Source organism: Acinetobacter sp. V89_4 (genome assembly GCF_029967875.1).
Classification (GTDB): Bacteria; Pseudomonadota; Gammaproteobacteria; order Pseudomonadales; family Moraxellaceae; genus Acinetobacter; species Acinetobacter oleivorans.
In genome coordinates this window covers 57,672-250,587 of record NZ_JASCAI010000015.1, presented here as the reverse complement: position 1 = coordinate 250,587, position 192,916 = coordinate 57,672, and the positions used below count along the sequence as shown (strand labels likewise).

Annotated in this window: 182 protein-coding genes, 3 tRNA genes, 1 pseudogene and 1 riboswitch (1 of these 187 running past the window's edge); of the genes and pseudogenes, 75 read left to right on the top strand and 111 right to left on the bottom strand. The window is 39.4% G+C overall.

Annotation, left to right across the window (positions count from 1 at the left end; translation table 11 throughout):
* Nucleotides 1-180 precede the first annotated feature (180 nt).
* A tRNA-Phe gene (locus tag QLG01_RS04310) sits at nucleotides 181-256 on the bottom strand.
* 105 nt (nucleotides 257-361) lie between these two features.
* Nucleotides 362-745, bottom strand: coding sequence for a GNAT family N-acetyltransferase (locus tag QLG01_RS04305; protein WP_004789887.1), 384 nt, complete (start codon nucleotides 743-745; stop codon nucleotides 362-364).
* A gap of 102 nt (nucleotides 746-847) precedes the next feature.
* Between QLG01_RS04305 and hisB the strand changes: the two genes are divergently transcribed.
* The 5 genes from hisB (at nucleotide 848) to hisA (ending at nucleotide 4,308) form a co-directional block, all read left to right on the top strand.
* Entirely contained in the window at nucleotides 848-1,441 is a 594-nt protein-coding gene (hisB, locus tag QLG01_RS04300; protein ID WP_002116767.1) for an imidazoleglycerol-phosphate dehydratase HisB, read from the top strand.
* Nucleotides 1,441-2,058 (top strand): imidazole glycerol phosphate synthase subunit HisH, encoded by a 618-nt coding sequence (hisH, locus tag QLG01_RS04295; protein ID WP_192836234.1) that lies wholly within the window; start codon nucleotides 1,441-1,443, stop codon nucleotides 2,056-2,058. Before hisB ends, hisH begins: the two co-directional genes overlap by 1 nt.
* A 151-nt stretch (nucleotides 2,059-2,209) precedes the next feature.
* Nucleotides 2,210-2,752 carry a DUF805 domain-containing protein gene (locus tag QLG01_RS04290; protein ID WP_282495913.1) on the top strand — a complete coding sequence of 181 codons (543 nt, stop codon included), beginning with the start codon at nucleotides 2,210-2,212 and terminating at the stop codon, nucleotides 2,750-2,752.
* 88 nt (nucleotides 2,753-2,840) lie between these two features.
* Nucleotides 2,841-3,482: a 3'-5' exonuclease gene (locus tag QLG01_RS04285; protein ID WP_282495912.1), complete on the top strand. Its 642-nt coding sequence runs from the start codon at nucleotides 2,841-2,843 to the stop codon at nucleotides 3,480-3,482.
* Nucleotides 3,483-3,576: 94 nt separating this feature from the next.
* Nucleotides 3,577-4,308, top strand: coding sequence for a 1-(5-phosphoribosyl)-5-[(5-phosphoribosylamino)methylideneamino]imidazole-4-carboxamide isomerase (gene hisA / locus QLG01_RS04280; protein ID WP_002052186.1), 732 nt, complete (start codon nucleotides 3,577-3,579; stop codon nucleotides 4,306-4,308).
* Between the two features lie 56 nt (nucleotides 4,309-4,364).
* Here the strand turns inward: hisA and QLG01_RS04275 are convergent, their stop codons facing one another.
* Complete coding sequence (locus QLG01_RS04275) at nucleotides 4,365-6,056, bottom strand: ABC transporter ATP-binding protein (RefSeq protein WP_282495911.1); 1,692 nt, start codon at nucleotides 6,054-6,056, stop codon at nucleotides 4,365-4,367.
* A gap of 183 nt (nucleotides 6,057-6,239) precedes the next feature.
* A complete protein-coding gene (locus tag QLG01_RS04270) occupies nucleotides 6,240-6,791 on the bottom strand; it encodes an XRE family transcriptional regulator (RefSeq protein ID WP_282495910.1) in 552 nt (183 codons plus the stop codon).
* Nucleotides 6,792-6,889: 98 nt separating this feature from the next.
* Here QLG01_RS04270 and QLG01_RS04265 point away from each other — a divergent pair, with 98 nt between their 5' ends.
* Nucleotides 6,890-7,792, top strand: coding sequence for a DMT family transporter (locus QLG01_RS04265; protein WP_192454595.1), 903 nt, complete (start codon nucleotides 6,890-6,892; stop codon nucleotides 7,790-7,792).
* 33 nt (nucleotides 7,793-7,825) lie between these two features.
* Here the strand turns inward: QLG01_RS04265 and QLG01_RS04260 are convergent, their stop codons facing one another.
* The 4 genes from QLG01_RS04260 to QLG01_RS04245 are packed head-to-tail and all read right to left on the bottom strand — an operon-like array spanning nucleotide 7,826 to nucleotide 10,156.
* Nucleotides 7,826-8,131: an antibiotic biosynthesis monooxygenase gene (locus QLG01_RS04260; protein WP_005300862.1), complete on the bottom strand. Its 306-nt coding sequence runs from the start codon at nucleotides 8,129-8,131 to the stop codon at nucleotides 7,826-7,828.
* A gap of 3 nt (nucleotides 8,132-8,134) precedes the next feature.
* On the bottom strand, nucleotides 8,135-8,527 hold the full coding sequence (locus QLG01_RS04255) for a membrane protein (protein WP_005300857.1): 393 nt from the start codon (nucleotides 8,525-8,527) through the stop codon (nucleotides 8,135-8,137).
* Between the two features lie 36 nt (nucleotides 8,528-8,563).
* Entirely contained in the window at nucleotides 8,564-9,193 is a 630-nt protein-coding gene (locus QLG01_RS04250; RefSeq protein WP_005300854.1) for a DUF1294 domain-containing protein, read from the bottom strand.
* Between the two features lie 12 nt (nucleotides 9,194-9,205).
* A complete protein-coding gene (locus QLG01_RS04245) occupies nucleotides 9,206-10,156 on the bottom strand; it encodes a homoserine kinase (RefSeq protein WP_282495909.1) in 951 nt (316 codons plus the stop codon).
* 112 nt (nucleotides 10,157-10,268) lie between these two features.
* Between QLG01_RS04245 and hisF the strand changes: the two genes are divergently transcribed.
* Nucleotides 10,269-11,027, top strand: coding sequence for an imidazole glycerol phosphate synthase subunit HisF (gene hisF / locus QLG01_RS04240; protein WP_004789907.1), 759 nt, complete (start codon nucleotides 10,269-10,271; stop codon nucleotides 11,025-11,027).
* Nucleotides 11,028-11,068: 41 nt separating this feature from the next.
* Here hisF and QLG01_RS04235 read toward each other — a convergent pair whose 3' ends face one another.
* On the bottom strand, nucleotides 11,069-11,707 hold the full coding sequence (locus QLG01_RS04235; RefSeq protein WP_199945067.1) for a hypothetical protein: 639 nt from the start codon (nucleotides 11,705-11,707) through the stop codon (nucleotides 11,069-11,071).
* Nucleotides 11,708-11,816: 109 nt separating this feature from the next.
* On the opposite strand from QLG01_RS04235, the gene QLG01_RS04230 reads away from it, so the two are divergent.
* Together QLG01_RS04230 and aqpZ are read left to right on the top strand one after the other, a co-directional pair.
* Entirely contained in the window at nucleotides 11,817-12,821 is a 1,005-nt protein-coding gene (locus tag QLG01_RS04230) for an AraC family transcriptional regulator (protein ID WP_262771235.1), read from the top strand.
* 132 nt (nucleotides 12,822-12,953) lie between these two features.
* Nucleotides 12,954-13,643 (top strand): aquaporin Z, encoded by a 690-nt coding sequence (aqpZ, locus tag QLG01_RS04225; protein ID WP_005300839.1) that lies wholly within the window; start codon nucleotides 12,954-12,956, stop codon nucleotides 13,641-13,643.
* 179 nt (nucleotides 13,644-13,822) lie between these two features.
* Here the strand turns inward: aqpZ and QLG01_RS04220 are convergent, their stop codons facing one another.
* From QLG01_RS04220 to QLG01_RS04210, 3 genes are all read right to left on the bottom strand, one after another.
* Nucleotides 13,823-14,065: a hypothetical protein gene (locus QLG01_RS04220; protein WP_016139941.1), complete on the bottom strand. Its 243-nt coding sequence runs from the start codon at nucleotides 14,063-14,065 to the stop codon at nucleotides 13,823-13,825.
* A 45-nt stretch (nucleotides 14,066-14,110) separates the two neighbouring features.
* Nucleotides 14,111-14,710, bottom strand: a complete 600-nt coding sequence (locus tag QLG01_RS04215) for a LysE family translocator (protein ID WP_199943376.1) — start codon at nucleotides 14,708-14,710, stop codon at nucleotides 14,111-14,113.
* A gap of 97 nt (nucleotides 14,711-14,807) precedes the next feature.
* Nucleotides 14,808-15,887: a DNA/RNA non-specific endonuclease gene (locus QLG01_RS04210; RefSeq protein WP_282495908.1), complete on the bottom strand. Its 1,080-nt coding sequence runs from the start codon at nucleotides 15,885-15,887 to the stop codon at nucleotides 14,808-14,810.
* Nucleotides 15,888-16,142: 255 nt separating this feature from the next.
* Here QLG01_RS04210 and QLG01_RS04205 point away from each other — a divergent pair, with 255 nt between their 5' ends.
* Complete coding sequence (locus QLG01_RS04205) at nucleotides 16,143-16,583, top strand: hypothetical protein (RefSeq protein ID WP_005300829.1); 441 nt, start codon at nucleotides 16,143-16,145, stop codon at nucleotides 16,581-16,583.
* A 56-nt stretch (nucleotides 16,584-16,639) separates the two neighbouring features.
* On the opposite strand, the gene QLG01_RS04200 is transcribed toward QLG01_RS04205, so the two are convergent.
* Nucleotides 16,640-18,517 (bottom strand): potassium transporter Kup, encoded by a 1,878-nt coding sequence (locus tag QLG01_RS04200; RefSeq protein WP_151766969.1) that lies wholly within the window; start codon nucleotides 18,515-18,517, stop codon nucleotides 16,640-16,642.
* A 118-nt stretch (nucleotides 18,518-18,635) separates the two neighbouring features.
* Between QLG01_RS04200 and QLG01_RS04195 the strand changes: the two genes are divergently transcribed.
* A tRNA-Ser gene (locus QLG01_RS04195) sits at nucleotides 18,636-18,725 on the top strand.
* Nucleotides 18,726-18,789: 64 nt separating this feature from the next.
* On the opposite strand, the gene QLG01_RS04190 is transcribed toward QLG01_RS04195, so the two are convergent.
* The 5 genes from QLG01_RS04190 to QLG01_RS04170 form a co-directional block, all read right to left on the bottom strand.
* Nucleotides 18,790-19,131 (bottom strand): DHCW motif cupin fold protein, encoded by a 342-nt coding sequence (locus QLG01_RS04190; protein WP_001017478.1) that lies wholly within the window; start codon nucleotides 19,129-19,131, stop codon nucleotides 18,790-18,792.
* 83 nt (nucleotides 19,132-19,214) lie between these two features.
* Complete coding sequence (locus QLG01_RS04185; RefSeq protein ID WP_282495907.1) at nucleotides 19,215-19,673, bottom strand: hypothetical protein; 459 nt, start codon at nucleotides 19,671-19,673, stop codon at nucleotides 19,215-19,217.
* A gap of 121 nt (nucleotides 19,674-19,794) precedes the next feature.
* Nucleotides 19,795-20,367, bottom strand: a complete 573-nt coding sequence (locus QLG01_RS04180; protein WP_077163672.1) for a hypothetical protein — start codon at nucleotides 20,365-20,367, stop codon at nucleotides 19,795-19,797.
* Nucleotides 20,368-20,420: 53 nt separating this feature from the next.
* The gene (locus QLG01_RS04175) at nucleotides 20,421-21,200 is read right to left on the bottom strand and encodes a hypothetical protein (RefSeq protein WP_282495906.1); all 780 of its coding nucleotides are present in this window, start codon (nucleotides 21,198-21,200) and stop codon (nucleotides 20,421-20,423) included.
* A gap of 143 nt (nucleotides 21,201-21,343) precedes the next feature.
* A complete protein-coding gene (locus QLG01_RS04170; RefSeq protein WP_282495905.1) occupies nucleotides 21,344-21,901 on the bottom strand; it encodes an NAD(P)H-dependent oxidoreductase in 558 nt (185 codons plus the stop codon).
* A gap of 116 nt (nucleotides 21,902-22,017) precedes the next feature.
* Between QLG01_RS04170 and QLG01_RS04165 the strand changes: the two genes are divergently transcribed.
* A complete protein-coding gene (locus QLG01_RS04165; protein ID WP_151822595.1) occupies nucleotides 22,018-22,353 on the top strand; it encodes a helix-turn-helix domain-containing protein in 336 nt (111 codons plus the stop codon).
* 27 nt (nucleotides 22,354-22,380) lie between these two features.
* A complete protein-coding gene (locus tag QLG01_RS04160) occupies nucleotides 22,381-22,599 on the top strand; it encodes a DUF6500 family protein (protein WP_005066974.1) in 219 nt (72 codons plus the stop codon).
* 62 nt (nucleotides 22,600-22,661) lie between these two features.
* Here the strand turns inward: QLG01_RS04160 and QLG01_RS04155 are convergent, their stop codons facing one another.
* The 3 genes from QLG01_RS04155 to QLG01_RS04145 are packed head-to-tail and all read right to left on the bottom strand — an operon-like array spanning nucleotide 22,662 to nucleotide 25,037.
* Entirely contained in the window at nucleotides 22,662-23,543 is an 882-nt protein-coding gene (locus QLG01_RS04155) for a hypothetical protein (RefSeq protein WP_151822596.1), read from the bottom strand.
* Nucleotides 23,527-24,678, bottom strand: a complete 1,152-nt coding sequence (locus QLG01_RS04150) for a hypothetical protein (protein ID WP_151822597.1) — start codon at nucleotides 24,676-24,678, stop codon at nucleotides 23,527-23,529. Before QLG01_RS04150 ends, QLG01_RS04155 begins: the two co-directional genes overlap by 17 nt.
* Nucleotides 24,675-25,037: a hypothetical protein gene (locus tag QLG01_RS04145; protein WP_151822598.1), complete on the bottom strand. Its 363-nt coding sequence runs from the start codon at nucleotides 25,035-25,037 to the stop codon at nucleotides 24,675-24,677. Before QLG01_RS04145 ends, QLG01_RS04150 begins: the two co-directional genes overlap by 4 nt.
* Before the next feature lie 80 nt (nucleotides 25,038-25,117).
* On the opposite strand from QLG01_RS04145, the gene QLG01_RS04140 reads away from it, so the two are divergent.
* Nucleotides 25,118-25,792: a hypothetical protein gene (locus QLG01_RS04140; protein ID WP_282495904.1), complete on the top strand. Its 675-nt coding sequence runs from the start codon at nucleotides 25,118-25,120 to the stop codon at nucleotides 25,790-25,792.
* Nucleotides 25,793-25,825: 33 nt separating this feature from the next.
* Here the strand turns inward: QLG01_RS04140 and QLG01_RS04135 are convergent, their stop codons facing one another.
* The gene (locus QLG01_RS04135; RefSeq protein WP_282495903.1) at nucleotides 25,826-26,374 is read right to left on the bottom strand and encodes a TetR/AcrR family transcriptional regulator; all 549 of its coding nucleotides are present in this window, start codon (nucleotides 26,372-26,374) and stop codon (nucleotides 25,826-25,828) included.
* A gap of 762 nt (nucleotides 26,375-27,136) precedes the next feature.
* On the opposite strand from QLG01_RS04135, the gene QLG01_RS04130 reads away from it, so the two are divergent.
* Both QLG01_RS04130 and QLG01_RS04125 read left to right on the top strand, forming a co-directional pair.
* Nucleotides 27,137-28,039, top strand: a complete 903-nt coding sequence (locus QLG01_RS04130; RefSeq protein ID WP_009391601.1) for an AraC family transcriptional regulator — start codon at nucleotides 27,137-27,139, stop codon at nucleotides 28,037-28,039.
* A 111-nt stretch (nucleotides 28,040-28,150) separates the two neighbouring features.
* On the top strand, nucleotides 28,151-29,152 hold the full coding sequence (locus QLG01_RS04125; protein ID WP_192454608.1) for an aldo/keto reductase: 1,002 nt from the start codon (nucleotides 28,151-28,153) through the stop codon (nucleotides 29,150-29,152).
* 46 nt (nucleotides 29,153-29,198) lie between these two features.
* Here the strand turns inward: QLG01_RS04125 and QLG01_RS04120 are convergent, their stop codons facing one another.
* The 6 genes from QLG01_RS04120 to QLG01_RS04095 form a co-directional block, all read right to left on the bottom strand.
* Nucleotides 29,199-29,591, bottom strand: a complete 393-nt coding sequence (locus QLG01_RS04120) for a hypothetical protein (protein ID WP_282495902.1) — start codon at nucleotides 29,589-29,591, stop codon at nucleotides 29,199-29,201.
* Nucleotides 29,592-29,612: 21 nt separating this feature from the next.
* Nucleotides 29,613-30,356 carry a hypothetical protein gene (locus QLG01_RS04115; protein WP_282495901.1) on the bottom strand — a complete coding sequence of 248 codons (744 nt, stop codon included), beginning with the start codon at nucleotides 30,354-30,356 and terminating at the stop codon, nucleotides 29,613-29,615.
* A gap of 192 nt (nucleotides 30,357-30,548) precedes the next feature.
* Entirely contained in the window at nucleotides 30,549-31,745 is a 1,197-nt protein-coding gene (locus tag QLG01_RS04110) for an ATP-grasp domain-containing protein (protein ID WP_282495900.1), read from the bottom strand.
* On the bottom strand, nucleotides 31,742-32,953 hold the full coding sequence (locus QLG01_RS04105) for an ATP-grasp domain-containing protein (RefSeq protein WP_282495899.1): 1,212 nt from the start codon (nucleotides 32,951-32,953) through the stop codon (nucleotides 31,742-31,744). The genes QLG01_RS04110 and QLG01_RS04105 overlap by 4 nt, the downstream gene beginning before the upstream one ends.
* A gap of 14 nt (nucleotides 32,954-32,967) precedes the next feature.
* A complete protein-coding gene (locus tag QLG01_RS04100) occupies nucleotides 32,968-33,858 on the bottom strand; it encodes an FAD-binding oxidoreductase (RefSeq protein WP_282495898.1) in 891 nt (296 codons plus the stop codon).
* A gap of 15 nt (nucleotides 33,859-33,873) precedes the next feature.
* A complete protein-coding gene (locus QLG01_RS04095) occupies nucleotides 33,874-34,554 on the bottom strand; it encodes a hypothetical protein (RefSeq protein ID WP_004789949.1) in 681 nt (226 codons plus the stop codon).
* Nucleotides 34,555-34,905: 351 nt separating this feature from the next.
* Between QLG01_RS04095 and QLG01_RS04090 the strand changes: the two genes are divergently transcribed.
* Nucleotides 34,906-35,790 (top strand): DMT family transporter, encoded by an 885-nt coding sequence (locus tag QLG01_RS04090; protein ID WP_013196639.1) that lies wholly within the window; start codon nucleotides 34,906-34,908, stop codon nucleotides 35,788-35,790.
* 7 nt (nucleotides 35,791-35,797) lie between these two features.
* On the opposite strand, the gene QLG01_RS04085 is transcribed toward QLG01_RS04090, so the two are convergent.
* Entirely contained in the window at nucleotides 35,798-36,709 is a 912-nt protein-coding gene (locus QLG01_RS04085) for a LysR family transcriptional regulator (RefSeq protein ID WP_282495897.1), read from the bottom strand.
* A gap of 139 nt (nucleotides 36,710-36,848) precedes the next feature.
* Here QLG01_RS04085 and QLG01_RS04080 point away from each other — a divergent pair, with 139 nt between their 5' ends.
* The 4 genes from QLG01_RS04080 to QLG01_RS04065 all read left to right on the top strand — a co-directional run bounded on the left by QLG01_RS04080 (nucleotide 36,849) and on the right by QLG01_RS04065 (nucleotide 39,493).
* Nucleotides 36,849-38,093, top strand: a complete 1,245-nt coding sequence (locus QLG01_RS04080; protein WP_282495917.1) for an MFS transporter — start codon at nucleotides 36,849-36,851, stop codon at nucleotides 38,091-38,093.
* A 23-nt stretch (nucleotides 38,094-38,116) separates the two neighbouring features.
* The gene (locus QLG01_RS04075; RefSeq protein ID WP_282495896.1) at nucleotides 38,117-38,443 is read left to right on the top strand and encodes a gamma-glutamylcyclotransferase family protein; all 327 of its coding nucleotides are present in this window, start codon (nucleotides 38,117-38,119) and stop codon (nucleotides 38,441-38,443) included.
* 111 nt (nucleotides 38,444-38,554) lie between these two features.
* Nucleotides 38,555-38,630: transfer RNA gene (locus QLG01_RS04070), tRNA-Thr, on the top strand.
* A gap of 479 nt (nucleotides 38,631-39,109) precedes the next feature.
* A complete protein-coding gene (locus QLG01_RS04065; protein WP_282495895.1) occupies nucleotides 39,110-39,493 on the top strand; it encodes a hypothetical protein in 384 nt (127 codons plus the stop codon).
* 228 nt (nucleotides 39,494-39,721) lie between these two features.
* On the opposite strand, the gene QLG01_RS04060 is transcribed toward QLG01_RS04065, so the two are convergent.
* The 4 genes from QLG01_RS04060 to QLG01_RS04045 form a co-directional block, all read right to left on the bottom strand.
* The gene (locus tag QLG01_RS04060; protein ID WP_282495894.1) at nucleotides 39,722-40,147 is read right to left on the bottom strand and encodes a GFA family protein; all 426 of its coding nucleotides are present in this window, start codon (nucleotides 40,145-40,147) and stop codon (nucleotides 39,722-39,724) included.
* 8 nt (nucleotides 40,148-40,155) lie between these two features.
* The gene (locus tag QLG01_RS04055) at nucleotides 40,156-40,983 is read right to left on the bottom strand and encodes a class I SAM-dependent methyltransferase (RefSeq protein ID WP_282495893.1); all 828 of its coding nucleotides are present in this window, start codon (nucleotides 40,981-40,983) and stop codon (nucleotides 40,156-40,158) included.
* A 4-nt stretch (nucleotides 40,984-40,987) separates the two neighbouring features.
* Nucleotides 40,988-42,286 (bottom strand): FAD-dependent oxidoreductase, encoded by a 1,299-nt coding sequence (locus QLG01_RS04050; RefSeq protein ID WP_043961653.1) that lies wholly within the window; start codon nucleotides 42,284-42,286, stop codon nucleotides 40,988-40,990.
* A 439-nt stretch (nucleotides 42,287-42,725) separates the two neighbouring features.
* Nucleotides 42,726-43,598, bottom strand: coding sequence for a pirin family protein (locus QLG01_RS04045; RefSeq protein ID WP_005300740.1), 873 nt, complete (start codon nucleotides 43,596-43,598; stop codon nucleotides 42,726-42,728).
* A gap of 277 nt (nucleotides 43,599-43,875) precedes the next feature.
* Between QLG01_RS04045 and ycaC the strand changes: the two genes are divergently transcribed.
* A complete protein-coding gene (gene ycaC / locus QLG01_RS04040) occupies nucleotides 43,876-44,502 on the top strand; it encodes an isochorismate family cysteine hydrolase YcaC (RefSeq protein WP_002052204.1) in 627 nt (208 codons plus the stop codon).
* A gap of 20 nt (nucleotides 44,503-44,522) precedes the next feature.
* Nucleotides 44,523-45,497 carry a LysR substrate-binding domain-containing protein gene (locus QLG01_RS04035; RefSeq protein ID WP_282495892.1) on the top strand — a complete coding sequence of 325 codons (975 nt, stop codon included), beginning with the start codon at nucleotides 44,523-44,525 and terminating at the stop codon, nucleotides 45,495-45,497.
* Between the two features lie 103 nt (nucleotides 45,498-45,600).
* On the opposite strand, the gene QLG01_RS04030 is transcribed toward QLG01_RS04035, so the two are convergent.
* The gene (locus QLG01_RS04030; protein WP_282495891.1) at nucleotides 45,601-47,049 is read right to left on the bottom strand and encodes an NAD-dependent succinate-semialdehyde dehydrogenase; all 1,449 of its coding nucleotides are present in this window, start codon (nucleotides 47,047-47,049) and stop codon (nucleotides 45,601-45,603) included.
* Nucleotides 47,046-48,338 carry a 4-aminobutyrate--2-oxoglutarate transaminase gene (gene gabT / locus QLG01_RS04025; RefSeq protein ID WP_191900326.1) on the bottom strand — a complete coding sequence of 431 codons (1,293 nt, stop codon included), beginning with the start codon at nucleotides 48,336-48,338 and terminating at the stop codon, nucleotides 47,046-47,048. Before gabT ends, QLG01_RS04030 begins: the two co-directional genes overlap by 4 nt.
* Nucleotides 48,339-48,494: 156 nt before the next feature.
* On the opposite strand from gabT, the gene QLG01_RS04020 reads away from it, so the two are divergent.
* Complete coding sequence (locus QLG01_RS04020; protein WP_282495890.1) at nucleotides 48,495-49,994, top strand: PLP-dependent aminotransferase family protein; 1,500 nt, start codon at nucleotides 48,495-48,497, stop codon at nucleotides 49,992-49,994.
* A gap of 66 nt (nucleotides 49,995-50,060) precedes the next feature.
* Here the strand turns inward: QLG01_RS04020 and QLG01_RS04015 are convergent, their stop codons facing one another.
* Together QLG01_RS04015 and QLG01_RS04010 are read right to left on the bottom strand one after the other, a co-directional pair.
* The gene (locus QLG01_RS04015) at nucleotides 50,061-51,503 is read right to left on the bottom strand and encodes an amino acid permease (RefSeq protein ID WP_151963788.1); all 1,443 of its coding nucleotides are present in this window, start codon (nucleotides 51,501-51,503) and stop codon (nucleotides 50,061-50,063) included.
* Nucleotides 51,504-51,829: 326 nt separating this feature from the next.
* The gene (locus tag QLG01_RS04010; RefSeq protein WP_282495889.1) at nucleotides 51,830-52,378 is read right to left on the bottom strand and encodes an XRE family transcriptional regulator; all 549 of its coding nucleotides are present in this window, start codon (nucleotides 52,376-52,378) and stop codon (nucleotides 51,830-51,832) included.
* A 68-nt stretch (nucleotides 52,379-52,446) separates the two neighbouring features.
* Between QLG01_RS04010 and QLG01_RS04005 the strand changes: the two genes are divergently transcribed.
* Entirely contained in the window at nucleotides 52,447-53,142 is a 696-nt protein-coding gene (locus tag QLG01_RS04005; protein ID WP_282495888.1) for an AzlC family ABC transporter permease, read from the top strand.
* Nucleotides 53,139-53,462, top strand: coding sequence for an AzlD domain-containing protein (locus QLG01_RS04000; RefSeq protein WP_282495887.1), 324 nt, complete (start codon nucleotides 53,139-53,141; stop codon nucleotides 53,460-53,462). The genes QLG01_RS04005 and QLG01_RS04000 overlap by 4 nt, the downstream gene beginning before the upstream one ends.
* 40 nt (nucleotides 53,463-53,502) lie before the next feature.
* Here the strand turns inward: QLG01_RS04000 and ssb are convergent, their stop codons facing one another.
* The 3 genes from ssb to QLG01_RS03985 form a co-directional block, all read right to left on the bottom strand.
* Nucleotides 53,503-54,093, bottom strand: a complete 591-nt coding sequence (gene ssb / locus QLG01_RS03995) for a single-stranded DNA-binding protein (RefSeq protein ID WP_005300710.1) — start codon at nucleotides 54,091-54,093, stop codon at nucleotides 53,503-53,505.
* A 51-nt stretch (nucleotides 54,094-54,144) separates the two neighbouring features.
* Nucleotides 54,145-55,509: an MFS transporter gene (locus QLG01_RS03990; protein WP_005300707.1), complete on the bottom strand. Its 1,365-nt coding sequence runs from the start codon at nucleotides 55,507-55,509 to the stop codon at nucleotides 54,145-54,147.
* A gap of 147 nt (nucleotides 55,510-55,656) precedes the next feature.
* Nucleotides 55,657-56,739: a DUF475 domain-containing protein gene (locus QLG01_RS03985; protein WP_005300706.1), complete on the bottom strand. Its 1,083-nt coding sequence runs from the start codon at nucleotides 56,737-56,739 to the stop codon at nucleotides 55,657-55,659.
* A gap of 262 nt (nucleotides 56,740-57,001) precedes the next feature.
* On the opposite strand from QLG01_RS03985, the gene tenA reads away from it, so the two are divergent.
* The 3 genes from tenA (at nucleotide 57,002) to QLG01_RS03970 (ending at nucleotide 59,023) form a co-directional block, all read left to right on the top strand.
* The gene (tenA, locus tag QLG01_RS03980) at nucleotides 57,002-57,676 is read left to right on the top strand and encodes a thiaminase II (protein ID WP_004789986.1); all 675 of its coding nucleotides are present in this window, start codon (nucleotides 57,002-57,004) and stop codon (nucleotides 57,674-57,676) included.
* A 65-nt stretch (nucleotides 57,677-57,741) separates the two neighbouring features.
* Nucleotides 57,742-58,113 (top strand): MerR family transcriptional regulator, encoded by a 372-nt coding sequence (locus tag QLG01_RS03975; protein ID WP_107880474.1) that lies wholly within the window; start codon nucleotides 57,742-57,744, stop codon nucleotides 58,111-58,113.
* Between the two features lie 103 nt (nucleotides 58,114-58,216).
* A complete protein-coding gene (locus QLG01_RS03970; RefSeq protein WP_282495886.1) occupies nucleotides 58,217-59,023 on the top strand; it encodes an SDR family oxidoreductase in 807 nt (268 codons plus the stop codon).
* Nucleotides 59,024-59,065: 42 nt separating this feature from the next.
* On the opposite strand, the gene QLG01_RS03965 is transcribed toward QLG01_RS03970, so the two are convergent.
* From QLG01_RS03965 to QLG01_RS03950, 4 genes are all read right to left on the bottom strand, one after another.
* Nucleotides 59,066-59,407: a GlpM family protein gene (locus QLG01_RS03965; protein ID WP_282495885.1), complete on the bottom strand. Its 342-nt coding sequence runs from the start codon at nucleotides 59,405-59,407 to the stop codon at nucleotides 59,066-59,068.
* A gap of 52 nt (nucleotides 59,408-59,459) precedes the next feature.
* Complete coding sequence (locus QLG01_RS03960; protein WP_002053763.1) at nucleotides 59,460-59,813, bottom strand: DUF1304 domain-containing protein; 354 nt, start codon at nucleotides 59,811-59,813, stop codon at nucleotides 59,460-59,462.
* Nucleotides 59,814-59,878: 65 nt separating this feature from the next.
* On the bottom strand, nucleotides 59,879-60,856 hold the full coding sequence (locus QLG01_RS03955) for a zinc-binding dehydrogenase (RefSeq protein ID WP_282495884.1): 978 nt from the start codon (nucleotides 60,854-60,856) through the stop codon (nucleotides 59,879-59,881).
* A gap of 3 nt (nucleotides 60,857-60,859) precedes the next feature.
* Nucleotides 60,860-61,462, bottom strand: coding sequence for a TetR/AcrR family transcriptional regulator (locus tag QLG01_RS03950; RefSeq protein ID WP_282495883.1), 603 nt, complete (start codon nucleotides 61,460-61,462; stop codon nucleotides 60,860-60,862).
* Between the two features lie 297 nt (nucleotides 61,463-61,759).
* Between QLG01_RS03950 and uvrA the strand changes: the two genes are divergently transcribed.
* Nucleotides 61,760-64,591 carry an excinuclease ABC subunit UvrA gene (gene uvrA / locus QLG01_RS03945; RefSeq protein WP_282495882.1) on the top strand — a complete coding sequence of 944 codons (2,832 nt, stop codon included), beginning with the start codon at nucleotides 61,760-61,762 and terminating at the stop codon, nucleotides 64,589-64,591.
* Nucleotides 64,592-64,630: 39 nt separating this feature from the next.
* Here uvrA and QLG01_RS03940 read toward each other — a convergent pair whose 3' ends face one another.
* The gene (locus QLG01_RS03940; RefSeq protein WP_282495881.1) at nucleotides 64,631-66,340 is read right to left on the bottom strand and encodes a GGDEF domain-containing protein; all 1,710 of its coding nucleotides are present in this window, start codon (nucleotides 66,338-66,340) and stop codon (nucleotides 64,631-64,633) included.
* Nucleotides 66,341-67,344: 1,004 nt separating this feature from the next.
* Here QLG01_RS03940 and omp33-36 point away from each other — a divergent pair.
* Nucleotides 67,345-68,250: a porin Omp33-36 gene (gene omp33-36, locus QLG01_RS03935; protein ID WP_005300691.1), complete on the top strand. Its 906-nt coding sequence runs from the start codon at nucleotides 67,345-67,347 to the stop codon at nucleotides 68,248-68,250.
* Between the two features lie 60 nt (nucleotides 68,251-68,310).
* Here the strand turns inward: omp33-36 and betT are convergent, their stop codons facing one another.
* From betT to QLG01_RS03915, 4 genes are all read right to left on the bottom strand, one after another.
* Nucleotides 68,311-70,278: a choline BCCT transporter BetT gene (betT, locus tag QLG01_RS03930; RefSeq protein ID WP_250375039.1), complete on the bottom strand. Its 1,968-nt coding sequence runs from the start codon at nucleotides 70,276-70,278 to the stop codon at nucleotides 68,311-68,313.
* A 167-nt stretch (nucleotides 70,279-70,445) separates the two neighbouring features.
* Nucleotides 70,446-71,138: an ion channel gene (locus QLG01_RS03925; RefSeq protein ID WP_013196614.1), complete on the bottom strand. Its 693-nt coding sequence runs from the start codon at nucleotides 71,136-71,138 to the stop codon at nucleotides 70,446-70,448.
* 171 nt (nucleotides 71,139-71,309) lie between these two features.
* Complete coding sequence (locus tag QLG01_RS03920; protein ID WP_192834088.1) at nucleotides 71,310-73,025, bottom strand: cation acetate symporter; 1,716 nt, start codon at nucleotides 73,023-73,025, stop codon at nucleotides 71,310-71,312.
* A 1-nt stretch (nucleotide 73,026) separates the two neighbouring features.
* Nucleotides 73,027-73,359, bottom strand: coding sequence for a DUF485 domain-containing protein (locus QLG01_RS03915; protein ID WP_005300680.1), 333 nt, complete (start codon nucleotides 73,357-73,359; stop codon nucleotides 73,027-73,029).
* Nucleotides 73,360-73,540: 181 nt separating this feature from the next.
* Between QLG01_RS03915 and QLG01_RS03910 the strand changes: the two genes are divergently transcribed.
* Together QLG01_RS03910 and QLG01_RS03905 are read left to right on the top strand one after the other, a co-directional pair.
* Nucleotides 73,541-77,038, top strand: coding sequence for a PAS domain-containing hybrid sensor histidine kinase/response regulator (locus tag QLG01_RS03910; RefSeq protein ID WP_151988816.1), 3,498 nt, complete (start codon nucleotides 73,541-73,543; stop codon nucleotides 77,036-77,038).
* Nucleotides 77,039-77,427: 389 nt separating this feature from the next.
* On the top strand, nucleotides 77,428-78,195 hold the full coding sequence (locus tag QLG01_RS03905; RefSeq protein WP_013196612.1) for a hypothetical protein: 768 nt from the start codon (nucleotides 77,428-77,430) through the stop codon (nucleotides 78,193-78,195).
* 43 nt (nucleotides 78,196-78,238) lie between these two features.
* Here QLG01_RS03905 and QLG01_RS03900 read toward each other — a convergent pair whose 3' ends face one another.
* Nucleotides 78,239-78,889, bottom strand: coding sequence for a response regulator transcription factor (locus QLG01_RS03900; RefSeq protein ID WP_013196611.1), 651 nt, complete (start codon nucleotides 78,887-78,889; stop codon nucleotides 78,239-78,241).
* Nucleotides 78,890-79,265: 376 nt separating this feature from the next.
* Here QLG01_RS03900 and msuE point away from each other — a divergent pair, with 376 nt between their 5' ends.
* Both msuE and sfnG read left to right on the top strand, forming a co-directional pair.
* Complete coding sequence (gene msuE, locus QLG01_RS03895) at nucleotides 79,266-80,006, top strand: FMN reductase (RefSeq protein WP_005300671.1); 741 nt, start codon at nucleotides 79,266-79,268, stop codon at nucleotides 80,004-80,006.
* Between the two features lie 43 nt (nucleotides 80,007-80,049).
* Nucleotides 80,050-81,162, top strand: a complete 1,113-nt coding sequence (gene sfnG / locus QLG01_RS03890) for a dimethylsulfone monooxygenase SfnG (protein ID WP_282495880.1) — start codon at nucleotides 80,050-80,052, stop codon at nucleotides 81,160-81,162.
* 93 nt (nucleotides 81,163-81,255) lie between these two features.
* Here the strand turns inward: sfnG and QLG01_RS03885 are convergent, their stop codons facing one another.
* A complete protein-coding gene (locus tag QLG01_RS03885) occupies nucleotides 81,256-81,669 on the bottom strand; it encodes a winged helix-turn-helix transcriptional regulator (RefSeq protein ID WP_192454630.1) in 414 nt (137 codons plus the stop codon).
* 105 nt (nucleotides 81,670-81,774) lie between these two features.
* On the opposite strand from QLG01_RS03885, the gene QLG01_RS03880 reads away from it, so the two are divergent.
* A complete protein-coding gene (locus tag QLG01_RS03880; RefSeq protein WP_282495879.1) occupies nucleotides 81,775-82,317 on the top strand; it encodes a cysteine hydrolase family protein in 543 nt (180 codons plus the stop codon).
* A gap of 42 nt (nucleotides 82,318-82,359) precedes the next feature.
* Here the strand turns inward: QLG01_RS03880 and acs are convergent, their stop codons facing one another.
* Nucleotides 82,360-84,309 carry an acetate--CoA ligase gene (gene acs, locus QLG01_RS03875; protein WP_282495878.1) on the bottom strand — a complete coding sequence of 650 codons (1,950 nt, stop codon included), beginning with the start codon at nucleotides 84,307-84,309 and terminating at the stop codon, nucleotides 82,360-82,362.
* Between the two features lie 294 nt (nucleotides 84,310-84,603).
* Here acs and QLG01_RS03870 point away from each other — a divergent pair, with 294 nt between their 5' ends.
* Nucleotides 84,604-85,179: a DUF805 domain-containing protein gene (locus QLG01_RS03870; RefSeq protein WP_005300664.1), complete on the top strand. Its 576-nt coding sequence runs from the start codon at nucleotides 84,604-84,606 to the stop codon at nucleotides 85,177-85,179.
* 113 nt (nucleotides 85,180-85,292) lie between these two features.
* Nucleotides 85,293-86,264: a mechanosensitive ion channel family protein gene (locus tag QLG01_RS03865; RefSeq protein ID WP_282495877.1), complete on the top strand. Its 972-nt coding sequence runs from the start codon at nucleotides 85,293-85,295 to the stop codon at nucleotides 86,262-86,264.
* Here QLG01_RS03865 and QLG01_RS03860 read toward each other — a convergent pair.
* The 5 genes from QLG01_RS03860 to prfB all read right to left on the bottom strand — a co-directional run bounded on the left by QLG01_RS03860 (nucleotide 86,253) and on the right by prfB (nucleotide 91,112).
* Nucleotides 86,253-86,960 (bottom strand): 16S rRNA (uracil(1498)-N(3))-methyltransferase, encoded by a 708-nt coding sequence (locus QLG01_RS03860; RefSeq protein ID WP_282495876.1) that lies wholly within the window; start codon nucleotides 86,958-86,960, stop codon nucleotides 86,253-86,255. The two genes, QLG01_RS03865 and QLG01_RS03860, sit on opposite strands and share 12 nt — an antisense overlap.
* Nucleotides 86,957-88,249: a 3-deoxy-D-manno-octulosonic acid transferase gene (locus QLG01_RS03855; protein ID WP_267531325.1), complete on the bottom strand. Its 1,293-nt coding sequence runs from the start codon at nucleotides 88,247-88,249 to the stop codon at nucleotides 86,957-86,959. Before QLG01_RS03855 ends, QLG01_RS03860 begins: the two co-directional genes overlap by 4 nt.
* A 156-nt stretch (nucleotides 88,250-88,405) precedes the next feature.
* Nucleotides 88,406-89,464 carry an alkene reductase gene (locus tag QLG01_RS03850; RefSeq protein ID WP_144732563.1) on the bottom strand — a complete coding sequence of 353 codons (1,059 nt, stop codon included), beginning with the start codon at nucleotides 89,462-89,464 and terminating at the stop codon, nucleotides 88,406-88,408.
* Nucleotides 89,465-89,492: 28 nt separating this feature from the next.
* Complete coding sequence (locus QLG01_RS03845) at nucleotides 89,493-89,795, bottom strand: helix-turn-helix transcriptional regulator (RefSeq protein ID WP_002121891.1); 303 nt, start codon at nucleotides 89,793-89,795, stop codon at nucleotides 89,493-89,495.
* Between the two features lie 221 nt (nucleotides 89,796-90,016).
* Nucleotides 90,017-91,112 (bottom strand): peptide chain release factor 2 gene (gene prfB, locus QLG01_RS03840; protein ID WP_107880456.1). Its coding sequence is split into 2 segments (ribosomal slippage): nucleotides 90,017-91,039 and nucleotides 91,041-91,112, totalling 1,095 coding nucleotides; the frame shifts between segments, so codons are not numbered across the junction.
* Nucleotides 91,113-91,504: 392 nt separating this feature from the next.
* Here prfB and QLG01_RS03835 point away from each other — a divergent pair.
* Nucleotides 91,505-92,272, top strand: coding sequence for a putative porin (locus QLG01_RS03835; protein WP_004790036.1), 768 nt, complete (start codon nucleotides 91,505-91,507; stop codon nucleotides 92,270-92,272).
* Nucleotides 92,273-92,321: 49 nt separating this feature from the next.
* On the opposite strand, the gene recJ is transcribed toward QLG01_RS03835, so the two are convergent.
* From recJ to QLG01_RS03810, 5 genes are all read right to left on the bottom strand, one after another.
* A complete protein-coding gene (recJ, locus tag QLG01_RS03830) occupies nucleotides 92,322-94,022 on the bottom strand; it encodes a single-stranded-DNA-specific exonuclease RecJ (RefSeq protein WP_282495875.1) in 1,701 nt (566 codons plus the stop codon).
* On the bottom strand, nucleotides 94,023-94,679 hold the full coding sequence (pdxH, locus tag QLG01_RS03825) for a pyridoxamine 5'-phosphate oxidase (RefSeq protein ID WP_199945550.1): 657 nt from the start codon (nucleotides 94,677-94,679) through the stop codon (nucleotides 94,023-94,025).
* Nucleotides 94,680-94,689: 10 nt separating this feature from the next.
* On the bottom strand, nucleotides 94,690-96,027 hold the full coding sequence (gene glmM, locus QLG01_RS03820) for a phosphoglucosamine mutase (RefSeq protein WP_005300649.1): 1,338 nt from the start codon (nucleotides 96,025-96,027) through the stop codon (nucleotides 94,690-94,692).
* Between the two features lie 148 nt (nucleotides 96,028-96,175).
* Nucleotides 96,176-97,642, bottom strand: coding sequence for an IMP dehydrogenase (guaB, locus tag QLG01_RS03815; protein ID WP_004790042.1), 1,467 nt, complete (start codon nucleotides 97,640-97,642; stop codon nucleotides 96,176-96,178).
* Nucleotides 97,643-97,836: 194 nt separating this feature from the next.
* Nucleotides 97,837-98,634 carry an MBL fold metallo-hydrolase gene (locus QLG01_RS03810; protein ID WP_282495874.1) on the bottom strand — a complete coding sequence of 266 codons (798 nt, stop codon included), beginning with the start codon at nucleotides 98,632-98,634 and terminating at the stop codon, nucleotides 97,837-97,839.
* 226 nt (nucleotides 98,635-98,860) lie between these two features.
* Between QLG01_RS03810 and QLG01_RS03805 the strand changes: the two genes are divergently transcribed.
* Nucleotides 98,861-101,008, top strand: coding sequence for a TonB-dependent siderophore receptor (locus tag QLG01_RS03805; protein WP_282495873.1), 2,148 nt, complete (start codon nucleotides 98,861-98,863; stop codon nucleotides 101,006-101,008).
* Nucleotides 101,009-101,069: 61 nt separating this feature from the next.
* Here QLG01_RS03805 and QLG01_RS03800 read toward each other — a convergent pair whose 3' ends face one another.
* The 5 genes from QLG01_RS03800 to QLG01_RS03780 form a co-directional block, all read right to left on the bottom strand.
* Entirely contained in the window at nucleotides 101,070-101,645 is a 576-nt protein-coding gene (locus tag QLG01_RS03800; protein WP_013196598.1) for a TMEM165/GDT1 family protein, read from the bottom strand.
* Between the two features lie 15 nt (nucleotides 101,646-101,660).
* Nucleotides 101,661-101,846: riboswitch (yybP-ykoY riboswitch) on the bottom strand.
* Nucleotides 101,847-101,874: 28 nt separating this feature from the next.
* Nucleotides 101,875-102,153 (bottom strand): hypothetical protein, encoded by a 279-nt coding sequence (locus QLG01_RS03795; RefSeq protein ID WP_192836164.1) that lies wholly within the window; start codon nucleotides 102,151-102,153, stop codon nucleotides 101,875-101,877.
* Between the two features lie 144 nt (nucleotides 102,154-102,297).
* The gene (locus QLG01_RS03790) at nucleotides 102,298-104,277 is read right to left on the bottom strand and encodes a 2-oxo acid dehydrogenase subunit E2 (protein WP_282495872.1); all 1,980 of its coding nucleotides are present in this window, start codon (nucleotides 104,275-104,277) and stop codon (nucleotides 102,298-102,300) included.
* 2 nt (nucleotides 104,278-104,279) lie between these two features.
* Nucleotides 104,280-106,997 (bottom strand): pyruvate dehydrogenase (acetyl-transferring), homodimeric type, encoded by a 2,718-nt coding sequence (aceE, locus tag QLG01_RS03785; RefSeq protein WP_013196595.1) that lies wholly within the window; start codon nucleotides 106,995-106,997, stop codon nucleotides 104,280-104,282.
* Between the two features lie 249 nt (nucleotides 106,998-107,246).
* The gene (locus QLG01_RS03780) at nucleotides 107,247-107,939 is read right to left on the bottom strand and encodes a M23 family metallopeptidase (protein WP_005300632.1); all 693 of its coding nucleotides are present in this window, start codon (nucleotides 107,937-107,939) and stop codon (nucleotides 107,247-107,249) included.
* A gap of 107 nt (nucleotides 107,940-108,046) precedes the next feature.
* Here QLG01_RS03780 and QLG01_RS03775 point away from each other — a divergent pair, with 107 nt between their 5' ends.
* Nucleotides 108,047-108,487 (top strand): DciA family protein, encoded by a 441-nt coding sequence (locus tag QLG01_RS03775; protein ID WP_057075578.1) that lies wholly within the window; start codon nucleotides 108,047-108,049, stop codon nucleotides 108,485-108,487.
* 97 nt (nucleotides 108,488-108,584) lie between these two features.
* Here the strand turns inward: QLG01_RS03775 and lpxC are convergent, their stop codons facing one another.
* The 8 genes from lpxC to gshB all read right to left on the bottom strand — a co-directional run bounded on the left by lpxC (nucleotide 108,585) and on the right by gshB (nucleotide 117,819).
* Complete coding sequence (gene lpxC, locus QLG01_RS03770; RefSeq protein WP_282495871.1) at nucleotides 108,585-109,487, bottom strand: UDP-3-O-acyl-N-acetylglucosamine deacetylase; 903 nt, start codon at nucleotides 109,485-109,487, stop codon at nucleotides 108,585-108,587.
* Between the two features lie 109 nt (nucleotides 109,488-109,596).
* Nucleotides 109,597-110,772, bottom strand: a complete 1,176-nt coding sequence (ftsZ, locus tag QLG01_RS03765; RefSeq protein WP_005300624.1) for a cell division protein FtsZ — start codon at nucleotides 110,770-110,772, stop codon at nucleotides 109,597-109,599.
* A 164-nt stretch (nucleotides 110,773-110,936) separates the two neighbouring features.
* Nucleotides 110,937-112,199, bottom strand: a complete 1,263-nt coding sequence (gene ftsA, locus QLG01_RS03760; protein WP_004790064.1) for a cell division protein FtsA — start codon at nucleotides 112,197-112,199, stop codon at nucleotides 110,937-110,939.
* A 60-nt stretch (nucleotides 112,200-112,259) separates the two neighbouring features.
* Entirely contained in the window at nucleotides 112,260-113,114 is an 855-nt protein-coding gene (locus tag QLG01_RS03755) for a cell division protein FtsQ/DivIB (RefSeq protein ID WP_005300619.1), read from the bottom strand.
* A gap of 2 nt (nucleotides 113,115-113,116) precedes the next feature.
* The gene (locus QLG01_RS03750; protein WP_005300616.1) at nucleotides 113,117-114,043 is read right to left on the bottom strand and encodes a D-alanine--D-alanine ligase; all 927 of its coding nucleotides are present in this window, start codon (nucleotides 114,041-114,043) and stop codon (nucleotides 113,117-113,119) included.
* A gap of 36 nt (nucleotides 114,044-114,079) precedes the next feature.
* Nucleotides 114,080-115,528: a UDP-N-acetylmuramate--L-alanine ligase gene (murC, locus tag QLG01_RS03745; protein WP_003654096.1), complete on the bottom strand. Its 1,449-nt coding sequence runs from the start codon at nucleotides 115,526-115,528 to the stop codon at nucleotides 114,080-114,082.
* A gap of 11 nt (nucleotides 115,529-115,539) precedes the next feature.
* Complete coding sequence (gene murG, locus QLG01_RS03740; RefSeq protein WP_005300613.1) at nucleotides 115,540-116,637, bottom strand: undecaprenyldiphospho-muramoylpentapeptide beta-N-acetylglucosaminyltransferase; 1,098 nt, start codon at nucleotides 116,635-116,637, stop codon at nucleotides 115,540-115,542.
* Nucleotides 116,638-116,874: 237 nt separating this feature from the next.
* Nucleotides 116,875-117,819, bottom strand: a complete 945-nt coding sequence (gene gshB / locus QLG01_RS03735) for a glutathione synthase (RefSeq protein ID WP_151767064.1) — start codon at nucleotides 117,817-117,819, stop codon at nucleotides 116,875-116,877.
* A gap of 160 nt (nucleotides 117,820-117,979) precedes the next feature.
* Between gshB and QLG01_RS03730 the strand changes: the two genes are divergently transcribed.
* Complete coding sequence (locus QLG01_RS03730) at nucleotides 117,980-118,192, top strand: DUF1737 domain-containing protein (RefSeq protein WP_002122004.1); 213 nt, start codon at nucleotides 117,980-117,982, stop codon at nucleotides 118,190-118,192.
* Between the two features lie 229 nt (nucleotides 118,193-118,421).
* Nucleotides 118,422-120,611, top strand: coding sequence for a TonB-dependent siderophore receptor (locus tag QLG01_RS03725; RefSeq protein ID WP_282495870.1), 2,190 nt, complete (start codon nucleotides 118,422-118,424; stop codon nucleotides 120,609-120,611).
* A 51-nt stretch (nucleotides 120,612-120,662) separates the two neighbouring features.
* On the opposite strand, the gene pyrE is transcribed toward QLG01_RS03725, so the two are convergent.
* Nucleotides 120,663-121,313, bottom strand: coding sequence for an orotate phosphoribosyltransferase (gene pyrE, locus QLG01_RS03720; protein ID WP_000211305.1), 651 nt, complete (start codon nucleotides 121,311-121,313; stop codon nucleotides 120,663-120,665).
* Nucleotides 121,314-121,351: 38 nt separating this feature from the next.
* On the opposite strand from pyrE, the gene QLG01_RS03715 reads away from it, so the two are divergent.
* Together QLG01_RS03715 and QLG01_RS03710 are read left to right on the top strand one after the other, a co-directional pair.
* Nucleotides 121,352-122,176: an exodeoxyribonuclease III gene (locus tag QLG01_RS03715; protein ID WP_005300601.1), complete on the top strand. Its 825-nt coding sequence runs from the start codon at nucleotides 121,352-121,354 to the stop codon at nucleotides 122,174-122,176.
* A 455-nt stretch (nucleotides 122,177-122,631) separates the two neighbouring features.
* Nucleotides 122,632-122,982, top strand: coding sequence for an arsenate reductase (locus QLG01_RS03710; RefSeq protein ID WP_282495869.1), 351 nt, complete (start codon nucleotides 122,632-122,634; stop codon nucleotides 122,980-122,982).
* A gap of 36 nt (nucleotides 122,983-123,018) precedes the next feature.
* Here QLG01_RS03710 and QLG01_RS03705 read toward each other — a convergent pair whose 3' ends face one another.
* Complete coding sequence (locus QLG01_RS03705) at nucleotides 123,019-123,456, bottom strand: DUF2147 domain-containing protein (protein ID WP_002121971.1); 438 nt, start codon at nucleotides 123,454-123,456, stop codon at nucleotides 123,019-123,021.
* Between the two features lie 152 nt (nucleotides 123,457-123,608).
* On the opposite strand from QLG01_RS03705, the gene QLG01_RS03700 reads away from it, so the two are divergent.
* Nucleotides 123,609-124,520 carry an alpha/beta hydrolase gene (locus tag QLG01_RS03700; protein ID WP_013196589.1) on the top strand — a complete coding sequence of 304 codons (912 nt, stop codon included), beginning with the start codon at nucleotides 123,609-123,611 and terminating at the stop codon, nucleotides 124,518-124,520.
* Nucleotides 124,521-124,694: 174 nt separating this feature from the next.
* A complete protein-coding gene (locus QLG01_RS03695; protein WP_282495868.1) occupies nucleotides 124,695-125,888 on the top strand; it encodes a GGDEF domain-containing protein in 1,194 nt (397 codons plus the stop codon).
* On the opposite strand, the gene dsbD is transcribed toward QLG01_RS03695, so the two are convergent.
* The 4 genes from dsbD to QLG01_RS03675 all read right to left on the bottom strand — a co-directional run bounded on the left by dsbD (nucleotide 125,883) and on the right by QLG01_RS03675 (nucleotide 129,557).
* Nucleotides 125,883-127,709 (bottom strand): protein-disulfide reductase DsbD, encoded by a 1,827-nt coding sequence (gene dsbD, locus QLG01_RS03690; RefSeq protein WP_282495867.1) that lies wholly within the window; start codon nucleotides 127,707-127,709, stop codon nucleotides 125,883-125,885. The two genes, QLG01_RS03695 and dsbD, sit on opposite strands and share 6 nt — an antisense overlap.
* Nucleotides 127,710-127,727: 18 nt before the next feature.
* Nucleotides 127,728-128,495, bottom strand: coding sequence for a transporter (locus QLG01_RS03685; protein ID WP_023274357.1), 768 nt, complete (start codon nucleotides 128,493-128,495; stop codon nucleotides 127,728-127,730).
* Nucleotides 128,496-128,507: 12 nt separating this feature from the next.
* Nucleotides 128,508-129,053 (bottom strand): ankyrin repeat domain-containing protein, encoded by a 546-nt coding sequence (locus tag QLG01_RS03680; RefSeq protein ID WP_013196585.1) that lies wholly within the window; start codon nucleotides 129,051-129,053, stop codon nucleotides 128,508-128,510.
* Nucleotides 129,054-129,206: 153 nt separating this feature from the next.
* On the bottom strand, nucleotides 129,207-129,557 hold the full coding sequence (locus QLG01_RS03675; RefSeq protein WP_001019316.1) for an HPF/RaiA family ribosome-associated protein: 351 nt from the start codon (nucleotides 129,555-129,557) through the stop codon (nucleotides 129,207-129,209).
* A gap of 252 nt (nucleotides 129,558-129,809) precedes the next feature.
* Here QLG01_RS03675 and puuE point away from each other — a divergent pair, with 252 nt between their 5' ends.
* From puuE to QLG01_RS03650, 5 genes are all read left to right on the top strand, one after another.
* Nucleotides 129,810-130,775 carry an allantoinase PuuE gene (puuE, locus tag QLG01_RS03670; RefSeq protein WP_282495866.1) on the top strand — a complete coding sequence of 322 codons (966 nt, stop codon included), beginning with the start codon at nucleotides 129,810-129,812 and terminating at the stop codon, nucleotides 130,773-130,775.
* 100 nt (nucleotides 130,776-130,875) lie between these two features.
* Entirely contained in the window at nucleotides 130,876-131,379 is a 504-nt protein-coding gene (gene uraD / locus QLG01_RS03665; RefSeq protein WP_282495865.1) for a 2-oxo-4-hydroxy-4-carboxy-5-ureidoimidazoline decarboxylase, read from the top strand.
* Nucleotides 131,376-131,699, top strand: coding sequence for a hydroxyisourate hydrolase (gene uraH / locus QLG01_RS03660; RefSeq protein WP_282495864.1), 324 nt, complete (start codon nucleotides 131,376-131,378; stop codon nucleotides 131,697-131,699). The genes uraD and uraH overlap by 4 nt, the downstream gene beginning before the upstream one ends.
* Nucleotides 131,700-131,723: 24 nt before the next feature.
* The gene (locus QLG01_RS03655) at nucleotides 131,724-133,091 is read left to right on the top strand and encodes a nucleobase:cation symporter-2 family protein (protein ID WP_282495863.1); all 1,368 of its coding nucleotides are present in this window, start codon (nucleotides 131,724-131,726) and stop codon (nucleotides 133,089-133,091) included.
* A 121-nt stretch (nucleotides 133,092-133,212) separates the two neighbouring features.
* Nucleotides 133,213-133,938, top strand: a complete 726-nt coding sequence (locus tag QLG01_RS03650) for an outer membrane protein OmpK (RefSeq protein ID WP_005300575.1) — start codon at nucleotides 133,213-133,215, stop codon at nucleotides 133,936-133,938.
* A gap of 52 nt (nucleotides 133,939-133,990) precedes the next feature.
* On the opposite strand, the gene hpxO is transcribed toward QLG01_RS03650, so the two are convergent.
* Nucleotides 133,991-135,148 (bottom strand): FAD-dependent urate hydroxylase HpxO, encoded by a 1,158-nt coding sequence (gene hpxO / locus QLG01_RS03645; protein ID WP_005300572.1) that lies wholly within the window; start codon nucleotides 135,146-135,148, stop codon nucleotides 133,991-133,993.
* 199 nt (nucleotides 135,149-135,347) lie between these two features.
* On the opposite strand from hpxO, the gene alc reads away from it, so the two are divergent.
* Nucleotides 135,348-136,358 carry an allantoicase gene (gene alc / locus QLG01_RS03640; protein WP_144732517.1) on the top strand — a complete coding sequence of 337 codons (1,011 nt, stop codon included), beginning with the start codon at nucleotides 135,348-135,350 and terminating at the stop codon, nucleotides 136,356-136,358.
* The gene (locus QLG01_RS03635; RefSeq protein WP_282495916.1) at nucleotides 136,355-136,858 is read left to right on the top strand and encodes an ureidoglycolate lyase; all 504 of its coding nucleotides are present in this window, start codon (nucleotides 136,355-136,357) and stop codon (nucleotides 136,856-136,858) included. The genes alc and QLG01_RS03635 overlap by 4 nt, the downstream gene beginning before the upstream one ends.
* Before the next feature lie 122 nt (nucleotides 136,859-136,980).
* Here QLG01_RS03635 and parE read toward each other — a convergent pair whose 3' ends face one another.
* On the bottom strand, nucleotides 136,981-138,864 hold the full coding sequence (parE, locus tag QLG01_RS03630; protein ID WP_005300564.1) for a DNA topoisomerase IV subunit B: 1,884 nt from the start codon (nucleotides 138,862-138,864) through the stop codon (nucleotides 136,981-136,983).
* Nucleotides 138,865-138,878: 14 nt separating this feature from the next.
* The gene (locus tag QLG01_RS03625) at nucleotides 138,879-139,460 is read right to left on the bottom strand and encodes a YqiA/YcfP family alpha/beta fold hydrolase (protein WP_004790103.1); all 582 of its coding nucleotides are present in this window, start codon (nucleotides 139,458-139,460) and stop codon (nucleotides 138,879-138,881) included.
* Between the two features lie 210 nt (nucleotides 139,461-139,670).
* On the opposite strand from QLG01_RS03625, the gene QLG01_RS03620 reads away from it, so the two are divergent.
* On the top strand, nucleotides 139,671-141,014 hold the full coding sequence (locus tag QLG01_RS03620) for an alpha/beta fold hydrolase (protein ID WP_199943317.1): 1,344 nt from the start codon (nucleotides 139,671-139,673) through the stop codon (nucleotides 141,012-141,014).
* Nucleotides 141,015-141,074: 60 nt separating this feature from the next.
* Here the strand turns inward: QLG01_RS03620 and QLG01_RS03615 are convergent, their stop codons facing one another.
* The 6 genes from QLG01_RS03615 to gshA form a co-directional block, all read right to left on the bottom strand.
* Nucleotides 141,075-141,614 (bottom strand): hypothetical protein, encoded by a 540-nt coding sequence (locus QLG01_RS03615; RefSeq protein WP_199945569.1) that lies wholly within the window; start codon nucleotides 141,612-141,614, stop codon nucleotides 141,075-141,077.
* A 38-nt stretch (nucleotides 141,615-141,652) separates the two neighbouring features.
* Nucleotides 141,653-142,012: a lysozyme inhibitor LprI family protein gene (locus tag QLG01_RS03610; RefSeq protein ID WP_199945571.1), complete on the bottom strand. Its 360-nt coding sequence runs from the start codon at nucleotides 142,010-142,012 to the stop codon at nucleotides 141,653-141,655.
* Complete coding sequence (locus QLG01_RS03605; RefSeq protein ID WP_282495862.1) at nucleotides 142,005-143,600, bottom strand: pesticin C-terminus-like muramidase; 1,596 nt, start codon at nucleotides 143,598-143,600, stop codon at nucleotides 142,005-142,007. The genes QLG01_RS03610 and QLG01_RS03605 overlap by 8 nt, the downstream gene beginning before the upstream one ends.
* A 3-nt stretch (nucleotides 143,601-143,603) precedes the next feature.
* Nucleotides 143,604-146,480, bottom strand: a complete 2,877-nt coding sequence (locus QLG01_RS03600; protein ID WP_282495861.1) for a type VI secretion system Vgr family protein — start codon at nucleotides 146,478-146,480, stop codon at nucleotides 143,604-143,606.
* A 164-nt stretch (nucleotides 146,481-146,644) separates the two neighbouring features.
* Nucleotides 146,645-147,160, bottom strand: a complete 516-nt coding sequence (locus tag QLG01_RS03595; RefSeq protein ID WP_004790111.1) for a disulfide bond formation protein B — start codon at nucleotides 147,158-147,160, stop codon at nucleotides 146,645-146,647.
* A gap of 16 nt (nucleotides 147,161-147,176) precedes the next feature.
* Entirely contained in the window at nucleotides 147,177-148,754 is a 1,578-nt protein-coding gene (gene gshA, locus QLG01_RS03590) for a glutamate--cysteine ligase (protein ID WP_282495860.1), read from the bottom strand.
* A gap of 168 nt (nucleotides 148,755-148,922) precedes the next feature.
* Between gshA and QLG01_RS03585 the strand changes: the two genes are divergently transcribed.
* From QLG01_RS03585 to QLG01_RS03565, 5 genes are all read left to right on the top strand, one after another.
* On the top strand, nucleotides 148,923-149,462 hold the full coding sequence (locus tag QLG01_RS03585; protein WP_282495859.1) for a DUF924 family protein: 540 nt from the start codon (nucleotides 148,923-148,925) through the stop codon (nucleotides 149,460-149,462).
* A gap of 59 nt (nucleotides 149,463-149,521) precedes the next feature.
* Nucleotides 149,522-150,085 (top strand): hypothetical protein, encoded by a 564-nt coding sequence (locus tag QLG01_RS03580; protein WP_016139827.1) that lies wholly within the window; start codon nucleotides 149,522-149,524, stop codon nucleotides 150,083-150,085.
* A gap of 13 nt (nucleotides 150,086-150,098) precedes the next feature.
* Entirely contained in the window at nucleotides 150,099-151,409 is a 1,311-nt protein-coding gene (locus QLG01_RS03575) for a DUF445 domain-containing protein (RefSeq protein ID WP_049837549.1), read from the top strand.
* A gap of 28 nt (nucleotides 151,410-151,437) precedes the next feature.
* Nucleotides 151,438-152,592: a pyridoxal phosphate-dependent aminotransferase gene (locus QLG01_RS03570; RefSeq protein WP_282495857.1), complete on the top strand. Its 1,155-nt coding sequence runs from the start codon at nucleotides 151,438-151,440 to the stop codon at nucleotides 152,590-152,592.
* Nucleotides 152,593-152,697: 105 nt separating this feature from the next.
* On the top strand, nucleotides 152,698-154,065 hold the full coding sequence (locus tag QLG01_RS03565; RefSeq protein ID WP_282495915.1) for an MATE family efflux transporter: 1,368 nt from the start codon (nucleotides 152,698-152,700) through the stop codon (nucleotides 154,063-154,065).
* A 57-nt stretch (nucleotides 154,066-154,122) separates the two neighbouring features.
* Here the strand turns inward: QLG01_RS03565 and QLG01_RS03560 are convergent, their stop codons facing one another.
* A complete protein-coding gene (locus QLG01_RS03560) occupies nucleotides 154,123-154,956 on the bottom strand; it encodes an SDR family NAD(P)-dependent oxidoreductase (protein ID WP_151767083.1) in 834 nt (277 codons plus the stop codon).
* A 212-nt stretch (nucleotides 154,957-155,168) separates the two neighbouring features.
* On the opposite strand from QLG01_RS03560, the gene QLG01_RS03555 reads away from it, so the two are divergent.
* From QLG01_RS03555 to QLG01_RS03540, 4 genes are all read left to right on the top strand, one after another.
* Nucleotides 155,169-155,840, top strand: a complete 672-nt coding sequence (locus QLG01_RS03555; protein WP_151827703.1) for a TetR/AcrR family transcriptional regulator — start codon at nucleotides 155,169-155,171, stop codon at nucleotides 155,838-155,840.
* 254 nt (nucleotides 155,841-156,094) lie between these two features.
* Complete coding sequence (gene phoB / locus QLG01_RS03550) at nucleotides 156,095-156,805, top strand: phosphate regulon transcriptional regulator PhoB (protein WP_000650776.1); 711 nt, start codon at nucleotides 156,095-156,097, stop codon at nucleotides 156,803-156,805.
* Between the two features lie 9 nt (nucleotides 156,806-156,814).
* Nucleotides 156,815-158,173, top strand: coding sequence for a phosphate regulon sensor histidine kinase PhoR (gene phoR / locus QLG01_RS03545; protein WP_151767084.1), 1,359 nt, complete (start codon nucleotides 156,815-156,817; stop codon nucleotides 158,171-158,173).
* A 434-nt stretch (nucleotides 158,174-158,607) separates the two neighbouring features.
* Nucleotides 158,608-159,144 (top strand): hypothetical protein, encoded by a 537-nt coding sequence (locus QLG01_RS03540; protein ID WP_282495853.1) that lies wholly within the window; start codon nucleotides 158,608-158,610, stop codon nucleotides 159,142-159,144.
* Between the two features lie 111 nt (nucleotides 159,145-159,255).
* Here the strand turns inward: QLG01_RS03540 and QLG01_RS03535 are convergent, their stop codons facing one another.
* The gene (locus QLG01_RS03535; protein ID WP_282495851.1) at nucleotides 159,256-160,452 is read right to left on the bottom strand and encodes an alpha/beta fold hydrolase; all 1,197 of its coding nucleotides are present in this window, start codon (nucleotides 160,450-160,452) and stop codon (nucleotides 159,256-159,258) included.
* Between the two features lie 241 nt (nucleotides 160,453-160,693).
* Here QLG01_RS03535 and QLG01_RS03530 point away from each other — a divergent pair, with 241 nt between their 5' ends.
* Nucleotides 160,694-161,455 (top strand): AcfC family putative adhesin, encoded by a 762-nt coding sequence (locus tag QLG01_RS03530; RefSeq protein ID WP_282495850.1) that lies wholly within the window; start codon nucleotides 160,694-160,696, stop codon nucleotides 161,453-161,455.
* Between the two features lie 73 nt (nucleotides 161,456-161,528).
* On the opposite strand, the gene QLG01_RS03525 is transcribed toward QLG01_RS03530, so the two are convergent.
* The 5 genes from QLG01_RS03525 to pncB all read right to left on the bottom strand — a co-directional run bounded on the left by QLG01_RS03525 (nucleotide 161,529) and on the right by pncB (nucleotide 166,786).
* Nucleotides 161,529-161,948 (bottom strand): hypothetical protein, encoded by a 420-nt coding sequence (locus QLG01_RS03525; protein ID WP_282495848.1) that lies wholly within the window; start codon nucleotides 161,946-161,948, stop codon nucleotides 161,529-161,531.
* Between the two features lie 130 nt (nucleotides 161,949-162,078).
* A complete protein-coding gene (locus QLG01_RS03520; RefSeq protein ID WP_111855265.1) occupies nucleotides 162,079-163,299 on the bottom strand; it encodes an acetamidase/formamidase family protein in 1,221 nt (406 codons plus the stop codon).
* 428 nt (nucleotides 163,300-163,727) lie between these two features.
* A complete protein-coding gene (asd, locus tag QLG01_RS03515) occupies nucleotides 163,728-164,579 on the bottom strand; it encodes an archaetidylserine decarboxylase (protein ID WP_004790127.1) in 852 nt (283 codons plus the stop codon).
* On the bottom strand, nucleotides 164,576-165,424 hold the full coding sequence (locus QLG01_RS03510) for a sulfurtransferase (RefSeq protein WP_192454662.1): 849 nt from the start codon (nucleotides 165,422-165,424) through the stop codon (nucleotides 164,576-164,578). Before QLG01_RS03510 ends, asd begins: the two co-directional genes overlap by 4 nt.
* Nucleotides 165,425-165,571: 147 nt before the next feature.
* Nucleotides 165,572-166,786, bottom strand: a complete 1,215-nt coding sequence (gene pncB / locus QLG01_RS03505) for a nicotinate phosphoribosyltransferase (protein ID WP_005300500.1) — start codon at nucleotides 166,784-166,786, stop codon at nucleotides 165,572-165,574.
* A 168-nt stretch (nucleotides 166,787-166,954) separates the two neighbouring features.
* Here pncB and dtd point away from each other — a divergent pair, with 168 nt between their 5' ends.
* Nucleotides 166,955-167,398, top strand: coding sequence for a D-aminoacyl-tRNA deacylase (gene dtd / locus QLG01_RS03500; protein ID WP_005300497.1), 444 nt, complete (start codon nucleotides 166,955-166,957; stop codon nucleotides 167,396-167,398).
* Between the two features lie 43 nt (nucleotides 167,399-167,441).
* Here the strand turns inward: dtd and QLG01_RS03495 are convergent, their stop codons facing one another.
* The 3 genes from QLG01_RS03495 to serB all read right to left on the bottom strand — a co-directional run bounded on the left by QLG01_RS03495 (nucleotide 167,442) and on the right by serB (nucleotide 170,141).
* Nucleotides 167,442-167,921, bottom strand: coding sequence for a hypothetical protein (locus QLG01_RS03495; protein WP_013196563.1), 480 nt, complete (start codon nucleotides 167,919-167,921; stop codon nucleotides 167,442-167,444).
* Between the two features lie 251 nt (nucleotides 167,922-168,172).
* Complete coding sequence (gene aciT, locus QLG01_RS03490) at nucleotides 168,173-168,508, bottom strand: ciprofloxacin tolerance protein AciT (protein WP_004704819.1); 336 nt, start codon at nucleotides 168,506-168,508, stop codon at nucleotides 168,173-168,175.
* 409 nt (nucleotides 168,509-168,917) lie between these two features.
* Nucleotides 168,918-170,141, bottom strand: a complete 1,224-nt coding sequence (serB, locus tag QLG01_RS03485; RefSeq protein WP_004790139.1) for a phosphoserine phosphatase SerB — start codon at nucleotides 170,139-170,141, stop codon at nucleotides 168,918-168,920.
* A 59-nt stretch (nucleotides 170,142-170,200) separates the two neighbouring features.
* Between serB and QLG01_RS03480 the strand changes: the two genes are divergently transcribed.
* The 8 genes from QLG01_RS03480 (at nucleotide 170,201) to glmS (ending at nucleotide 178,461) form a co-directional block, all read left to right on the top strand.
* Complete coding sequence (locus QLG01_RS03480) at nucleotides 170,201-171,508, top strand: hypothetical protein (RefSeq protein ID WP_107880420.1); 1,308 nt, start codon at nucleotides 170,201-170,203, stop codon at nucleotides 171,506-171,508.
* A 238-nt stretch (nucleotides 171,509-171,746) separates the two neighbouring features.
* On the top strand, nucleotides 171,747-172,868 hold the full coding sequence (gene ribBA, locus QLG01_RS03475; RefSeq protein WP_282495846.1) for a bifunctional 3,4-dihydroxy-2-butanone-4-phosphate synthase/GTP cyclohydrolase II: 1,122 nt from the start codon (nucleotides 171,747-171,749) through the stop codon (nucleotides 172,866-172,868).
* Nucleotides 172,869-172,879: 11 nt separating this feature from the next.
* Entirely contained in the window at nucleotides 172,880-173,350 is a 471-nt protein-coding gene (ribE, locus tag QLG01_RS03470) for a 6,7-dimethyl-8-ribityllumazine synthase (RefSeq protein ID WP_002119264.1), read from the top strand.
* Between the two features lie 3 nt (nucleotides 173,351-173,353).
* Nucleotides 173,354-173,803: a transcription antitermination factor NusB gene (gene nusB, locus QLG01_RS03465; protein WP_004790142.1), complete on the top strand. Its 450-nt coding sequence runs from the start codon at nucleotides 173,354-173,356 to the stop codon at nucleotides 173,801-173,803.
* Nucleotides 173,804-173,819: 16 nt separating this feature from the next.
* Complete coding sequence (gene thiL, locus QLG01_RS03460; RefSeq protein WP_013196560.1) at nucleotides 173,820-174,737, top strand: thiamine-phosphate kinase; 918 nt, start codon at nucleotides 173,820-173,822, stop codon at nucleotides 174,735-174,737.
* On the top strand, nucleotides 174,715-175,230 hold the full coding sequence (locus tag QLG01_RS03455) for a phosphatidylglycerophosphatase A (RefSeq protein ID WP_151767037.1): 516 nt from the start codon (nucleotides 174,715-174,717) through the stop codon (nucleotides 175,228-175,230). Before thiL ends, QLG01_RS03455 begins: the two co-directional genes overlap by 23 nt.
* A 15-nt stretch (nucleotides 175,231-175,245) precedes the next feature.
* On the top strand, nucleotides 175,246-176,610 hold the full coding sequence (gene glmU / locus QLG01_RS03450; RefSeq protein ID WP_068564620.1) for a bifunctional UDP-N-acetylglucosamine diphosphorylase/glucosamine-1-phosphate N-acetyltransferase GlmU: 1,365 nt from the start codon (nucleotides 175,246-175,248) through the stop codon (nucleotides 176,608-176,610).
* Nucleotides 176,611-176,622: 12 nt separating this feature from the next.
* Nucleotides 176,623-178,461 carry a glutamine--fructose-6-phosphate transaminase (isomerizing) gene (gene glmS / locus QLG01_RS03445; RefSeq protein WP_032023095.1) on the top strand — a complete coding sequence of 613 codons (1,839 nt, stop codon included), beginning with the start codon at nucleotides 176,623-176,625 and terminating at the stop codon, nucleotides 178,459-178,461.
* 226 nt (nucleotides 178,462-178,687) lie between these two features.
* Here the strand turns inward: glmS and QLG01_RS03440 are convergent.
* Nucleotides 178,688-178,982 (bottom strand): annotated as a pseudogene (locus tag QLG01_RS03440) (hypothetical protein).
* A 1,197-nt stretch (nucleotides 178,983-180,179) separates the two neighbouring features.
* Between QLG01_RS03440 and QLG01_RS03435 the strand changes: the two are divergent.
* Entirely contained in the window at nucleotides 180,180-181,400 is a 1,221-nt protein-coding gene (locus QLG01_RS03435) for a hypothetical protein (protein WP_192834046.1), read from the top strand.
* Nucleotides 181,401-181,455: 55 nt separating this feature from the next.
* Here QLG01_RS03435 and murI read toward each other — a convergent pair whose 3' ends face one another.
* From murI to hutC, 10 genes are all read right to left on the bottom strand, one after another.
* Entirely contained in the window at nucleotides 181,456-182,256 is an 801-nt protein-coding gene (gene murI / locus QLG01_RS03430) for a glutamate racemase (protein WP_192834045.1), read from the bottom strand.
* 23 nt (nucleotides 182,257-182,279) lie between these two features.
* Nucleotides 182,280-182,918, bottom strand: a complete 639-nt coding sequence (locus QLG01_RS03425; RefSeq protein WP_151823287.1) for an HAD family hydrolase — start codon at nucleotides 182,916-182,918, stop codon at nucleotides 182,280-182,282.
* Between the two features lie 99 nt (nucleotides 182,919-183,017).
* A complete protein-coding gene (locus QLG01_RS03420; protein WP_282495840.1) occupies nucleotides 183,018-184,844 on the bottom strand; it encodes a DUF885 domain-containing protein in 1,827 nt (608 codons plus the stop codon).
* Nucleotides 184,845-185,096: 252 nt separating this feature from the next.
* A complete protein-coding gene (gene hutG, locus QLG01_RS03415; RefSeq protein ID WP_282495839.1) occupies nucleotides 185,097-186,017 on the bottom strand; it encodes a formimidoylglutamase in 921 nt (306 codons plus the stop codon).
* A gap of 10 nt (nucleotides 186,018-186,027) precedes the next feature.
* Entirely contained in the window at nucleotides 186,028-187,233 is a 1,206-nt protein-coding gene (gene hutI, locus QLG01_RS03410) for an imidazolonepropionase (protein ID WP_005300460.1), read from the bottom strand.
* 51 nt (nucleotides 187,234-187,284) lie between these two features.
* On the bottom strand, nucleotides 187,285-188,697 hold the full coding sequence (locus QLG01_RS03405) for an amino acid permease (RefSeq protein ID WP_005300457.1): 1,413 nt from the start codon (nucleotides 188,695-188,697) through the stop codon (nucleotides 187,285-187,287).
* A gap of 64 nt (nucleotides 188,698-188,761) precedes the next feature.
* Nucleotides 188,762-190,300, bottom strand: coding sequence for a histidine ammonia-lyase (hutH, locus tag QLG01_RS03400; RefSeq protein WP_005300454.1), 1,539 nt, complete (start codon nucleotides 190,298-190,300; stop codon nucleotides 188,762-188,764).
* A gap of 87 nt (nucleotides 190,301-190,387) precedes the next feature.
* Nucleotides 190,388-192,064 (bottom strand): urocanate hydratase, encoded by a 1,677-nt coding sequence (gene hutU, locus QLG01_RS03395; RefSeq protein WP_005300451.1) that lies wholly within the window; start codon nucleotides 192,062-192,064, stop codon nucleotides 190,388-190,390.
* A gap of 251 nt (nucleotides 192,065-192,315) precedes the next feature.
* On the bottom strand, nucleotides 192,316-192,891 hold the full coding sequence (locus tag QLG01_RS03390; protein ID WP_282495837.1) for a HutD family protein: 576 nt from the start codon (nucleotides 192,889-192,891) through the stop codon (nucleotides 192,316-192,318).
* On the bottom strand, nucleotides 192,888-192,916 hold the 3' end of the coding sequence (gene hutC / locus QLG01_RS03385; protein WP_005066641.1) for a histidine utilization repressor. It continues 724 nt past the right edge of the window; only the last 29 of its 753 coding nucleotides appear in the window; its start codon lies off the right edge, out of view — the gene reads right to left on this strand; the stop codon is at nucleotides 192,888-192,890. Before hutC ends, QLG01_RS03390 begins: the two co-directional genes overlap by 4 nt.

The following is a 192,916-nucleotide window of genomic DNA, read 5'->3' as shown; positions in this document are numbered from 1 at the left end:
ACTGGGGACACACGGATTTTCAATCCGTTGCTCTACCTACTGAGCTATCACGCCGTTGGCCTGTATTAAGCCGTATCTCAGAACAATAGTCAACAATTATCCTGAGTTTTTGATTTAACTGAGTATTTTTTATACTTAAAAAAAATCCCTGATGGGATCAGGGATTGAAAACACAAATAATGGTGGCGAGACCCAGGATCGAACTGGGGACACACGGATTTTCAATCCGTTGCTCTACCTACTGAGCTATCACGCCGAAGTGGGCGTATTAAACAATGTTTATATGACCACGTCAAGCAACTTCCGTATTTTTTGTAACAAGTGATTATTTTTAAATCACCGCCACATACGGACTAGGCTGTTAATGATGTAATTTACCAATATGAGCCAAACAACGATGAATTGCGCCGCAGCCCGGCTCAAAAATTTTAACGCCTTTTGACTCTTCTATACGACAAGCTTCTTCAACCAAGCGCTCAGCTACCCCACGACCACGGTTAGCAGGGTGAACAACAATATATTCAAGGACCTTGCTTTCGCCTTGTCCTGAAGACCAGATTGCACCTATAATTTTGGTGTTAAATTCAGCAGTGTATAGCGTGGTATACTGTTGTAAATCTTGTTCAAGTTGTTCAATCGCATCGTGCCCGTCACCAAACTCCGGACTTGTATCATACAAACGCTCAAGCTGATCGCGGATCTCTGAATTATCTAGAGAACTATAAGCATGTACGGTAATAGGCATTGATTAACCCTCCTGAGCAAACTATGATGCTGTCACGAATTCGTCACAGCGAAATTGTCGTTAACATCCAATCATTTTTGACGTTTTTTGAGGAACGTGTCCATGACGCAACGTATCAGTGAAGTGGTTAGAAATACCAATGAAACCAAAATTCGAGTTCGATTAAATCTCGACGGTACTGGTCAAGGCACACTAAACACTGGAGTTCCATTTTTAGACCATATGATTGATCAAATCAAGCGACATGGCTTATTTGATATCGATATTCATTGTGACGGAGACCTCGAGATTGATGATCACCACACTGTAGAAGACTGTGGAATCACGCTTGGACAAGCTTTTGCACAAGCTTTAGGCGATAAAAAAGGTTTAAAACGCTACGGTCATTTTTATGCACCATTAGACGAAGCTTTATCTCGCGTTGTTGTAGATTTATCTGGTCGTCCGGGTTTATTCATGGATATTCCATTTACCCGTGCACGCATCGGTACCTTTGATGTCGATTTATTTTCTGAGTTTTTCCAAGGTTTCGTAAACCATGCGCTCATGACCTTACACATCGATAATTTGAAAGGTAAAAATAGCCACCATCAAATTGAAAGTGTGTTCAAAGCGCTAGCTCGTGCTTTACGTATGGCATGTGAAGTTGATCCACGTGCAGAAAACACGATTGCATCGACAAAAGGTAGCCTCTAATGACACGTATCGCGTTACTTGATTATGGCATGGGCAATCTACACTCAGCAGCTAAAGCACTTGAGCATGTGGGCGCTACAGTCGATGTGACCAATGATCCAAAATTAATTGCACAAGCCGACAAAATTGTTTTTCCGGGCGTTGGTGCAATGCGTGACTGTATGCAAGGCATGCGTGAAGCAGGTATTGATGAAGTCGTACGTAAAGCTGCTTTTAATAAGCCAGTCCTTGCGATTTGTGTAGGCATGCAAGCATTACTACAAAGTTCTGAAGAAAATGGCGGTGTAGACGCACTCGGTATTTTTGACGGTGTAGTAAAGCACTTCCCTCAAATGGAAGGTTTAAAAGTACCACACATGGGCTGGAACCAAGTTCACCAAATGAACCCAAGCCATCCAATGTGGAACAACATCGAACAAGATGCTCGCTTCTACTTTGTACATAGCTACTATGTCGAACCAAAAGATGAAAGCGTTGTGGCTGCGACTTGTGAGTATGGCGTGAACTTCTGCACAGCGATTCACAAAGATAATTTATTCGCGACTCAATTCCACCCAGAGAAAAGTCATACTGCTGGTTTGCAGTTACTTAAAAACTTTGTGGAATGGAATATTTAATCTGATTTAAAAACTGAAAAGATCAGGTCTAGATGGCCTGATCTTTTTTTTTATTTATAATAACCACTAAACATTTATAGAATGATGTTTTATTCAACAAAATATTGAATATTTATACTTTTAAATAAAACCAAATGATCAGGAAAACAAAATGAATTCCCCTTTTGAAAATCAGCCACTTCAACAAGATTCCCCCTTTAAAGCTAATGGTCGTTTTGGACGACTCTCTTATGCTGCTTGGTTACTGCTTTACGGTATTATTTTCACTAGTGCTTTTGCAGTGATTGGTATGACCGCAGGTCTGGTAGTTGAACCCAGCAGTAATGTACCTGTCACGGTTGGGTTCATTTTATTATTTGTTCTTTATATCGCATATTTCTATTCTACTTTTATACTTATGATTCGTCGTTTACATGATCGAAATCATAGTGGTTGGCTGTCACTACTTCTACTCGTACCCTTTGTAAATATTGGCCTTATGATTTATCTTTTTGCAGCTAAAGGTGATGAAGGTACTAACGACTACGGTCCAGCGCGGGCAACGCCAAGTTGGGAGCGTATATTGGGTTGGATTTATATTGTCATTATTCCAATCCTCTTTATTGTTGTCATTATTGCAATAGCAGTCCCAAGCTATCAAACTTACATTGAAAAAAGTCAACAAATTAAAATTAGCTCAACAACCCAACCATAAAAATTGTTAAATCATTGATAGAGCCTAGTTCTCTAGGCTCTATTCATATATAAAGCTAATAGCTCAATTCATTTGTATGCTGTTAAATATGTCAGAAGCCTCTCCCCTCCTTGATAAAGCCTCTATTCAGCAGCTCCCTCCTTTTGAAAATCTCACCTATCAAAATATTGTCGTGATTGAAAATATTGAACAATGCAAAACTATTGAAGAAGAATTAAAAAACGCTGTAGTTTTGGGATTTGATTCTGAATCTAAACCGACTTTTCGAGTGGGTGAAGTGTCAACAGGTCCACATTTGATTCAGCTGGCCACAGCAAAAAAAGCCTATTTATTTCATGTAAATTCATCGACTTTAAAATTTTTACAGCCCATTTTGTCTAACCAAAAGCAAATTAAAGTCGGCTTTGGTCTTAAAAATGATAAACACATTTTTCATAAAAAAGGCATTGAGCTAGAAAGTTGTGTCGACCTAGCAAAAGGCTTTAGTCACTTTGGTTTTACACAGCAAATGGGGGTTCAAAAAGCAATTGCTCTGCTATTTGGGCAATATCTTGCAAAGTCGAAAAAAATTGGAACTTCAAATTGGGCAAGAAAGCCACTTACACCACAACAAATAAGCTACGCTGCCGCCGATGCGTATGCTGCATTATTGGTATTTGAAGAGCTCAGAAAGCAAGAACTATTACCAGCTCACATTTCACAAACGATTCAAACCGCACTTCAAGCGTAAAGTTATAAAAGTCTTTTCTAAGGCTTAGCGATTGATCAATACTTTGCTAAGATGTGCACAATTTCATAATCATGATGAAGCAAGGAGCGGAAGCATGCTAATCATTCCAGCAATTGACCTGAAAGATGGTAAATGTGTGCGTTTAAAACAAGGGCGTATGGAAGACGATACCGTTTTCTCTGACGATCCAGTTGCAACTGCCCAGCATTGGGTAAATGAAGGCGCACGTCGTTTGCATTTGGTTGATTTGAATGGCGCTTTCGCAGGTACCCCAATTCATAAGCCTGTTGTTGAAGCAATTGCTAAAGCTCAGCCAGAATTACCAATTCAAATTGGTGGTGGTATTCGCTCACTAGAGACTATCGAACACTACTTAGAAGCTGGCGTGACTTTTGTCATTATTGGTACTAAAGCAGTTCAAGAGCCTGAATTTGTAGAAGAAGCTTGTAAGCGCTTTGCTGGCCACATCATTGTTGGTATTGATGCCATGAATGGTATGGTTGCAACTGACGGCTGGGCAAACGTTACTGACGTTAAAGCAACAGATTTAGCAAAACGTTTTGCAGATGCAGGCGTTTCTAGCATTGTTTATACTGACATTGCGCGTGACGGTATGATGCAAGGTGTAAACGTTGAGCAGACTGTAAACTTGGCTCAATACTCAGGTTTACCAGTGATTGCTTCAGGTGGCGTAACTAACCTTGATGACGTTCGTAACTTAAAAGGCAAACCCGGCATTTTAGGTGCAATCACAGGTCGTGCAATTTATGAAGGCACTCTAAACCTTCGTGAAGCTCAGCTTTTGTTAGATGAAAACCGTCTTTAATTTTTAAGATGTAAAAAAAGAGCCTGTTTAGGCTCTTTTTTATTTCTTAATAATCTTTAATTTAATAACTTTTCTAAATCAATCACCTCATCTGCAAGCTCCATTGCATAAGGTGAATGCGTAATCATAATCACTGATGGAACGACCTGCTGAATATATTTAAGTATATTTTTTGCAGTACCTACATCTAAAGCTGCAGTCGGTTCATCTAAGATTATGAGTTGAGGACGAGCCAAAAGACCTCGAAGAATACAAATTCTTTGCTTTTCTCCTCCTGAAAAATTCTTATAAATTTCAGTTAGATAATCATCGAGCGTTAATTGATGTTTTTTCAAAATATGCAATAAATTAAACTGCTCAAGCATCTGAAGTAAGTAAGAATCTTCATATATATGCTGAGAGTTATAGACCAAATTCTCTCTTAAAGAATAAGGAAAAATAACTGGCTGCTGTGCAACATAAATGACCTCATCAAAAATAGGCTTGGAAAAATTATGGCTAATATCGATATTTTTATACAAAAGCTGTCCTGATTGAATCTGATATACCCCCATTAAATAATTCATCAGAGAGGTCTTACCTAGACCTGTTGGGCCAATCACGACATATGTTTTATTGGCTAAGATTGTTAAATCAAAATGATTTACTGCTCTTTTTCCTAATAAAAATTGAGCATTTATAAATTGGAAGAGGACTTCAGAATGTTGAATAGCAGAAGACGTATATTGTTCTTTCTTAAGATTAAAATACTGTCGGTATTTTGCTAAGGCCACAAAGTTTCCATTTAAGCGCATCAAGCTTTGAGAAACAGCCAAAAATGGATTAGTGAGTTGAATAATATAAGTACTTATCAATACGAAAGCACCCGGAGTCAATTGCTTTTCAGTTGAAAGAAATACGGTAAATAACATAAAAATAAGTAAGAATAGAAAAATCATGAACAATTGAGAAATCATCAACAATCCTATTTTCTTATTCCTATCTTTAGCTGTTGTAATGGATAAATTGAGCGTTTCATTAAATTTTGATAATTGAAACGGTACTGCATTTTTCACTTTAATTTCATAGGAGTTAGATATCTGATGTATCAAATGACTATTCACCTGATTATCTTTTTGGTACATCGCATCGAATAGTGAACTACTTGTTTTATTTATATGAAAGGAAACTAGGAAAATAATGATAGCTATTAATAAAAAGCTAATACTAAAGACTAGGCTAATGGTCGTAAATAGAACTGCAAAAATCATCGCCAATTGAAAAATAATTGGCCCCAAATGAAGAAGTAACGTTAAATTAATCTCACCAAAAGCAGAACTTCCTCTTGCGAGATCACTGATTACTGTTCCAGCTTCAATTTGATCTTGTTCATCTTTTTTAAGATTTAAATAATTTTTTAAGCCTGCAAAAATTAATGCTCCTTTGAAATCAACCATCAAATAAGCACTAAAAATATTTTGTGTCCAATGGCATAACTCATTCACCAACCATGCAGTCGCGTAGGCAAGTACGAGTAGATATAAAAAATTAAATGGGAGTTGAATATTGAGGAAAAAGTTATATTCGTGTGCAGAATAGTCGATAATAATTTTCAGCAGGTATGGCAACAATGTTGTAAAGAATGCTGAAAACATCACTAATAAAAACATGAGAAACATACTACTGTTCTGTTTCTTATAATTTTCTTTAGAAACCTGCCATATAAATTTATAGTTCTGAATATCTTGCGAACTTAATAAAAATTTCATTTCTGTATCTTTTTTCTATTAAAACGAGTTAAAAATAATTTCTTTACACAAGAAATATTATAACTTGCCTTATTTATTGTTCTTCTTATTTTTTTGTTTAGAATTAAGCTTACAAATTTTTAAATAAGAGAAATTCTTTATATAAAATTTAATAACTCATGTGATTTCATAAAGACTTTAAAATCAATACACCACATTACGAATAAACTTAAGTACTTGGTTACCACTATTGATATAGGTATAAATCACTGAACTAGCATATATAAATGAAGAGCCAGCAACGATAGTTTTTGAGCTATCTGCAAATTGTATGGTCAACTCACCTTCTAATACATAAATAAGCTCTTGCCATCCTTCCGGGTCTGCTTCAGCAACATACGACTCCCCCACTGCTAATGACCATGTCCAAAGCTCAACTTGCGAACGCGATGGAACTGAAGCCAAAAAAGTCGCTTTGCTTTCTTCTTTTTCACCTTGCCAAGCAAGTGCATTGACCAAAGCTTGTTCTTTATGCTCAGGTGCACTCACAATCGTTCTAAAGTCTACGCCCAACACTGCTGCAATTGCATCAAGTTTAGCTAGGCTAATATTAACTTGCCCTGTTTCCAAAGCTGCAATTGTCCTTCTGCTCACCCCTGCCTGATCGGCCAAGTCCTGTTGGCTTAAATCTCGTTCATCTCTTAAGGAACGAATGTTTGTGCCGACATGCTGTAAAACGGTACTGGACTGGCTCATAAATTAACGCAGCAAATAAAATATGAGCAATATATTGCACAAAATAGAAGAATAGCGCAATATGTGCAGTATATTGCACAATTCTTTCTAATTTGAGTATGTCACCAATTTCTTTGAGTTCAAGCAAAGCCCCACAGTTAGCACTCGTTTTGATTACGATCATTTGGGGTGGAACATTCCTTACTGTGCAATATGCACTGAATTTTTCATCGCCTATGTTTTTTGTGGGCTGCCGCTTTGCTGTCGCGGCGCTTACCTTGCTGATTATTTCTTTCAAGAGTATGAAGGGCATTACTTTAAAAGATTTAGGTGCTGGCAGCACGATTGGTCTTGTAATTGCGGCAGGTTATGGCACACAGACGATTGGTCTTCAAACCATTCCAAGTAGTGAGTCGGCTTTTTTAACAGCGCTCTATGTTCCGCTTGTACCTATTTTAATGTGGCTCATCTTTAGAAAAGTTCCACACATTATGACTTGGGTGGGAGCAGTCCTTGCTTTCGCTGGCCTTATTTTATTGACAGGTAATGGTTTTGAACAAATCTCCTTAAATTTTGGACAGCTTGTAACAGTACTCGGATCACTTGCGATTGCTTTAGAAATTATTTTTATTAGTTACTTTGCTGGAAAAGTAAATTTACGTCGCGTCACCGTCATTCAACTCGGTGTAGCCTCTCTGGTTTCTTTTGCCATTATGCCTATGGTGGGTGAACATACAATTCCTGCATTTTCATGGCCACTTGTACTCCTTGCTGTTGCATTAGGTTTAGCCAGTGCACTTATTCAATTTGTGATGAACTGGGCTCAACGTATGGTTGATCCTTCCCGTGCTGCAATTATCTATGCAGGAGAACCTGTTTGGGCAGGAATTATTGGTCGAATTGCGGGTGAGCGTTTACCAATTATTGCTCTTTTGGGTGGTGCTTTAGTGGTATTAGGTGTTTTAGTCAGTGAGTTAAAACTTAAGTTACCAATTAAAAAAACTAAAAGAATTCGAGAATAAAAAAAGAGAGCTTAATGCTCTCTTTTTTATCTATTATTTTTTCTTTAATGAAATACAAGGCTGGTAGTACTCAACCGTTGGCATTGGATCATAAAAGGGATGGAGCAATGCTTTCCATTCCTGATAAGCATCAGACTTTCTAAACCCTTCTGTATGATTTTCAATCTCATCCCAAGAGATCATTAAAATATAATGATGTGGGTCAGTTGCATGTCTAATGAGCTGGACAGCATTGAAGCCCTCCATTGGATAAACAATATGTTTCGCCTGCTCAAAAGCCTCAAGAAATGCTTCACTTTGCCCAGACTTTATATTCAAATGCACATGTTCAATAATCATGATTTATTGATACATCGGACGGTTATCATTTAGCGCAATCAAGCCGCGAATTGCACGATATACAATCCAGATCCATGCAGCACCAATTACACCCACACAAAATACGGTCGATGAGATTGCAACGCCTGCAAACAGGTCAGTATTTTCACCTGTAAAGAACAAGAAAATAAACGGCAGAAAGGCAATAATATTCCAAGCGAGATACCACCAGAATGTTCGGATTTGCCATGTAAAGTGGCTCGCAAAAATTGAACCTTGCACATCAGAACGTTTTACATAGTTAATAATTAAAGCAATAACCGCAAGTAAGCCGCCTGTAAAAATAGCGACAATATAAAGTACATATAAAATAAGCGTTAAAGTACGATTTGGATCTTGGTCGATAGAACTATTCATTTTTATACCTCTCAAGTTTAATAAAACGATTTACTTTTATGAGCCCCGCAACACATTTAAGGGAGAAATTAGCCACAAAATCAAAAGTAAATGAAGGAATATGGTACAAAAATAAATCTTACGGAATGGTTGTTTTTGTGTTTTATGTCTCAGTTTTTGTTGTGCCCACCATGCAGCAGGCCAGCCTCCTAAAAAGCTGACAATGTGCAATGTTTGCTCAGGTACACGGCGATTACCCAATTGTGCTGCTTCTTTATCTTGTGAATAAAGCCAGTAACTCAGCACATTCATCATTAAAATAAACAATAAGGTATAGGCGGGTAAAATATGGATAAAACTCATAATTCCCATTAAAACGAAATAAAACACGATCCCCATTTGCATAGCAGACCATGGACTGGCCTGAAAAGAAGATTGTGTTTTTACTGGTTTTGACGTTTTACGAGTTTGAGATGCTTTTAAATAAGTGACCTGCTGAGCACGAAAGCGACCTTGCTCATCGAGAATAATCAGATATTCCAGTGCACAGCCAATAATTGGCCGAGGACCGGGGCGTGCAAAATCTTTAATATGCAAAAAGACTCGCTCTTTTTCAGCATCATCTGGCTGAATAAAGCCATAACCTTTTTCGTCGAACCATTCGACTAATCGCCCCTGATCTCGCATCTTTATTCCCTTTTATGCTTTTACATGACTTAAACGGTCTTGCATCATTGCTCGCATTTCCTGCGGGTCTTTTTGCAAAATGTCATCGCCGGTACGTCCTTCTTCTTTATTTTTTTGAGCAACTTGCAAGCGCATTGACCAAAAACGGCATGCTGCCATTGCCAAGAATACATCTAAACACTCAAGTTCATCTGAAGTAAGTACACGAACTTTTTGGTATGCCGCTAAGTAAGCCGCCACTTTGTCTGAGTTTAAATGTGCTGCTGGATATTCGGTACAAAAATCATTGATGGTAATCGCAATATCAAATAGCAATTCATCTTGATTTAATTCGTAAAAATCTAAAATACCTTGTAATTGCTCACCTTCAAACAAAGTATTGTCACGGAACAAATCTGAGTGAATAAAACCTGTTGGTCGGTTTGAATACTGCGCTGTTTTCGCATTAAAAGCTTGATAGACCTGCTCAAGTAACGTTTGGTCTTCTTGAGTCATATTTGGTTTAAGCTGTTCTGCAACACCTGTCCAGTATTGATGATCACGTTGATATTCACGTTCAAGTGGAAAATCTTTTAAAGCTACATGCAGTTTCGCCTGTGCATCTGCAACTGCGGCAACTTGCGCTACTGTCGTTTGCATGGGATGGTCACCCATGAGACGTGGTGCAATCTGTGCGGGCTTATCTGCAATCACATGAACCGCTTGTCCGCTATGCTTTAACGGCACAGCAACAGGTACATCATGAGTCCCTAATTGTTCAAGAACAGGAATAAGTTCGCCTGCTCCTTGTGCATCTAACTCTTCAAATACAGTCAATACATATTGTTTACGGTTTACATCAACCAAAAAATAATTGGTGTTTTGAATACCTCCCTGAATTGGGTTCAGCTCCAACACCTCTAATCCATAAGGTGCAGCAAAGGTGCGAACTTCATCTAAACTCAACGGGGTATAAACCGACATGGAAAACCTGCAAAAAACATCTGTGAAGTTTGATAGAATACCTCTTCCCTCCATGAAGGTGTAGCGCCTGTGTAGGAACTTTCACCAACGGCGATTATTTTTGGAAAAAGCTATGCTTGCTAAACGTATTATTCCTTGCCTAGACGTTGATAACGGACGCGTAGTTAAAGGCGTTCAATTCCTCGATATTCGTGATGCTGGCGACCCTGTTGAAGTGGCACGTCGCTATAACGAACAAGGTGCAGACGAAATTACTTTCTTAGACATTACCGCTACACATCATGGACGAGATACCACTTACCGTACTGTTGAACGTATGGCTGAGACTGTATTTGTGCCATTAACTGTCGGTGGTGGTGTACGTAAGGTTGAAGATATTCGTGCGTTATTAAATGCAGGTGCAGACAAAGTGAGTATTAACTCAGCTGCCGTATTTAACCCTGAATTTGTTCAAGAAGCTTCACAGCACTTTGGCGCGCAATGTATTGTCGTTGCGATTGATGCCAAAAAAACTGGCGACAACAAATGGGAAATCTTTACTCACGGTGGTCGTAAACCAACAGGTATTGATGCGATTGAGTGGGCAGTACAGATGGCGGACTACGGTGCGGGTGAGTTACTCATTACCAGTATGGATGCCGATGGTACGAAAGCAGGCTACGACATTGCTTTAATGCGTGCTATTAATGATCGCGTGACCATTCCAACAATTGCATCAGGCGGTGTAGGAAACTTACAACATCTTGCAGACGGTATTCTACAAGGTGGTGCTGATGCAGTATTGGCGGCAAGCATTTTCCACTTTGGCCAATATACCATTCCAGAAGCTAAACAATATTTAGCTGAACAAGGTATCGAAATGCGCTTGTAAGCTTATTGATATTTAAAGGGGCGATATGCCCCTTTATTTTTTTATGCAGCACCATCGACCGAATTAATGTCGCTAACGAGTTGAGGCTTTTCTTTTTTCTCGACCCATTTGGCAGGAAAGATTTTTTCTACAGCTTGAGACAGCGGTCTAGCAAGCGTAGTAGGTAACCGTATACCCAAAGGATTTTGTTCTTTTAAATCTGCCGAAGACACCACCCGTGTTCCCATCACATAGTCAAACCAAGGTTTGGTCACACACCAATTGGCGTCTTGATTAGAGTTCATGTGGTGATCGTAATGCCACGGAATTTTACGCTTTGCCCAATCAGGCTCTAAATGCGCACGGCGATGAATATAATAATAATTACCAGCACTGTACCAAGCTGCGAGAGCCATGCCTTTTGAAAATGGATAGAAAATTGCGCTTGAAACGGTTGCCACCACAGCAAGCGAAATTAACTCATTTTTAGTTCGCCAGTTACCAACACCTTCCACATAGCAATCATCATGAAATTGTTGTTTACGAACTTCACGATGATGCGCCCAATGAGACTCCATGCTTTTTGGCACGGGGCTATAGCGTGGTTTTCCGGCACGGTGTACACCATGCAATATATATTTATGCGCCACCCATTCAAATGCATTTGCAACCGCAATTCCGGCAATAAACCCTTTTAACATCACCTAACTCCTTTTTCTTTTTATTCAGCATATAAAATTCGTTATGCTAGGTATTGACCAGAATTTATGGTTTCATTGACAAATCACGACAAGAAAGAGGTGGTCAGGGATGCCACAACTAAAAAATTATACAGGCTCAGTATATGGAGGACTGGGACATCTATTAAAAGCTTATTGTGAAGCCAATCAGTTAGCTATTCCTGAACAATTAGAACAAGTTCAAAATCTAGAGCGCTTTGACTATGTGATTTGGCGCGACCTATTAGAAGTCATTTATAAACTAGACCCGAAGCCGGGATTAGGCCTAGAAATTGCCAAATACGTGCAACCCAAACACTTAGGGATTATTGCCTACCTTGCTCTCTCTTGCGATAACTTAGGTGAAGCTTTAATTCGCTATCATGATTTTCACCGTCTGATTTATGACGGCAGCCCTTTAGTCGTTGAGTTACAAGGAAGATATGGCTCTATTCGCTGGGAAGCGACTGAGTTACACCCTACTCAACTTACCGATGAAATCGCGATTGCACTGGTCATTCAGTTCTTACGTCTTTTTATGTCTCATGAAGATGTGCATTTACATGAAGTACATTTCTTAAATGCTGCTCCTAAAAATATTAGGGTTTATGAACAATACTTCCAATGTCCCGTTCGTTTTAGCCAGCCGCGTACAGAGTTGCTTATTCCAATTACGGAAATTCATAAGCCGCTTAGCAGCGCAGACCATACCCTACAGCAGCTATTGGTTCAGCAAGCACAAGCACTGTTAGAACAATTACCAAATTCGACCCAACTTGATCAGCGTTTACAGCATTCAATTTTGACTGGACTGCAAAAAAATCAATATCAAATTGAATATATTGCTGCTCAATTAGGTCTGTCGGTGCGGCAACTGCAAAGACACTTACAACAGCAAAACACCACCTTTCAGGAACGTGTTCAGCAAGTGCGCTTTATGCTGGCAACCGAGTATTTAAAAGACCCGCATTTAAGCTTGCAAGAGATTGCTCTTCTGCTTTGTTACTCGGAACAAAGTGCTTTCCAAAGAGCGTTTAAGCATTGGACCAATCAAACACCACAGCAATGGAGGGATCATTTTTTAGACAAAGAATAACCAACCAAAACTTACAAATCTTTTCTTGATTAAAACAACACTGAAAACAAAAATTTCATATAGTCACATGCTTCAAATTTATGTGACGTAATTCACATTAATTAAAATAGATTAAATAAATGAGTAATCAGAATGAATAAATATTTTGCTGAATTTCTAGGTACGTTTTGGCTAGTCTTTGGTGGTTGTGGTAGCGCAGTTTTAGCCGCAGCTTTCCCTGAACTTGGTATTGGCTTTGCAGGTGTAGCCCTTGCCTTTGGTTTAACCGTACTGACAGGCGCCTATGCTCTAGGGCATATCTCAGGTGGACATTTTAATCCCGCGGTAAGTGTTGGCCTTTGGGTCGGCGGCCGCTTCGATGTTAAAGATTTAATTCCCTATATCGTTGCTCAAGTGGTCGGTGCGACTGCTGCTGCATTTGTTCTCTACATTATTGCTCAAGGCCAAGCGGGCTTTAGTGGTGTTGGTGGTTTTGCTTCGAATGGTTTCGGTGATTTATCACCAAACAAGTTTGGCTTAGGTTCAGCTTTCATTATTGAAGTCGTTCTTACAGCTTTCTTCTTAATTATTATTTTAGGTGCAACTGACCGCCGCGCACCTGCTGGCTTCGCTCCTATTGCGATTGGTTTAGGCTTAACGCTTATTCACTTAATCAGTATTCCAGTAACCAACACTTCGGTGAACCCTGCACGTAGTACAGGTGTTGCGTTCTTTGCTGAAACTGCTGCTTTAAGTCAGTTGTGGTTGTTCTGGGTAGCTCCGATTTTAGGTGCTGTGATTGGTGCGATTATTTATAAGGTAGTTGCTGGGGAGAAGGATTAACTGCACGACCGCAAGTACCATGTTCACTCAAGTAGTAATTGTGTATGTAATGCCTCACTTTTGAGTGAGCAAAAGTGACAAAACTCATTCGTTTCACTGACGTTACTTCCATGTAACGCAGTGAAACAGGCGGCATCCGTGCCGCCGTCGCGATAGCAAATTGAGTAAAGTAATATTTATTACAAAAACGGATTATTAATTTCTTGTTCAGCCGGACGTTCAATTTTCTCAGGCAATTCTTCTTTTTCTAAAGCCGCAACCACTTCGTTTAAAAAGCTCTGTAAAGCCTTCGCTTGTTCTAATCCGACTTTGTCTTTGGTGATTTGCAAGTTGCCATAAATGCTGACGCAATCGACATCATTTTCTAATGTTAAATCTTCAATTGATGAAGACTCTGTACCCTTTTCAAATGGCTTAAACATAGGTCTTGTCTCGTTGTTATATCTTCACAGTGTAATACGACCAATTTAAAAAAAATCAATCAAAATTAAAAGAGCCGATAAAATTAAGAATGCTCCCATCAAGATATTAAAATATTTCAAGCGGTTGCCCTGATTCAGCACCACTGAAAATTTATCACCACAAAACCCCCAAAAGAACAAACACACATAGCAAGTGAAGAAATAAATAACGATAAAGATCGGCAACGACTGCGGATTTTCAATGCTTGTAAACATGGTAATACCCGATACACAAGCCAACCACGCTTTGGGATTCAACCATTGTAATAAGAACCCATCTTTAAAATTGGGAATAATCATCTGTTCTACAGGAACACTGGAAATAGAAATATTGGCAGCAGAAAGAATAATTTTTATGCCGATATAACAGACAAATAGCGTTCCACAAATCGCAAGAATCTTTAATACAACAGGAAACTGAGTTAATAAACTCTGAAGACCAAATGCCATAAAAATTAAAAGCAAGGTAAAACCAATGGTTGCACCTGAAATATAGGGAAGCGATCTTTTTAAACCATGATTTAAACTGGTCGATAAAATGACGGTATTTACTGGACCAGGGGTAATAGACATTGCAAATGAAAAAAGAAACATCGAGGCAAACATTGTTATTGTCCTTATTAAAATAGAATCCATAGACAGATCTGTCTATGGATTCTATTTTAAACATTTACGGTTTTGCAATAACAATCAAAAAAGCTGCTTATTTCATTATTTGCAAGAAATAGTTCACCAATGCTTCGACCAGTTGCTTCACAATCGCTTGGCGTGTTTCTTCGTCAATCGTTGGAACTTTTGCTTCCATTGGTTCTGATGAACCACTTTTTTGCTTTTTAAATTGGTCTTGTAGCGCTTTAATTTGTTCGGCGTTTAAGTCCTGCTCGCATTGGCTCTCGCCATCCCAATGTAAATAATCTAGCTTCTGATTTGGCTTAACTTGGCTTGCCGTTAAAGGTAGGCGATAGACATTACGCTTTTGTTGCTCAGTTAACTGAGGGAACAGGTTAACGCCTAAGCGTTCTTCAAGGTAGCAAACACTCACCACTTTCACTTGCAGAGAGTTATTGTTTGGTGCGTAGTAGGCCCCAATAGCGCCAGTTTTTGGCATATAGACCGCTTTATAAACTGCGGTAGGAACAATGACACCCTTCCCAATCGTTTTAAGGCGTTTACCCTCAAAAACAGGACCTGTAACCACATAAACATCTTGTTTTTGCTTAGTCGCGATAGCACGCGTAGCTTCTTCAAGTTTACGCCAAACTTCCTGATTATTTTTAGGTGCTTGCGGCACCATATTACTTAACGAGAAGCTATCGGACTGTGAGCTTTTATTTGGCATATCGCCATTCGGTGCCATATGACCACGGTCATAGCCTGAACCACGATAATCACTTAATAGTGCTCGATGCTTTTGATCGATACGGGTTTCTTCATGGAAGTTGTCTTCACGCTTAATTTTGACACTCAAACGTTCTGCATTTAAATGCTCAGCCGACCATAACGGCGTTTTAGAAATGCCTGAATACAAAACATTAAAACCATTAAAGCACAGCGGATAACTGTCTTTTTTTAAGCTTTCTTTATTTAAAGCAGGGGGAACTTCTCGATAAAACTGATTAAGGCAAGCCGAGTTAGTACTTAAAGGTGAAAACCACTGCGAAATCTTTTCACTACCAAATGCAATCGCAAAACTTCCAGCAGCAATACAAGCAAGAATAATCTTGCCAAAATGCTCACTTAGAGAGAATGAGTTTGTACCTTTACTACGTTTTTTACTTGCCATGTTTCTATCAATACCACTGTCCACACGCAGCTTAACAATCCTGCTTTTTTAAGTATATCTCTTATCTTTCAAATGGTTAAAACATGGTCATCTTTTTTGTAACTCCATTTCCCCTTACGTAACAATCTGTTGGAATTATGAGATGCTTTGGCTATTGAATTACGCCAATTGCGTATCTTTCGTTGAAAAACACTGATTGCTTATGACATGGTTAGCTCCACAAATTTGGATAAAAATATAATCGGAGTCCACTTAATGATCCATTCAAAGATTATTGGTATTGGCGTAATCACGGGATTATGTAGTATGGCCGCTTTGGCTGAGCCAGCAGTCCAGCCAGGAGATACTTTAGAAAGTTTGTCTAAAGTGAAAGTTACGACAACGGTAAATGGCCAACCTGGTTCTATTAGCGATTTAGTCAATAGCGGACAAGTACAGCAAGTTTCTGCTGCACCGACAAATGCAGCGCCTACTGGTGCTCCTATTCCGGCAGATGTTCCACCAGCACCTCCAGCAGGCGGTGAATTGGCTCCACCAGCAGCACCAACTGATGCAGTACCACCTGCACCAAACCAAGCGCCTCCAGCGCCACAAGATCCGAACACTCCACCGCCTCCGGCAGATCCAACTCAGTCGGCAGACCCGATGGCAAAAGATGGTGGTTTGCCAGCAGATGCACCTATGCAAGCTCAGTAATCAGAGCCATAAAAAAACCAAGACATCTGTCTTGGTTTTTTTATTACATCAAATTTTTAGATTTCGATTTGGCTACCTAACTCAACCACACGGTTAGTTGGGATTTGGTAGAAGTCACTCACTGGACTGGTGTTACGCTGCATAGAGATAAATAGTTTTTCTCTCCATGGAGACATGCCATCGCCCACCGAATGAACAATACGGTCGCGAGAAATAAAGAAGCTGATGTGCATCAAGTCATATTCAAGACCTAACTGCTCATAAGCTTGCATAAGCGCTTTTGGTACATTCATTTCATCTTTAAAGCCGTAGAAGATTTTAATACGGAAGAAATGCTCAGCTAAAGTTTCTGTTGAAATACGTTCTTCTGGTGCAACAAATGGTACATCTTCAATAACTACCGTTACCAAGATATTGCGCTGATGCAGCACTTTATTGTGCTTGATGTTATGCAACATGGCATGTGGCACAACATTCGGCGTACCCGTCATAAAGACAGCATCACCTGGTACCCAGTGCACGCTATTACCAATACTTTTCACAAACAAATCTAGCGATAACGTATCGTGTTCAAGCTTGGCAAAAGTAAGCTCACGACCACGCTTCCATGTCATTAAGATGGTCACTGCAATCGCACCAATCAATAATGGCACCCAACCGCCCGACAAGATTTTAAGTGAAGTTGCTGCGACTAAAACCGACTCTAAAATAAAGAATGGAATAATCAGGAGTAGCACTTTTGGCATACTCCACTTCCAAGCCGAATAGATGAATACAGCAACCAAAATCGTGTCACACAGCATGGTTAAAGTTACAGCTAGGCCATACGCACTTGCCAAGTTTGAGCTGGTTTTGAAAATCAAAATTAAGATAATAATTGCGATTAAAAGTAACCAGTTTAAGAAAGGGACATAAATCTGACCTTCTTCAGACTCAGAGGTATGTTTAATACTTAAACGTGGTAAATAACCCAATTGAATCGCTTGGCGAGCAAGTGAAAACACCCCAGAAATTACGGCTTGAGAAGCAATCACGGTTGCCATGGTCGCCATAATAATCATTGGGTAAAGTGCCCACTGCGGAACCAATAAATAGAACGGGTTTTGAATCGCCGCTGGGTCTCTTAATAGTAATGCGCCTTGTCCTGCGTAGTTTAAAACCAAGCACGGCAACACTACAAAGAACCACGCTAGACGAATTGGAACTGGTCCAAAATGTCCCATATCGGCATAAAGAGCTTCACCACCAGTCACTGTTAAAACGACAGCACCCATAACAAAAAAAGTCATTACGGGGTGGTGATAGATAAACTGAATCGCCCAATGCGGACTAAACATACCCAACACCACAGGAGTCTGAATGACGCTGTGAAGGCCTAATAATCCTAACGATAAGAACCACACCATCGTGATCGGGCCAAAAAACTTACCGACAAAGGCCGTACCATGTTTTTGTACCAAGAATAACGCGATGATAATGGTGATCGCGATTGGCATGATGAATGGGTCAAACACATTGGTTGCAATAGACAAACCTTCGACTGCCGACAGTACCGAAATGGCTGGGGTAATAATACCGTCACCAAAAAACAGCGATGCACCAATAAAGCCAATGGCAATCATATAGATTTTTTTGTTGTCGGCAATTTTGGCTTTACGCAAGTTCAATGCGAGTAAGGCCATGATTCCGCCTTCGCCATTGTTGTCTGCACGCATGACAATGGCGACATACTTGATGCTGATGATCAGCATTAAGCACCAAAAAATAATAGATAAAATTCCTAATACGTTTTCAGGCTGAATTCCCAACCCATGCGCTGCATGGAAGGACTCTTTTAAGGCGTAGAGTGGACTTGTTCCAATATCTCCAAAGACCACCCCAAGAGCTGCCAAAGCCGTGGCAGGCAAGGTTGCTTTTTTGGCCGTATTTTGCATTGTGTAATTAAACCAATATGATTTTTATCGCAATCTTATCACCTCTATTATTTTTTTTCTGTAATGCTCATCTTAAATCTTGGCAGGACTCGTTTTTTTAGTTACTATCGCACGCCTTGGTGAGGTGTCCGAGTGGCTTAAGGAGCACGCCTGGAAAGTGTGTATACGTTTGCGCGTATCGAGGGTTCGAATCCCTCTCTCACCGCCAGAATTGAAAAAAGACCTAAATCATTTTGATTTAGGTCTTTTTATTTAACTTAAATAAAATCAATTTAATCAACAATAAGTAACTTCGCACCATTCAAGCTAAAAGACTGATGTGGTTCTGAATTATCTCCGACTTGATAACTCATGCCTGATGTTAAAGTAAATGTTCTTCCGTCTTTCAATCTACTTTCTAGCTCGCCTTCTAGGCAAAATAATATGTGCCCTTTCTCACACCAATGGTCTGCTAAATAGTTTGCTGAGTACTCGACAAGTCTCACTCTAATTTTATTTCCTTCTTCACCAAAAAATTGAGTTTTCCAATAAGCTTTTCCTGTTTCACCACTATATTCAGTGACTTCAATTTCTTCCCAGTTTGTAATTTGAAATGGAAAAGGTGCGATATTCATAATTTTTTCCAAAGAAGTATTATTGTATTTTTCAACTTATAGATAAAATTGATTTTTGCAAAGGATTTAAAAATAATTATTTATTAGGCCCCACTACCTAACTCAGTGACTAACCAATTAGATTTTGGATCCTTTTTTACAACAGTCACAAATACAATATAGGTACCCGCAGGGTTACCAGCAAGATCCGCATGTACGGTTTTTATCTTTATGGCGAGTGAAATCATTTTATAAAATTGTTGGTAGTAATCAGGTCTATTTTTTGCTGAGTCGTAACGAACTTTTAGTACTTCTATAACTTTTGAATCTTTATAAATTTGGGGTATTTCAGCACTTCGAATATTTAAGTTCTCACCTGACCAAACATATTTATATGCTGTAGCTACGTCTCCATTAGAAAGTGAATTAAAAAAGGAAATAGCCACTCGACTCGCTTGTTCTTTTTCAGAATTAACCTTTTTCTCGTATACCTTAAAGGCTGCAAATAAACATAATCCTACAAGAAGTAGTCCGATAGTTATAAAGATTCTAGACTTTAGCATTTGGCTTCCTTTCTAATTTTTAAAATGCCGTGTTAAGAAATAGTCTGATCAAAATTAATTTACAGAAAGGCCTAAATCATTTTGATTTAGGCCTTTCTTATTTTAAATAAAAATTAAAACGTTAGTTATTACCTAGATGCTTTGAAACATCTTTAGCAACTTGTATAGCAATATCATCCCATGCTTTATCTAACAAACCTGTTTGAGATGAACCACCAATTTTTGGATCGTTTAACTTAGAGTTAAATGTATTCGTCCATTTCTGGCCTTTATATTCAAATGTAGCGACTAAAGTTACATTTGCTACATCAATTGCTGGGGTAATATTGAACATACCAGCTGAGTATTCAAAGCCAGATCTAGCTTTTTCAACAGTAATCGTTAATGGACTTCCATTTGGTGATAATTTTGCTATCTGAGCGATTGCTTCTTCTATACGACTTGATAGAGCTACTCCTGTAGGAATACGTGTTCTAGAGCCTCCCCCTACAAAACCATCTGAACCTTGAATATCAATACGTTGAGGAAAAGTATCTGGATTCCATTTGATATAGACAGTATCTTGCATCTTTGGAAGAGCTGATAATTCTGAAACAGACGTATAGTTTAGACGGTTATTAAAAGGTAAATTAACTGCACAACCTGTTAATGTAGTTACTAATATTAATGTACTTAAACTGAGTAGTTTTTTCATAATTTGAATCTCATGTAGTTTTAAAAATAAAATTTAGACTTCTCTAATCAGCCTTAATCCAAATCGAACACTTCTAATGACTCTACATAAGGCAAAATAAGATATTCATGATTAGATAAATGCTGTTCTAATTGGGTATGAGTCGATTGATTGAATTGATAAAAGTTGCTCAAATCATTAAGCAATTGAGGTGTTTTATTTGCATCAAATTTTGGTGTTTTAATGAAGAATAATAAGCTTGCCCCTAAGCCAACATACTCTAAGTCATAGTTTTGATCTAAATGCTGAATTAGGCTAAAAGATTCAAACGGATTCAAATCACAACTAAAGTATCCATTGAGGCATGCTGCAAATTTTTGAGTTTCAGTTTCACTGTTTACTAGCTTTACTTGAATAACCTCATCTAAAATTTCTTCGGGTTCAGCATTGATCTGTAACAGAGTCGCTTGATCTTCATCGCTATACTTAAGTTTTTTAGGCAAGTTATTAAATTCTATATAATTTTCTGGCTTTAATAATTGTTCAATGTGGTATTGAAGTTCTAAGGGTCGAGTATTATCCCAACTTGCTTCACTGTCATCTTCAACGAGTTCTGAAGTATCAAAATAAAGCCCATCTCCCATTGAAGCATGCATGGACGTGTATTGGCATTGTCCAATATCTTCTAAAAGTAATAATACTTTTTTTTGAAAGTTGTTCTGCTTAATTTCTGAATATAAGTTAACAACATCGTTCCATGAGTTTATTTCACTGATTGTTGCGTAGCATATTAATTCATGAGCATCGTCAGTTATAAGGGAATTTTCTTTTTCTTTAATATCAAGAATAGTCATAAATTTTTAAATTTAATCTATATTTAGCGGACATTTATATCATAAATAAATTGTATATTTAACTTAAAACCTTAATATAATTTTTTAAAAATCTTCTATATAAGAAGCCCAAACCTCACGTTCAGGCCTCTCCCTTTTTTAACTTACTCAGACAACGCTAATAACTTCTGCACGTACTCGATCGCATTATTCTCTATGTCTTGGTGAGTCGGAACATCGTCATCTTCTGAAGGGTTTGTGTCTAAGCCATAAAATGCATGAAGTGGTTGGTAGTCCGCCCCAACATATAAAGCCGTTAGCTTAAATGGAGTAAAAATCTGCTCTAAAGAAAGCTTGTATTCACCCTGCTCTGAATAAACGTTTTCTTTCACACCAGCAGACAAAGCCAACATAAACTTTTTATTTTTAAGCTTGTCACCTGTTGAGCCATACGCCCAACCATAAGTCACAACTTCATCAATCCATTGTTTCAAAAGCGGTGGGCAGTTAAACCAATACACTGGAAATTGAAATACTAAATTTTCGTGTTCTTCTACCAGTGCTTGCTCTTTGGCAACATCAATTACCCCATCTGGGTAGGTTTGATAAATTTGATGAACCGTAAATTGGTCTGGGTGTTTCTCTAGTTCCTCTACCCATCTTTTATTTACAACAGACTGGTCTATGTGAGGATGAGTAACAATGACTAATGTCTTTTTCATTATAAAAACACTCTTATCGAAAAGTTGATAAATCGATTATAGAAGTGTACTTTCCTAAATATAAGTACGGTAATTTGTGTTATATACTATACTAAAAGATAGTGTAGATTTTAAAAATGACTGAATGCGTACCATCCCATACGCCATTAGAAGAAACGGGTTTCGGCTACACCCTTTCTTTAATTAATGGCAAATATAAAATGATTATTATGTATTGGCTATATGAAAAAAATGTCATGCGTTTTAATGAGTTGCAACGCTGTATTGGCAATATTTCATTTAGAACACTCAGCAATACACTTAAAGAATTAGAAAGAGACGAGCTTATTATTCGCAAGGAATATCCTCAAATTCCACCTAAAGTTGAGTACCGTCTTTCAGAAAGAGGACAGTCTTTGATTCCTTTATTAGATATGATGTGCGATTGGGGCGAGCGCAATAAATCGTCTTAGTTTTATAGACTTGAAGTGATACTAAATATGAGAAATGAATTAAGAGAAATTTTTATTAAGGGATGCGACGATAAAATTGAAAAGAAGGGAGACAATGTTGGTCTATCTTTTTATGCTTTTTTTAAAAATAAGAATGATAACCCTGAGTTACTGATGGAAGCAGCGCATTGGTGGATTATGGAACATAAGCTAGATCACTTCGAGAAGGCTGTTAAGATTAAGCAGTTGGTTTTGAGTGAGCAGTAATTAGAGTTATTCGAAAAGGCTTAAATTTAAGCCTTTTCATTATTTTTAAATTTAAAAATTAATTACTTAACATATGACCAAACATCAGGATCTGTATATTCTTCATCGATATGATAGCCTTCAGCCTTAGCTTTTCTCTCTTCCTTTTCACGATATTTTTTATTTTCAATTAATCTCTTTTTAAACGCTTGCTCAAACTCACTAGGTGTCATTTTATCAGAGTCAGGAATTGAGTCTCTTTCATTGTATCGAACACTTTGAAAGCTAAATCTAAGCATATATTGTTCTTCATTCCGCTCATTTTTAGCTGTTCTTTTTAAACTGATATCTAAAATAACCCCATTAGCATACAACCTATAACCCAATGATTTTGTCGGGCTGTTGTTTATTATATTTTTCCATTCTTCAAAACTAAAAATATAGCTTGGGTCAATGACATCACGACTTTTCGATAGATGTTTAATATTATCTTCTTTAGCGATACGCGGAGCATCTGTGAAGAAATAGTTTTTCCAGCCAGCCTGATTAATACGTTTCATTAAAGCTACGTAGCTTTGATAAACCTGCTCTGGGGTAGCAAATTCTTCTTTTGTGAGGCCAGCATCAATATCTAAAACTTGGATCCCTTCATTTTTGTCATATTGAGTACCTAATACAGAGAAAGCATGCTCAATTAACAAACTGTTAGAGCCATTCTCTATAGTTAATTTTCCTAAGTTAGGAGGAGAAAATTGAAGTTCTCTAAAGCTAACGCCAGCTGGATGATTATCGACATTTCCATCACTATACTTTGAAAAATCTTGAATACCTTTTTCACCCATATGCAAAGTGTAGGCCTGCTGATTCATAGTCAAATTCTCATTATGTTCTGATGTTGGCTGACAAGCGGAAAGTAATAATCCAAAAATCAAAATTAGGAAATATTGTCTAAATTTTGCCATCATTACTATCTTTCCCTACTTTAAACTCTGCTTTGCTATCTCCCCATCCTGAAATAACTCCTAATTCTTTTTCTAAAAAGTCTCGTCCTTTATCGCTTTGCATTAATCGATGATATTTAGAAGCCGCAACTTTAATCCATTTTATACGGCTATCATAAACTTCAACCTGAGTACCCTCTAATGGTTCGCTATAAACCGTTTCAGGTAGTTGGGATAGAACACCTGCATGACGTCCTTTATACTGTCCTTGTTTATTAGGTTTAACTGCATCGACACCATAATCACTAGTTAAAACAAGAGTACTATCTGGTAAACCTGTAATACGTTGCAAAGAAGCCTGTTTCTGGACTTTCCATTCCTTCCACACAAGTTCTTGTAAAATATTATATTGTTCCTGAACTGCAATCGCCATCAAATGGTCAAAAAGATTTTTAGAAGCCGTTTTAAAATTATCGTTTCGAGTCTTCCCTGCTCGCTTAAAAGTATTTTCAATATCTGGTAAATACCCAAAACCCTCTTCTATCTGGTCAGTCCATCCTAATTGTTTAATAACGGATAAGGAATTAGACCAAGGCAAATTCTCGACTTCTTTTTTAATATGTTTAAAACCAGATACTTTTCGGGCTTTCATACAATTTTTAAAGGAGGCTGATGAAGCACTCCATGCATAATGCCATGGTGCAATATCCATAAATAACCATAAATTGCCCTTAGCAAAAGAATGTACTGGGTCTCGAATCATAGAATTAATAACAGGGGCTGTTAAAACACCGCCTATGGCACCAGAAATCACGGGTGCCCACTTATACCCCCATGCAGTTAATCCATGTTTAAAAATAGCAGCTACAGTTTTTGAGGCAAATGCTCCAAGTCCCATCCAATAGTAACGACCTCTAAATAGTTTAGTTCCTGAAATTTCTTGTTCTAAATAAATTCTGGCATAGACAGAAGCAATACGCCTTGCTCTAGCCTCATACCCAGGTTCAAGTTTGTAATGATTTGCACTTTTGAGATTAGAAACTCTTTTTATGGCCTCTTGCTGATAAATTTCCCAGAAAGTTAAGCAATCACATTGAACGGTTTTACAGCTATTTTCCGTAGTATTGGTATTACTATCCCAATCAAGACTTCCACTCATTTAGCATCACCATCATTGTCAGCAGAATCAGCCTCGAAACTTATCCAATTTAAATCCAACTTCAAATTTTCTTCCTTAGAAGAATGAATACGCTTAGACCTACCCTTGTCATCTGCTTGAGAGATGTACTCATTTCCATCGGTAGAAATTTTATAGTCTACTTTTTTCATGGGTTCACCAGAAGGTAATAACATTTGGAACTTTTCGTTATATGACTCAAAAGCAGGTAATCCTTGAATATTTACTCCTACTTCAGCCCCACCTTTAAATAAATGTTGCCCAGCTTTTACTTCAAACTTTGCTGGAGTAATTAATGTAATACCATTTTTATTAATAATGATCTGAGAACCGCCAGCCATATACAAAACCTTATCTGGTAAAAATTTATTTGTCTTCCTAAAATAGATTCCATGAAAATTAACTTAACTATCTTAATATTATGACCTTTATTCTTGCTATTCAACTTGAGGACAGTATTGTGATAGCAGCCGATACTCGTAGTGCCGTGCCTCATCAGGATAATGGCTCATATTTATATCAAGATGGTATTCAAAAGCTCTTTCCATGGGAAAACGGTATTATTACAGGAACTGGCGAATTAAACCTTATTCAAAATGTTATGCATTCTTTCGATAAATTTAAGAAACAGAATATCCATGAGCTACCAAATTTATTGAAGAAATCTAAATTAAAGCGTGAACAAGAAATCACACATTCACAGTTAGAAATCACAAAATTGCTATATTCAACTTATAGCGAAAATGGAGCACAACTTTACTCAATTCAGCCCAATAAACTAGAAGAATATGAAGTAATTAGATGTGAGAAAAATGAAATTTTACTCTGGACATTTAATCCAGACATTCGACCTATTATTAATGCACTAACAGAGTTATATTCCAGCTTAAAACCATTAAATGTATTTACTAATACGGCTGACTGTATCTATTACTATTTAAACCAAATATCTCCTATCTTTCATAAACAAGCGCAACGTGATCCTATGATGAGTAAAGAATTTAACTTCTTTTTCCAAGCTAAAGATGAATATTTTTTTGGAGAATATTTAAATCATAACTCTAGTACACAGAGTAATAGAATAAATAATCTTTAAAAGCAGACCCAACTCCCGTTGAGCCTTCCCCCATCAAACCCGACTTAAAAAGTACTCAAGTAATGCATCCCTTTCATCAGTGCTATTAGTCCCTAAAAGCTGAACCATCGCGCCATCAATCACAAATAAAAACATGTGCGCATCTTCAACTGTAGCAGTCGCTTTTACAGTTAAAAGGAATTTATGAATTTCTTTAATGAACCAGTTTCGATAGTCAATAACGAGTTTATATGCTGCTGGATAGATCTTTTCAATTTCAAAAATAGCTTTAAATGGCAATCGATAAAAGCCCTCTAAGTTTGCATGTAAGAGATAAATTTTCTTGAGTTTATCGAATGCCATGAGTTCACGGTACGAATGAATAATTGAAAATACCTCATGTTTTAAGGCATCTATTTGAAAGGTTAAGCTCATCTGAATGAGCCTTTCTTTTGAGTGAAAATAGTTATAAAAAGTGGCTTTGGGGATTTTGGCTTCCTCAATAATTCGATCTATCCCGATGTAAAACCCATTTTGATTAAATAAATCTTTTGCCGCGTGGAGCACGCTTAATGCTCTAAATGAAGCTTCTAAATTTGGCATTTTTATACCGTTTAAAATAATTTTTTGTTGTATGTAAAAGAGATAGAAATGCCGTCGCTCTTAAATTGAGCGCTAAAAACAGGCATGCAAAAGCCGCACAAAAATGGTGTGCTCGCCTATCTCGGGTTTTATTGTTGCTATGATTTTTTAGTCGTAATGACTTATGGCTTAAAACCTAAGTCGGTTAAACCGTTTTAAAGACCAGTGCGATATAGACGTAAAGATTTTGGCAAAGGTTGCCAATGAGAGAGATGAAATAGTACGCATGTGCGGACTCCTTGTGTGTAAAGGAGTTCTACCCGATCACTGTCAAATGATGGTGGTAGAACGAGAGAAGGTTGACAGACTGACACACAAGAATCAGCACGCACAAGGCGTCCCTCCCTCGCCCTACCGCTACGAAGGGGGACGAACGAGTTCGCCACCAAAAAGAGAACCTTTTGATGTCTTGTGTGTTATATCGATCTGTCAAAATCGACTGGCAATGTAGGCCAGCAGGCAAAGGATAATCCGCGTGTTTTTGAGTGTCAATATGATATTGGCTATTCATTTATAAAGATTATTTTTATTTTTCATTGGCCTAGTGATTTAAGAATATATTTTCTTAAAGTTTAGTTTATCTGCTTATTTCATTATTAATTTACCGTTCATTTTCAAACCTGTTTAAATGAACAGATTGATCGCGCTATAAATAAAAGCTACAGTAAATAAAGTTTGAATTTTATAACTTTAAATAAATTGATAACGCATGCAGGCAAAGACATGGAAACCATACATGATTTTTATCGCCGCTTTTCTTTAACCAGAGATAGCGATTACTCGGTTCCATCAACTTCGTTTGGACATTTTAACGTGTTCCAACGCGATGCCTGCTCGTTTCTCACGCCTTATAGCCGCCGCGATTATTATAAAATTTCACTGGTTTTAGGCACAGGCGAACTACACTACGCCAACCGCTGGATACGAGTCGACCGTCCTGCTTTACTGTTTTCAAACCCGATGGTGCCCTATGCATGGGAAATTAATTCGCCTGAACAGGCAGGCTGGTTTTGTCTATTTACCGAAGAGTTTGTAAACCAAGAATCAAGACAAAGCTTTTTAAAAGACTCACCACTCTTTAAGGTCGACGGCGACCCTTTGTATTTTTTAAACGATCAACAAGTTGAAGAAATTTCATTTATTTTCAAAAAGATGATGAGTGAAATAAATTCAGACTATATTCACAAATACAACGTTTTAAGAAACTATTTACACCTGATTGTGCATGAAGCCATGAAAATGCAACCGACCCAACAGTTTGAAAAACATAGTAATGCTGCGGTTCGCATTTGCCATTTGTTCTTTGAATTATTAGAGCGTCAGTTTCCTATCGATTCGCCCCATTTTCAGCTTAAACTCAAAACTGCAAATGACTATGCCTATGGCCTGTCGGTGCATGTGAACCATTTAAACCGAGCCGTAAAAGAAGCGACAGGTAAAACCACCTCTGAACATATTAGCTCTCGTATTACTCAAGAAGCCAAAGCACTGTTACAGCACACCAGTTGGAATATTTCCGAAATTGCTTATAGCTTAGGCTTTGAATATTCAGCGTATTTCACCAACTTCTTTAAGAAAAATACGGGCTTTTCACCTAAAAAGTTCCGTGAAGACTGTGTGGCCTAAAAACAGATTGTTTGAATTTTATAATTATTGGTTTGAATGTTATACGTCAGTTTGAGCCAAAGCATTTTATAGTTTTTCTACTCAAGTGATTTTGCAAAAAGAGTGTGAAAAATGAAATATAGAACTTTAGGACAAACAGGCGAAAAAGTATCAGCACTTGGTTTAGGTTGCATGGGAATGAGCTTTGCCTATGGTGCCTCAGACGACACACAAAGCATTGCCACTCTAGAAAAGGCATTAGACCTCGGCATTAACTTTTGGGACACCGCCGACATGTACGGCAACGGCGCAAACGAAGTTTTACTCTCAAAAGTTTTAGAAAAACACCGCGACAAAGTATTCTTGGCGACCAAATTTGGCTTTCGCTATAAAGAAGACAACCTTAACCCACAAAATTCTTTAGAGTCTTATATCGACGGCTCTCCAGAGTGGATTAAAGTTGCGGTCGAAAACAGTTTAAAACGCTTAAATACTGACGTGATTGATTTGTATTATGCACACCGCATTGACCCGAATATTCCAGTTGAAGACACCATTGGTGCAATGGCTGACTTGGTCAAACAAGGTAAAGTTCGTTATTTAGGACTCAGTGAAGCATCGGCTGAAACCATTCGTAAAGCGCATGCGATTCACCCGATTGCAGCGGTTCAACACGAATATTCATTGCTTACTCGTGAACTGGAAGATACTCACTTTCAAACCATTCGCGAGTTAGGCATTAGCCTTGTGCCGTATTCACCGCTATCGCGTGGTTTAATCACCAATACGCTTGATGTGGGTAGCCTAGACGAAAGTGATTTCCGTCGTCAGTTACCACGTTATCAAGGCGATAACTGGAAAAATAACCAAAGCTTGGCGCAAGCATTTAGCGACTTTGCTCAAAGCAAAAATGCGACAGCGGCTCAACTGGCTTTGGCTTGGATTTTGGCGCAAGGTGACGACATTATTCCAATTCCGGGTACACGTAAAATCGAACGCCTTGTAGAAAATGCGGGTGCTGTAGACCTTCATTTAACAACAGCAGACTTGGCACAAATTGAAGCGATTATCGCGAGATACCCAAACATGGGCGCACGCTATAACGCTCAGCAACTTGCTGCGGTCAATCACTAAAATATAAGCCATAAAAAAGTCCGACTCAGTGTCGGACTTTTTTAATTTAGTCTTTGCTGTATATGCCTTGCTGGCGTCCACCTTCCCAGATCGCGTCTAAAGATTTATCTGAAATCGTTAAACTTTCAGGGAAAATACTTAAATCCTTTTTAAATTTAGAGTCTGGTTTTAAGCCAATACAGTCACCGTTTTTCCACCATGTGCCTTCGGCATATTGGTCTAAAGCGCCAACAGCGAGCATCCATTTAAACTTGCCATCTGGCTGAAGTAAAAGCTCTGAACCCACTTCCATCACGCCATTTAAATAATAGTGCCCACTCCACGCTTCATCGGATTTTTGGAATTTCACCTCTTTGCATGTGCTGGTTGGCTCGGCGTAAATTTGAGATGAAATGGCAATCGTAGAAACGAGTAGCAACCGTGCAAATTTATTCATCATTCAATTCCCTATTTTTTAGTTTTATTTTCCAGACTCAACTTTTAAATAAGTGCCGTCTGCATAAACGTTATGTCCAAAGCCACAACCTGACTCACCTTCATTTTGTTTGACTTGAATATAATTTCCTAATTTCGCGTTGGTTTTAAAGTCGAGTTGAATACGGCAGTCTTCATTTTTATAAACTGTTTGCTTTTTACTACTCGGCATTGTAGTGCCAAACTCACCCATGTTTGGGCCGTAAATTAAGCTTCTAAGTCCCATATATAAACCAGCATAGCTGATTGCATATTGGCCCTTCTCACGGCTTACCGTGATGTGGTCCCACTCACCAAAACCTGAGTAACGCACATATTCACCCGACAAATCATTTGATGCTTTAGGTGCAGGTAATTGCTTAAGGTTAAATTGGCTCGATTTTGATTTGTCATCGAGCATAAACCACGATCTTGCCCAAAGTGGCTGACCCAGTTTGGCATAGGCTAAACCCACGTTATTGTTAGCAACTTCAATATCTCGGTCAGTAAATTTAACGGTGGTTTCATCTGAATTGGCTTTACAAAATGCAGTCCAAGAGGCTTGATTCTGGAAATTTTCTAGGGCTTTTTTATATTGTTTTTGGTCGTAGCTTTTCTTACCTAAACTCGCGTATTGCTTCACTTTATTACAGCTTTGCTGTAGCTCTTGTGCAAAAGAAAACTCTGCATGGGTAACCGACAAAGCCGAAAGTGTGAGAACCGCGCAACCTGAAATAACAGATTTAATCATTTTTAAAATTCTTTAATAATTAACTAATTATATAATATGAGCTAGTTCGATAAATCACAATTCTCTGCAACAAAAGTCCATTAGAATGGCTTATTAAAATGTATGTCCATGATCCATTTATCAACACATATAAAAAGGCCTGAACATTTAAGCTCAAGCCTTTTTGATTTTTAGAGTTTAGCCATATCTCAACTAAGAAGACTCACTTAGACTCAAACTAGAATGATGATTTTGACAAATTGCGCTTTGCAAAATTTTCATACTATTTTTAATCGCATCTTCGACCTGTATTTGGCTCTCTCCCATGAAATGAATTTTTGCAGGAATATTTTCATAACTAAAATTGTTATGGTCGCCGCTTTCTTGAATTAACTGATAGGTAATCGTTTCATTCTCTAATTCTTTAATGCCATTAAATAAAAAACCAGAACTATAGGGATTCGGCATCATCAGAAAACCAGTGATTTTCGTATTTACTGGCTCTAGCGGAATATTCATTGCCGCCTTAATCCACATTTCATATAAATCGACTGACTCATTGCGTAATGTAATGAACGGAATTTCCCCTCCACCGACTCGCCCGCCAACCTCTAAAAAGACCAGCTCACCTTTAGACTCAATAAATTCGAGATGAATCGCCTGATCTTTTAATTTTAAGAATTTACATACGTCTAAAGTAAATCGCTCTACTTTTTTAATAAATTCAGAATTATCAATCGTTACCGATCCTAATGGCGCACCGTTTCTGAAGTCTAAACAGGTATTAATATATTTTGAGACTTTAAAGTAAGGCATTTTATTGTCAGAAATAATCGCATCTACGTGATAGATATCTCCCTCAATAAATTCCTCTACTTCATAGCCTTCATAGGAAGACAATCGTGGTATATCAGCCAATTCACTGATTTTTATTACGCCTTCAGAAGCTGCACCTACTTGAGGTTTTAAAATAATTGCTGAGTCACTTTCCAGCAAAAACTTTTCAATATCTTGATACGAAGATACTTCCGCATATTTAGGGTAACGTACAGTCGAGTGAGCTAAAGCATCTTTCATTTTTTTCTTGTTACGGCACAACAAATTATCTTCGACAGTTGCACCCACAATATTCAATTCAGTTCGTATGCGAGCAGCAGCGTCGAGGTCATATTCTGAGATGGCAATAACGTAATCTATAGGTTTTTTCTTATAGATTTTTTTAGCCTGATCGAGAACCTCTTCTTCATTTAACTGCTCTAACCCAGCTATGCAATAACAGTTTGAAGAAGTGATATAACGCATCGTTTCTGTTAGTGAAATATAAGACACATGCACGGCATCGTGATCTATATATTTATTATAATCAGATAGTTCATCGTCATATCTATTGATGATTAATACATGTTTCATATGACTTTCACCTGCTCATGTATATGTTTGACTAAACTACGGATCTTATCTTCGCTTTCGGAACGGAAAATGAAGTAGCCTAATCGTGAGGTCCAATCATGGTTGCACGCCAGTTCATCGTTTGTTTCATAGTAGAAGTGATGATGTACACATTCAGGTGCTTCTAACAGTTGATCTAAACCACTAAAACCTTTGAACAGACGGTGATTACCTTGGGGCATAAAGGCAATTGCAGAAACCAGATTTTTCTCTATTGAAGGTGCATATGGCAGGTCTAGGTATTCACTCAGTACCGCTTGAGCAAGGTCAAAATTAGTCGCCAATTTAATTAACTCAACAATATTGTCGCCCGGTAAACGTGCTGCTAACTCAATTGCGACTGCTTTTCCTTGAGGTGTAACTCGCAGTTCTAAGTGAAAAGGCCCTATATTTAACTCTAAGGTTCGAATTACTTTTTCGGCATAGTCAAAAACATGTGCAGAAAATTGGCGGTCATATTGATTACCCACAATATGCCCAATTTCGACAAAGTAAGGTTCTGGCCCTAATAGTTTTTCTGTTAGCGAAGCAAAGGTTATTTTTCCATCTGTATGGATAATTCCTTCAACACTGTATTCTTTACCTATAATGTATTCTTCAACAATTAAATCCCCACTGGCATAGAAACCAATATCGTTGGGCTTAGCTTTCCAGATCGCTTCAACTGTTCTCAAAAGTTCCTCAAAATCTGCAACTTTTTTAACAGACATACTGCCCGCCATATCAACTGGCTTTACTACAGCAGGAAATTTAAAGCCGTGAGGTAAGTCAATTTCTTTACCCTGTGAAATCAAAGCATATTTAATATCGCTTAAACCCGACTTGGTTAGCTTGTCACGAAATTTAAATTTATTTCGAACTGTTTGAGCTGCCACATATTCAAGTGAGTTTTTGGCAAATGAGTTACCGAGTTGTGCTGCCATAGGTACTGCATATTCAACACCGGGTAATATGGCTTTTATGGTCTTTAACTCAACAATTTTAGAGAGTTGACTATGAAAATCACTGGTATCGATTTTTATTATTTCTTTTGCTTTTTGGCGCATTGTTCCATCAATGCTGCACTCTCCTTCATCAGTAGAAAAAACATATAAATCTATCCCTAATTCTTGAGCGGCATTTAAATAAGTGACGCCTGAAGAAATAGGTTCTATAACTACTACTGTCATTGTTACAGTCTCCGTTAGGGACCAAAACTTTCTAACTCACACAGAGGCTGATTTAAAATTTTATTAATTATTGGGGTAGAACCGACACCCACTGTTAACTCGTGAGAGTCCAAATAATTTGAAAAATCAAATCCATTATTCGTCCACGTACAAAACGGGATATTTATAATATTGACCTCAGCATCAACTTGTTCTCGAAAAACATTGAAGCAATGTTGATGATAAATACTTAAAACAGACCGATTAATCGCATAGATATTTACTTTAGAAATAGGATTTTTCCGGATGAGATCTAATCCACGAGTAAGTGCAGCTCCCATGCCGCTTCCACCGCTTACAATATTGAGCGTAGAAATATCTTTATCGTATTCAGGTTCTATATGATTATTCAGGTTGTATTCTAATTGATCACCAATCGCTAGCTTTTCAAATAAGTTAGAAAATATTCCATTTGGTCTTAATTTTATGTGCAAAACAAAAAAATCATAATTTTTCACACCCAGTGAAACCACAGAGTAACTTCGAATTAAAGGCTCTGATGGGTGTTTGATATTCACAATTGCTTTAGAGCTAAAGAACGTCCTTTTAATTTTAAATGTGAGCTCAACAATATTTTCAGCAAGAAAACTTCTACCAACAAGTTGAGCCACACTAAAATTATTAACCAATGGTGCGATTTCGACATCGCTATGAGCATAGCTAATACAAGGTAAGAACTCTTGTCCTACGGCAACCTGATTTCCTGATTCATATACGACTCCACCTTTGAGCTTACATCGACAAACCCGGCACACACCTTTTAAACAGCCTTTCATCACGGCGCTATCTGGCACCGCATCGATGAGAGGCTGTTCAGAATCAGCAATGTAAATATGCTCTTGAATGCGGATATTTACCATTGGCATATTCTAATTCCATTGCTATGAAAGCGTTTCAGCACGTACAGCCTGAAAATACTCACCCACCATTGGAACAAAGCTATTGATATGCTTAATGGCTAAATCAAAGTCTTCTTGTGTCTTAATTACAGAAGAAAGCATCTCTGTCATCATGCCGCTATGGTCTTCAGCTTCATCAAATGCAACATGCGAAGCTGCACCCGATACAGCCTGATTCCCCATATGAACACCCGCTTTTTGGGTAATAAAATTATTAAATTTGTCGCCATAATATTCAAGGAACCAGTCCCAAACGACTGCTGGTAATGCCCCAAATTTCTCTACACAAAAGTTTAAATACCCCATCAGTTTCCATGTTTCAGGAAATGCATTTTTTGAAACGATCTGATCTGAAGAATAGCCATATTTAGTCAAATCCTGACCGAACATTTCATCGTGACCAAATTCATCATATAAATAATATGAAAGCTGTTTTGCGGCAGAGATATTATTGATGGCTGCAACACGCACTGCATTTGCATCTAATTCATTATTCATATGAATGCGGATAACACACTCTAAAATATGACGTTTATAATAATTTTCATCGAACCAGTCTTCATTATGAAATTTATGCATAATCTCATCTTTTTTAAACTCGCTATGCATAGCATGATCAACCGCACTTTCTAATTTTTTCAAACTTTCCTGTGAAAAAAACACGAATTATCTCCATTATATTTAAATTATTATCTAAGTATTAAATACTTATTTAGCTAGAATTAAGACTGTTATTAATTAAACTTAAAACAATCAAATATTATGTTTAAATATATTTTTAAAAATGTCAACAAAATATTATTTTTAAGAATTTCTAATTAAAATTAAATAAAATATTTCAATTAACAATCAAACAACAAATAATTTTTAATAAATGGATTAATTCAAATTAATATCCATCACCAACAAAATTTAAATAATTTATACTTCATGGAAAAGAAGGAATTTGACAGGGCTATATTGCGAAAAACAATGTAGACTCCTTATGGATAAATATATGGAAGTATTAGAAAAGTGAATAATCTGATTATTGGGACTCTATTTGCGCTCTGTGCTGCTGCACTCAATGCCTCTATTGGTGTGATCAGTAAACTGCTTATGCACAGCGGCTTAAGCCCACAAGACATTGCTTTTTTAAAAACAGTCATCGCGTTCTTCTTTTTAAGTGTGTTTTTATTTAAAGTTCCTGTTAGCCAAAAGATTGCATTTATTAGCAACACGCCAAGTAAACTGAGTGTCTTTGTCCAAATTGCGATATGTGCTTTTTTAGGAATTTTTTCACTATTCTTTTTCGAAACTATTGCCTACAACCATGGTGCTGCGGCCAATGTAGTTGTGGTACTCATGGCTTCAGCCGCTATTTCAGCTTTATTTTTTGGTAGATTAGTTTTAAAAGAAAGTATTTATATTCATTCTATTGCTGGAACATTATTAGCTGTAGCAGGTATTAGTTTAATTTCATGGAAAGGTGAAAATAGTTTATTAATGCTGATCAATGCCTCTATTGCAGGCACTGGCTATGGGCTATTTTCAGTATTAATTAAAAAATTTAGATTAAATGGTGGCTTATTCCTAACGAAGTATTTATTACTTTTTGGTAGTGTTTATCTTGCTGTTCCCTTTTTAATTAATTTTCATAGCATTAGTTTTAATTCCAATATTATTTTAGGTTTAATTGGCTTGGCAGTTCTGCCTACCATTCTTGGATTTTATTGCACAACCAAAGCGTTAACCTATCTACCCGCAGCAAAAGTACAAGTGACCGAACTTTCCGAACCCATTTTTGCAGCACTGATGGCTTGGGTTTTTATTCATGAACAGCCAACCTTATCATTTTTATATGGCGCAATTTTTATTATTTCAGGCATTGTTTTAATTAACAAAGCGCCTAAAGCATAAACCAACCTCACTGATATTCGTTTGCATGGTGACAAGCCACTTGCACCACACTGGCAAAATTAATTGCCATTTGTGAAGGGGCATGTTTTTTATAAGCAAGCCCTAAACCCACCGTAGGTACTGGCGCCTTCAAAGAGCGATAGGCCACGCCCTGTATTTGCAATTGTTTGGTCGACTCCGGCACCAAAGATACGCCTAAATTTGCAGATACTAACGATAAAATTGACACAATTTGCGGTGCATTTTGTCCAATTTTTGGTTCAAAACCACGCTCATGACAGGCTTGTTTAATCGCATCGAAAAGCCCTGCGCTAATCGAAGGTGGTGAGACAATAAAATCAAGCTCTCGCAGTGCCGTTAAATCAATTTCTTGCGTTGAATCATCTAAATTAAAAGACTCCGAAGGCAAAGCAGCAATGAGTGGCTCTGCTAATAACTCTTGAATAATTAAACTGTCTGGAATATTGCGTGGTGACCTTATAATCGCAACATCTAAGCGGTCTTCGAGTAATAAATCGATGAGCAGCAAGGTGTTCGCTTCTTCAAGTTTTAAATCAACTTTAGGATATTGCTGCTGGAAATAACGAACGCATTTAGGAATGAGAGGATTCAACATTGAGGTGCCTGTAAAACCCAATCGTAATTGGCCCACTTCACCATTTGCTACCTGTTTAACCAAGTTCGCTGCATCTTCTACACGTTGTTGTACAGGCTGAATCGCATTTAAAAAGGCAAGCCCAGCTTCGGTCAGCTCCACCCCATGCGGAGAACGAATAAATAAATCTGCACCTAGCTCTTCCTCTAAGTCCCTTATTTGCATGCTTAAAGGCGGCTGACTCATGTTTAAACGATGCGCAGCTCTAGTAAAGTTTTTTTCTTCTGCTACTGCTAGAAAGTAGCGTATATGTCTGAGTTCCATCGCTATATATAAAACATATCATGACCTATTGTTAAATATATTAGAAAAATACCCTCTAAATTGCTAATTTTAATTTATCGAATTTTCTCGATGCAGCATGTTCCAACGCACTGCACTTTCTTTCTGTCATGGTCATGATATGAACTCTTCATCTACACCCAGTACCTTAAGTACTGAGGCAACTTCTGTTCTTTCCCGCGAATGGATTCACAAAGGGACTAAAGCCTATAAACACGCAGGATTTGCTTTATTCCTCGTAGGTTTCGCTAGTTTCTCTCTGATTTATTGCGTACAACCGCTCCTGCCTGCATTTAGCCAAAGCTTCCAGATTAGTCCTGCGAGTAGCTCTTTGGCGCTGTCATTAACGACTGCCTTTTTAGCAATTTCAATTGTTCTATCTAGTGCTTTTTCACAGGCAATTGGTCGTCGCGGTGTCATCTTCAGCTCAATGCTGTGTGCAGCTATTCTTAATATTGTGGCTATGTTTACACCTAACTGGCACAGCTTACTCATAGCACGAGCACTAGAAGGTCTATTGCTTGGCGGTGTACCAGCCGTAACTATGGCTTGGATTGCCGAAGAAATCGCACCTGAACACTTGGGTAAAACTATGGGTTTGTATATTGCAGGTACGGCCTTTGGTGGAATGATGGGCCGCGTCGGCATGGGCATTTTGATTGAATATTTTTCTTGGCGAACTGCTTTAGGCTTACTTGGCGCAATCTGTTTTATTTGCTCAATTGCCTTTTTGAATTTACTTCCTGCTTCGCGTAATTTCGTACAGAAAAAAGGTTTGAATTTAAATTTTCATCTGCAAATGTGGCGGAACCATTTAAGTAATTTAAAATTACTACGCCTGTTTGCCATTGGTTTCTTGCTCACGAGTGTGTTTGTTACCTTGTTTAACTATGCCACTTTCCGTTTAAGTGGAGCACCTTATTCGCTGAGTCAGACTCAAATTAGCCTTATTTTCTTGTCGTATAGCTTCGGTATGGTGTCTTCATCATTGGCAGGTACATTAGCCGACCGCTTCGGTAAAAAAACCATGATGATGAGCGGCTTTACGTTAATGATTGTGGGTAGCCTCATGACCCTGCTCAGCTCTCTTTTCGGCATTATTATTGGTATTGCATTTATTACCACAGGTTTTTTTATTACCCACTCGCTCACCAGTAGTTCAGTGGGTGCTGAAAGCAAACAAGCCAAAGCCCATGCCAGTTCCTTGTACTTGCTGTTTTACTACATGGGTTCGAGTATTGTTGGCTCAGCAGGTGGCTGGTTCTGGTTACACGGCGGCTGGAGTGCGATCGTAGGCTTAACCGTTGTACTGTCGTTACTTGGAATATTTTTAGTCATTTATACATCACACGCAAAAGCTCATTAATTTTTAAGTTAAAGGAAAATCACATGTCGAGTTTATTTGTTTATGGCACTTTAGGCCCAGGTCGTCCTAATGCACATATACTTGAAAATATTGGCGGACAATGGGCAGAAGGTTGGGTCAACGGAACCTTACATAATCAAGGTTGGGGAGCTGATCTAGGCTATCCGGGAATTGTACTGGATGAAAGTACCAATAAAGTTCAAGGTTTTGTTTTTAGCTCAGAACATTTAAATACAAACTGGAAATTACTGGATGATTTTGAAGGCGAAGAATACGAAAGAGTACCTGTTCAAGTTACTTTAAATAGTGGCGAACATGTTGATTCTTTTATTTATGTGTTGAAGTCTTAAGCTATTTCTAAAGCTCAAGCCCATAAACATTTAAAAATTGATAGAAAAAATTTAAGTGATCATTTTTTGGCTTGTATTTTTTTAAAGAAACTGTAGAATTCATTCCACGTCGCCGACATAGCTCAGTTGGTAGAGCAACTGACTTGTAATCAGTAGGTCCACAGTTCGAATCCGTGTGTCGGCACCATCATTAAACCTCATGAATATTTGATTTATGGGGTTTTTTGTTGCCTGTAGGTTTTGAAATACTTAAAGATTTATAATTATTACCAAAAAATTAAGTGCAGACCTATTGATCTACACCCTTCAAATTATTTTTCATATTTCTCTAATTCAATAACCATTTCATTTGCTGCGGCTATAGTTTTATAGCAAAACATATTAATAATATTTTTAAAGAATATCTTTTCGATAAAAAGCTGTTGCCTAAAACTATGCTCTTTTAAATTTGATAAATACTTATTATAAACTTAAGCTTCAAAATAAATTTATAAAACACATTTATTCTTTTAAAAGCGAAACATGATGCTGCTAATTTATTAAAAAATATAAGATTAAAATAAGAAATATTAAAAAGATATGATTATAATGCGCCCCCAAATAAGGTCATATGAATAAGACCTATTTTATAAACTTTAATTCATTAAGATACCAATACGGAAAAGTATGAAACTTCGTTTTATTTTACCTGCTTTATTTCTAACATTGCCTTTAACAACATATGCTCAAGACACTACATCTCAAGCTCAAATACAAACTACCGCAAACCCACCCATTTGCTTAATTGAGGGGACTCCTTCAGCAGAGCACTATAAATCCATTAAACGCATTAAAGCCGCGAAAGGAACCTATGGTGGTTTTGAAGAAGTAAAACCTAAATTAGCAATCGTTGCTCGTAAATACGGTGCAGATGTGGTGATTAATTATCATCAAAGCCAAAGATTTGGTTTCTGGCCGTGGCGTATTGTACGTCCAGTACTTACAGGAACTGCCGTGAAATGGAATACACCTTTTAACTGTGCTGCCTTAGGCGGTAAAGAAATTCGTTAATAAGAAATGAAAAAAGCCCAACATCCTGTTGGGCTTTTTTCGTATTTCGTTACTAGGTACACTTCCTGTAATACCTCACGTCCTGATGCTTAAACTTATTATTGTTGTTTTACGTTTCGGAACTTCCTGTTCCTGATGAGTTCATCATAGGTAATTTATAGAGTTCTAAAAAGAAGTCATTTTCCCGAATGTATGTAAGAAAAAGCGTACGAGATTGTCAGATTGCCTCTATCCCTCTTTCTTCTTCTCTATCATTTTTTCAAAGTGTTTAAGGTTTGGGTTCAACGTATCCCAAGGGTAGGCTTGGCTCACAAACACCTCTGCTCTAGGCTGATAGAGACTCGGGTCATCCAAAGTACCTGCACGTATTGAAATCATTTCAGGGGCAATTTCAGGTAAGCCAAAAAGCTGAGAACCACAAGTTGGGCAAAATGCTCTTTTAATAGGTCGGCCAGAAGATCCTAAAGTCTCAAAATATTTAAGTTCACCACTTACTTTCAATTCAGATTGGTGAAAAAAAGCGATTGGTGCATATGCTGAACCTGTTGCCTTCTGACAATCTCGACAATGGCAATTAAAGCTATAACGTGGCTCCGTTTCGCTTTGATAGCTCACAGCTCCACATAAACACGATCCTTGATATTTAGCTGACATGGCTCATCCTATTTTTTTATTGCTGTGATTTGAATATAACGTACATATCCATTTTGGTAGAGTTGTTGGCATAACTTTGCAGTCATTTGAATTTTAAAATTTGCCAATCCTCGGCTTTGATTTTGTCTTTGCTGATTTTGAATATACCGCGAAAAACCGAGTAATACAGGCTCGGATAAATCTTCAATTTGAATATCGGCAAAACCTTGTTGTTCCAAGGTTGTTCTTAATATTTTTTCAGTCGGTACAGCATCCCAAGCGACATTTGCTGCTTTAAGTAAATAACGATGCTTTTGTTCTTGCAGAGCGGTCATGTTTTGACATGAGTCAGCACGCATTAGGTAATGAAAACCTAATCGGCCTTTTGAATTTAAAACTGGAGTGACTGAATCTAGAAATGAATTTAAATTGCTGTGATAAGCCGCATCAATACATAACACCGCATCGAAGTGTTGTTTAAATTCAAATTGTTTTAAATTTAAAAATGAACCACAAAAAATCTGGCTTATTTCAGGAATAAGCTTTTGAATTTTATTAACACACTGGGCTTGTAAGTCAACTGCACTGAGGCTTTTGGGCTGATAGTGCTGTAGCCAGTGCAATAAACTTGCACCCTGTCCGCAGCCTAAATCTAAGAGATGATCTTTTGAATTTAAATTGACAGCTTGTGCCAAATGATCTGCCAATTGGCAACAAGCTTCACGGTAGTTTTGGGTATTTTTCCAAAAACCCAAATTTGTCCAAGCAAGCTCTTCATCATCTCCCAAACTTGATGCATCAATTGCATATTTATGAGGGATAAGCCTAGAAAGAGCCGCTCGAACTTTTATTTTCACAATTTTAGTAACCGAGTTCAGGGGCAACTTCAACCTGAGGTTTTAAACCTACAAATGGTAAAGGTGCACCTAAAATTTCAGCAATATGCATCGCAGAAGTAACTGCCGACTCTAAAATTGGTAAGCCATCACATGACCATGAACCACAGTAAAATACTTTACGGTTTAAGTCTAAATGGCGTTGTTGCAATTCTTTATTTAGAGCAATTGTTTGCGAGTCTACAACTGCACGCGTTAAAGTGACTTTCGAAATGATTTTTTTAGGGTCAATATCAGTCACTGGGCGCCAAGTTTGGAACACTGGATTTTTACCCACAAGTGATGGTTCAACCGCATTCATCCAAACTGTGAATTGCTGACGGGTAAACTTACGATCCATCATATAGCTCAGCACTGACCAGTCTTTACGACGTGGTGGCATTACTGTTGCATCTGTATGAATAACAAGATCACCTTGCTCAAAACGGAATTGCTTAAGCAAATTCATATCTTCAGCAAATTGTTCAGGGTTCAAAAACTCATCAATTTTAGACGTTGGCGTTGCAACAATCACTCGATCAAATAAGTTCTTTTCACCTTGGCTGTTTTCAACCAGTACTTTTTCGCCTTGTAATTCAACGTTTTTAATCGCTGATCCGCTATGAATGTCGATATCTTTAATTAAGCTGTCTACAAATGCAGGTGTACCACCTTTCATACGTAAAAGCATATCGCCATCAGTTAAGTGACGTAAAAACTCAAGTAAGTTTTTTGCAGGCCAGTCGCCAATTGTTTTTGGATTACACGTACAAATGGTATAGAGCACCGGCATTACAACGCCATGCCAGAATACTTCTTCTATATCGTTCTGATTAATAAATTCAGCGAGGGTAATATCTTGATTTTTAGATTTGAAAAACTGGTGAATTGCAGTTTTTAATTGCAACATTCCTTTCACAAGACGCCAGCCATATTGCTGGATGCCCTTACGGTTATTGATAATCGGGAAATTACCAATACGACTACGAGATGTCGTTAACCATGTTTCCGTACGATCTTCGAATAACCAGCTACATGACATATAAGTACGAACTGGGAAGGTTTTAATGCCTAAATGAGCAGCAAGGCTGAGCGTGTTTTTCCACAGATGTGGATTCATCACACGTAGCGGTGCATCAATAATTCCACCATCGAATTCAATGCTATGGCTATCCATTCCCCGGCCAGGAAGTGCTTCAAATATCGTGATCGTATGCCCTGCATCTTTCAGAATTCTTGCTGCCGCAAGACCTGCCATTCCACTGCCAATAATTGCGATATTCAAAATGATGTCCCATTTTTCGAGAATTTTTTTGATTATCACTCATACCCTAAAAAAACACCGTATTAAAAACTACCAGATTTTTATTTTTTGCATCAATTTATATAGAAAATATTTAACTAAAGGACAGGCTAGCTTTTTATATTTTTTTACAAAAATATACAGTCATATAAAAACTGATATTTTTTATAAATTTAAAAAAAATCTTTTAAATAAAATAAGATAATTTAACTATATTTATATCATATGTTTTACAACTATCTTTTTTTGAGATATCATAGATCCACAATAATGAGAACCAAATCACATAAAACAATGCCGCAACAACAATGAAAACCATCATAAAAACAGAATCTTTACAGCGAAAAAGCCCGCTATTCACACTTGATAGCGGGCTTTTTATTACTTTGTTTTAATAGCCGATTAAGCGCAATTAAACAATTTATCCTTCTTGCATGATTGAACCGAATTTTCCACGATTAAAATCATTAATCGCTTCCATAATCTCAGCTTTGGTATTCATTACGAATGGACCATAACCTTCGATTGGTTCGTTAAGTGGTTGCCCAGTCAACACTAAGAATTTAGTGTCTTCTTCTGCATTTAAGCTAAACTCAACACCCTCACGAGACAAAATCGCAACGGTTTTACCTTCAAGACGATTAGCATCATTGACCACAACCGCGCCATCTAATATCACAACAAGCGTGGTGTGCCCTTCAGGTACATAGAGGGTATGTTTTTGGCCTTTAGCCAATTTACCATCCCATACATTTAATGGACTAAATGTCGTTGCTGCACCTTTTGCATCTGCATATTCACCAGCAATCACACGTAAATGACTGCCATGCTCGTCTAACGCAATGTCTGGAATCTCTTTCGCTTCAATTGCTTGATATTTTCCAGGCGTCATTTTTGAATGAGCAGGTAAATTTACCCATAATTGCACCATTTCAAAAAGACCACCATGCTCTGCAAATTCAGGAGAATGGAACTCTTCATGCAACACGCCTGCACCCGCAGTCATCCATTGCACATCACCAGTTTTAATGGTTCCGCCGCCACCGCTTGAGTCTTTATGAGTCACTTCACCTTGATAGGCGATTGTCACTGTTTCAAAGCCACGGTGTGGATGCGAGCCTACACCTTGCTGTTCAGTCGTTGGCGAGAAGGTATAAGGCGCTGCATAATCGAGTAGCAAAAATGGGCTTAAGGTTTGGCCTAAACGGTCATAAGAGAATAGGTTATATACAGGGAAACCATCACCCACCCAATGCATGTGGTTATTTTGATATGCACCAAGAAATTTCTTCATCTGATCTCTCCTATATATGTAGGATTTTCTTGAACTGAGATTGATTTTACGCCTCAATAATTGCAGTTTATAGATCAGGATTAGCAACACATTATTTCATCTATGAGACAATCATAAAGTTTGAGGTACTCTTTTTAAGATCGTCCTATTTTTAAAATTCTTAATCCTATTTTTTAGACTTAATCACGACAACAAACTCATCTAGCATAATTTTAGGCACTGATGACCTACTTAATAATTTTTGATTATTTATTTTGATAACACGAGGACATAAAAAATGGCTCAAGATTACGTACGTTTAGACAAGGATAATGCTGCGGTTCTTTTAGTTGACCACCAAGCAGGTTTACTTTCTTTAGTTCGAGATATCGATCCAGATAAATTTAAAAATAATGTATTAGCACTTGCAGATGCTGCGAAATATTTTAATTTACCGACTATTCTTACCACGAGTTTTGAAAACGGTCCAAATGGTCCTTTAGTTCCAGAATTAAAAGAGCTTTTTCCAGATGCGCCATTTATTCCACGTCCTGGTCAAATCAACGCTTGGGACAATGAAGATTTTGTAAAAGCGGTCAAAGCGACAGGTAAAAAACAACTGATTATTGCTGGTGTAGTCACTGAGGTTTGCGTGGCGTTCCCAGCTTTATCTGCACTCGCTGAAGGCTTTGAAGTGTTTGTGATTACCGATGCTTCCGGTACTTTCAATGAATTAACACGTGATGCTGCTTGGGACCGTATGTCAAAAGCAGGTGCTCAGCTTATGACTTGGTTCGGTATGGCTTGTGAGTTACACCGTGACTGGCGTAATGATGTGGAAGGTCTTGGAGCACTCTTCTCAAATCATATTCCTGATTACCGCAACCTGATGACCAGCTATAGCTTTAATACATCGCAAAAATAAATTCTATTGCCAAGATTAGAGTGCTTAAGCGCTCTAATCTTGAATTTAAATGGATTGATCTGACATTGATAAGCTCTTTTGATGATTTTTATTATTTCTATTTAGTCGTAAAACACGGCGGCTTTAGTGCGGCCAGTGAAGCCGAAAATATTAGTAAATCTAAGCTCAGCCGACGTATTATTGACCTTGAAAATAAATTTAACGTTAGCCTGATTCAACGGACAACTCGCCATTTTAAAGTGACCGATTTAGGTCAAGAGTTCTACGAAGAATGCTGCAAAGTTATTGCCCAAGTTGAATGCGCAGAAAACGTTTTGTTAAAGCAAAAAAGTGAACCTCAAGGGTTAGTGAAAGTAAGCTGCCCACCTTTAATGATGCATTTTCAAATTAGAAAAATTTTAAATCAGTTTTTAAAAACCTATCCAAAAGTTGAGATTGCTCTTGAGCTAACGAGCCGTCGGGTAGATATCTTGCATGATGATATCGATCTCGCGATTCGGACCAACTTTGAACCGAATGAAGATTCAAATTTAATTGTTCGGGATGTGATTAAAACCGACCACTGTCTGGTGGCTTCGCCTGAATTACTGCAAGGCCGTATTATTGAGCATTATTCCGAATTACAAGACTTTCCAAGTATCAGCTTAGGCACTCAAAAACAAAACCCTATTTGGCATTTATGCAATATTCGTAACGGCGAATCGGTTGATGTACCTTACCAACCACGAATCAAGAGTAATGACTTAGCAGGTGTTTACTATGCCGTAATGGATGGTTTAGGCATTGCCGACCTTCCTTTTTTAACCGTTGAATCGGAAATTCGTAAAGGAACACTGGTCCATATACTTCCTGATTGGAAGTCGAATATTGGCATGCTACAACTGGTTTATGTGTCTAGAAAAGGCCAACGTCTGGTGGTCGAAAAACTCATTGAAACCCTGATTGATGAGCTTCGTCGTTTACCCGAAAGCCATGAAGGATATTTGCCGACTTAAATAAAAAAACCGGTCATGAATGGGCATGACCGGTTTTTGTGAAACATCACATACAGCATAACTGCATGTTTTCGTTCAGAACAAAACGAACTCGCTTTGCTCCTTACTCAGATAAGTCTACGCAGAGGTATTTCATTTCGATATATTCTTCGATGCCGAATTTTGAACCTTCACGGCCTAGACCTGATTGTTTTACTCCACCAAACGGAGCAACTTCGTTTGAAATTGCGCCCGTGTTAATGCCGACCATACCGTACTCAAGTGCTTCACCCACTCGCCATTGACGAGCTGTGCTTTGAGTAAACAAATAAGCAGCTAAACCAAACTCGGTATCGTTCGCCATTGCCACTGCATCATCTTCAGTTTTAAAGCGGAACAGTGGTGCAAGTGGACCAAAAGTTTCTTCTTTAGACACTTTCATGTCTTGCGTTACGCCAGTTAACACAGTCGGTTCAAAGAATGTACCGCCAAGTGCCGAACGCTGACCACCAATACGAACTGTCGCACCTTTCTCAGTTGCATCTGCAATATGAGACTGAACTTTTGCAATCGCATCTTCATCAATTAAAGGTCCTTGAGTTGAACCTTCTTGACGGCCATCACCAACTTTCAGCTTAGACACAGCTTCAACCAAACGGTCTGCCAGCGCATCGTAAATACCGTCTTGAACATAAATACGGTTAGCACAAACACAAGTCTGACCGCTGTTACGATATTTACTTGCCATGATGCCCTGAACAGCTTGTTCAAGATTAGCGTCGTCAAATACCACAACTGGTGCATTACCACCGAGTTCAAGTGAAAGCTTTTTAATGGTTGGCGCACATTGTTGCATCAAGATACGGCCAACTTGAGTTGAACCTGTGAAGCTTAACTTACGAACAATATCGCTTTCACATAGTGTTTTACCCACTTCAACCGCATCACCACTAATGTTAATTAAAACATCAGCTGGTAAACCTGCCTGTAACGCCAATACTTCAAGTGCATAAGCGGTTAACGGCGTTTGCTCTGCTGGTTTAACCAACATTGAACAACCCGCAGCAATAGCTGGACCTGCTTTACGCGTAATCATGGCAGCTGGGAAGTTCCACGGCGTAATTGCAGCTGTAACACCAATCGCTTGTTTAATCACGAGCAAACGTTGGTTTGGCAAGGTCGGTGTTAATACTTCACCATCAACACGGCGTGCTTGCTCGGCAAACCAGCGAATGAATGATGCTGCATAACCAATTTCACCACGTGCTTCTGCTAATGGCTTACCTTGCTCAGCAGTTAAGATTTGAGCCAGATTTTCTTTGTGCTCAAGCATGAGGTTGTACCATGCCAATAACACATCAGCACGGGCCAAGGCAGTTTGCTTTTTCCAAGCAGCCTGCGCTTTTGCTGAACGATTAATTGCGGCTTCAACCCCTGCACGGTCATAGGTTTTTACCCATGCCAAAGTTTCACCTGTAGCAGCATCATTAACTTCGATATAATCATTTGATGCAGGTGCGTCTAATGAAATATCAGGATGTTTTAATAAATACTGCAAATTATTTTGAATCATGCAGATTGCTCCATCGCTTTTGCACTACCTGCTTTTAGGGTCGCAAAACCTTGTTTCAAGATATCAAGACCTTGACGGAATTGCTCAGCAGGAATGGTTAATGGATATAAGAAACGAATTACATTACCGTATTTACCACAAGTAAGAAGTAACAACCCGTTTTCCATTGCATAGTTTTGTACAACTTTTGCTTGTTCAGCCGTTTCAAGCTCTACTGCAACCATTGAACCTAATGCACGAATTTCAGTTACGACGTCGCCTGTTGCTTGTTGAATATCTTTAAGTGCAACAACCAACTCTGCACCTAATTCATTTGCACGGTCGCATAGGTTTTCTTCTTCAATCGCATCAATCACAGCATGCGCAGCAGCAACTGCAATTGGGCTACCTGCGTAAGTACCGCCTAGTCCACCTGGGTTTGGCGCATCCATCACTTCTGCACGGCCAACAACACCTGAAATAGGGAAACCGCCGCCCAAGCTTTTCGCCATGGTGATGAGGTCTGCTTTAGTCTCGTAATAGTTCATTGCGAACAATTTACCAGTACGGGCAAAACCTGATTGCACTTCGTCAGCAACAAGTAAAATGCCGTGCTTGTCGCAAATTGAACGTAAACGTTTTAAGAACTCAGCTGGCACAACATTGAAACCGCCTTCACCTTGTACTGGCTCAAGTACAATTGCTGCAACGTCATGTGGAGCAATATCTTCACTGAAAATATCTTCAACGCTCTCAATTGCTGCGTCTACTGAAATACCTTTAGCAGGCACTGGGTAACGTGCGTGGAACACACCCGCTGGCATCACACCGAAATCACGTTTGTAAGGCGCAGTTTTACCTGTCATTGCCATGGTCATGAATGAACGACCGTGGAAACCGTTACCAAAAGTGATAATGCCGTGACGACCTGTGTAACAACGAGCAATCTTCACCGCGTTTTCAACTGCTTCTGCACCTGTAGTGAAAAAAGCTGACTTCGCAGGACCAGCAATTGGGGCACGCTCATTAATACGCTCAGCTAAAGCCACATAGCTTTCATAAGGTGTTACTTGATAGGCAGTGTGAGTAAATTTAGTAAGTTGTTCAGTCACCGCTGCAATGACTTTAGGGTGGCGATGGCCTGTATTTAAAACAGCGATACCACCAGCAAAGTCGATAAATTGGTTGCCTTCCTTGTCCCAAAGCGTGGCATTTTCAGCTTTTTCTGCGTACCACTGGCACATCACGCCTACACCACGTGGAGTTGCTTGCTGTTTACGTGCGTTAAGTGCAGAATGTTGATTATCCATTTGATTCCCTCATATTTTCATCATCAGTTGCAGCTTTGGTTTTTTGCATCCTGTGCTTAATTTTCAGGGTGCTTTACAACGACTGCCTATGCATGTAATTTCGCTCGTCTGGCGGCAACTGACGAGAGCCATTTTTTAACTGTAGGAGAGAGCCAATTGCGTAGTTTACTTGGAGATCATTTATTACAACGGCTCCAACAGGACACCGAAGGTAAACTACATCAACGCCTTTTCCGTTGTCTGCGTGGTGCCATTATTGATGGCGTCATTCAGCCTAAAACACGCTTGCCCGCTTCACGTGACTTAGCCAGTGAAATTCATGTTTCGAGAAATACTGTTCTTACTGCCTATGAACAGCTACAAGCTGAAGGCTATTTAGAGGCTCGTACGGGACACGGCACATGGGTTGCCGAGAAACTACCAGAGAGTTTTTTAAATACACAAAATAAGAAAAAAGTAGTTTCAAGTCCGAAATTTCAAAACTCTTATGCGCTCTCAAATCGTGGTTCAAACTTATTAGGCTATGCCGCAGCCTCGCCACACCAATGGGGAGCTTTCGTGCCGGGAGCACCCGATGTAACAGAGTTTCCACATCATATTTTTAGTCGTATTCAGGCGCGTTTAAGCCGAGAGCCTGACATTAACCGTTTAATTTACAGCAATGCTGGTGGCTGCATCGAACTTCGAAGTGCGTTGGCAGATTACTTAGGCGTTGCACGTTCAGTCCAGTGCGATGCTGACCAGATTATTATTACCGAAGGTATTCACCAAGCGATTGACTTAGTTTCGCGTGCACTGAGTGATATTGGTGATCGCGTCTGGATTGAAGATCCGGGCTATTGGGGAATGCGTAACACTTTACGTATTAATGGCGTAGATATTCAACCCATGCCAGTCGATGCCGAAGGCATTATCCCCGAAGAAAATCCGGTTAAACCACCTAAACTCATTTTTGTCACTCCCTCACATCAATATCCACTCGGTTCACATTTAAGTCTAGATCGCCGACGCAAATTGATTGAGATTGCCCGCCAGCACAATAGCTGGATTGTAGAAGATGATTACGACAGTGAATTCCGTTTCTCAGGCCAGCCGTATCCATCTTTACAAGGTTTAGAAAATGATGCTCCTGTGCTGTACATGGGCACGTTCAGCAAAACCATTTATCCATCTTTAAGAATTGGCTATTTGGTAGTGCCTAAGCCACTCTTTTCACCCTTACGGATTGTGGCAGCTGAACTCTATCGTGGTGGGCATTTGCTCGAACAAAAAGCTTTAGCTGAATTTATTCGTGAAGGCCATTATGAAGCGCATATTCGTCGTATGCGTCTGCTCTATGGCAAACGGCGTGATTACTTGGTGAGCCTGATTAAACGCTATCTAGGGCCTGAATTCATCCACGAATACGATGAAGCAGCAGGGTTACATCTGGTTTTAAAACTACCAAACTCTTGCGATGATGTCGCGATTGCAGCCACTGCACTTGAACGTGGTGTCAAAGTTCGCCCACTTTCACAGTATTACATGCAATCACATGCCCACGCGCAACGTGGTTTGCTCATGGGCTTTGCCTGCGTCAATGAAAAAGACATGGTGATGGCTTTTGGTGTGCTACTCCAGTGCTTACGTGAAGCAGGTGTATCAACCCTGAATTAATTCTTTAATCTCATCATACTGAATAAAAAAGAGCCTCATAAAGAGGCTCTTTTAGTTTCTAAAATATTAAACTAACTTTTCTTCTTGAGTATGAGTTAAATGGGTCGTTCTACGGTCTTTACCCCAACCCAGTTTTTCCGACAATATTCCAAAGAACACAATAATGCCGAACAATGCTGTGGTGTAAATCACTTCTTTGAAATATGTGCCTTCAATGAGCATGGTGAGAATTGCCCCAATAATTGCAAAGATCACGACATAAGTCAGATAAGGGAACATCCACATTTTAAAGTCAATTTTCACCCCTTCAGCTTCTAATTTTTTACGCATGCGAAGTTGAGAGTAAGCAATGGTCAGGTACACATACAGTGTTGCTGCACCCGTCGTTAGCATGAAAAAGTCGTAAACATCCATACTCTTAGTTGCAGTTAAAACCACCGCAATCACAGAGAAGAAGCATGACACAATCACACCCACCCACGGACTGCTTTTACTGTTTACAGACCCAAAACTTTTCGGTGCATCGCCACGTTTAGCTAAAGAGAACAACATACGTGAACACGTATAAAGTGCTGAGTTAAAGCAACTACATACCGACGTGAGAACCACAAAGTTTACGATATGGCGCGCTCCCGGAATACCAAGTGCAGACAAAGTCACGCTATAAGTACCCCAAGTTGAATCTTTCAAAAGCTCATTGTTGTGAGGAATCAAACATACCGCCACAAACATTGAGCCTACATAGAATAAAATAATTCGCCAAACCACCGAGTTTGATGCTTTACGAATTTCTTTAGATGGATTTGCCGATTCTGCCGCCGCTACAGTAACAATTTCAGCACCAATATAAGCAAACATGACCCCAAGCAAGGCGGTAATAACGGATGAACCACCATTAGGCATAAAGCCTTGAGAGGTTAGATTACTAATACCAGAAGCAGCCGGATTGCCCCACGGCCACAAATGCATGATGGCTAAACTACCAATCACCAAGAAGATAACAATCGCAATGACTTTGATGAGCGCAAACCAGAACTCAAATTCGCCATAGTTTTTCACGTTTTGTAAATTGACTGCGACCAAGGCACCAATCACGACAACCATATAGGCCCAGATCGGTATAAATGGGAACCAATTATTTAAAATTTTACCCGCCACATAAGCTTCCCATCCCATGAGCATTGCGAGCGTACACCAGTACAACCAGCCAATTGAAAAACCTGCCCAACGACCAATCGCACGGTCTGCGTAAGTTGAAAAAGAGCCACTGTCAGGGTTTAAAACGGCCATCTCGCCTAACATCCGCATGATGAACCAAACGAGCAGACCACCCAAAGCGTAAGTTAGAAAAACAACAGGGCCCGTATTGTAAATAATGCTACCTGAGCCCACGAATAGAGAACCACCAATAACCCCTGCAATTGAGATCATCGTTAGGTGGCGTGATTTAAGTCCATGTTTTAAACTTTGGGAGTGATTGGCTTCAGAACCATTTTGATGAGCTGCCATATCATTTTCCTTAATATATGGAGGATATCGGCCAATCTCGGAAATCCTCCGAAGCCAACTATATCCCCTAAAAATTTAGCCGTTTTGCCCAATTCCTAAAACAGAAAATTCACTGAGCTTATCCGGCGCTTCCGTATGCATACTTCCAATGGCTTTAATTTGTCGTTTCGGCCCTGAAGAAACGAGAGCCATTTTTGGAATAAAAGAGAGAGCCAATTGCAAAATTTATACGCAAAATTGGCTCTTTTTAGATTGCATGTAGGTAAATGGTTTTTAGTTTTTATTTTAAAAATGAATAGGTTTTACTTTAATTAGATTGGAATTATTTAGTTTTGCTCAGAAATTAATAAAGCTTTCGTACCTTTTTCTAAAGCTCTGAATATATGTTTCTGGTCGGCAGGGTAACAAATATAGTCTCCAACATTGAGTTCAACGGCCTCATCAATTAAGCCAACCAAAGCTTTACCTTCCACCACAATGATGTGCTCCACAGAACCAACTGGATGAGGTTCTGAAAGACGGTCTTCACCCGGTTCAACAATCAGTAAATAAACATCTCGACGTGCATGTGGTGGACAAGTCGCCAACAAAATCGCTTTGTAATTGGCAATTTCAGAGCTAACGGTTGGGCCATCTCCACAACGAATCACTTGCACCTGATTGCTTGGCTCTTCCATCAAACGCGCAAAAGGAATATTTAGTGCAACACAAAGTGCCCATAAGGTTTCAATGCTTGGGTTACCTTGCCCTGCCTCTAATTGTGAAAGAGTAGATTTTGCAACGCCTGCACGACGAGCAACCTCTGCCAAAGAAAGCCCCGCTCTTTGGCGTTCACGGTTTAAACCTTTAGCAATAATTTCAATTGGCTGAGACATTCACCACATCCGTTCTATAAAAAAAACGATCGTTCGTTTTGACAAAACAATCAGACTTATTCATTATAATGGAAAATCGTTCGTTATATCATCCCATGACTACATACTCTCTCATTAAGAAACTTAGTAAAGACACCACCCGCTCGATTTTCTTTGTGTGTCTAGCGACCAGTGTCGTTGGTATGTCTTTAGGTTCACTCGCTGCAAGTTATGGCTTAGCACTCTGGATTCCACTTTGCCTATCCGTATTTGTGCTCGCAGGAACTGCTGAATTTATCTTTATTGGTTTTTTAGCAGTAGGTGGTAGCCCGATTGCTGCTGCAATTGCAGGACTACTCGTCAATTTACGACATTTACCTTTTGGTATTGCGGTCAATGAACTAATCAGAGGTAAATTCTCTCGATATTTCGGGGCCCATATCATGAACGATGAAAGCGTTTTGTTTGGCATGGCACAGCCCGATTTCGAAACGAAAAAGGCTGCTTATTGGTTGTGTGGTATCAGCATTATGCTGAGTTGGCCACTCGGTGTCACTGCGGGTTATTTTATAGGAACTGCTATTCCAGACCCAAAAACATTTGGTCTAGATGCCATTTTCCCTGCCATTTTAATTGCACTTACTTTTAATGCTTTAAAGAATAAATCTACTCGAAAAGCTGCATTTGCTGGATCAACTTTAGCACTGATTACCACACCTTTTTTGGCCTCAGGACTTCCCATTCTGATTTCACTTTTTGGCTTGATATTTGGTAGAAAAAAATGAGTCAACAATTACTGATTATTTTGGGCATAGGCTTGCTAGCACTTGGAACATATGGGATTCGTTTTGCTGGTTTTCACTTAGGTGCAAAGTTTACTTTTTCCGAAAAATACCAAGTTTTACTCTCAAACGGCGCAACTGTTTTGCTCTGTGCGATTGCGGTCACGACGACATTTTTTGAAGGCCAAGATTTTGCAGGATTCGCGCGTATATTCGGTGTTGGATTTGCGCTTTTATTAGTTTGGAAAAAAGTACCGCTGTTATTGGTAATTTGCTTGGCAGCCGCTGGTACAGCACTGTTACGTTTGCTTGGAATTGAGTAATAAAAAAGGCGAGATAAACTCGCCTTTTTTAAATTTTTGCTTAGAACGGTAAATCGTCGTCTAAATCAGCTGGTGCAGACGCTGGTTGTTGTGGTGCTTTAGGAGCGAAACCACCACCTTGTGGGCTGTTGCCACCATTACCGAAACCACCTTGGCCACCATAACCACCGCCATTGTTTTGGCCATAGCCGCCACCTTGGTTGTTATTATTTTGATAACCATTACCACCTTGTTGAGGTGCGTTAAAACGTGGTTGGTTAAAATCATTACCGCCAGCGAAACCTTGTTCACCTTGTTGACGACCATCTAACATTTGCATCTGTTCGCCACGAATTTCTGTTGTATAGCGCTCTTGGCCATTTTGATCAGTCCACTGACGCGTGCGTAATGAACCTTCAATATAAACCTTAGAACCTTTACGTAGGAACTGCTGAGCAATTTCACCTAAACGGTTATGCAAAACAATACGGTGCCATTCAGTTTGTTCTTTACGCTCACCTGAAGTTTTATCGGTCCAAGCTTCACTTGTTGCGATTGAAAATTGAGTCAGCGAGCCCCCATTTGGAAAAGTTTTTGTTTCAGGATCACGACCCAAAGTACCAACCAAAATAACCTTATTTACACCACGCATTAGCTGTCTTCATCCTATTCATTTCTATGTTTTACTTTATAAGAGTTATGCTTAAATGGCTACCTCTTTACCGAACAACTGCGTTAAATCACGTCGCGCAGCCTCATCAAGAGTCTGTTTATCGACTTTAATATAAGCAACTTGCTGGTCAGGCATCACCACAACTTCTTCTATACCACGAATTGCCAATAGCTGTGTGGTCCACTCATTCACCTGTTGCACTTGCGGTAATGGCAACACAATCGATGACAAATACCGCGGCTGAGCTAAACCAAAACTAATTAGCAACCATATTATAGCAATCCCTGTTAAGACACTCCATCCAATCGCAGTATTATGTAACATCAATAATTGACCACCTAGTGTGCCGCCGAAAAAAGCACCTAAAAACTGGCTACTGGCATTTACACCCATAGCAGTTGCCTTTGACTGAATTGGGGCACATTTTGATAACCACGATGGTAATAAAGCTTCCATCACATTAAATGCAATGAAGAAAATACCTAGGCCTGCGAGTAATACATATTTTGATTGATAACCAAATATAAGCAGCAATAAACCTGCAATAATGCCTGTAATTGCTGTTAAGAAAATGCCTCGCATTTTGCGATATTTTTCAGCCACAATAATGCTTGGAAATGCAAAAAACAGACTAATTACTAGTAGTGGCAGATACACCAAACCATGACTGGCTAAAGGAATATGGGCAAACTCGATAAGCTGTGAAGGCACATAAATAAACATGGCGGTAAGCAATAAATGCAATGCAAAAACCGAAACGTGTAAACGGTTTAAATCACCCATTTGAATAACTTGCTTAAGCTGCGCTATGTAGCCTTGCTGATAATTACGATGATGACGAGTTACTTTAGGTACAAGCAATAACATCAAAATCGCGATTAAACCCATAATGGTCGTGACAAAGAACAAACCAGAAATGCCGACAAGACTTGTGAGCCAAGGCCCCAGACTAAACGCCACCACAAAAGATAGACCAATACTCATGCCCATGGCGGCCATGGCTTTAGTACGCTGCTCTTCACGCGTCACATCAGCTAAAAGCGCCATCACGACTGCTGAAACTGCACCCGCACCTGCTATGGCGCGGCCAATAATCACACCATAAATCGTGTCAGATAACCCCGCAATTGCACCGCCAATTGCAAACAGCAATAAGCCAAGTACCACAAGAGGTTTACGACTAAAACGGTCAGCCAGTAAGCTAAAAGGAATTTGTAAAATAGCCTGACTTAAACCATAAACGCCCACAGCCAAACCAATGAGTGCTGGAGTTGCATATTGATATGACTGCCCGACTACAGAAAAGACAGGAATAATCATGAACAAACCCAACATGCGTAGCGCAAAAATACTACTTAAGGCAAAAGTTGAGCGACGTTCCAAAGCATTCATCATATCAATACACGTTTATCAAACTAGGCAAATTATAAGCCGATTCGTTTCTAAAAATACGGGACACCTTATTTAAATTAACGATTTCAGCTTAAAAAAATAAAGAGGCATTAAGCCTCTTAATTCTAAACAACTTTACTGAAAATTAGCTTAAGGCGACTGTTGCTCGCGCTTCGAATATTGAATTGAAGCAATAACGGCCCACACAATAAACGCTACACCAATTAAACCTGTTACAACTTCAGGTACATGTACGCCTGTACCACTTGCAATCATAATGAATGCTAAAGCACCAATTGCGTAATGCGCACCATGTTCCAAGAACACGTAAGCATCTAGCGTACCTTTTTCAACAAGGTAAACTGTCATTGAACGGACAAAAATAGCACCGATTGCAAGACCCAACATAATCACAACAACGTCGCTGGTAATAGCAAAAGCACCGATCACACCGTCAAAACTAAATGATGCGTCTAATACTTCAAGATATAAGAAACCGCCTAAACCAGCTTTAACCACACCAGACGCAGCACCCGAACCATCTTGTAATACAGCATTACCATTTTCATCAATTTCAGGCTCACCACCTAACAAATGACTTAATACTTCAACGCCAATGTAAACCACAATGCCCCAAATACCAGCCATGGTCACTGCTAAACGTTGGTGGTCATCTACATAACCAGCCATCACAATTAACGCGATCAAAGCAATAAAAACAGACATGGCAGGTACGCTAGCTAAACTTGAAAGTTTAGATTCAAGCCATCTAAACCAATGCGTTTCTTTTTCATCATCAAAGAAGAAGTTTAAGAAAACCAATAATAAGAATGTTCCACCAAAAGCTGAAATTTCAGCGTGGTGTGCCATTAAGCGCTCAGAATAAGTTTTCGGATCATTGAGTGCCAATTTTGCTACTTCAATAACACCCATATCAGCGGTTACAGCAACAATCACGACAGGGAAAATCAAACGCATACCAAAAACGGCGATTAAAATACCTACCGTTAAAAAGATCATTTTCCAGAACGGATCCCAATTACGTAGAACCGATGCATTTACGACAGCATTGTCAAAAGATAAAGAGACCTCCATTACCGCTAAAATCGCTGTAATTGTTAAAGCTTTAAGCATGGTAGACACGCCAGCTTCAGGTCCATGGGTAAAACCCCAATACGCGGATAGTGCTAAACACACCACCGTAAAAAATATCGAAAATCGGAAATGCTTCATGGATCAGACCTATACCAAGAACTAAATTTAATCTTTCTTAAAACCGCGGCTATTATATCGATAATTAACCACAAAACGATGTTGTTTTGTGCCGTTATTCCCGTTACTTTATCTCTCTGTTTAATAAAGAAATTTATAATTTTTAATTAACTTGTTAATCGTATTAAATATTTTCTTGCGATATATCTATCATTATTATTTTTGTATTTTAAAATTGATTTAAAATCAGGTTCAGCTGTCTTATTTTAAATGGAATGATTTTATGCTTTTTTCTCAAGAACTCTGGCAACGTAATTTAAATTTATATCAGAAAATTCTCGACCTGCCTTTTAATCAGGAACTTGCTAACGGTACTTTAGATAAAGAAGCTTTTTGTCATTATGTCATTCAAGATGCTCAATATTTAGTGGCGTATGGTCGCGTACTTGCTGTTGCGGCAGCAAAGGCGTTCGAGGCTGATGATATTATGCAATTTTCAGATGCTGCTAAAATTGCAATTGTAGTTGAACGCAGCTTGCATGATGACTTCATGAAAAACTTTGGGGTGACCAAAGAAGAATTTAAAAATACGCCATTAACTTTAGCAGGCCATCATTACACTTCATTTTTAACAGCAACTGCTTGGTCTGAAAGCTACCCTGTTGTACTCGCTGCACTTTTACCTTGCTTCTGGATTTATGCCGAAGTCGGTAAAGATATTGTAGATAAATCAATTCCTAATAACCCTTACCAAGCATGGATTGATACCTATGCAGGTGAAGAGTTTCATATAGCCGTTCGGAATGTGATTGCGACGGTAGACAAGGTTGCCGCACGTTGTGATGCAGACACTTTAGAGAAAATGCATGCCGCGTACACCATGGGTGCAAAACTTGAATGGTTATTTTGGGATAGCGCCTACCACCAAAGACAATGGCTAGGTTTAGACCATATTTAAAACTTCAAAAGAACCGGTCAGATCGTTCAATACGCTGACCGTTTTTAATAAAATGCGAGATAAATATGTATATCGGTGAATTAGCATCTTTAACTGGAGCCACTCCTAAAGCCATTCGGCATTATGAGAAATTAGGCTTGCTACCAGTCGCAAAAAGAAAAGGCAATTATCGTATTTATGAAGAGATTGATGTTAAATCCGTTAAGATGATCCGCCTTGCACAAGCTGTTGGATTTAGCCTTGCCGAGCTTTATGACTTGTCCGCTTTAAAATATAAAAATAATCGCTTTCCTGTAGAAATTGCACAGCAGCTTATTCAAAAAAAGAATCAACAAATTATTGAGCAAAAAAAAGCGTTAAACCGTTTACAAGAAGATTTAAAAGAACTGGAAGATGAGATTATTCAGACTTATATTACCAATAAGATTTCTGCCTAAAACAGCTGGTTAAAATCTGCAAATAGCTTTCAAAATGAGTGCTTGACTCTGCCCTTAGGGATAAGGTTTATCGTAATGACTTCTTTTATTACGGACCAATAAAATGAGTGCTCATCTTTCAATATTTAAAAATTCAACAGCATTAATTACAGGCGCATCTTCAGGAATAGGCAAAGCCTATGCTCAAGAATTTGCATCTTTAGGAATTTATTTAATTTTAACAGCACGCTCTGAACAGAAACTAAATGATTTAGCCGATGAACTCAGAAAAAAATATAACGTGAATGTTGAGGTGATCGTTTTAGATTTAGCTCAACCCAATTCAGCTCAAAGCTTATTTGATGAAGTACAAGCTAGAAAATTAACGGTAGATATTTTAATTAATAACGCAGGATTTGGAAAATGGACTAAATTTTTAGATCAATCTGTATCTACCTATCAAGAAATGATCACGCTTAATATCAGCAGCGTAACGTCTTTATGTTATTTATTTTTGCCCCATATGCTTGCGAACAAAAAAGGCATCATGATTAATATTTCATCGACAGGCGCGTTCCAGCCGTTACCCTATATTGCCGTTTATGGTGCAAGTAAATCTTTTGTATTGCAGTTTACTGAAGCGCTTGCAGGAGAATATAGCTCTTCAGGTATTAAATTTCTGGCAGTTTGTCCGGGCAATACCGAAACCAATTTTACTCAGGTGGCAAATGCCGATACGAGTGGTATGAAAAGCTCTACAGTTGAGGACGTTGTGTCTGCAACAGTTAGAGCATTAGATAAGAATAAAGCAACAGTTGTGGTGGGATATAGCAACTATTTGACATCTCAATTGCCTCGAATTCTTTCTCGCCAAAAGATGATTAATTTAGTTGAAGGTATGCTCAAAACCCGTGTTATTGAGCACTCATAAAAATGCTTCAATTTAAAAGATTAAGGGATTTCTCTTAATCTTTTAATGCTGAAACAGCTGCCAGCCATAAATTAAGCCTGCCGCAGCAACCACCCAACATAAGGTTGCCAATCCTAGACAAGACCACATCGACACCCGTGTTGCCAGCACATAAACAGCAACTAAATAAATGGCATAAGGAATAAGTGACCATAGACCAAACAGAGCCGTTTTCTGTAATGCTTCAGCTCCTTTTTGCTGATAGACAATCACATGAGCAATCAAGGCAAAGGTAGGAAAAAGCGGGACTAAACCAGCAATATAAAATACCTTACTTTTCGATAAAATCGAAATAATGAGGACAACCCCAGCCCCCAACATACATTTTAAAAATAACGCCCACATACACTGATCCTACCTGATCATTTCCACTTCAAAACGCTGTATTCTGCGCTTTTTAAAGAAAATTAACAGCGACTAAAGCAATCAATGCTGGAACTGCCTGAATATAAATAATCTTTTTACTGGCAGTCAGACCACCATAGATACCTGCAATGAGTACACAGCCTAAAAAGAAGTTGGCGATTGATGTTGCAAATGGTGCATCAGCCAATAAAGACCAGAATAACCCCGCCGCTAAAAAGCCATTATAAAGACCTTGGTTTTGTGCCATGACTTTGGTGAGTTTTGCTTTCTCTGCATTATTTCCAAATGCTTTCATGCCATAAGGCTTGTCCCACAAAAACATCTCTAGCACTAAAATGTAGACATGTAAGATCGCGATAAGCGCAATGAATATTTGTCCGATCATATAGTTTTCCTTTTTATTTTAAAAATATGAAAAAAGATCAGTCTCTCGACTGATCTTTTAGTATTTTACGGCTTTAACAATACTTTGCCTTGACGAGCACCTTGTGTTGCTCTTTGAGCAGCTGTTTTAATCTCATCAAAACTAAACACACCTTCCACAGGAAGGATTAATTTTTTCTGAGTTGCTAAAGTTAATAACTCAACAATCAGTTCCTTTTTACGAGCTGCTGGCATTTCTTTGTTGACTACACTCGCCCAGAAACCTTTTACTGTCGCTTGTTTGAAAATTAAATCGCCCGATGAAATCTGCATGGTTTCACCAGTCATACTGCCAAACGAAACCAATAGGCTATTTTCACTGAGTAAATTCAGCATTTCACCACTTGCGCGTCCACCAATCGAGTCCACGCCAGCAATCAGCGGTTGTTCACCGTGAATCTGCTTAACTTGCTCTTTCCAATTAGGCTGATCGGTTGCAACAACATGTTGAATACCTAATGCTTGCATCTCGGCAATTGCATCAGTACGACGAACTAAATTAATCACTGGTAAGCCACGTGCCTGCGCAATCATCGCAACTGTTTTACCTACTGCACCGTTCGCTGTGTTTTGAATGAGCCATTGACCTGGTTGAACATTTACAAAGTCTAAAAGCATGAGGGCACTAATGGGCATACCAATCAACTGCGCTGCTGTTTCATCATCAATTTCATTATTGAGTGGAATAAGCCCTTGCGCTGGTGCAATAAAGTATTCAGCCCAACTGCCATGAACAGATGCAACTGCAATACGTTGTCCTACCTGTACATGAGTAACGCCCTCACCTAATGCATCAACAATACCAACAGCTTCACTACCACCAATCGCAGGTAAAGTTGGCTTGTAGCCATAGCTTCCCCGTACTGTCCATACATCATGATTATGAATTGGAGACATGATGGTTTTAATACGCACTTCGCCTGCTTTTGGTTCTGGCTTTGGCATATCCGCCTGCTCTAAAACGTCTACAGGTTCGCCAAAATTACCATGGATAATACTTCGCATTCTTTATTCCTCTATCGGTTTTAAGAGTTGTTGGGTCGTTTCTAAAGCTAGATGTAGATGTGCTTTGTCTTGCGACAATTTTGTGAGTAAAGCGGCACCCAACCATAACTGATACATGACTTGGGCAGTTTTCAAAGGATCAATATGTTTTGGAATTGACCCTTCTTGTTGTCCTTCTTTGAGTAGCAAAGCCAGACGCTGCGTTAATTTGTACACACCGTCATTGAGAATTTGGCGCATATCTTCCGACAAGTCAGAAACCTCTGCTGCCAGCTTCACAATCAGGCAATTTTCAGCCCAGCTGCCATGTACTGGATCATCAATCCACGCTTGCCACAACGCCATTAAACGGGCATGAGCACTTTGTTCACTGTGCTGCCAAAGTTGTTCCATACGAACCTTATAATTGGCCAGGTATTGCTCTAGCAAAGCACAACCAAATGCCTCTTTCGAAGCAAAGTAGTGATAGAACGAACCTTTGGGTACGTCACAAGTCTTTAAAATTTCTTGCAAACCAACACCGACAAATCCTTTGTGTAATACCAGCTCAAAGCTCGTATCCAAAATATGTTGTCGCGTAGTTTCGCTTTTATTTAATCGTTTCATGTAAACACCATACTCCACTATTAGACCAGTCGTCTAGTAAAATTATGTTGCTCAATAAAATTTGCTAAGAAGTAGAAATCAAAAGAAAGGAATGTTAAAAATACAACCTGCTTATTTAAACAAATTTTGTCGATTGTCGTTTAACCGTCACAATTTGTCGCTTTAAATCATTTTGTACCACTTGAACAATTTTAAATCGTTATCATATATAGGGTCTGTTGTTTATAAATAGCCACATCTCCCTGTGCTAATCAAAACAACACCTAAATTTTCATTAATACATAATTGAGATGTTTTATGAGCCAAAGTCATATCCGTATTCGAGGCGCACGTACCCATAATTTAAAAAATGTGTCTCTCGATATTCCACGCGATAAGTTTGTGGTAATTACGGGGTTATCAGGTTCAGGAAAATCTTCTCTTGCCTTCGATACCCTGTACGCCGAAGGACAACGCCGTTACGTCGAATCGCTTTCGGCCTATGCTCGCCAATTTTTATCGCAAATGGAAAAGCCTGAAGTCGATTCGATTGAAGGTTTATCTCCAGCGATTGCCATTGAGCAAAAATCTACGAGTCATAACCCACGTTCAACGGTAGGTACGATTACCGAAATTTATGACTATTTGCGTTTGCTTTATGCACGTGTCGGTACGCCATATTGCCCTGAACACGACTTGCCGATGGTTGCGCAAACTATTTCTGAAATGGTCGATGCGGTAAAAACACTTGAAGAAGGCACAGCACTCATGTTGCTTGCCCCTGTCGTTCGTGAACGTAAAGGTGAATACAGCAACCTGTTCGAGCAACTACAAGGCCAAGGTTTTGTTCGTGCCCGTGTTGATGGTGAAATCATCGATATTGATACGCCACCTGAACTCGACAAAAAGAAAAAGCACACCATCGAAGTTGTCGTTGACCGCTTTAAAGTGCGTGAAGACTTAGGTAACCGTATTGCCGAATCATTTGAAACTGCACTGCGTTTAGGTGGCGATATTGCTGTTTTGTCATGGATGAATGGCGAACATCCTGATCGTGTTTTTTCTGCGAAACATTCATGTCCTGAGTGTGATCGTGCAGTCGCAGAGCTTGAGCCTCGCTTATTTTCATTTAATAACCCGTTCGGTGCCTGCCCTGTTTGTGATGGCTTAGGTACACGTAGCCACTTTAGCTCTGAAAAGCTCATTCCAAATCCGGATCTTGCAATTAGTGAAGGGGCTATTCGTGGCTGGGATCGTCAACGTCCATATTACTATTCGATGCTACAAAAAGTTGCCGATCATTTTGGTTTTCAACTTGATACGCCTTGGAACCAGCTAGATAAAGACACTCAAAAGAAATTCTTACAAGGTACTGGCAAAGAAAAAGTTGATTTAAGCTATATCGATGAGCGTGGTCGTAAACATACACGCGTACAGCCGTTTGAAGGGATTTTGCCGCATCTTGAACGTCGTTACCGTGAAACTGAAAGTAACTATGTACGTGATGATTTAGCGCAGTATTTATCTAATGCAGCGTGTGATGCATGTGATGGCTCACGTTTAAATGAAATTTCACGTCATGTTCGTGTAAAAGATAAAACGATTGCCGACATTACTCGCATGTCGATTGGTGATGCTGAAAGTTATTATCAAGATTTAAATCTTGAAGGTGCTAAAGGTGAAATCGCCGATAAAATCTTTAAAGAGATTCGAGAGCGTTTACATTTCTTGGTGAGTGTTGGTCTGAACTATTTAAGTTTAGCTCGTTCTGCCGAAACGTTATCGGGTGGTGAAGCACAGCGTATCCGTTTAGCCTCACAAATTGGTGCAGGCTTGATGGGCGTCATGTATGTCCTTGATGAACCATCGATTGGCTTGCATCAACGTGATAATGATCGTCTATTACAAACACTGATTCGCTTACGTGATTTAGGTAATACGGTATTAGTCGTTGAACACGATGAAGATGCAATTCGTGCAGCCGACCATATTATTGATATCGGTCCGGGAGCCGGGATACATGGTGGCGTGATTATTGCTGAAGGAACTTATGATGAATTGGCTAACCATGCTGACTCACTCACAGGGCAATACCTTTCTGGCAAACTCAAAATTGAAATACCAAAACAACGGACTCAATCACCACGTCCAGATGAGTTCATTAAACTTTCTGGGGCAAGTGGTCATAACCTTAAAAATGTCGATTTGAAAATTCCGCTCGGCATTATGACTTGCGTGACTGGCGTTTCAGGTTCAGGTAAATCGACACTGATTAACCGTACGTTACTTCCATTGGCAGCGACACAACTTAACGGTGCAACGACATTAACAGCTGAAAAGTTTGATTCAATTGATGGGCTTCAACATCTAGATAAAGTCGTTGATATTGACCAAAGCCCGATTGGACGTACACCACGCTCTAACCCTGCAACGTATACAGGGCTATTTACGCCAATCCGTGAATTATTTGCGCAAACGCCAGAGGCAAAAGCGCGTGGTTATAGTGCAGGCCGTTTCTCGTTTAACGTGAAAGGCGGACGCTGTGAAGCCTGCGAAGGTGATGGCATGATCAAAGTCGCAATGCACTTCTTACCAGACATGTATGTGCCTTGCGATGCGTGTCAGGGCAAACGTTATAACCGTGAAACACTTGAAGTGGGCTATAAAGGCAAAAACATTTCTGATGTTTTAGAAATGACTGTTGAAGATGCTGCTGAATTCTTTAGTGCAATTCCAGTCATCCACCGCCGCTTAGAAACCTTAACTCAGGTGGGCTTAGGCTATATTCGTTTAGGTCAAGCTGCGACCACTCTCTCTGGTGGTGAAGCACAGCGTGTAAAACTAGCGCGTGAGTTAGCAAAACGAGATACGGGTAAAACTTTATATATCTTGGATGAACCAACAACAGGTCTACATTTCCACGATATTGCTAAGTTACTCGACATTTTGCATGAGCTACGCAACAAAGGTAATACCATTGTGGTGATTGAACATAACCTTGATGTGATTAAAACAGCTGACTGGGTTGTCGACTTAGGTCCAGAAGGTGGTTCGGGCGGTGGCATGATCATTGCCGAAGGTACACCTGAACAAGTGGCTGAGGTTGAGATTTCCCACACGGGTCGTTTCTTAAAACCGATGTTGAAGTAATTTATTGAATAAAAAAGCCGGAACTCATTTCCGGCTTTTTTACCCCTCAACTGCATTCCGACCTCGGGCCTTAGCTCTTAATAGTGAACGATCAGCTTTCTCTAAAAGCTCGATCCAACTTGCTGCGCCTATTGCAAAACCAATACTGACAGACACATGCAATTTTTCATCTGAACCAGATAAACAAATCTCTTCTAAAGAAATCGCAATCCGAATTTTCTCTGCTAAAAGACGAGCATCTACAAATTGCATCTGTTCTAATAATATTAAAAACTCATCTCCACCATAACGAATAATTAAATCCGAACTTCTAATATTTTGCTTTAATTGCTCGGCAATACTGACAATGACATGGTCACCTACAATATGCCCATATTGATCATTCACCTGTTTAAAACGATCAATATCTATAATCATTAAACAGGTTTGCGTAAATTTTTGAGGGTAACTTTCAACAATTTTTAAATATTCAGATAAAGCTAGACGGTTGGACACACCAGTTAATGGATCTGTATTGGCAATATTCTTTAATTGAAATTCAAAAGCATCGCGCTGTTGCAACATCCGCTGTAATCGATCAATCGCTTCAAAGAGGGAAAGAAATTCACCTTTTGTTGTCATATTCATCTCATCTGTCCAATGATTAGAACTACGCGATAAATCTAAAATTAAAGTCCTTGCTTTTATTAAAGGAGAAAAAACCCTTCTTTGTGCATAATTGAGCGTAAGTAAAGCTGTAGCTAAAGAAATTAAAGATATTAATAAAGTTAAAAGAAAACCTTTTCGGGCACTTATATTTTCTTGAGTTGCAATTGCTACACTTTCATCAAGAATATAACTTTGTAAATCAACCACTGTAGTAAATTTACCTACGATTGCTTCTGTCAATTGGGTGCCATTTAAATCATATGGCTCCCCTTTTTGGCTTTCATCTAATAGGTTTTGTACAATCGGAATACCCTTATCTATAAATTCTGATTTCACTCGGGCATATAACCGACGGTATTCAGGAGTCTTTGCCTGTTCAGGCTGCAAGGTATCGACCAAAATCCATAAATATCTAGATTGATGCTGAGTTTGCAGAGAACGTGCGCGATTATTACTTGGAATTTCTTCATTAAAGCTCACAGGAGCAATAATATTAGACGCCATCCGTCCCGCCTGATCGCGCATATCGGTTAGAACTATAATGAGCGTAAAGTAATTAGAAATACGGCTATCTTTACTTTTTAGCTGCAACATCAGTTTTTGCAGTATTTCCCTGCAATGATCCCATACTCCAAACATTCCTAAAATAGCATTATCCATTTGAACGGAAGTTCTGGCTCCATAGGGAGTTTCACCGTAATAATCAACGACACGTCGGGCTTGCCTAAGATTTTCTTTGAAATTGGTTTGCAGCTCATTTGCTAATGAAACATAGCCTGCTTGTTTTAAGATAAGAATGCTTGTATCAATCTGCGCATCAACAATTAAACGAAACTTTTTTAATTCTTGCTGATTCTTTAATAAATCACTAGGACTGCTCGACATCATCTTATTGGCAGGAGCACGCTCCTTAGAAATTTTATAGGCAATATCTGCTACTGCTCTTAAACTTTTTATTTCGGCTAAGGCTTGTCTAGTTTTTATATAATCTTGATAGCTTCCCACAATAAGCGGTACAGCCATGAATAATAAGGACAAAATAATAACCAGCATAAAAAAGAACAGTCGATTACTAATATGCTCTGAACGTAATCCTGACATTTCTAGCTGATACTCCGTAAATGTCCTGCCATTTTTAATACGATATAAATTAGGCTTAAATCCATCCTAGCATTTTAATAACTAGAATTTCATCAATAAAACCTTCATTTCTCTTTTAATAATTATACGGCTTCAAGATTTTAGTAAGCTTAAATAAATAGTATCGAAAAATTAAATGATTTTTATAAAAAAACTCTATTTTACAGATTAAAAATTTTTAGCAATGATAATAAACATATCTAGTTATCCTCTTGGATGCGCTTCTCCCAGCATCCACTGCCCAGCTTTAAGCTGGGTTCTTTTTGTTCTATTATTTTCCAATAAAGTTCATATAAATTTTCTTATAATTTTAAGATTTTCTTATAGATAAAAAAAAGCTCAACCTTGGGGAAAGCTGAGCTCGTAAAGTCTGATGTGATACACACATCGTATCTGGGAAAGCACTTTAAATCCTAAAAACGTTAGGCAGTGAACTTTGCGATTGAATTATGTGACTTATCTCTACTTTTGTAAAGTCGATTAAATTAATCAGAATTAAAAATTTAATCGATTTTTCAACTTAAAATAGAGATTTCTTTTATTTTATTCACTTATATAATAATTAAAAATAGTTAAATTTTTTAGTTAAACTAATCTAAATATTGTTAACTACTCCTCAAAATAGTATGAATACGATAATAAATTGGTGAATTTTTACTCAACATGTAAGCAACTCTACAATTTATTTAATGTTAAAACCGATCATATTAATCATTTTTTCCAATCGTAATTGTAATAACTTTTAAACATTTATTTCTAAATTCGTTATGAAATATAATTATTAGCCTCTTGTAAATGTTCATTTTTTTATCAGGTTGACAATTTACTTTTCATTTGATTAGTTTTTCACCAATTTTAACATAAGTGTCAAATATCTTTAACATTCCTTTTTTTCATTGTTGACTTCATAAATTGTTACAATACAATGACCCCAGCTTTATCTCTTGTTATTGCTGGAAATGATTATGAAAAAACTTGGTTTAGCCACTGCTGTACTATTAGCCATGACCGGTGCTCATGCTTATCAATTTGAAGTTCAAGGTCAATCTGAATATGTTGACACAACTGCAAACGATAAAAACTTCACTGGTGACGTTGCTGGTACATACTATTTAAAAAATGTTGATACCACTAAAGGTCCTTTAGCTGAAGCAGCTTTCTTGAACCAAGCTTCTAACGTATCTGTAGGTTACAGCTACCAACAGTATGACCAAGGCAACGTAAACTACCACGTTGGTACTTACGGTGTTAAAGGTGAGGCTTACGTTCCTACTCCTTACCTTCCTGTATATGCTAGCGCAACTTACAACCACACTGATGTTGATGGTAAAAACAACTTCTCTAAAGATGACAACGGTGACCGTTATGCATTAGAAGTTGGTGCTATGTTGTTACCTAACTTCTTGATGACTGTTGGTTATACAAGTGTTGCTAACCAATTCGCTTTAGACAACTTTGGCATCATCAGCAACGGTATCTACTCTGCTGTAAACCAAACTGCTGCGATTCAAGACGACCAAGATGCTGTTACAGCACGTGCTAAATATGTAGGTCCAATCGATGGAACTAACATGGCAATTGGTTTTGAAGCTGCTGGTGCTTTCGGTCAAGAAAACCAATACGGTTTGAAAACTGACCTTTACTTAACTCCTAAGTTAAGTGTTGGCGCATCTTTCATTGGTAATGATGGTGTAGCTGACATCAAAGGTAATGACCTTGGTGAATTCCGTCAAGCTTGGGGTGGTAACGTAAACTACTTCATTACTCCTGCTTTAGCAGTTGGTGCATCGTACATGAAAGCTGACGTTAAAAATGCGTCTACTAGCTACGATACACAAACTATCGGCTTAAATACTAAATTCCGTTTCTAATTTAATTTAGAAATCGAATTAAAAAAGGACTCAATTGAGTCCTTTTTTTATACCTAAAGATTAGCTTCGCACAATATTTAAGAAATACAGATGACGTTCATATTGATCAATAATGTCTTGAATTAAATCCTCTTGCGTCCAATCCATTACATCATAGTTCTGCCCCCCCTCTCTTAAGAAAACTTCTGCTTGGAAATATTGTCCGTCTTCGGCTTCAGTACGTCCAATTAAAAAACTTGGTGGTACTGTTTCACGTGGAACAACTTTATAAATAAAATTAATTTCATTGTGATGGTCTACTCGAAGTTGCATACCATCTTCAAGTTGGCTAATTGAAACCTCAAGATGACGGCGTCTAAATTCATGTTGAATATTTTCAAATGCGCCAGCCACTTGCTTCTCAATGTATTCACGCACTTCTTCTTCATTATGAGGATAGTGCATGATTAACCCTAGACGCTGTTGCCAACTCCTTGGATTATGAATTGCACGTGGTGTAATGCGTGCTTCCTGAATGGCTGTCATTTTTGTGACATCAAGATGTAAGGCCTTTATTAACCCCCAACTCATTAAGAGCATGACGACAGTAAAAGGTAACGCACTCATAATGATGGAAGCCTGAAGTGCAGCCAAGCCACCGACTAGCAATAAAATAATTGCGAGCACAGCCATGAGTACCGTCCAGAACAGACGCTGCCAAGTTGGTGAATTTTCAGATTTAGCAGTTAAATAGTCAGTGACTAATGCCCCTGAGTCAGCAGATGTCACAAAAAATAAAACCACCAAAATAGTTGCCAAGACATTCATCACGCCAGACCACGGTAAGTGACCTAAGAATTCAAATAATGCAACTGACGAATCTTGCTGAACAGCCTGAATTAATGTTGTTTGGTGTTCATGGATAATGCTAAATAAGGCGGCATTACCTAAGAAACCCATCCAGATAATGGTAAAGCCTGTTGGAATGAGTAAAACCCCAACAATAAATTCTCGAATGGTACGACCACGAGAAACTCTGGCAATAAACATTCCCACAAATGGCGACCAAGAAATCCACCAAGCCCAGTACAAAATTGTCCAACCACCAATCCAGCCATTCGGCTGATAGGCATATAAGTTGAATGTCATAGTAAATAGGTTAGAGATATATTGCCCAGTGTTTTGAATCGTCGTTTGAAGTAAATAAATACTTGGACCAGCAATAAAAACAAATACCAATAATATTAAAGCTAAAACTAAGTTTAACTCCGACAAACGTTTTACACCCTTATCAAGACCTAGAAACACAGATAAGGAAGCTAACATACTCACGAAAATAATGAGTAACACTTGAATATTGGTGCTTTGCTCTATTCCAAATAAATAATGCAAACCAGAATTGATTTGTGTAACACCAAAGCCAAGAGAGGTCGCTACACCAAATACCGTACCAATGGTCGCGAATATATCGATGCTATCGCCCCATGGCCCATAAATTCTCTTACCAATAAGTGGATAGAGTGCTGAACGGGTCTTTAAGGGTAAATTATGCCGATAAGCAAAATAAGCCAAAGCTAACCCAACTACAGCATAGATTGCCCAAGCATGTAGTCCCCAATGGAAAAAGGTAACTCTTAATGCTTGCTGTGCTGCATCAATCGTTTGAGCCTCACCACTTGGTGGATTAACATAGTGCATGACAGGTTCGGCAACGCCGAAGAACATCAACCCAATCCCCATCCCTGCGGTAAACAGCATGGCGAACCAAGACCCATTGTTATAATCAGGCTGACTATGATCTGGTCCTAATTTAATGCGTCCAATCGAAGAGCAGGCAATGTAAATCAATAAGATGAGAAAGAAAGCAACAGATAAAACATAGAACCAACTAAATGAATCAGTGATCCACTGTTTTAATTGCTGTGTTAGAAGCTCAAAAGAACTCGGGGCGATCACAACCACTGCTAAAAACAAAGCAATAATAATGACCGTACCCAAAAATACGTTAGGATTAACGTTTGCGAACCAACCGGACTGTTTGGAAGGCATAAATCCTCCATGTTATTTTAATGACGAGTGACAGGCTTAAATGCCAATAAGATATTCACAGAATGAACAAAGCTAGGGCTTTCAATAGAGAAAGTCGATAACACTCTAAATAAACTTAAAGAATATTGCAGTTACAAAGGTGTAAATAAATTAAAACACCTCCTCCATTATTTATCTGAATTTTTTTTAGGGAGGTGGGTAATATATTGTAAAGCAATTAGACGGGTGACGATTAAAGCTAAATACATGACCCCACAAAACATTTGCAGCATGGCTAAAACGCGCGCTGGTGGAGTGATTGGCATGAGGTCGGATAAGCCTGTAGCCGACTGCAAGCTAAAGCTGAGAAAGAGTAGATCCAGCCAAGTTTGGAAAGCATGGGGGTTATTTGGATTTTGAAAGCTGTAAGGGAAAATAAGCTGGCAAATGTTATATAAAAATGCAAAACCCCATGCAATCAGTGTAAAGACTGCTGCTGCCGCAAATAGTTCATCTCTTGTTAAATATCGGTCAGCAAACATATAACGAAATAAACCATAAGCTGCCGAAAAATAGGCCAGAGCTTCACAGCTATGGGCAAATAGTTGAATATATAAATTGCTATATCCCAACACAATCAGTACTGATGACAGAATTGCACCGCTCACAAATGTTAAGCCCAAAAAAGTAAACATCGGGGTCTGGCGAATAACTTTGGCAATCAATAATAAAGCAAGGACGCCTAATGACCAGGTTAAAGTCCGGTAAGGCAAACTATCAAATGTCAGCATGGCTAAAATCAATAAAATAAACTGAACCAGTAACAGCCATGCAGAAGGCAGTAAGCGAAAACTTGCCCAAAACTCAATAATAGATCGCATTATTATTTTCCTTGTTTCATTATGCTTTTTTGAGATTTAACAAATAATACTGTACACAAAATCAGGCAAACAAGTTGTTCTTTATTAATATCTAAACTCTGGATTGGAAATAAAATAAGTATAAAAAAAGCCCCGTAGGGCTTTTTAAAGAATGAGCTAACAATATTCGTCTTAGTGATCCGATGCACCAGATGCGCCAATACCTGTCATTGAACGAACATATTGAGCATCGAAAGCAGCACGCTCTTTTTTAGCACGTGCAGAGTTGTCAGTTACCGAGAAGAACCAACAGCAAAGGAATGACAATGGCATAGCGAATAACGCTGGACCATTGAACGGGTTGATTGGTGTATCAGAGATTTTTAAAGTATCTACCCAAACTGCTTTAGAAAGAACAATAAGTACTACTGCTGTTACAAGGCCAACAACACCACCAATAACCGCTCCACGAGTCGTTAAGCCTTTCCAGAACATTGAAAGAACAAGAATCGGGAAGTTTGCACAACACGCTACAGAGAACGCCAAACCAACCATGAATGCTACGTTTTGCTTCTCAAACAAGATACCCAAAACCATTGCGAAGATTGCTAAGCCCAATGTCGCAATTTTTGACATACGAAGTTCAGAAGCAGGTGTCGTTTGACCTTTCTTGAATACGTTAGCGTATAAGTCATGAGAGATTGCAGATGCACCTGAAAGTGTTAAACCAGCAACAACAGCAAGAATCGTTGCGAACGCTACTGCTGAAATGAAGCCCATGAATAAGTCACCGCCTAAAGCGTCACTTAAATGCACGGCTGCCATATTGTTACCACCAACAAGCTCAAGTTTGCCTGTTACTGCCATTTTTGCAACATCAAGGAATTGCGGATTGTTTGATACGAAAAGGATCGCACCGAAACCAATAATGAAAGTTAAAAGATAGAAGTAACCAATGAAACCTGTTGCAACTACAACCGATTTACGCGCTTCTTTCGCATCTTTTACAGTAAAGAAACGCATAAGAATGTGTGGAAGACCTGCTGTACCAAACATCAACGCCAAACCTAGAGACAAGGCATCAATTGGATTTGCGGCAAGTTTACCCGGCCCCATAATTTTTGAAGCATCGGCCAAACTGATGTCGTGTACTTTACTGAAAACTTCAATTGATTGGCTAAACATGTTGCTGAAGCTGAAACCAACTGCTTTCATCACCATGAATGCCATGAAGGTTGCACCACTGAGTAACATAACCGCTTTAATGATCTGTACCCATGTTGTTGCCAACATGCCACCAAAGATTACGTATGCCATCATCAATAGACCAACGATGACAACAGCAATGTTGTAGTTCAAACCAAATAGTAATTTGATGAGCTGACCCGCACCTACCATTTGAGCAATCAAATAGAATGCCACTACAACAAGTGAACTGACTGCAGCTAAAGTACGTACTGGTTTCTCTTCAAGACGGAATGAAACCACATCTGAAAGGTTATATTTACCTAGGTTACGCAAACGTTCTGCAACCAAGAATAAAACGATTGGCCAACCTACCATGAACCCAAGCGAGTAAAGCAAGCCATCAAAGCCTGAACTAAACACAAGTGCAGAAATACCAAGGAAAGATGCAGCAGACATATAGTCACCCGCAATTGCCAGACCATTCTGGAAACCGCTGATACCACCACCTGCTGTATAGAAATCTTGTGTTGATTGAGTTTGCTTCGCAGCCCACTTAGTAATAAACAAAGTGAAACCAACGAAGATGACAAACATAATAATGGCATGCCAGTTAGTGGCTTGTTGCTCTGCTTCACCTAAGTCTGGACTTGCTATAGCCACTGTTGAATATAGCGATGCTGCTGCCAATAAGGCTTTCGCTTTTAATGAATTCCATTTCATATTAGTGTAGTCCTTTCTCATGCGTGATGGCTTCAACTTCCTTCAACGCTTCTTCACTCAACTGGTCAAGGGTATTATTTGCGATAAAAGAATACACACCACACAATAGGAAAGATAAAACGATAATTCCTAAACCTAGTGGGATTCCCCATGTCGTTACACCACCACTAAATGAACTCATCAAAAATTCTTTGTTGTAGCCAACAAGCAGCATAAAACCCACATAAAGAACTAACATGATGATTGTGAGCGTCCAACTTAATGTACTTTTTTTCTTGACCATCTTTTGAAACTTTGGATTGCGTAGAATCTGTTCTACTTGGTTCTGATCCATAACCAAACTCCTTGCCCTGTGCCCAGCCTTGGCCACTTTTTAATAGTAGTTTCTCAGGATTAAAGTTAGCAAAATTACGTGTAATTCGTAACTTAGACTTTGGTCGTTAAAATTTAATCAATTTATAGCTTTGTTTCTGCTTGGGGTATGATAGGCACAAGGTTTTAATCATGTGAGTCATATGAACAGCTGGCTGATTATTGGGGTACTCACCCTTTATATAGCACTCTTATTTATTTGTGCTTTTTTTGGTGAAAAGCATGCCAGCCGTCTGAGTACACGTGGCCGCATGTTCTTGTTCAGCTTAACGCTAGGCGTTTACTGTTCATCATGGACATTTTACGGCGCGACTGGAGCAGCTGTTCGAGAAGGCGTCATTTTCTTGCCTATTTACTTAGGCCCTCTCTTATTTGTCTGGTTTGGTTATGACATTTGGCGACGTTTAGGTCGGGTACGCCAGCACCATGCGATTTCCTCAATTGCTGACTTTGTTGCGGCACGTTATGGGAAAAGTGGGGTATTGGCTTCACTGGTCACCATTTTGGCTGTAATCGCAATTATTCCCTATCTCGCTCTACAGTTACGTGCGATTGCTTTAAGTACTTCTGTCATTATGGAACAGAATGCTCATATCCATACAACCACCAATAGTGTTTTGCTTTTAACCAGTGTACTGGCTATTTTGGCCATGATTTTTGGTACAAGGCAAATTGCCAATACCGAGCAACATGGCGGCCTCATGTTAGCTGTGGCCTTTGAATCTTTTGTAAAATTATTCGCGCTGATTTGCGTTGCTTTATTTTTTATTTTTGAAACACCAGCGAACCTTGTCCAAGTCACATCAGATGTGAACCAAACCTTTCAAGAAGTTCAGTTGTTTGGCGTGCCTGAAACTTTCTGGATTCAGACCTTATTGGCAGGTTTAGCAATTATCTGCTTACCTCGCCAGTTTCATGTCGCGGTTGTCGAATTACGAGATGAAAAACATATTCGCGGTGCACGCAAATGGTTTGCGGTTTATCTGATTTTAACGATTTTAGCCATTATTCCGATTGCAAGCTGGGCATTACATGCTGCACCGAAGTTCTTAACTGTGCCTGATGTTGCAGTACTCTCATTACCCCTGAGTTATAACCAAGAATGGTTAGCTTTACTGGCCTTTTTAGGTGGGTTCTCTGCATCAACCGGCATGTTACTGGTTTCATCTGTTGCCCTATCTATCATGCTCAGTAACGACTTGATTATGCCTGCACTCTGGCGTTTTAAGTTGCTATCACGTCACGATAAACACTTACCTAAAGTTCTTAAATTCAGCCGTCGTATTAGTATTGTCGCGGTGATGCTACTTGGCTTTTTATTCTTCCATTTCTTTAATGATATTAACCAGCTTTCAGTATTTGGTTTATTGGCGTTTAGTGCTGTTGCCCAGTTTGCACCTGCGCTTATTGGAGGCTTGTATTGGCGAGGCGGAAGCCGCCAAGGTGTCTATGCTGGCCTCATTATTGGATTTTTGATGTGGAGTTACACATTACTATTTCCAACGATTTTACGTAGCTTGCCAGAGGCCTATCAGGAAACTGCCCAAAGTATTTTGCTTTTTGGCCCTTTTGGAATTAATGCCTTAAGACCAGAGTCACTTTTTGGTTTTGAATCATTTGCGCCACTTACACACGGTGTAATCTGGTCTCTTGGTTTAAATATTGTTTTATATATTTGGATTTCTAAACTTTACCGCCCAAGTGTGGCAGAACAAATTCAGGCAGAAAGCTTTTTCTACTATGAAACCAAACCATTGCCATCACCGCATACATCTACTGATTTAACTTATTTACCGCACGATGCTGCACGTTTAAAAGTAGGTGACCTATTCGCTCTTGCTAAAAGAATTACGGGTGAGCAACCAACAACACAAGCATTCGAGAACTTTTGTGAGCAAAATCATCTCACGCTCAACCCCAATAGTATCGCCAATGGCATGTGGTGGCGTTTTACCGAACAATATCTAGCTGGCATTATCGGCGCAGCCTCTGCCCGTACTTTGCTCACTACAGCAATGATCAATAATGGTCTTGCATTAGGGCAAGTTGCTAATATTTTAGACCAAGCCTCACAATGGCAACGTTTCAATCAAAACTTGCTCATGACCATGATTGACCACATGACTCAAGGGGTAAGTGTGGTTGATAAAAATATGTGTTTGGTGGCTTGGAATAACCAATATTTAAAACTATTTGGCTACCCGAAAGACTTAGTTTATGTGGGTTGTCCAATTGCCGATTTGATTCGTTATAACGCTGAACGTGGCGAATGCGGCCCTGGTTCAGTTGAAGAACATGTTCGCAAACGCTTACACTGGATGAAAGTCGGAAGCGCGCATGAATTTGAACGAATCCGTAAAGACGGACGCGTTATTCAAATGCGTGGTAATCCTATTTCAGGTGGAGGCTTTGTTACAACGTTCGCCGACATTACTGCTTTCCGTGCAAATGAGGCAATACTTGAAGCGCGCGTAAAAGACCGAACCCAACAACTTGCTGGTGCTTTAACCGAACAGCAGCTCGCACGTGAACAAGCCGATATGGCAAATATGTCAAAAAGCCGATTTATAGCAGCGGCAAGTCATGACTTATTACAACCCATGCATGCGGCTCGTCTCTTTAGTACCGTTCTTGAACAAAGCATCGCAACTGAAGAAGACCGTCAAACTTTGCAGCAACTTGACCGTGCTCTGTATGGCGCAGAAAGTATGCTCTCTGCCCTACTCGATATTGCGCGTTTGGAAGGCGGTAGCATACAGCCAAAAAGACAACCTTACCCGTTGCATGATTTACTCAGTGATCTTGAACTACAGTTTAAATCGATTGCTGCACAGCGAAATATTTCACTCAAAGTTCATGATGTATCATTCTGGATTGACACAGATCCACAGTGGATACGACGTATTATTCAAAACTTTGTGAGTAATGCACTGCGTTATACTGCCAAAGGCCGAGTGATTGTCGGTGTATTACGTTCGGCTCAAAAACCTGATCATATTCGTATTGGTGTTTGGGATACAGGTCCCGGAATTGCCGAAGAACAACGTATTAAACTGTTTCAAGAATTCGAACGCTGTGGGCATTTATCACCGTGGGGTGAGCAAGGCCTAGGCTTAGGTCTTGCAATTGTGCAGCGTATGACAGGTTTGTTGAATTATCCTGTTCATGTCTACTCTCAACTCAATAAAGGCTCCTGCTTTATGATTGAGGTTCCAGTCGTAGAAGCGCCAAAAGTGATAACCCCAACCGTACAGGCAGTCCCTTTAAAAACTAAGGCCTACCGGATTTTATGTTTAGACAATGATGAAACTATTTTAGAAGGAATGAGTAGCTTATTAGGTCGATGGGGTTATGAGGTTTTTAAAGCCACTGAACCAGAACAAGCACTAGAAATTATTCAAAAAGAGAATATTCAGGTCTGGCTTATCGATCAGCATTTAAATAACAACCAACTCGGTGTCGATTTTATTTTGCAAAATCGTCAGCATGATGTTCCGGTTGCTTTAATTACAGCAGACTCTCATCCAGAGTTACCTCAGCAATTGAAAGAACTGAATATTGTTTTACTCAAAAAACCGCTTAAACCGGCCTCTCTAAGAGCATGGCTATCGGGACTTAAAATTGCCAGCGCGGCAGATTAAATATTTTCCTCTCCCAAGCTTTTTATAAGTTTGGGAGAGATTTTTTGGCAAAAGTTATAGGTTTAATTTAAGCCAATAGGCAGAACTGCTCAAAAAGTCTACTTTTGTTGATTAAATAATTGGCTAAACTTTCCAACAGCCCTTTTTCTATGGCAAAGCCCATCTTTTTTGTAAGTGAACACTTGTATACTTAGTTACAATTTAATAAATAATTGTTTTTTAAAAATATTATCTAGATAAAACTACTATATACGACTTTAGTCTTATTCTACTTGCATTCTTGATGACACATAACTATTCCAAACGCATTTGATAAATGTATAACTATTTTTTAACCGATTTCTATATTAAGCACCCCTGCTCACGAATTAATGCAAAGGACAATTGCCATGAATATTTCTGATAACAGCCCACAAAACCAACTATCATCTCAACAGTTTTATCGTCAATACAGTGCCAATGCTTTACTTCCTGAACTAGATTGGCAAAGTATTTTTCCCAACAGCAAACTCAATGAAGCCCATATCAAAGCGTTAAATACGATTTATCAAAGTGCAGTCCCACTCGCACTTAATGTATTTCATGATCTAAATTTTGATGTATTTGCACCTGCGGCTTATCATCCTCAAGGATTAGGCTTATTTGATAAATTGGCCCAACAAGAAGAAAACTTCTTAAAAGTTCTTAGCGCTGAAAGTGAAAATCTTGATCACGATACACGTCATCAAATTTGGAGCATGTTACTTCGCGGTGGAGCTGTACTGGTTTTCAAAGCTTGGCTTGGCCATGTCAAACTTGGCGAAAATCAGTTAGATATGACTCAATTTGATGAGCTTTCTGACTTACTCTTTATTAAAACTCACCCAGATCAACTTGCTGAACGACTACATGTCGATGAAAAAGCAAAACTCGACCATATCTTCTTAATGTATGGCAATGATATTTTCCTTGATCGCTTCAATAGCCTAGAAACAGCTGCACTTTTTGTAGATTTAGGCGTTTATGATGCAGCGTTTTTAAGCTTGCGTGATGACCGTGTAGCTGAATATTTAAAAATGAAAGGTTATGTGACTCAAGATCAAATTGATGATTTGCAATGTGCTCTCAATCCTTTGTACTGCGACAGCCTAACACCAAAGCAAGATTGCCTTGCTTAAGTGGCACACATAAAAAAGACCTCAACTGAGGTCTTTTTTATTTTTAGATTTTCTTATCTTCAATATTTAATGCACTAATGGCCAATACGGCTTGTGTACGGTTTTGCACACCTAATTTTCTAAAGATAGCTGTCACATGCGCTTTAATCGTTGCTTCCGAAACATCAAGTTCATAAGCAATCTGTTTATTTAACAAACCTTCCGCAACCATCATCAAAACACGGAATTGCTGTGGTGTTAAAGATTGAATACGTTCAGCTAAAGCAGTTTCATCTGCCGCTCTCGGATCAAGATTAAGGTTAGGTGGCAAATTAGGTGGTAACCAGATTTCACCCTCTAAAACTTGACGAATCGCTTCACCAATATGACTTGGATGAGCAGATTTAGGAATATAACCCATCGCGCCATGTGCAATCGCACGCTGAATAATTGAAGTTTCTTCATGTGCAGAAACCACAATAATTGGAATAGCTGGATACTGTGCTCGTACATAGACTAGAGCAGAAAAGCCTGAAGCACCCGGTAAATTTAAATCGAGTAAGACTAGATCAGGTTCTGCCCCATTTTCCAAACGCTCATAAAACTCATCAACCGAAGCTGTTTCATGAATTTGTGCCTGTGGCAGGCTATAACGTACTGCTTGAATTAAAGCATGACGAAACAAAGGATGATCATCAACGATTAAAATATTCATAAGCGATTAAAGTAATCTTGAGCATAAGTATGGCCTATTGTAACCCTACTATTTAGATGAAAGATACGTTCATCTTATCCATTTTTATGCAAAATGATGATAAATGCAGAACTTAGCTAAAATATTCAGATGTTTTTTAACATTTAATCAAAATTAATCTGTTTTTTATATAAGCTTACTTTTTATTATAAAAAATATATCACCAATAATTATATAAAATAAAAACAGCAACTTAATAGATAAATAAAGTATAAAAATCCACTATTTATCTTTTATATTTAAAACTGATAAGGTTGACCAATTTCGTTATTTTACAGTTCGCCGTCGTTGTTGATTAATAAGTCCAATCTCTTGTTTTAGGCTTAGGAACCAAATTATGACTGGTATCACATCACCAAAACCTTTGAATATTGTTGCTGTTTCTGGTGGCTTAAATACCCCATCTAAAACGGAAAGTCTGGTTCAAGCCATTCTTGATGAGTTATCCGAAGCAACCGATATTAAAGTTCATTTTATTAAATTAAGCGAAATTGGGCCTTTATTAGGCGGTGCATTTTATCGCAACCAACTTCCACAGCGTGTACAAGATGATCTTGCAGCGGTTGAAGCAGCTGATGCTTTAATTGTAGGTACACCAGTTTACCGCGCATCTTTTACGGGTCTTTTCAAACATTTCTTCGATTTTGTTGAACAAACTGCATTGGTCGATGTGCCTGTACTTTTAGCAGCATCAGGCGGTAGTGATCGTCATGCACTGGTACTTGAACATCAACTTCGTCCATTGTTCAGCTTCTTCCAAGCACAAACTTTACCAATTGGCGTATATGCAACTGATCGTGATTTTACCCCTGAATATACGGTGAAAAGCGAGCAATTATCAGACCGTATTACGTTAGCAGTAGCGCGCGCATTGCCAATTTTAGAATGGGCACCAGCGAAAGGAGAACGTGCTGAAGTAGTCAAATCTAAGACTCAGCAAGCAAATCAAGAGCTTGGTATTAACAAGCAAATTGAGCAAGAAGAAGTATTACCTTCAGCGGCTGTGCCTGATCTTGATGCGGCAGAGTCTCGCTTGCATCACAAGTCTGGCAAATCATTAACAACGCATGTTGCCTAAGTGCAATATCGCTAAATAAAAATACGAATTGGGGGAGCAAACCATGACGCAATTACAAAAACCTATTAAATTTGCTTATTGGGTACCAAATGTAAGCGGTGGCCTTGTAGTAAGTAACATCGAACAGCGTACAGACTGGAGTTATGACTACAATGTTCGACTTGCACAGGCTGCCGAAAAAAATGGTTTTGAATATGCGCTCACTCAAATTCGTTTTACGGCGGGGTACGGAGCAGAAAACCAGCATGAATCAGTAAGTTTCAGTCATGCCTTACTGGCAAAAACTGAAAAACTTAAGGTGATTGCAGCTATTCTGCCCGGCCCCTGGAAACCGGCACTCGCAGCTAAGCAACTTGCAACAATCGATTATCTAACCGAAGGCCGTATTGCCATTAATGTGGTGAGTGGTTGGTTTAGAGGAGAGTTTGATGCGATTGGTGAAGAATGGCCAGAACATGATCAGCGCTACGTCCGCTCTGAAGAATTTATTCGTACGTTAAAAGGAATCTGGACCACCGATAACTATAGTTTCGATGGTAAATACTATCAATTCCAAAACTACACACTTAAACCGAAACCTCTGCAAAAGCCTCATATTGAAGTGTTTCAAGGCGGGAGCTCACGTGCAGCACGTGACATGGCTTCACGTGTATCTGACTGGTATTTTACCAACGGTAATACCGTAGAAGAAATTCAAAAACAAGTCGAAGACATTCGCACTAAAGCTAAAGCCAATAATCATCAGGTTAAAATTGGTGTAAATGCGTTCATTATTGCTAGAGATACCGAAGAAGAAGCAAAAGCGGTACTTCAAGAAATTATTGATAAAGCCAACACTGAAGCCGTAAATGCGTTTGGCGATGCAACACGTGAAGCAGGTGCAGCCTCTCCAGAGCAACAAGGTAACTGGGCAAAATCAAGTTTTGAAGATTTAGTGCAATATAACGATGGCTTTAAAACCAATTTAATTGGTACACCTCAGCAAATTGCAGAGCGTATTGTCGCACTTAAAAATGTAGGTGTTGATTTGATTCTTTCTGGATTCTTACATTTCATTGAAGAAGTAGAATATTTTGGGGAAAAAGTTCTACCACTCGTTCGCCAATTAGAACTTCAACAAGAAAAGGAGATAGAAATTCAAGCAAAATCAGCCTAGAAAACTTCATTTAAAGCAGCGCAAGACAATAAAAACAATAAATTAAAAATAAAGACTTATTGGCTCCAAGACTCGGCTTGGAGCCTTTATTTTTTAAGATTTCTCGACTTCTCGAACCACTGTTTCAACCGAGTAACGGCACCATTTTGAAAGTTTCTCGATAAATTCATTTAATGCTGCGGGTTCAAAATGGCTGACGATCATATAGCAAGCATTGCCCATCACTTTAAAGCATTCATCTATTTGTTCATATTGCTTAACCAAATTTTCAATTTCTTCAAATGCGCGTTGTTCATTTAAATGCAAATGAATAAATTGTTTATGCGAATATTGCACGGCAATTGTGTAATTTTTAATGACACCAGCATCCATTAACTGAGCAATTCGAGCGCCAACTGCCTGCCCTGTCCGGTGAACTCGCTGTCCAATTTCTTTATTGGTTAGTCGAGAATCCTGTTTAAGCAATGCAATAATTTTTAGATCAATCGGGTCTAATTCAATATTCATTTTTCATGGCGAAAGAAATCTGGCGGTAATGCTTTCATCTGACTATAGCCGATTTTACGGTCAGAGAATAATCTTGTTTTATCTCATATCAACAAGAGTGATCCCATGAAACAAGCACTATTAATTATCGATGTACAAAATGATTATTTTAAAAATGGCAAAATGGAATTGGTTGGGCCAGAGCAAGCGCTAGAAAAAATAAAACAACTCGAACAACATTTTAGCGAGAAAAACTTGCCAATCATTTATGTGCAACATATTAATCCGCCACAAGCGAGTTTCTTCCAAGAAAATACGGATGGGGTTTTACTTCACCCTGAACTTAGCGCTCACGATGAATCATTAATCGTGACAAAGCATTATCCAAACAGTTTTTTAGAAACCAATTTAGATGAGCTTTTAAAAGCACATCAAATTGAACAACTCGTGATTACAGGCATGATGACTCACATGTGTATTGATTCAGGCACACGCGCAGCCAAAGAACTGGGCTATCAACCCATCTTGATTGCAGATGCAACGGCAACTCGTGATTTAAGCCATAATGGAAAAACTGTAAAAGCTGAAGATGTACAAACAGCTTTTTTAACTGCGCTGAGTACATTTGCGAATGTACAAAATACTACTGATTTTTTAGCAAACTCTTAATAAAGCTTAATAAAAAAGCCCCAAATGGGGCTTTTTTTTAAATTAGTTTTGCTTATCGGGATAAACCGTTGCAATTAACTGATCTACTACAGCAGGTTCAGCCAAAGTTGAAGTGTCACCTAAACTATCTAATTCATTTGCTGCAATCTTTCTTAGAATACGGCGCATGATTTTACCCGATCGAGTTTTAGGTAATGCTGGTGCCCAATGTAGTGCATCTGGTGAAGCCACAGGCCCAAGCACTTTACGTACCCAGTTAATTAACTCTTTACGCAGTTCTTCCGACTCTGGAACACCCGCTTGTAGAGTCACAAAAGTACAAATACCTTGTCCTTTAATATCATGCGGCATACCCACCACCGCAGCTTCTGCCACGGCTTCATGTGACACCAGAGCACTTTCAATTTCAGCAGTACCTAAACGGTGGCCTGAAACGTTCAAGACATCGTCAACTCGCCCTGTGATCCAGTAATAGCCGTCTTCATCACGACGAGCACCATCACCTGTAAAATAGGTATTTTTAAAGGTTGAGAAATACGCCTCGATAAAGCGATCAGGATCACCCCAAATAGTACGCATCTGGCCCGGCCATGAATCTTTAATCACCAGATTACCTTCGGCCGCACCTTCTAGCTCTTTGCCTTCACCATCTACAATGGCAGGTTGAACACCAAATAACGGACGTGTTGCAGAACCCGGTTTTAAAGCTGTTGCTCCCGGCAATGGAGCAATCAAAATACCGCCTGTTTCGGTTTGCCACCATGTATCAACAATCGGGCAGCGACCTTCACCAACAACGTTGTAGTACCAATTCCAAGCTTCAGGGTTAATAGGCTCACCGACCGAACCAAGTAAACGCAGGCTGCTACGGTTACTTTCACGTACAAACGAATCCCCTTCTCGCATCATGGCGCGAATCGCGGTTGGGGCCGTATATAAAATAGAGACTTTGTGCTTATCGACCACATGACCAAGACGTGCCCATGTTGGATATTGAGGTACACCTTCAAACATTAAGGTCGTGGTACCATTCGCAAGTGGGCCATAGATCAAATAACTATGACCTGTAATCCAGCCTACATCGGCCGTACACCAGTAAACATCATCTTGTTTTAAATCAAAGACCTCTTTAAAGGTACTTGTTACATAGACTAAATAACCACCTGTGGTATGTAGAACACCTTTTGGTTTACCTGTCGAACCCGAGGTATAGAGAATAAATAATGGGTCTTCAGCCTTCATCGGTTCTGGAGGACAGTTTGCATCAACCTCCATAATAATGAGGTGATACCACAAATCACGTCCCGGCTTCATTTCAATCGGGTTCGCATTACGGTAAACCACAACTACATTTTCAACACACTCTGTGCCCGGCAACTCTAGAGCCAAATCGACATTTTCTTTGAGTGGTAATAGTTTTCCAGCACGTAGACTTGAGTCTGCGGTAATCACCAGTTTAGCTTGGCTATCTTCAATACGGCTTGCTAAAGAGTCTGGCGAGAACCCACCAAATACCACGCAGTGAACAGCACCAATACGGGCACAGGCTAACATGGCAATCGCAGCCTCAGTGACCATCGGCATATACAGCACAACGCGGTCACCTTTACCAATACCATATTTCTTTAAAACGTTGGCAAAGCGGCAGACTTCGTCGTGTAATTCTTTATAAGAAACGATCTTATGGCGAGAAGGATGGTCCCCTTCCCAAATAATTGCAGGTTTATGAGGGTGTTCTTTAAGATGCCTGTCGAGGCAGTTTGCTGATACGTTCAACTCACCATCGGCAAACCATTCGATCTTGAAATTGTCTTTGTCAAAACTCGTATTTTTAACTTGGGTAAATGGCTTTATCCAATCGACAATTTTAGCTTGCTCTGCCCAGAATTCATCTGGGTTCTTGATAGAGTGTTGATAACGTTTAAAGTAGTCTGCTTCAACAGTACGAGCTGTTTTTTTAAATTCCTCTGGTACTGGATAGATCTCATTCATACGCAACTTCCTTGATCTTGTGCATCCCATCTCGAGACTGTGGCTATTATTTTACTGGATCTTATTTGCATGCCTTTGCAGTATGATGACTCTTTCAAAGTCTAAACAATCCGACTTTGGTCATATATTGATCACTTACTCAAGCACACGAAATTGTGAACATTTTTATAAAATTAAGTTGATTTAAAACATTTGTCTATAGCTTTTACTTTTATAATTTTTGCAAGATTTGATGGTTTTGATCATCAACAAAGATTATTTTGTCTCTCATACGCAACACAGGAATAAAATAATATGTTTGCCCAAACAAGCTCCTCACGCCCACCTCAGCTCCCTTTTAAAGATAGTCCGTTTTCAATTCATGGACGTTTTAATCGTATGAGCTACTTAGGTGGTTATGGACTGATTTATTTAGTCACCCTCTTGGGCTATTTCATTTTGGCTTCATTTCTTGGAAGTTTTCAGCTTTCAAGCAATTTATTTAATTTTGAATTTTATAGCTCTCTTTCTGGAGCCAGTGCCTTGGTAGTCTGGGTTTTTTCGCTATTTTTAATTTATTTAAATATTGTTCTCGTTGTTCGACGTTTGCACGATCTAAATAAGAGTGGCTGGATGGGATTGCTATTGTTCATTCCAGTTGTTCAGTTCTTTTTTATGATTTATTTACTGCTTGCCTCAGGTACAGCAGGTCCAAACGAATACGGTCCTGTTCGACCAGCAACGTTTATAGAAAAACTGATGGCTTGGCTTATTTTAGTCGCTATTTTAGTTAGCCTTATTTCAACAGCAGGAATTTTTTATTATTTCTCAGGGACTGATACCTTAGAAACACCGACACAAATCTTACAAAAAGGAACGGAATACTTTTAATTAAAAAACACTTTATTATTTAGATGAACTCATTATAGTAGGCGCACATTTTATCTCCTACTATGATGAAAGCCGAAAATCGCTTTCATAAATTTTTTTAATTGAGACTTGCCGTGGCTGATGAACAAAAATCCTTAACGGATGTCGCAAAAAATACAGGCGAACTTTTGCAAGAAGCGGGCACTAAAACCACTCAAACGGTTTTAGCCCATACTGAAAAGTATCATGATGCCTATACCACTATCGATAAAATCGTGGATAGCTTCTGGGAACGTGTGCCTTATATATGTATTGCGATTATCGTTTTTATTATTTTTTGGTTACTGACCAAATTATTTAAGTTCTTTGTTCGTAAAACCTTAGAAAACCGTTCTTACACGCGCCAAAACCTAGTTTTGGTCTTAAACCGTGTAGGCAGTACAACAATTTTATTCTTTGGTTTCTTAATTGCTCTCGTCATTATGATTCCAGGGTTCACACCGGGCCAACTCATGAGTGCCTTAGGTATTGGTTCGGTCGCTATTGGTTTTGCATTTAAAGATATCTTTCAAAATTTACTGTCAGGCATCTTAATCTTATTAAGCGAACCATTCCGCATTGGCGATTCCATTGTTGTCAATTCTCTTGAAGGAACGGTTGAAGATATTCAAATTCGTGCAACATTCTTACGCTCTCCAGATGGCCGTCGAATTGTTATTCCAAACGCAACTGTTTATACGAGTGCTTTAACGGTAAATACTGCTTATCAACAACGACGCTGTGAGTTTGTAGTCGGAATTGGATATGACGATGACGAACAAAAAGCCAAACAGATTATTTTAGATATTCTTAATAATGACCGAAATGTACTGAGTCAGCCAGCCTTCTCGGTTAACGTTACAGCGTTAGCAGATTTCTCGGTTAACCTGACTGTACGCTGGTGGGTTGATACGACTGAAACTGATATTTCGTCGTCTACGAGCACCATTCAAGCTCAGGTCAAGCAAGCTTTTAATGCGAACGGAATTAATATTCCTTACCCAATTCAGGAATTAAAAATGGCCGCAAATCAGCCACTTTTAAACCCTGAAACATCAACTAAATAAACGACCTAAAATATAAGAAATAGACGTTTCAGTTCTTAAAATACGGTTGCCTAAGCTCACAGCTTGGCAGCCGTTTTTTGTGAGCAAATCAACTTCATAGGGAATAAAGCCACCTTCAGGCCCAACCACTACACTACAAGCATGTGGAATATTAACTGGCATGCTCTGCTCGGCATAAGGGTGAGCCACATAGGCGGGTGTTTCTTTCGAGATCAAGCTTGGCAGAACGTCTTCAACAAAAGGTTTAAAGCGTTTGTACATGTGAATTTCAGGAACAATCGTGTCACCTGCTTGCTCAAGCCCTAAAGTCACATAGTTATCAAGTTGTTGCAAAAATGGAGTTTGCCAATAACTTTTATCTACGCGATAACTATGAATCAAACTAATTTTTTCAACACCTAAAGTCACACTGTCCATGATTAAACGGCGTAAAACTTTGGGCCTCGGTAAAGCCACAATTAAATGAACCGGAAGTTTTGCAGGTACTACTTCATCACGAATAGGTCGTATACAAACTTCTTGCTCATTAATCGAAATAATTTCAGTGGAATAACGTGCGCCATTACGAACACCAACTTTTAGATTTTGGCCAACCGTAATATCAAGATATTCACGTAAATGTTGTAATTGGCGCTTTGAGTGAATTGACCACGTGTCTGACTGAATATCTTCAGGTTCTAGCAAAACAATATTCATGGTTTATCGGCCAAATAGCGATTAATTACGCCAATATGTTTTTGCAATGAACCTTGGTTACGTTGTAAGACTTTATGTGCTTGTTCTACTACTTGTTGGGCCTGATCAGGTTCAGCTAAACATGCCATCCAGATTGCCACAACCTGCTCAGCGTCTTGGGCAATGAGCACACCATTTTCGTCAATGAATTCATCGACAATAGTTTGGAAATTAAAGTAACGTGGTCCAATGACGGTCGGCACATTTAAAACCATAGGCTCTAAAATATTATGCCCACCACCCGGCTCATTTAAAGAACCACCCACAAAACACACCTGACTTAAGGCGTACCATAACCAAAGCTCCCCCATACTATCGGCTAGATAAACCTGTGTACTCGTATGAATACTTTGGTTCAAGCTTCTACGGTGAGTAATTAAATCTAGGTTTTGGCAAATTTCAAATACTTCGTCGAAACGTTCAGGATGTCGAGGTACGACAATACAAACCAACTCTGGATCTGACTTTAAATAAGGCTGAAGTGCTTGCAAAATTTGTTGTTCTTCGGGTGCATGTGTACTGGCAATTGTCAGTACTTTTCGTTGGCCCAAATACCATAGCTGATGTAACTTTGCTGCCTGATTTATAAATGCTTCTGGTGCGTGAATATCAAATTTAATATTTCCAACCACCTGACTTTTTTGTTGATCTAAGCCAAGCTCGACATAGCGTTGGCGAGTAGCATTATCTTGTGCCAACACCCAGTCAATTTGTCTCAGCATTCCTGCTGTTAGACCTGAGACTCGGCTATAACCTTTAGCTGATTTTTCTGATAAGCGTGCATTTAACAATAAACAAGGAACATGTTGTAGCTTGGCTTGATCAATTAAATTTGGCCAAAGTTCAGTTTCAACCAATGCTAAAAGTTTTGGCTGATACAATTCAAAGAATTGTTTTAAAAGATGCTTTTGATCAACAGGCAAATAAACTGCTTGAAATAAATCTAAATAAGGTGCTTTTAAAAATAATGATTTCGCACGTGCCTGCCCAGTTTTAGTCGTATTAGTAACTAGCACAGGTTGTCCGAGTTTAAGATAATGCTCGATTAAAGGCTGCGCAGCATTGGTTTCTCCAACCGAAACAGCATGGAACCAAATTGCTCTCACATTTTTTGGAGATTCAAACGGCCCAAATCTTTCCAGACATTCCTGATTATATAATTCCTGGCTTTCTGCACGTTTTTTTATCCGCCAGTGGTAAAAAGGTTTTAATAAATGGAGTGCGGTGTTGTACCAAAATGGGGTCGCCAAGCGGTTTGCCTCAAATAGTCAAAGTTTAAAACTGGGGAAAATATAACATAGATAGAAAAAATGGCAGAGTTTCGATACCTAAACTCTACCATTACAAGAAAAGCGATTTACTGAACCCATAAATGAATGAGGTCAGTAAATTATCAGTTTAAAAAATTACGAAGCTTCTAGCGTTGGATAGTCTGTATAACCTTCAGCACCTTTTGCATATAAAGTTGTTGGTTGAAGTTCATTTAAGGGTAAATCTTGCTCTAAACGCTGTAAAAGATCTGGGTTGGCAATATATGCTTTACCAAAAGATACTGCGTCAGCTTCACCATCACGCAAAATACGTTTTGCTGACTCTGGTGTTAGGTTCTCATTCGCAATCCATACACCATTAAATTTTTCACGAAGTTTAGGGCTAATACTATCAGCAGCTTCATATTCACGAGAGAAGATGAAAGCAACATTACGTTGGCTCAATTGTTCAACCACATAGCCAAACGTTGCTAACGGATTTTCATCACCCATATCGTGTGAATCACCACGTGGTGCAATATGTACACCTACTCGGCCAGCGCCCCATACTTCAATAAATGCATCAACGACTTCTAATAATAAACGTGCACGGTTTTCAACAGGGCCACCGTATTCATCATCACGTTGATTCGTATTACTTTGAAGGAACTGGTCAATTAAGTAACCATTCGCTGCGTGTAATTCAACACCATCAAAACCAGCTGCTTTAGCCAATTCTGCTGAATGTTTATATTGAGCAACAACCTCTTTCACTTCTTCTAATGAAAGTGCGCGTGGCGTTACATACGGACGTTTAGGACGTAATAAACTCACTTCACCCGCAGGTTGAATTGCACTTGGTGCAACAGGAATATCACCATCTAAAAGTTCAGGATGCGAAATACGGCCAACATGCCAAAGTTGAGCTACAATTTTTGAACCTTGAGCATGAACTGCCTCAATAATTTTATTCCAAGCTTGTGCCTGCTCTTGTGACCATAATCCTGGGGTTTCTGCATAACCTACAGTTTTTGAACCAATCACTGTTGCTTCAGTCAAAATAAGACCAGCATTTGCACGCTGTTGATAATATTCAACCATCAAATCATTAGGTACTCGGCTTTCACCACTACGCGCACGCGTTAATGGAGCCATTACCAATCGATTTTTGATTTCAAAATCACCAACCGTTAAAGGAGTATTGAGTTCAGCCATAGTCGCCTCGACTTACACTTTAATATTGTTAAAGTGTTTGTTTTAAATGTTCGATATATTGCTGAATCAAAGCTTCGTTACGTGAAAAATAAGACCATTGACCATATTTTTGGACCTGAATCAGACCCGCCTGTTGTAAAACAGACAAATGATTCGACATTGTAGACTGTGCTACTTTGCCCAATCGTTCAATATGACCTGCACAAACACCCTTCTCAAAACTACCACCACACTCTTCCACTGGTAAATAATGCGCAGGTTCTTTCAACCATTGCAAAATCTGCCGACGTAGCGGATTGGAAAGGGCTTTGCTAATTGCATCAATATCCATAGGCTCAACACGTCTTTTAAACGAACAAAGCTTTATTCAGCATTTCGAAAACATCATATCGCATTTCTGCGATATTCATATCTATTTTTTTCGATATTCATATCGCTTTTTTTCGATTAAGATTCGAAGGCTGAATTGCTTTGCCGTTTTAATCGCTAAAAATCCAAGAGTTCTACATATTCATAGATGAACTGTATTTAAACTAAAAGTTCAGCAGACTCTTATAAACCTTGTTTTAAGCTCGCCTCAATAAAGCGATCAAGGTCACCATCAAGAACAGCACCTGTATTAGAGTTTTCAACACCCGTGCGTAAATCTTTAATACGCGAATCATCTAATACATATGAACGAATTTGGCTTCCCCAACCAATATCAGACTTCGAGTCTTCTAGAGCTTGAGCTGCTTCATTACGTTTTTGCATTTCCAATTCATACAAACGTGCACGTAACTGTTTCCATGCATGGTCACGGTTAGCATGTTGCGAACGCTGGTTCTGGCACGCCACCACAATACCTGTTGGAGTGTGGGTCAAACGAACAGCAGAGTCGGTTTTGTTAATATGCTGACCACCTGCCCCAGATGCACGGTAAGTATCGGTACGAACATCAGAAGGATTAATATCAATTTCAATATTGTCATCAACTTCTGGTGAAATAAATACCGCAGAGAATGAAGTATGACGGCGGTTACCACTGTCAAATGGTGATTTACGAACTAAACGGTGGACACCTGATTCTGTGCGTAACCAACCATAGGCATATTCACCTTCAACACGAATTGTTGCAGATTTAATACCAGCTACGTCACCATCAGATACTTCCATGAGTTCTGCTTTAAAGCCATGACGTTCAATCCAGCGCATATACATACGTAATAGCATAGATGCCCAGTCTTGTGCTTCGGTACCGCCTGAACCTGATTGAATCTCGACATAGCAAGGATTCGGGTCCATTGGGTTACTAAACATACGACGGAATTCAAGTTTAGCCAGTTCATCTTCAGCAGCACTAAGCTCTGACTGAACATCTTCAAGCAAGCTTTCATCATCAGCTTCTACAGCCAAATCTAACATCGCTTTTGCATCTTCAAGTTGTGTTGACAACCCATCCAATACATTAATAACGTTTTCTAGTTCGCCCTTTTCTTTCGCCATTGCCTGAGCACGGCTTTGATCATTCCAAATCGCAGGGTCTTCTAACTCACGTAAAACTTCTTCTAAACGCTCTTTTTTCAGATCGTAGTCAAAGATACCCCCGTAGTGTTTGGCTACGATCAGTTAAGTCTTTCAATTGGTTTAGATAAGGATTAATTTCCACGCGAGTGTTCCCATAAGAGCAGATAAACAGTCAATTATTTTAGCATAGCTGCGGTTATCTTCGAACCTGCTTTGTATTTCTCATTATATTTCACTCATCTAATTTCTAAATTTTCTTCAGTTCATTTTAAGCTTAACCAGTAACATCCTCATACAAAATTGGGTACTTTTACAGCATTTTTTATGATCTACACAAAATCTCCTCAATTTTAATAAAATTAAACATTCTATTTTTATAGTTTAGAATCAAATATTTAAGTTAAATATATTTACAAAAAAAGCACATAGTTACAGTGCGGTTACTTGTGCAAGATTGACGCTACCCGATTTTCCTCTAGACTAAAAGTTGTAACAAAACATTTATAAAATCGCTTTTTAGAGGGGAGAGATTCCATGAAAAAACTAGCAATTGCATCAGCTCTTTTATCTGCACTCGCAGTAAGTGGCGCAGCAAACGCTTACCAAGCTGAAGTTGGTGGTTCTTACAATTATCTTGATCCAGACAACGGTAGCAGCGTAAGTAAATTCGGTGTTGACGGGACTTATTACTTTAATCCTGTTCAAACTCGTAACGCTCCACTTGCAGAAGCAGCATTTTTAAGCCGTGCAAGTAATGTTAACGCACTTATCAACTATGGCGATAACAGCGGTACTAAAGATACTCAGTATGGCGTAGGTGTTGAATACTATGTTCCTAACTCAGATTTCTACCTTAGCGGTGATGTAGGCCGTAATGAGCGTGAAATTGACAACACCAATATTGATAGCAAAGTAACTACTTATGCAGCTGAAGTAGGTTATTTACCAGCTCCAGGTTTATTACTTGCGTTAGGTGTTAAAGGTTACGACGAAAAAGATGGTAAAGACGGCGCTGATCCAACAGTTCGTGCTAAATACGTAACTCAAGTAGGTCAACATGACGTAAACCTTGAAGCGTTCGGTGCGTTTGGTGACCTAGACGAATATAAAGTTCGTGGTGACTACTACATCGATAAAACTTTAAGTCTTGGTGTAGATTACTACAATAACGACTTAACTGATAAAGATGAATTTGGTATTAATGCTAAAAAATTCTTAAATCAACAAGTAAGTCTTGAAGGTCGTATTGGTTTCGGTGACAACGATAACACTTATGGTGTTCGTGCAGGCTACCGCTTCTAATCTTACCTAAAATTTTATAAAAAAATCCGCTCAAATGAGCGGATTTTTTTTATTGGTTTAAATGCACAATACGCAATTGTAAATTTACATTACCCTTAAATACATTACGGTCAATCTCATAGACCAAATGAACTTCATCTCGCATAGGATTAAATTCAAATCTTCCAGCGGCATTAAAAGCAATCGCATCAAAAGTATATTGATCAAGGGCCAATCTAAGTTTTAGATGTGTTTCTTTAAGCCAGCGATAATCGACAACTTTAAAATGTCCTTCAAACTGAGGAAAAGGGAATTTTTGCCCCCATGGCCCAAGCTGCTCTATCCAGTCCAATGTGTCTAGTTGCAAAGCCGAAGCTGGTAATTCCCCATCCGTCCATAGCGTTGCTTGAAACAAAGATTCTTCCATAGTTGCAACACAGGTAGTAAACACTGTTTTAAAAGCATCAAAGTTTTCTTTACGTATCGTTAAACCTGCCGCTGCTGCATGTCCACCAAAATGGCTCACCAATTCCGGATGTTGTTCAGCAACCTGTTCAATCATATCTCGAATGTGCACACCATCAATTGAACGTGCAGATCCTTTAATATGGATACCATCTTCATCTGGTGCAAAGACAATAGCTGGGCGATGAAACTGTTCTTTTAAGCGCCCTGCGACAATCCCAATCACGCCTTGATGCCAGTTTTCTTCAAAGAGCACCAGAGCTGGGGGAATATCTTCTTTTGAGAGCTGCAAACTATCTAAAGCAGATAAAGCTTGTTGCTTCATCTCTCCTTCAATTTGTCGCCGCTCTATATTCAACTGATTTAATTGTTGAGCAATCGGGTAAGCTGTTTCCATAGAGTCTGCTAATAAACACTCTATACCGATTCGCATGCTCTCCATACGCCCAGCAGCATTAATACGCGGACCTAAAACAAAACCTAGATCTTGTGCACGCAAAGACGACGCCTCTCGGCCAGCAATATCCAACAGTGCCAATATTCCAACTCGACATTGATGTTGCTGAATGCGCTTCACGCCTGCATCCACTAAAATGCGGTTGTTATAATCTAATACAGCAACATCCGCATAAGTTCCCAAAGCAACCAAATCTAGATATTGAGTGACTTTGCTTGTGCTTTTACCTTGTGTAGTACGTAAACTTGCCAAATTGGCCAGCACATAAAATGCAACACCAACACCAGCAAGCGCCTTACTTGGAAAATCACAGCCTAATTGATTTGGGTTAACTACCGCTTCTGCTAGAGGCGTTTCTTTTGTTGTTAAATGGTGATCGGTAATAATAACTTGCATGCCCAGCGCATGGGCTGTATCAACCCCAGCATGGCTGGAAATTCCATTATCGACTGTAATTAATAAATCGGGTTGATAAGTTTGATGTGCAAGCTCTGCAATTGCGGGGGTAAGCCCATAACCGTATTTAAATCGGTCTGGAACTAAATAATCGACTTGTGCTCCCATATCACGAAGCACCAATACCATTAACGCTGTGCTGGTTGCACCGTCAGCATCATAGTCACCGACAATAACAATCTTTTTTTGTGCATCAATAGCTTGATCTATTAATACCACAGCGGTTTCTAATCCCTTGAGCTGTGGGGCCAATAAATTCTTAAGCTTTAGCTCTAATTCCTGTTCAGATTCTACTCCACGCCTTGCCAAAATCTCGGCAATAAACGGAGGCACGCCCTGAAACTGTTCAGGGCGTGTCAATAAAGGTCTTTGTTTGATTTGTATTTTTGTCATTTAAGGCATCAGTCGGTGCAGCGTCCATTGACCGTCGATTTTTTCATAACTCAAGCGGTCATGTAAACGATTTGGTCGTCCTTGCCAGAATTCATAATAATCTGGTTGCAGACGATAACCGCCCCAGAACTCCGGCTTATCAAGCACTTCACGGCTTTCAACTTGCTGTTGTAAGTCTTGAAAACGTTGCTGTAACAGCTCTCGGCTTTCAATTTTACCGCTTTGGGGAGTACTGATATGCGCTGCAATCTGGCTATCACGTGGTCGCTTAAGGTAGTAATCTGTAGATTCTTGCTCAGCAATTTTAACTACATGACCACCCACTCTCACCTGACGCTCTAGACTTGGCCAGTAAAATAATAATTCGGCATATGGATTTTCTGCCAAATCAATACCTTTTTGACTGTCATAATTCGTATAAAAATCATAACCAGCTTCTGTGGCCCCACGTAACAAAACTGTTCTAACATGAGGTCTGCCATTTGCACTTGCAGTTGCTAATGACATTGCATAGGGTTCATGCAAATTAGCTGCTAGAGCATGGTTAAACCAACCCAGAAACTGCTGATGAGGGTTAGATTCAACCTGCCCCTCATGCAACTCACCTTGCTCATAACTTAAGCGTAATTCACTTAAATCTTTGATGACATCACTCATGTCATGCACCTTATGCGACTTGTGCTTGTGAACGAACTGAATCTGCTAAATGCTGAGCTAAAGCTTTCACCTCTTGCTCATCATCACCTTCAACCATGACACGAATCACAGGCTCTGTTCCAGACTTACGAATCAAGATACGTCCACGGCCTTTGAGCTGTGCTTCTGCTTTATCAAATTCAGTAACCAATGCCGGAATAGAATACGGATCAAGCATTTGTTCTAAACGTACGTTCAAAAGAACTTGTGGGAATAATTTAAAGTCTTGAACCAATTCATGAAGAGCCTTATTTTGCTCGACCATCACAGTTAAAACTTGAAGAGCGGCGATAATAGCATCACCAGTCGTACTCTTGTCTAAAGTTAGAATATGACCAGAAGGTTCGCCACCTATCACCCAACCATTTTCTTCTAAAGCTTGTAATACATAGCGGTCACCGACTTTTGCACGAACAAAGTTAACGTTTGCTTTTTCAAGTGCAACTTCAAGTGCCATATTACTCATGACTGTACCAACAATACCCGCTGGCTTATTTTGAGCTTGAGTCGCCAAAATATACAAAATATGATCGCCATCAATTAAGTTACCAAACTTATCAACCATCACAACACGGTCAGCATCACCATCAAAGGCAATACCTAAATCTGCTTCGTGCTCAACTACTGCTTTTTGCAAGTGTTCAGGATGTGTTGAACCACAGCTCTCATTAATATTTAAGCCATCTGGTTCATTATATAAAGCAACAACTTTTGCCCCTAACTCACGGAAAACTGAAGGCCCAACGCTATATGCAGCGCCATGAGCACAGTCCAACACAATCTTTAAATTATTTAAATCAAAGTGGTAAGGGAATGTAGATTTACAGAATTCAATATAGCGACCATTTGCATCATTTACACGAACACTTTTACCTAAGTTTGCAGTGTCCTCAATGAATAGATCTTTTTCTAATTCGCGGTTAATTTCTTCTTGTAACGAATCCGGTAATTTTTTGCCTTCACTTGAGAAGAATTTAATCCCATTATCATAATATGGATTATGTGATGCAGAAATAACAATACCTGCATGTGCATGCAAAGCACGAGTTAGGTGTGCAATGGCTGGTGTTGGTAATGGACCAAGTAAATGAACATATACGCCAGCAGCGTTTAAACCCGCCTGCAAAGCAGATTCTAAAATGTAGCCAGATAAACGAGTGTCTTTTCCTAATACAACGAGTGGTTTATTTTTTTGACTCGTTCGTTTTAATACCTTCCCTGCAGCAAAACCGAGTTTTAAAGCAAACTCTGGAGTAATAGGCATTTGCCCAAATTTTCCACGAATACCATCCGTTCCAAAATAACTCATAGCTTATCTCATTCTTACGCCACTTCAGCGGTGGCTCACTTCATATATGGCAATTCCGCCATATTTCTTTTCTCGGATTTACTTTACACCAAAAACAAAAAGCCGTCAGTGTAATGACGGCTTTCTTCATTGTTTTGGTTACCAAAATCTAACCAACACGATAGTTTGGAGCTTCTTTAGTAATCGTTACATCGTGAACATGTGACTCAGACATACCTGCTGAAGTAATTTTCACAAATTTCGCATTTTGGCGAAGATCTTCAATCACAGCTGAACCGGTATAACCCATCGATGAACGTAAACCACCCATCATTTGATGAACGATGTTACCCATTGGGCCTTTATATGGAACACGGCCTTCGATTCCTTCTGGTACTAACTTCTCAGCACCCGCTTTTGAATCTTGGAAATAACGGTCAGCAGAACCAGTTGCTCCCGCCATTGCGCCTAATGAACCCATACCACGATATGCTTTGTAGTAACGACCTTGGAAAAACTCAACTTCGCCTGGCGCTTCTTCAGTACCAGCTAGAAGTGAACCAACCATGATCGTGCTTGCACCCGCACCGATCGCTTTTGCCATATCACCAGAGAAGCGGATACCGCCATCTGCAATTAAAGGAATTTGATCTTTTAGTGCGCTAGCAACGCTGTCAATCGCAGAAATTTGTGGCATACCGATACCTGCCACAATACGTGTAGTACAGATAGAACCAGGACCAATACCTACTTTTACAGCATCTGCACCTGCATCTAATAATGCTAATGCAGCATCACCCGTTGCAATGTTTCCACCAATCACTTGTACTTGAGGGAAGTTTTGTTTCACCCAACGTACACGTTCAATTACACCAGCTGAGTGACCATGTGCTGTATCAACAACAATGACGTCAACACCAGCTTCAACTAATGCTTCCACACGACTTGGTGTATCAGCACCTGTACCTACCGCAGCACCAACACGTAAGCGACCAAGATCATCTTTACAACTGTTTGGATAGCTTTCAGCTTTGCGGAAATCAGTCACTGTAATTAAGCCTTTAAGTTCGTTGCTCTCGCCAACGACCAAGACTTTTTCAATACGGTGTTTTTGCAATAATGCTTGAATATTTTCTTTAGACTCGCCTTCACGTACAGTGACTAAACGATCTTGACCTGTCATGATGTTACTAACAGGTTGTTCTAAATTAGTTTCAAAACGCGTATCACGGCCTGTCACAATACCAACAACCTTGCCGTCTTTAACAACAGGCACACCGCTAATGTTATTAGCAGTGGTAATTGCAATCAGTTCACGTACTGTAGTTTCAGGCGTTACAGTGATAGGGTCTTTCACCATACCCGCTTCGAATTTCTTTACACGGCGTACTTCTGCAGCTTGAGCAGCAATATCCATGTTTTTGTGCAAAATCCCGATACCACCATTTTGTGACATCGCAATCGCCATACGTGACTCAGTCACTGTATCCATTGCAGCTGAAACTAATGGGATATTTAAATGAATGCCGCGAGTTAATCGTGTCTTTAAAGAGACATCTTTTGGGAGAACAGTAGAGTAGGCAGGAAGTAATAAGACATCATCGAAGGTTAGCGCTTCTTGAACGATGGTCAGCATAACAATCTCACTGGTAAATTCCGTGAGCTATTATAAACAAATTTCAATGCAATTTTCATATTATCTTTGCCTTTTTCAGCAATAGATGTAGAGCTGCTCTAAATAATTCCCACTTATTATCGTTTTAACGTTATTTTTTAACCCATGTTTTTGCAACCCAGAATTTTATCTGGGTTGATCATTAGACATCATATTTAGGCAGGACAACTAAAAACTTGTTCTGTCATCAAGTCGACACCACAAGGTAAAACCGCAATCCAGTCCAAAAACTGATTAATCATTCCTTTGCCAATAAATGGACTGCCATGCTGTGGAACAATCATTTCAATGTCCATCTGGCGGACCATGTTTACCCATAAACGGATAACCTTATTGGAACACATATAGCGTTGGTGAAAAGCTTTCATTTTCGAAACATGCGTATCGAAATCTGTTAAAGGTTGATTAGCATCCTCAACAATCGAAGCCCCCATGTCACCAGAAAATAAAATTTTGGCGACTGGATCATAAAACTGAAAATTACCTACCGAATGTAGAAAATGGGCAGGAACTACTACTAACTTTGATTCCCCCAATTGAATCACTTGGCCACGGTCAGGTAATTCAATAAGACGGTCTTCCCAATTCCCTTTCATACGCTCACTCATAAATGAGGAATTTAGGTGCGGTAGAAAACGTGCCCATAATTTTGACGCCACAACTTTAGCATCGGTATAGACCAACCAGCGTGGCATTGAGGTAATAATGTCTGGATCCTGATGTGAAGCCATCACATAGTCCAGATTTTTCAAACGTGTATATTTATTTAATTCCATCGTTAATGGAACATAGGTCAAATCGCCACCCGGATCGATTACAGCAGCACGCTCATGATCAATAATTAAAAATTGATTGGCTTGGATACCTTCCCCTTTGACCAAACTGGTAAAACTAATACATTTATGTACGCCATTATCGAATAATATCTGCGATGTTGTTTTTTCAAACCCCATACAATTCCCCAAAAAAACTTTAAATATTAGATATTTTTATATCCATACTAAAATAAAGGGATTCGATAACTCTTGCAATGAATTGCTTTATTTTTCTCATAATATTTTAAAATAGCTTTTGCTTTTCTTATTTTATAAATGAATCATAATGTTATTTAAAATTCACCTGCAATAAATTAAAATAATTCTCATTATCACTTTGTCTTTTGCGCTGTCTAGACCTCCCATGAACCAAGCACCTTATTTTTCAAGCTCTAAAACATTATTAGCAGTTGCTATTTTTAGCTTAATGACACCAAGTCATGCTGATGAAACAGCAGAACAACAGAATTCGACCAATGTGCTACCCACAATTTCTATTCAGGCGCAAAAAGAACCCAGCTCTACCTATGTCGCAACAAAAGCAAGTTCTGCCTTAAAATCAAATGCACCCTTATTTAAGACGGCTCAATCGGTTTCTGTGGTGACTCGTGAACAGCTCGACCAGAAACAAGCTAGAACTCTAGCAGATGCACTTGAAGGTGTTGCAGGTGTCGAAGCTGGAAAACTTGGTCGTCGTGGTTGGGATGATTTTGTTATTCGAGGGCAGACCTCTTCCGATTCGGTTTACGTAGATGGTTTAAGAGTTGGACAAAATACTTATGTTGCCACTGAACTATCAGGCATGGATCAGGTCCAAGTATTAAAAGGCCCTGCCTCTATTAATTTCGGTTTGGTTGCACCAGGTGGTATGGTCAATTTAGTCACTAAACGACCTGAAGCAGAAAACTTTGCACGTGCTAGCATGACTTATGGCAGCTATAACTTAAAAGAAGGTACATTCGATTTAAACTATAGCCCTAATAATAGTGAGAAAGGTGCTTTTCGTTTAAATGGCCGCATCTCTGACCAAGATGACCCGACAGATTATGTATATTTTAAAAATTACTATATCTCGCCTTCTTACAATTTTGACTTAGGTGATAAAACTGACCTCTCCGTAATCGCAAGTTATCAACATCGCGAATATATTCGTCAACAAGGTTTACCTGTTATTGGCACTTTAAAAGACAATCCTAACGGTGCTATAGACCGAAGCTTATATATTGGCGACCCTAATTTTGGTAAATATGAAGCAGATGTTTACCGCACTGGTTATACGTTTAAACATGCCTTTGACAATGGCTGGAACTTTAACCAGAATTTTGCCGTGCAAAAAACCGAAATGGATGGTAAAGCGGTTTTTGCTCGTACAGGTAGTAACTTTTGGGCAGATAAAAACTACACCACCATAAGCCGCAAAAATAACAGCCGTCACCAAATTATTGATAACTTAAGTTTTGCCATCGATAACCGTTTAAATAAACAGTTCGATTTATATGGTATGCAACATGATTTCAATATAGGTGTAGATGCTTTCCAAGAAAAAAGTGATTACACAAATAACCGCTGTAATGTAGGTGATTTAAACATATATGCTCCTGTATATGGGCAAACTGTTACCTGTTCCAACCCTGTCAGCAACCACGATATTAACCGCTTAAAATACGCAGGTTTATATATTCGTGACCGTATTCAACTCAATGACCAATGGCTTTTAAGCTTGTCAGGACGCCAAGACTGGGCACAAACCCAAAGCACAAGCTTAGTTACAAGTAGTGCGAGTAAACAATCAGACAATGCATTTACGGGTAGCGCCTCTGTCATGTATACCCTTAATGACATTGTTGCCCCTTATGTCAGCTATGCCACTTCATTTACACCTAACACTGGTACTGATGTAAATAGCAATCCATTCAAACCTGAAGAAGGAAAACAGGTTGAAGTCGGAATGAAATTACAAAGCCCTGATCAACGAGTTCAAGGTGCTATCGCTTGGTATGATTTAAAACGTCAAAATGTTTTAGTCACTGATACTGCGAATAGTGGCTATAAAGCTCAGCGTGGCGAACAGTTAACACGTGGTATTGAAACTGAGCTCAGCGCAGAAATTTTAGAAGGCTTAAAACTAAGAGCTGCATATACCTACACCATTGATGCTGAAATTAGTAAAGATGCAAACTCAAGCAATGTAGGAAAAGCACTCGATAATATTCCTGAGCATGCTTATAGCTTGTTAGCGCGCTATAAATTTGACCCTACATCAAAACTTGGTTGGTATGTTGGTGGTGGATTCCGTGGTGAAACATATAAAACTGTCGATGGATTAGATGTTCACATTCCGGGCTATACAGTCTTTGACACTGAAGCTGGCTATGACGCTGGACATTGGGGTGCCCAACTTGCGATCCGTAACCTATTTGATAAAGATTACTATGCAGGTGCGCTGAACGAGAATTTGGTGACGCTCGGCAACCCACGCCAAATTAACTTCACAGTGAAATTTAACTACTAAATAATGGCCTACAAAAAACGCACTCGAATTGAGTGCGTTTTTTATGGCAACGTTAAATGCTTTAGAAGAAATAATGCTGCACTAAAGTAGAGATACCTACAATTAAGAAAATCGCAGCACCAATTTTATGAATGAGAGAGATAGATAAACGTTCAGCTAATTTATTACCAATAAATACAGCTGGTGCATTGGCAATCATCATACCTAAGGTTGTGCCTAGCATTACCCAGAAAATACTATCGTAACGTGCAGCTAAAGCCACTGTCGCAATCTGGGTTTTATCACCAATTTCTGCTAAGAAGAACAGGATAAAGGTTGCACCAAAAACACCAAATTTTTGCCATCTGTTAATGCTATCTGTTTCATCATCTAGCTTATCTGGAATAAGCATCCAGAAGGCCATACCAATAAAACCACCCGCAAGCACCCAAACTAAAATTTCGGGACTCAACACGGTCGTAATCCACTGTCCAAGCACAGCAGAGATACCATGGTTAATTAAAGTGGCTAAAAGAATCGCAATCAGAATAGGGATTGGCTTACGGAAACGTGCAGACAGTAAAAGGGCCAACAATTGAGTTTTGTCGCCCATTTCAGCTAGGGCAACAATCGAGGTAGAAATCAGAAATTCTTGCATGTCGTTTCTCTGGCTAGCATAAATGCCCATGACCTACCGCTCCTGCTAGCCAAATATCTGCAGAGTGGTAAATCAAAGGTCTTGCCAACTCGGAAACGATGAGACGTTTAAGCTATGATGACCATGTTCTGTTGAACAATTATGTTGATCATCACCTATTCATTCAGAAATGAATAGCGGCTACTCCCCAATGAAGTATGTGCTCATTATATTCGAGCAGTTCTATTTTTCAAACAAAAAATTTTATCCATGCCCACACTAACAGCCGCCCTAAACCTAATAGTAAAGCTAAACAGATACTTAAGTTAATAAAAACAAAATTGTTAATGCCAGCTATATGTTGGGATTGAAATTCAAATGGCAAAATAAGCGTTGCCACAAATACTTCCAAACCGATTGCAACGTAGGTCATCCACTCCCAAGGAAAGTGCAAAAAACTGACCCACAATCCCATCAATAAAAATACAACCAACAGAATCGGCAACATGATTTTTAAAAAACCCGCCATCTATTATTTCTCCCTTACCTAAAACGAGAAATTTTTCCTCTCTCGACCACTCCCTCATAATCTTTAGATTAACCTAAAATCAATTAAATTAAATACCAAAATAAAACCCCGCCGAAGCGAGGTTTTAATGATTCATTTCAAATATTAGATTAATAAAGTACGAATATCTTTAAGAAGTTTCGTAAGTTTATTAGTAAAGCGAGCGGCATCCGCACCATTAATTACACGGTGGTCATAAGACAACGACAACGGCAACATTAAGCGTGGATCAAAGTCTTTACCATTCCAAACCGGTTGCATCGTTGCAGGTGAAATACCCAAAATCGCAACTTGTGGCCAGTTTACAAGTGGTGTAAATGCTGTACCACCAATTGCGCCTAAGCTTGAAATGGTGAAATTCGCACCTTGTAAGTCTTTCGGTGTTAATTTCTTATCACGTGCTTTTTGACCTAACACACCCAATTCAACTGCGATTTGCTTAATTGATTTTTGGTCTGGGTTACGAAGTACTGGCACAGTTAAACCATCAGGTGTTGCTACCGCAATTCCCATATGGATTTCATTGCGCAAGAGCACTGATTTACCGTCATCAGATAGATGACCTGCGAACTCACGCTCTTCTTTTAACAAATACGCAACTGCTTTGATAATGAATGCCATAATCGTCAGGCTGATACCTTCTTTTTTGAAGTTGCCTTTCAGTTCATTACGCCAATCTTCTAACTCAGTAATGTCAGCCAAATCAAACTGGGTGACTTGCGGAATAAAGTTATTCAACGACAATTGCGGAATTGATACTTGCTGCAAACGCGTCAGTACTTTTTCTTCCACACCACCAAACGCAGTGAAGTCAGGAAGCTTTGGTAAACCCGAAACCGCTGGTGCAGCCGCAGCAACTGGTGCAGCTTGTGGCGCAGTTAAACGAGTCTTCACATAAGCAAAGATATCTTCTTTAACAACACGGCCATGCTCACCAGAAGTTTTAACTTGTGACAAAATCACACCAAGTTCACGAGCAAGCTTACGTACAGCAGGACCTGCATATACTTTAGCGTTTTCGGCTTCTTGCTCTTTGGTTAACTTGTCACTACCAGACGCTGGAGCAGATACAGCCTGAGTCGGAGCAGGAGCTGCCGCTTTAGGTGCTGCTGCCTGTGGAGCTGGTACTTCTGCTTTTGCCGCTGGTGCCGCAGCAGATGCTTGGCCTTCAGCTTCAATTGTTGCAAGTAATATACCTTGTGAAACTTGTTGGCCTGCTTGCAAGTGAATCGCTTTCACAACACCCGCAACAGTACTTGGAACTTCAACAGTCGCTTTATCTGACTCAACCACAACAAGGCTTTGGTCTACATCAACTTTATCGCCAACTTGTACCAAAATTTCAGCAACAACTGCTTTATCTACACCCAAGTCAGGAACGTTAATATCAACTGGTCCAGATTGACTAGCAGCCGCAGCTACAGTTTCTTGTTGAACTGGTGCAGGCGCTGCCGCTGGTGCTGCTGTAGAAGCAGGAGCTTCAACTGGCGCACTCGATGCAGATGTTGTTTTCACTTTAATGAGCACAACACCTTCTTTAACTGTATCGCCTTCTTTAACTTGAATGCTTTCTACGGTACCCGCAACACTGCTTGGTACTTCTACAGTTGCTTTGTCAGATTCAACAACAACGATGCTTTGCTCAACATCGATTTGCTCACCAACTTTTACTAAAATTTCACCAACTAGTGCTTTTTCAACACCAATATCAGGAACTTGAACTTCAACCACTTGGCTAGTGGTTGCCGCTGCTGGTTGTGCAGCGGTTGAAGCCTGTTGTACCGCTGCCGGCGCTGCTGTTTGTTCAGCTGCTGGAGCAGGTTTTGCAACTTCTTCTGTTTGAGCTACAGGTGCAGAACCTTCAGCTTCAAGTTCAAACAATACCGTACCTTCAGTTACGCTATCGCCTTCCTTGATTAAGATACTTTTTACGACACCTGCTGAAGTGCTAGGCACTTCAACAGATGCTTTATCTGACTCAAGTAAAACAAGGCTGTCATTTTCAGCAATGCTGTCACCAACTTTTACCAAAATTTCAGCAACAACTGCTTTATCTACACCAATATCAGGGGTCTTAATTTGCATGCTTAGTTCCCCTCACCAGTTTGCGCTTCATTGTATTCAGCAACTGCCTGAACTTCTGGATGTGCTTGTGGAGCCCATGCCACTGGACGGTCAGTGTCTAACTCAAAGTTAGAAATTGCATCTTTAACTAAACGTGCATCTACTTCACCTTCGTCAGCTAATTTTTTCAAAGTAGCAACAACGATATGTGCAGCGTCAACACCAAAGAAACTACGTAAGTTAGCACGTGTATCTGAGCGACCATAACCATCTGTACCCAACGCAACAAATGGACGACCATCTGGAAGATAAGCACGGATTTGTTCGCTATACGCACGCATATGGTCTGTTGCTGAAACAACAATACCTTCTGTACCACGTAACTGTTTAGATACCCAAGACTCTTTCACTTCTTCAGTAAGTGGGTGTAAACGGTTGTATTCTTCACATGCCATACCATCACGCGACAATTCATTGAAGCTTGTTACACTCCAAACGTTTGAATGGATTTGGTATTCATCACGTAAGATTTTCGCAGCTTTGATCACTTCACGAAGAATTACACCTGAACCAAGTAATTGAACAGTTGCTTTTTCATCTTTTTCGAACAAGTACATACCACGTTTAATGCCTTCCTCAGCGCCTTCAGGCATTGCAGGATGCTCGTAGTTTTCGTTCATTACTGTTAAGTAATAGAACACACGCTCTTGATTCACATACATACGTTGTAAACCGTCATGTACGATTACAGCTAATTCGTAACCAAAACATGGATCATAAGATACGCAGTTTGGAATCGTGTTCGCTAAGATATGTGAATGACCATCTTGGTGCTGTAAACCTTCACCGTTCAATGTGGTACGACCAGCAGTTGCACCTAACAAGAAACCTTGAGCTTGTGCATCGCCCGCAGCCCACGCAATGTCACCAATACGTTGGAAACCAAACATTGAGTAGTACATGTACATTGGAATCATTGGCAAGTTATTCGTTGAATAACTTGTTGCCAACGCAGCCCATGCGCTCATCGCACCAGCTTCGTTAATCCCTTCTTGAAGCATGTGACCGTCACTTGCTTCACGGTAATGCATTAACTGTTCTTGGTCTTCTGGGGTATATTTTTGACCGTGAGCAGCATAAATACCAAGCTGACGGAACATACCTTCTAAACCAAATGTACGTGCTTCATCTGGAACTATTGGCACTACGCGGTCTTTAATTGCTTTTTCTTTAAGTAAAGCAGCAATTAAACGAACCATCACCATCGTAGTAGATTGCTCTTTACCACCTGAACCGTTTAATACTGCATCAAATACAGATAATTCAGGAATCGCTAAAATTTCACTCTCACGACGACGTGCAGGTAGGTAACCACCTAACGCTTCACGACGCGCTTTCATGTACTTCATTTCTGGAGAGTTTTCACTCGGACGATAGAATGGAAGCTCTTCTAACTTATCATCTGTAAATGGCAGGTTAAAACGGTCACGTACATATTTTAAAGAGTCGATCTGCATTTTTTTGATTTGGTGAGTTTTGTTCACCGCTTCAATTTCTTCAGACAAACCGTAACCTTTAACAGTTTTCGCAAGAATAACTGTTGGTTGACCTTTGGCTTTCATTGCTTCTGCATAGGCTGCAAAAACTTTGTAAGGGTCATGGCCACCACGATTGAGATTATCGATGTCTTCATCGCTTAAATCTTTTACAAGTTCCGCAGCTTCTGGGTACTTGCCAAAGAATTTCTCACGTGTATATGCACCACCTTTCACTTGATAGCGCTGGTATTCACCATCAACAGTTTCTTCCATTACCGCTTTTAAAGCGCCTGTGTTGTCTTTTGCAAGTAGCGGATCCCAATGACGACCCCATACCACTTTAATGACACGCCAGCCCGCACCACGGAATAAAGATTCTAATTCTTGAATGATTTTACCGTTACCACGTACAGGACCATCTAGACGCTGTAAGTTACAGTTAACAACCCAAATCAAGTTATCAAGTTTTTCACGACCAGCAAGTGAAATTGCACCAGTACTTTCTGGCTCATCCATCTCACCATCGCCAAGATAAGCCCAGACTTTACGATTTTCTTCTTTGATCAAGCCACGGTTCATCAAATATTTTTGAATGTGCGCTTGATAAATCGACATGATTGGACCAAGACCCATTGATACAGTTGGGAATTGCCAATAGTCCGGCATTAAATATGGATGTGGATAGCTTGGTAAACCGTTACCGCCAACTTCACGGCGGAAATTACTTAACTGTTCTTCAGTTAAACGTCCTTCAAGGAATGAACGTGCATAAATACCAGGAGCACAGTGTCCTTGGTAATAAATCATATCTCCGCCAAAGTTATCGCTGTTTGCGCGGAAGAAATGGTTAAAACCTACGTCATATAATGTTGCACTTGATGCGAAGCTCGCCAAGTGTCCACCTAAATCATCACCTGTTTTATTCGCACGAAGTACCATTGCTAAGGCATTCCAACGAATCAATGCACGAATACGGCGTTCCATATCTTGGTCGCCTGGCATTGCAGGTTGTTCTTCAACAGAAATTGTATTTAAGTAAGGTGTATTGAGACGTTGAATTGGAACATGCTTAGCAATTGCTTGTTGGTAAAGTTTTTCCAATAAGAATGCTGCGCGCTCAGTTCCCATATGTTGTAAAACTGAATCGAATGCATCTTGCCACTCTTGGGTTTCTTGTGCATCGGAGTCACCGTAAAACGCCATAATTCACCTGTTCCTTGTTCTTTAATCTACTTTGTATTTTTACCACGTTTTACCCCTCTCTAGTTATTGCCACGGGTGAATGTGAGGGGGGCCTATTATTTTCTGAATGAATAGTCATTGACCGAGCATTAAACAAAATAACAAAAAAACGCCAATAATGGCGTTTTTTTATACAATCTTTACGTTAAAAAAGGTTTAGGCTAATTTCAGATTCATAAATTTAATAACCTTAACTTTTTAACTATGCTTTTAAGGAAGCATCGCCAAGTAAGTAGTTGGATTCTTACGTTGACCATCTTTTACTACTTCGTAGTGCAAATGTGGGCCAGTACAGCGACCAGTACAGCCTACATTGGCAATATGTTCACCAGCAGATACTTGGTCGCCTACACGTACCATTAAGCGCGAAGCATGAGCATAGCGTGTTAAGTAACCATTCCCATGGTTAATTTCAACATATTGACCATAGCCAGTGCCCCAGCCAGATTTCGTTACAATACCTGGGCCTGTCGCATAGATTGGCGTGCCACTCGGAGCGGCCATATCTAAACCACCATGATGTTCGGCACGACCGCTCATTGTACGACCACCGAAGTTTGAAGAAACTCGTACAGTATCAGGAAGAGGGTGAGAAACTAACCAAGAGTAAGCATTTGAAGAGGAGGCATTAAAAGAATTCTTTGCACTCGTATTGCCATATTTTTTTGCGAGCGATTCATTGTTGAGCTCAACCGTTTTTTGGCGTAAGGTCACTGAAACTTTCGCACTCGCCGGAAGATCTAAATCATCAGGATGGGTGTATGAACCTTGAGATAATGTTTTTGATAGTTGTTCCAATCGATCTGAATCAGTAGATTGGTTAATTGTTTGATAATCTGCAAAAGCAACTGATGCTGCCGAAGCGGCAAGTGAAAACGCTAATAAAATACGACGCGTGTGCATAAAAACCTCTTGAAACTGTTCTTACTCAAGTTCCTTATGATCTCTTCCTTGATATCAATCGAAATGAACGCTTAAGATGAAGACAAGAATCTATCCGAGAATGACCCATGTCTAAACCCGATAACGTTTTTCAACAAACCGGAAAACACATAAAAACAGGAAACCTTACGTTTCTAACAACGCAAGTCGCGCAATGGCAAAGACTTACGAAAATAATCCAACCCTTATTGCCCCAACCGGAACAATGGCAGGTCGTGTGTTATCAAAATGGTTCTTTAATCATTACTGGTGAAAATCAGGCGATGATTAGTCAACTCAGTTATTTACAGAACCAATATGTATCTAAATTATCTCAACTTGAAGGGTTAAAAGACTTACAAAGAATTCAGGTTCGATTGAGAAATAAAAACACTCCCAATACACCCTCATCTGAGCCATCTAAACCCATCCCCCCGGAAACACAAGAAATGTTACGTAGTGCAGCCGACTTTGTGAGCGACCCTAAGCTTAGCCAAGCTTTACTACGTTTGGCAAGCAATAAAAAATGATGAGCTTTCTATTTCTTAATTAGAATCGTTCTTATTATGTGATAATAATCACACTTTGAAACGTTACAATATAACATAGCCAAGTAAAGACAATGACTTATGTCACACTGACATATGGAATTGGACATTCATTCTCGTCATTAAATGTTACAATTTCATAATTACTCGGATCACTTTGAACATTGCGTAACAACTGATTATTTAAAGCATGTCCCGATTTATAGCCATCGAACTTGGCAATAATTTGATGACCAAGTAAATACAAATCACCTACTGCATCCAAAATCTTATGTCTCACAAATTCGTCAGCGAAACGTAAGCCTTCTTCGTTCACAACACCTGTGTCATCTACACCAATGGCATTATCTAAACTTGCACCTAAAGCTAAGTTATTTGCTTTAAGGTAATCTAGATCTTTCATAAAACCAAAAGTACGAGCTTCACTGACTTCATATACAAAAGTTTCAGTAGAAAAGTCGATAGTGGCAGATTGATATTCTTTAGCAAATGCCGGATGGTCAAAATCAATTGTAAAATTTAACTGAAAGCCATTATGTGGACTAAAAATTGCTTTTTTATCGTCTATTAATGCTTCAACTGGTTTTAATATTCTTATAAATTTTTTCGGCGCATCCAGCTCACGTAATCCACCTTGCATTAACAGGTAAATAAATGGGCCGGCGCTTCCATCCATAATCGGAACTTCGGACGCAGATACCTCAACAATAAGGTTATCAATTCCTAAACCTGCAATTGCACTCATCACATGCTCAATCGTTCCAACTTTTATATCTCCAATCACTAAATTGGAGCACATGAAAGCTTCTTGAATGAGTAAAGCATTCGCATGGATTTCAACGGGTGGTTCTAAATCGATACGACGAAATACAATACCTCCATCCGCGGTATGTGGAATGAAATTGATCATCACTTTTTGACCGCTATGAAGACCTATTCCACTCGCTTTTACCACACGATTGAGAGTACGTTGTTTCACCATGCTTTGTAACTTCTTTTTTAAAACCGCTATACGTTAGCATATTTAGTCATTGATCAAAAACAAAAAAGGCAGTGTTTAAACACTGCCTTTTTTTAAATCTAATAATTTTTTACTTACGTTGCTGATTTTTCAAGTAATCTTGAATACTCATCGGAGAAGAACGTGGAGAAGAACTTGCATTGCTACTCACTTCATTGTCTGCATTTTGACGCTTATTAATAGCAGGAACGTCATCTTCATCAACAGATTGAGCTGATTGAGTCGATGCATGACTTACTGTATTACGTTTTCTCGGTTCTGCATCTGCAGCATTACGAGTTAAACCAGTTGCAATTACTGTTACACGTAATTCATCACGCGCATCTGGATCAAATACTGTACCGTAGAAAATTTCACCTTCATCAAGGTCAACAATCTGGTTCACAACATCAGTAATGATTTCAGTTTCACGTAGAGTAATATCATCACCGCCAGTAATGTTAATCAACACACCTTTAGCATTAATAATATTTACGTTATCAAGCAATGGACTACGAATAGCCTGTTCAGCTGCTTGACGTGCACGATCTTCACCACGACCTAAACCAGCACCCATCATTGCGTAACCACGAGTACTCATTGCAGTTTTCAAATCGGCGAAGTCAAGGTTAATGTGACCACGGTTTACAACAAGGTCAAAGATACTACGTACAGCGTTTAACAATACATCATCAGCTTTTTTATAAGCATCTTTCATTGAAATATCGCCATATACGCTAAGTAAGCGTTGGTTAGGGATAATAATCAATGAATCAACATGTGCTTCAAGCGCTTCAATACCGCGCTCAGCAGATTTTAAACGGCGACGGCCTTCAAAGTTAAATGGAGTTGTTACAACACCAACAGTCAAAATACCCATTTCTTTGGCAACTTCAGCCACGACAGGTGCCGCGCCTGTACCCGTACCACCACCCATACCAGCAGTAACGAATACCATATCCGTACCTTCAAGATGGTGACGAATAATTTCACGGCTTTCTTCTGCTGCAACTTGCCCAACTTCAGGGTTAGCACCAGCACCTAAACCACGCGTACTTTGCTCGCCTAACTGAATTTTGAAAGGTGCATTCATACAGTCTAGTGCTTGTTTGTCTGTATTGGCACAAACGAATTTAACACCTTGAATATCAGACTGCACCATATGTTGAACGGCATTACCGCCACCACCACCTACACCAAATACAGTGAAACGGGCTTGACCGTTGCCATCGTTTAGTTCATCTTCTATAAATTCAAATGAGGCCATGACCTTTAGGGTTCCTAATACATTATGGCAGTCACTTCAGCCCGTATACTGCCTTGATTTTCAAAAATAACTAATTTTAAGAATGCTGTGCAATACAAACCTTGTCAAGTACAGTGGTTTTCTCTTACAACTTCCTAACAATTCTACCAATAAATCCATACATCCTAAAAAATGGCTTTTAGCTTGCTATTAAATGCATTCCAGCCATTTACCATTCGCTCCCATACCGAACGGTCATTTGCCTCTTCAGGCTCTTCAACAGCTTCTTGCAACTCACTTTGGCTAAACATGAGCAAACCAGCTGCTGTTGCATACATCGAACGACGTAATGCTGCCTGATGTTGATCATCAGCATAAACCTGTAACGGCGGATTACCCAAATGGGCAGATACCCCCAACATACGGCGAGCCAAACTCACCATACCTTCGATTTGACAAGCATCCCCTGTCAACACTACACCATGGTATAAACCATGAATTGCACCGCTGTTCTCGAGCTCATCACGAATCTGGCTAAAGATCTCTTCATAGCGGGCAATAATAATTTCTGACAACTCAATTCGACTAATAGTTTGAGGGCCATCAATTCCTTCTACCTGAATCATGTGATCTGGCTTCACAGCACTTAAATCAACACAACCATACAGAATTTTAATACGTTCAGCTTCTTCTGTTGTAGTTTGCAACACAGCAGCAATATCACGCGTAACGTGCTCACCACCGCGTTGCAATGTACGTGCCAGAGCCAAACGTCCATCTAGATAAACCGCAAGATTGGTAATGCCTGCGCCAATATCGACTAGACAAACACCATACTCTTTTTCATCTTTAAGCAAGCTTGCCTCAGCGGTTGCCAGACAAGATACCACCATTTTTTCAACCCCGATATTTGCACCTTTCATAGCGCGATCAAGGTTTTGCATAGTCGCAATCGGCATCATCATTAACTGATAATGTCCGGTCATACTATGGGCAGTCATATTAATTGGATTCTGCACCCATTCAGCAGAATCACCTAATTCAAAGCCTAACGGCACTGCACTTGCTAAATAGTAATCAGAAGTCACATGACTTGCTTTTGCCAATTCTAACGCGCGCACGACTTCATTTGTTGTAATAACATGTGCTGGATTAGCAACTGGTGTGCGGCCAGAGGCATAAAAACTTTGCAACTCGGTACTCGGAATCGATACCCATGCGCTATGAATGCGACATTCGGCCATATTTTCCGCTTCAGCGACAGCATTTTTAATCGCAGCGATAACTTTATCGAGGCTTACGATTTTTCCTTTATTCATGCCACGATTGCGAGCAGTTGCCATACCGATAACTTGAATGTTATCCGGCGCATGAATTTTTCCAATCAAAACTGAAACTTTATGCGTCCCAATGTCAATCGCAACAACTGAGGGAACAGCTTCATTCATCACTCATACCATTTCTTTGTTGTTTAATACCAGGCAAATTGCCTATTTTAAAGCCACGTATTATGGCTTTGCTTTTGTTCCACCTGCAATGCTTGTGTCATCAATCGTTACAACAAACTGACCATTCACAATTTTAGGTGGTGTTGCGTTCTTCCATTGAATAGATAATCCATTACGATATCGCAAATCAATGGCTGAGATTTTCGACCACACCGGTTTTAAGTCAGATTGTGCCAGATGGCTTAAACGTTGCAACTTATTCATTGTTTGATCTTGGTCAACAATAATTCGTAAACCTGAGTCAAACTGCATAAACCAAGTCATTCGCTCCGTCAGATATAACTCTTTTAGACGCAAATTGGCAGGGTGGAATAATTGATTGATTTCATTATAGCGTCGCATCATCATTTTCGACTGGCTTACCGGACCATGGAGTAACGGAAGCTCAGGATGAATTGTCGGCTCTGCCTCACTGAATACATCGCCTCCATCGCTTAACAAGCGACCTGTTCCCCAACGGGCGATGGCATGTCTAGGCATGACACGAACACGAATGCCATTGGGCCAAGCACGAGAAACGACAACTCGGTCTACCCACGAAATTTCTAATGTTTTATCTCGAATCTGTTCTAAATCAGATGTGAAATAATTCGCTTTTATAATTGGAGCAACATGCTGCATCACTTGTTGGGTTTCAACTGAAGACGTCGATCCCACAACTTCTAGCTTTGCAACTGTTGCATCCGTAATAACTTTATATAGCCCATAAATTCCGACTGCCAGCACTACAAAAGCAATAACCAACAGCACCCATCCACCAGCATTTGCAAGCTTCTGCTTACGTGTAGGTGGTTTATCATGAATAGAGGTGATGGCCGCACGTTTACGGCGCATGGAAGCCGGAAGTTGTGCCATATTTAAGCCGTACCTTCCAATGTTTGCTCAAGAATGGCAACACACAATTCATCAAAACTATAGCCAACAGCTTTCGCAGCTTTTGGAACTAAAGAGTGGCTGGTCATACCTGGCACAGTGTTTACTTCTAAAAGCCAGAAATTACCCTGCTCATCCTGCATCGCATCAATACGGCCCCAGCTTTCTGCACCAACTGCCTGAAAAGCGCGTAAGCACAATGCTTGAAGGTTCTTCTCTTCTGTCTCACTTAGACCGCAAGGAATACCATACTCAACATCATTACGTTGATATTTCGCTTCGTAGTCGTAGAAAGCAACATCTGCTGGTGGTTGTAAACGAATAACAGGTAAAGGCTGACCATTTAGGAATGAGATTGTGAATTCACGACCTGTGATCCACTTCTCGGCCATCACAACAGCATCGTGCTGAGTTGCTTTTTCAATTGCAGCTGCAAAATCTTCTGCTTTTTCAACCTTACTCATGCCGACACTTGAGCCTTCATGTACAGGTTTGATAATCACAGGTAAGCCTAACTCAGCAATCACTGCATCTAAATCTGTTTCTTTAGTAATAATACGATATGGTGCTGTAGGTAAATCGCTACCTTGCCAGATTTGCTTGGTTTTGACTTTATCCATGCCAATCGCAGAACCTTGCACACCAGTTCCTGTATAAGGCAGATTCAGCCATTCAAGCACGCCTTGAATCTGGCCATCTTCACCACCACGACCATGCAATACAATAAATGCACGATCATAATTTACAAGCTCAGTCACACTGCGGTCTTGCGGATCAAATGCTTCAGCCTGAACACCTGAACGCAATAAAGCGTCCAGAACTGCCTGACCACTATCTAAAGACACAGCACGCTCAGCCGATTTCCCACCAAATAGCACGGCAACTTTGCCGAATTTTGTAGCATTTGACACGTTTAAATCCTTAACCCGATAATTCAATATTTTTGTTTATTTCACATACAAATGGTGTTGTGCAAGTTCTACAGAAATTGCTCCCACGTTACCCGCACCTTGCGTTAATAACAAGTCATTTGGTTGTAACACATTTTGCATGATGTTTTGCAAATTACCTTCAACCGGATCAACCAAAATCGGTTCAACCTGTCCACGTAAACGAATACTACGCGCTAGAGTACGACTGTCTGCACCTACAATAGGCTTTTCACCGGCAGGATAAACTTCCAATAATAATAATTGATCAACCTGAGAAAGCACTTCAATAAAGTCATCAAAACAATCACGGGTACGAGAGTAACGGTGTGGCTGGAATAACATCACCAAACGACGATCTGGATGACTCTGACGAGCAGCTTTAATCGTAGCTTCCACTTCTTTCGGATGGTGTCCATAGTCATCAACTAACTTAACGTTACCATCGGCTAGTTCGAATTCGCCTTGTACTTGGAAGCGACGACCAACACCACTGAAGCCTGCTAAAGCACGGCTAATTGCGTCATCAGAAACACCTTCATCTGTTGCAACACCAATAGCAGCCAAAGCATTCAAAATATTATGCATGCCCGGTTGATTAATCGTTAAACGTAGCGGCTCACGACCTTTACGTAACACGGTGAAGTGTGAACGCATGCCATCTTGTTCAACATCAATTGCGCGAATATCGTTGTCTTCGTTAAAACCATAGGTAATTACTGGACGGCCTACACGCGGCATAATTTCACGAATGTTGGCATCATCACCACAAACGACAGCCAAACCATAAAATGGTAGGTTATGAAGGAACTGTACGAACGTATCTTTTAATTTATCAAAGCTACCTTCATAGGTATCCATATGGTCAGCATCGATATTCGTTACAATCGCTGCCATTGGTTGCAAATAAAGGAAAGATGCATCTGATTCATCAGCTTCAGCCACGATAAAACGGCTTTCACCTAATGCAGCATTTACGCCTGTACTGTTAAGTAAACCACCAATGACATAAGTTGGATCAAGGTTTTCTTCAGCCAACATAGTCGTTAAAAGACTTGTGGTTGTCGTTTTACCATGTGTACCCGCTACAGCAATACCATGACGGTAACGCATAAGCTCACCTAGCATCTCTGCACGGCGTACGATTGGAGTACGTTGCTCAATCGCTGCTTTAATTTCCGGATTTTCTGGATCAATCGCTGTAGAAACTACAAGCACATTGGCATTTTTAATATTTTCCGCTTGATGGCCAATATAAACCTTGATGCCATTTTGCTCTAATTGTTCTGTAGTTTTAGATGCTTTAATGTCTGAACCGGAAATTTTATAACCTTGGTTACCCAATACCTCTGCAATGCCACACATCCCAGCACCGCCGATCCCCACAAAATGAATGTGTTTGATACGGCGCATTTCAGGCACTTTAATCAGTTTTTTTGCTTGGTTCGCAGCTGTTGATGGAGACATAGTAAATCCGATTACATTTTTTGGATAAGATCAACCACATGCTGAGTCGCATTTGGTTGGGCATGTTGACGCGCTTTCACTGCCATTTCTGTAAGTAACTGGCGGTTCATCAGCGAAGTGAACAATTCATTTAGAACATCTGGTGTCATAGTCGATTGCTGACAAATTTTTGCAGCACCGAAATCCGCCAGAAATTTGGCATTTGCAGTTTGATGGTCATCAACTGCTATAGGAAGTGGCACAAAAACTGCGGCCACACCTGCTGTTGCAACTTCTGTTACCGTGAGTGCTCCAGCTCGGCAAATAATTAAATCTGCCTCACTATAAGCCTTTGCCATATCTTCAATAAACGGCAAAACGTGTACAGTTAAATTGGCTGGTGCATCTGCATAGAGTGCTTGAGTTGCCTCAACTTGTTGCTGACCGCACTGGTGAAAAATATTAAGTGGAACTTGTAATTGTTTTAATGCTGGAGGTAAGCGTTCGTTGAGTGCTTTGGCACCTAAAGAACCACCAACAATTAGAATATTTAGAGGCTGCCCTGCTTGCGCACGCTCATCATAACGCCACTTTGGGCTTAAAATATCTGTGATTTCATGACGAACAGGATTTCCTGTTGTAACGACTTTTCCACCCGCAGGAAATGTATTTGGAAATGCTTCACACACGACTTTAGCAACACGAGATAACTGCGCATTGGTAAAACCAGCAACCGCATTTTGCTCATGAATAAGTACAGGAATACCTAACAAACGTGCTGCCAAACCACCCGGTCCCGCAACATAACCGCCAAAGCCTGCAACTGCATCAACTTTAAGCTGTTTCATATAACGCATTGCGCTTAAAGTGGCTTTTAAAATTTTAAAAGGTGCAGCAATTTTACGGACTAATCCATTGCCACGAACACCTTGAATATCAATTTGATATATTGGAATATTTTGATCTTTTAATAATCGGTTTTCCATACCTGTTGGCGTGGCTAACCATGAAACCTGACAACCTTGTTGTTGAAGTTTTTTGGCTACGGCGAGGGCTGGAAAAACATGTCCACCTGTACCGGCAGCCATCATCATGACATGTTTAGGTTTGCTTTGCTGTGAATCGGTCACGGTCTAATTCTTCAACTCAAAAAACAATGGAAATTGTCATCTATTTTTGTAGCCGTTTATTTTAATCCTAAAGCTTCATTAACGAAAAGCTAATTTCACTCGTTTATAACAGAAAGATGTGCTTTTTTGAAAATATGCCTACAAAGCTGTGGTGTATTTAGTATTGTTATTTTATTAATTCATATATTTTCAGGTGATTTCCCATAAATACCGCGGAAAACCACCTGAAATAAATAATTAAGCTGAACGTCCAGCTTCTAATACATCAAATAGATCATCTGCAATTGATGTACCAAATTGAGCATCAATTTCACGAATACACGTTGGGCTAGTGACATTAATTTCAGTGACATAATTACCAATCACATCTAAGCCCACAAAAATCAAACCTTTTTCGCGTAGGAAAGGGCCAATTTTAGCTGCAATCAACTTGTCATTTTCAGTAAGCGGACGCGCTTGGCCTAAACCACCTGCCGCTAAGTTGCCGCGTACTTCACCATTTTGTGGAATACGAGCTAGACAGTAAGGAATAGGTTCACCATTCACCATTAAAATACGCTTATCCCCTTCTACAATTTCAGGAATATAGCGCTGAGCCATAATTGGACGGTTGCCTAGCTCTGTAAGCATTTCTAAGGTAGAACCAATATTTACACCGTCTTGGTATAAACGGAAAATCCCCATGCCACCCATACCATCAAGCGGCTTAACAATCACATCACCATGTTCTTTAATAAATTCACGAATTAAACTTTGCTGCGATGTCACAAGTGTAGGTACTTGTAGCTCTGGAAATTGCGTTGCAAAAAGTTTTTCGTTGCAATCACGCAATGATTGAGGCTTATTAATAATCCATGAACCTTCACGCTCAGCTTGCTCAAGCACGTAAGTCGTGTAGACAAAATTCATGTCAAATGGCGGATCTTTACGCATGAGTACTACATCATAAGCCGCGATAGATTCTTTTTTCTTTTCGCCAAGCTCATAGTAATGATTGTAATCTTCAAAAACTTTTAACGGTGAAATTAGACCGTAAGCCTTACCTTGATCGATATATAAATCTTGCTGTAATGCATAACCTAATTCATGTCCACGACGGCTCGCCGCCCACAACATTGCCATGGTTGAATCCTTTTTAAGGTTTACGGTTTCAATCGGATCCATGACGACAAGTACACGCATGCTCAAGCTCTTCTTAAAATTTAAATTAACAAGAGTATAGCTGAGATTTTTCACTGGTTTTTCTTAATTTCAGTAAAACCTTATCTGTTATTTCTTGATCTGGAATTTAAGTAAATTCAGTTAAACTATGAGCATAAAACATTATATTTAAAGGCTAAACATGAAACTTTATCGCTATTTAACTGGCCCTGATGACTCTGCTTTTTGTGCACGTGTGACTAAAGCACTCAATCATGGTTGGGAATTATATGAAGCGCCAACCATGACCTTTAATGGTACCCATGTCATTGTTGGACAAGCAATTTGCAAAACAATTGACGAGAATTATGATCCAGAAATGGATATTTTAGATGTTCTGAAAAATAACGCTTAATCTCAAGGAGGAGTTTTTATTGGTAAAAGCCTCTCTCCAAGACTCAATTAACAAGAAAAACTAATGAGTTAATTCACATAGTTTGCTTAATTTACTTATTACATTCCTAAAAAATAGTTATTAAAAAATAAATATGTCATTTTTTGAGGCAATAGTTCTTTTATTCCAAATAATTAAATGATTATAATTATCATTTATACTTTTATTTTTGTTAATTGATTTTATTTTTATGTTAAGAATTTCTATATCATCTCCCCAAATTAAACGTCTTTTCCCGCTGAGCCTACTCAGTTTAATGATCTTGAATATTCAAGGTGCCTACGCAGAGGAAGCGACTGATTCAGCCGCAAAAGTTGCAGCCACCATGCCTACAATAAAAATTGAGGCCATGAGTGAACTCGACCCAATTAAAAGTTATATCGACTATGACAAAGCCAATGTCACACGCAATGGTTTAGACAAAAAAGATATTCCTCAAACCGTCGATACCATTGATGTTCAGAAATATAAAATTTATGGATCAAATGATTTAAGCGTTATGCTGCAAGGCACCCCAGGCGTATCAACCAGTTATGATATGCGCGGTGATGGCATCACGATTCGTGGTTTTGGTGCTGATACAGGCGATATTTACCGTGATAGCATACGTGAAAGCGGACAAGTACGTCGTAGTACAGCCAATATTGAACGTATTGAAATTTTAAAAGGTCCCGCTTCTGTTTTATATGGCCGTAGCGCTGGTGGTGGGGTTGTGAATATGGTGAGCAAGTTCGCCAATTTTGACTCTAAAAGTTCAGTTGGTGCTTATGCAGGTTCTTACGACAACTACGGAACAACGGCTGACATCAACCAAGTCATTAATGACAATTTAGCAGTACGTTTAACTGGAGAATATGGTGAGTCAGGGAGCTTCCGCTCTGGCATTGAAAATAAAATTGAAATGTTTTCACCAAGTTTCACTTATAAAAATGATGATGGTACTCTCACTTGGACCACACAATATACCTATGACAAATTAGGTCGTGTGCCTGATCGTGGTCCAGCATATGAAAACTTGCCTACGGGAACCTCAATTAAAATGGGATTTGCCCAAGACGGCGATTATGTTGATGATATTTTGCAAGTGGTTCGCACCGATGTGAATTATCAATATGCGCCTGATTGGAACTTTCACTGGGCAGCAAGTTACCGACAAGCAGAACAAAACTTTGATCACTTTTACTTTGGAACTTATTGTGGGTTAGATGGAAACGACCTAAAAGGTAAAGAATGCAACACTAAAAAAGGCTACATCAATCAAATTTACTACTGGCAACAAACCAGCAATAAGACCACCACCAATACATTTGATATTAAGGGCAAGTTCAAAACAGGCCAACTTGAACATCAAATCATGATGGGTACAGACTGGACTTATGAACAACGAGAGCCACGCTTAGCAAATGAAGCTAAAAATGGTTCTATTTACGGCTACGTTAATCCATTCACAGGTGAACGCGAGTACAGTCGTGGTAATGGTCCATTAGTGATGAGACAACATAACTATAATGAAGGCACAACTTATGGTGTATTTATTCAAGATTTAATTGGTCTAAATGATCAACTTAAACTGATGATGGGTGTCCGCTACGATTACTTCGATTTTTCAACCACCAACAAGTTAACTAATGAACGCCGTAATGTAAAAGATGGTAGCGTTAGCCCAAATGTTGGTTTGGTATGGCAACCGCTTCCTGAACATAGCTTTTATACCTCTTACTCTAAGAGCTTTGCACCATTTGGCGGACAAATGGGTGTTAACCAAGTTACTGGAAGCACTGATGTCACAAAAATGGATAAAGAGCCTCAATATAACGAGCAATATGAAGTCGGGGTAAAAAGCGAATGGTTAGATAGTCGTTTAAATACTCAATTTTCTGTCTTTGATATTCGTAAAAATAATATCCGCTATAAACCAAATCCTAATGACCAACCAGATGTATGGGCAACTGCAGGACAGCATCAATCTCGTGGTCTTGAATTTAGCTTTATTGGTCGCGTACTTGATAATGTCTTTGTTCGCGGTGGTTATGGCTATACAGATGCAAAAGTAAAAGAAGATAAACAAAAACCTGAACAAGAAGGTAACTATTTAGCAAACACATCTAAAAACACGGGTAATCTATTTGTTCGTTATTTACCAACCGAGCAGTGGTATACCGAGGTGGGAGTGACCTATGTCGGGTCTTATTATCCAAATATTAATAATCAAGTAAAAATGGAAGGCTTCAACCGTGTCGATGCAGCGATTGGTTATAGTGCAGATCCGTGGAATGTTACGCTTGCGGTGAATAATCTAACTAATAAAGAGTACTGGCGTTCAGACAGCATGCCAGGCACACCACGTAATGTGTTATTGCGTTTGAATTATCAGTTTTAATTAAATATTAAAAAGGCATACCCCCTATTTTAGGTGTATGCCTTTTTCTTTTTAGATACCGTATTTCTCGCGATAAGCTTGCATATTTGCTAGCGCTTCTTTTTCGCCTTTCGCCTCTAAATAATCCATTAAATCTTTCATGGTAATCAGTGCGTGCACAGGAATTTCTAATTCTTTTTGAACTTCTTGAATTGCAGAAAGCTCACCTTGGCCGCGTTCTTGACGATCTAATGCCACCAAAACACCCGCAATAGTTGCACCAGCGTTTTTCAAGATCGTTACAACTTCACGAATCGCTGTACCTGCGGTAATTACGTCATCAATAATCCAGACTTTTTTACCTTCAACCGCAGCACCAACTAATACGCCGCCTTCACCATGATCTTTCGCTTCTTTACGGTTAAAGCCCCATGGCACACTTTTATTATGTACTTGCGACAAAGCAACAGCAGTCGCTGCTACAAAAGGAATCCCTTTATAAGCCGGTCCAAAAATCACATCAACATTTTCGCATTGTGTTAATTTATCAGCATAGCCTTGCGCTAAAAGAGATAAAGCTTCACCATCGTTGAGTAGGCCTGCATTAAAAAAATAAGGACTCACGCGTCCAGATTTTAAAGTAAACTCACCAAATTTAAGCACACCGCGTGATAATGCGAGTTCGATAAATGCTTGCGGGTGAAATGACACAGGCGTTGTCATGAGGTGCTCCAAATTCACAATTGAGGTTAAATTTTCGCATGATACCAAAGGATCAGTATCCAAGTGATGTAAAAATTCTTCGAGTCGTTTCCATTAACGTAAATGGCTTACGTTCTTCAGTAACGAAAGGCTTACTTGAATGGTTAGAACAATCAGATGCCGATGTCGTATGCATGCAGGAAAGCCGCATTACCCATGAACAATGGACTGAAAAATTTAGACCCGAAGGATGGCATACCCATCTCTTTCCAGCAGAGCGTGCAGGTTATGCGGGGACTGCGATATATAGCCGCCTACCCTTCGTCTCTGTTAAAGATGGTTTAGGGTTTGAGCTAGCAGACAGTCAAGGCCGCTTTATTTCTGCGGAATTCGATTTAGGTTTGTCACATCCGGTACATATTGCATCATTATACTTACCTTCAGGCTCAAGTGGTGAAGAAGCGCAGGCACGTAAAGATTTATTTTTAGGTGAATACGCAAAAATCTTGAAACAATGGCGTGATGAAAATAAGTCAGTCATCATTTGTGGTGACTACAATATTGTTCATAAACGTATTGATATCAAAAACTGGTCAGGTAACCAGAAATCATCTGGTTGTTTACCTCATGAACGTGCATGGCTTGACCATATTTACGATGAACTTGGCTATGTGGATACCTTCCGTGTAGTTCGCGCAGAAGCAGAACTTTATTCATGGTGGTCAAATCGCGGTCAAGCTCGTGCAAAAAATGTAGGGTGGCGTATTGACTATCAAGCGTGTTCACCAGACTGGAAAACACGTGTAGCAAATGCATGGGTCTTTAAAGATCAATGGTTTAGCGACCATGCACCCGTTATCATCGACTATAAAATTCAAGAGTAAGTGAACACTTGTTCACTTGCATTGTCGTTTTCGCTTACAGCATATGTCGTTTTTGAGTATTTTTCTTACACAGCTTTAACGGCATTATAGCTGCACGGCACAGGGAAGCAGTCAGGATGACGCAAAAGGATAGGACGCCGTAGGAAGATAAAATAAACTTATGATAAGTTTATTTGCAAGGATGTGACATTGGACGTTGAAATGAGACCCGCATGATCAGGATGATTAAATGCGGGTTTTCTCTTTTTTAGTCTCTTATTTTTTGCGCTAAGTTCTTTTAGTTTTAATTTCTTCTTATTAAGCTCATTATCGCTTTGTCTTATGACAATAACATGACATTTCTCTTTCGATTAATCATTAATTTTCATTTGTTTTAAAAGTATCGGTATAAAGTAGTGCTTAAAAGCTTTTTGCGTTAGGCTGTGTGCTCTCTCTTTTTGACATGGTCCGATAAAATGTTAAAAATTTATGGAATTAAAAACTGTAATTCAATGAAAAAAGCATTTGATGCTTTGCAAGCCAAAGCGGTTAACTATGATTTTCACGATTATAAAAAACAAGGAATTGATGCAGATACTCTAAAGATCTGGTTAAAAGAAATTGGGCAAGATAAAGTTCTCAATAAAAAAGGAACGACTTGGCGCAAGCTTTCAGAAGAAGAACAAAATCGTGCTTTAAGCAGTGAAGATAACCTTATTGAAGCACTCATTGCTCAACCAAGTTTAATTAAAAGACCTGTTTTACAAACCTCACAAGGTTTCATTGTAGGTTTTGATGAATCTACCTATCAAAATATCCAAGCATAAAAAACGAGCCATACGGCTCGTTTTTTATTAAAACTTTTAGTTAGCGCGAATCCATGTTTGGTTACGACCAAGTGCAGAAACGCCAATATAACCACGTAATTTAAGCTTTTTTCCGCCATCGGTTAACTCACCTTTCAGTTTGTAAGTTTTACCTGATTTTGGGTCTAAAATCGTACCGTTTTCATAACTGTTACCACCTACATTTTTTAAATTATGTACAATGGTGACACCTTTAAGTGGTTTGTTTTTATACGGACCTTCACATTTTGTACAAGCGTTTTCTTCGCCCGGTGTCAAAATGTTTTGAATGGTTGCAGTTAAGGTTCCGTCCTTCTGTTCCGTAAATTTCACTACGGCTTTTGGCTTGTTGGTCTGATCATCAATCGTTTTCCATACCGTTCCATTGAGTGAATCAGCCGCATTGGCAAATGCAGCCATACCAATGAGTCCTAAAGCTAAAGCAATCTTTTTCATTTTTGTAATATCCTTGGGTCTTTCAAGATTTTTAGTATTCAGAAGTCGCAAAGATATTGCAATTTTTGAATGTGACTGTTTCGTGTAACCTTGTAATCTTGCAAAATAAAATTTACAAGAAAACAAGAAACTAGCATAAAAATGGATGCTCTATGAATATATCAAATGTTTGGAAATATTATTTTACAGAAACTTTTCTTAAAACAACAATTCGCAAGCCAAGTCAGCTAAATTTGCCAGCTACCGCATTACGTCCCGTTCTAGATCAGATGTGTCGTGCTTTCCCAAGGCAAAAAAATGTTTCTGTGCGCCCAATTCGGTTAGCAGGCATTAAAGGTGAAGAAATCAAACCACAAGATTCTGCCACTCAACTGATTTTTCACATTCACGGCGGCGCTTTTTTTCTTGGTAGTGTCAAAACACACCATGCTTTCATGACGGATTTAGCTGCCCGTACTCAAATGCAGATTATTCATGTGGACTATCCACTTGCACCAGAGCATCCTTATCCTGAGGCAACTGAAGCTCTATATGACATCTATCAATCTTTAGTAGTACAAGGTGTTCAGCCTAAAGATATTATTTTGTCAGGTGATTCATGCGGAGCAAATTTAGCGCTAGCACTTTGCTTACGTTTAAAAGAACAACCTGAGCTCATGCCAAGTGGCCTGATTTTGCTATCTCCATTTTTGGATTTAACACTCACGAGTGAGTCTCTCAGATTTAATAAAAAACATGATGCCTTATTATCTATTGAAGCGCTGCAAACAGGAACTCAGTACTATATAGGCAATCATATTGCAGCTGATGACCCACGTGTTTCGCCTATTTTCGATGACTTGCATGGTCTACCGCCTACTTTGGTTCAAGTAGGTTCTAAAGAAATCTTATTAGACGATGCTAAACGTTTTAGGGAAAAAGCTGAAGATGCTGGCGTTAAAGTTCAATTCAAACTTTATACAGGCATGTGGCATAACTTCCAGATGTTTAATGCATGGTTTGATGAGGCTAAACAAGCATTGGCAGATATTGCTGAATTTGCTCACGAACTTGATAAAACTTAATTTATCTATAAATGGTGTGAACAGTGAATAAAACTTTTCACATCATTTTCTTTATAAAAAGTCATCATATATAAAATGAAAATCATGTTATGTTTAAAACATAAATTATTTAAACAGTCCAATTTTAGGATGGTCCAACAAAGAGGCATCTATATTTAGGAGGCCTTACTTATTATGAAAAATCGTTTAATCACTCATCCCGTAAATAGAATAAAACAGGTGATAATCGATTTCATCTACAATAATCACATCATCAACTGGACGCCACTACAAAAAAGCGCACTTATGCTTACACTTGCCTGTGCAATGAATTTCAGTTGGATTTTATGGAAAGGCTATATTCTAATTACCCCTAGTGTCTGGCAATGGACACATTTACCTTTAGTTGAGTCGCAAATCTGGCTTAATTTATTAACCTTATTTTTATTGGCTCTTTTAATTATCCCCTGCTATCGCTACAAAAATGTTGAATGGGCTCAACGAATTATTCCTTTAGTGAGTGTGCAATTTTTTACGCTCATGCTATGCCACGATGGGTATTTAATTGGCAGCATTAGCCCCGCCACTATGGTCGGTTATGTCGGCACGATTGGAGTAGGTCTGGTATTATTTGACCGAAAAATTGTTTATAGCGCCCTTATACCTGCAACAATTATTTTAATCGTATGTACTTATTTGAGTATGAAAGGTGTTTTACCTTACGCACCCTTATTTAATCTGATTGCCATGCAACGTGCTCAAACCAATCCATTTTGGTTAGGAAGCATGGCTTTTTTTATTATGCCCATTTTATTGGCATGTTTTATTTTATTTGAAATACTACTCACTCAATGGCGTCAGCGCGAAACTTATATTCAACGTTTAAGCCAACTTGATCCATTAACTAACGTATTAAATAGACGTAGTTTAAATACGCATTTAGAGTCGCTACACCAACAGCAATTTGATTATGCAGTAGTACTTCTTGATATCGATCATTTTAAAAAAATTAATGATATATACGGCCATCACCAAGGTGATCAGGTCTTAATTGAAATCGCTCAATGTCTTTCTGAGAACTTACGTAGTGAGGATATTATTGGTCGATTTGGTGGAGAGGAATTTATTTTATTACTTCCCCACACCGATATCATTCAAGCAGAAAAAATTGCTGAGCGTTGTCGCTGTGCTTTACAAGAATTACCTGTCTTTAGCGCCCAAAATAATCCTATTCATATTAGTGCAAGTTTTGGAATAAGCAGTTCAGCTTTTGCACAGGACCCTTATCTTGTTATTCGACAGGCTGACCAAGCTCTCTATGCGGTAAAAGCTTCAGGCCGTAATCAGGTACGTACATTTCATCAGACCGAAACTATTGATACCTTATGATTCTTTGAGCTTTGCCAAACTCGCAAGTTGTTGCAAAAGTTCTTGCTGACTAAAAGCACCCGTTAAGCGTAGAGCACGAATCTCTTTTTGCTCTGGGCTTAAAAATAGATAGGTCGGCGGTCCCAAAATATTCCATTGCTTGAGTAGCGCTTCATGTGACTGGTCATAATGACTCAAATCAAGCTTAATTAAATAGTAAGGTGCAAGAGCAGACTGAACCTCAGGTGCTTTTAAAATACGGTGCTCAATTGGTTGGCAAGCAACACACCAATCGGCATATACATCAACCAAAATAGCCCGATCAGTAGGCGCTGCTGCTAAAATCTTTTGGAAGTCTGCCGCGCTAGTCGCAACATGCCACTCCGCCATGTGGTCAGAACTTTGCAAAGTTCGATTTTGAATATGTTGATATTGGTTATAGGCTACAAAAGGGGTAACGATTAATAATAAGATCGCATAGAGCCATTGTAGCTGCCCTTTTTTCCAGAAAAACTGATAAACAGCATAGGCTATAAAAGCGAGGCCTAGTACCAAACTAAGTACTTGCATGCTCCAATCTGGCAATAAAGGACGAATAAAGTAGAGGCTTAAACCCAACATCAGAAAAGCAAAAATCACTTTAATCTGATGCATCCAGTCGCCCGCTTTAGGCAAAAATTTTGCCCCTAAAATACTTGCCAACAGTAGCGGAATTCCCATTCCAAAACCTAGGCAGAATAAAAGCAAAGCACCTTGCCATTGGTTTTGTGTTTGAGAAATAAATAATAAAGTTCCAGCGAGAGGTGCAGTCATACAAGGACCGACCAAGAGTGCAGAAACCACACCCATGACTCCTGCACCTACTAAAGTGCCGCCTTGTTGCATTGACTGAATATGGTCAAGTCTATTTAACCATGTTTGTGGTAAACGAATCTCAAACAAGCCAAATAGGTTCAGAGCGAATACAATAAACAACAAACTAAAAGCAATTAAAGTCGCAGGCTGTTGTAACCAGCGCTGAAAATTTAAGCCTGCTGAAGAAGCAATTAAACCTAAACCTGCATAGACCAATGCCATGCTGCAAACAAAAGTAAGTGCAATAGTCCAAGCCTTTATACCTTTATGTTCTCGAATAATCAGCGAAGTTAAAATAGGCAACATCGGTAAAGAGCATGGTGTAAATGCGAGCAACATGCCTAAACCGAGAAATAATAAAATTCCATACCAAAGCGAGTGCTCAATTAACTTAGCTGACCAGATTTGATCTTGCGCAATTTGTGGCGTAGATGGATCTATTACAGGCTCTATACTCTGCTCTTTTTCTAAAAGTTTTGAATCTGAGGAAGCTTCCGGTTGAGTATTTGCCAAATCGAGCAATCGTTTTGGCGCTGTTCCTGCTTGGTTTTGCACACCGACCAAGCCATCTGCATCAGTTTGAAACTCAATGGTTTGTGGCGGATAACAAATACGATCTTTGGCACAGCCCTGCCAAGTCACACTATAGTGCTCCGAAGGCTTTGTTTTAATTTTGAAATTAACTTGATGGTAGTAAACCTGACTTTGCCCATAATTTTCATCATATTGGGCAATCGCTTTAGGTAAATTTAAAGCTAAAGGTTGAGTACCTTGTTGTACGGTAAATTTATGCTGATAGAGATAATAATTTGGCTGAATCTGCCAAGATAAACTCGCAGTATGCGGCTCAGAAGATTCAACCGAAAATGAAAAAGCTTGTTCGGGCGAGAGCAGCTTGTCTTGTGCGGAAACCAACTGGCTAAACACACAAACAGCAACGGCTAGAAAATAAAGAATTCCCTGATGAATAAGCTTTTTCATTAACATAAATTTAAATTGCTTCGATTAGAACAAGAACGCCACGCCTAAGCCACCGTTGTAGCTCTTATCTTGACCTTCTAAATCGACCCCGATACTTGCGTCAAGCTGAGTACGATTATTTACAGCGTAAACTAAACCTGTACCTAAACCGTATTCATAGTCTTGGCTTTCAGCTTTACGGTAAATGAATTCAGAATATCCAGAAAGTTTACCAGCTATCTTATAGTTGATTGCTGGAATTGCAGTCACAGCCCAATTACTGTTTTGCACTTCGTAACGCATGGTAATTGAGGTATCAATCAAGTCATCATATTTATAAGCCACTGCTGAGCTTAGGCTATAAATATCATCATGCGCAGTAAATTCATCATTACCAGTTGCAATGACAGCCTGAGCTAACACAGCCATTGATAAGTTTTCATCATCTAGATCAATTGCTTTTTTCAAACCGATGCTTACATCACCAAAGCCTGAATTATCAGTTTTTTTGCCAGCACGTTTGGTTTGAGTCCATGCTGGACCTTGCCAACCTAATTGTAATTCTAAGCCATCAGCCAAACCTGTACGGAATAGCATATCTTCACTTACAGTTACGGTCTTTTCTTTAACGCCGTCGACAGTCGACTCTGTATAAGTCGCGCTAGGTAAACCTTGTTCCCAAGCTAACTTACCCACTGGTGTAATACCTGTTCCGAAGCCTGCTCCAGGACGGTCAAAGGAAAACTCTGCTGCGAAAGTACTTCCAGCAGCAACAGTTGTAAGGGCAAAAGTTAAAATTTGTACTATTTTCATTTTAATGTCCAATCAAGTAGTTAATTCTTTTGTCATTTTAGCCCCATGACGGCGCAATAACTCTAATGTTTCACGCTCTTCTTCAAGTGATTCTGACCAATCTATTTCATCAAAATCGCAATCAAAGAACAACTGACTGATTGAAGATAAAACGGTAAGTCCTTCTTCATCACGTGAGTTTGGATCAACTTTTTCATCGAGTAAACGTTGAACAGCTGGAGCACATGCCGAGCTTGCTGCATCCCATAACGGGCCATAAAACTCTTCTGCATCCCAAAGGTGTACATTGGCTTTAGCTTGAATTAGGGCTTCAAGAATATCGAGATAAACTTGTAACGATTGTTGCTTCTCTTCTTTTGATAATGGTGTACCAGCTTCATAAGCTTCCGATACATTTTCCCACCATTTAAAAATTCCGTCACAGATAATTGATACAGGTGGCCCTTGCTCTGGATCAATAAAGTTCGGATCAAGTCCGTCAGCAAGTAATTTCTGCACTTGCGCGAGTTCTAATTCTTCTATGGCTTTAATTAAAGCTTGCTGCTGGGTGGTTAACATGACCATCTCTCAAAAATATATTAGGGCTATTATGCCTAATCTCTTCTCCAGATTTTAGAGGTTGATTGCATCGCATTGCAAACCTAATGTTGTGAATAGTTTTATTTTCATCAAATATAAAAAAAGCCCCGAAGGGCTTTTTAGCATTTTCAATTAAACTTCATCATCAATGAATTCTGGTTGCCCACCTCTCGGGTGTTCTTTTTTCTCAAAAGTATGTTCGAGGCTACGTTTTAATTTTTCAATCGCGCCATGGATTGAAGCGTCAATATTTCCAGCTTTATGGTGCACTGCAACCGGTTTCAAACCTGAAGGACGCGCTTCAATCATACAGTGGATATCTTTGTCACCACCTTTGTCCCCATTTTCATCACTAAAATGAACCGAAAAATGCGTAATACGTTCGCTATGACGTTGGAATTCTTGAGTAAGTTCTGCACGTACATAAGTAATTAAACGTTCGCTGTTATGGATGTTTTTATCTGTGCGGATTTCAATATTCATAAATACCATCCTCTCTTTCTTACTGTGGATCTTTTCTATGCAAAACTTTTTTATGTTGGCATGTTTTAAGCATGCATGAACTGACTTCAATTGTACATTTTGATGGTGTAATGGTTTGTTATCTCCTGACTTAAACGTACTGGTTTTAATTTATTTTGAAGATCTTCATATCTTCAATATCAGTCCATCTATAAAAATATGCAAGCTGATTTTTTAAATATTTATGAAAAATTGAACAAAAGGAGAGCAATCGTGTCCAAATCTTATCTATCTGGAGCCGAGCTCATTGAGCAAATTCAAAAGTCTCCTTATTCACGTGATTTGATTGGTTATCACGGACAGCCTCCACAGGTGAAATGGCCTAACAATGCCAAGATTGCAGTGCAATTTGTTCTTAATTATGAAGAAGGTGGCGAAAAACATATTGAGCACGGCGATGAAGGCTCAGAACAGTTTTTATCTGAAATTATTGGTGCTGCAAGTTACCCAGCGAAACATATGTCGATGGACTCGATGTACGAATATGGTTCACGTGCTGGTTTTTGGCGCATTCATAATGAATTCCAAAAGCGCAAACTTCCAATGACCATTTTTGGAGTTGCAATGGCACTTGTCCGCAATCCTTATATTGTAGAGGCGATTAAGCAAGCTGATTATGATGTGGTTTCTCATGGTTACCGTTGGCTTCACTATCAAGATACTGATATTGAGTTAGAAAAACAGCATATAGAACAAGCTTTATCTGTCTTAGAAAACTTATTTGAAAATAAAGTGATAGGTTGGTACACCGGACGTGATAGCCCTAATACCCGTCAATTACTTGCAGAATTCCCGCAAATTCAATACGACTCTGATTATTATGGCGATGACCTGCCTTTTTGGACCACACTTACCGATGCTGCGGGTGCATCACGCCCTCATCTGATTATTCCGTATACTTTGGAATGTAACGATATGAAATTCTGCTCACCGGGTGGATTTAATAGTTCAGAACAATTTTTTCAATATTTAAAAGATAGTTTTGATGTGCTGTATGCAGAGGGAGAAAATGCACCAAAAATGATGTCGATTGGAATGCATTGCCGTATTTTAGGGCGCCCAGGCCGTTTTAAAGCACTACAAAATTTTCTCGACTACATTCAAATGCACGATCGAGTCTGGATATGTAGTCGTCAAGACATTGCTGAACATTGGTATAAAAATCACATAACTAAATAATTGATTTTTTAATTTTCCAAATTCATAAGCGAATCAAAACTCGCTCTTGGCACTGTTATTGCTAAAACTCTTTATCACGACAACGAGTTCAGGAATAACAGTGTTTTTAGCCGAGTTTAATCAAGCCCCACCCGAACAACTCAAGACTTTGTTAAAAAACTGTGTCCACATTCCAGCATGGGCCGAGAAAATCACCTCAGAACGTCCCTACTCCTCAAAAGTATCTCTTTTAGAGTATGCAGAAAATTTAAGTCAAATGTGGTCATGGCAAGATATTGAAACTGCTTTAGCAACCCATCCAAAAATTGGTGAACGACAAGCAAAAAAACAACTCAATGCAAAAGAGCAACATTTTTCAAATCGGGAACAAGCTGGTATTTCTTTAGATGAACAAACGCAACAAGCGCTGCTACAAGGCAACCTCGATTATGAACAAAAGTTTGGCTTTATTTTTTTAATTAAAGCAGCGGGCCTCAGTAGCGATGAGATTTTAAAAAAGCTACACGAACGTTTACAACATGACTTAGCTATCGAAAAAATAATTGTACATGAGCAACTCTCAGCGATTGCTCTATTACGTCTATCTCAGGAAATACAAGCATGATCAGCACTCATATTTTAGATACGAATTTAGGCAAACCAGCTGCACACGTAGAAGTGAAGTTGTTTCATGCAGAAACCCATGAGCTGATTGCAACCGCAACTACTAATCCAGACGGTCGAGTGGGTGATTTTGGAATAACCGACTTTGCAGAAGGTGCTTATCAACTTGAATTTGAAATTGCGTCTTATTTTTCATCTCAGCAAATTAAAACTTTTTTCCCACGTGTTTGTATTCAATTTTTTATAGAAGACGTCAATCAACACTATCACATTCCATTACTGATCAGCCCGTTTGCTTACTCCACTTATCGCGGTAGTTAATTCAAATATAAATAGGAGAAAAATATGAATCATCAGCAAAAAAATGCGATTTCTCCAGAGCATGAATATTTAGGAATTTCCAAAAGTTTTGCTTACGGCTTACAGCATGTGCTGACCATGTATGGTGGCATTGTAGCCCCGCCACTCATTATTGGAACAGCAGCTGGCTTAAGCTCAGCACAAGTCGGAATGCTCATTGCAGCTGCCCTGTTTGTCGGGGGATTGGCGACACTGATTCAAACCATTGGAACCAAATATCTAGGCGCAAAATTACCTTTAGTTCAGGGTGTATCTTTTGCTGGCGTGGCTACCATGGTCGCTATTATCACCACTGGTGGCGGCTTACCTGCTGTGTATGGTGCGGTGTTTGTCGCATCTCTGATTGGACTATGTCTTGCGCCTTACTTTTCAAAAATTATTCGGTTTTTCCCACCCGTTGTGACTGGATGCGTCATCACGATTATTGGGCTATCGCTGTTACCCGTTGCAATTCGCTGGATGATGGGTGGCAACAATAAAGCACCTGACTGGGGTAGCGTAGAAAATATCTCTTTAGCCTTACTGACCTTAGGTATTGTGATTGTTCTAAATATGCTGCCGCAAGCAAGCATTCGCCGCTTATCAATTTTGTTGGCTATTGTTGCTGGTACCACCCTCGCCTACTTTATGGGTTTTGGTGATTTTAGTCAGGTGAGCTCAGGCGCATGGCTCCAATTCCCACACTTATTTGCATTTGGCTTGCCGACTTTCGAGCTTAGTGCAATCTTGTCGATGTTGATTGTGACCTTGGTCATTATGACTGAAACCACAGCAGACATTATTGCTGTCGGAGACATTGTAGGAACTGAAGTCGATTCGAAAAGGATCGCCAATGGCGTACGTGCCGATATGTTTTCGAGTGCTTTTGCACCTATTTTTGGTTCTTTCATGCAAAGTGCTTTTGCCCAAAATGTTGGGTTAGTTGCCATTACAGGTATCAAAAGCCGATTTGTCGTAGCAGCAGGTGGTGTCATTCTCATTATTTTGGGCCTACTCCCCATTATGGGTCGTTTGATTGCCGCGATTCCAATGCCCGTACTTGGTGGTGCAGGTTTGGTCTTGTTTGGGTCGGTTGCAGCGAGTGGAATTCGCACTTTGGCAAAAATAGATTATAACGATCAGAAAAATTTGATTATTGTCGCGACCGCTTTATCAGCAGGGATGATCCCAATTATTAACCATGAGTTTTATGCTCATTTTCCAGTTTGGGTACAAACTTTGTTCCATTCGGGCATTAGTTCAACATGTATCTTTGCTATCTTGTTGAATTTATTATTTAATCATTTACCCTCATTTCGCGGCTCGCGTACCCCACATTTAAGCCAAACAATAAACACAAGAAATACTCATTAAAGATTTAGTTTTTAGCGCCCCACTTCGGTGGGCTTTTTTTTAACCGTTGATCAAATTTGGCTTCATTTTTGCTTAAGACCCTGTATCCTTAGCGTGCTTTATTTGGGGGGAGATCATTTAAATGCAATTAAAGCAACTTGCGGCGACTTGTGCCTTGTTATCTGCAACTGCCATGGTTCAGGCAAAACCAATCTGGCAAGATTTTAGTGTAACTGGACTTTATGGTGAGAACTATGAAGTTGTAGATGACAAAGAAACCACGATTACTTTGGAATATGCTGCGAAAGTTAAATACGCTGATGTATTTTTCTTTATGGACCGCATGCGTGGTGAAAATGACCACAAGAGTACTTACTTTGAGTTATCACCACGTTTAAGCTTAGGCGAAGTGTCTGGTAAAAAACTGGCGTATGGTCCAATTAAAGATGTACTCATTAGTACCACTTGGGAAAGTAACAGTGAAAACGGCAATAACTTCGACAACTTCCTTTATGGTTTTGCAGTTGACTTAGATATCCCATATTTCCAATATGCGAATTTAAACTTCTACCGCGCGAATAATGAGAAAACTGACGACGATTATCAAATGACATTCGTTTACGGCGTTCCATTAAAATTAGGATCTGAAGATTTCTTGGTAGATGGTTTCCTTGACTGGTCAACTGCTGAAGGCGACCATGCCAGCGAGTTGAACTGGACAACACAATGGAAATGGAATGTAGGTAAACACATTTCTCCTGACACACGCCTATACCTCGGTATTGAGCACTCTGTGTGGAATAACAAATTCGGTATTAAAGGTGCAGACGAAAATAACGTCAGCGCATTGGTTAAATACCACTTCTAAAATTATGATTTAGAAGATAAAACAGCAAGGAAAACTCCTTGCTGTTTTTGTTTTAATCGAGTGGATTACCCACAATATTGCTAATAATCCCTTGCATAATATGCCCGCCTTGTTCACGGCGTAATTCTGCATACCACGCTTGTGTAACGCTTTCATCTTTCATATGGGTCACATCACAGCGTTTCCGCGCACGAAGTACCAATTCATTTGCACGTTCATTGCGCTTGTTTTGATAGCGACGTAAAGCATCTTCGACACCTAAAGTGTTAATTTGCAGAGAACGCGCTAAATAAATCGCATCTTCCATTGCTTGGCAGCCGCCTTGACCAATATCAGGTGTCGTGCTGTGTGCAGCATCACCTAAAATCACTACACGACCTTTATAAAACTGAGTAAACGGTTCAATGTCATGGATTTCTACCCGATTGGTCTTTTGCGGGTCTAAACGTTCAATGAGTTGCTGTACTGGCAAACACCAATCCGCAAAATATTGTTTTAAAAGTTTTTTATAGTCATCACGATCATTGTCTAGACCTACTGGCAAAGGCACATCTAAAAAGAAATAGAACTTGCCATCTGCAACTGGCATTAAAGAAGCTCGCTTGCCTTCCCCCACATAAGTCGTCCATTGCTGAGCTGGGGCTAAATCTTCAGATATTTCAACCAAGCCATTCCAGTTCACATAACCCGCATAACGGCGCTGTACTTGTTGGCCCAAAACATAGGTTCGTGTAAGTGAGTGAGTACCGTCAGCCCCAATTAATAGATCAGCCTGCGTTGAACTGCCATCTGCAAAATGGACCTCAACAAAATCAGCTTTGTCTTCAAGGCTAACCATTTTTTTGCCTAAATAAATCTGATCTCTGCCAAATTCATCCATCAGCATATTTTGTAAATCGGCACGTGCAACTGGATAAGGTCTTTGGCCTACTTCTTCAATTAATGGCAGTAAACTGAATTGTGTCATCACATCTCCAGTTAGACCATCCACATAGGCCAAATCATCCATTTGTCCACCAAGTTTGGCAATTTTGTCAGTTAATCCCAGATAGTTTAGACATTTCACACCATTCGACCACAGCGAAATTGCAGCGCCAACTGGAAGAATCTTTTCAGTTTGCTCAAAAATACGAACTTGGTGACCAAATTTTTTTAATGCAATGCCTGTGGTTAGACCTCCCATTCCCGCACCAATAATCACCACATTCATAACACGCTCCTATAGATATTCACCTATAGAGTGCTTATGCTAAAAACATGCCATCCTTCAAAATTTATTTAGCTTTTCCACAAAACTGGCATGCACCATGCTTATATATTTAGGTGTAAAACTCGTCTCAGCACGCTCCGTGTTGGCGCAGTTTTAAATGAAAAATCATGTTTTTAACAAGAAATACGGATAATCCACTATGGCAACATTGCACGCCCCAGCATTTGAACTTCCTGAAATTTTGAATACGAAAACCAATTTGGCTGATGCCCGAATTGGTGCACAAGTCATTGAGTGTTCAGATGATTTCTTTGCAGAAGCAAAGCGTATGCTGCAATTTGATGCACCTATTTTTGTTGAAGATAAATTTGATGATAACGGCAAATGGATGGACGGTTGGGAAACGCGTCGTAAACGTCACGCAGGTTATGACTGGTGCATTGTGAAACTTGGTGTGACTGGAAAAATCAGTGCACTTGATATTGATACCAGCTTTTTCACAGGAAATTATCCAGCATCCGCATCATTAGAAGCATGTTATGCACCAAATGGTGACCTTACAGGGGCAAAATGGGAGAGTCTTTTAGGAAATACGGAACTCGGCCCAAGCCAGCATCATATTTTTATGGTCAATAATGATGCACTTTTCACTCATATACGCCTCAATATTTTCCCAGACGGTGGTATTGCCCGTTTGCGTGTTTATGGAGATGTTCATATTCAGGTGACTGATAGTGAGCAAACGCTTGATTTATTGGCCCTAGAAAATGGTGGCCGCGTAGTTGCCTATAGCGATGCGCATTTTGGACATCCGCGTAATTTGATTAACCCCGGTCGTGGCGTCAACATGGGCGATGGATGGGAAACCAAACGCCGCCGAGCTCCGGGTTATGACTGGTGTATTCTTGCGTTGGGTAAAAGCGGAAAAATTGAGAAACTTGAAATTGATACGGCTCACTTTAAAGGCAATTTTCCTGCCCAAGTATCCATTCAAGCGGTTTACCTTGAAAATGCAACCGATGCACAGTTAATTCCACAAAGTATGTTCTGGTCTTATTTACTTGAAGCTCAACCGATGCAAATGGATCATATTCATGAATATGTGAATGAGATTTTACAGCATGAAAAAATCTCTCATATTCGTATTAACATGATTCCGGATGGTGGTATTAGTCGTGTTCGTTTATGGGGAAAAATTGCCAAGTCATGATCATGAAGAATGTTCAAATTCAGCCTTTAACAATTGAAAACTTTCAGTCCTTCGGAGAGGTCATCTGTTGCGACGGGCATGACTTTTTTCATATTAACGATGCCCACACCGAGCGCTACCATGCGCTCGTTGAAACTGAAATTGAAGGGGAAGCAAAGGCAGGAATTAGTATTTTCCGTAATATTAAGGCCAGTGTACTACCTCTGGAAATTTCAATGCTAGAGCGCCATCCCAAGGGGTCTCAGGCATTTATTCCATTACAGCAACAAAAGTTTTTAATTATTGTCGCGCCCGCTTTAGACGAGAATACTCCCGACATTTCAAAGCTATGTGCATTTGTTTCAAATGGGAAGCAAAGTATCAATTATCGGGCAGGCACATGGCATCATCCTTTGCTTACCTTTGAGGCACCAAGTGATTTTACAGTGGTAGATCGAATTGGAGGTGGAGCGAATTGTGATATTTTTCAATTTCCACAGACTATAAAAATTACGACCTAAATTAGAATATACAGATCTGTCTATTTTAATTTTATGGCAAAAACCGTTGTGGTGATTTCCAATAACTTAGTTTTACATAAAAAAATCCCCGCCTATTGAGCGGGGATTTTTTTAATTCTATTTTAAACAGTGATATCAGCTAGGTTACCCTTCTGCTCAAGCCACTGCTTACGATCTGCCGAGCGTTTTTTCGCAAGCAATTTATCGAGTAAACCAGCTGTAAAATGAGCATCATCTAGATCGAGCTGAACTAAACGACGCGTGTTTGGATCCATGGTCGTTTCACGTAGCTGAATCGCGTTCATCTCACCCAATCCTTTGAATCGGGTAATTTGCGGATTACGATTACCTTTGATATTTTTCAAAATAGTTTCAAGTTCATCATCATCAAGTGCGTAATGGACATCTTTACCAATATCGATACGGAATAAGGGTGGCATTGCCACATACAAATGCCCTTCTTCAACCAATGTTGGGAAATGTTTTACGAATAAAGCACAAAGCAACGTCGCAATGTGTAAACCGTCCGAGTCCGCATCGGCCAAAATACAGATTTTGCCATAACGCAGCTCTGATAAATCATCACTGCCAGGGTCTACACCAATCGCAATCGCAATGTCGTGAACCTCTTGAGAAGCGAGTACTTCATCTGAAGAAACTTCCCACGTATTTAAGATTTTTCCACGAATTGGCATGATTGCCTGAAAGTTTTTATCGCGCGCTTGCTTGGCACTACCGCCAGCAGAGTCACCCTCGACAATAAATAACTCACTGTCCTCACGTGTTTGACCAACACAATCTGCCAATTTACCCGGCAATGCAGGGCCGGAAACAATTTTTTTACGCTCGACTTTCTTTGCTGCTTTTAAACGACGACCAGCTTTAGAAATCGCCATTTCTGCCAATTGCATGGCAATTTCAGCATGTTGGTTTAGCCAGAGTGAAAAAGCATCTTTAGCAATATTTAAAACAATATTTGATGCTTCACGACTCGAAAGACGCTCTTTGGTTTGACCTGAAAACTGCGGTTCTTGGAACTTGAGCGACAAGATATAGTTCACGCCATCCCAAACATCTTCTGCCGAAAGTTTAAGATTACGCGGTAACAAGTTACGCAATTCACAGAACTCACGTAACGCCTCGGTCACGCCTGAACGTAAACCGTTCACATGCGTACCGCCTTGTGCAGTTGGAATCAAGTTGACGTAACTTTCTTGAACCTGCTCACCGCCTTCTACATTCCAGCAAATCGCAAACTCACAGGCTGCGCGGTCTGCTTGTCCACTACTTACAAATGCAGGGTTTGGCAAAATTTCGCGGTCTTGTAATTCATCCATCAAATAATCGACGAGGCCATTTTCAAACTGCCATTCGATTTTTTCATCATTAATTTGATCGATATAGATAATTTTTAAACCAGCTGCTAATACAGCTTTCGCTTTTAAATTATGTTTGAGTGCTTTTAACGCAAATTTTGGACTATCAAAATATTTCGCTTCCGGCCAAAAATGTACCGTTGTACCTGTCGCGCGTTTTGGAGCTTTACCTTCGAGAACGGCTAAAGGTGCTACGGGTTCACCTTGCTCAAAGGCCATTTGATATAGGTTACCCTGACGTTGAACTTCGACCTCAACACGTGTTGATAAAGCGTTTACAACTGAAATCCCCACACCATGCAAACCACCTGAAAACTGGTAGTTATCGGTACTGAATTTACCACCCGCATGAAGCTTAGTCAGAATGATTTCGATACCACTTTGGCCATATTCAGGATGAATATCCACTGGCATACCACGGCCGTTATCTTCAACAGACAATGAACCATCTTTATAAACCGTGACACATATTTTGTCAGCATGACCAGCTAATGCTTCATCAACAGCATTATCAATAACTTCTTGGGCTAAATGGTTAGGTCGAGTCGTATCGGTATACATCCCTGGACGACGACGAACAGGGTCTAAACCAGAAAGGACTTCAAGCGATTGAGCCGTATATTGTGTCACGTTGTACGTTTTCCTTATTTGATGGTGTGCGCAAAGAATTCGATCACTAACGGTAATTTTTCTTCAAAATCTTCCATAGCATGATTGCCATGAGCATCCGTCAAAATCAATGAGGATGGCGTTGCAGCACTATAATAGCGTTGTGCTTGACGATAATCCAAAATTTCGTCGCCTTGTTGCAACAAGACGAGTATTTTGTCAGCATTTTCAGGTTGTTTCAGTTCCAGTTGTTGTAATTGTCGCAACTGAATATGATCAATTGACCATTGATCATTCACCACGTAGGGCATGCTTTCAACTTGGAATAACTCATCAAACAACTTCCATGGTTGCATAGCAGGATTAATCAGTACAGCCGGAATATTATATTTCGCGACAAAATATGTCGCAAAAAACCCGCCGAGACTACTACCCACTAAAGCCACATCTTGCAACGATTCAATCAGCGCTGAAACTTGCTCTACCACTAGATTAGGAGATCTGTTTAGGTCTGGCAAATGCACATTTATGCCTAATTCGCTACAATACTGCTTCAGGCTTAGCCCTTTAATTGAAAGAGAGCTACTATTAAAGCCATGGAGGTAGATAATATTCATATATTTCCCTCTAAATTGAGAATAAACTCACATTTTTGTTCTCAGTTTGTATATAAAAACACTATTGTCAGACAAGAAAAACCACTCAACTAACCATTCATCAGTATTTTAAAAACATGTGTTATTTAAACTACTAAGATGGAAACGTTTACTGCCGTTGATAAAAAGTACAGCTTAAAACGTCGGTTATAACGTATATGGGGAAAAGATATGCCGAGCTTAACACCACTACATGAAACTTATTGTAAATGGGATCGTACGCCACCGAGTCAGGCAGACGTACTAGAAGGTTTAGCTCAACTGTTCAGTACCAGCTTAAATGGTGTACATGAATTAATACAAGTTATTAATATTGAAGTATTAAAAAATGCTTTTGGTGTAAGCACACAAAATGCTAAAAACTTTCAAAAACGACCATTTGTGCAAAAGGCATATCAATTTTCTTATGGCGCTTTACAAAAATATGGTAGCCACTTTTTAGCGCCGAGTTTACGTCACATTATTGAAAAATATCCCACACTTCACGAAAAACCACTCACCCCGAGCTTACATTTTTTAGTCGGAATTTTGAATGGAATTTTTGGGGATTACCTACTTAAGCAACATAGTCCTCTCGCCTTACCAATGGTGCTATACGATCACTATGGTGCAATACAACAAGGGGAACTTGCAGGACGTATTGTAATTTTGGTTCATGGTTTGTGTATGAATCATCTTAGTTGGTCAAATGCACATTATGGTGGTATTGGGGAGCGTCTGTTAGCCCAGCGTGACCATAACACCATGCTGTATTTAAACTACAATACAGGTCGACGCATTTCAGCCAATGGACGCAGTTTTTCAAATTTATTAGAAGATTTGGTACAACGTAATCCAAGAATTACCAGTATTGATATTATTGGCCATAGTATGGGCGGACTGGTTTCTCGTAGCGCCTTGTTTTATGGCAAACAAAATATGTATCAATGGATTCATATGGTCGAGAACCTAGTCTGCATTGGCTCTCCACATCATGGTGCAGTGTTGGAACGCTTTGGCTTTACCATACAAGATAAACTCGGGGCCTTCCCTTTTGTAGGTTTACTCGGTCAACTGGTTAATATTCGTAGTAATGGCATTTTAGACTTACGCCACGGTAGCGTTCGTGATGACGACTGGGAATATATGGATGCCCGAATTGGCATGATGGATGATAACCGCGCCCCAGCTCCGCTACCTTCACATATCAATACCTTTTTAGTGGCAGGAACACTCGAATTTGAAAAAGTACGCAACAAAGCACTTACCGTAATTGGCGACTACTTGGTGAGTGTGAAAAGCGCGCTAGGCGAACATCCAAATCCACGTTTTCAGCTCAAAGTTCCAGACTCTCATAAAGCTGTGTTTTATGGCTTAAATCACTTTGAAATTCAGTATCACTCGAGTGTTGCAGAACAGATTACTCGCTGGCTATATCCTAATATTAATGATTATGTGCAAGAGGGTATTCAAACTCATATTATTGATATGCCGAACTATACGCTCGAAGATTTAGAAGGAATTGTAGAGACGTAAAAAAAGCCCAACTTAAGTTGGGCTTTTTAAATTTAAATTGTTTTCAAGATCATAAATCCATCAATAATTTTTATCTAACCATTTTTTAATTTCAGAAATGGTTTTATATTTATAATAGACTTTCCCTTCCGCAATCCCTTCAAAACCCTCTGCATTATTACCTAATATATTTGTTATATTTTTCAGATTTAAAATCTTATTTTCACTAATTTGATATAGGTTAACTTGATACATTTTTCCTTCTATTTGTGGAGTACAACAGTAATATGCTGAATTAATAGTAATCAATATTGGAGGTTTTCTTTTAGTTGATTTATAGATACTGATAGCTAAAAGTTTAGGACTTTCTTTAGCTGCAAAATCAGAGTAATCACCAACGAATATTTTCTTCTCTTGATCTCCAAAATAACCTTTAAGATATGAACCTTCTGAAGACTCACATATATAATTATAAAATTTATAATCATTTTTCTTAAATATATTTAATTTTATTTGTTGATCAATATTACATTGATCCCAGGCAAATAAATTATAACTATATGTTGCCAATAATAAGAAAACAGAAAAAATAAGGGTTATCTTATCATTTAAAATAATCATATTTTCTTGTCAAAAAATATTATCTAGCTAGAGGGAATTTAATATTTTTTTAAAAAAGAAATTCTTTCTTTTGTCATTTCAGTTTGACATTTTATAGCTTCAAAATGGCTCTCTCTACCATATTCATTTTCATCTGCAACGCATACAGCTTCCTTCTCTTTAATCCAGTCTCTTTGAGATTCTCTTAACTTTTCTTTATTTCCTTTAGATAGGTTTGAGATCTTTTTTTGATATAATGCATTCAATATTTTATCATTTTTCTTATAATCAGCTAAATAACAGTTCAATATGTCATTAAAAACTGTACTATCTGGAATACAAACTGAACCAACTTTATCTGCGAAGGCACATGAAGAAATGAAGATAGTTAAAATATAAATTTGGATTTTTTTATTCATAACAAGCACACTTTAATCCTTTTTCAAAAATATTCGCTTCTTCTCTTCGACGTTTGCCCACACCACTATTTCCTTTTGGTCCAGTTTTATTCCAAAGTTTAGACATATCTCTTAAAATACTAGGGATTTCTTCAGGCTTTTTATTTTTTAATGCGTCTTGAACTTGTCTCATATGCTTACGTGTTAAACCTTTTTTAGGGGGTTTTGGATCTACTAAACCTGGTCCTCTATTAAAAACTAAAGAAAGTAACACGCCTTGGCAATGTGGGTGTAAGGTTAGGGTTTCAGGATAAATAGATAATACCTGATTTGCATAACGTGTTTTTAATACAATTGCTAATTTCAATGCATTATCTTTAGTAATTGTAATATCTGATAACTTCTGTATAAGGTTATGGGCATTATTACCCTTTTTACCTTGTGCAATCATTAAACGCTCTATTTGATCTTTAGTATAAAATTTTGCTAAATCTTGTTGAATTTGTGATTTCGATTGTTGACCTAAATCATATCCTATAGCGATTGTAACCCCACTTGAATCATCACCTGGATGATAAGGTCTTGGCTCATATCTTTCAAATTCTAATATTTTTTTCCACATTTCCATCGAAATAATATAGGGTCCAGGTGTAGTATCAAATGAAATAGTCTGAACTACGCATTCAGATGGGCAATCTTTAGCCTTAACTTTCTTATTAATCTCTGGATCATTCTGTGCCGTACTGCCTTTTGTTATATCTACATCCAAATGGAATTCAACAGGGTTGTTTTTAACTCGTGTTGCCATATAGGTTTGTGTCTTTAAAGGCTTACCATCAGGCTTATACACCGTAAATTCTAGTTTCTGCCCTACCATGCTTTGTAATGGTAATTTTCCATTCGATATACTAAAAAGCTGTTTTTTACCATTCTCTACAACTAACATTTCCACATTAGTTTTTTCTACAATGTAGTCACTTCCATCTCGATCTAAAATTTTAATCGTAGATGCACTTTTAAATTTTTCATAAGGCTCATCTAATTTAATAAAATTTGGTTGGGAACTACCGTTAGCAGAATTTATTGAGCTTTTTAAAACAAATGTATCCTTTGATGTTAATACTAAGACCTCTATATCTCTATTAGGTGATGAGCATACTTCTACTATGCCTTCATCATTTGTATATTTATCGGGCGAATTTCCTTTACCTTTTGGTCGTGATTGAACAGGAAAGTTTTTCATAACTTTTCCATTCATATCAACAATTTTAAAAAAAGTGCTTACAATTCCTTTGATTGAACTGGTTTTCTTTACTTGTTGATATTCATCAATTGTTTTTGGCAACTGGACTTTAATAGGATTTTTTTCTGAGGAATGAATAGAAGAGTTGATCGTTTTAAATACTGTATAATCTTTTTGATAAGGAGGCTTTGCTAATATCTCAACAGTTCTATTTGGCGAAGCTTGAAATACAAACAGACCGAGCTTATCAGTTTTTTGGGTATTAGCATTTAATGAATCTTTATATCTAGATTGTACATTTAAGTTAATAATCTGCTTTCCAGATTTATCATAAAACTTAGCAGTAATAGTGACTAATTTACTCATTAATCAAAACTCCTCTTCTGTATAGACATCATCATTTTCTTCGTCATACAAAAGTGTTTCTTCTAAAAGCTCATCAATATTTTCACTATCAGGCATATTTTGCTTTAACTGAATATAATCAGAATTAAAAATCATTGCCGTAAAATCTTCTTCTTCAGGTGTATAAAACCGTAATGAGCTTAAATTATTTTTATTATCAAGCTCATTTTTATGGGTTTTTATAAGGCTATTATTCTTTTTATTTATAATAAATAGTTCTTTTTTATCTTTCGAATTTATATTCCAGTTATAGTTAATTTTATTACTAAAAGGTGTTTTTATAGTAGGTAAGCTTATCTTTGGAACAACAATATTCGCGCCGCTCATAAATAAATGCTGACCTGCCTTAACCTCAAGCTTGCCCCCAGTTACAGGAAAAATACCAGAACTATTAATCTTGAGTTGTGAGCCGTCCGCAGTGAGTATAATTTCTTTTGGGCTAATTATTTCGATTCTATCTTCTGTTGAAATAATCTGTATCCCTTTTCGTGCAATGATATCTGTACCATCACTTTGTGCTTGTAACTCAATTTTGCCCTTACCCGCATACATTCTTGCTCCATCTTGAGCTGCAAAAAAACTTATCTTATTTTGGGCATGAGCAATCAAATTCTTTTGAGTACTCAGGTTAATACTATCACCAGCAGTTTGGCTAATCTGTCCATCTGTACTCAGATGAATATCTTCATTACTTACAACCGCTATACTATTTGGCGCACTTAACACCATAATCGCTTGTTTAAATGCAGTAGCTTTATCTTTGTCTTGCTGTTCAATCTGATCTAAAAAGTTTTTTAAATGATCAAGAACTTCCAACGGATCTGTCTGCTGATTTTTAGCAACTTCACTTAGAGCTTTGCTGTTGTTTAACCCGCCTTCAAGCTGCTGTTTGGCTTCATTCGCATCAAGGTGAAGTCCTTGAGCTTGATCTTGTTTGTGAGTACTAATGTATAAACCGTTTCCAGCCCGCACAGCTCCCCAAGCATCTGTTCTAAGCTCAAAACCCTCACCACGACCTTGGCTCGTCGCTTGTTCTTTCGGATGGCTTAAATTACCTAAATTCAGTTGCGTCGCTGCATGACTACTTTGTAGTTGGGTACTGATTTGCCCTGTTGTGTCATCAAAACGTAATTGGTTAAAACCACTACCGCTGATTTCCTGACTGCGGATCCCGCTTAGTTTTTTAGTCGCAGGAAGCTGCCCTTTTACATCGAACTTGGTTGGCGAACGCTGCGCCTCATGGATACGCCCCGTCACAAATGGACGGTCAATATTGCCATCAAAGAAGTCTATGACAACCACCTCACCAATACGTGGTAAAAACCGTGCTCCATAGCCTTCGCCAGCCCAAGGAGTTAGTACATCAACCCAAGCCGAGTCAGTGTCGTTGTCATTGCTCCCTGCACCACTGTCATGTCCATGATCATCACTACGGGTAAATAGAAAACGTACTTTGATACGCCCCCATTCATCGACATGAATAGTCTCTCCCTCTGGCCCCACGACTTTCGCTCTTTGTGGGTAGGCAATTGGTCGATGCTGTTCTGGATGATATTCAGGTGCAGTTTTAATTTGACGGCGTATTAAGGTCAGCTCATTACCTTGGCGCTCAATATCTTCATAACCATGTTTATCCCAACGACTTTGGGTTAACAACTGGCTAACTTGCTGATGCAAATCTTTCGGTAGGTTATTTTGATTATAGAAATTTTTAGCAATAATCAGGAACTCTTGGTCAGCCCCTTCATGCTGATCAATTTCTGGATGCCCCTGTAGATTAAACCAATAACCAACTTGGCTATCACGGACACTACTATAGGCCTTAAAGTATTTGGCCTGACTTGCGTACATATGTGTGAAGTGCTGATTTAATTTTTCTAGCTGATTACCACTTGAAGCGGTAGCCTGATCTTCCCCTTTTAAATCTTGCATCCAAGCTGGGCTCATGTGCCATGCTTGTTCAAGGCTCAAACTCGCTGAATCAAACTGCTCTGAATGTATGTGTGTAGTAATAACTGAACCTACACCTTCTTCGTGTGCCAGAGCATCCGGTTGCCAACGCTGCACATGTACCGCTGTCGGCTGCAAAGTCCGCACTGCTACAAAACCTGTAATGCTATCTTGATATTCTGTTGCACTACTGCGGTGATAACGAATGCTGCGTCGCTCTAAAGCTTGGTACTGGCTATTTTCATCAATGAGTCTTAGTTTTTGAGCTTGTATTGGCGCAGTAAAATGCGGAACAAAAAGTTCTGACTCATCAATGAGCCAACTAATACCTTCACTTCGCCATAAACGTGTAAGGAAGTCATAGTCAGACTCATTGTGCTGCATGGTGAAAGGTCGAATATCATAGTTTTGACTTAACCCACTAAGATCAAGACTTAAACTTGTCGCAAAAAGCTGACTTTTTTCTTGCCACTCTTTAAATAAAATTTCCGTGATTTCAATAATACTTTTATTCATGAAAACACGGCTATTACGGCGTTTGTGCCATAAATTTGTCGCATCTTTTAAGGTCAGTTTATAAAGCGTTAAAGCACCGTCACTTTGGCCATAACTAGCTTCCGTTAAAATTCCTGTAGTTCGAAATAATTGTCCTGAATCGGTGACCTGATCAACAGCAACTTGCACTCCTATAAACTGCTTCAATGCAATTTGGGCACTCGTCGAAAGACAAATTAACTCAGCTTCAACTCCCCCATTTAGCTGGTGTTGGCCTTCGATACGCTGTAAAAAAACTTGGTTATTGAATAATTCATTAGAAAATTGCACGTGAATCGCGCGTTTCTGTGTACTTAACCCTATTTTTTCCAAAACATTAAAGATATTAAAAAACATTTTTTATAATCATAAGGATATAAAACGGCTGCACTTTATAAAAAACAGACCTATCTGTCTATATCATTATTCTTTTTTTCAATTTGTTTTTTTATAGTTTGATCAATTCTAAAACAATAAAAAAAGCCCAACATAATATTGAGCTTTTTTTAATCTGTTTAAACTTACTTTTTAGCAGTCTTAAACACTGGATAAAAACGGAACAACTGCCATAAACAGACCAGTAAGAGCAAAAGGAAATAAACTAACGACCAAACTGGTAAAGACTGACCTAAAAAGGTCCAGTCAATAGCTGCACACTCACCTGAACCAGAAAGCACTTCTTGCAAAACTGCTTTCATAGGTAAAGCATCAATTAAGTAATTTAAACCCGGTCCACAACTCGGTACTTGATCTGCTGGTAAGTGCTGTATCCACACATGACGCCCAGCCACACCTACTGACCATAAAATTGCAATGCCAGCCAAAAATGCATAAAAGCGTTTAATCGCATTGGAAACAGGGTTATGCAAAAAAGCGACGAGCGCCACAAAACCCATCGCCATTAAGCCAACACGTTGAAAAATACAGAGCGGACATGGCTCTAAACCTTTTACATGTTCCAGATACAACGCAAAAGACATGCCGACAATACTTGCTAAAACAAGTAGTCCACTCACCAAACGGTAACTTAATCGCATGTAAAACCTCGTTTTATTATCGATATTGTTCAAGATATTGATCAAAACTGACCCGAGTATCTTGCTCAAGTTGTTCTTGCTGCTGTAACGACTGTGCAGCCAATTGTTCAAAATGTTTCAAGGTTTCCACACTAAGCTCATGCTCTTCATAACTTTCAGCATGTAATTGCGCCATGTGGCTACCAAAACTCCAAGTTCCACCATGCTTTAACGTATCGTCAATAACATGGGCAGATAAAGTCTCATCAACTTCATCAATTCGTGCTTGCATGATCGCTAATGCGGAACCATACAAGTCCGTTGCATAGGTCTGATCGAGTAGCTGTGCACAATCTTGCATTTTTGCAATATATAAACGTGCCCAATCTTCGATGTGATATGACCCTGTTAAATCTGTAATGGTTGCGTTCGGTGCTCGACCTCGGTTTACCACCTCGGTCTGATTTTTCTCAACCAAGTCTTGCTCAGGACCTAACAAGTCTGGACTATCACTTAACAGACAATAAAGTGCTAACACTTCAAGGAAGCCTGCCGTTGTTTCATCAACGCCAATTGCCGAGTATGGGTTTACATCAACAGCACGTAGCTCAACATATCCCACTCCTCGATTTTTCAAAGCTTGAGACGGCGTTTCACCTTTTTGAGGCACCTGTTTTGGGCGTACGAGACTGTAATATTCATTCTCGATCTGCAAAACATGATCATTAATTTGCAGCGGCTCACCAGAGGCATCATTTAACCCTAAACGGCTAAATGGTGGGTAAGGAGAATGAACGGCTTTTTGTAAACCATCCAGATAGCCAGTCAAATTGTTGTAATGAATACCCAAGCTTTTTTGAGCTGAGTTTTGATAGCCCAATCGTCCCATACGGAGTGCTGTAGCATACGGTAAATAGTATGAACCTTTGATTAAAGGCAACAACTGATGTTTATGTCCAGTTAAGAAACAACGACATACTGTTGGGCTAGCGCCCACTAAAAACATAACTAACGGTGTTAAACGGATAAAATTACGAATAAGACCAAAATAACGATGGCTACGATAATCCTGCAAACTTAATGATTTTAATTGTTCGTCAGTTTCATGAGCTTGTAGCTCGGCAAAAAGCGTATCTGGAAAAGATAAATTGTAATGCACACCTGAAATGGTCTGCATACGGCGACCATATCGAATTCCCAGCCCACGGCGGTATAGTGTTTTAAAACGACCAATATTAGAGGTGCCATATTGTGCTAGACGAATCCGTTCTTCATTGTCATCTAACATACATGGCATAGATAACGGCCAGAGTTTCTCACCATTTTCTAAATGACGATGCACAACTGCATGAATATCGGTAAGCTCATTCAAAGCTTCACCAATGGTTGGCTTAGGTGAAGTAATAAACTCCATTAATGCTTCTGAATAATCAGTCGTAATTTGTGGATGTGTTAAAGCCGAACCCAATGCCTTTGGATGTAACTCTTGTGATAAGAACCCATTACTTTGCATACGTAGGCTTTCACGCTCTATTCCACGTAACATGCCTTGTAGTAGCGACGAATCCACCCAAGCAGGAATAACTGATTGAGAGGGTGTAGTGGGTTGACTCATGCATTTGCTCGCTTATTAAAGATCACTATATACAAAATCGTGAGATGATACGGCTATTTATATACTCACATCATTCCAGTTTGGCAATTTTTATCACAATCTTGTTATTTAAGACACGAAAGAATTGTGATTTTATTGAAGAATAATTGCTAAAGAGTTGTCAATATCATGAACGAACAAGACATTTTAAACTTCTGGTTTTCTCCTGAACACCGTTCACTTTGGTTTGCAAAAAGTGATGATTTTGACAAAAAAATTCGTGAAAATTTTTCTGACGTTCATCGACAGGCAACTCAAGCAGAACTGTGGTCTTGGCGAAAAACAGCGGAAGGCCGTTTGGCAGAGATTATTGTACTAGACCAGTTTTCTCGCAACATTTATCGTGATCAACCCGAATCTTTTGCCTATGACAGCTTGGCATTAGCTTTGGCACAAGAAACGATTAGCTTGCAACTCGACGCACAGCTTAATCCAGAGCAACGTTCTTTTTTATATATGCCGTTTATGCATAGTGAATCGAAGCTGATTCATGAGTTTGCCTTGAAACTCTTTCAACGCCTTGGCAATGAAATTAATTTAAGTTTTGAGAAAAAGCATAAAGTCATTATTGATCGCTTTGGACGCTATCCTCATCGAAATACCATTCTCGGGCGTGTTTCCACTCCAGGGGAAACCGAATTTTTATTAGAACCGAACAGTAGTTTTTAAAACTTCTTAATTTTTAATGCTGAGTCATCTATTTTTCAATGCTCAGCTGGGAGTTCATCATGAAATATCTCTCTCTTTGTTTAGCCTTAGGCACTGCCTTAACTTTAACTGCGTGTGCAACGACTCCAAGTAAACCAAGAACCTTTGATCAGCTTGGCCAGTTTTCAGCATATCCTCTAAATGCCCAAACGTTCCGTATTAGTTTTCAAGCCGACCCAAATATGAGTTATGGCAGAGCTGAAGAAATTACCTTGGTGAAATCAGCACAAACGACGATACAAAAAGGTTTCCGCTTTTTTAAAGTGCAAAATGATCCAAGTAATCAGAGCCAGAAACCACAACGTCAGGCTGTGGTTTATCCATCAGCTCCAAGCTTTTACCCATATGGTTATGGTCGTCGCTACCCAGGTTTCTGGCATGATCCGTTCTATGATTACCCACAAGTGGTCAATATCGACCCTGTTCAAGTGTCGTATACTATTGAATGTTATCGGGATCAAAAGCAGGCTCCACAGGATGCTTTTGATGCAACCTTGATCTTGAAATCAATCGGACAAAAATATGGATTGAGTCCGACAGGAGAGCTGTTGCCACCGCCTGAGCCTCCAGTAAAACAAAAATGAATAGGATAAATTTATGAACATGGCAGAAGAAGTTCACCACGTGCCCAGTCTAAAACGTAGCAAATATTTTGCTACTCTGGCGCTTATTATTGTCGTTGTGCTGTGGATTGCACTGATGGTGGCTGATCGTTTTCTGCCAGAGTACACAGGTTTTATTCATATTTTAATGTTAGGGGCAGAAGCCGGTGTAGTCGGTGGTTTAGCCGACTGGTACGCGATTACGGTTCTGTTTCGGAACCCATTTGGTAAGTTACCCATTCCTAAGTTTTTACGCGACCATACCGAGATTATTCCACGCAACAAAGCTCGCATTGCTGAGTCAATGGGTCGTTTTGTACAAGAAAATTTTCTTTCGCCTCAAGTGGTCGAACGAAGCTTAGAAAAAACGGACTTAAGCCTCGCAATCGGCCAATGGTTAGCAAGTCCACAAAACAATACCCAAGTGGTGCAGCTCATTCAGCAAACTGTTCCGAAAATTTTTGAGTTTGTTAGCCAAGATCAAATTGCCAATTTTGTGCAAAACAATAGTGTGCAATGGGTGCGTAATACCGAGGTCAATAAACTCGCAAGTGAAATGCTACGCGCGGTATTGGAAAATGATTTCCATCAAGACGTTTTACAGCGTGGACTCGATATCGCTCATGAATGGGTGGTACAAAACCCAGATAAAACCCGTGAATTAACCCGAAAAATGTTTAAAGCACTTGGTGTCTGGTCACTTGCAAAAGGCGCAAGCTGGATTGGTATTGATGTTCAACAACGTACCATCGATTCACTCGTTGAAAAAGTAGAATCGATGTTGGCAGACCCTGAACACCCATGGCGACAAGAAATTGAAACCATTGCCCACTCTCTCATGCTTGAGCTGGCAAAACCAGACAGCGTTGCTAGCCAACGTCTCAACAGCGGTAAAGATGCCCTTCTTGATAGCCCACAAGTCCTCAATTTCATCAGTGGTGCCGTTACGATTTTGTGTAATGCCATTAAAGAAGATTTAATGAAAGAAGACTCTGGCATTGCAATGAACCTAAGAGCTGCTATTCAGCAACTGGGTGAAAACCTTGTTCAAAATGCCAAAGTACGTGAAGTGCTCAACAAAGAAATGACAGGACTTGCGCTGACTTTTACAGATCAATATAGCCATAAAATCATACGCTATGTCAGTGAACGCATTCATGAATGGGATTCACGCGAAATGATCGGGAAAATTGAAAATGAAGTCGGTGGCGACCTACATATGATCCGAGTAAATGGCGTTGTAGTCGGTGCATTTATTGGTTTAACCCTCGGTGTAATTCGAGCAGTGATTGAATCAATTTTATAACTTTAAATATTTTTAATAAGAGAACAATATGCTTCAACTAGAGTCAAAATTGGCCACTCAAGGCGTGACTATTTTTAGTACCATGACGGCAATGGCACATCGTTTAGGTGCTCTCAACCTGTCGCAAGGCTTTCCAGATTTTCCGGCGCCACAAGCCTTACTGGAAGCTTTATCTCAGGCGACTTTAGCTGGGCACAATCAATATCCACCCGGTGATGGTATTCTCGGTTTACGTGAGCAGCTCGCTTTACAATTTCAGCAGCGTGACCAACTTCAACTTGACCCTGTAACGCAAATCACGATTACTCCCGGTGCAACCATTGCAATTTTTTGTGCCATACAGGCATGCATCAATGCAGGTGATGAAGTCATTATTTTTGACCCAAGTTATGACAGCTACGGCCCTTCTGTGCAATTAGCAGGCGGTAAAGCAGTTCATATTGCCCTACAAGCACCTGACTTTAAGGTGAACTGGCAGCAAGTTAAAGATTTGATTAATGACAAAACCCGTATGATTGTAGTGAATACTCCCCATAATCCAACAGGTACCATCTGGGCAAAACAGGATTGGTTAGAGCTTATTGCACTGATTCAAGATAAAAACATTGTGGTTTTATCCGATGAAGTCTATGAACACTTAGTCTTTGATGGTCAGCAACACTTTAGCGCATTGCATTTTCCAGAGCTCAGAGAGCGTAGTTTTGTGATTGGGTCTTTTGGGAAAACTTTCCATGTGACGGGCTGGAAAACAGGTTATTGCGTCGCTTCACCTGAGTTAATGCGTTTATTCCGCCAGATTTACCAATATGCGAATTTCTGTGGCACGACACCTTGTCAGATTGCCCTAGCGCAATATATGGAGCAACATCCGGAACATATTCAAGAGCTTTCACAGTTTTACCAAACTAAGCGAGATCGTTTTAATCAAGCAATTCACAATAGCCGTTTTTTACTAAAACCATCTCAAGGTACTTATTTCCAAAATCTTGATTACAGTCAGATTAGACCTGACTTAAACGATGTAGAAATGTGCCAGTTTCTTGCGGAGCAACATAAAATTGTGGCTATTCCTGTTTCGGTTTTCTACCAGCAAGCGCCAGAGTCTTTACGCTTGATTCGATTCTGCTTTGCTAAAAATGATGAGACATTGCAAAAAGCAGGAGAAATCTTGAATGAATGTTAATAAATTTAGAAACTTAGCATAGTAAAACACTACAAGAAATTTCATCTAAATATGCTAAGTTGAATGTCTGCCCCGCTCATCAAAGAGATGGGCGATGGAGAACACATGCCACCAAGACAGTCTTTAATTCACCAGCAAAATCTCTGGAAAACATTTTTCGTTTTCTTGCTCCCCCTCATTGCAACCAATATTTTGCAGAACTTGTCAGGGACGATTAACACCATCTTTGTTGGTCAAATGATGGGAGTTGATGCGATTGCTGCCGTCTCGGTTTTTTTCCCTATTTTATTCTTGCTCCTTGCTTTTATTATCGGGATTTCAACGGGTACTACTGTTTTAGTAGGGCAAGCGTGGGGCGCACAAAATATAGAGAAAGTCCAAAGTGTGGTCGGTTCTACACTGTTTATGACACTGATTGGTGGGGTAATTACCGCGATTATCGGCGTATTTTTTGCCCACGATATTTTAGAGTTATTGGGTACTGACCCAAAGGTCATGCATCTTGCTTTACCTTATGTGCAATGGATGCTGGCAGGTAGCCCGCTTCTGTTTGTTTATATTATTTATACCTCAATTTTACGTGGTGTAGGCGACAGTACCACGCCTTTACTTGCATTGGCATTAACCAGTGTAATTGGCTTAGTAATTACCCCGATATTGCTTAAAGGTTATTTTGGCTTACCCGCTCTGGGAATTATCGCTCCTGCAATTGCAACGATCACGGGTTATGTTGCTATTTTGATTTTTCTGGCAATTTATCTCAACAAGAAAAATCATCCACTTCGGCCGAATCGGCAGCTTATGCAACATATCCGTCACAATCCAGAACTGAGCAAAATCATTTTGCGCTTAGGCGTACCAACCGGCATTCAAATGATTACTACCTCAATGGCTGGCTTGGTTATTGTTGGGTTGGTTAACCATTACGGATCGCATGCTACAGCAGCGTATGGTGCAGTGAATCAGGTGCTCAACTACATTCAGTTCCCTGCCTTGTCTATCTCAATTGCGGCTTCAATTTTTGCAGCACAAGCGATTGGTGCTGGCAAATCAGATCTGTTAGCACGGGTAACCCGCACAGCTTTGGGAATGAACTTTTTATTTACAGGTACCTTAATTGCACTCGGCTATCTATTTTCAAAATATTTAATGGCTTTGTTTATTACCGACCCAACTGTGGTGGTGTTAGGACAGCAACTTTTATTTATTGTACTTTGGGCAATTTTATTCTTTGGTGCAGGTGCCATTTTTGCATCGATCATGCGTGCCAGCGGAACCGTGACTGTCCCAATGCTACTTAATATTTCTGCTATTTTATTTATTGAAATTCCATGTGCTTACTGGTTTAGCTCAATATGGGGCCTTAAAGGAATCTGGGTTGCTTATGCCTTGGCATTCGTTAGTTTATGTATTATTCAAGGCTTGTATTACCAATTTATCTGGAAGAAAAAGAAGATCAAAGTTCTTATTTAGAACTAACTAAACCACATAAAAAAAGCCATCATTTGATGGCTTTTTTACGTTAAAAAATTACTTCATTAATTTGGTCACAATGGTTGAAGCACGTTGATATCCCGTTGGGAATAAACGCTGGAATGCATCAAGAATTTTTGCATCACTACCAATCAATAAACGGCGTTTATTTTTTAATATCGCTTGTAAAATTTGACGAGCTGCTTCTTCAGGTGGAGTACGTAGTAGCTTGTCAAAGTTTTGGATCGATTTAGTCGGGTCCATACCCAAACTATTCAAGCTATCACTCATTTTTGCAGATTTAGCAATGTTGGTGCGGATTCCACCTGGATGTACGCACAACGAGCTTACACCACTTTTTTCAATATCCAACTCTTGGCGTAATGATTCGGTAAAACCACGTACAGCAAATTTAGTCGCGTTATAACCAGACTGAGTCGGTTGAGCAGTCAGACCAAATAAGCTGGAGATGTTAATAATATGGCCATCTTGAGTTTGCTTAATGAACGGTAAAAACTCTTTAGTACCGTACACGACACCCCAGAAGTTAATTCCAACAATCCACTCTAAATCTTCGTAGGTCGCACCTTCAACAGTTGAGCCTAAAGCAACACCAGCATTGTTAAAAATCAGGTTAACAGAACCATGATCTTGCACAGTTTCTTGTGCCCACTGCTTTACCGCGTCCCGATCCGACACATCAAGCTTTTTGGTGGTAACAGTAATATTGCTGTACGGTTTTAAAAGCTCGACAGTTTGTTGTAATCCTTTTTCATTAATATCACTCAACGAAAGATGGCAGCCCTGTTTTGCCAAAAGAATTGCTAACTGTTGCCCAATGCCAGAACCTGCGCCCGTAATTGCAGCGACTTTGTTTTTAAAATTTTTCATTGTCCATCCTTTGTTTTTCGATATTTGCACAACCGGTTCATTGCATGTGCAGTTCAGACATCTTCAATATAATTTTGACAATATCCATTGTCAATATAGTACACTGTAATTTCAGATAGAATGGCACAATTCTTCTGAGAGCTTTATCATAGTGAGCATATTTGGCCAAAACCTATAAATTAGGAAACCAATCTTTAGGAAACGACTTATTTATGACGACTAACGACTCAACCAGTAAAAAGAAAACAAAAAGTGTGAGTAAAGAACGTCAGTTCAAAGGGTTATCTCTATCTGAACGCAAAGAGGCGCGCCGCGAAAAACTGATTGAAGCAGGTATTGCGACCTACGGAACACTCGGTTTTTTTTCCGTGACGGTAAAAGATGTATGCCAAGAGGCAAAACTCACGGAACGTTATTTTTATGAATCATTTAAGAAGAGTGAAGATTTATTCCAAACCATCTTTTTGAAAATGATTGAAGAATTACAGCAAAATCTGATGCAGGCCGTGATTAAAGCGGCACCCGACCCAGAAAAAATGGTCGATGCTGGTTTAAGAGCACTGCTGACGACATTAAAAGATGACCCAAGATTAGCTCGTATTATCTATGTAGATGCAGTTTTGGTACAAGAGTTACATAATCAGGCCACCATTCAAGAAACACTTGCGCAATTTGATCGTATGATTCAAGCCTTTGTTATGTTGACCATGCCGCAAATTCAACACCATGAAAATGAGCTTTCTTTAATTGCAACTGGCTTAAATGGATATGTCACTCAAATTGCAATTCGATGGGTCATGGGAGGGTTTGAGCAGTCGCTTGAGCAGGTTTTAACCGCATGCCGCATCGTTTTCTTATCTTTATTAGCGCAAGTTTCAAAATAATATTAAAGTTTTTTGACAGCCATAAATGTGCAAAACAAGCTAAGCCATTAAAGTGATAACCTATTGAATGATTTTAAGAAAATTAAAGTCTTCATGTCACAATTTGGTCATACCTTTGCCTTAGTTTTGTCACAAATTATTGCTAAATTTAATTTTATAGACTTTTCTGCAATGAAATTGTCATAATTAATCTTTGTAATAAGCCTGTCATAACTACAAAACGGTTCACCGTTAAATCTATAGGATATTGCGCTGTGAAAGATGACTATATTTTAATTGTCGATGATGAGCTTCCTATTCGCGAAATGATCCATACGTCTTTGGACATGGCAGGCTTTCAGTGTTTACAGGCAGAAGATGCCAAACAAGCTCATCAAATTATCGTCGACCAACGTCCGGCGCTTATCTTGCTTGATTGGATGTTACCTGGAGGCGTAAGTGGTGTCGATTTATGTCGCCGCTTAAAACGAGATGAAAACCTAGCAGAAATTCCGGTCATTATGTTGACTGCTCGCGGAGAAGAAGACCACAAAGTACAAGGTCTTGACGCAGGTGCAGATGACTACATGACTAAGCCTTTTTCAACACGTGAACTGGTTTCACGTATTAAGGCAGTTCTGCGTCGTGCTAATGCATTAAGTGGCGAAAAAACCATTGATGCCAATGGCTTAATTCTTGATCCTGTAAGCCAGCGTGTTAGCTTTGGCAACAGCATTTTAGATATGGGTCCAACTGAATATCGCTTACTTGCATTTTTTATGACCCATCCAGAGCGTGCATATACACGTGCCCAGTTGCTCGATCAAGTGTGGGGCGGTAATGTATATATTGAAGACCGCACTATCGATGTGCACATTCGCCGTTTGCGTAAAGTTTTAGAACCTTTTGGTGTTGACCGATTTGTTCAGACTGTACGTGGAACAGGCTACCGTTTCTCAACACGTGCAGATTTAGCCGCAGGTTAACCAAGATTTATGTATGAACCTTACCCCGTCCCCGAACAGGTACGTGAACAAAAACTTTCCCGCTACAGTAGTTTATGGACGTTTGCCAAACAAGATTTACGGCTCTTATTATTTTTTCTAATTATTGCCGGTTTAGTCGGTTTAGGCCTTGGGTATTTCTGGAGCTGTATTTTTATCGCCTTCGTGGTGTTTTTTACACTCCAGTTGCGTTCTTTATATCTGGTCAATGACTGGATTGCGAATAAGCCTTATGACGTTCCTCCAAATCTTAATGGGATTTGGGGGGCATTATTATTTAATGTTTACCGTGCTCAGCGCCAAGAACGAATTGTTCAGGCGGAAATGGTCGGTTTGATTGACCGTGCACAGTCATCTTTGGTTGCACTTGCTGAAGCCGTTGTTTTAATTGATGACCAACATCAAATCGAATGGTGGAACCCTGCTGCTGAACGTTTGTTAGGGATCAGCCCACTTGACCGCGGTCGTAACTTATTAACGATTTTACGTCAGCCGACCTTTATTGAATATTTTAACAATATTGATCAGGCACCCGACGGGATTAAGCTTCACTCAAATTTTGATGATGACCGCTATGTACAGGTTAAGCTCACACGATTTGGTGGAGAAAGTCGCTTATTGGTGGCTTACGACGTGACTCGTATGCACAACCTTGAACAAATGCGTAAAGACTTCGTCGATAATATCTCTCATGAGCTTCGTACACCTTTAACTGTACTAAGTGGTTATATCGAGACATTTACCGATCAGGAAGATATTAGTCCGCGCTGGAAACGTGCGTTTGATCAGATGCAGTCACAAACCAAGCGTATGAATGCTTTGGTGAATGACTTACTGCTGTTATCGAATTTAGAAAATAATAAGAAAATTGCAAAAAATCAGATTATTGAAATGCCGAGTTTAATGAGTCAACTCTTTGATGACGCTCAGGCCTACAATGCCGATTATGGACACACGCTCAATTTACACATTGATAGCCACTGTGACCTAATTGGTTCTGACATGGAAATTGCTAGTGCATTTAGTAACTTAATTACCAATGCCATTAAGTACACGCCCAAAGGTGGAACCATTACCATTGGCTGGCATGATGACGGTGAACATGCGTACTTTAGTGTACAAGACACAGGTATTGGGATTAACCCAAAACATTTGCCACGACTAACTGAACGCTTCTATCGTGTTGACAGTGACCGTAGTCGCCAAACAGGTGGTACAGGTTTAGGTCTTGCGATTGTAAAACACGTGCTGATGCAACACGGCGCGTATTTAGATGTGCAGTCTAAAGAAAACGAAGGATCAACATTTACCGCAGTTTTTCCTAAAGAAAGACTATATAACATGGCTTAAAAAGTATTCATTCCACATAAAGGGTGGATATTAAATAGACGCAGTGAAAGATACTTAGCCATTTTTTATATATAATTTATTATGGACATGATTTTAATTTTTTGTCATTGATAATATCAAATATAACCTATGGTCAGCCTATATAAGTTATTTAATAAATCTTCTTTTTCCTCGTATCTATTTCATAGATTAGAATTTATGAAATAGATATACTAACTGTACTTTTAAAATACAAAACCACCCAATTTATACAATATATATAATTAATATCATTGATAATTTAAAAAATGGTTAAAAATAAAAAACACCATTTAAACTAATTATTTAACAGTTTTAAAAATCACTTTCATTTTTAAATAAAATTAGTATTATTAACTCGCTACAAAAAACTTAATCCATAAGAACAGCTAACATAATAATTAAGCGAGGCTTAAATGACTATTAACCCTGTAGAAATAATATCGAATAATGTAGAAATAACTGATTGCTTTATTCTCGGTTTAAAAAGTGGAGAATCATTAAAAGTAAAAGTTCTTCATATTGATAAAGATCAACAGACTATTCTTGTATCAATTCGTGTATTCATAGAAGGTGAATCAATTGGACTAATCTCTTTTGATAAAATTGAGTCACTTGAGCCAATCGAAGAAGAACCTTATATAGAAACTATTGATGATCAATTAAGACGCATCCCTATGGGCAAGTATTTAATGGTTTGGGGACATTTTGGTGGTTCAATAAATGTACGTTGCGAACAAGGAGAACTTAAAAGTATTGATTGGAAGCACCGTACAATACTGTTGCGCAGCAGAGTTTATGAAGGCCGGGAAGATACGGTGTACATTGATAAAATTGATTCTATAGATGAGTCACGAGAAGGCTCAGGAGCACGAGGCCCAGCTGTAGCCCCAGACTGGTACAAAGGTGCTGATGGAAAATGGCGCAAAAATGGACGTGAATATGAAGGCTGATTTTAACGCAGTTTTCCCTAAAGAAAGACTGTATAACCTGACCTAAAGTCACCCCTTCAAATATAAAAAGCCGACTTATGAAAAGTCGGCTTTTTTAGCATTTAAACCAATTTACTTAGAAGTCGAGCAATAGGACTTACTTTGGTTTTTCTCTATTACATTTAAAAAGTGAGTAGCAAAAGTATTGCTCTGGCGTAGTGCATCACGATGATCTCCACCATCAATCGTTTGATATACCGTTGGTTTTTTTAATTTACATAGCTGCTGATAATAAGCAAATGTCCCCCTCGGGTCGACTAAATGATCTTTAGAACCCTGAACAATCATTAATGGTACGGTAGGTACCATATTTTCAATCGACTGTTGTTTTAGATAAGCCAAGAGAGGTTTTAAATCAGCATCAGAACGAAATATGCTAGAAGGAGATTTCTTTAAATCAGATTGAAGTTCAGATAAACAGCGGCTGCGCGCTGGGGTCAGCACCGCGTTCATTTCTGGACTGACTAAATTCTCAGGAACTATGCTCGGCTCTGCTGCTTGTGCTCCTAATAGCACAATCGGGAAAAATGCTGCCACACTTGGTTCTGGGTTTGGATTACTCTGCACATATTCTGCAATGCCTTCATATTGATAGCCGCCTGGCGCAAGAGCAATTGCCCCTTTTAAATCTAGTTCAGGTGCATCTTTTTGACCATAGGCGGACACTGCAATCGTCGCAGCTCCGCCTTGACTGTGCCCCATCACCAACCACTGTTTATTAAAGCTCTTGGGCTTAAGCACATGTAATGCACGCACTGCATCGACTACCGTATGCAGTTGGCTCTTTGCATTCATATAAGGATGCCCACCTGGTGTACCTAAGCCCTGATAATCAGGTGCAACAACTGCATAGCCACGTGCAAGCCAACCATCTAAAGCTTTAGAAGCAACTTCTTGGTATGAATGAACTGGCCCTCCAACATAATCACCCGAAGGTGCACAAGTATCAGCAACTCCAGTCGTGCCATGCGCCCAAGCCAGTATCGGCCAGCCATTTTTTGGCGGAGTGCCTTTCGGTAATAAAATAAAAGCCGATGCCACAATGGGCTCGCCCTGAATCCCTCGACTACGATAATTAACTAACAAACGCTGATCAGCATGAGGAAATAAATCCGTCACATCTTGCTGTTCTAGAGACAGTATTGAACCCGGTTTATCGCTCACAATTTGCTTACCCAAATCTGTAATGGGAGCAGCCATAGCAGAACCAGAAACCAAACAAGCGCTGCTAAATAAAATTTTTAAAAAAGAATTACTTTTTTTAATCAAGGGATTACTCCTCTATTATTTACAATATATCTATTCAAATAATCAATTTATAAAATATAAATTACCATAAAAACTTCTATAGTTATATTTACTTCAAAAGAATTTACATTTATACAGTCACTTAAAATCTAATTAAAATATATTTTAAAGAAATGTATTATAAGTATCGTTGCAAAAATTAATCCCGTTTAAATAATAAAAAATATATGCTGATATTTTCTTAATTACTATAGCGATTAAAATGTTAAAACAATATAAATTTATACCGTACCTGATTTGTCTTATTCTCGGTTCTCTACCTATCCATAGCTTTGCAGATGTACAAGTGTATGGTCCTGGTGGACCAGCACCCGCCATGAAAGAAGCAGCCAAACAATTCACCAATAAAACGGGCATAGCAGTCCATGTAACGTCTGGGCCTACTTCTCAATGGTCTGACAAAGCGAAACTAGATGCAGATGTTATATATAGTGGTTCTGAAGCCATGATGTCTGATTTTGAAAATGCTTTTTCTGAACAAATTATAAAAGACTCGGTGGAACCTTTATATTTACGCCCTGCAGCCATTTTAGTACGCAAAGGAAATCCTAAAAATATTAAAGGATTTAAAGACCTAGCTAAATCTGGCGTTAAAGTTTTAGTTACTCATGGTGCAGGTCAGGTTGGTATGTGGGAGGATATCGCTGGTAGAACTGGCAATATTCAATTATCCAAATCTGTTCGAAAAAATATTGCCACCTCTGCAGCTAACACAGGAATTGCCAAGAAAAACTGGGAAGAAAATAGTAGCTATGATGCTTGGTTAGTTTTTAATATTTGGGGAATTAGTAACCCAGATGTTGGGCAAATTATACCTATTGAACCAGAGCTGGTTGTCTATCGAGATACAGGTGTAGCCTTAACCAAGCATAGTTTAAAAGATGCTAAAGCTAAACGTTTTGTAGAGTTCTTATCATCTCAGCAAGGTAATACTATTTTCAAAAAATATGGTTGGACTAAATAGTTAAAAAAGGGGAGCGTAGCTCCCTTTTCTTTTTTAAAATTATTCACTCTAGTTCACTTAAAATATATTCATTTCAAATTAAATATACTCCAACAGCATATAAACTTCCCAGTATTAAACAAAAGGCTGAACTGATATACCAAAATAAATCACTATTACCGACAAATTTTGACTTTAACCATGGAAAAGCCAGACCACGGATAAGAAAAACCGCTGCAACAAACAACAAAATAAGTTTAGTAAATGGTAATACCTGTATTCCCTTTGCTGCAAAGAAAGCATAAGTAGCACATACCTTTAGAATTAACCCCACAGCTATAGCTGTAAAATTAGGATACCAATGCCCTCTTTCGACCATCTGGACAATACTTTTCCCGGCCCCTAAAAACCGAAAACCATTTGCCCCCCAGAACACACAAACAAAATGAAGTAATGCGGCACAGAATGTTAATAATGCAGCAATATAAAGTAGAGCGTTCGGAAGTGAGTGCATTAGATTTTATACTAATAAATATGTGTGATATTTATTATACTTAATTATAAAATATATAAAACTTATTAATAGTTAAAATAAAATTAACTTGGTATTTAATATTTTAAATACCAAGCTTGGGTCATCTCAATTATTTACTCTCAAACTCTTTAAAATCAGCTTTTCTAATTTTTGCATGGATCCCTTTGGTTTTATCTACTACTTGTGAAACTTCAAAATCAGTTGCGGCACTTAAATAAGCATACGCTGTTGCTTCATCAATACCGTATTCTTGGTTTAAGAAACGAATGGCTTCACGTGTAGACTTTTTCATCGCTTCATCTAAATCTTCATCAAGACCCGGTGTAATCCAAAACTCAGCATTTTCAGCTAAAGGTTGTTTTAGCTCTTTGCCCGGTATTTTATCTTTACCTGCTTTGAGCAAAGTAAATTTTAGTGTCGCACGTGCTGAAGCTTCGAGTGCAGTTAATGCTACTTCACCATCCCCTTGCGCAAAATGACTATCACCCGTATAGAATAATGCGCCTTTGACCTGAACAGGATAATAGGCTGTTGAACCTGCACCTAGTTCATTAATATCAATATTTCCACCATACATTGCAGGGGGTACGGAGTGAACAGGCTCAGAAGTATTGGCTGCTACCCCCATGATTCCCATAAAAGGATAAAGTGGGAAACGTATTGATTTACCCGATTCTGTTTTTAATACACCTTCGTACTCACCTTTAGCATTTTTTTCAATTGGTGTGAAAATTGAGACATTTCCATAGCGTTCAGGATGCTCAGCCGATGCATTTTCTTGCTTTGCTTTTTTTGGAAATTCCCCGACCAAAGCACCTTTACCATGTCGATTTGAAATAACACCGTAAGGTACACGCGGCTCAACTTTAAGTACCTCAACTTTCAAAATATCACCGGGCTGTGCGCCTTCAATTGCAACAGGACCTGTCACAATATGTGGCCCATCTTTATGAAAATCATGCTTTAAATTTGACTGTGTAATTGTTTTTGCATCTTCCAAAATTTCATTAGATTTGACACCTTTCGATTGAAAGAACTTTTCAGCATTACGCCCTTGGTCTTCAAGCAAACCTTCATGAGAAACCGTATCAAATGTCACAACACTACCCGATGGAACAGTAAGAACTGGTTTGGCATCCCGATTCGGTAAATAACCCCATGTAATAGTATTTAAAGTAGATGGAACGTAATAATTACCTTTATATTCGCCACTTTGAAGTTGAGTAGGCTGTTTTGAAATTTGATTTAAAACTTTAAAATCATTGGCATGGCTGAGTGAAATACAAAGTACAGATAAAACCGAAGCTGTCAGGCGTTTAACTTTTAACATGATTTCAGAACCTAAAAAATATGAAAATTACAGTAAGGTCCTGAATATTTAGCAAGCATTGTGCCAAGGCTAAGGGCTGTGCAATATCTAAAAAAGCACCTCATATTTATAAAATTAAATAATTTTTTTAAATTTAATAACTTATCTTCAAATAAAATTAAAATTACGACTTAAGTCTAACTTAAATATTTCTTTCTATTTTTATTTATTAATTTTCAATCATATTAATATTTTTGCTCTCTCCAGATACATATTTATGGACTAGCTTCTATAATGTCCTATTTCAGATCACTTAATAATAATTATATTTCCATATAATATAAATACAAACATAGTTATATATTTTACCTTTATATAATTTAAATAAAAAATAAACCCTGAATAATTAAAGTCAGGGTTTACTAATTTTATAGTGGTTATATCGTTTACTAAACTGTATGTCCCATGCGCTCGCCCATTACAACCACAGACTCAGCTTTAAAACGTTGTTCCCATTCGATCTTATCTTTTTCAAATAAAATAACTGCGGTAGAACCTAAATAAAAACGTCCAAGCTCAGCACCTTTCTCTAGCTTTAATTGATGATGCTGTAATTCGATACGACCTGAAGGTTTCACTTTACCTGTCGCCACAGTTTCAATACCAGCAACAATCATTGCACCCACTAACACAACAGCCATACGGCCAAGTTCAGTATCAAACAAACACACCATGCGTTCATTACGGGCAAATAGTCCCGGTACATTTTCAGCCGTCACCTGATTTACCGAAAATAGCTCACCAGGTACATACAAAGTTTCAGTTAATGTACCTGCAAACGGCATATGAACACGGTGGTAATCGCGTGGAGATAGATAGACCGTCGCGAACTCACCTTCTTGGAATGGCTGAGCAAGTTGTGGGTCGCCAATGAGTTTCTCTACAGAAAAGCTTTGGCCTTTTGCTTGAAATACTTCACCCGCAGTAATTTTACCAATCTGAGAAATAGCACCGTCAGCAGGTGAAACAATGCTATCTGCATTTTCGTCAACGAGACGCACGCCATCTTTTAAAGCACGAGTAAAAAAGTCATTAAAAGATTTATATTTTAGTGCGTTGCCTTGTTCAGCAATCGATAAATCAATCCCATATTTGGTTTTAAATGCATGAATAACAGCAGTTTTCACAACTGGATTTTCACTCGCAGCAACTTTACCTACCACACGACTCAATTGGTGCTGTGGTACAAGGTTTTGTGCCTTAATAAATAATTCTTTTTTTAATCGAGATGTGAAACTCACGACGGTGATTCTCCAGTAATAATAGGACTATCGAGGCGATTGCCCCATTCACTCCACGCACCATCATAGGCTTTTGCTTCCCAGCCCAAGAGCCTAGCCAAAATATAGGCCAAACCGGAACGGTGATGTGACTGGCAGTACACAACTACAGGTTGCTGTAAATCGAACCCAAGTTGTTCAAGGCGCTGCCGCGTGCGTTCAAGCGGATGCAATTTTAGATGATTTTGACGATTAAGTGCAGTACTCCATTCAAAATGGAGTGCATTTGGAATGTGACCGCCGCGTCGCGCTGCTAAACGGATCCCACTATATTCATCACTCGTCCGGCAATCCCACAATTGAACATTTTCTTGTTCTACTTGTTTGCGTAGCTCTTCATAGTTCACACGAAACTGAGCGGCATGCGACAAATCAATCTGAATTAAGTCTGCAACAGGAGAAACTTCTTCGACTTCTGCTGTCGTTGGTAACCCTGCTCCTAACCATGCATGGATACCGCCATTAATTAAACTGGTACGGGTGAATCCTAAGCAATGCAAATTCCAGATTAAACGTCCAGCCCATGCTCCACCTTCATCGTCGTAGACCACAACATGATGATTCGGTGAAATATTCAATTTCTCAATCAGTGCTTGTAAACCTGCTTCATCTGGCAAAATGCCAGTGGCTTCTTCATGTTGAGACACTAACCATTTTGGTTGTAAGTGAATAGCATGCGGAATATGAAGTTGCTCATAAACAGACGCACGGCTCAAATCTACAATGCGAATATATTCATTGCCTAAATAAGGCACTAATTCTTCTGCTTCTATTAATAAATCGAGTTTAAAATTCGGGAGTGTCATCGTCATGGTTTCTTTTTATACCAGCTTAATTTCATATTAACATAAGCTTATATCTAACAAACTCTGATTTTCTGCAACTCTTTAGCAGAAAATCAGATATCAGCATTCTTACTTTTAAAAATACAAAATAGCGAGAATATTTATTACTTAAACCACTTCTTCAAGTTCTTCGATTTCAAAAACCTGACGTAAATAAGCCAAGAAAGTATCGTTATCAGTCATGGTTTTACCGGGACTATCAGAAATTTTTGCAACCGACTGACCATTACATTCGACTAGTTTCAACACAATATTGAGCGGCTTTTGACCCATATCATTGGTCAAATTGGTTCCAATACCAAAACTTACCTGAAAACGATCTTTAAAGTATTGATGTAATTCCCATGCTTTTGGCAAATTAAGACCATCGCTAAAAGTCAGCATCTTGGTTTTAGTATCAATTTTTAATTTACGATAATGTGCATAGGCCTTATCGCCCCATTCGTAAGGGTCACCACTGTCATGGCGTAAGCCATCAAAGAGTTTCGCAAAATACAAATCAAAATCTCGAAGGAACGCATCCATACCAACAACGTCAGTTAGAGCAATTCCTAAGTCTCCGCGATATTCTTGAACCCACGTCTCTAAAGCCGCTTTTTGAAAGTCACGCAGTCGTACATCAAGTGCCTGAAAAGCTTGTAGGAATTCATGAGCCATGGTCCCAATTGGCGTAATGTTTAACTCTTTTGCAAGCAAGACATTACTTGTACCACGGAACACATTTGGTACTGTTTTATGAAAGGCTGCGACCACATGTTTTTGCCATACGAAGCTATAACGGCGACGTGTACCAAAATCAGAAACTAAGAATGGTGGGTCATTCGGCTTTTGTGTTTTTTCATATTCCTGAATCAATTCAAGTTTGGCTTTTAAACGGCGCTCGCCTTCAGCCCATACTTCATCGGTTTTGATACGGCTAAAATAAAGTTCATTTACAATCGCCAATACAAAAATTTCAAACATCATGGCTTGGACCATCGGACCTTCAATATGAATATCCAAACGACCTTCCGCATCGATGCTAGCTCGAATAAAGCGTCGCTTCAGTTGAAACAGTTCTAAATAATCGACAAAGTCACTTTTGATAAAGCGTAATTTACGTAAATATTGAAGCTCGTCTTCTTTATATTTAAGACTACACAAATAGTCGAGTTGCTCGTTTAAATCATCCAAAATATCTACTAGTGGATAGACAGTATCTTCTAAATTTCTACAGCGGAAATGGTAGACACTATGGGTTTGCGGGAATTTATGCAAAACCACTTGTAACATCGTAAATTTGTACAAGTCTGTATCTAGTAAAGAATGGATAATTGGAGACATAGTCAATGATTATTCGCTTGCTTCTTAGCATTAAAGCATATTTTTATAAATCAATTGCGAGCTTTTAGACCATTGTTGCAATTCCATGAAATTTCCTTTTAAAAATCATTTAATTTAAATTCTGCTAAACTAAACCAATTCAATTAATTGCAGAAATTTGCTTTAACTATGCGCGCTTTAATACAACGAGTTCTTGAAGCCAAAGTGGTGGTTGACGGTGAGACTACTGGTGAAATCCAACACGGACTACTGGTTTTTTTAGGCATTGGCCGTGATGACACTTTAGCAATTGGCCAGAAGCTTATTGATAAGATTTTGAAATATCGCATCTTTGATGACGAACAAGGCAAAATGGGTTGGAATGTCTCTCAAGCAAATGGTGGAATCCTGCTTGTTTCACAATTTACTCTAATGGCTCAAACGCAAAAAGGGTTACGTCCAGATTTTGGCCCAGCCATGCCACCAGCAGATGCCAAAGCGTTATATGAACAGTTGGTTGAATATGCCCATTCACAATTTGAAAAAGTTCAAACCGGCATTTTTGCAGCTGATATGAAGGTTCATCTCATTAATGATGGTCCCGTGACGTTCAATCTAGAAGTCGAAGCATAGATATAAAAAAACTCCCATTTGGGAGTTTTTTTATATCTGGCGATTAACGACCAGTTTTCTCTTTAATAAAAGCGCGTGCTTGACGTACTTTCTCTTTAACTGGTTTTGGCAACTTAGGTGGAATGAGTCTAGCCACTTGGTTAAACCAAACGAGTAGGCTAAAGTCTCCTTCCATTTTAATACTGCCGTTTTGCATGCCTGTCATAAATGCAGTTGGGTCACCTTTAATCAAAGTTTTTACACCCTGTTCGCTATCTGCAAACTGCAAGATAAAGTCAGCTTTTTCAGGTGCACCTGCAACAGTATCAATCTGTCCATTATTAATAATGATCTGACGTGCAACACCTAAGTCCGTACCAATCTGAATACGGAAAGCGCGGTCATGAATCAATTCAATAAACTTAGGGCTAGTACGTGCCAATTGCTTCATACGCAGCACTAAACCTGCTACCAATAAATCTAACGGGTCTGTACTGACATCAACGAGAGGTAACTTGACTACAGGTATAGAAGAAAGTTTCATGAACATTCACGCCTATTGTATTTTTATGAAAACTTTAGAGCAAAACTCAACAAGGACATACCATTGCTTGTGTTTTGTGCATCAACTGATAATTTTTAGCTGGCAACGCAATCTAGATGAAACGTCAACAGACGCGTCTATCGTAGCATAACTGGCTATTTTTTAATAAATGCTTTGTATAATAAAAATCACGTTTCGTAAATAAAAAAGGCATGCTGTGCATACCTTTTTACCGTTAGATAACAATTTAATTATCGGCTAGAACATTGCTGCTGATCATCTTCATATACTGGCGTGTGTTCTATATATTGGCGATTTGCCAAAGCCTTTTGTGCCTGTTTATCCTCACGTAACAAAACAAATGTAACCATTACCATCGCTAGACTTAGTGCAGTTAAATAACTATATGTGACTGGCATTTCAAAAGTGACTTGAACTCCAAAACGGACCACTTCCAATAGCCCCCAAAAGAACATCCCTGCAAGCATAAAACCAAGCCAACGACGGTAAGGAGAAAAGAAAACAGCAACAAGCGCGACAGCGATCAAGCTGAATCCGGCGATAGCGGCAAAATTCGCTGTTACCATAGAAACCTCCGTCTTAATGAAAACGTCTAAAAAGATTCGGTCTTAAAAACCCGACCTCATTCCAAAAACAACTTTAATTCATAATTTGTGTTGAAGCTTAGGATGCATTATGGATGTTTTTTTTTAGAAAAAAAGACCCGTTTTTTCTTAATGCGACATACTCTGTCGCAACATTCTTTTGTCATTACATTTTTGTAAAATTCAAAAAGTTCGATTCCCTATATGGCATCAATTCTGGCGTGTCATTACAAAAAAATATGCTGTTTCTAAGGACCAAAATAAGTTTTTTTCAGATTTTTTTATTGCCTTTTTTCTGTGCATGATTTGAGCATAACATGCTTGTTTTTATGACGATTCTGCATAAAAAAAGCGCTACTCTGAAGTAGCGCTTAAAGCTTAGTCTTATGGATTAAGCACGGTTTAAATCTTTGTCATGCATACCAAGTAAATATAGAACCCCATCTAAGCCCACACTTGAAATAGCCTGATTTGCATTTTGACGAACTAAAGGTTTAGCGCGATAAGCTACACCAAGCCCTGCAATCGCTAGCATTGGCAAATCGTTTGCGCCATCGCCTACTGCCATCGCTTGCTCTAGAGAAATACCCATTTTATTTGCAAGTTCACGTAATAACTCAGCTTTACGAGCGCCATCAACAATTGCGCCTTTCACTTCACCCGTTACGAAACCGTCTTGCACATCTAAAATGTTGGCATGAACTTCATCAATACCAAGTTTACCTTGTAGGTATTCAGCAAAATACTGGAATCCACCAGATAAAATTGCCGTTTTATAACCAAGCGCTTTTAAGGTCGAGATGAGACGCTCTGCACCTTCAGTAATAGTTAAACGCTCTGCAATTTTAGGTAAAACAGCAGCATCTAACCCTTTTAATAATGCAACACGAGCACGGAAGCTTTGCTGGAAATCAAGCTCACCTTGCATCGCTCTTTCAGTGATTTCAGCAACTTGTGCGCCTACCCCTGCTTCGATTGCTAACTCATCAATCACTTCTTGTTCAATGAGTGTTGAGTCCATATCAAAACAAACTAAACGACGATTACGTCGATAAGCGTTGTCTTCTTGAACAGCGACATCAATATTTAATTCACTTGAAAGAAGTAAACATGCTGCACGCATAGCTTGAGCATCTAGAGTTGGGCCACTGCTTAAACCAAACTGTACACATGCACGACGCGGGAATGCGCTATCCTTTTCAAAGTCGACACGGCCTGATAAACGGGTAACAGTTTCAATGTTAAAGCCTTGGCTAGACACAATTTGTGTAACGGCTTGTAAGTGTGCAGCAGTGAGTTCAGGGGCTAAAGCCGTGACGATATAACGAGTACGGCCACCTTCAGTTACCCATTGATCGTATTCTGCGCCTGTGATTGGTTTAAAGCGCACTGTTAAGCCAATATCATGTGCTAAAATCAGAATTTCTTTCATTGCCAATGCAGTCGCAGTTTCATTATCGGAAGCGACTACAATGCCCAATGTGAGTTGATTATGAATAACAGCCTGACCTACATCCAGTATTTGCAATGAATGTACGGATAGTACTTGCATTAATCGGGTAAACTGGTTTGGTTGGTCTGGTCCTAAAAAGGATATAAGAATGATTTCTCGCATGAATTGACTCTAGTCTGAGTGACAACTATTGTAAGAATCATAATCGAATTTCAATATAATTGCCTTGGAAGTTTAACTTGATTGCGCCTAGACAAGGGCTATTTGCTAGCCTACTGATCGTTAGTTTTGCATTGCATACCTTTTTAATGGTGATTGCAACGACACACCAGCTCAATGAAAACCGTGCGAGTCAAGGTCAGCTCATGACCAGTCAACTCGTTGCAGACAGCTTATCTGAGCTAGAACCTGCCAATACGGTATCTTTAGCTCTGATTGCTAATCGCTATGCGACCAATCCAAGCGTTGCGTCTATTCGCATTCTTGATGCCAACAAACAAGTGCTGGCAACGAGTGGTATTTCAAAAACTCGCCAAGGTGAGATTTTTGCTCGCGATGCTCTGCAAAATGAAAAGAAAGTGGGTTCTATCGAGATTACGCTGATTCAACCAAGTATTGGTGAAATTCTGCGTACTCAATGGCTGGCAATTTTAGCTTCTCTGTTTTTGCATGTTTTATTATGGCTTGCCTATCGCGCGATTGCTCGCCCAACCCGTAGCGAATATTTGGCACGTATTAACGAAGAAAACCGCTTAAAACATGAAATTCAGCAGTTAACTCAGGCATTGGCTTTAGAAAAACAAAATACAGTAACCTTGGTTGCTCAAGCTCAACAACAAGCGAAAGGTAAACCAGCGGCTCGACCACAACCAGAGAAAACAGCAGATTCAGCTGACCAACATATGTTGGCACTCAATATTCAGTTTTATGATCCTAAACAGTTATTAAGCAGTGTTAACCAATCGGTATCTGTTCCGTACTTTAAACTCTGTCAGCTCTTTTTAAACAAGAGTATTGAGTTATGCGTGAAACATTACCAATTAAAGTTAGCGGACATTGAAGTCGTAAATGAGTTTAATGCTGACGGCGCTACACTTGCGATTTCAACCTCGCATACTCACGCTGTAGAGTGTCTGCTTATGGTTGGAACCGTATTCCAGTTGCTCTCTGACGTTTTATATAAACGTTATCGCGAAGATAAACGCTTTGCGCTGCAAACTCGTAGTGCAACGTGTAATGCTGTTGAAGCGATGCAAATTGATGCGAAAGAAGCTGCTCAACGTTTAGCACAACATCTTCATGCGAAAGAATCCGCTTTATATCTTGAGAATGATCAACTCAAGGCAATTCAAGACAGCTATCAACTTGTTGCAATGCCAAACCCAAGCAATGTGATGACTCGTCATGCATTTATGATCAATGGTATGAATGCAGAGTGTGCTGAACTTGCTCAAAATATTCGGACTGAGATTTTGATGGGGAAAAAATCAATCCCACAAAATGATAGTCCAAGCAGTGCAGCTTCATAAAAAATAACTGCGCATATCAGAACCTAGCCTTTTGGCTAGGTTTTTTTATTTAAATTCATTGTTTTTATTTTAAATTATTCCTTTTTCTTATGATTTATTTGTATAAATAAAGCTGGATCTATTCTATCTGGTTGCAAAGTTGGATAAATCAGAATCATAGGCAAAATTCTCTAAACAGCGTAAACTATGCAAAATTTATTAAATAGAAATTGTCTAACGACAAAAAAGGTGAGAGCGAATGCCGCTGAGTCGTGTTGAAGATCTTGTCGCCGATATTCGTGCAGGCAAAATGGTTATCTTGATGGATGACGAAGATCGCGAAAATGAAGGTGATCTTGTCATTGCAGCAACGCATGTTCGTCCTGAAGATATTAACTTCATGATTACCCATGCACGTGGTCTAGTTTGCTTAACGTTAAGCCGTGAGCGCTGTAAGCAGTTAAACCTTCCGTTGATGGTTGACCAAAACGGTGCTCAGCATAGTACAAACTTTACCTTATCAATCGAAGCCGCTGAAGGTATTACAACTGGTATTTCAGCAGCAGAGCGTGCACATACAATTCAAGCTGCTGTCGCAGCGCATGCAAAGCCAAGTGATATTGTACAACCGGGCCATATTTTCCCGTTAATGGCACAGCCAGGCGGTGTTCTACATCGTGCAGGTCATACCGAAGCAGGCTGTGATTTAACACGATTAGCAGGTCTTGAACCAGCTTCTGTCATTTGTGAAATCATCAATGAAGATGGCACAATGGCGCGCCGTGCAGATTTAGAAATTTTTGCCGAGAAGCATGGCTTAAAAATTGGTACAATTGCGGACTTGATTCACTACCGCATGACCAATGAGCAAACGGTTGAACGTCTGGATCAAAAAACGATTCAAACAGAATATGGTTCATTTGAACTCTATCGTTATCGTGAGATTGGTAACCCGGACATCCATTTGGCTTTAGTCAAAGGCGAGCCAAAAGAAGGTGTTACAACAGTACGTGTACATGGTTTCAGTCCAATTCGCGATTTACTTAAGCTCAATAAAGCTGATGGTGAACCTGCGTGGAATCTAGACCGTGCACTACAGACAATTGCAGCGAGTGATCGCGGTGTTTTAGTCTGGATCGGGCAAGATCATTTGCAAGACTTGGGACCAGCGTTGGATGATTTAAATAAACCAAAACCGGTGAAATCCAATGCAGCACTTTCACACCAATATCAAACCATTGGTGTAGGCGCTCAAATTTTGCGTGACTTAGGTGTTGAAAAAATGAAGCTTCTTAGCTCACCATTACGTTTCAATGCTTTATCTGGCTTTAATTTACAAGTAGTGGAATATGTCACTGCTGATCAAATCACAACGAAATAATCGAGGTTGCTATGGCAATTCGCCGTATTGAAGGTTTATTACATCTCGCAAGCGAAGGTCGTTATGCGATTTTAGTGGGTCGTTTCAACAGTTTTGTTGTTGAACACTTATTGGATGGTGCAATCGACACATTAAAACGTCATGGTGTAAATGAAGATAACATTACTGTTATTCATGCTCCTGGCGCATGGGAACTCCCGATTGTTGCTAAAAAATTAGCTACATCAAATCAATTTGATGCAATCATCGCACTTGGCGCAGTTATTCGTGGTAGCACACCACACTTTGACTTCGTTGCTGGTGAATGTGCAAAAGGTTTAGGTGTAGTCGCGTTAGAAAGCAGCTTGCCTGTCATCAATGGTGTATTAACTACTGATAGCATCGAGCAAGCCATCGAACGTTCAGGTACAAAAGCAGGAAACAAAGGTAGCGAAGCTGCTTTAACTGCAATTGAAATGGTTAATTTATTAAAGGCAATTTAAAGCATGTCTCAAACACTGCAAGCCGCTTATGCAGCAAAACGCAAAGCACGTCGTTTTGCTGTACAAGGTATTTATGAGTGGCAAATGAGTCACAATCCTGTACATGAAATCGAAGCACGTACTCGTGCTGAAAATGCGATGCACAAGGTAGACTTAAATTACTATCACGAACTACTAACGCAAGTGATTGCACTGCGCGATGATCTTGATGCATTACTCATTCCGGTACTTGACCGTGAACTTAGTGCACTTGATGGTGTAGAGCTCGCAACCTTACGTTTAGGTGCTTATGAGTTACGTGATCATTTAGAAGTACCTTATCGTGTAGTTCTTGATGAAGCCATTGAACTCGCCAAACACTTTGGTGGAGCAGATAGCCATAAATACATTAATGGCGTTTTAGATCGTTTAAGTTCAACACTACGTAGTGCTGAAAAACAACAAGCAAACTAATAGGTTTGAAGTTGATATGGCTGAGTTTTCTATTATTGACCAATACTTTAACAGACAATCTTACACAGATGTCACCTTAGGTATTGGAGATGACTCAGCCTTAATCACCCCTCCCCAAAATCAACAATTGGTGATCTGTGCAGATACGCTAGTTGCTGGTCGTCACTTTCCTCTCAATACCTCAGCGCATGCAATTGGCTGGAAAAGTGTGGCTGTAAATCTTTCAGATATCGCTGCCATGGGTGCTAAACCCCATAGTATCTTACTTGCGTTAAGCCTCCCTACCATTGATCATGAATGGCTTGAAGGATTCAGTCAGGGAATCTATGACTGCTGTAATCAATTTGGTGTTGCTCTCATTGGTGGAGATACAACCCAAGGTCCACATCTGACCATTACCGTGACGGCTATGGGTTGGATTGAAGCTGGACAAGCTGTGTTACGTTCAGGCGCAAAAGTCGGTGACTATGTTTGTGTGAGCGGTCAAGTTGGAGATGCAGCATATGGTTTACAACACCTAGGTCATCCATTACAAAAAAGACTAGACTACCCGACGCCACGTTGTCAGCTTGGACAACAGTTAAAGGGCCTTGCTTCTAGCATGATTGATATTTCTGATGGATTAGCCCAAGATTTAGGCCATATTTTAAAAGCTTCAAAGGTCGGTGCTCGGTTATTTTTAGAAAAGTTACCGATTGATTCAACGCTAGAGAAACTACCAGAACAGCAGCGTTGGCAATATGCGCTAGCTGGTGGTGATGACTACGAATTATGTTTTACAATAACACCGCAAAATTATGAAAAACTTTTGCAAAAACAACTAGACATTAAGTTTACAATGATCGGACAGATCGTTGAGCAAACACAACTAACTTTTGAGCATTTGGGTTCGGATTACCCATTGCAAATTCATGGATACCAACACTTTGCATAAGCCGCCGATTCATTTTAAAGACATGTCTTGGTTCAACCGCTGCATCGTTTTCTGTGGAGTTGGTTTCGGATCTGGTCTCGCACCTAAAGCCCCTGGTACTTTTGGCTCTGCTTTTGCCCTACTCTTCGTTCCGATCTGGTTAACGCTTGGATTTAACTTAAGCTTAATCGCGATAATTATCATGTCCTTGGTCGGGATTTATATCTGTGGTCAAACTGCGAAAGTCATAAATGTACACGATGATGGTCGAATTGTGTGGGATGAATTTGCAGGGCAATCTATTACCTTTCTTCCTCTCATTTACTTACAACAAATGAACTGGATGTGGGTGATCGTCGGCTTCATATTATTTCGAATTTTCGATGTTTGGAAACCTTGGCCTATCCGTGTTATTGATCGTCAAGTGCATGGTGGTTTTGGTATTATGCTTGACGATATTATTGCCGGTGTATGGGCTGCTCTTTGTACACTAATTATTATCCATTTGACTTAATCATTAGAGTTATTCATGTCAACTACCGTCATTATTCTTGCTGCTGGTAAAGGAACGCGTATGCGTTCTCAGCTTCCTAAAGTATTACAACCTTTAGCGGGTCGCCCACTATTAGGGCATGTCATTGAAACAGCAAAACAATTACAAGCTAAAAATATTATTACGATTTATGGTCATGGTGGTGACCGCGTACAACAAACATTTGCCCAAGAAAATGTTCAATGGGTTGAGCAAGCTGAACAACTTGGTACAGGTCATGCAGTACAAATGACCTTACCTGTACTTCCTAAAGAAGGTGTTTCACTGATTTTATCAGGCGATGTGCCATGTATTAATGCAAATACGCTACAAAAATTATTAGATGCATCGACCCAGACAGGCATTGGCTTAGTTACACTCACTGTAGATGATGCAACAGGTTATGGCCGTATTGTGCGCCAAGATGGCAAAATTCAAGCCATTGTTGAACATAAAGATGCAAACGAAGCACAACGCCAAATTAAAGAATTCAATACAGGCATTTACTGTGTTAGCAACGCAAAACTTCATGAGTGGTTGCCTAAACTTTCAAATGAAAATGCACAGGGTGAATATTACCTAACAGACATCGTTGCAATGGCAATTGCAGATGGCTTAGAAGTTGCCTCTGTTGAACCAGAGCTTGCTTTTGAAGTTGAAGGGGTTAATGACCGCTTACAACTTGCAGCTTTAGAACGCCAGTTCCAACAAGAGCAAGTCAAAAAGCTCATGCAGCAAGGTGTAATGTTCTTTGACCCTGCACGCTTTGATTTACGTGGCTCTGTAAAAGTTGGACAAGATGTTCGTATTGACATCAATGTTATTATTGAAGGTGAATGCGAGCTTGGTGATTTTGTAGAAATCGGCGCTGGCTGTATTTTAAAGAACACCAAAATTGCAGCAGGCACTAAAGTTCAGGCCTATAGCGTTTTTGATGGCGCAGTTGTAGGTGAAAATGCTCAAATTGGACCATTTGCACGCTTACGCCCAGGGGCTAAATTGGCAAATGAAGTACATATTGGCAACTTTGTTGAAGTTAAAAACACATCGATTGGACTAGGTAGTAAAGCTAACCATTTCACATACTTAGGTGATGCGGAAATCGGTGCTGAATCAAATATTGGGGCAGGTACTATTACTTGTAATTACGACGGTGCAAATAAACACAAAACCACTATTGGCGATGCCGTTTTTATCGGTTCTAATAGCTCGCTGGTTGCTCCGGTGACCATTGGGAATGGCGCAACAGTTGGTGCGGGTTCTGTGATTACGAAAGATGTAGCCGAACAAAGTCTCTCCTTTGAACGTGCGCAACAAATTTCAAAAGCAAATTATCAACGTCCCCAAAAGGTTAAAAAATAAGAGGATTGAAGTATGTGTGGTATCGTCGGAGGCGTTGCAGAGCGTTGTGTAACCGAGATTTTAATTGAAGGTTTAAAACGTCTTGAATACCGCGGTTATGATTCTGCGGGTGTTGCTTTACTGAATAACCAACAAATTTTACGTGAGCGTCGTGTAGGTAAAGTCATCAATCTTGCAGATGCAGTTGCTGAACACCAGCTTACAGGGGCTATCGGGATTGCACATACCCGTTGGGCAACACACGGTAAACCAACTGAAAACAATGCTCACCCGCATATGTCTGGTAAGGTTGCTGTTGTACATAACGGTATCATTGAAAACTACCAAGAATTAAAAGACGACCTTCAAGCATTAGGTTATGTTTTTACTTCTCAAACAGATACTGAAGTTGTTGCACACTTAGTTGCTGAAGCACTAAAAAGCACAGATAGCCTTTTAGATGCTGTTGAAACTGTTGTACCTCAGCTTAAAGGTGCTTACGCGCTCGGTATTATCCACAGCGATTATCCAGATGAACTCATTACTGTACGTGAAGGTTCACCTTTAGTCATTGGTGTAGGTATTGGTGAGAACTTTATTAGTTCAGACCAACTTGCACTTTTACCAGTGACTAACCGCTTTATGTACCTAGAAGAAGGCGATATTGCACGTCTTACTCGCACTTCAATTGAAGTATTCGCAAATGGCGAGCGCGTTGAGCGTCCAGTGCGAGAGCTTGATGCAACCGTAAGCAGTGCATCAAAAGGTGAATACAAGCACTACATGCTCAAAGAAATTTATGAGCAACCAGAAGCAATCAAGCAAACGATTTCTCAAGCACTTGATGGCAATAGCTTACGTGATGATTTCTTGAAAAATGCTGATGCAGATTTCAACAAAATTCAAAGCGTACAAATCATTGCTTGTGGTACAAGTTACCACTCAGGAATGATTGCGAAATATTGGTTTGAACAACTGATTGGCGTGCCTTGCCAAGTTGAAATCGCGAGTGAATTCCGCTATCGCACCCCTGTAATTGTTGAAAATACACTTTATATTTGTATTTCACAGTCAGGTGAAACTGCTGATACTTTAGCTGCACTACGTGAAACTCAAAAGCGTGCGAAAGCAAACAATATCGATATTCAGACTTTGACTATCTGTAACGTTGCTACGTCTTCAATGGTTCGTGAAACTGATCATCACTTATTGACTCTTGCTGGTCCTGAGATTGGTGTTGCTTCAACTAAAGCTTTCACGACTCAGCTCGCTGCGCTTATGTTGTTAATCTTGAAAATTGGTCAAGTGAAACAACGTATTAGCCCTGCTCTTCTTGAAGAAATTACACGTGAGCTATGGCACAGCCCGAAAGTTATTCTTGATACGCTTAAACATGATCCAGAAATTTTGCGTTTGTCTGAATTATTCGTTGAAAAAAATCACTGCTTATTCTTAGGCCGTGGTACGAATTATCCAATCGCATTAGAAGGCGCATTAAAGCTAAAAGAAATTTCATATATTCATGCAGAAGGCTATGCAGCTGGTGAGTTAAAACACGGCCCATTGGCACTTGTTGATAATGAAATGCCGATCGTGATTCTTGCTCCAAATGATGAAATGCTTGATAAGCTAAAATCAAATATGGAAGAAGTTCAGGCACGTGGTGGTGAATTATTCGTTTTCGCTGATGAAAATAGCGGAATCAGTGAAAAAGACCGTCAACACGTTGTACATATTCCAGCAGTAAACGAATGGTTAGCTCCAATCGTTTATAGCGTACCAGTTCAGTTGTTGTCTTATCACGTTGCTGTATTACGTGGTACAGACGTTGACCAGCCACGTAACTTGGCGAAGTCAGTAACTGTAGAGTAATTCAAAAAGATCATTATTAAGGCATCACCTGCTTTAATAACTGATTGATTAAGCCCGATACGCATTAATTGCCTATGGGCTTTTTTTATTGCGTTCATATGGCTACACAGCCCCTTTCCCGTGAAAGAAAATAGAGAACTCTACTTAGGACCCTGTGTCACAACGGACTTTTACTTTTGCGCTGATTTAAAGTTTGAGAGAGCATTGCGACACAGAGATAAAGGAGCTAAGCGAACTTAGCCCATTTCAGTTTTATCGCAGCGTTGAATGCTGCTGAACAAGTTAGGGGCAAAGTCCTGTGGGAGAACAGGACTTTGCAAACTGGTGTGTTTTAAACGTTGCACGATTTGAGGTGAATACACTTGCGCGAGCTGTTGGCAAACACAATTACAACTGGCTTGCATGTGTTCACCTGACAAGCAAATTCTTTTAAATTCCTGCTGAGCATTGGCGTCATCATTTGTAATACCGTAAGCACCGACCACAAGGTTTAAAAACAATATAAATTTATGAAGTTTCATATTATTCTCATGATTATTTATATCTTTAAATAAAACAAAAATATTACTAGCTTAAATATTAAAATAATTTTTTAAATAACAGTTAATCCTCCCACAAAAATAGGAAAATAAAATAATTAAGATTTTAAAATAAAAATAATTTATAAATTTAAAAAAATCAGGTCGCAGAAAACCCATATTTTAAATAAATAAAATAATTAAATAAGAGAGAAAATAAGTTTGAATAGTGGCATAGCCAACTCCTTAAAAATGGAGTCCTACCACCAGATCACCGCGAATTAATTTATGGTGGTAGAACGAAAGAGGGTTGACAGACTAGACTTAGCGACCAGCACGCGCGAACGCGTCCCCCTTCCGCCCTACCATAGAGAAAAAGGGGGCACAAAGGTTCCACATGGGAAATACTAAGGAAGTATAACCCATTTGCTAAGTACGGTCTGTCAAAACCGTCTGGCAATGTAGGCCAGCAACGAAATATTAATCGGTATAATAAAGAACGTCAATTTATTTTAATAAAAAAGTTTAAATATAATAATTTTATTAATATTTGAATAATATTATCCTCTTTATTATATCCATGGCTTTTAATTAAATTTAAAATACAAACTTGAGTTATATATATTTAGTTAATAAAATAGATTTATCGTTAATTTTAATTTAACAGTTTATATAAATATATAAGATAAAAAGAGCTAGGCATAAAAACATCTTATAGAAAGCCCCTACTCCATAAGTCGATAAGCGAACACCTCTTACTATCTTTTCGAGAGCTTATTTTTAAGCTTTTACAGGTGAATGCTGCCTAATCCTAGGCCGTCAACATCTTGCTATATTGCATAGTACAGACGTTAACCAACAGCCTAACTTGGCTAAATCAGTAACCGTTAAGTAATTTAAAAGTATTTGGTTATCAAAGCATTCATAACTTTGATAACTCATCTATTAAAAAACTAGGTATGTCTTTGAAATACATATTGGACTTTTTTATTATGTTCTTATAGCTCTAAAGTATAGTCTCATGCCTTTATTAAGAAATCCTAATAAATACAATTAAATCAATATGTTGCACACAAAAACCAACAAAAACACTTGGATTTATATGTGGAAAATTATGGTATAAATCACGCTTCGAAATTTACTTGATAACTATTAATTTCGACTATTACAAAACTTTCTAATTATAAGGAGCAACATATCATGGCTAATGGCTTTCCAGAAGGAAACTTTAGAATCGTTAACAAAGAAACAGGTGCATGTATTTCAAGCCAATATGGTGGCCAAACCGATGGTGTACAAGATGCAGTAACTGCGCGTGGTGAAACGGGTAAGTTAGCTTACTCTCATACAAATGACCGCCTATTTACGGTACATGACAAGGTTAAAAACATTGAAGAAGAGCTTTGGTATTTTGACAGTCACGCAGACGGCTGGGGTCGTAGAGTGAATATGCTTTATAACAAAGTTAAAGATATCCGTTCTAGTTGGGCTCTCGGTGCTCGTGTTGAAGCAAATGCGATTGCATATAAATTATTAGATAAAGATTTAGAACACTTCCTTAGCCTTTTACCAAAGCAAGATGAAGAAACACTCGCCCACTTAAAAACCAGTGATTGTCTTGATATTGTTGGTTTATTAGAGACATTTATTCATAGTAACGGCGGAGAAACTATTAAATCGGAACTTGTTGGTAAACTCGATGAGACTAAGCTGAACGAATATTTAAATGCCGTACTGGCTCATAATTCAATTCATCACATTGAAAAAATATTCCATGAAGATGCTGAATCTTTGTCTGAATTTTTAAATATTCCTGGACTTAACGATTTACCTGAGAATCCTTTCGCTCAGCAGAACGAACAACTCTATAAAATCATTCTTGCTTCTGTGCAATTAGATGTCTTGGATCAAAAAGATTGGAATACAAGATCAGAGTTCCGATTGCATTTACGCCATGACAATATCGATGCTCTACTAAAAAATATGAAGAAAGAGAGCATGGCGGAGCTTCATGCAAAAGTATATAAAGAATATGAAAATACTCAAGACCTTAAAAAAGAAGCCGTAAAAGTCCTTCTAGAGCTTAGAAAAACGCTAGATTTACATACGAATGAAAAAAATATGGATACGGTCAAAAAGATTTTAAAGGTAAGCTTAAAATCAAATGAGTCTTTTGAACAACTGCAAACAGCGTTAAACAGTACCAATGGTAAAGAATTAAAACCAGTTAATTGGCACAGTGGCGATGTTTTCTTGCAAGGCGCGGGTCGCCAGTACCAAACTAAATGGGCATTTGAAGATGGTTATATCTTTGTAGAAGGCCAACCAGATGCTGTACTGACACATAGCTGGGGTTCATATGCCCATATCAGTCATCGATCTGATGACCCAAGACAGCGCTGGGAATTTAAAAGTGCTTAATTTGAGCTAGAACATAAGATGGTAAGAGAAAATGCTCTTACCATCTTTATAAAATTTATATTGCGATATCTTTTACAGGTAAATGCTTACCTAACAAAGAAAAACTAACATCCGCAACTTCCAACGGGTCTGAACTGGTCCAAATAATATGATTCCCCTCATTTGGACTTTCAGAACTTAAATGATATTGATTGAGCTGCCGAATTAATTGCGCTGTTACAGCTTCCGAAGGCTCAATAATTTGTATATCACGACCTACAATTTCCTGAATCGTGTCTGAAACAAACGGATAGTGGGTGCATCCTAAAATAATCGTATCGACTTTTTGTTCGACCAACGGCGCCAAAATATTTTTTAAATAATCCTTAACTTCCGCTGTATGCGCTTTACCCGTTTCAATTTTTTCGGCCAGACCAATACAAGGCACCAAAGAGACTTTAATATCTTGCGCATACGTTTCAATTAAACTTTTTAAGTTTTTGCCTTTAACCGTAGTTGCAGTTGCCAAGACAGCAATATGCTTACTTTGTGTGATTGCCACTGCTGGTTTTACCGCGGGTTCTATGGCAATAAGTGGCACACTAATTTGCGCTCTAATCGTTTCAATCGCTACAGCGGTCATGGTGTTACAAGCAACCACAATCGCTTTGCACTTCCCGTCATTTATAAGATTTGAAATTAAATGCGTGGTTCGTGAAACAATCCAGTCGCTTTCTTTGTCTCCATACGGGACATATTTCGAGTCAGCGAAATAGATAATATCTTCATTTGGAAGGGCCTGCCGAATGTGCTTAAAGAGAGACAACCCGCCTAAACCAGAATCAATCATTCCAATCGGGTTGTTATTGTTATTCATGGTTTATCCTGCATTTCATATATTTAGAAAAATTCTTTCATGGTTGCCAAGTCGTTGAGCACGACTTTGGGCTGAATGGTTTTTAATTTTTCAGCCGATGTATAACCCCAACCTACCGCAGCAAAATCAATACCTGCTTTATGTGCAGCTTCGCCATCCGTGGTTTGGTCGCCGACATAAATGGCCTGCTCTTTATTTAAATTCAAAATGTTGAGAACACGCTTAATTCGCTTCGCTTTGCCAAATATAGACGAGCCACCATCAATATGGCTAAAAAGTTCACATAGTTCTGTACCAAGAATACTTTGACAGTTTTCTTTAGAGTTTGAAGTAATAATTGCGAGCGTATATCCCCGCTTATGCAGTTCAATTAAGTGATCGCGCATGCCTTCAAACATGTAAACTTCTTGGTCTCTTTCTTTCATTAGCTGAATAAAATCTTTGGCAATCCAAGGTAGTTTCCACCTAGAAACATTCATTTCTTTCATAATTTCTTTTGGTGAAAGATGTTTGTACTGCTCTACTTCATGTAGCTCTACAGATTTAAACTTATACTTTGCGGAAAGTTGATTTAAAACGCTTAGAAAAAAATGAAAGGAGTCGACTAAGGTACCATCTAAATCAAAAATAATAGCCTGATATTCTTTTAGGTTTTTTTCCATTTCTAATTTCGAAAATATATTTTTTATTATTATATTCTGTTTTCTATCGGTTTTTAAATCAGGCCCAACGAGGACCTGACCTAAATTTCAAATTTTATTTTAAGCTGCCGCTTTTTGTTCCTTAATCCAATTTTTAATACGGGCATCAAGTATATTTAAAGGCAATGTTCCTGCATTTAAAACCATGTCATGGAATGCTTTGATATCAAAACGGTCTCCAAGCTCCTGTTTGGCGAGCTCCCGTAGCTCTAAAATTTTTAGTTGTCCCATCTTGTATGCCAATGCTTGGGCAGGAATAGCAATATATCGATCAGTCTCTGCCTGAATATCTGGTTCATCTAAAGCTGAGTGTTCACGCATAAAATCAATCATTTGCTGACGGGTCCACTTTTTATAATGTACGCCAGTGTCCACCACTAAGCGACAAGCACGGAACAACTCACTCGATAGTCTTCCATAGTCTGAGAGTGGGTCTTTATAGAAACCAACGTCTTTGCCCAACTGCTCAGCATAAAGTGCCCAACCTTCAATATAAGCGGTATGGTTGGGTTGCTTTCGGAACATCGGCAAATTTGGCAGGTTTTGGGCAATATCAATCTGCATATGGTGCCCAGGAATCGCCTCATGATAAGCGGTCGATTCCATTGATATTTTGGAACGTTCAGAGAAGTCACCAGTATTTACATACACTTGTCCGGGGCGTGAACCATCAGGCGTGCCTTGGTGATACTCCGCACCTGCCGCTTCTTTTTCTCGATATTGCTCTACAGGCAAAACCTCGACTTTATTTTTGGGTAATAAACCAAATAGTTTCGGCAGCTCTGGTTGCATTTGGGCAATATACCCGCGATATATATCTAAAATTTCTTCACGAGATTTTGGGAAAACCGCGGGATTTGTTTTTAAGGATTGTTGGAAACTTTTTAAATCATTAAAACCTTGTGCTTTAGCAATTTTCAGCATTTCCGCTTCTATACGAGCCACTTCTTTTAACCCAAGCTGATGAATATTTTCAGGGCTTTCTGAGGTTGTCGTATTATCTTCTACATAAAAACGATAGAGCTCGTCACCATTTGGCAAGCTCCATATACCCTCGTGTTGTCGTCCATGGGGTAAGTAATCTTTCTGAATAAACGTACCGAGTTTTTGATAGGCAGGCCGAACATTCTGATCTATGGCCTGTAGTATTTCACGGCTTAAACGTTCTTGTTCTGCTTTCGAAATGTTGTTTGGAAATTGCTTTAATGGAGAAGCAAACACACTGTCCGCCCCTGCTGGAGCTGCAATGCTATTAATCTGCTTTGCCACTTTTTCAATTAAATATTTCGGTGGCATCAAGCCATCTTTTTGTCCTTGTTTCGCTAACTGAGTACCTTGATCAAGAATAAGAGGAATTTGCTTTAAACGAGCAATATAGTCTTCATATTGCTTCGCATTATTAAATGGAATCGAACTAATAAATCCCGGAAATTGTAAATGTAGCCCCCACATTTGATTGAAAGGCATCTCATACAATTTCAAATCATAATTTTTAAGTGTTTCTTTCAACTGATAAATCATTAGATCTTTATTTAATTGATCAGTTGCTGAAAACCCTGTGCTATCAATTGCTTCAAAACGTTTTAAAAAATTTTGCGTACTTTTTTTATCTTTCTCGATCTGATTTTTTGAAAGCTCAGTCCATCGATCGTTGTAGCGTAAATCTCCTAAAGTCGTTGCAGTTTCAGGACTATTTTTCAAAGTATATTCCCACTGTTCTTGTAAAAGCTGGTTTAAAGCTTTCACCCGAACAGAGACATTACTATTTGGTTTAGATTGTGATTTTTCGATGGTATTCGTATTAATTTCGGGGGTTGCAGCACCAGAAGAATGAGACATCCAAAATAAAACACTGATACAAGCAAAATGTAAGGTTCTGTTTTTCATTTAATTATCCAGAAATATTTAACAAAGGTTAAAATAAAGACAAAACAAATTACGTGCCAAACAGCATATAAAATAGTGTAAAAATCGAGTATTTTTTTAACTCAATGATTTTATAAATTAATTTTCTTTTTAATTAAATTATTTATAGTTGCTATCTATATTCCGTATCTGACTTTAATGGTTCAGACACTTAAAAAAGTGCACATGAGCGATCTCAGTGCACTTTTGAATTTCTACATTAAAAATTGTTTCTCAAGAAAACAAATATTGATAAACAATGTATGCAGCCAGTTTTGCTGTTCTATTGTCTAAATCAAATTTTGGATTGCACTCGGCAATATCTAAAAGTTTGATTTTCCCAGTCTCGTGAATATGCTTAAAAATTGCTTCAAAAGTGGCTAAATCAATTCCTTTTACAGCTGGTGCACTCACCCCCGGCGCAACCGCAGCCGCGAAGACATCTAGATCAATCGTAACGTACAAACAGTCCACTTTCTCAATAAAAGCATCAACCGCCGCAAGTACGTTGTTCAGGTTAAAAAAATTAACCTCATGATCTCTTAAATATGAGCAATTTAGAGCATCGGCTGTATCAAACAAAACTTTAGTATTGGCATGGTTGGCGACCCCAATACATAAATAATTAAATTGTTTTTGATGTTGCTCAGAAAGTCGAGCTGCCTGTAAGAAAGGTGTACCAGAGGTTGCATGCTCTGCTTCACGTAAATCAAAATGGGCATCGAAATTAATAATGCCTATTTTTTTATCTGGTGCGTGGGCTTGTACATATTGGAACAGACCGCTAAAGCTGCCAAACGCAACCTCATGTCCACCGCCCAATACAATCGGTTTTAAACCATTTTGTAGGCTAGTTGCGACTTGCTCCGCCAACTCTGTTTGGGCTTGCTCTAAATTGTCATATTCACACGTCACTGTACCTAAATCGACAATACTGACTGGACGATGAATAGGTAAATTAGCCAGCTGATTACGGATTGCGTCTGGCGCATCAGCAGCACCGACTCGACCTTTGTTACGTTTCACGCCTTCATCAGAGCTAAAACCAATCAGCGCAAATTCGGCATGTTGGGTTTTATTCATAATATGGTGAATACGTTGGTGTGCTTCACCCTCGCCATCATGGCGACCTTGCCATTTAAATGTGTGATTCATGTGACACCGTTTAAAAAATAACTTCTTGTCCATGCTGAACGACTCGCTTAGGCAAATCGCCGCCAAGCCAGTAAACAATTTCAGATGGATGCTCAATATCCCAAGCCACAAAGTCAGCGACTTTGCCCTGCTCCAAACTGCCGTGCGTTTGCTCTAAACCGAGCGCTTGTGCAGCATGAATGGTGACACCAGCTAATGCTTGCTCAGGCGTTAAGCGGAAGAGCGTACTGCCCATGTTCAGCATTAAACGTACAGAAAGTGCTGGAGATGTGCCCGGATTTAAATCACTCGAAAGAGCAATACGCACGCCATGTTTAATCAGGCTTTCAATTGGTGGGTATTGTGTTTCACGTAATAGATAAAAGGCGCCTGGTAGTAACACAGCAACCGTACCCGACTCTGCCATTGCTTTGACATCATCTTCGGTCATGTACTCTAAATGGTCAGCCGACAAAGCATGATAACGTGCTGCCAAGCTTGAGCCACCTAGCGATGAGAGCTGTTCAGCATGAAGCTTAACGGGTAGACCCAATGATTGTGCTGTTTTAAAAACACGTTCGACCTGAGCAGGTGAAAATGCCAAATGCTCGCAGAACGCATCTACAGCATCGACTAAACCTTCAGCATGCAGTTTAGGCAACATTTCTGTACAGATATGCTCGATATAAGCATCGCTTTGGTCTTTGTACTCTGGCGGTAAAGCATGAGCAGCTAAACAGGTACTTTTGACCGTCATTGGTAAAGCTTCACCAATTTGACGGATCACACGCAGCATTTTGCGCTCGTTTTCGTAGTTGAGTCCGTAACCAGACTTAATTTCGATGGTGGTTACACCGTCTTGTTGCATGCAACGAATACGTTTAAGTGCTGAATTTAATAGTTGTTCTTCGCTTGCTTCACGCGTTGCACGTACTGTACTAGCAATACCGCCACCGCTTGCTGCAATTTCAGCATAACTTACACCTTGTAAGCGCTTTTCAAACTCAACACTACGGTTGCCACCAAATACACTATGCGTATGGCAGTCGATGAACCCTGGGGTAACCCAAGCGCCTTTTAAGTCAACTGTTTCGGAATATGTGTCGGTAGGAAGTTGTTGTTGTTTTCCAATCCACTGAATGAGATGCCCTTCTGTGACAATTGCAGCATCTTCAATGTAGGAGTATTGCCCATTTTGCATGGTCGCTATGTGGCAATTCTGCCAAAGTTTTTTCATGAGCCTTTCCTCAAAACTGCCCAATAGTTAAACCATTGGGCAGTTCATTTGTTAGCTTTCTATCTCAACATTTTGCTGGATAGGATTACTTTCCTTTCCCAAGTTTTGCTGTGGTTTTACCCATATGCGATAAGCAATAGTTAAGAGTGCAAGCCATGTTATTCCGACATAAATTGCAGGACGTGAATCAGGGAAATAACCCATCATCACTAAAATGAACACCATAAAACCAATCGCGAACGCAGGTGCAACTGGCCAACCCCATACAGGGAAATCAAGTGCCTTAATTTCAGCAGTAGATAATTTACGGCGCATCGCAACTTGCGAAAGCAAAATCATGAGCCATACCCAAACCGTTGCAAAAGTCGCAATTGATGCAATGATCATGAATACATTTTCAGGAATCAGGTAGTTCAGCACCACACCAATTAACAACACGCCAGCCATAACCACAACAGTCATCCAAGGCACACCATTACGCGATAATTTTTGGAAAATGCGAGGTGCTTGACCACGATTTGCCATACCATAAAGCATACGACCAGCGCCAAATACATCACTATTAATTGCCGAAATCGCAGCAGTCACCACCACAATATTTAGAATATTCGCGGCAGATTTAATGCCTAAATTTTCAAAAATTTGTACAAATGGACTACCTTGGCTACCAATTTGATTCCATGGGAAAATCGACATCAAAACAAAAATGGTCAGTACATAGAAAAGTAAAATACGTACTGGAACAGCATTAATTGCTTTTGGCAAAGTCGTTTTAGGGTCTTGTGATTCGCCAGCAGTTAAACCGATAATTTCGATACCACCGAAAGCAAATACAACCACAGATAAACATGCAACTAAGCCTGCAATGCCATGCGGCATAAAGCCATCATAAATCCATAAGTTTTGAATACCCGGTACCACACTGCTATGGTCAGCGTGGAAGCCATAGAACATTAAGCCTATTCCACCTAAAATCATGGCAACAATGGCACTAACTTTAATGATGGAAAGCCAGAATTCGAGTTCACCAAAGACTTTAACGTGAATCAGGTTAATGGCACCCAAGAACATAATCAGAGATAAAATCCAGATCCACCGTGGCACATCGGGATACCAGAACCCCATATAAATACCAAAAGCGGTGACATCGGCAATCGCGACAATCACCATTTCAAAAACATAAGTCCAGCCTGTCGTAAAACCTGCCAGAGGACTAATGTATTGTGATGCATAGTGGCTAAATGAACCGGATACTGGGTTATGGACAGCCATTTCACCCAGTGCGCGCATAACGATATAAATTGCAATCCCTGCAACGATATACGCCAATAATACTGAAGGCCCCGCCATTTTAATGGCGGTAGCCGAACCATAGAAAAGCCCAGTTCCAATTGCTGAGCCCAATGCCAAGAAACGAATATGGCGGGTGTTCAATCCCCGCTGTAGTGTGGAGTTTTGTGACATTATAATCTCCAATCCTTGAGGAAATTTAGTTAGATTCGGCCACTCCATGTGACCGTTTTATCAATCACACTTCAGATAAACTAGGGAGTAGTTTTGGAATAAGTAACTCGTTTAAACAGCCACTCGAAAGTAATTCACTTGCTTGTTCAATATCAGGAGCAAAGAAACGGTCTTCACTGTAGTAAGGAACTTGATCGCGCAAGATTTTACGAGCTTGTTCAAGTTTAGGCGAGCTTTTTAAGCCTTCACGGAAGTCTAGACCCTGACAAGCGCCTAACCATTCGACAGCTAAAATGCCACGGACGTTGTCAGCCATATACCAAAGACGTTTACCTGCATTCGGAGCCATTGATACATGGTCTTCCTGATTCGCTGAAGTTGGCAAACTATCAACACTCGCCGGATGTGCAAGTGCTTTGTTATCACTCGCAAGAGCTGCTGCTGTCACTTGTGCAATCATGAAACCTGAGTTCACACCGCCATTTGCAACCAAGAACGGTGGAAGCTGTGACATGTGACGGTCCATCATCATCGAAATACGACGTTCTGAAAGTGAACCAATTTCTGCGATTGCCAATGCTAAATTATCTGCCGCCATTGCTACAGGTTCTGCGTGGAAGTTACCACCAGAAATCACATCACCTTGTTCTGCGAAAACAAGTGGGTTATCAGATACCGCATTTGCTTCAATTTCTAAAACTTCAGCAGCCTGACGGATTTGAGTTAGACATGCACCCATCACCTGTGGTTGGCAACGTAAAGAATACGGATCTTGAACTTTGCTACAGTCTTCGTGTGAATGTGCAATTTCACTCGAATCCGTCAATAAGTCACGATAAGCCGCCGCAACATCAATTTGACCACGTTGACCACGTACTTCATGAATACGTGCATCGAACGGTGAGCGTGAACCCAGCATTGCTTCAACACTTAAGCCACCACAAACTGTCGCAGCAGCAAATAAATCTTCAGCTTCAAACAAGCCACGTAAAGCATAAGCAGTCGAAACTTGTGTACCGTTTAAAAGTGCCAAGCCTTCTTTCGCTGCTAAAGAAATTGGTTCTAAGCCTGCAATTTTTAAAGCTTCAACTGCTGGCAACCATTCACCTTTATAACGTGCCTTACTTTCACCAAGCAAAATCAAAGACATATGTGCAAGTGGTGCCAAGTCACCTGAAGCGCCGACTGAACCTTTAAGAGGAATGTGCGGATAAACTTCAGCATTAATTAAAGCCAACAAAGCATCAATCACTTTACGGCGAATACCTGAGAAGCCACGTGCCAAGCTATTTGCTTTCAATAAAATAATTAAACGAACCATTGCATCATCAAGTGCTTCACCTACACCTGCTGCATGCGAAAGAACTAACGAACGCTGTAATTTTTCTAAATCTTCAGGAGCAATCTTGGTTGAAGCAAGTAAACCAAAACCTGTGTTAATGCCGTAAGCTGTACGCCCTTCATTTACAATCTGTTCTACACAAGCCACGCTTGCGTTGATTGCAGCTGAAGCACTTTCATCTAATTTAACTTTAATCGGGTTGAGGTAAGCTTGACGTAAATCAGCTAAGGTTAATTTTCCCGGTTGGATCAGTAATTCCATGTTGGCTTCCTAATTTTTTGCACTATATTCTGCTGAGACAGTGCTTTTCACAATTGCAAAAAGCACCGCCAGTTCTTCCATGTATTTTTATTGCGTGATCATTGGCAAGTTTAAGCCTTGCTCTTTCGCACAGTTAATCGCAATTTCATAACCGGCATCGGCATGACGCATAACACCTGTTGCAGGGTCATTGGTCAGTACACGAGCAATACGTGCAGCAGCTTCATCTGTACCGTCACACACAATCACAACGCCTGAGTGTTGAGAGAAGCCCATACCTACACCACCACCATGGTGTAAAGAAACCCAAGTTGCGCCGCCTGCTGTATTAAGCAAAGCGTTTAATAAAGGCCAGTCTGATACTGCATCTGATCCATCTTGCATTGCTTCAGTTTCACGGTTTGGACTCGCAACTGAACCTGAGTCTAAGTGGTCACGACCAATCACAACTGGAGCTGATAATTCACCGCTACGAACCATTTCGTTAAATGCCAAACCAAGTTTTGCACGTAAGCCTAGACCAACCCAACAAATACGTGCTGGTAAGCCTTGGAAGCTAATACGTTCACGAGCCATGTCTAACCAGTGATGTAAATGTTCATCATCAGGAATTAACTCTTTAACTTTGGCATCTGTTTTATAAATGTCTTCTGGGTCACCAGAAAGCGCTGCCCAACGGAATGGACCAATGCCACGGCAGAACAATGGACGGATATATGCAGGTACGAAGCCAGGGAAATCAAAAGCGTTTTCTACGCCTTCTTCTTTCGCCATTTGACGGATGTTATTACCGTAGTCAAATGTTGGAACACCCATTTTTTGGAAATCGAGCATCGCTTGTACGTGTTTCGCCATCGACTGTTTTGCAGCTTTTACAACAGCTTCTGGTTCAGTTTTGGCACGTTCACGATATTCATCCCAAGTCCAGCCTACTGGTAGGTAGCCATTGAGTGGATCGTGTGCACTTGTTTGGTCGGTTACCATGTCAGGACGTACACCACGGCGAACAAGCTCAGGTAAAATTTCTGCAGCATTGCCATGAAGTGCAATTGAAATAACCTTGCCTTCTTTGGTGTAACGATCAATACGCGCTAAAGCATCGTCTAAATCAGTTGCTTGTTCATCTACATAACGAGTACGTAAACGGAAATCGATACTTGCTTGCTGACATTCGATGTTTAAAGAACAAGCCCCTGCAAGTGTTGCAGCTAAAGGCTGAGCGCCACCCATACCGCCTAAACCAGCAGTAAGAACCCAACGACCGTTTAAATCACCATTGTAATGTTGGCGGCCAGCTTCAACGAAAGTTTCATAAGTACCTTGCACAATGCCTTGGCTACCGATGTAGATCCAAGAACCCGCTGTCATTTGACCGTACATTGCGAGTGCTTTTGCATCTAATTCGTTAAAGTGTTCCCAGTTTGCCCAGTGCGGTACAAGGTTTGAGTTTGCAATTAAAACGCGTGGTGCATCTTTATGAGTTTTAAATACGCCGACTGGTTTGCCTGATTGAACTAATAAAGTTTCGTCAGTTTCAAGATTTTTTAAAGTATCTACAATTTTGTCGAAACATTCCCAGTTTCGTGCTGCACGGCCAATACCACCGTATACAACCAACTCTTTCGGGTTTTCTGCAACGTCCGGATCAAGGTTATTCATCAACATACGTAATGGGGCTTCAGTTAACCAACTCTTAGCCGTTAATTCAGTGCCACGTGGTGCACGAATTTCTACATCACGAAATTTTGTTGTCGTTGTTGTCACAGGCGGACTCCTTCCTTTGAGCTTACATCAGCAGAACATCACTTGTTTCTGCATTTGTATAGTAATGTATTAACTTGTATATACATCCATATACTACACAAATATTTTACGGCGTGAAGAGGGTTACTCATATTTTTTTAAAAAAACTTAATAAGCATATGAATTAAATTAATTTATTTTTATATAAGGCATAAAAAAAGCACATATCTTTTAAATCGATATGTGCTTTTTAAGTAATAAATAATGTCTTTTTATCGTTGAATTAACTCAATGACATAGCAGCTTTTAAGTTGTTTTTTTAGAAAACTGATCGGTGTCACGCCAGCATTTCTCTCAATTTTTAGCGTCTCGTGAGCAGCAATCTGAACGGAATAATCATCAACATTTACTTCCGTTTCAGAACCACTATTAAAAATGAAAATCAGATCTGCCGAGCTAATAAATGCCTGCTCAGCTGCATCATTCAACCACTGAAAACGAGCATGAAACTTTGCAGGATCATAAATTAAATTTAAATCTAGAATTGCCCCGTCTACCAGTTCACTTTGAACCTGACTTTCGCCATGAAAAGCAAAAATATCGCCTTGGTTCAGCGTTTTGGCAGGAAGATCATCGACATGCAGCACCAAGCCTTTTCCATCAAGCACACTAATAATTCGCTGCTTATTAGGAAATAATGAAAATGGCCCAGAAGTGGTCACATCTGCCATCGAAATACGCCAATCGAAATCAGCATCCCCTTGGCTTCGAGCAATTTCTAAAGTGAAACCCGCACCATTTTTCCAAAGCATTTTTGTATATTGATCGGCCCTGATCAATTCAATCATGGGTTAAATTTCCCTTCGAGATAAT

What these genes read in the sequence shown, in the direction of transcription:
- QLG01_RS04085 (WP_282495897.1), bottom strand. Translation starts at nt 36,709, where the DNA reads ATGGAACTCAGACATATACGCTACTTTCTAGCAGTAGCAGAAGAAAAA.
- QLG01_RS03780 (WP_005300632.1), bottom strand. Translation starts at nt 107,939, where the DNA reads ATGCACACGCGTCGTATTTTATTAGCGTTTTCACTTGCCGCTTCGGCA.
- QLG01_RS03595 (WP_004790111.1), bottom strand. Translation starts at nt 147,160, where the DNA reads ATGCGATTAAGTTACCGTTTGGTGAGTGGACTACTTGTTTTAGCAAGT.
- QLG01_RS04260 (WP_005300862.1), bottom strand. Translation starts at nt 8,131, where the DNA reads ATGATTATTGAACATGTGCATTTGAATATAAAGTCTGGGCAAAGTGAA.
- QLG01_RS03950 (WP_282495883.1), bottom strand. Translation starts at nt 61,462, where the DNA reads ATGAAACGATTAAATAAAAGCGAAACTACGCGACAACATATTTTGGAT.
- QLG01_RS04275 (WP_282495911.1), bottom strand. Translation starts at nt 6,056, where the DNA reads ATGAAATTTTTATTAAGTTCGCAAGATATTCAGAACTATAAATTTATA.
- gshB (WP_151767064.1), bottom strand. Translation starts at nt 117,819, where the DNA reads ATGCGTGTACTTGTCGTCATGGATCCGATTGAAACCGTAAACCTTAAA.
- serB (WP_004790139.1), bottom strand. Translation starts at nt 170,141, where the DNA reads ATGCGAGAAATCATTCTTATATCCTTTTTAGGACCAGACCAACCAAAC.
- QLG01_RS04175 (WP_282495906.1), bottom strand. Translation starts at nt 21,200, where the DNA reads ATGACTATTCTTGATATTAAAGAAAAAGAAAATTCCCTTATAACTGAC.
- QLG01_RS03810 (WP_282495874.1), bottom strand. Translation starts at nt 98,634, where the DNA reads ATGGGGTTTGAAAAAACAACATCGCAGATATTATTCGATAATGGCGTA.
- QLG01_RS04135 (WP_282495903.1), bottom strand. Translation starts at nt 26,374, where the DNA reads ATGCCAAATTTAGAAGCTTCATTTAGAGCATTAAGCGTGCTCCACGCG.
- guaB (WP_004790042.1), bottom strand. Translation starts at nt 97,642, where the DNA reads ATGCTGACCATCGTTCAAGAAGCGCTAACCTTCGATGATGTCTTATTA.
- QLG01_RS03860 (WP_282495876.1), bottom strand. Translation starts at nt 86,960, where the DNA reads ATGAATATTGTTTTGCTAGAACCTGAAGATATTCAGTCAGACACGTGG.
- QLG01_RS03775 (WP_057075578.1), top strand. Translation starts at nt 108,047, where the DNA reads ATGTCTAAACCCGATAACGTTTTTCAACAAACCGGAAAACACATAAAA.
- QLG01_RS04285 (WP_282495912.1), top strand. Translation starts at nt 2,841, where the DNA reads ATGTCAGAAGCCTCTCCCCTCCTTGATAAAGCCTCTATTCAGCAGCTC.
- QLG01_RS04015 (WP_151963788.1), bottom strand. Translation starts at nt 51,503, where the DNA reads ATGGCAGCTCATCAAAATGGTTCTGAAGCCAATCACTCCCAAAGTTTA.
- QLG01_RS04215 (WP_199943376.1), bottom strand. Translation starts at nt 14,710, where the DNA reads ATGTTTGCCTCGATGTTTCTTTTTTCATTTGCAATGTCTATTACCCCT.
- phoR (WP_151767084.1), top strand. Translation starts at nt 156,815, where the DNA reads ATGTATGAACCTTACCCCGTCCCCGAACAGGTACGTGAACAAAAACTT.
- QLG01_RS03960 (WP_002053763.1), bottom strand. Translation starts at nt 59,813, where the DNA reads ATGATCGGACAAATATTCATTGCGCTTATCGCGATCTTACATGTCTAC.
- QLG01_RS03700 (WP_013196589.1), top strand. Translation starts at nt 123,609, where the DNA reads ATGAATATATCAAATGTTTGGAAATATTATTTTACAGAAACTTTTCTT.
- hisF (WP_004789907.1), top strand. Translation starts at nt 10,269, where the DNA reads ATGCTTGCTAAACGTATTATTCCTTGCCTAGACGTTGATAACGGACGC.
- QLG01_RS03900 (WP_013196611.1), bottom strand. Translation starts at nt 78,889, where the DNA reads ATGAATATTTTAATCGTTGATGATCATCCTTTGTTTCGTCATGCTTTA.
- QLG01_RS03965 (WP_282495885.1), bottom strand. Translation starts at nt 59,407, where the DNA reads ATGTGGGCGTTATTTTTAAAATGTATGTTGGGGGCTGGGGTTGTCCTC.
- QLG01_RS04105 (WP_282495899.1), bottom strand. Translation starts at nt 32,953, where the DNA reads ATGACAGTAGTAGTTATAGAACCTATTTCTTCAGGCGTCACTTATTTA.
- hutH (WP_005300454.1), bottom strand. Translation starts at nt 190,300, where the DNA reads ATGGAATTACTGATCCAACCGGGAAAATTAACCTTAGCTGATTTACGT.
- QLG01_RS03870 (WP_005300664.1), top strand. Translation starts at nt 84,604, where the DNA reads ATGTTTGCCCAAACAAGCTCCTCACGCCCACCTCAGCTCCCTTTTAAA.
- QLG01_RS03725 (WP_282495870.1), top strand. Translation starts at nt 118,422, where the DNA reads ATGTTAAGAATTTCTATATCATCTCCCCAAATTAAACGTCTTTTCCCG.
- QLG01_RS03455 (WP_151767037.1), top strand. Translation starts at nt 174,715, where the DNA reads ATGGATACCAACACTTTGCATAAGCCGCCGATTCATTTTAAAGACATG.
- QLG01_RS04155 (WP_151822596.1), bottom strand. Translation starts at nt 23,543, where the DNA reads ATGATGGCAAAATTTAGACAATATTTCCTAATTTTGATTTTTGGATTA.
- QLG01_RS03755 (WP_005300619.1), bottom strand. Translation starts at nt 113,114, where the DNA reads ATGGCACAACTTCCGGCTTCCATGCGCCGTAAACGTGCGGCCATCACC.
- dtd (WP_005300497.1), top strand. Translation starts at nt 166,955, where the DNA reads ATGCGCGCTTTAATACAACGAGTTCTTGAAGCCAAAGTGGTGGTTGAC.
- recJ (WP_282495875.1), bottom strand. Translation starts at nt 94,022, where the DNA reads ATGACAAAAATACAAATCAAACAAAGACCTTTATTGACACGCCCTGAA.
- QLG01_RS04140 (WP_282495904.1), top strand. Translation starts at nt 25,118, where the DNA reads ATGACCTTTATTCTTGCTATTCAACTTGAGGACAGTATTGTGATAGCA.
- pncB (WP_005300500.1), bottom strand. Translation starts at nt 166,786, where the DNA reads ATGTCTCCAATTATCCATTCTTTACTAGATACAGACTTGTACAAATTT.
- QLG01_RS04190 (WP_001017478.1), bottom strand. Translation starts at nt 19,131, where the DNA reads ATGAATATCGCACCTTTTCCATTTCAAATTACAAACTGGGAAGAAATT.
- murC (WP_003654096.1), bottom strand. Translation starts at nt 115,528, where the DNA reads ATGTCTCCATCAACAGCTGCGAACCAAGCAAAAAAACTGATTAAAGTG.
- QLG01_RS03695 (WP_282495868.1), top strand. Translation starts at nt 124,695, where the DNA reads ATGAAAAATCGTTTAATCACTCATCCCGTAAATAGAATAAAACAGGTG.
- QLG01_RS03955 (WP_282495884.1), bottom strand. Translation starts at nt 60,856, where the DNA reads ATGCGAAGTATTATCCATGGTAATTTTGGCGAACCTGTAGACGTTTTA.
- QLG01_RS04010 (WP_282495889.1), bottom strand. Translation starts at nt 52,378, where the DNA reads ATGTCTCAGCCAATTGAAATTATTGCTAAAGGTTTAAACCGTGAACGC.
- QLG01_RS03905 (WP_013196612.1), top strand. Translation starts at nt 77,428, where the DNA reads ATGAATATTTCTGATAACAGCCCACAAAACCAACTATCATCTCAACAG.
- ribE (WP_002119264.1), top strand. Translation starts at nt 172,880, where the DNA reads ATGGCAATTCGCCGTATTGAAGGTTTATTACATCTCGCAAGCGAAGGT.
- QLG01_RS03425 (WP_151823287.1), bottom strand. Translation starts at nt 182,918, where the DNA reads ATGGAAAAAAACCTAAAAGAATATCAGGCTATTATTTTTGATTTAGAT.
- hutG (WP_282495839.1), bottom strand. Translation starts at nt 186,017, where the DNA reads ATGAATCACACATTTAAATGGCAAGGTCGCCATGATGGCGAGGGTGAA.
- QLG01_RS03805 (WP_282495873.1), top strand. Translation starts at nt 98,861, where the DNA reads ATGAACCAAGCACCTTATTTTTCAAGCTCTAAAACATTATTAGCAGTT.
- QLG01_RS03915 (WP_005300680.1), bottom strand. Translation starts at nt 73,359, where the DNA reads ATGGATCAGAACCAAGTAGAACAGATTCTACGCAATCCAAAGTTTCAA.
- QLG01_RS04030 (WP_282495891.1), bottom strand. Translation starts at nt 47,049, where the DNA reads ATGATTCAAAATAATTTGCAGTATTTATTAAAACATCCTGATATTTCA.
- QLG01_RS03570 (WP_282495857.1), top strand. Translation starts at nt 151,438, where the DNA reads ATGCTTCAACTAGAGTCAAAATTGGCCACTCAAGGCGTGACTATTTTT.
- QLG01_RS03575 (WP_049837549.1), top strand. Translation starts at nt 150,099, where the DNA reads ATGAACATGGCAGAAGAAGTTCACCACGTGCCCAGTCTAAAACGTAGC.
- QLG01_RS04060 (WP_282495894.1), bottom strand. Translation starts at nt 40,147, where the DNA reads ATGTCAGCTAAATATCAAGGATCGTGTTTATGTGGAGCTGTGAGCTAT.
- tenA (WP_004789986.1), top strand. Translation starts at nt 57,002, where the DNA reads ATGCTTTTTTCTCAAGAACTCTGGCAACGTAATTTAAATTTATATCAG.
- QLG01_RS03555 (WP_151827703.1), top strand. Translation starts at nt 155,169, where the DNA reads ATGACGACTAACGACTCAACCAGTAAAAAGAAAACAAAAAGTGTGAGT.
- uraH (WP_282495864.1), top strand. Translation starts at nt 131,376, where the DNA reads ATGATCAGCACTCATATTTTAGATACGAATTTAGGCAAACCAGCTGCA.
- QLG01_RS03405 (WP_005300457.1), bottom strand. Translation starts at nt 188,697, where the DNA reads ATGTCACAAAACTCCACACTACAGCGGGGATTGAACACCCGCCATATT.
- ycaC (WP_002052204.1), top strand. Translation starts at nt 43,876, where the DNA reads ATGGCTCAAGATTACGTACGTTTAGACAAGGATAATGCTGCGGTTCTT.
- nusB (WP_004790142.1), top strand. Translation starts at nt 173,354, where the DNA reads ATGTCTCAAACACTGCAAGCCGCTTATGCAGCAAAACGCAAAGCACGT.
- QLG01_RS03605 (WP_282495862.1), bottom strand. Translation starts at nt 143,600, where the DNA reads ATGAGTAAATTAGTCACTATTACTGCTAAGTTTTATGATAAATCTGGA.
- QLG01_RS03435 (WP_192834046.1), top strand. Translation starts at nt 180,180, where the DNA reads ATGGCTAATGGCTTTCCAGAAGGAAACTTTAGAATCGTTAACAAAGAA.
- lpxC (WP_282495871.1), bottom strand. Translation starts at nt 109,487, where the DNA reads ATGGTGAAACAACGTACTCTCAATCGTGTGGTAAAAGCGAGTGGAATA.
- QLG01_RS04180 (WP_077163672.1), bottom strand. Translation starts at nt 20,367, where the DNA reads ATGAAAAAACTACTCAGTTTAAGTACATTAATATTAGTAACTACATTA.
- QLG01_RS03985 (WP_005300706.1), bottom strand. Translation starts at nt 56,739, where the DNA reads ATGAAGCATTTCCGATTTTCGATATTTTTTACGGTGGTGTGTTTAGCA.
- QLG01_RS03940 (WP_282495881.1), bottom strand. Translation starts at nt 66,340, where the DNA reads ATGTCAGGATTACGTTCAGAGCATATTAGTAATCGACTGTTCTTTTTT.
- QLG01_RS03540 (WP_282495853.1), top strand. Translation starts at nt 158,608, where the DNA reads ATGACTATTAACCCTGTAGAAATAATATCGAATAATGTAGAAATAACT.
- glmS (WP_032023095.1), top strand. Translation starts at nt 176,623, where the DNA reads ATGTGTGGTATCGTCGGAGGCGTTGCAGAGCGTTGTGTAACCGAGATT.
- uvrA (WP_282495882.1), top strand. Translation starts at nt 61,760, where the DNA reads ATGAGCCAAAGTCATATCCGTATTCGAGGCGCACGTACCCATAATTTA.
- glmU (WP_068564620.1), top strand. Translation starts at nt 175,246, where the DNA reads ATGTCAACTACCGTCATTATTCTTGCTGCTGGTAAAGGAACGCGTATG.
- QLG01_RS04160 (WP_005066974.1), top strand. Translation starts at nt 22,381, where the DNA reads ATGAGAAATGAATTAAGAGAAATTTTTATTAAGGGATGCGACGATAAA.
- QLG01_RS04080 (WP_282495917.1), top strand. Translation starts at nt 36,849, where the DNA reads ATGAACTCTTCATCTACACCCAGTACCTTAAGTACTGAGGCAACTTCT.
- alc (WP_144732517.1), top strand. Translation starts at nt 135,348, where the DNA reads ATGGCAACATTGCACGCCCCAGCATTTGAACTTCCTGAAATTTTGAAT.
- QLG01_RS03835 (WP_004790036.1), top strand. Translation starts at nt 91,505, where the DNA reads ATGAAAAAACTAGCAATTGCATCAGCTCTTTTATCTGCACTCGCAGTA.
- QLG01_RS03525 (WP_282495848.1), bottom strand. Translation starts at nt 161,948, where the DNA reads ATGCACTCACTTCCGAACGCTCTACTTTATATTGCTGCATTATTAACA.
- QLG01_RS04045 (WP_005300740.1), bottom strand. Translation starts at nt 43,598, where the DNA reads ATGAAGAAATTTCTTGGTGCATATCAAAATAACCACATGCATTGGGTG.
- QLG01_RS03845 (WP_002121891.1), bottom strand. Translation starts at nt 89,795, where the DNA reads ATGGATATTGATGCAATTAGCAAAGCCCTTTCCAATCCGCTACGTCGG.
- QLG01_RS03920 (WP_192834088.1), bottom strand. Translation starts at nt 73,025, where the DNA reads ATGAAATGGAATTCATTAAAAGCGAAAGCCTTATTGGCAGCAGCATCG.
- hutI (WP_005300460.1), bottom strand. Translation starts at nt 187,233, where the DNA reads ATGAAAAAACTTTGGCAGAATTGCCACATAGCGACCATGCAAAATGGG.
- hpxO (WP_005300572.1), bottom strand. Translation starts at nt 135,148, where the DNA reads ATGAATGTGGTGATTATTGGTGCGGGAATGGGAGGTCTAACCACAGGC.
- QLG01_RS04000 (WP_282495887.1), top strand. Translation starts at nt 53,139, where the DNA reads ATGAGTCAACAATTACTGATTATTTTGGGCATAGGCTTGCTAGCACTT.
- sfnG (WP_282495880.1), top strand. Translation starts at nt 80,050, where the DNA reads ATGACGCAATTACAAAAACCTATTAAATTTGCTTATTGGGTACCAAAT.
- QLG01_RS03790 (WP_282495872.1), bottom strand. Translation starts at nt 104,277, where the DNA reads ATGCAAATTAAGACCCCTGATATTGGTGTAGATAAAGCAGTTGTTGCT.
- QLG01_RS04075 (WP_282495896.1), top strand. Translation starts at nt 38,117, where the DNA reads ATGTCGAGTTTATTTGTTTATGGCACTTTAGGCCCAGGTCGTCCTAAT.
- QLG01_RS03975 (WP_107880474.1), top strand. Translation starts at nt 57,742, where the DNA reads ATGTATATCGGTGAATTAGCATCTTTAACTGGAGCCACTCCTAAAGCC.
- QLG01_RS04130 (WP_009391601.1), top strand. Translation starts at nt 27,137, where the DNA reads ATGGAAACCATACATGATTTTTATCGCCGCTTTTCTTTAACCAGAGAT.
- pyrE (WP_000211305.1), bottom strand. Translation starts at nt 121,313, where the DNA reads ATGACAACGCCTGTGTCATTTCACCCGCAAGCATTTATCGAACTCGCA.
- QLG01_RS03510 (WP_192454662.1), bottom strand. Translation starts at nt 165,424, where the DNA reads ATGACACTCCCGAATTTTAAACTCGATTTATTAATAGAAGCAGAAGAA.
- ftsZ (WP_005300624.1), bottom strand. Translation starts at nt 110,772, where the DNA reads ATGGCCTCATTTGAATTTATAGAAGATGAACTAAACGATGGCAACGGT.
- ftsA (WP_004790064.1), bottom strand. Translation starts at nt 112,199, where the DNA reads ATGAATGAAGCTGTTCCCTCAGTTGTTGCGATTGACATTGGGACGCAT.
- gabT (WP_191900326.1), bottom strand. Translation starts at nt 48,338, where the DNA reads ATGGATAATCAACATTCTGCACTTAACGCACGTAAACAGCAAGCAACT.
- QLG01_RS03925 (WP_013196614.1), bottom strand. Translation starts at nt 71,138, where the DNA reads ATGCGATCTATTATTGAGTTTTGGGCAAGTTTTCGCTTACTGCCTTCT.
- hisB (WP_002116767.1), top strand. Translation starts at nt 848, where the DNA reads ATGACGCAACGTATCAGTGAAGTGGTTAGAAATACCAATGAAACCAAA.
- QLG01_RS04210 (WP_282495908.1), bottom strand. Translation starts at nt 15,887, where the DNA reads ATGGCAAGTAAAAAACGTAGTAAAGGTACAAACTCATTCTCTCTAAGT.
- ssb (WP_005300710.1), bottom strand. Translation starts at nt 54,093, where the DNA reads ATGCGTGGTGTAAATAAGGTTATTTTGGTTGGTACTTTGGGTCGTGAT.
- gshA (WP_282495860.1), bottom strand. Translation starts at nt 148,754, where the DNA reads ATGAGTCAACCCACTACACCCTCTCAATCAGTTATTCCTGCTTGGGTG.
- QLG01_RS03565 (WP_282495915.1), top strand. Translation starts at nt 152,698, where the DNA reads ATGCCACCAAGACAGTCTTTAATTCACCAGCAAAATCTCTGGAAAACA.
- QLG01_RS03685 (WP_023274357.1), bottom strand. Translation starts at nt 128,495, where the DNA reads ATGAAAATAGTACAAATTTTAACTTTTGCCCTTACAACTGTTGCTGCT.
- aciT (WP_004704819.1), bottom strand. Translation starts at nt 168,508, where the DNA reads ATGGTAACAGCGAATTTTGCCGCTATCGCCGGATTCAGCTTGATCGCT.
- QLG01_RS03715 (WP_005300601.1), top strand. Translation starts at nt 121,352, where the DNA reads ATGATACCAAAGGATCAGTATCCAAGTGATGTAAAAATTCTTCGAGTC.
- QLG01_RS04255 (WP_005300857.1), bottom strand. Translation starts at nt 8,527, where the DNA reads ATGAATAGTTCTATCGACCAAGATCCAAATCGTACTTTAACGCTTATT.
- QLG01_RS03620 (WP_199943317.1), top strand. Translation starts at nt 139,671, where the DNA reads ATGCCGAGCTTAACACCACTACATGAAACTTATTGTAAATGGGATCGT.
- QLG01_RS04150 (WP_151822597.1), bottom strand. Translation starts at nt 24,678, where the DNA reads ATGAGTGGAAGTCTTGATTGGGATAGTAATACCAATACTACGGAAAAT.
- QLG01_RS03990 (WP_005300707.1), bottom strand. Translation starts at nt 55,509, where the DNA reads ATGATGAATGCTTTGGAACGTCGCTCAACTTTTGCCTTAAGTAGTATT.
- QLG01_RS03625 (WP_004790103.1), bottom strand. Translation starts at nt 139,460, where the DNA reads ATGAATATTATCTACCTCCATGGCTTTAATAGTAGCTCTCTTTCAATT.
- betT (WP_250375039.1), bottom strand. Translation starts at nt 70,278, where the DNA reads ATGCCTTCCAAACAGTCCGGTTGGTTCGCAAACGTTAATCCTAACGTA.
- QLG01_RS03520 (WP_111855265.1), bottom strand. Translation starts at nt 163,299, where the DNA reads ATGTTAAAAGTTAAACGCCTGACAGCTTCGGTTTTATCTGTACTTTGT.
- QLG01_RS04115 (WP_282495901.1), bottom strand. Translation starts at nt 30,356, where the DNA reads ATGATTAAATCTGTTATTTCAGGTTGCGCGGTTCTCACACTTTCGGCT.
- QLG01_RS03800 (WP_013196598.1), bottom strand. Translation starts at nt 101,645, where the DNA reads ATGCAAGAATTTCTGATTTCTACCTCGATTGTTGCCCTAGCTGAAATG.
- QLG01_RS03850 (WP_144732563.1), bottom strand. Translation starts at nt 89,464, where the DNA reads ATGGCTGAACTCAATACTCCTTTAACGGTTGGTGATTTTGAAATCAAA.
- QLG01_RS03495 (WP_013196563.1), bottom strand. Translation starts at nt 167,921, where the DNA reads ATGAAACTTTCTTCTATACCTGTAGTCAAGTTACCTCTCGTTGATGTC.
- QLG01_RS03795 (WP_192836164.1), bottom strand. Translation starts at nt 102,153, where the DNA reads ATGGCGGGTTTTTTAAAAATCATGTTGCCGATTCTGTTGGTTGTATTT.
- QLG01_RS04170 (WP_282495905.1), bottom strand. Translation starts at nt 21,901, where the DNA reads ATGAAAAAGACATTAGTCATTGTTACTCATCCTCACATAGACCAGTCT.
- QLG01_RS03880 (WP_282495879.1), top strand. Translation starts at nt 81,775, where the DNA reads ATGAAACAAGCACTATTAATTATCGATGTACAAAATGATTATTTTAAA.
- QLG01_RS03655 (WP_282495863.1), top strand. Translation starts at nt 131,724, where the DNA reads ATGAATCATCAGCAAAAAAATGCGATTTCTCCAGAGCATGAATATTTA.
- QLG01_RS03705 (WP_002121971.1), bottom strand. Translation starts at nt 123,456, where the DNA reads ATGAAAAAGATTGCTTTAGCTTTAGGACTCATTGGTATGGCTGCATTT.
- QLG01_RS04185 (WP_282495907.1), bottom strand. Translation starts at nt 19,673, where the DNA reads ATGCTAAAGTCTAGAATCTTTATAACTATCGGACTACTTCTTGTAGGA.
- QLG01_RS03710 (WP_282495869.1), top strand. Translation starts at nt 122,632, where the DNA reads ATGTTAAAAATTTATGGAATTAAAAACTGTAATTCAATGAAAAAAGCA.
- QLG01_RS04120 (WP_282495902.1), bottom strand. Translation starts at nt 29,591, where the DNA reads ATGATGAATAAATTTGCACGGTTGCTACTCGTTTCTACGATTGCCATT.
- dsbD (WP_282495867.1), bottom strand. Translation starts at nt 127,709, where the DNA reads ATGTTAATGAAAAAGCTTATTCATCAGGGAATTCTTTATTTTCTAGCC.
- QLG01_RS04235 (WP_199945067.1), bottom strand. Translation starts at nt 11,707, where the DNA reads ATGTTAAAAGGGTTTATTGCCGGAATTGCGGTTGCAAATGCATTTGAA.
- QLG01_RS04205 (WP_005300829.1), top strand. Translation starts at nt 16,143, where the DNA reads ATGATCCATTCAAAGATTATTGGTATTGGCGTAATCACGGGATTATGT.
- QLG01_RS03650 (WP_005300575.1), top strand. Translation starts at nt 133,213, where the DNA reads ATGCAATTAAAGCAACTTGCGGCGACTTGTGCCTTGTTATCTGCAACT.
- aqpZ (WP_005300839.1), top strand. Translation starts at nt 12,954, where the DNA reads ATGAATAAATATTTTGCTGAATTTCTAGGTACGTTTTGGCTAGTCTTT.
- hisH (WP_192836234.1), top strand. Translation starts at nt 1,441, where the DNA reads ATGACACGTATCGCGTTACTTGATTATGGCATGGGCAATCTACACTCA.
- QLG01_RS04100 (WP_282495898.1), bottom strand. Translation starts at nt 33,858, where the DNA reads ATGCCAATGGTAAATATCCGCATTCAAGAGCATATTTACATTGCTGAT.
- QLG01_RS03530 (WP_282495850.1), top strand. Translation starts at nt 160,694, where the DNA reads ATGTTAAAACAATATAAATTTATACCGTACCTGATTTGTCTTATTCTC.
- QLG01_RS03635 (WP_282495916.1), top strand. Translation starts at nt 136,355, where the DNA reads ATGATCATGAAGAATGTTCAAATTCAGCCTTTAACAATTGAAAACTTT.
- QLG01_RS04110 (WP_282495900.1), bottom strand. Translation starts at nt 31,745, where the DNA reads ATGAAACATGTATTAATCATCAATAGATATGACGATGAACTATCTGAT.
- QLG01_RS04005 (WP_282495888.1), top strand. Translation starts at nt 52,447, where the DNA reads ATGGAAAATCGTTCGTTATATCATCCCATGACTACATACTCTCTCATT.
- QLG01_RS04125 (WP_192454608.1), top strand. Translation starts at nt 28,151, where the DNA reads ATGAAATATAGAACTTTAGGACAAACAGGCGAAAAAGTATCAGCACTT.
- msuE (WP_005300671.1), top strand. Translation starts at nt 79,266, where the DNA reads ATGACTGGTATCACATCACCAAAACCTTTGAATATTGTTGCTGTTTCT.
- QLG01_RS04270 (WP_282495910.1), bottom strand. Translation starts at nt 6,791, where the DNA reads ATGAGCCAGTCCAGTACCGTTTTACAGCATGTCGGCACAAACATTCGT.
- QLG01_RS03560 (WP_151767083.1), bottom strand. Translation starts at nt 154,956, where the DNA reads ATGAAAAATTTTAAAAACAAAGTCGCTGCAATTACGGGCGCAGGTTCT.
- hisA (WP_002052186.1), top strand. Translation starts at nt 3,577, where the DNA reads ATGCTAATCATTCCAGCAATTGACCTGAAAGATGGTAAATGTGTGCGT.
- QLG01_RS03600 (WP_282495861.1), bottom strand. Translation starts at nt 146,480, where the DNA reads ATGTTTTTTAATATCTTTAATGTTTTGGAAAAAATAGGGTTAAGTACA.
- QLG01_RS03730 (WP_002122004.1), top strand. Translation starts at nt 117,980, where the DNA reads ATGAAACTTTATCGCTATTTAACTGGCCCTGATGACTCTGCTTTTTGT.
- acs (WP_282495878.1), bottom strand. Translation starts at nt 84,309, where the DNA reads ATGAATGAGATCTATCCAGTACCAGAGGAATTTAAAAAAACAGCTCGT.
- QLG01_RS03675 (WP_001019316.1), bottom strand. Translation starts at nt 129,557, where the DNA reads ATGAATATTGAAATCCGCACAGATAAAAACATCCATAACAGCGAACGT.
- QLG01_RS04065 (WP_282495895.1), top strand. Translation starts at nt 39,110, where the DNA reads ATGAAACTTCGTTTTATTTTACCTGCTTTATTTCTAACATTGCCTTTA.
- QLG01_RS03390 (WP_282495837.1), bottom strand. Translation starts at nt 192,891, where the DNA reads ATGATTGAATTGATCAGGGCCGATCAATATACAAAAATGCTTTGGAAA.
- QLG01_RS04265 (WP_192454595.1), top strand. Translation starts at nt 6,890, where the DNA reads ATGTCACCAATTTCTTTGAGTTCAAGCAAAGCCCCACAGTTAGCACTC.
- murI (WP_192834045.1), bottom strand. Translation starts at nt 182,256, where the DNA reads ATGAATAACAATAACAACCCGATTGGAATGATTGATTCTGGTTTAGGC.
- QLG01_RS03585 (WP_282495859.1), top strand. Translation starts at nt 148,923, where the DNA reads ATGAACGAACAAGACATTTTAAACTTCTGGTTTTCTCCTGAACACCGT.
- thiL (WP_013196560.1), top strand. Translation starts at nt 173,820, where the DNA reads ATGGCTGAGTTTTCTATTATTGACCAATACTTTAACAGACAATCTTAC.
- QLG01_RS04145 (WP_151822598.1), bottom strand. Translation starts at nt 25,037, where the DNA reads ATGGCTGGCGGTTCTCAGATCATTATTAATAAAAATGGTATTACATTA.
- QLG01_RS03615 (WP_199945569.1), bottom strand. Translation starts at nt 141,614, where the DNA reads ATGATTATTTTAAATGATAAGATAACCCTTATTTTTTCTGTTTTCTTA.
- QLG01_RS04165 (WP_151822595.1), top strand. Translation starts at nt 22,018, where the DNA reads ATGACTGAATGCGTACCATCCCATACGCCATTAGAAGAAACGGGTTTC.
- QLG01_RS04290 (WP_282495913.1), top strand. Translation starts at nt 2,210, where the DNA reads ATGAATTCCCCTTTTGAAAATCAGCCACTTCAACAAGATTCCCCCTTT.
- QLG01_RS04230 (WP_262771235.1), top strand. Translation starts at nt 11,817, where the DNA reads ATGCCACAACTAAAAAATTATACAGGCTCAGTATATGGAGGACTGGGA.
- QLG01_RS04250 (WP_005300854.1), bottom strand. Translation starts at nt 9,193, where the DNA reads ATGCGAGATCAGGGGCGATTAGTCGAATGGTTCGACGAAAAAGGTTAT.
- QLG01_RS03910 (WP_151988816.1), top strand. Translation starts at nt 73,541, where the DNA reads ATGAACAGCTGGCTGATTATTGGGGTACTCACCCTTTATATAGCACTC.
- QLG01_RS03885 (WP_192454630.1), bottom strand. Translation starts at nt 81,669, where the DNA reads ATGAATATTGAATTAGACCCGATTGATCTAAAAATTATTGCATTGCTT.
- QLG01_RS03970 (WP_282495886.1), top strand. Translation starts at nt 58,217, where the DNA reads ATGAGTGCTCATCTTTCAATATTTAAAAATTCAACAGCATTAATTACA.
- QLG01_RS04305 (WP_004789887.1), bottom strand. Translation starts at nt 745, where the DNA reads ATGCCTATTACCGTACATGCTTATAGTTCTCTAGATAATTCAGAGATC.
- glmM (WP_005300649.1), bottom strand. Translation starts at nt 96,027, where the DNA reads ATGAGTTATTTTGGAACGGATGGTATTCGTGGAAAATTTGGGCAAATG.
- omp33-36 (WP_005300691.1), top strand. Translation starts at nt 67,345, where the DNA reads ATGAAAAAACTTGGTTTAGCCACTGCTGTACTATTAGCCATGACCGGT.
- ribBA (WP_282495846.1), top strand. Translation starts at nt 171,747, where the DNA reads ATGCCGCTGAGTCGTGTTGAAGATCTTGTCGCCGATATTCGTGCAGGC.
- QLG01_RS04220 (WP_016139941.1), bottom strand. Translation starts at nt 14,065, where the DNA reads ATGTTTAAGCCATTTGAAAAGGGTACAGAGTCTTCATCAATTGAAGAT.
- QLG01_RS03610 (WP_199945571.1), bottom strand. Translation starts at nt 142,012, where the DNA reads ATGAATAAAAAAATCCAAATTTATATTTTAACTATCTTCATTTCTTCA.
- QLG01_RS03420 (WP_282495840.1), bottom strand. Translation starts at nt 184,844, where the DNA reads ATGAAAAACAGAACCTTACATTTTGCTTGTATCAGTGTTTTATTTTGG.
- pdxH (WP_199945550.1), bottom strand. Translation starts at nt 94,679, where the DNA reads ATGAGTGATGTCATCAAAGATTTAAGTGAATTACGCTTAAGTTATGAG.
- QLG01_RS04245 (WP_282495909.1), bottom strand. Translation starts at nt 10,156, where the DNA reads ATGTCGGTTTATACCCCGTTGAGTTTAGATGAAGTTCGCACCTTTGCT.
- QLG01_RS03580 (WP_016139827.1), top strand. Translation starts at nt 149,522, where the DNA reads ATGAAATATCTCTCTCTTTGTTTAGCCTTAGGCACTGCCTTAACTTTA.
- QLG01_RS03680 (WP_013196585.1), bottom strand. Translation starts at nt 129,053, where the DNA reads ATGTTAACCACCCAGCAGCAAGCTTTAATTAAAGCCATAGAAGAATTA.
- aceE (WP_013196595.1), bottom strand. Translation starts at nt 106,997, where the DNA reads ATGGCGTTTTACGGTGACTCCGATGCACAAGAAACCCAAGAGTGGCAA.
- QLG01_RS04200 (WP_151766969.1), bottom strand. Translation starts at nt 18,517, where the DNA reads ATGCAAAATACGGCCAAAAAAGCAACCTTGCCTGCCACGGCTTTGGCA.